The organism is Campylobacter sp. CFSAN093233 (assembly GCF_011068165.1).
Classification (GTDB): Bacteria; Campylobacterota; Campylobacteria; order Campylobacterales; family Campylobacteraceae; genus Campylobacter_D; species Campylobacter_D jejuni.
On the sequence record NZ_JAAMWY010000001.1, the window covers coordinates 57,672 to 253,414 of the forward strand.

A 195,743-nucleotide genomic window follows, 5' to 3' on the forward strand; every position below is an offset into this window, starting at 1 on the left:
TTTAGGGATTTAGAACTCACCGTTGCAGCTTTTATGGAAAGTGTGGCTAAATTTGATATTAAAGCAGGGATTGTTTTGCAAGCTTATATTCCTGATTCTTATAAGTATCTTAAAAAACTTTTTGCTTTTTCAAAAGAGAGGGTTTTAAAAGGTATGAAGCCTATTAAGATCCGTTTTGTTAAGGGTGCTAATATGGAAAGTGAAGAAACCATTGCGTCTCAAAGGGGTTGGGAGCTTCCTACTTTTTACAAAAAAATAGATACTGATAGTAATTATAATAAAATGCTTGATTTTATTCTTGAAGGAGACAATTATAAATACATCAACATAGGAATTGCAAGTCATAATATCTTTGAGATTGCTTATGCTTATACACGCATAAGTGAAGTGGGTGCTTTGGATTCTTTTACTTTTGAAATGCTTGAAGGTATGAGTTTGCAATGTTCTTATGAATTATCTAAAATGCATGATCTAATCCTTTATGCCCCAGTTTGCGATGAAGCACATTTTAACAATGCCATTGCTTATCTTGTAAGACGCCTTGATGAAAATACAAGTGAAGATAATTTTATGCGTTATTTTTTCAATCTTAAAGTAGGAGATAAGAACTGGAATATCCAAAAAGAACTTTTTTTAAAATCTTTAGAAGGCATAAAAACTCTTGATAATACTACACATCGTAAGCAAGATAGAAATAAAGAATCAAATATCATAAGTTCTTATGAAAGTAAAAAATTTAGCAATGAAAGCGATACGGATTTTATTTTAGCACAAAATAGAGCGTGGGCTAAAGAAATTAAAACTAAATATGAAAATTTAAAAGATTATGATGTTTATCCTGTTATAGGCGAACTTGATTTTAAAGCAGAAAATTTAAATGTTTTAGAAGTTAAAGATAAGATCGAAGATAGAGTTATAGGAAAGGCTTATTTAGCAGGAGAAAAAGAAATCAAACAAGCTTTAGAAGTAGCTAAAAATTCCAAATTTACACAAAAAAGTCATGATGAAATTTATCAAATTTTAGCCAAAAGTGCAAAACTGATGAGAGAAAGAAGAGGGGATTTGATAGGTTTGGCAGCTTTAGAAGTGGGCAAAACCTTTTTAGAGATCGATCCTGAAGTAAGCGAGGCTATTGATTTTATAGAGTTTTATCCGCACTCTTTAGAAGAGCTTAAAAAACAAAATCCAAAAGTTACATTCACACCTAAAGGTATAGGGGTTACCATAGCTCCTTGGAATTTTCCTATAGGAATTTCAGTAGGTACTATAGCTGCACCACTAGCCGCAGGTAATGTGGTGATTTACAAACCTTCTTCACTTTCAACTCTAACAGGTTATATGCTTTGTAAGTGTTTTTGGGATTCGGGTATTCCAAAAGATGCTTTGATTTTCTTACCTTCAAAAGGAAGTGATATTTCTAAATATTTACTTATTGATGAAGCGATTAAATTTTCAATTCTTACAGGAGGAGAGGATACTGCTTATGCTATGTTAAAAGCTAATCCAACCTTGCTTTTAAGTGCTGAAACTGGCGGAAAGAATGCGACTATAGTTTCTAAATTTGCTGATCGTGATAGTGCGATTAAAAATATCATTCATTCTGCTTTTAGTAATAGCGGTCAAAAATGTTCAGCTACTTCTTTGCTAGTCTTAGAAGAAGAGGTTTATCATGATGAAGAATTTAAAAAGACTTTAGTGGATGCTGCGAGTTCTATGGCAGTGGGCAATCCTTTTGAATTTAAAAATAAATTAGGTACTTTAGCTGATAAGCCAAGTTCTAAAGTTCAAAAGGCCTTAGATGAATTACAACCTTATGAAGAATGGGCATTAAAACCTAAGTTTTTAGAGGATAATCCTTATTTGATGACTCCAGGCATAAAATATGGCACTAAAAAGGGTGATTTTACTCATATGAATGAACTTTTTGTACCGATTTTAAGTGTGATGAAGGCTAAAGACTTAAAAGAAGCTATTGATATAGTAAATTCCACAGGTTATGGTTTAACTGCAGGTTTTGAAAGCTTAGATGAAAGAGAATGGGAGTATTTTCACACTCACATAGAAGCAGGAAATATTTATATCAATAAACCAACCACAGGGGCTATAGTGCTGCGTCAACCTTTTGGTGGGATTAAAAAATCAGCTATAGGTTTGGGTAGAAAAGTGGGAATTTATAATTATATCACTCAATTTTTAGAGGTTAAGCAAGAAGATTTTGATGATCATTTAATTGAAGATAAATTTTCAAAAAAATTAGCACAAATAGATTTAAAAGAAGCACAAGATTTTATGAACAATTTAATTAAAATGTCTCAATCTTATGCTTATCATTATAAAAACGAGTTTAGTGTTTCAAAAGATTATGTCAATATTCGTGGAGAAGATAATCTTTTTTCTTATACTAAAATAAAGAATATGGTTTTAAGACTTTGTGGAAATGAAAGCTTAAAAGATGTTTTAGGTGTGGTTTTAGGTGCAAATATTGCAAATATTGATCTAAGTATCAGTTATGATGAACAAGATGTTAGTATAATAGAACGAATTGTTCAAAGCATAGGAGCAAAAGTATTGTTTTTAAAAGAAAATAAAGAAAATTTTATCAAGAGTATTAAAGAATATGAAAGAGTGCGTTATTTAGCAAAGCCAGATGTAAATGATGAGATTTATAAAGAGGCTGCAAAGCTTGCTAAAATCATTATAAGAGAAAAGCCATTATTAAATGGTCGTTTTGAACTTTTAAATTATTTTAATGAAAAAGCTTTAAGTATATCTTTTCATCGTTATGGAAATTTAGGCATTAGAGCAATATCTTAATGATCAAGGAGAGATTGATGGAAGTGGTTCAAATTAATACCCCAATAGCAGTGATGTTTGTAGCTTATGCCTTATTAATGCTTTATATAGGTTTTTATTTTTATAAACAAAATAAAAATTCAGAGGATTATTTTCTAGGTGGGCGTACTATGGGGCCTGTGATATCTGCACTTAGCGCAGGGGCTTCTGATATGAGTGGTTGGCTTTTAATGGGTTTACCGGGAGCTTTATATGTAAGTGGTTTTATAGATTCTTATATTGCAATTGGGCTTACTATAGGAGCTAGTTTAAATTGGATTTTTGTGGCAAAAAGACTTAGAATTTATACCAGTGTGATTGCAAATTCTTTGACTATTCCTGATTATTTTGAAACTCGTTTTGATGATGATAAACATATACTGCGCATCGTATGTGCGGTGGTAATTTTGATATTTTTTACCTTTTATGTTTCATCAGGGCTTGTAAGCGGAGCAAAACTTTTTGAAAGTACTTTTGGTATCAGATACGATTATGCTTTAACTACTGGAACGATTATTATTGTTGCTTATACTTTTTTAGGTGGATATAAGGCGGTTTGTTGGACGGATATGATACAAGGGCTTTTAATGATGATGGCTTTAATTATTGTACCTTTGGTTATGCTTTATCATTTAGGTGGCTTTGGTGAAGCGATGAATATAGTAAGAGAAATAAAACCACAAGCTTTATCTATGGGCGAAGGAGTAGGAGTTATAAGTATTATATCTGCACTTGCTTGGGGTTTGGGTTATTTTGGTCAACCACATATTTTAGTGCGTTTTATGTCGATTCGTTCTACTAAAGATATTCCTATGGCCACTTTTATAGGTATTGCTTGGATGGCGGTTTGTCTTTTAAGTGCTTGTATGATAGGTATTTTGGGCATAGCTTATGTGCATAAATTTGAATTAAGTTTGCAAGATCCTGAAAAGATTTTCATCGTGATGTCGCAGCTTTTATTTAATCCTTGGATAGCAGGTATTTTACTCAGTGCTATTTTAGCAGCTATTATGAGTACAGCAAGTTCACAATTGCTGGTTTCAAGTTCTACTATAGCGGAAGATTTTTATAAAAAGATTTTTAGAGAAGATGCGCCAAGTCATGTTGTATTAAATTTAGGTAAATTAGGTGTTTTATTGGTAGCTGTAATAGCGTTTTTGATTTCTACTGATAAAAACTCAAGTGTTTTGAGTATAGTTTCTTATGCATGGGCCGGATTTGGAGCTTCTTTTGGTTCTGTAATGCTTTTTTCTTTATTTTGGAGTAGGATGACAAGAGTAGGAGCAATCTTAGGTATGATAACAGGAGCTGCTACTGTGGTACTTTGGAAGAATTTTGCAAATTCGGGTCTTTATGAAATAGTTCCAGGGTTTTTAGCAGCTTCGGCGGTGATTATTATTGCAAGTTTGTTTACAAATGTAAGATCTGGAACTAAAGCAGCTTATGAAAAGATGTTAAAAGAGCTTTGAGAACAAAAGCCTTTTTTAAGGCTTTTGTATTAAAAATCTTAGCGTGGGTCCACTTTGATCGATTTCAAGCACTTTAAAACCACGGTTTTTTGCATCTTGAGGTATGGAATTGATACTTTGTGGACAATCACAAAGTACTTCTAAAATTTCTCCACTTTTAAGCTTAGGTAAGACATCAAGTGTTGCTATAGCAGGATAAGGGCAAGCTTCACCTTGCAAATTTAAACTATAAGTAATTTTCATTGTTTATCCTTTAAGTTGATTTTTAAAGAAGTGTTTTTTGTAAAATACCACAAAAGCAAACATTAGGATAAATAAAACAAGGTTGATAAAAAATCCATTTAAATTTCCAAATTCAGTTAAAAGATTGATTTTTACACCTTCTTTAAGAGCCTTTGGTAAAAAGTCATAACTTAAGGCTAAAATCATAGTTCCTATTATGTTTGCAATTCCTACTATCATAAAATGACTTTGTCCTTCAAAGGCACGATAAGTCCAACCACACTCACAACCTCCGGCAAAAACTATACCAAAACCAAATAAAAATGCCCCCACAGCTACAGCAGGAGAAAGTTCTATGAGTTTACTAGTATGACCCTGCAAGATAAAAGCAAAAGAGATTAAAGAGGCGATAATCATACCGATTAATGCGCCTTTTATAGCATTATCTCTACCAAATAAAAATAAATCTCTAAAGCAAGAAGTAAAACAAATTTGCCCCCTAGAAATAACAAAACCAAAAACAAAACCAAAAATCAGTGCTAAAGCTAGAAGACTTTGTTTGTTTTGTGTGCTGATATTGCCATTTGTAAAAACAAGATAAAACACCCAAACCAAAAAGGCTATGAAAAGCAATATGCCTAAGTTAAAATATAGTTTTGTACGCAAACTTTGCTTGTTTAGCGGCAAGTTTTCTTTATTTACCCGTTCTAATTTAGCTTTAGATTTAAAAAAGGAAGTGTTGCAAATTTTTACTCCTAGATAAATTCCTAAAACCATAAAAACAGTAAAAAGCCAAGTGTGTAAAGAAAAATAAGGTAAACCTGTAAAAAAATTAGCTAAATTGCATCCAAATGCAAGTCTTGCTCCATATCCTGAAAGAATTCCACCTACTATTGCTTGAAAAATTCTTATATTGCTAGCAGGTAGACGAAATTTGACTTTGTTAGCTAAAAGTGCGGCTACTAAACAACCTATAAACATACCTATGAGCATAATACCATCAGTTCTTGTTAAAGGGGTTCCATTTAAATTTTGCTTTTGGTAATAAGAATATCCATCTAAATTCATACCTAAAAGTTCTAAAAATTCACCACCCCAACGCGTCATTTCTCCAGTAACAGCCCAAACTCCACCAAAAATTCCAAAATACACTGCACTTAAAATTCCAAGTGCAATCATAGAACGGGAATTGTCCCAAAAATTGATTAAATATTTTTGTTTAAAAGAATTCAAAGAAAGATCCTAAAAATGTAATCATCAAAACTTGATGCTAAAAAAGAGTGAGATTATAGCTTAAATTTAATGTGAAGTCAAAAAGAATATTGATAAATTTATTTTGTTTTTCATTAAAAATCGCTATAATTATCACTTTGGAAGATTAGCGTATCTGGTGATCGCCACTGACTTCAAATCAGATGAAAGGATAGTTGACTATTCTTTGGGGAGTTCGATTCTCTCATCTTCTCGCCAATATTAAGTAAAATCAAGGAAATTTTTATGAGCAAAGCAGATATTATTGTCGGCATTCAATGGGGCGATGAAGGAAAAGGCAAGGTAGTTGATAAATTATGTGAAAATTATGATTTTGTTTGCAGAAGTGCAGGTGGACACAATGCAGGACATACGATTTGGGTAAATGGTGTAAGATATGCGCTTCATCTTATGCCAAGTGGAGTTTTGCATCCAAGATGTATTAATATTATCGGAAATGGAGTTGTGGTTTCTCCTGAAGTATTGATCGCTGAAATGGCTCAATTTGAAAATTTAAAAGGTAGATTATATATCAGCGATAGAGCTCATTTAAATTTAAAACATCATTCTTTAATAGACATTGCAAAAGAAAAACTCAAAGGCAAACATGCCATAGGAACAACAGGTAAGGGTATAGGACCTTCTTATGCAGATAAGATTAATCGTACAGGACATAGAGTTGGAGAGCTTTTAGAACCACAAAGACTTTGCGAGGCTTTGATAAAAGATTTTGAAGCTAATAAAACTTTTTTTGAAATGCTTGAAATTGAAATTCCAAGTGCTGAAGAATTGCTTGCTGATTTAAAACGTTTTAATGAAATTTTAACTCCTTATATTACAGATACTACAAGAATGCTTTGGAAGGCTTTAGATGAAGATAAAAGAGTACTTTTAGAAGGAGCTCAGGGCTCTATGCTTGATATTGATCATGGAACTTATCCTTATGTTACAAGCTCAAGTACTATTTCAGCAGGCGCTTTAACAGGACTTGGGTTAAATCCTAAAGAAGCGGGAAATATTATAGGTATTGTAAAAGCTTATACAACGCGTGTGGGAAATGGAGCTTTTCCTACTGAGGATAAGGGTGAAGATGGAGAAAAAATTGCGCAAATTGGAAAAGAAATTGGCGTAAGCACGGGACGTAAAAGACGCTGTGGATGGTTTGATGCAGTTGCTGTAAGATATACAGCAAGACTTAATGGTCTTGATGCTTTATCTTTGATGAAGCTTGATGTTTTAGATGGTTTTGAAAAGATAAAAATTTGTCGTGCTTATGAATATAAGGGCATGGAAATCGACTATATACCAAGCGATTTAGAAAATGTTCAACCTATTTATGAAGAAATGGATGGTTGGGATAAAGTTTTTGGTATAAAAGATTATGATTTATTGCCAGAAAATGCTAAAAAATATATAGCAAGACTTGAAGAGCTTGCAGGGGTTAAGGTAAAGTATATTTCTACTAGCCCTGAAAGAGATGATACTATCATCTTATGAAAAGTAAATATAATTCTGTTGTAAAGGTAAGAAAACAACAACTTGATAAAGCAGAATCAAATCTTAATCAAGCCAAACAAAGACAGCTTGAACATGAAAAAGCTTATGAACTTTCACGCCAAGAGTGTGAAAATTTAGGCGTATTGCCAAAATCAGGATCTATAGCAGAGTTAAGATCGAATTTAAGTATGGCGCAAGTAGGACGCGAGGCTTTGGCAAGAGCTAAGGAGAAAGTAGAACTTTCTAAAAAAGAAATGAATCATTATCAGTTTTTATATCAAAAAGCGCATTTAGATTATGAAAAAATGAAGGCTTTGGAAACTGAAGAAATTAAACAAAAACAAAAAGAATTTGCGAAGACTGAAGAAAAATTTTTAGATGAAATTGCAATCAGTCGTTTTTTCAAAAGGGAAAAAGATGATTAAAAAATTTATATTGTTAGTTTTTATTTCAAGTGTAGTTTTTGGAGCTGAACAAAATTGTGAGCAGTATTTTGAAGCTAGAAAAGCTCAAATTGAATTGCAAACTAGAGAATTTGATGAAGCAAGACAATCTTTAGAGGCTTATAAAGCCTCTTTTGAAGCTTTGCAAAAAGAAAGGCTTGAAAATTTAGAAAAAAAAGAGGCTGAGGTTAATGCAACTTTGGCAAAAATTGAAGAATTAAAGCTTGAAAACGCAAGGCTTGTAGAAGAACAACAAAAGATTTTAAATTCAATCAATGATAAAATTCAAGGTAGGGTTAAAGAAATTTATTCCCAAATGAAAGATGCAGCCATTGCAGATGTTTTAAGTCAAATGGATGCAGAGGATGCAAGCAAAATAATGCTTTCTTTGGAATCGCGTAAAATTTCAGGTGTTTTATCTAAAATGGATCCAAAAAAAGCCAGCGAGCTTACTTTGCTTTTGAAAAATTTAGATAATAATGCTAGTAATTAGGTGATTAAAATAATGAAAATTTTTCATTTTTAACATTCTTTTACCAAAAATAAGCTATTATTTCAAACATTATCAAATAAAAGGTTTTTAAGATGCGTATAAAATTACCACATATTCCTTATATTGCAAATAAAATGATGTTAGATATAGCTAATTCTTCTTTTGTAGGAATTAAAGATCAATTAGAAAAGCTTAAGGTATGTATAATAGAAGTTTTAGAGAAAGATATTCTAAATGAAAGAAAATTAGATGAAAGAGTAAAAGAGCTTTTAGAGCAACAAGAAGATGAAATGGAGCTTATGCAAGTAGATCGTAAAAATATGTTTTGGCTTGTGAAGAAAAAGTTAGCTCCTGAATTTAATGTGATTTTAGATTCTGAAGATAGACATAATCATCTAGCGCATCAAATTTTAGAAGAACTTGTAGAGAATGATTATATTAATTTTATAGTGAGTGAAAATAGAGTTAAAAATTTAATCTTTTCAAGCATAGAGTCTTATCTTAAAATTTATGAAAAACTTGAAGATGAGGTTTATGAGAAAATTAGCAATTATAAAACAAAACCTATTCCAGGTAGCGAAGAGTATGATCTTATCTTTGAAAAACTCTATCAAGAAGAGCTCAGAAAAAAAGGTATGTTTTAATGAAGGCTTATATTTATTTAGAAAATGATATTTTTTTAAGTGCTAAGGCTTTTGGAAAGAGCGGTACTTTTTTTGGAGAGCTTGTATTTAACACTTCTTTAACAGGGTATCAAGAAATTATTTCAGATCCTTCTTATGCAGGGCAATTTATCGTATTTTCCATGCCAGAAATTGGTATAGTGGGAACCAATGAAAATGATAATGAAAGCAAGGAAATTTTTGCAAGTGGTGTTTTAATGCGTGAATTAAGTTCCAGTTTTTCAAATTTTCGCGCTAAAGAAAGTCTGCAAGATTATCTTGAAAAACATGGAAAAATAGGAATTTATGAACTTGATACGAGATATCTAGTAAAAATGATAAGAAATAATGGCAATTTAAGAGCTGTAATTTCAACTGAAATTTCAAATAAAGAAGATTTAAAAATCGCCTTAGAAAAATCAGCAAAAATTGATGAAGTAAATTTTGTAAAAGAAGTTAGCACTAAGAAAAATTATTCTCATAAACAAGGCGTTTGGAATGCTAGTTTTCAAAAATTTAATGATGCTAAAAGAAGTGAGAAAAAAGTTGCTGTTATAGATTATGGTGTTAAAACAAATATCTTAAATGAACTTGTAGAAGTAGGTTTTGAAGTAGAAGTTTATCCATATAATGTTAAAGCAGATGAGTTGATTACTCTGTATAAAAAAGGTGAAATTCAAGGCGTGTTTCTTTCTAATGGTCCAGGTGAGCCAAGGATTTTAAAACAAGAGATTGCAGAGATTAAAAAACTTGCAGAAGCTAAAATTCCTATGCTTGGAATTTGCTTAGGTCACCAGCTTTTAAGTAATGCTTTTGGATATGAAACTTATAAAATGAAATTTGGACAACATGGAGCAAATCATCCTGTGATCAATCTTGATACAAAAATGGTAGAAATTACCGCACAAAATCATAATTATAATGTTCCAGAAGAATTAGCTCAAGTGGCTCATATCACTCATAGAAATTTATTTGGCGATAATGTTGAAGGAGTAAGATATAAAGACTATCCTATTATTTCAGTACAACATCATCCAGAAAGTTCTTCAGGTCCTCATGAAAGTAAGTATATTTTTAAAGAATTTATGAATTTGATGTGAGTATAGATTTTTTAGCTATTATCAGCGTTGCTTTTTTATCTAGTTTTGGACACTGCTATTCTATGTGTGGTGGTTTTAATTTACTTTTTATAAATTTGAATTCAAAAAGCAATAATTTATTTTTATTAACTTGTATTTATAATTTGTTTAGAATTTTTGCTTATATTGTTTTAGGGATAATTTTTGGGACTTTTGGGAATATCTTGGCAATCAATGCTAAGGTTCAAAGTTTGTCATTTTTTATTCTTGGTATATTTATGATGATTTTGGGTTTTGCTCTTATTTTTAGAGGCAATATGTTATCTTTTATTGAAAATAATGTTTTTTTTGATAGTTTTGTAAAGAAAATTATTAAAAAATCTAAAAATTTTAAAGGATTAAAATCAGCCATATTTTTAGGATTTTCAAATGGTTTTGTTCCTTGTGGATTGGTGTATTTTTTTATAGCCAATGCAATGAGTAAGCAAAATATTTTTGAAGGTATGTTGGTAATGATGATTTTTGGAATATCAACTTTACCTGCGATGTTATTTTTTTCTAAAATTTCACAGTTTTTTAGTGATTTTTTGAAAAATTTATTTAATTATTTATCGTATGGCGTTATTGTTTGTTACGGTATAAATCTTGCCTATATAGGTTTTAAGGCTTTTCAATGAAAGATTTTTTTAAAGATCAGTTTTTTAAAGCTCTTGAAAAAAATACAATTTTTTCAAGAGCTGATGTTCAAGGAAATTTAATTTTTGTCAGTGATAAGCTTTGTCAAATAAGTGGATATAGTAAAAAAGAGCTTATAGGAAAAAAACATTCAATATTTAAACATCCAGATGTTGAGGAATGTTATATTGAAGAACTTTTAAAAAAACTTTCATATAAAAAACCTTATCAAGTTATTTTTAAAAATATTGATAAATTAGGCAAAACTTTCTATCTTGAAACTTTATTAATCCCCATATTGGATAAAAATAATGAATTAATAGAAATAGTAGCATTCTCTCATGATGTTAGTAATTCTTTTAAGCTTAATGAAGAGCTTGCTCTAAATCACGCTAAATTAAGAGAATTAAGTATTAATCTTGAAAATACAGTTAAAAATCACCAACAAGAATTTATACAGTTAGGTAAAAAATTTGAGAAAAAAATGCAAATTGCCTTGGAAAAAAATGAAAAAGATATTAAAATAGCATATGAAGAGATTTTGAAATCTTCATTAGAACAAATGATTAGTGATATAGCACATCAATGGAGACAACCGTTAAATGAGCTCGGTATTGCCATGTTTCAAATGAAGCAAAATCTTAAAGATGAAAAAGGATTTGCTGAAATTTACTCACAATCAAAAGATATGATTAAAAATATGTCAGAAACAATTGATGTGTTTAGAACTTTGTTTAACAAAGGAGTAGAGCAGTGTGTATTTATAAAAGAGACTTTAAATAAAGCCTTGGAAATTGCTTTTGAAACTATAGAAAAAAATCATGTAAATATTAATATTGTTTCGAAAAGTGATTATGAAGTTTTGGCATATGAGAATGGTTTAATAAGAGTTTTTCTTAATTTGATTTTAAATTCAATAGAAGCATTTAAAAACAAAAAAAGGAAAATCATAACAATAAATTTTTCAAAATTTGGAAAAAATTATCTGAAAATTACAATAAAAGATAATGCTGGTGGGATTGATAAAGAAAATTTAGATAAAATTTTTCAACCTTATTTTACAACAAAACATCCTAGTCAAGGTATAGGAGTAGGACTTTATATAAGTAGACAAATTATCGAAAGTTTCCAAGGAAAAATAAAAGTTAAAAATGGAAAAGACGGGGCTTGTTTTGAGATATTTTTAAAACTAAAAGAGAGGGTAGAGTAGAAATGTCACAAGAATGTAAAGAATTGATAATATTAGTAGTTGAAGATGAGGTTAAGGCTAGAGAATCAATGATTAATATATTAAGCGAACGCTTTAGTAAAGTAATCGGAGCTCAAAATGGAGATGAGGGGCTTAAAAAATTTAAAAAATTTAAGCCAGATTTAGTTATCACAGATATTGCTATGCCTATTATGGATGGACTGGATATGGCAAGAGAGATTAAAGAAATTTCAGATGATGTCCCAATTGTTGTTCTTAGTGCGTATTCAGAGAAAGAGAGACTTTTGCGTTCTATTGATATTGGTATAGATAAATATTTGATTAAACCTGTTGATATAGAAGAGTTGTTTAAAGTTTTAGATTATCTGATAGGTGAAAAAATTGAAGCAAATATGCTTGTAAAAATTTCTGAAGAATATCAATTTAACAAAACTAAACGAACTTTAATTTACAGTGGTGGAGAAATTGTTTTAACTAAAAAAGAATTGGCTTTTATTTCTTTGCTTTTAAAGCAACCTGGAGCTTTGGTTTTGCATGAAGATATTAAGAAAAATGTTTGGATAGGTGAACATGTGAGCGATACTGCTGTTAGAACTTTTATAAAAAGAGTAAGAGATAAAGTGGGTGAAGATTTTATAAAAAATGTGCCAAGTTTAGGTTATAAGATAAATATCAATAAATAAGACTGATTTAGCCTTAAAATATAAAACATAACAAATGATTAACAAAATTATCATTTTTAAGAAAAAATGTATAATTAATATTCTATAATATTCTCTTGTTATCAAAAATTTTAAGGAGAAAGTCGATGCATCCAGGTAATGTATTAAATTACGACTATACGGTTGCAAGATATTTTATGTTTGCGACCATATTGTTTGGCATTGTTGGTATGGCTATAGGAACTCTTATAGCTTTTCAAATGGCATATCCTAATTTAAATTATTTAGCAGGAGAATATGCCACTTTTTCAAGACTTAGACCACTTCATACTTCAGGTGTGATTTTTGGTTTTATGCTTTCAGGGATTTGGGCAACTTGGTATTATATAGGTCAGCGTGTTCTTAAAGTGAGTATGGCTGAGTCAAGATTTTTAATGGCTGTTGGTAAGCTTCATTTTTGGCTTTATATGCTTACTATGGTTTTAGCTGTTATATCTTTGTTTATGGGTGTGACTACATCTAAAGAATATGCAGAGCTTGAGTGGCCTTTAGATATTCTTGTTGTTCTTGTTTGGGTTTTATGGGGTGTAAGTATTTTTGGACTTATTGGAATTCGCCGTGAAAAAACCCTTTATATTTCTCTATGGTATTATATAGCTACATTTTTAGGTATAGCTATGCTTTATCTTTTTAACAACATGGAAGTACCAACTTATTTTGTTACTGGAATGGGTAAATGGTGGCATAGTGTATCAATGTATGCAGGAACAAATGATGCTTTAGTACAATGGTGGTATGGACATAATGCTGTGGCATTTGTATTTACTGTGGGTATTATTGCTCAAATTTATTACTTCTTGCCAAAAGAAAGTGGTCAGCCGATTTTCTCTTATAAACTCTCTTTATTTGCATTTTGGGGCTTAATGTTTGTTTATCTTTGGGCAGGTGGTCACCATTTGATTTATTCAACTGTACCTGATTGGATGCAAACTATGGGTTCGGTTTTCTCTGTAGTATTGATTTTACCTTCTTGGGGTTCAGCGATTAATATCTTGCTTACTATGAAAGGTGAGTGGAGTCAGCTTCGCGAGAGTCCGTTGATTAAATTTATGATTTTGGCATCAACTTTCTATATGTTCTCAACACTTGAAGGGCCAATTCTTTCAATTAAATCTGTTAATGCTTTAGCACACTTTACAGATTGGATTCCAGGACATGTTCATGATGGAACATTAGGTTGGGTAGGATTTATGACTATGGCTGCGCTTTATCATATGACTCCTAGAGTTTTCAAAAGAGAGCTTTATAGCAAATCTTTAATGGAAGCTCAATTTTGGATCCAAACCACAGGTATAGTTCTTTATTTTGCTTCAATGTGGATTGCGGGTATTACTCAAGGTATGATGTGGAGAGCGACAGATGAGTATGGTAACTTGCTTTATAGCTTTATTGATACTGTGGTGGCTATTGTTCCTTATTATTGGATTAGAGCGATTGGTGGATTGTTGTATCTTATCGGTTTCTTTATGTTTACTTATAATATTTACAAAACAATTGCTTGTGGAAGAGTGCTTGATAAAGAACCAAAAAGCGCTTCGCCTATGGCAGCATAAAAAGGAGAAAATATGTTTAGTTGGTTAGAAAAAAATCCATTCTTTTTTGCTGTAGCTGTTTTTGTAGTGATTGCTTATGCAGGCATAGTTGAAGTTTTACCAAATTTTGCAGAAAATGCAAGACCAATTGAAGGTAAAAAACCTTATACGGTTTTACAACTTGCAGGGCGTGCAGTATATATTAAAGATAGTTGTAATGCTTGTCATTCACAGCTTATTCGTCCATTTAAATCAGAAACAGATCGTTATGGTATGTATTCTGTAAGTGGTGAATTTGCTTATGATAGACCTTTTCTTTGGGGCTCAAAAAGAACAGGACCTGATCTTGCTCGTGTAGGAAATTATAGAACGGCTGATTGGCATGAAAATCATATGTGGGATCCTACTTCTGTTGTTCCAGATTCTATTATGCCTTCATATAAGCATATGTTTAAAAATAATGCAGATATTGAAACTGCTTATGCTGAGGCTTTAACTGTGAAAAAAGTTTTCAATGTTCCTTATGATGCAGAAAATGGAACAAAACTTGGTTCTTGGGAGGATGCACAAGCTGAAGTAAAAGCTGAAGCTCAGGCTATAGTTGATCAAATGAAAAATCAAGAAGTAAAAGATGCTTTTGCTAAAGGTGAAATCAAAGAAATAGTTGCTTTGATCGCTTATTTAAATAGCTTAAAGTAAGATGATGGAACATTTATCAATAGTTTTTGATGTGATTAAAAATTTAATCACATTTGATTTAGCAACAGTTCAAAAACATGAGTGGGAGATTTTCCAAGGTTATGGTTTTTTTGCACTCGTGATGTTTTTGTCAATAGTATTATATGCGTATTTGTATCATTTATATAGAACAGAAAAAAAAGGCGAGAGAAATTATGAAAATTATGCAAACCTTGCCTTAAAAGATGATATTGATGATAGTGTATTAGAAAGTAAAAGGAGTGCTTAATGCAATGGTTAAATTTAGAAGATAATGTTAATCTCTTATCTTTAATTGGAGCTATTCTTATCATTTTAATCACACTAGTTATTGTGGGTAGAATGTTTAAGCAAATGAAAGAAAAGAAAGGCGAGTCAGAGCTTAGTGAACATAGTTGGGATGGAATAGGAGAGTATAAAAATGCTGTTCCTACTGGTTGGGCTGTGGTATTTTTCCTGACTATTGTTTGGGCTATTTGGTATTTTCTATGGGGATATCCTTTAAATTCTTTTTCAAGTATAGGTCAATATAATGAAGAAGTAGCAACTCATAATACAAAATTTGAAGAAAAATTTAAAAATTTATCTCCTGAAGATAAAATAGCAATGGGTCAAAATATCTTTTTAGTTCAGTGTTCGGCTTGTCATGGAATTACAGGAGATGGTATCAATGGTAAAGCTCAAAATTTAAATATTTGGGGTAGTGAAGAAGGTATAATCAATGTAATTAAACATGGTTCAAAAGGTATGAATTTTCCAGGTGGAGAAATGCTTGGTGCTGCTGATTTAGGTGTAGCAGAAGAAGATATCCCTGCTATTGCTGCTTATGTAGCAAAAGATCTTTCAGCTATTAAGAAAACTGCAAATGAAAATTTAGTAGCAAAAGGTAAAGAAGCTTATGCAACTTGTGCAGCATGCCATGGAGAAGATGGAAAAGGTCAAGATGGAATGTTCCCAGATCTTACAAAATACGGTTCTGCAGCTTTTGTAGTAGATGTTTTACATAGTGGTAAGGCTGGTTTTATAGGAACAATGCCGAGTTTTCCAACACTTAATGATATTCAAAAAGAAGCTGTTGGCGAGTATGTAATTTCTCTTTCAAGGGGTGAATGATGGAAAATAATAATAGATGCGTGTTTTCTCTTTCAGGTGTTACAGGTATGTTAATTGCTACGGTTTTGTTGCTTGCTATCTTAGCAGTTTTAACTATTTGGAGTCTTAAAGCTCAGCAAGAAGTGATGCAAAAGCCATATAGTCTTAAAGATGTACAAAGTGTAAAGATGTTTGGTTCAAAAGAACAAGATCATAGAAGTATAAAGGAAGCACAATGAGTAAGGCTTTGGAATATTTAATTGTTATTGGTTTAGTTGTTGCTGCTGCAATCACCGCTTGGTCGGTTTTGACCGTAAATCATCTTCATATAGGATGAAAAAAATATTACAAGATGGCTTTTTTTTAGCTATCTTCTTCTTTGTTTTATTGCCTTCTAGGGTTTTTGCTCTTGATGCTGTACTTTTTAATGAAAATATTTTAAGTCAAAAAGTAAGTAACGAGATTAATCTTATAGGAAAAGAGCTTTACCAAAAAAGTAATATTTTTATCGGCGTTATGGTTGGTGATAAAACTGAAATTGAAACTTTATTAAATAAACAAAAAGAACTTCCTCAATCTTATATATTGCTTCTTTTGTCAAAAAATTCTCACAAAGTTGATATAGTGGGCTCAAAAGGTGCTTTAGCTTTGATTGATAAAGAAGCTGTGCTTAGTCCTTATCCTGGAACAGGATCTATTTTGCCGATATTAGCTACAAATAAAGGTGATATTTATAATGCTGCTATACTTAATGGTTATGCAGATATTGTAGATCGTGTGGCAAAATCCTTGGGATTACAATTAGAACATTCTATAGGTAATGCAAATCGTGATACTATCAATATTTTAAGAATACTTATTTATGGATTTATTTGCTTTGCATTGTTATACTATGCACAAAGAAGAATAAAGAGGAAAAAAAATGTTAGAAACTAAAAAAAGTTTTTGGCCTTATGGTATTTTGCTTTCACTTTTGGCTATAATTATTGCTTGTATTGTAACGATTTTTATAGCAAGTCACCATCCTGTGTATGAGGATGATTTTTATTTTGACTCTTATCAAAATGTTGAAAATAATTACAATCAAATACAAAAACAACAAGTAAATTTTGATAAATTTTTTAAAGTAAATTTTCAAAATGATAAAATCACTTTTATAGGTAAAAGAAAAATTCCTAGTTATGAAGTGGATCAAAATTCCTATGTTGCAAATTTTAAAATTTCTGCATTACAAAATATAAATTCTAATGATTTAAAAGTTCAAGTTCTTCTTACAAGACCATTCACTAAAAATTTTGATCAAAAGTTAGAAGGACAAGTTAAAAATGGAATTTTAAGTATCGCTTTACCTAAATTAGATAAAGGTAGATGGGAGCTTAAGCTAAAGTTTTATGCAAATCAAGAAACAGTGGGTTTTTTTAGCTACGAATTAAATGCTCAATGAAATTAAGAATTTTTAGCTCTTCAAGGCAAATTAGAGAATATTATAATCAAAAAAAACAGCAAAATGCTTTATTAGATAGTGCTATTCATATAGGTGAATTTTTAGATAAAGTTTGTTTGAGCAATTTTCATAAAGCAAGTTCTTATGAAAGTTTGCTTTTAATGCAAGAAGCTTGTCTAAAAAGTAAGGATTTAGAAAAAAAACTAGGAATTTCGGTAGAATTTTTTGCTTTTTTGAAAAATAACGAATATCTTTTTTCTTTTTTTAAAGAACTGAGTTTGGAAAAAAAAAGCATAGAAGATCTTAAAAACAATGATTATTATGCCACCTATAATGAACATTTGGAAATTTTAGATGAGGTATATAAGAATTATCTTGCTTTGCTTGAAAAGAATTCTTTTTATGATGATCTTTCTTTACCTAAAAATTACACTCTTAATAAAGATTTTTTAGATGAGTATGAAGCTATAGTTTATGATTTGCAAGGTTTTTTAAGTAAATTTGAAGAAAATTTATTAAGTGAAATTTCTCAGATTAAAGAAGTGGTTTTAAGTTTTAAAACGAGTAAATTTAATCTTGAATATCTTTTAAAACTTGATTTTTTAAAAATATTTGATTTAAAAATAAACACTCATTATGAAATCAATCTTTCAAAACAAGAGATCTTAAAAGAAGAAATTTTTAAAACAAAAAATTCAAAAATGAAACTCAAATCTTTTGAATTAAGGGCTTTGCAATGTGCTTTTGTTATGGATGAAATTTCACATTTTGTACGCAAAGGTTTAAAGCCTGAAAATATTGCAGTTATAACTCCAGATGAAAGTTTTTGTGAGTTTTTAAGACTTTTTGATAAAGACAATATGCTTAACTTTGCAAGTGGAATTAGTATTAAAGAGAGTTTGTTTTATCAAAAATTTCAAGCACTTTATGAAAGTGCTAGTAGTGCTTCTTTTGTCTATAAAAATCAAGAGGATTATTTTGAAGACACGCAGATGATTTTTGATTATCACAATACGCTTTTACATTCTTTAAAACTTGATTTTATAGAGTTTAAAAAGTATTTTGATGAGAAATGTGATTTTAAATATTTTGAAAAATTACTTGCTTTGTTTTTAGAAAATGAAAAGCAAGAGCTTATTTATTTGATACGAAAAGAACTTTATTTTATTAAAGATTTATTGAAAAATCAGTCTTTAACTCTTAAAGAGTTGATCCATCTTTTTTTCATGCAAATTTCACAACTTTCCCTTAGTGATGTAGGTGGAGGTAAGGTTACGGTAATGGGACTTTTAGAAAGTCGTGGGCTTTGTTTTGATGGAGTGATTTTGGTTGATTTTAATGAAGAATTTATTCCTAAAAGAAGTGTTAATGAGCTTTTTTTAAACAATGAAGTGCGTAAAAAAGCAGGATTGATTAGCTATGATAGAAGAGAAAATTTACAAAGATTTTATTATGAAAGCTTGATGAAGAATGCTTTAGAAGTAAGTATTTGCTTTGTGGAAAATGAAGAAAAAAGCAAATCACGTTTTTTAGATGAACTTGATTTTGACTTTTTTTATGAAACTCATATCCACCAAAAAGCTTATCTTAATGCTTTAAAATTAGACTATGAAGGCATAAAACCTAATCTAACTCCTATAAAAGCTCCTATTTTAAAGCATAATCCTTTCGAGTTTCCGCTTTCTTTTAGTCGTTTTAATTTATTGGAAAATCAAAAAAGAACTTATTATTATCGTTATATTTTAAATTTAGCAGAACCTAGGGTTTTAAGCGAGGAAAGCAAAGCGAAAAATCAAGGAAATTTTATCCATAAAATGCTTGAAATTTATTATAAAAATTATGCAAATAATGATTTTGATATAAAAGTTTTTGCAAATTTATTGGATAAAGAATATCAAAAATACAATATCAGTGAACTTGATCTTGAAGTATTTAAATTAAAATTTATACAATTTGCTAAAAATGAAAAAGAGCATTTTTCAAAAGGCTTTTATGTCGCACATACAGAGCTTGAGTTAAACAATATTTTAAAGCTCGGAACAGATAGTATAAAACTTAAGGGTACTATAGATCGTATCGATAGTTCAAAAGAAGGTAATTTGATTATTGATTATAAAAGTGGAAAAGTGCCAAGTAATTCTTATCAACTTGCTTTTTACCAAGCTTTATATGATGAAAATGCAAGCGTGGGTTTTTATGATTTAAATAGTATGCAAATATTGCATCAAAAAGCCAAAAGTTTAGATGAGCTAAGAGAAAGACTTAAAGATTTAGTTCTTATGAGTAAGGAAGAAATAGAGTTTGAAAATGAACAAGATGAGTATTGTCCTTATAAACTCATTTATAAAAAGGAATTAAAATGAGTCAATTTGAGCCTTTTTTGGCATTAGAAGCGAGTGCAGGAAGCGGAAAAACCTTTGCCTTGAGTGTGCGTTTTGTAGCACTTATTTTAAAAGGAGCTAGGATTAATGAAATTTTAGCTTTAACTTTTACCAAAAAAGCTGCTAATGAAATGCAAAAAAGAATTATTGAGACTTTTTTAAATTTAGAAAAAGAAAATAAAACCAGTGAATGCAATGAACTTTGCAAGCTTTTAGGTAAAGATAAAGAAGAGCTTATTTCTTTAAGAGATGCTAAAAAAGAAGAATTTTTAAGAACAGAGTTAAAAATCAGTACTTTTGATGCTTTTTTCGGAAAAATTTTGCGTGTTTTTGCTTTAAATTTGGGCTTAAGTAGTGATTTTACAATGAGTGAAGAGAGGCTTGATGTAAGAGAGATTTTTTTAAAACTTCTTAAAAAAGATGAATTAAAAGATTTGGCTTATTATATTAATTTAGTTGATGAGAAAGAAAATTTTTTTAACGAGCTTGAAAAATTTTATGAGAATGCTTATTTTCAAAATCGTCCTAAAATTCTAAATCCAACTAAAGCTTATATCAATAAAGCTTATAGTGAGTTAAGAAGTTATTGTTTGGGTCTTACTCATGTAAAAAATTATAAAAATTTGTGTGACAATTTTAAAAGTGAAGTTTTAGATTTATCTGTATTTATGCAATCAAGTTTTATGACAAAATTTGAAAGTACAAAATATTTGCAAGATTTAGAAAGCACTAACTTGCATTTTAGTGCAAAAAGAATGGAGCTTATAAATGCTTTAAATACTTATGCTATAGAGCTTGAAAATTATAAAATTGCTAATTTAATGAATCTTTTAAATCATTATAGTGAAGCTAAAAATATATTTCATAAAGATAAAAATACCTTAAATTTCCAAGATGTGAGTAAAAAAGTTTATGAGCTAATAACTAGTGAATTTAAGGATATGATTTATTTTCGTTTAGATGGTTTTATTTCGCATTTGCTTATTGATGAATTTCAAGATACAAGCGTGATCCAATATCAAATTTTACGCCCTTTGATTACTGAGCTTGTTTCAGGAGAAGGAGTTAAAAAAAATCGCACTTTTTTTTATGTAGGAGATAAAAAACAAAGTATTTATCGCTTTCGTAAAGGAAAAAAAGAATTATTTGATTTGTTAAAACAAGAATTTAGTCAAATTAAAAGTGATAATTTAAATACTAATTATCGTTCTAAAGAGCTTTTGGTTGATTTTGTTAATGAAACTTTTAAAGAAAAAATCAAAGATTATAAAGAACAATTTGCCTTAGAAAGTAAAAAAGGCGGTTTTGTGCGTATTGTGGAGTCTAAGGAACAAAAGGTTAAAAACCAAGCCCAAGAAATTAAGGAAAAGACTTTAGAAACTTTATTTGAGCAAATTAATTTTTTAAGATCTAAAAATATTTCTTATGATGATATTTGTATTTTGTGTTGGAAAAATAGCGATGCGGATATGGTTTTGGATTTTTTAAGAGAGCAAAATATTCCTGCTTTTACTCAAAGTAATGTTTTGCTTGAAAATAAAGCAAGTGTAAGACTTGTTTTAGAATATGCTAAATATTGTATTTTTGGTGATGAGTTTTACTTGGTATTTTTAAAGGAACTTTTAGGTTTTGAGCCGAGAAAAATTACCCTTGATTTTTCAAAAAATGCTATGGAAAATGTACTTTTTTTAATAAAAGAATTAAAACTTGATTTAAATGATATCGCTTTAATACAATTTATCGAATATGCTAAAACTAAGGAGAATTTTTTAAAGCTTTTATTTGAGCCTTGTGCTTTGAAAATAGTAAGCGAACAAAATATGGGAATTAGTATTATGAGTGTGCATAAATCTAAGGGTTTGGAATTTGATCATGTGATTTTACTTGATAGTTTATCTAAAAACAATTCAAACAATGAAGATATCATGCTTGAATATGATATCAATCAAGGTTGGCAACTCCATATTAAAGATAAAATTCGAGAGCTTACTAAAGAGCCTATTTATACTCTTTTTAAAGAAAATATTACAAGAGCAAATTATGAAGATGATATTAATAAACTTTATGTGGCTTTTACAAGAGCTAAGGAAAGTTTGATCATCATAAAAAGAAATGAAGAAAGTGTAAATGGAAATTATCCAAGTTATTTTAAGGGGGGATTTTTAAATATACATTCTCAAGAGAGAGGTTTTTTAGAAAGCAAAGAACAAATTTTAAGCGTTAAAAAAGAAAGCATTCAAACTTTGCAAAAATTTGAAAAAATTACCTTGCAAGAAATTCAAAGCGAAGAAAGGCTTGATAGTAAAGAACTATATTTTGGAAATGCTTTTCACTTTTTTATGCAAAATTTAAAACTTCCTAAGGGTGAAAATTTTCAAATACTTACTCAAAGATGCAAGAGTAAATTTAGACATTTTTTAGATGAGAGTGATTTTGAAAAGCTTTTTAAAAGAATTGAAATTTTACTTAAAAATATTCAATTTCAAAATTTGATTGGTGATGGAAAGCTTTTAAAAGAACAAGCTTTGAGTTTTAATGGAGAAATTAAACAATTAGACTTGCTTGCTTTAAAAGATGAAGAAGCTTTTATAATTGATTATAAAACAGGTCTTGCTATGCAAGATAAACATAAAGAGCAGGTAGGAACTTATAAGATCGCCATTAGTGAAATTTTGCAAAAAGATAAAGTGCGTGCTTTTATAGTTTATTGTTTGGAAAATGAAATTCAAATTTTGGAAATATAAACTTTATTTTTACTTAAATTAAGTAAAAATTAATATTATTTTTTATACAATCACATTTTAAATTTTTGGCAAAGGTAAAAATTATGACAAAGATAACAAAGCCAAACGAAGTAAAACGAGAATGGATTGTTTTAGACGCAGAAGGCAAACGCTTTGGTCGTCTTTTAACTGAAGTAGCAACAATTTTGAGAGGTAAAAACAAGCCTTGCTTTACTCCAAATGTTGATTGTGGTGATTATGTAATTATCATCAATGCTTCAAAAGCTGTATTTACAGGTGCTAATAAAGCAGAAGATAAGCTTTATCATAGACATTCAGGATATTTTGGAAGTGTAAAAAGTGAAAAATTTGGTGATTTACTTGAAAAAAATCCTGCAAAATTGTATAAATTAGCAGTTAGAGGTATGCTTCCTAAAACAAATTTGGGCAGAGCTATGCTTAAAAAATTAAAAATCTATGCGGGTAGTGAGCACCCACACACTGCACAAATTGCTAAAGAAGGAAAATAATCATGGCAACAACATACGCAACAGGTAAGAGAAAAACTGCTATCGCAAAGGTATGGGTAAAACCAGGTAGTGGTAAAATTAGTGTTAATGGTTTTGATTTAAACACTTGGCTTGGTGGACACGAGGCGATTAAGCTTAAAGTGGTTCAACCTTTACTTGTGACTAAACAAGAAACTTCAATGGATATTAAGGCAACTACTTTAGGCGGGGGCTATAGTGCTCAAGCTGAAGCTTTAAGACATGGAATTTCAAGAGCTTTAGCAGCTATGGATGCTGATTTTAGAGCCTTATTAAAACCTAAAGGACTTCTTACTAGAGATAGTAGAACTGTTGAGCGTAAAAAATATGGACGCCGCAAAGCAAGAAGAAGCCCACAATTCTCTAAACGTTAATATTTTTGGTGGGATTTTCCCACCTTTCTACAATTTTTTATAAAACTCATCCTTTTTTCTATCATTTATGTTATAATTGCAAAATTTAAATTTTTATTTTATAACACAATGAAAGGTTTTTTCTATGAAAAAAATATTCTTATGTTTAGGTTTGGCAAGTGTTTTATTTGGTGCTGATAACAATGTAAAATTTGAAATCACTCCAACTTTAAACTATAATTACTTTGAAGGTAATTTAGATATGGATAATCGTTATGCACCAGGGATTAGACTTGGTTATCATTTTGACGATTTTTGGCTTGATCAATTAGAATTTGGGTTAGAGCATTATTCTGATGTTAAATATACAAATACAAATAAAACTACAGATATTACAAGAACTTATTTGAGTGCTATTAAAGGTATTGATGTAGGTGAGAAATTTTATTTCTATGGTTTAGCAGGTGGAGGATATGAGGATTTTTCAAATGCTGCTTATGATAATAAAAGCGGTGGATTTGGACATTATGGCGCGGGTGTAAAATTCCGTCTTAGTGATTCTTTGGCTTTAAGACTTGAAACTAGAGATCAAATTAATTTCAATCATGCAAACCATAATTGGGTTTCAACTTTAGGTATTAGTTTTGGTTTTGGTGGCAAAAAGGAAAAAGCTGTAGAAGAAGTTGCTGATACTCGTGCAACTCCACAAGCAAAATGTCCTGTTGAACCAAGAGAAGGTGCTTTGTTAGATGAAAATGGTTGCGAAAAAACTATTTCTTTGGAAGGTCATTTTGGTTTTGATAAAACTACTATAAATCCAACTTTTCAAGAAAAAATCAAAGAAATTGCAAAAGTTTTAGATGAAAATGAAAGATATGATACTATTCTTGAAGGACATACAGATAATATCGGTTCAAGAGCTTATAATCAAAAGCTTTCTGAAAGACGTGCTAAAAGTGTTGCTAATGAACTTGAAAAATATGGTGTAGAAAAAAGTCGCATCAAAACAGTAGGTTATGGTCAAGATAATCCTCGCTCAAGCAATGACACTAAAGAAGGTAGAGCGGATAATAGAAGAGTGGATGCTAAATTTATTTTAAGATAATGAATAAAACTATTTTATTTGATTTAGATGGCACTTTAATTGATTCTACTGATGCTATTTTAAATTCTTTCCAAGGAGCTTTTAAAGCCCTTGGATTAACTTCTAAAAATAATGAAGAAATCAAAAATCTCATAGGTTATCCTTTAGAGCAAATGTTTAGAATGCTTTATCCAGATAAAGTAAATTTAAGTAAAGAATTTGTATTAGCTTATCGTGAAATTTATGCACAAATTTATTTAGAACAAACCACTCTTTTGCCTAAAGCAAAAGAAGCATTAGAACTTGGAAGCGAAATTGCAGATCTTGGTATAGTTACAACAAAAGGAGGTAAATTTACTCCGATTTTACTTGATTATTTGGGAGTTAAAAAATTCTTTAAAACTTTAATTACTCTTGAAGATGTCACAAATCCAAAGCCAAGTTCCGAACCTATAATTTTAGCCTTAAAAAGACTCAATAAAACTCAAGAAAATGCCTATATGATAGGCGATACAATATTAGATATTCAAGCTGCAATTTCTGCTAATATCACTCCTTTGGCCTTAACTTGTGGCTATGGCAATGAAAATGAATTAAAAGCTCATTCTATAGTATTTTTAAATGCATATGAGGCTGTTAATTATATAGCTAGATTAAACTAATTTCAAGTTTTCGTTAAACGCCTTTTAAGAGAATTTATAGTAAATTGATAGCTAAAAAATTATAAAAATTATCAATATAAAGGAAGGTCTCAATGGGTAAAATTATGAAAACTATGGACGGAAATGAGGCTGCTGCATACGCTGCGTATGCTTTTACTGAAGTTGCTGGAATTTATCCTATTACACCTAGTTCTCCTATGGCTGATTATACCGATATGTGGGCAGCTGCAGGAAAAAAAAATCTTTTTGGAGTTCCTGTAAAAATCGTAGAAATGCAAAGTGAAGCAGGAGCTGCAGGTAGTGTGCATGGATCTTTACAAGCTGGGGCTTTGACTACAACTTATACGGCTTCTCAAGGATTACTCCTTAAAATTCCAAATATGTATAAAATAGCAGGTCAATTACTCCCCTGTGTAATCCATGTAGCAGCGCGTTCTTTGGCTGCTCAAGCTTTGTCTATCTTTGGTGATCATCAAGATATTTATGCAGCAAGACAAATTGGTTTTGCTATGCTTTGTTCGCATTCTGTGCAAGAAACCATGGACTTAGCTGGTGTAGCACATTTAGCTGCAATTAAGGGAAGAGTGCCATTTTTACATTTTTTTGATGGTTTTAGAACAAGCCATGAAATTCAAAAAGTTGAAGTAATGGATTATGCGCATTTTGATAGATTATTAGATAGAGAAGCTTTGCTTGAATTTAGAAATAATGCTTTAAATCCAGAAAATCCAAAAACACGTGGAACAGCACAAAATGATGATATTTATTTTCAAACTAGAGAAGTAAGCAATCGTTTTTACGATGCTTTACCTGATGTTGTTAATGAATATATGCAAGAAATTTCAAAAATTACAGGTAGAGAATACAAACCATTTACTTATTATGGTCACAAAGAGCCAGAGTGTGTGATTGTTGCTATGGGTTCTGTAACTCAAGCACTTGAAGAAGTGGTGGACTATCTTAATGCCAAGGGTGAAAAGGTAGGGATTTTAAAAGTTTATCTTTATCGCCCATTTAGTTTAAAATATTTCTTTGATGTTATGCCAAAATCAGTGAAAAAAATTGCGGTTTTAGATAGAACCAAAGAACCAGGAAGTCTTGGAGAACCACTTTATCTTGATGTAAAATCAGCTTTCTATGGAAGAGAAAATGCTCCTGTTATAGTGGGTGGAAGATACGGACTTTCTTCAAAGGATGTTGATCCTGCTCAAATGATAGCAGTATTTGAAAATCTTAAACTTGATAATCCAAAAGATGGCTTTACTGTAGGTATAATTGATGATGTAACTCATACTTCACTGAGTACTGGAGAGAAAATTTCACTTGGAGATGAAAGTACGATCGAATGTTTATTTTACGGACTTGGTGCTGATGGAACTGTGGGCGCAAATAAAAACTCGATTAAAATCATCGGAGATAAAACGGATTTTTACGCTCAAGCTTATTTTGCTTATGATTCTAAAAAATCAGGGGGTTATACAAGAAGCCATTTAAGATTTTCTAAAAAACCTATCCGTTCAACTTATCTTGTTTCAACTCCGCATTTTATCGCTTGTTCGGTAGCGGCTTATTTGGAAATTTATGATGTTTTAGCAGGAATTCGCAAAGGAGGAACTTTCCTTTTAAATAGTATTTGGAATGCTGAAGAAACCATAAGACAACTTCCAGATGCAGTAAAGAAAACTTTAGCTGAAAAAGAAGTAAATTTTTATATCATCAATGCAACCAAACTAGCTCGTGATATAGGTTTGGGAAATCGTACAAATACCATTATGCAATCAGCCTTTTTCAAACTTGCAAAAATCATTCCTTATGAAGACGCACAAAAATACATGAAAGAGCTTGCGTATAAATCTTATAGTAAAAAAGGCGATGCTATTGTAGAAATGAATTACAAGGCTATTGATGTGGGTGCTGATGGACTTGTAAAAGTTGAAGTGGATCCAAATTGGAAAAATTTAGAGCTTAAAGAAAAAGAACAAACCAATGCCTATAAAGGTACTGAATTTGTTGAAAAAATCGTAAAACCTATGAATGCGGCTAAGGGTGATGATTTACCTGTTTCAGCCTTTTTAGGTTATGAAGATGGAAGTTTTGAACACGGCACAACCGAATACGAAAAACGCGGTGTTGGGGTTATGGTACCAAGATGGATAGAGGCAAATTGTATTCAATGCAATCAATGTGCTTCAGTTTGTCCGCATGCTGTTATCAGGCCATTTTTGATTAATGATGAAGAAATGGCAAATGCACCTCGCGGTGTAAAAGATCATGCTTTAGAAGCTAAAGGAACCAAAGGAGAAAAATTAAGCTTTAAAATTCAAGTTTCTCCACTTGATTGTACAGGCTGTGAGCTTTGTGTTCATGAGTGTCCTACTAAAGAAAAATCTTTGGTTATGGTACCACTTCAAGAAGAGATGGATTTTGGTGAGCAAGAAAATGCGGATTATTTATTTAAAGAAATTACTTATAAAGATGATATTTTAAATAAAGAAACCACAAAAGGAGCGCAATTTGCCCAACCTTTATTTGAATTCCATGGGGCATGTCCTGGATGTGGGGAAACTCCTTATATTACTTTAATTACAAGATTGTTCGGTGAAAGAATGATTGTGGCTAATGCTACAGGTTGTAGTTCTATTTATGGGGGTTCAGCTCCATCAACTCCTTATAGAAAAAGTGTGAAAAATGGACACGGTCCTGCTTGGGGAAATTCACTTTTTGAAGACAATGCTGAGTTTGGTTTGGGTATGAAAATTGCAACTGAAAATACAAGACACCGCATTGAACATATCATGAATGAAAGTATGCAAGAAGTTCCAAATGCTTTATCAGCTCTTTTTAAAGATTGGATTGCAAATAAAGACAATGGTGCTATGTCTGTGGAAATTAAAGATAAAATGATCCCTATTTTAGAGCAAAATAAAAATATTAAAGCCGTACAAGATATATTAGAGCTTAAACAGTATTTAAGTAAAAAATCTCACTGGATTTTTGGTGGTGATGGTTGGGCTTATGATATAGGCTATGGCGGACTTGATCATGTTTTAGCAAGTGGAGAAAATGTAAATATTTTAGTGCTTGATACAGAAGTTTATTCTAATACAGGCGGTCAAAGTTCAAAATCTTCTAGAACAGGAGCTGTAGCACAGTTTGCAGCAGCAGGCAAACCTATACAGAAAAAAGATCTAGGTCAAATTGCTATGACTTATGGTTATATTTTTGTAGCACAAGTAAATTCAACGGCAAATTATACTCATCTTATCAAAGCTATCACTGCAGCTGAGGCCTATGATGGACCATCTTTGGTGATTTGTTATTCTCCTTGTATAGCTCATGGTATTAAAGGTGGGCTGGGTTACTCAGGAGAGCAAGGTGAGCTTGCTACAAAATGTGGTTATTGGCCACTTTATACCTTTGATCCTCGTTTAGAAGAGCAAGGAAAAAATCCTTTAACTCTAACAGGAAAAGAACCTGATTGGGATTTATATGAGCAATTTTTGATGAATGAAGTGCGTTATAATTCACTTAAAAAAGCAAATCCTGAACACGCTGCTGAGCTTTTTGAACGCAATAAAAAAGACGCTCAACGTCGCTATAGACAGCTTAAGCGTATCGCTATGGCTGATTATAGCAATGAGGTCGAAAGCTGATAAAATATATTTTTAGTGCTACATTGTGTTTTAGCACTTTGTTTGCACAAGATAATTTTGAAGAGTATTTTAAACTTATAGATAAAGAAAATCGTATAAATTTTAATACTCTTCAAAACCCATTTGTGAATCCTACTTTTGAAAAATTAAGACATATTAAAATTACTGCAATTATGCTTGATAAAGTAAAAATTTATGATCGATGGTATAAAAAAGGTGATATGATTGATGATGCTATAATATATGAAATAAATACTAAAGAGATTAAATTCCAATATGATAATTTAGAAATTGCAATCCAAATAAATAAAAATGATAAGATTAATATTAATTAACATTCTTTTTTGCCATTATCTTTATGCTTTAGATTGTCAAAAGCGTCTTTTTGATATCAGTATTAATGAAAAATTAAGCATACAAGAAAGTCTTGATGAGCTTGCAAAATATTGTTCTTTTAGTATTATTGTTAAAGATAAAATTGCCAAAGAAAAATTAGAAATATTGCAAAACTCTGTCAATATTCATCAAATGAGTTTAGACGAAATTTTTAATTTTTTTATCAAAGAGCATGATCTTAGCTATGATTTTGATGGTAAAATTTTAAGAATTTCAGGCATTAATACGAAGATTTTTAAGATAAGTTATATCACTTCTATCAGAGAAGGACAAAGCATAACTAAAGCGTCTGTAGACGCTAAACCAAGGCAAAGTGAATATAGCGGTAGTTTTGATGACGCAGAAGACAATATGATTAAAAGTATGGAAAAATTTGATTTTTGGCAAAATATAGAAAAAGAGATTATTGTATTATTAAAAAATTCTCATGAAGATTATGAGGCTAAAATTCCCATTATAAATCCCAATGCAGGTCTTATTATAGTAACTGGAACAAATTCTCAGTTAAAAAGTGTGAAAAATTATTTGCAAAAACTAGAAAATCGTCTTAAAAAACAAGTTATTATCGATGTTAGCATACTTGCTGTGAGTTTAAATGAAAACCATTCTAGTGGGATTAATTGGCAAAATTTTAATATAGGTTTAAATTCGCAAGTAAATAATGAAAATTCTTTTATTCAGTTTCAAAATGGGCAAGGTTTTGTTAAGAATTTGGGTTTAAGGGCGAATTTAAATTTTGATTCTATTATTAACTTTCTTTCTCAAAATGGAAAAACTAGCGTGCTTTCTAATCCAAAGCTTATGGCTTTAAATAACCAACAAGCCATTATTTCTGTAGGTGATACTATAAATTATCAAGTTAAAGAAAGTTCTAAAGGCACTGAAAATGGGACTACTGTTAGTGAAAGTTATAACAATTATTCTATTTTTGTAGGCATTTTACTCAATATCTTGCCTGAAATTTCTGATGATGGAAAAATAATGCTCAGGATTAATCCAAGCTTAAGTGATTTTAAGTATCCAGAAGATAATAAACGACAAAAAGAACCAAGAACTATTGCTCCTGATACCATACAAAAAAAGCTTTCTAGTGTTGTGCAAGTAGAGAATAATCAAACTTTAATTTTAGGTGGATTGATTTCTCACGATAAATCTAATGAGAAAAATTCTATCAATTTTCTATCAAAAATTCCAATCCTAGGTTCTTTGTTTAAAGGAGAAGTTTTAAATTCTAAAGCAACCGAAATTGTTTTTATTATCACTCCAAGTATAGTAGATAGTGTAAATGCTCCAAGTCTTAAAGATCTAGGATTTAAGCATTATGAGTAAAATTATTCCATTTAGAGAAGAAATTTTTCATCAAATCAATCAAATTTTAGAAAGCCAAAAAGCTTTTATTTTTTTATGGGGAAAAAGTGGTAGTGGTAAAAGTGTATTGTTGCAAAGATTGGCAAAAAAATATAATGTTGATTTTATTAATGAAAATTTTAAAGATCAGAGTTTCTTAAAAGAAAAAATTGAGTTTTTGATTTCACAAGGTCAGAGTTTAATCATTCTTGATGAAGTGGGAATGTATGATTATGCAATGCTAGAAAGCATCAGGATTTATAGTGATTCTATAAGTTTTGTTTTAAGTTCTCATAAAAAGTTAAATATACTTAAAAAAGAGCATTTTAAAAGTCGTTTAAGTGCTTGTTTTAAATTGAAAAATATTAGTCTTTTAGAACTTGATGATTATATTAAATTGAAATTCGGAATGAATTTTTCAAATAAATGTCTTAAGTTTTTACAAAAAATTTCTCAAGGAAATTTAAGATATATTGATAAAACTTTAAAAAGTTTTTATGAGATAAATAGTTTTTTTGATAAAAACAAAAGTCAAGAGTATATTTTAAAGCTTAGTGCTTTAGAGAATGGCTTATTAAGGTAAGATATGCAAGAAAGAATTAAAGAGCTTGAGCTTAGGTATAAATACTTTTTACTTAAAAAATATTTAAAATATTTATTATTAATTATTCTAATATCAGTAATAGCATTTTGTTTTTTTGTGCTAATGCAAAAATATAATAAGCAAAAAAATATTTATTTGCAAGCTATTGAACATAAAAAGCATTTGGAGCAAAAGATTCTTCAAGCGCAAATTTTACAAGAAAAAAATAAGATTTCTAGGGAAAAGTTATATAAAGAACTAGAAGAAGTTAAAGCGGTGCAGGAAAATACACATATTAGCAAGATAGAAATTGATTCTAAAATTTTAAATATTTCTGATTTAAAAAAATCTTTTTATCAAAATCCAAGCTATGAAAAGGCATTAAATTTAGCTAAGAAGTATTTTGATATTAAAGCTTATCAAAAGACAATATTTTGGGCTTTAAAAGCCAATGAACTTGACAAGCAAAAACAAGATTCTTGGCTGATTTTTGCTCAGGCTAAAAGAGCTTTAGGCGAAGAAAAAGAAGCTCAAAGTGCTTTAGATGCTTATATAAATTATTATGGTTTAATGGAATTAGATGGAAAGTAGAATGGATAAAATTTTTCAAGCTTATATTGATAATGAAATAAGTCTTGATGAAATTTGCACTAAATTTAATATCACTTCTTGGGATTTTTTTAAAAAATTAGCAAATTTTTGTAATTTGCATTTTGTTGATTTAGATGAAGATAATGATTTTATTTATGAAGGTATACCTTTTTCTTTACTTTTAAAATTTAAATTTCTGCTTATTAAAAACAATGACGGCTTTATGATTATTAGATCCAAACCTTGTTCTTTAGAGCTTTTAGAGCAAGTTAAGACTTTTATGATTTGTGAAAAAATCGACACTGCAATTGCCGATGAGTTAAAGATAGCTAAAATTTTAAATCAAATTCGCATTCAAGAGGAGATTAAAAGATTAAGCATTAAGCTTAGACTTGAATGGCAAGAAAATCACAAAAGAGATGATCAAAGTTGCATCAGTCAAATTTTTGATTTTTTATTACATGAAATTTTATCTTTTCATGCGAGTGATATTCATATAGAAGCAAGGAATGATGATGCTTTGATTAGGTTTAGGGTTGATGGAATTTTGCGTGAATTTGCTATTTTTGAGAAGGATATTTATGAAGCTTTGGTTTTTCATGTCAAATTTTTAGCTTGTTTGAATTTAGCTGAATCAAGAAAAACGCAAGATGGAAGTTTTGAATTAGATTTTGAAAATGAAAGATATGATTTTCGTGTTTCATGTTTGCCTTTGATTTATGGCGAAAGTGTTGTTATAAGAATTTTAAAATATGATAAAGAAATTTTGGATTTGCATAAACTAAATCTTGGAGATAAAAATTTAAAAATTTTAAAAAAGATTTTACATCGTCCCAATGGAATGATTTTATTAACCGGTCCTACAGGTAGTGGTAAAAGCACAACTTTATACGCGTGTTTAAATGAGTTGAAAAGTATTGAAAAAAAGATTATTTCCGCAGAAGATCCTATAGAATATAAAATTCCTTTAGTGCAGCAAATTTTGCTCAATTCAAAAGTTGGAGTCGAGTTTAATAGTGTTTTAAGAGCAATTTTAAGGCAAGATCCTGATATTATCATGATAGGAGAAATTCGCGATGAAGAAAGTTTAGATATTGCACTTAAAGCTTCTTTAACAGGTCATTTGCTTTTAAGCACCTTGCATACTAATGATGCTCTTAGTACCATTGATAGGCTTTTGGATATGCAAGCAAAAAGTTACTTGATAGCATCGGCTTTGAGTCTTGTTATAGCACAGCGTTTGGTTAGAAAACTTTGTCCTTGGTGTAAGCAAAAAAGCAAAAAACATTATATTGAATTTGAAGGTGAATTTTTTGAACCAAAAGGATGTGAGCGTTGTCATCATAGTGGATTTTTTGGCAGAGAATTAATCGCTGAGTGCTTAGAGATCAATGAAGATTTAGCTTGTGCAATTAGGGAAAATCAAGATAAAACGATTTTAATGGAGCTTGCAAAAAAATATGGCTTTCAAACTATGTTTGAACAAGGTTTAAAAAAAGCTAAAGAAGGTCTTACAAGTATAGATGAGCTTTTAAGGGTTGTAAGATGAAATTTTATGAAGTAGAATTTCTTAAAAACAATCAAAATTATACAAAAACTATAAAAGCTGAAAATTTAAATACAGCACAAGCAAAAGCCTTATCAAAGAATTGGAAAATCATTGATATAAAAGAAATTCAAAAATCTAATTTTCAGAGATTAAAGGATGAAAATTTTATACTCTTTTTTAAAGAGCTAGCTTTGTTGTGTGAAGTTGGATTAAGTGTTCAAGAAGCGATTAGAGAATTATATCTTATACACTCTTGCAAGATTATGAAAAAAATATTAGACAATTTAATTTTAGCCCAAAATCTAAATCAAGCTTTTGAAAATGCTAATTTTGGATTAAATCGTGCGGAGTTAGCTTTGATTAAAACGGCTGAAAAGACAGGAAAAATCAGTGAAGTGTTTAGTCAAATTTCTAAACTTCGAGAAAAAAGCTTAGAGAGTCAAAAACAATTAAAAAAGGCTTTTAGATATCCTACTTTGGTTTTTTTAAGTATTATCGGAGCATTTTTGTTTTTAATGCTTTTTGTAGTGCCTAATTTTAAAGATTTATTTGAAAATTTAGGCGCGAGTTTGCCTTTTATCACGCATGTAATGTTAGAAATTTATAATTTTTTAGATGACTATGGAATTTTTTGCATATTTTTGTTTGTTATTTTTATTGTTATGCTTATTTTAGCTTATAAAAATTTTCATTCTTTTGCTTTTTCTTGTGATTTTTTATTTTTAAAAATACCTTTGATTTCTCGTTTGATTATTTATAATCAAAATTATTATTTTTTTATGGTTTTTTCTTTGCTTTTAAAAAATGGAATTTCAATATCTAAAGCTTTTGATTTAGCTATTATAGGGCTTGAAAATAAATTTTTAATTTTTCAGTATAAAAAACTTTTTAGTTTTATAGATTCTGGTCTTGAGTTAAGTCAGGCTTTTAAAAAGATTGATATTTTTGATTCTTTGGTATTTTCTATGCTTAGCGTTGCGATGAAAAGTGGAAGACTTGAAGTGTTAAGTGAAGAAATTGCCAAATATTATCAACAAAAAAGCGAAAATTTGATGGATAGATTTTTGGTTTTTTTAGAGCCTATGATGACTTTATTTGTGGCGCTTTTAGTTTTGTTTTTGGCTTTAGGTATATTTTTACCTATGTGGGAGCTTAGCTCAGGGGTTAATTTTAACTAAAATAATCCCAAGCTACTTTAATGATAGTAGCTCCTACAACGATTAAAAATAAAGTTTTTATAAACTTTCCATTAGTTTTTAACACAAGTTTTGAACCCAAATAAGCTCCTAAAACTTGTCCTACGCCCATAAGCAAGCCTACAGCCCATAAAAGTTCGTATTGCCATAAAAATATAGCAAGAGCAATGATATTACTAGTGAAATTTAAAATTTTAGTATTAATGCTTGCTTTTCTCATATTAAAACCTAGTAGCATCACACAAGCAAAAATCCAAAATGAACCTGTTCCAGGCCCTAAAAATCCATCATAAAATCCTAAAGTTAAGCCACAAATTAAATGAAAAATTTTGATATTTTTTATTTTAGGTTCACTTTCGTGTTTGCCTAAGTTAGGACGTAAGGCTGTATATAAGAAAGTAAGAGTTAAAAAGATTAAGATAATAAGCTTTAATTGCTCATCTTTTACAAAAAGAACGCTATAACTTCCTATAGCTGCTCCTAAGGCTGTAAAAAAAACACCCCAAGCAAGATGAGGTAGAGTGGTGGATTTAAAATAAGTTAAAGTAGCCGTAAAAGAACCAAAGACGCTTTGGAGTTTGTTTGTTGCTAAGGATAAATGCGCAGGAATTCCACAGGCTATGAGTGCTGGTAGAGTAATAAGCCCTCCTCCACCTACAATAGAATCTATAAAACCAGCAAAAAGAGCTACAAAAAAAAGTATGAAATAATAAATTGTATCTAAGTGCTCAAAGCCCATTTTTCACTCCTTAAATTTGTCAATTCCCTTACTTTGCCCTAAACGATAGAGCGCAAAGTCATATTTTATGGGATCATTTGCATCTAATTTTTTTAAATTTTGCGTGAGTTCTAAAACACTTTTATAATCATATATTTTACGCTTTAGAAGTCCTAAAGTCAAGGAAATTTTATGTGTATGTGTATCAAGTGGGATTAAAAGATCTTTGGTGTGAATTTTGGTAAAAAGTCCAAGATCAAGTTCATCTTTTCTAACCATCCATCTTAGATACATATTATAGCGTTTAAGAGGTGAAGTAGGGCTGTTTTGCCAAATTTTTCCAAAGAAAAATTCATACCCATAACTTGAATATGAATTTAAGGTTTTGATTTTTTGTATAAAAGCTAAGATGGCATCTGTGGTATTTTCTCTTTTTTGATAGGCTTGATAAAAAAGTTCGTAGAGTGAAATTTCATTTTTAAGTCTTGAAAGAGTGATAAAAATTTCTTGTATATCTTTCTCATTTTGGAAGCGGTATTTTAAATTTTTAAGTTCTTTTTTTATTTGTTTTTCTTGAAGGTTTAATAAAGAAAAATCAAGTTTTTTTAGAAAATTTACTATATTTTTAGCATTTCCATAGGCAAATAAAGCACAAATTAAGGCAATAAATTCATCATTGTGAATTTTAGCAATTTGCAAAGGATCTGGAGTTTCAAAAAGGGAATGATTGGTATTTTTTTGATTGGCTAAAAAATCGAGCTTAGCTTTAAGATGGATAAAATTTTTCATTTGATATTACTAGAGCTTAAGATTTAAGCCCTAGTAAGGTATCAAGCATTTGATCTACGGTTGAGACGATTTTTGCTGCTGCACCGTAACTTGATTGATATTGTATAAGGGCGGCTAATTCTTCATTTGTATTTACGCCACTTTTAGATTGGTACTCGCTATAAACAGAATTATAAAGAGTTTCATTGCTTGAATTGACGACATTGTTATTTTCACCATCTGAGGCTATTTTACCTGTAAGTTTGCGGTAATATTCTTCCATGGTAAGATTATCGATAGTGCCATCTTCATTATAAAAATTAACTTTTTCATATTGAAGTTGGATGATTTTATTTGCCATGTCATTGCCACTATCAACCCCACTTAAACTTGCTCTTACTGTGCTTGGATCATTTAAGATGGAATCTTTTACTTTCATATTACTTGCATCAGTTCCGCTGAAAAAACCACCTATACTAAACGCACCTGCGAAATTTGTGCCCTTATCTTCAATGGCTACCTTAAAACCTGATTTTGCATTGATTTGAAATAAACCATCTCCAGTTTTTGCATCGTAGCTAAAACTTGCATTGATATGATCATCAACATCATCGTTTGAATTTTTATTGTTATTATCATCTGTATTAGCATTGATTTGACGCATGATATCATTCATGGTTGTATTTACATCTATGGTGATGGTTTTGGTGAGTTTTTTATCGCCTTTATCATCATAAATGACTATATCAAAACTTCCTGGTTGTATGGTTCTGTCGTAATTAACTAAAGGAATATCTCCCTTAAGCCCAGATAGATAATCAGAAGTAACAGAACTTTTCGCAGAACTTGCATAAAGATTGTTAGTTTCATTGATCATGGTCTTAGCAAAAGTATCTAAAGAATCCATATAACCTTGGATAATTCCATCTTCATATTTTCCTTCGCTTTTGCTATAGTTTCTACCGCGTAAGTCAAGTTGAGCACCAAGCTGTCCACCGCTAATTTTTGCAGTAAGATCGCGAACTTTTTCATCAGGAGTTTCATAATAAATGCTATAAGATTTATTTTTATCATCATAATCAAGCTTTAAAGGATGAAAATTTATTCCATCTACTATACTAAAACCTTCTATACTTAGATTGTATTGATGTCCTGGATCAGTGATGGTTGTATCAAGGCGATTGTCTTGATTGATTTCATTTTTGCTTGCAACTGCACTAACTAGCTTTGAAAGAGTAAGCTCAAGTTCATCTCTTCTATCCCTAAGTTCATTTGCGTGTTCTGTTGGTAAGGCTTCTTGTCCATAAATTTGTTTATTTATAGTAGCAATTTCTTCGCCAATTCTATTAATCTCATCAACTGTATTTTTAATATCATCATTTACTTTTTTTTGGATTTTATCCAAGGTTGCAAAAGTGTTATTAACGCTTTCTGTTAAGGTCTGAGAAGCTTTTACAAGGGCTATTTTTGTGGCATTTTCATTAGGGTTAGATGCAAAATCATTCCAAGCTTTGTTATAATTTTCTAAATCTTTCAAAATTCCAGTATTTTGTAAGTCTGGAAAACGCTGAGCGATTTCTTGTAAGGTTGAAGCCATATATTTAGTGTATTCTAGTTGGTTTGATGCACCTTTTAATTTATAGTAAGAATACTCATCATGCAAACGCACTATACTTTCTATAGCAGTTCCTGTGCCTACTTGAACTCCACCTGTGGTAATATACCCATTTGTAGTTTGCACTACTCTTTGGCGTGTATAAAAAGTTGCATTAGCATTTGAGATATTGTTTCCAGTTGTTGCGATTTGAACTTCGCTTGCCTTTAAGCCTGTAACACCTGTGTATAATGTTCCAAAAATACCCATTATAAATCCTTATACATTGATCTTGAAAATTGACTCTGGATTTGTCTTTTTATCTCCATAAGCATTATTTATTCCATCATTGATATCAAACATTTTATTTACTAAGCCATCAAGAAAATCTTTGACAATAAGAACAAATTTAGCATACTCTTTGTTTTTACTATGAAGGTTTTGAAGATTTTTTTTAAGTAGATCTAGTTTTTGTTTATCTTCATCATCTAAGAGTTCACTAAGCCCTTTTGTAGAGCTATTATTTAGCTCAACCAAGGCAACATCAAGTTGTTTTTTAGCTGTAATAAATTCCGCGATAAGTTTGTTTTTTTCTTCTACACTTGGCGTTACACTCTCATGTTTAGCCACTTTGATATTTTCTATATCTTCTTCGGTTAAAGCAATAAGTTTTGCTAAGATAGCATTTACTTCATCAAGTCTTTGTTTAAGCATATTTTCTCCTTTTCTCTCTCAAAAAAAGGAGAATGAAAATTTTTAGATTAAAGAGTCAGCAATCGCAGCAGTCGTAGCTTTTGTATCGATTTTATAAGTACCATTTTTAATCTGCTCTGCGATTTTACTCGCTTTATCATTTTCCGTTTTTTGAGTATCGTTTGTTTTAGTTTCTTTATCTATTCTATTTGTATTTAATGCGGTATTTGCCACATAACTTTGTTGTATAGGATTGATCATTTCTGCCTCCTTGATCTTAGTTATAATCCTCTACAAACCATATCGACCCAAATTTAAAAAACTTAACCCCTTTCTTTTAAAAAATCGTATAATAATTTTGAAAAACCCATACCTCCACTTAAAGCTTTACTCATGGTATCATTATACATGGAAGAGTATATTTCATCGCTGGCATCTTTTCCAAAGAGTGAATTTTGACTTTTTAAAGATACATCTAAAACTTGCTTTAAAAAAAATGCCTCAAAAGCATCCGTTTGTTCTTTTAAGGCTTCATCTTCTTTGCTCTTTGTAACTATATCATTGTCATTTATTTTGATGCTTGATTCTAAACTTCTTGCTTTGGCTGCACGATCAAGTAAAGCGCTATTCATACTATAAGTATTTAAAAAATTATCCACTTTCATTAGATGATCTCCAAATCCGCGTTAATTGCACCTGCGCGCTTTAAATTTTCCATAATAGCGATAATGTCATTTGGGGTTGCTCCAAGTTTGTTAAGCATTCTAGCTATATTTGCAACTGTGCTTTTTGCATTGTTGATTCTTAAGGTATTTGAACTTGGATCTACAAAACCACCATCTTTCATATCGATTTCATTTTGATTAGCTACTGCGTTATTGTTTGGATCTATTTTTATAGTGATATCTTTATGAGTGATTAAAACAGGTTCTACCTCTACATCAACTCCAGCAATCACTGTTCCTGTTCTTTCATCGATGATAACTTTGCTTTGTGGTTTATAAGCTATATCTTGTTCTAAAACTCTTGCCATAAAATCAACATTTGAAAGATCTTCAGGTTTTTTGAGTTTTACTGTGCGAGAGTCGATGGCTTTAGCTACTTCTTCGCCAAAGACAGTATTTAAAACTCTTTCTATATCGTTTGCGGTTTTAAAATCCGCTACTTTTAAACTTAAGGTTAGATCATTGTTTTGGCTAAAATTTTGTGGAATTTCTCTTTCTACATTAGCTCCGCCCATTACAGTTGCAGCAGTTGAGTGAGAACCTGCTCCTCCTGGTCTAGGTGTTAAACCTCCTGTTGAGATAGAGCCTTGTGCTATGGCATAAATTTCACCATCAATCCCACGAAGTGCAGTCAGTAAAAGTGTTCCGCCTTGTAAAGATTTTGCATCACCCATAGATGAAACGGTAATATCAAGTTTATCTCCGCTTTTTGCAAAGGCTGGAAGTTTGGCTGTAACCATAACAGCTGCGGTATTTTTTGATTTGATATCGTTAGGATCTACTTTGATATTCATACCTTGCAAAAGGTTTGAGATGGATTGTAGTGTAAATTTAGAGCTTGTTCCATCGCCGCTTCCATTAAGCCCTACAACAAGTCCATAACCTATAAGTTGGTTATCTCTTACACCTACAGTGTTTGCTACATCCTTGATTTGCACTGCAAAAATGCTTGTCATAAAGAGTAAAAATATCGTTAAAACTCTCATGGATTCTTCCTTTAATCTATTGTTGATGATAGATCAAGCAAGAAGTGTTCCAAGTAAGTTAAGAAGCGTAAAAGCTTAAGCTAGTTGATCCAAATTTCTTTTCTTTGACTTTTTGAAAATTTTGGATTTTTTCGGGAGTTTTTATGGTTGAGTGGTGTTCAAAAATGATTAAATTTAAAGTCTTTAAATCTAAATTTTCTAAAAAATGATAAATTTTTTCATAAATATCGCTAAAACCTTCTCTGGTATCAAAAGGTGGGTCAAGATATAATATGATTTCATTTTTTGAATTTTCTATGAGTTTAGGTAAAATTTCAAAAGTATTTGCATGGATCACTTCTAAATTTGGATCTATATTTTTAGCATTTTCTAAAGCAATTTTATAAGCTTTTGCATCAAGTTCTATAGCATAAGCTTTTAAAGCATGATTACTTAGTGCTTCAGCCGCCATTAAAGCACTTCCTCCAAAGGCTTCAATGAAAATTTTACTTCTTAAATCTTCTCTTATTACATTAAAAACACAACTTTTGACTATGCTTTTAGTACTTCTTGTTGTTGTAAGACTAGGTAAAAGTAGTTTTTTCCCTTTGTATTTACCACTTTCTATATTTGTATAAAGCTTTGTTTCTTTAGTTTTTTTTGTTTTTTCTTTAGGAGGTTTAATTTCTTGTTTTTGAAGAAATTTTTTTCTTTTTTCATTGTGATTAAAAAAGTCTTTAACGCTTATAAATTCATCATTCATCATTAAGTGCTTTTACGAGTTTGTTTTTAAGATCTTTTATGGCAAGATCGATTTTATTTTCATAATCTTTTTTAAATTCCAAAGCAATAGCGTCAATTTTTTCTTCAAGCAGTCTTTTTTGTTCAAGTGCAAGTTGCAAAGCTGCTGCTTTTAAGGCATTATCAAATTCATTTAAAGACTCAAACAAGGCTTCTTTGCTAAATGGTATGCTTAAAAATGGAGAGTTTTTAGAGATGATAAATAAGGGTTTTGCGGTATGAATTTTTTCATCGCTAATGATGAAATCACAATTTTTTTTCATTACCAAATGATCTTTTAAAAAAAGTTCTAAAGTTTTTTCTATGATGAGATCTTTGCATTCTAAAGAGATTTTCATATCAAACTAACCTTTAAAGTGTGATTTTTTAATGATGGAGCTTGTATGCCTTCGATAAGGGCTAAAAACTCAAAACGGCTCAAAATATAAAAGTCTTCAAATTCCCTTCCACTTGTTTGCATAAGTTTTTTAGCACAAGTATCAAAAAGATAAAAATCTTTTTCTTCTTTTACTACCATAAAATCAGCCCCGCTATCATAAGCGTCCAAAACAATATCTGCGGCTATTTTATAGCTTAGCGTAGGATTTAGATTAAGCAAGCTAAAGCCATTATTTTTTATACTGTTTTCATAGGAAATAAATTTAGCCTTAAGTTTCGATTTTAAAGTATCGCAAGCATTAAAACCATAAAAAGCTATATTGAAATCTTTAAAATTATGTTTAATTTCTTTAAGTTCTTTGATCTCATTATCAAAAGCATTGGTTTTAGGTAAATCAAAGTGTAAAATATTTTTATCAAAAAGCCCTAAATTTAAAATTTCATTTTGTAGGTTTTTGATCGTTGTTTCTAAAATTTCATTTTTGCTTTCAAGATGATAAAAAATACCCTTTTCTTTATCTGCTAGAGTTTTTAAAATTTCTATCTTTTTTTCAGGATATTTTTCTATCATTTTTGAAGCCAAATAAAACACTCCATCGCCCATATATTCAGGAAGATAGTCTAAAATTTCACTTGCATAATATAAATAATCATATTTTGCATAAAGTTTTTTATCCTCTTCATCACCAAATTTTTCAAGATATTTGTATTTGTCTAAAAAATCATTTTTATCGATGATAAGATCTTTAATGGCTCTTTTTGTGCTTAAAGGCTCGATACAAAGACTAAAATCAAATTCTTTTGCTATTTTTTCTAAAGGTGTAAAAAGTGGTATGATTTGCTTATTTACAACCATGTAAGTATCTTCATCTTTATCAAAATCAAAATAAATATCATCATCTTGAACTTGCAAAAGCAAATCATAAAAACTTGCAAAATTTTCATAATTATCATAAATATAAGGTTTATAATAAGCCTCATAATCCTTGGTTTTATCAAATCTAAAAATTCTTAATTCTAATTTTTTCATGGTTTTTCCTTAAATATTTCTATATTATATAAAATTTTTCTAAAATTCACTAGAATTTAAAAGGAAATTTTATAAAATCACGCATTATGAACAAAGAAGATTTTATTATCAAAGCTTTTTTAAATGAAAAAAATGGCGATGATGGAGCTGTTATTGATGATTGGTGTTTTAGTAAGGATTTGTTTTTTGAAAATGTGCATTTTAAAAGAGCGTGGCTTAGTTTAGAGCAAATCGCTACAAAAGCAATGCTTGTCAATATCTCAGATGCCATTGTGATGAATGCTGTGCCAAAATACGCACTTTTAGGACTTGCTTTACCAAAAAATTTAAGCGAAAATGAGATCAAAGCCTTACAAAAAGGTTTTTTAAAAACAGCTAGGAAATTTAATATAAAAATCATAGGCGGCGATACTATAAGCAATGATAAAATAGACATTAGTCTTACTATCATTTCAAAGATTAACGATAAAGCCGTTTTTAGAAAAGGTTTAAAAAAAGGACATTTACTTGCTTATACAGGAAAATTAGGGCGAAGTTTAAAAGGGCTTGAAATTTTACAAAATGGGGGCACTTTAAAACCAAACCATGTATTTATAAAGCCAAAATTAAGAGCTAGTTTTTTTTATGAAGTCGCACCTTTAATTTCTTGTGCTATGGATATTTCAGATGGTTTAAGCAAAGATTTATCAAGACTTTTAGCTTTAAATAAATGCGGTATTTCTTGGTTTAAAAAACTTGATGATTATACGCTTTATAGCGGAGAAGAATATGAAATTTTGTTTGCTTTTGATGAAAAAGAACGGCAAAATATAGAAACAATAGCCAAAAAACACGGCGTGAAATTAAATATCTTTGGAAAAGCAGTGAAAGGAAAATATGAATTTAGCGGAAGAGAACACCATTTTTAAGCCTTTGTATAGCTTAAAACATAGTCCTATTAATGCGTATTTTAGTAAAAATAGCGATGATTTTGTAGTGCGCGAAAAGCCTTTGTATGAATTTAGCGGCAAGGGCGAGCATCTTATTTTGCATATCAATAAAAAAGATTTAACCACAAATGAAGCTTTAAAAATTTTAAGTGAAGCAAGCGGGGTTAAAATAAGAGATTTTGGTTATGCAGGGCTTAAAGACAAGCAAGGATCAACCTTTCAATACCTTTCTATGCCTAAAAAATTTGAGAGTTTTTTGTCAAATTTTTCTCATTCTAAACTTAAAATTTTAGAAATTTTTACCCATGAAAACAAGCTAAGAATAGGGCATTTAAAAGGAAATTCTTTTTTCATACGCTTAAAAAAAGTTTTGCCAAGCGATGCTTTAAAGCTAGAACAAGCTTTGATGAATTTGGATAAACAAGGTTTTGCGAATTATTTTGGTTATCAGCGTTTTGGAAAATTTGGGGATAATTATAAAGAAGGGCTTGAAATTTTGCGTGGCAAAAAAATGAAAAATGTAAAAATGAAAGAGTTTTTAATTTCAGCTTTTCAAAGTGAGCTTTTTAATCGCTATTTGAGTAAAAGAGTGGAGTTATCACATTTTGCAAATGATTTTAGCGAAAAAGAATTGATCCAAATTTATAAAATTTCTAAAGAAGAAGCTAAGGAACTTAAAAAACAAGAACAATTTTTTAAGCTTTTAAAAGGTGAGGTTTTAGGGCATTATCCTTTTGGAAAGTGTTTTTTATGCGAGGATTTAAGTGCTGAGCTTGGGCGTTTTAAGGCAAGAGATATAAGCGCCATGGGGCTTTTAATCGGTGCTAAGGCTTATGAAACAGGAGAAGGTTTGGCCTTAAATTTAGAAAATGAAATTTTTAAAGATACTTTGGAGTTTAAGGCTAAAATGCAAGGTTCAAGACGCTTTATGTGGGGATATTTAGAAGAGTTAAAATGGCGTTATGATGAAGAAAAAGCTCATTTTTGTATAGAGTTTTTCTTGCAAAAAGGCTCTTATGCTACTGTGGTTTTAGAAGAAATTTTGCATAAAAATTTGTTTGAGTGAAATAATTATGAGTTAAATTTTTACGTGATTTTTACTTTAGAATTTATTGCAAAAATGATATTTAAATTTTAAATTTAGGTATAGTTATATTAATTTAATTTTAAAACTAGGAGCAAAAATAATGAAAAAGATTTTAACAAGTGCTTTGGCTTTAGGAGCTATGACTTTGATTGTAGATTGTGGCGATGGCGATTTAGTCGAGTTAAAAAACAATGGCAACGATCAAGCTATGTTTGATTTAGGTAATCATAGGTAATCAAGAGATTATGAAAAAATATCCAAATTATAAACTTTATGATTATACTTCAGTCAGAACAATTAGTGATATTAACAATCCAGAAGGCAAAATTAAAGAAATGAAGCGTGATTTAGAAATAGATAAAACTCCATACTCAAACTATGTTTTCTTATTAAATCCAAACGATAAAAAGACTATAAAGTTGTGAGTGTTTATTGCGATAAAGATTTTAAGAAAAGAGTTTATTATTCTGTGAATGATGCTCTTAGGTTTTATGCAAGATAATAAAACAAGCGGGAAAATCCCGCTATCTTTCTAATTTTTTTATACCGACATTTTGCAGAAATTACTTATTTTTAAGCCTGTTACTCCGCTTTTAAGGCAATTAAAACGCCTTCTATCATTTTCTTAATATCCCCATCAAGGATATTATCCACTTGAGAAAAAGCTTCTCCACTGCGATTGTCTTTGACTTGCTGATAAGGGAAAAGCACATAAGATCGGATTTGATGCCCCCAGCCTATCTCGCTTTTTTCTCCAGCATTAGCACTATCTTGTTGTTTCATGAGTTCAAGTTCATAAAGGCGAGATTTTAGCATTTTAAAAGCGGTAGCTTTGTTTTTGTGCTGACTTCTGTCATTTTGGCATTGTACAACTATACCAGTTGGAAAATGTGTGATTCTCACAGCTGATTCTGTTTTATTAACATGTTGTCCGCCTGCACCGCTTGCTCTGTAATAATCTATTCTTATGTCTTTTTCTTCGATTTCAATTTCTATATCATCATCAAGTTCAGGGCTTACCATAACACTTGAAAAGCTTGTATGACGGCGTCCTGCACTATCAAAAGGAGAAGTTCTTACCAAACGATGGATACCATTTTCAGCTTTTAAATAACCATAAGCATTTTCTCCTTTAACTAAAAAGCTCACATCTTTAAGTCCTGCTTCTTCGCCTTCTTGAAAGTCTAAAGTTTCGACTTTAAAACCTTCTCTTTCACAAAATCTTAAATACATTCTATAAAGTATGCTTGCCCAGTCATTACTTTCTGTTCCGCCCGCACCTGGATGAATGGAAACAATGGCATTTTTACCATCATTTTCCCCACTTAAAAGCATGGAAATTTCAAGACTTGTGATGGTATCTTCAAGTTTTGGTGCGTCATTAAATAAAGCTTCAAGCGTTTCTGTATCGTTTTCGCTATTGGCTAGATCGAAAAGTTCGTTTGCGTCATTTAGCGCATTAAAAGCATTTTCATAGTTTTTAAGTAGATTGGTGATTTTGGTTTTTTCTTTTCCTATGATCCCTGCTTGTTTCACATCACTCCAAAAAGAAGGAGAATTTTCAAGCTCTTCGATTTCTTTAAGCCTTGTTTGGATATTTTCAGGCTTGATGATGGAGGCTATGTTGCCGACTTTGTTTTTTAAAGTTTTTAAAAGTTCGCTAAATTCGTAATTATCCATAAAATTTCTTTGCTATAATTATATTTTTAAAGTCAAAAATTATATCAAAAGAAAACTTTAATATAGGAAAAAAATGTCAAAACTTTATCTTATGTCTTTAGGTTGTAATAAAAATTTAGTCGATAGTGAGATCATGCTAGGACGCCTTAGTGCTTATGAGCTTTGCGATGAACCAAGCAAAGCCGATGTTTTGATCGTAAATACCTGTGGTTTTATCGATAGTGCAAAAAAAGAAAGCATTAATGCGATTTTGGATTTGCACGAACAAAGAAAAAAAGATTCTCTTTTAGTGGTTACGGGTTGTTTGATGCAGCGTTACCGCGAAGAACTTATGAAAGAACTTCCTGAGGTTGATCTTTTCACAGGTGTGGGTGATTATGAAAGAATTGATGAAATGATACTTAAAAAAACAAATTTATTTTCCAATTCGACTTATTTGCAGAGTGAAAATTCCAAACGTATTATCACAGGTTCAAATTCCCATGCTTTTATAAAAATCGCCGAAGGTTGTAATCAAAAATGCTCTTTTTGTGCCATCCCAAGTTTTAAAGGCAAGTTAAAATCTCGTGAGATAAGTAGCATTATAGCTGAGCTTAAAGATTTGGTAGCTAGAGGTTATAAGGACTTTTCTTTTATTGCACAAGATACGAGTTCTTATTTGTTTGATAAGGGTGAAAAAGATGGGCTTATACGCTTAATCGATGAGGTGGAAAAAATCAAAGGCATAAGAGCGGCTAGAATTTTATATCTTTATCCTACGAGTGCGAGTGAAGCTTTGATTAAACGCATTATAGCTTCTGAAATTTTTGTAAATTATTTTGATATGCCTTTGCAGCACATAAGTGATAATATGCTTAAAATCATGAAGCGTGGGGCAAATAGCACAAGACTTAAAGAAATGCTAAATTTAATGAAAAGTGCGCCAAATAGCTTTTTACGCACGGGCTTTATCGTAGGGCATCCAGGTGAAAGTGAGGCAGATTTTGAAGAGCTTTGTGAGTTTGTTAAAGACTTTGGTTTTGATAGGGTGAGTGTTTTTGCGTATTCTAAGGAAGAAGATACAACCGCTTTTGATATGGAGCAAGTGCCTTTTAAAGTGATCAATAAAAGGCTTAAAATCATAGAAAAAATTGTTGATGAAGTGATAGAAAAAAGTTTTGAAAAAGAAGTAGGGCAAAAGCGTTTAGTAGTTTGCACAGGAGAAAGTAGCGAGGGAGAGTTTTTCATCGCAGCTAAAGATTTAAGATGGGATAGAGAGATTGATGGGGAAATTCTTATTAATGAAAGCGAATGTGGAAATTTGGAAATGGGGCAAATTTATGAATGTGAAATTTTACAAAACCTTGATAAAAAACTCCTTGCTAAGGCTTTAAGAAAAGTAGATGCAAATTAAAGATGAAATTTTAGCCCTTTTAAAAAGGGGTAAAAATTTACTCGCTTTTTCTTATGGAAGTGATTCTAGTGTGCTTTTTTATCTTTTAATGCAAGAAAAGATCGACTTTGATCTTGTGATGATAAATTACAAAACTAGAAAAAATAGTGATTTAGAAGAGTTAAAAGCCAAAGAACTTGCTTTAAAATTTCATAAAAAAATTTTCATAAAACACGCTCCTAAATTTCAAAGTAACTTTGAAAAAAAAGCCAGAGATTTTCGCTATGATTTTTTTGAAAAAATTTGTCTTGAGCAAGGTTATGACCATCTTATCTTAGCCCATCATTTAAACGATCAATTTGAATGGTTTTTGATGCAACTTTCACGAGGCGCAGGTTTGGCTGAAATTTTAGGTATGCAAGAGTGTGAAAAACGCTCAAATTATACACTTTTACGCCCTTTACTCTTTATAAGTAAAGATGAAATTTCATCTTTTTTAAAAGAAAAAGATATTTTTTATTTCCATGATGAAAGTAATGAAAATGAAAAATATTTTAGAAATTATATAAGAAAAAATTTCTCTAATGCCTTTGTGAGTAAATTTCATCAGGGTTTAAAAAGAAGCTTTTCTTATCTTGGTGAAGATAGGAAAAAACTTTATGATTTTGAAAATATCAAAGAAATTCAAGGACTTCTTATTTGTCCTAAAAATGAAAGTTTGATTGCTAGAGCAGTGAAAATGAAAGGTTTACTTTTAAGCACAGCGCAAAGAAAAGAGTTTTTAAAGGGTGATTGTGTTTTAGGTGGTAAAATAGCACTTGTATATAAAAACGAACAAGCTATTGTTTTTGAATATGAAACTTGTCAAAAATTACCTAAAAATTTTAAAGAAGAGTGTAGAATAGCTAAAATTCCAAGACTTTTAAGAGCTTATTTATATAATCACAAAATCGATATTTCAAGCCTTAGCTTTTAGTTTTAAAATTCTTTGATAGCCTAAATGTGTGAGAAAAATCACAAAAAATACTTGCAAAAAAAGTCCTAAAAGTGGCACTGATGAGAGTAGATAAAAACAAAGAGTGCTAAATTTAAACTCTAAAGGCGAAAAATCAGAATGAAAATTTTTAAAACTTTCTTTGTCTAAAATCGTGCTTGTAACATCAATCATTAAAAGTTTGTGAAAGAGATAATAAAAAGCAAGATAATATACAAAAATATTGATAAAAGGTAAAAATAAAGCCAAGGTGCAAAGCAATAAAATCCCTATAAATTTTATAAATATTTTAAAAATTTCAAAGATAGTTTTTAGGGTTGAAACTTCGTTTGTATTATCATAATGGTAATATTTTTGGTTGATTTCTTTAGCGATAAAAGGAGTAAGAAAAGAAGTGATAAAAAGGGCTAAAAAAACCGAAGCAAAAACAACAATAAAACCTGAAAATAAAAAACTTATGATGGTGATTAAAATTTGTACAAAATGAAGGGCATAAAACCACGCCCAAAACGAATCCTCTCCAACGCTAAATAAAGAATTAAAATAATCAAGCAAGGCCGAAAAGCCAAGTACTCCTAAAAAAAGCATCAGTATAAGGCTAAAAATCAAAGGAATTAAGGCAAATTTTAAAAATTTAAGACTTAAAAAATCTTTGATTGCAAGTTTTAAAATATCCAAATTATGCCTTTTTGTAGCATTCTTCTAGTTTTTTATAAATAGTATCAAAATCAAGCTCTTGTTCTAAAATTTGAGCTAAAACTTCATTGTCTTCTTTGCCATTCCAAGTTTTTTTATAGCTACCATCTTTGTAACCATTGTTTTGTCTAAAAATATTTAAAACATTTTTACCTATGTAGGTCTTATAAAGAATTTCAAGATTTAGCCCACATTTAATAGCTAAAGTAAAATATATTGAAAGTAATTCTTCAAGATTAAATCCAAAACCACTGCATTTATGGATAATAAGCTCTATATCATTTAAAATGCTATAAATATCACCCTCATTAGGGTATTCTTCTTCTTTGCAAAAATCTTGAAACACGCTTACAGCATTAACTTCTGTGGCTATAGCTTTGAAATCTTTATTGTTTTTATCGCGATATTCTTCAAGTAAAAGACTTAAAATAAAATGCCAAATATCGACAATCTCTATACGCACATTTTCCCAATTTGTTGGACTTGAAATATTTTTCCAATGTTTCCATGTAAAAGAGTCTATAAGTTCTGCACATTCCATATAAATACAGCGTCTCCAACTGATCAGTTTTCCTTCTTTGGTGTAGCCATTTTCCCAATTTAAGCCGTTTGTTTCATCGTTGAGTTTTTGTTGGAGTTTGAGCATATTTTCTAAAATTTCGATATTTGTCATTTAAAAACTCCTTGATAATTTTTAATATTATATGATTTAAGCGTAAAGATTTAAACTATCATCTGTCTTATCTTGATTTTCCTTGGCTTTTTCTTGCTGTTTTTCAAGTTGTTTTTTCATTTGTTCTAAAACTTCATCAAGAAGTTTTTTGCTATCTTCAAGCATGGAAGCATTGATATCTTTATCATCTGTTTGATTTTGTTTTAGTAAATCACTGAGTTTATTTGTAAAATTATTCATAATAGCATTTTGATGGTTTTCATCATTTGGTGTTGGTAGAACATTTGCCATTTGCATAGCTGATTCTATAATTTCTTTTGGCTTTAACTCTCCGACTTTAGAATTTGCTAAAAAGTCTTTGATCATAGGTTCAACTTCTTTCATAGCATTTTTAATCTCATCAAGATCATTTTGTGTGAGCTTAGAGCCTTCAAAAGTAAAGCTAAAGCCATACTGATGCTTAAGATTAAGAGTTTTACCTTCTTCATTATTTGCATAACTCACGCTTTGATTGTCATACATAGATAAGGCTAAATGTTTGCCACTTTTTGTTGTATAATCCATCGAAAAACTTTGGTTTTTGCTAGCATCAATTTGCATTTCTTCCCCTTATATTTATAGTTTAAATTAAAAATCGGTTATTTTTAAAAATATTTTAGTATAATTTTTACAATATGGATGAAAGAATTTTAGAATTTATAAAAAATGAGCAGCTTTTATCTTGGGCTATGATTGATGAAAAAGGTGTTTATACAGCTAGTGCTTTTTATGCTTTTGATGAGAAGAATTTAGCTTTTATTATCGCTTCTCATGAAGATACTAAGCATATAAGATTAGCCAGTGAAAATTCAAGTATAGCACTTAATATAGCCAAAGAAAGTAAAATAGCCTTTTTAAAAGGTGTGCAAGCTAAGGCCGAGTTTAAAATGGCAAGCAAGGAGCAAATGAAAATTTATTTTTCTAAATTTCCCTTTGCTAAACTTGATAAAAGTGCAAAAATTTATGCCTTAGAGCTTTTTTGGCTTAAATTTACTAACAATGCTTTAGGACTTAGTAAAAAGCTTGAATTTTGTAAAAAATAAATTTTTATGATTTTGTTTAAAAAAATGAGTTATGATTATGGTTTATGTAAATTGTTAGGTATAGAAAATAAATGTTAAATGTAATTCACGCTTTATTTTTTAGAGAGTTAAAAACTAGATTTGGAAAAAATAGGTATCTTGGATATATATGGGTAGTTGGAGAGCCTATGAGTGTTGTGCTTTTGGTGACTATTATAGGAACTGTTATTAGGGAATATCATCATCAAGTTATGCCTGAAGGAATTTCTATTTTTATGTTTTTGATTTCAGGCGTTATGCCTTTTTTTATGTTTAGAAGTATAGTAACTCAGCTTATGAATGGAATAGGAGCAAATTTATCTTTGTTTGCCTATAAACCTGTAAAACCTATACATGTATTTATTGCTAGAACTTTGCTTGAATTTTGTATTTATTTTGTGATTTTTATCACTGTACTTTTTTTTGCAGGGTGGTTCTTTAGACTCGATGTATTTCCTGTTCATTTACTTGGAGTTTTATTTTGTATTTTTTTACTCATATGCTCAGCTTTTGCTTTAGGGATTTGTTTTGCTATTGTTTGGCACTTTGTAGAACCTTTAAGAACTTTATTAGCTTATTTTAGTATAGTATTTTATTGGAGTTCTGGGATTATATTTCCCACCTGGTTAACTCCTCGTCCTTTACTTGATATATTTTATTACAATCCTTTGCTTCACATAATGGAGCTTTTAAGATTTAATTTTTTTGAAAATTATCCTTTGCAAGATGAATATAGTTATTTTTATGCTATATTTTGGATTTTACTTGTTTTATTTATAGGGCTTTTTATTTACTACTATAATAGACAAGCTCTAACGGCGGCAAAAAAAGAATGATCAAGCTAATTAATCTAACTAAATCTTATCCTTTATTTAGTGGTGGAAGGCATTATGTTTTTAAAAATTTTACTTTTGAATTTCCTGAAAATTGTAGCATAGGTTTAATGGGATATAATGGCGCAGGCAAGTCCACTCTCATGAGACTTTTAAGCGGAGCAGAGCTTCCTGATAGTGGCAAGATAATTACTAATAAAAAATTATCTTGGCCTTTGGGTTTAAATGGAGCTTTTCAAGGTTCTTTAACTGCCAGAGATAATGCTAAATTTGTAGCTAGGGTGTATGGATACAAGGGTAAAGAACTTCAAGAAAAAGTAAAATTTGTGGAAGATTTTGCTGAAATAGGAAAATTTTTTGATGAGCCTATGAAGACTTATTCTTCGGGAATGAGTGCTAGGATAGCTTTTGGACTTAGTATGGCTTTTGATTTTGATTATTATTTGATCGATGAGGCTGGAGCTGTTGGAGATCCTGCTTTTAGGGAAAAAAGCGTGAAATTATATAGAGAAAGATTAAGCAAATCAAAGGTGATTATGGTATCTCATAATGTAGCTGAAATTAAAGAATGGTGTGATAAAATAATTTATATGAAAAATGGACAAATTACGGTTTATGATGATGTAGATGAAGGAATAGCTGTATATCAAGGAAAAGCTTAATGGAAGAAAATAAAACTTTATTAGAAAAAATCAAAGATTTAAGTATATTTGATTCTTTTAAAATTATTTGGTTTATAATGATTTTTGTTGTGATTTATTATACATTGATTGCAGCGCCAAGATATGTAAGCACGATGATTTTAGATGTTAGATCAACAAGTGGAGAAAGTGCTCAAACAAATGGAATTTTGTCTTTGCTTGGTAGTACTTCTACAGCAAGCGAAGATTTAAATTATCTAAAAGGTTATATAGAATCAAGTGATATGTTAAAAATTTTAGATGGGAAAATTAAACTTAAAAGTCTTTATCAAGAACAACATATAGATTTGCCTTTTAAAATTTGGGATTCAAGTTCGATAGAATCTTATCTTAAATATTACCAAGCAAGAGTTAAGGTGCATACGGATGAAACTACTAAGCTTTTGCAGGTAGAAGTAGAAGGTTTTACACCTAAATCAGCTCATTTGATTGCTCAAACTATTATGCAAGAAAGTGAAAAGTTTATCAACGAAATCTCTCATAAAGCAGCTAGAGAACAAATGGCTTTTGCTGAAAATGAAGTACAAAAATACAAAGAACGATATCAAAAAGCACAAAATGATTTGATTGCTTTTCAAAATAAATATGGGGTTTTTGATCCCTTGAAACAAGCTGAAGCTAAAGCAAGTTTGGTTGCGCAAATTGAGACTAATTTAGCTCAAAAAGAAGCTAAACTTTTAACTTTACAAAGCTATATGAATGATGCAGCACCTGAAGTAGTAGCACTTAAAGCAGAAATTGAAGCGATTAAAAAACAGCTTTTAAGGGAAAAATCTAAAATTTCAGCTAACAATTCTTCTCAAAAGCTTAATGATTTGGCTGCTAAATTTCAAGATCTAACTATAGAAGCTACTTTTGCGCAAAAAGCTTATGAAGCAGCTTTAAAAGCTTATGAAAGTGCTAGAATAGAAGCATTAAGAAAAATAAAACAACTTGTCATCATTCAAAGTCCAGATATTCCAGAAAGCGCAAAATATCCTGAAAGAATTTATGATATTTTAACAGCATTTATTGTATTATCTTTGATTTTTGGGATTGTTAAATTTATTAAAATGATAATAGAGGAGCATAAGTATTAAAATGAAAAAAATATTAATTTTACTTTTTAGTTGTATTTTATGTTTTGGAGCTGTGGATGTTTCACAAATCATTTCAGCAGAGGATCAAGGTTCTACTACAACTAGCATAGATCAAAATTTAAGCTCAAATTATGATATAGCAAATAAAGAAAATAATCTTACAAAAATTCATCAAATTTTAGTATTTGGCGCTCATCTTTTTAATGGAAATTTTAAAAATTACAATCAAAGAGTTTATAACCCAGATTATAAGATGGCAGTTGGTGATCAAATCAGTCTTAAAATTTGGGGAGCTGTTGAGTTTTCGCAAGTTTTAGTGGTGGATTCTCAAGGAAATATTTTTATCCCTAAAGTAGGAGCTGTAAATTTACTAGGTGTGAAAAATAGCGCCCTTGTAAGTGTTATAAAAGCACGTGTTAATAAAATCTATAAAAGCAATGTTTTTGTTTATGCAGATATGAATGCTTATCAAAATGTCAGTGTTTTTGTAACAGGAAGCGTTAATGCTCCAGGACTTTATCAAGGACTTAGTTCGGATTCAGTGATCCAGTATCTTGATAAAGCAGGGGGTATAAATTTAGAATATGGAAGTTTTAGAGATATTCAAATTTTGCGTAATAACAGCGTGATAAAAAATATTGATTTATATGATTTTTTACTAAAGGGGCAAATGGATCTTTTTCCTTTTAGAAGTGGAGATGTTATTTTAGTAGGAAATGTTCAAAATTACGCTTTTGTTAACGGTGATGTGCAAAGACCTTTTCGTTTTGAACTTTCAAATGATATTAAAACTTTAGCTGACTTAGCTAGAGTATCAGGTGCTAAACCTATCGTGACTAATGCTATCGTAAAAAGTTATGGTGAAGATCATAAACTTGATGTCAGTGCTTATAATAAAATGCAATTTTCAAAAGTTTTACTTAGAACGGGAGATGAGGTAGAATTTCACCCTGAGTATGTTTCTGAAAATATAACTATAAGTGTAAATGGCGAGCATAATGGTTTAAAAACTTTAGTTGTGGGTAAAGGAACGACTTTAGAAGATATTTCTAAATTAATTAAAGCTAATCCACAATCAAACATGCAAGCTTTACAAGTGTTTAGAAAAAGTGTAGCTAGAACTCAAAAAGAACTTATCAATGCTCAGCTTAAAGAGCTTGAAACTCTAGCTTTAACTAGTGGTTCTGTTACAGCTCAAGGTGCAGCTATAAGAGCTCAACAAGCAAAAACGATTTTAGAATTTATCCAAAGAGCTAAGCAAGTAGAGCCTAAGGGTCAAATTGTCATTGATAATCCAAAGTCTTATAATTCGGTTATTTTAGAAGATGGTGATACTATTAATGTACCAAGTAAGAATAATCTCATCATAGTTCAAGGTGAGGTTTCTTTACCTGGAGCTTTTGTGTATGATAAGGGCAAAGATTTAAGATATTATATCAATCTTGCAGGAGGTTATGGAGAAAGAGCGGATACTTCAAAAGTTTTGGTGATACGAAGCAATGGAAAAGCTGAAAAATATCATAGTGGTATAGATATGAAACCAGGCGATTCTGTGTTAGTATTGCCAAAAGTAGATAGTGAGAATTTGCAAATTTTTTCAATGTTAACTCAAATTCTTTATCAAATTGCTATTGCAACCAATGTTGTGCTTAATCTTTAAGGTTTAAAAATGAATACTCTTGAAATAGCCAAAGAAGTCTTTGAAAAAGAAGCGCAAGCTATTTTGGATTTGGCTAAAAATTTAGATGAAAATTTTAATCAAGCTGTGAATTTGATGCTAAATACCAAAGGGCGTTGCATAGTCAGTGGAATGGGTAAATCGGGTCATATAGGTGCTAAGATAGCAGCTACTTTAGCAAGTACAGGAACGCCAAGCTTTTTCATCCATCCAGGAGAGGCTTTGCATGGAGATCTTGGAATGCTAACTCCTGAAGATGTTTTAATTGCTATTTCAAATTCAGGGGAAACTGAAGAAATTTTAAAAATCATTCCAGCTATAAAAAAGCGTAAAATTCCACTTATAGTAATGTGTGGTAAAAAAAATTCCACCCTTGTAAAGCAAAGCGATATATTTTTAAATATAGCTGTGGAAAAGGAAGCTTGTCCTTTGCAGCTTGCTCCTATGTCTTCGACAACCGCAACTTTGGTTATGGGGGATGCTTTAGCTGCTGCTTTGATGAAGGTAAGAAATTTCAAGCCTGATGATTTTGCCCTTTTTCATCCAGGGGGAAGTTTGGGTCGTAAGCTTTTAACCAAGGTAAAAGATCTTATGGTTTCAAGCAACCTTCCTATAGTTCATCCTGATACCGAATTTAACGATCTTGTTGATGTGATGACTAGTGGAAAACTAGGACTTTGTGTAGTACTTGAAAATGAAAAATTGGTTGGTATTATCACTGATGGGGATTTGCGTCGTGCTTTAAAAGCAAGTGATAAACCAAGATTTGATTTTAAAGCTAAAGAAATCATGAGTACAAATCCTAAAGTAGTTGATGCTGATGCTATGGCAAGTAAAGCAGAAGAAATTATGCTAAAATATAAAATTAAAGAAATTGTTGTATCTAAGGAAAATAAGGTTGTAGGTATTATCCAATTTTATGCTATAGGGGAGATTTAATTTGCATTTTTTATATATTATAATTAGTGAAAAATTAAAAGGAGTTTTTATTTGGTGAAAAAAATTTTAATAGTATTTGGCACAAGACCGGAAGCTATAAAAATGGCTCCGCTAGTTAAAATAATGGAAAATAGAAATGATGTTAATTTTAGAGTTTGTGTAACTGGGCAACATAGACAAATGTTAGATCAAATTCTAAATATTTTTGATATTAAACCCGATTATGATTTAAACATTATGCAAGAAAATCAGGATTTATATGATATTACTTTAAAAATCCTTTGTGGCATGAAAAATGTATTAAATGATTTTAAACCAAATATTGTTTTAGTACATGGTGATACTACAACGGCGAGTGTCACAGCGTTGGCTGCTTTTTATCAAAAAATAAAAATAGCACATGTTGAAGCAGGACTTAGAACTTATAATATTTGTAATCCTTGGCCTGAGGAGGCAAATAGACAGATTATAGGTGTTTTGGCAAATATTCATTTTACCCCAACGGTTAAAAGTGCTGAAAATCTTATAAAAGAAGGAAAAAATAAAGAGGGTATTTTTATTACTGGCAATACAGTTATTGATGCATTGTTTTATATGACGGAAAAAATTAAAAATGATAAAACTTTTAAAATAAAAGTTTTATCTTCTATTGGTAATGAATATAAAATAAATGATAATAAAAAATTTATTTTAGTGACTGGACACCGTAGAGAAAATTTTGGTGAGGGATTTTTGCAAATTTGCGAAGCATTAAAAATAATTGCGATCAATAATCCAGATATCGATATAGTTTATCCTGTTCACTTGAATCCTAATGTGCAAAAACCTGTAAAAATGCTTCTTTTAAATATTTCTAATATTTATTTAATAAATCCTCTTAAATATGAGGAATTTATATATCTTATGTCAAAATCGTATTTTATAATTACCGATTCGGGTGGTATACAGGAAGAAGCTCCTAGTTTAGGAAAGCCCATATTGGTAATGCGTGAAACAACAGAGAGACCAGAAGCCGTAGAAGCTGGAGTGGTAAAATTAGTTGGAGCTTGTAAACAAAATATTATAAGAGAATCACAAAAGTTAATTGATGATCAAGATGAGTATGAAAAAATGAGCAAAGCATATAATCCTTATGGAGATGGTAGGGCTTGTGAGAAAATTATAAATATATTAATAAAGGGGAAAAATAATGAATCAATTTAATAAAGTATGTGTCATTGGACTCGGTTATATAGGTCTTCCTACCGCTGCTATTTTTGCTAGTAGAAAAATTAAGGTTATAGGTGTGGATATAAATCAGAATATAGTAGATATTATAAATAAAGGAAAAATCCATATAGTAGAGCCTGGATTAGATATTTTGGTACATATGGTTGTAAATGATGGTTATCTCAAAGCAACAACATTACCTGAAGAGGCTGATGCTTTTATTATTGCTGTGCCAACTCCTTTTAAAGGAGATAATCACGAGCCAAATTTAGATTATATTGAGATGGCATCTAAAGCAATAGCAAAAGTTTTAAAAAAAGGTAATTTGGTAATCTTGGAATCAACATCTCCAGTTGGAACAACAGAACAAATGGCAAAGTGGCTTGCAGAAGAAAGATCAGATTTGAGTTTTCCTCATCAATGTGGCGAAGTGTCGGATATTAAAATAGCCCATTGTCCAGAGAGGGTTTTACCTGGACAAGTTATAAGAGAGCTTGTAGAAAATGATAGAATAATTGGAGGTATGACTCAAAAATGTGCTGAATATGCAATAAGGCTATATAAAATTTTTGTTCAAGGCGAATGCATTATGACAAATGCTAGAACAGCGGAAATGACTAAACTTACTGAAAATTCATTTAGAGATTTAAATATAGCATTTGCTAATGAATTATCTATTTTATGTGATAAATTAGATATAAATGTATGGGAACTTATAAAACTTGCTAATCGTCATCCTAGAGTTAATATTTTGCAACCGGGTTGTGGAGTCGGAGGACATTGTATAGCAGTGGATCCATGGTTTATTGTATATCAAAATCCAAATGAAGCCAAGATTATTAAAACGGCTAGAGAAGTCAATGACAATAAACCAAATTTCGTTGTGCAAAAAATAAAGAAAAAAATTAAAGATATATTAGGGCCTAAGATCGCTTGTTTAGGATTGGCATTTAAACCAGATATTGATGACTTAAGAGAATCTCCTGCTTTAGATATAGTTATAAAACTTGCAAGTGAAAATGCTAGTCAAATATTGGTTGTTGAGCCAAATATAAAACAACTACCATTAAAATTACAAAATAAAAGAAATATAAAATTAGTTTGTCTAAGTCAAGCACTTGATGAAGCAGATGTTGTTGCAGTACTAGTAAGACATAAAGAATTTATCGAAGTGCAATCCGATAAAGTTGTAAGTTTTTGTTAATAACTAAGGGGATTATGTTATGAATTCTAATGATATTGTTTTATTAAAGTGTGGAGAAGTAAGCTATAAGATCTATCTTCCAAATAGAAATATCGATTATATACAAAAAAAGATTTACAATGAGTTAATTCCTTATGAATATGAAATGCTTCAAGATTTTTTAAAAAAGGCGAAAAAGAATACTATTATAGTTGATATTGGAGCAAATATAGGAAATCATTCTTTATATCTTGCAGCACATGGCTTTGATGTATGTGCTTTTGAGGCTAATCAAACACTTTGTGATATATTTAAAATAAGTATAAAGTTAAATGGATTTAAAAATTTAAAATTATATGAATTTGGATTATCAGACAAAAAAGAAATGGCAGTTTTAGATAATTTAAATCCTGAAAATTTAGGAGGACAATCTTTAAAAATTGAAGATTTTGGTAATATTTTTTTACATCCTCTCGATGATATAAAATTTGAAAAAGATATTTCTATAATAAAAATAGATGTAGAAGGGATGGAAACTAAGGTTTTAAATGGGGCAATAAATACTATAAAAAAATATAGACCATTGTTATATATAGAAGCTATCAACAGTATAGAATTTAAAAGAATTAATGTTATATTAGAAAAGTTAGATTATGTTTATTGGAATACTTTTAATGCTACGCCGACACATTTATACTATCCTAAAGAACGATTAGAATATAAAGATATATTATCCAATGTTTCTTATCACAATGCTTTGGAATCATATAGAATTACTCAATCATTAAATTATAGTAAAAAATTATCTGTTGAAATTTCTAAAATTATCGAAATTACTTCTAAGAATAATATTGAATTATACACTAGAATAAATGATTTAGAAGTGCAAAAAGCTAAATTAAATAAAGAGAAATGTCAATTTGAACAAGATTTGAAGGTTTGCAAAGAGAAGTTAAAACAAAAAGATAGCGAATTGAAAAGAATAGAAAATACTTTATCATATAGAATAGGAAATCGTATAGTCAAATCTAAAAATATTAAAGATATTCTAATCCTTCCATATAATTTATTTAAAGAATATAGGAATTTTAAACTAAGACAGAAAAATAAAAATCTGTTATTTCAAGAAAAAAATAAGTTTAAAAGAAATATAGAGTTTAGAAAAAATCAAATTTTTGAATGTAAAATTGAAAACTTAGATTTATTGAAAATTGCATGTATAATGGATGAATTTACATATGAATCCTTTAAATATGAATGTGATTTATTACAATTAAGTCTAGAAAATTGGAAAAATGAAATTATGCACTTTAAACCCAGTTTACTATTTATAGAGTCAGCGTGGCAAGGAAAGAATTCTTTGTGGAAATTAAAGATTTCAGGATTTTCCATAGAGCTTCAAGAGTTGATTGGATATTGCAAGGAAAATCATATTCCTACTATATTTTGGAACAAAGAAGATCCTGTACATTTTAATACTTTTTTACCAATAGCTTGTTCTGTTGATTTTATTTTTACTACAGATATCGACTGTGTCTCAAAGTATAAATTTTATGCCGGACATGAAGATGTGTATTGTTTACCTTTTGCAGCTCAAACAAAAATGTATAATCCTATAGAAGAATTTGATCGCAAAGATGAATTTAATTTCGCTGGATCATATTATTTGCGATATCCTCAAAGACAATTGGACTTTGACAATCTTATAAATGCGATAAAACCTTATAAAAATATAAGTATTTATGATAGAAATTTTAATAATCCTCATTCTCATTATACTTTTCCTAATTGTTATAAAGATATGATTATAGGAAATTTACCTTTTAATGAGATTGTAAAAGCATATAAGGGTTATAAATTTGGGATAACAATAAATACTGTTAAGCAATCTCAAACAATGTTTGCTAGAAGAGCTTTTGAACTTATAGCATGTAATACATTTGTTGTAAGTAATTTTTCTAGAGCTTTAAGAAATTTTTTCGGAGATTTAGTGATATCATCTGACAATGTAAATGAGTTAAAAGATAAATTAAAGTTAGCATGTGAAGATGAAATGTATTGCAAGAAAATAAAATTAAATGCTTTAAGAAAAGTAATGAAAGAGCATACATATACAGATAGATTAAAATTTATAGCTTCTGTTGTTTATAAAAAACAATTTGAATATAAGTACAAATTTTATTTATTGGTGTATGTAAATTCGCAAGAAGAATATATTAAAGCATTGGATATTTTTAATTTCCAAAAAGAAAACAAAGAAGCTTGTTTGTTGATTTATAGTGATAAAGAATTGGATTTTCAAAATAATGATAAATATATACATATTTCAGAATTAGAAGAATTATATGAATATGTGAAAAATGACAAACAAGCATATTTTGGGATGTTGGATATTAGAGATTTTTATGGTGAAAATTATTTGCTAGATTTGGTTTTAACTTTAAAATACTCTAAATTTAATGCTTTTGGAAAATATAGTTTTTATGAATTTAAAGATAGTGTAATAAGTTTGGAAAATAAAGATTATGAATATAAAAAAGTAGATAAACTTTTTATTACTTCATCTTTTGTAAAAATAGAATTTCTTAGTAAAGATATGTTATCTGATTTTATCAATGGGCAATTTTTATATCAAATCGAAGATATGTTTGCTATTGATTGTTTTAATTATTGTAAAAATGGTTCTATTCTTACGAAAGAACAGCAAGAATATGTATCTAGTATAGATAAAATGTATTCTGGGATAAACATTAAAGAATTAAATATGACATCAAAATTCAAAGGGGTATTGAAAGAGGATTATGAAACTCCTGATTTGATAAAAATGGATGCTAAATTTATATATGAAAATATAGAAAAACCGTTGAGTTCTAAAATTAAATTTGTATTAAATGAAAACAAATTTATGATAGAGTCAAAGCTTTCTAATGAAACGCATAAATATTTTTATTTTAAAAATTCTTTTACAAGAGAAACTTTTAACATGGTAAAAAATTCACAGTTTCTACTTCAAGGTATTTTTTCAAATGAAGATTTTAAAACAGTATTTGAATTTCAAGATGAAAACCAACAAAAAATTTCTCATAATATTAACAAGGCTGGAGATATTCAAACTTTGGCCATACCTAAAGAGTGCAAATTTATCCGTTTTGGTCTACGCATACAGGGCAGCGGCAAATTTCAAATAGATAATTTAATTTTAGATTTTTTAAATCCACAACCTTTTGCACTTATTGCTAAAAGTAAAAAATTGGTCTTAACTAAACAATATCCTTCTTATGATGATTTATATAAATATGGTTTTTTACATTCAAGGATAAAAGCATACAAAGAAAAAGGTATCTTAGTTGATGTATTTAAGCTTAGCAACACGCAAAGATATGAATGCAGAGAATTTGAAGGTATTGATGTGATGACAGCCTCTAATGATGTTTTAGAAGAAACTTTAATAAGTGGACAATATGATCATATATTAGTACATTTTTTAGATAAAAATATGTGGAGTGTCTTAAAGAAATTTATAGATAAAATTAAAATTACAGTTTGGATTCATGGTGCTGAAATTCAAATTTGGCAAAGAAGAGAATTTGAATTTGAAAGATATAGTGAAATTGAGATTCAAAGGCAAAAAAAACTTTCTGATCAGAGAGTAAAATTTTGGACAGAAATTTTTAATGCAAATTATAAAAACATACATTTTGTTTTTGTAAGCGAATATTTTAAAAATGAAAGTTTGGGTGATTTAAAAGTAGCTTTAGAACCTAGTAAGTATACTATTATACATAACCCAATAGATACTTCAATGTTTGACTATTTACCTAAATCTCCTGATGATAGAAAAAAAATTCTTTCTATCCGTCCTTTCACCTCTAGAAAATATGCGAATGATTTAAGCATCAAGGCTATTTTGGAGCTTAGTAAGAGAGAATTTTTTAAAGAATTAGAATTTTTTATAGCCGGTGATGGGGTATTATTTGATGAATTAACTAATAATTTAAAATCTTTTAAAAATATTACTTTGTATAAAGGATTTTTAACCCAAAAAGAAATATCAAATTTACATAAAAAGTATGGTATATTTTTAAATCCTACAAGAATGGATGCTCAAGGTGTCTCTAGAGATGAGGCTATGTCAAGTGGTTTGGTTCCGATCACTAACAACATTGCAGCAATCCCAGAATTTATAGACGGTGAATGTGGAATTTTAGTTGCTCCAGAAAATGCAAAGTTGTTAGCTGATGCAATTGAATTTTTATATAAAAATCCAAATGAATTTATGAAATTATCTATCAATGCTGCAAATAGAGTAAGAAATCAATGTGATAAAAATACGATTATATCTAAAGAATTGGATATAATATTATGAAAAAAATTTGTATTTTTGGATCGTGTGTTAGTAGGGATATAATTGAATATGATATGAAAAATAATTTTGAATTAATCGATTATTATGCTAGAAGTTCATTTGCTTCTTTGGCTTCAAGTGCTATGATAGAGCAGAGTGTTCTTGATAATATACAGTCATCTTTTCAAAAACGCATGGTGTTACGTGATATGGATAAATCTTTTATAAGAAAGTTAAAAAAAATGATTTTGATTGTTTATTGATCGATTTTATTGATGATAGATTTCATTTTTATAAAATATTAAAAAATAGCATAGTTACAGTCTCAAATGAGTATAAAAAAGCAAAAGGAAAGTTATATAGTTCCAATATGATTTATTCTAAGAGTCAAGAGCATATTGATTTGTGGAGGAAAGGTATTGAAAAATATATATGATTTATATATGATTCAAGATAAAATTGTTTTAAATAAGGTATATTGGTCAGATGTTTTTTATAATGGAAATAAATTTTCAATTAGTCAAGAAGAATTGATTAGCAATAATAATTTTTTAAAAGAACGATATGATGATTTTGTTAATTTTTTTCCTAAAATTAAATGTATAGAGTATTTTAAAGATATATTAGTTTTAGATCATAAACATAAATGGGGGGGGGGGACTCCTATGCATTATCATTCAGATACTTATAAATATGCATATATGAAATTATGTAATTTTTTAAATATATAAGGAGATACAATGGTTGGTAAATTAAAAAAATATATTTCTAAAAAAATATTTAAACAGGATTTAATTAGTGTTTTTAAGATAAAAATAAAAGATATTGATTATTTAGAAATAATAAATGATAATATTTATTATTTAAAGTATAATAAATTATTTGTTATATACAATTATCAGCAGATAGATATAAATTTTTTAGAAAATTTTTCAAAAAATTGTGGTAGTAGCGATTTGCATTATATATCAATGTGGAAATTAAATGACAAGTTATTTTGTTCTATTAAAAATAATGCAAATTTTTATGATATTATAAGTGTTTTTGATAATAAAGTTATTTATACATATAACTATCCAATTTTGGAGGAATATATTAAAATAAGTAAAACAAAGAGTTTATTTCTATTTGATACTTATGATAAAAATAAATCAATGGTGTTGTATGTAAAAAACAATAAACCAATGGTAGTTATAGAGGACATAAAAATTTTTTCTATAGCATATTTGAAATCATATGTGTATGCAAATATAAAAGAACATCAAAGTTCCAAAATAAAAATAATATCAAAAATTAACTTTTTTGGTAAAATTAACTTGATTTCTAAGGAGATTGCTACTGGTTTATATTATAAAATAATAGAAAAGAATAAAAAATTACTGTTGTGCCAAGACGGTCCTACTAAAATTTTTGATATAAATAAAAAAGTTGTTTTTGATGATTCCAATGGTGATAATATAGGATCTCAAATTAATTCATATGTAACTATAAATAGTCAATTTGGTAGAAACTACTTAATATTTAGCACTTGGAGAAATACAAAAAACTATCCAAGATCATGTTTATATTTCATTAGAAACGAAACTAAAAGACTTATAAAAAAATATGATAATAAGAAATATTATGATGAATTAAAGTGGAGCGGATACAAAAGCTATAGAACTGGACATATTAGTTGCAATGAGAAAATAATTTTTTGCAATAAGTATGATCACCCTGTAATTATCGAATTTTCAAATTATTTTTATAAAAATTTAATTGATAATATTGTTTCATTTTGTGATGATAAATCATTAATTGTAGATGACAAGGAAGATGTAAATGAAACCAAAAGTAATAATGTTATAAATTATAATAAAGATTTAACACCAATTAGATCAACAAAATATTATATAACAATAGATACGGAGCAACATGTTAAAAATGTACCATTTGCTTTAACGGGTGAAGGCTTGGAAAAAGAATGTGGAATTTATTTAATAATGGATATATTAGAAAAATATAATTTAAAAGGTGTTTTTTTTGTAAATATATATGAACATAGAAATTTTAATGGAATTATTGAAAAAATAGTTAAGGATATAAATGATCGAGGACATGAAGTTGGTTTACATTATCATGCCAATGTATCATCTAAGTGGCAAAAAAATTTTCCAGATTATTCATTAGAAGAGCAGACTGAAATATTAAAATATGGTAGAGATTTTATATTTAATATTATTAAAAAATATCCTGTTTCGTTTAGAGGGGGTGGTTATCAAATTAATATGAATACTTTTAAAGCATTGGAATATAGTGGTTTTAAATATGATTCATCTGCTTTTGTGTCTTATAAACAGGATATGATTTATAAGTCTATTAATAAAGTGGTGCAATATGGTAATATTATCGAATTTCCAGTATCTACAAATTTTTTATTTAATTATCCTATGAAATTGGATTTAAATACTCAAGGAAATGCAAGAGATATGTTAGACATAATGAGTTCACATAGATTCAATGGCCTTGAGAATATAGTGATAATGTTGCATTCTTTTTCTTTTATAAAATGGTATAAAGGAAATGATGATAAGTTAAAATCAAAATTGAAATTTACGGGTAATAGATATGCAATAGGTGTTAATAATAATTTAATTAATGAATTCGAGTTATTTTGTAAAAGTATTTCAGATAATGAAGAGTTTGAAAATGCACTGTTTGAAAATTTAACTTTAGCAGAAATTGAAAGTTCCTTGGCAAATGAAAAAGATTTTGTTCCAAAAGATATCATAAAATATAGTAATGAGAAGAGTACTTGTCCTATATGTGAGAATAATGTCTCTTTTCAAGAATATAGAAATAGAAAAAACGCTATTTGTCCAAAATGTAGATCTTTAGAAAGAATGAGATTTAAATATCTGTATTTAAAAAGATTTTTACATATAAATACTATGAAAAATAAAAATATTTTACACATAGGTCCTGCTATGTGTGTATATAATAAGTTAAGATCGTTAAATCAAATTAACTATATAACTTCTGATCCATTTTCTGATTCTATATATAATTATCCATTGGAAAATATTCCATTTGCAGATGGGTATTTTGATATTATTATATGTGTAGGTATTTTAATTCATGTATTAGATGATGATAAATGTTTAAGAGAGATGCATAGATTATTATCTAAAAATGGAAAATTAATACTTTGGGTTGGAGATTTATATAATGATAAAACTGTTGAAAGGTATAATAGAGCTGATTTTGATAAGATGAAAGCAATAAGTTTTGATTATCCTGATAACTTGTCAGATGGAAAGACAATATTGTTAGATGATGGAAGCATAGGTTATAATCCAAGGTATTCGACTAGAACTTATGGTAAAGATTTTGTAGATAAGTTAAAGAATATGGGTTATGATGCAGACATTATAAAATCTCAAGATATAGCTGGATATAAAAAATATGGATTAAGAGAAGACGATGTTTTAATTATAGGAAGTAGAATATGAGTGAAGATGATTTACAATATTTAATTAAAAATAAAATTTTAAGATTATATGATTATGAAGACATAAATTTTAACATTATAGATTGGACATATAATCCATATGATCATACAGGTTATATTTTTATATTGCATAAGATGGAGTATGTATTAGATTTGGCTTATTTTTTTATTAAAACAAGGGATGAAGGCATAAAAGAAATTATATTTGATATTTTAAATTCTTGGTATTTATCTTGTAATGATAAATTAGACAATCCTTGGATATTTCATGATCATGCTACAGCATTAAGAGCTTTTAATATATCTAAATTTTTAAATATTATGAAAAATTATATAAGTGAAGATCAGTTTTTGCTTTTACAAAAAATTTTAGCAATTGATGTTAATAAACTTTTAATGGATGAGTTTTATTCTAAAAATACAAATCATGGATTAGATCAAAGTTTATCTTTATATAAAGCATCTTTTTTTTTAGAAGTTGATAATATATTGGATATAAGAAATGTTGCAATAGAAAGAATTAACAGTGAGCTCAAATTTGCTTTTTGCGACGATGGTGGTCATAAGGAAAATAGTCCAGCCTATTTATATTATGGCGTTTCTCAAGTTTTAAGAGCTTTAGATATTGGTTATAAATACGAAAAAGAAAATACTAAAATATATTTTCCATTAGATTTGTTGAAAAAATCTTGTTTGGTTTTAGGATATTTTGTTCAATTTAACGAAAAAATGCCTCTTATTGGTGATACTGTTGAATTTAAAATAAATAATTTTTTACTAAATAAAATCTCAATACATAATTGTAAAGAATATAAAAACTATATTTATTTAATAAGTAATGGAAGAGAAGGCTTGAAGCCAGATAAAGATTTTTTATTTTTAAAGAATTCGGGATATGCAATTGTAAAGGATTTTGATAATAAATTAAATTTAGTTTTTAAATGTAAACATATAAGCAATTATCATCGACATGATGATGATTTAAATTTCACTTTATTTTATGATAATGAAGAATGGTTTATTGATGGTGGTTTATATCAATATTCTGAAAAAGATGAATTTAGAAAATATTTGAGATCTCATCTTTCTCATAATTTAACATATCCTAAAAACTTTAAGGCTCATAGGAATTTGCAAAAATCCTTAAAAACACATATAAATAACTTATCTAGTGAAAATATTTATAAATTTGAAGGATATTCTTATATGTTTGATGGTTTTGAAAATTATAGAAGTATAGAATATGATAAAAATAAGTTGATTTTTACTATTATTGATAGATGTAAAATATTAAACAAAAATATAGCGATTGAAAATAATATTACTTATGTAACTAATTTTGTTATTCCAAAAAATAAAGAAATTGTAATCGATAAATTGAATAAATGTGTAAAAATTATTGGAAAAAATAAAATATTGCATTTAATATATCAAGATAATATTGATATACATATGGAAGAAAATTATATATCTAGAAAAATCAATACAAAAGAAAAAGTAAATATTTTAAAATTTATTCATAATGGTATACATTTGGATACTGTTTTTAATTTAGCTTATTCTAATGATTTTGTGAATTATAATTTAGGTTGTTAATCATGTTTATTAATTATAGAAATGAACGAATTGAGTTTAATTTGCCATTTGATTGGGCTAAAAATCCATATAAAATTAGCTCATATCCACATCATTTAATGTCTTTAAGATGGATAAATGAGGAGAATTTTTCCAAAGAGCAAATAAAAATCATTATACTAGATTTTTATGATTTTCATTTTGTTAAAAAGGTACTTCATCCTTATTATGTTAAAATACAAGCTGATCATTGCACATGTATAAGATTATTTAAATTGTATCAAATTAAAGATTTGTTTAAAGATGATGATAAAATTTATAATATTATAAATAATATAATTTTTAGAGATTTAAAATTTCTTCAAAATAAAAAAGTTTATAGAATTGGACATAACCACGGAATAATGGCTGATACTGCATTATTGTTTTTTTATAATAGATGTTATAAAAATAATATATTTTTATTGCCAATATTATATAGGTCTTATATTACTTTTTGTATGATGTGGAATATTTTTGGAGAAACAAAGGAACATTCTATTGGATATCAAGAATTTAATTTAAAACAAACTTTAATATATTTAAAAGAACTAAATACGTTTTTTAATAAAAATAATAATAAATTATACGCTTTATTTGGTTATTTTTTTAACAAAAAACTAATAACATCAAAGCTTTTAAAAGAAACAAGCAGGAAATTTTTAGGATTCATGTTGACCAATAAAAAATTATATTTTCCAATAGGTGATAGCATAAGAGAGCCATCTGTTGAATTTTTATCTAAAATCTTTTTTCCAAATAAAAAAATAATGGATATAAACGAAATTCTCTATCCGTATTCTGTTATGAATGGTAGTTATTCAAGTGAATCTTATTTCATATATAGGAATGATTCTTTTGGAGAATATGTGCACTTTGCATGTACTTGTAATTGGAATTCTGATGCTCATAAACAAAATGATGAATTACATTTTTGTTTGCAATTGGGCGATGATATTATTTTTGATGATTGTGGTTATACAGATTTTTTATCTATAAATCAATATAATGAATTAGCTAGCGAATTTAGTCATTCTAGTATAACTATTAATAATCACAATTATATTCCTAAGAAAAAAACTAATAATAAGTCTAAAATACTTAGTTCAAGGGCAAATTTATTTGGATTTAAAGTGGTAATGCAACATAGCAGAATAAAAAAATGTGATATTTGTAGAATAATTAATTTTAACAGTAAATCATATATTCTCGAAATAAATGACGAAATAGTTGTTGAGAATGATTTAATTGGTGAAATAATTAATTTTAGTTTTGTTTTATCACCTGATATAAATATTTTATATATAGGAGATAAATATATTTTATTGTCTACCAAAAGCAATATAAGATATATATTCCGAGCAAATAGTGCATTTGATATCAAAGTTCATAATAAATATTATGCTAAAGAATATCCAAATTTATCTTTTACAAATATAATTGTCTTCTCTAGTAAAATATCCAATAATAAAAATAGATATTATTTTAAGCTTGAAAAATATATTTATAAGGAGGAAAATATGCGTTATGATAGTTTTATGAAACTAAAACATGTTGTATCTAGCAGTAATATAAAATATTATGTAATAAAACCACATAATGTAGGTTTTACAGATACCTTTTTAAGTGCTTGTGTTGTCTCGTCGTTTTTAGATTCTTTGGGTTTAGTTTTTAAGGGTATTGTTGGAGTAGATAAAATTGATAGAAGCGAATATTATCAAGATTTATATCAAAAGATAAACTTTAAAAATACATATAATGGAAGCTATTATTCTATTGTGGATAATAACTTAGATATTGATAATATTATCAATGAGGTTAAAAATTTAAATAAATCTATTGATACAATACTTTTAGAGTTTAATTATAATCATGTGTTGAGACTGTTTGAATTATTCCCAATTTTTGAAAGGAAATTTTTTTTTAGTAGTTTTTATGGTTATTTTAATAATTTAACAAAAGCTAAAATTACTTATGATAATAAAATTAATATTACAATACATTTTAGATTAGGAGATGAGTATCCATTATTTGTAAACCAAGATACTGTTGTTAATCCTAGTATGCTTTTGCGATCTCGATTTGATTTTGCTTATTATAATATTAAGAACAAAAAAGGCTATAGGGTAATTCAGCAAAGATTTAATGCGCTTGGTGAAATTGAACTTTATATTAAAAAATTAAGACAATTTTACAAAGACAGTGTTAAAATAAATTTTATATCAGATGGAATGGATTTAGGATTTAATATTGTCAATAGAGAAGATATAAGAAATAAGTTAAAGAAATTAGGAATAAAAGTTGATGATGAGTTTTTGCAAAGAAGTACCGAGCAATCCATTTTTAAATTAAATAATTTAAAAAAATATTGTGATGAATTTATAGTTGGAGAGAGTGTTGATAAATTTATACAAACCAAAAATCTTTTATTAAGATCTAATATAATAGTTAGCTCTGCAAGATTATTTTGCTGGGGTGTTTTATCTGCTTTTAAATACGATTTTACGTTTAAACAAGTTTTATTTATGAATAATAGTGGCAGTTATTATGATATTATAGATAATAAAAATGTAAAAATTGAACAATATAAAAATTTTAATTACTGCATAAATAATGTTTTTAAATATATAAATCATTTTTTAAATAAAGATATTATCGATAAAATCGAAAATCATTTTAATGAAAGCGCTAAAATTCGCATTCAAAATCAGCTCTCATATAAACTAGGTCAAGCTATGATAGTTAGCTCTAAATCTATATTAGGCTATATAAGAATGCCTTTTGTGTTATCATATATATATGATAAATACAAACAAGAGCAAAAAATTTATCAAGAAAAAATTAAAAAAGATCCTTCTTTAAAATTACCTTCTTTAGAAAACTATCCTGATTATAAGGAAGCTTTAACATTTAAAAATCATCTTTCTTATAAGCTAGGTCAAGCTCTTATAAAGGCTAATAAAACTTGGTATAAGGGAGGGTATATTAAGATGTTATTTGAAATTCGGGAATTAAAACAGAAAGCAAAAAAAGGGAAATAATGGCAATAGAATTTGATATACAAGAATCAAAAATTTTAAAAGGTGTTTTTATAATAACGCCAAATAGTTTTAAAGATTTAAGAGGGGAAATTTGGTCTGTTTTTTCTAGCAAAGATATAGAAAGTTTATTACCTTCAAATTTAAAATTTGTGCTAGATAAATTTACATTATCTAAGCATAATGTATTAAGAGGTATACATGGGGATCATAAGTCTTGGAAATTAGTAACTTGTGTATATGGTGAAGTGCATCAAGTGGTAGTTGATTGTAGAAAAGACTCTCCTACTTATCTAAAGTGGGAAAGATTTATCATTAATGAAAATAATAGAAAATTGATTTTAATACCACCATATTTTGGAAACGCTCAATATGTTAGTTCAAAAAATGATGCTTTATATTATTATAAATGGGCTTATGAAGGTGAATACGTTGATGCTAAAGATCAGTTCACGTATGCATGGAATGATAGTAGAATTGCTATAGATTGGTCAACAGATACCCCTATATTATCAGATAGAGATATCGATGCAACAATCAATGATCACATAAAAGGCTAAAATTATGAATAAGCAATCTAAAATATATGTTGCAGGTCACACGGGTTTAATAGGATCTACAATTTTAAAAAAATTGCAACAAGATGGTTTTTGTAATATTATTTGCAAAACTCATCAAGAATTAGATTTAATGAATCAAGAGGCCGTAAAATATTTTTTTGAAAAAGAAAAACCTGATTGTGTCTTTTTTTGCGCGGCAAAAGTAGGAGGAATGCTTGCTCAGTTAAATCAACGTGCGGAATTTTTATATAATAATCTTGTTATGCAAAGTAATGTGATTCATTATTCTTACTTAAATGGAGTGAAAAAACTTATATACTTAGGGAGCATTTGTATTTATCCCGAAGAAGTGCAATTACCTATCAAGGAAAGTAGTTTACTTACTGGGAAATTGCAATATAATAATGAGCCATATGCTATTGCTAAAATAGCAGGACTTAAAATGTGTGAATTTTATAGTTTGCAGTACGGTGTGGATTATATTTCAATTATGCCCGTTAGTATTTATGGCTCTAATGATAATTTTGATATACAAACAGCACATGTGCAAGCTGCCATTTTTAGAAAAATTTATTTAGCAAAATTGTTAAATGAATGTAATTATAAAGAATTAATTGATGATTTGGGAGTTAAAACAAAGGAGGAAGCTTTTATGATTTTAAAACAAAATAATATTAATGATAAATCTGTAAAATTATTGGGTACTGGTAATTCACGAAGAGAATTTTTACATTGTGAGGATTTGGCAGAAGCTAGTATTTATATTATGAAAAATATATCTTTTAATGAAGTTGTCGAACGAGAAGGATGGAATCAGGGTAATGCTCATATTAATATTGGAACAGGAGAGGATATATCAATTAAAGAATTGGCTTATATGATTAAAGATATTCTTGAGTATAGAGGAGAAGTGCTTTTTGAAAATAAGATGGAAAATGATGGAACTGCCAGAAAAGTTATAGATACTAATAAAATTAGAGCATTAGGATGGCATTATAAGATAGAATTAAGAGATGGTTTGGTGAGAATGTATCATGACTATAAAAAAGGAGTAAAACAAAATGAAAAAATATACACTAGCTTCATCAACTTGGGATGAAAAAGAATTACAAGCGATACAAGATGTTATTAAAAGCGATATGTTTACTATGGGTAAAAAAGTAGCTGAATTTGAAAAAGATTTTGCTAAATTTACGGGCTCGAAGTATGCGGTTATGACAAGCTCAGGGTCAACTGCAAATTTGATAGCAACAGCAGCCTTGTTTTATACAAAAAATCCTAAATTAAAAAGAGGAGACGAAGTTATAGTTCCTGCGGTATCATGGAGTACTACTTATTATCCACTTTATCAGTATGGCTTGAAATTAAAATTTGTAGATATAGATTTAGAAACACTAAATTACGACTTAGATGCTTTAAGTAGTGCTATTAGCGATAAAACAAAAATGATTATGGTTGTAAATTTATTAGGAAATCCTAATGATTTTGATACGATTAATGATCTTATCAAAGGAAAAGATATTATTTTATTAGAAGATAATTGCGAATCAATGGGGGCAGAGTATAAGGGAAAGCAAACTGGAACTTTTGGTATTATGGGAACTTTTTCAACCTTCTTTTCTCACCATATGGCCACAATGGAAGGTGGTTTTGTTGTCACGGATGATGATGAGCTGTATCATATTTTGCTATGTTTAAGAGCGCATGGTTGGACTAGAAATCTTCCAAAAGAAAATTTAGTAGCCAATAAAAGCGACGATTGGTTTAGTGAGTCATTTCGTTTTGTGTTGCCAGGATATAATGTGCGTCCAGTGGAAATGAGTGGGGCTATTGGTATAGAACAGCTTAAAAAATTACTTATGTTTTTAAAACATCGTAGAGAAAACGCGAAATTATTCTGCGAATACTTTCAAAATCATCCTGAATTTATTATGCAAAAAGAAATTGGAAGTAGCTCATGGTTTGGATTTTCATTGGTAATTAAACCAAATTCTAAATTACAAAGAAAAGATATTATTAAAAAACTAGAAGAAAATGATATAGAATACCGTCCTATAGCTACTGGAGATTTTACGCAAAATGAGGTAATTAAGTATTTTGACTATGAAATTCATCAGGAATTAAAAAATGCAAAATATATTCATGAAAAAGGATTTTTTGTAGGTAATCACCAATTTAGTATTAGTAATCAAATTAATTTATTTAAAAAAGTATTGGATAGTTTATGAAAAAAACAGCACTAATTACAGGATTTACAGGGCAAGTTGGTTCTCAAATGGCAGATTTTTTGCTTGCAAATACGGATTATGAAGTTATAGGAATGATGCGTTGGCAAGAGCCTATGGACAATATCTATCATTTAAGTGATAGGATTAATAAAAAAGATAGAATAAGCATTTTTTATGCAGATTTAAATGATTACTCTAGTCTTCAAAAACTTTTTGAGAGTCAAAGACCTGATGTGATTTTTCACCTAGCAGCTCAGTCTTATCCAAAAACTTCTTTTGATATACCGATTGAAACTTTACAGACTAATATAATAGGTACGGCAAATATCCTAGAAAATATTAGAATTTTAAAGGCGAAAGATGGTTATAACCCTGTAGTGCATGTATGTTCTTCCAGTGAAGTTTATGGTAGAGCAAAGGTAGGTATTAAGTTAAACGAAGATACAACTTTTCACGGTGCAAGTCCTTATAGTATAAGCAAAATCGGCACCGATTATTTAGGAAGATTTTATGGCGAAGCTTATAACATTCGCACTTTTGTTACAAGAATGGGAACACATAGTGGCCCAAGACGTTCTGATGTGTTTTTTGAAAGCACGGTTGCAAAGCAAATTGCTTTGATTGAAACGGGTTATCAAGAGCCTGTTATCAAGGTTGGAAATCTCTCAAGCGTAAGAACCTTTCAAGATGCCAGAGATGCTATAAGGGCTTATTATCTACTTTCATTAGAAAGCCAAAAAGGAAAAGTTCCTTGTGGGGAAGCTTTTAATATAGCAGGAGAAGAGGCTTTTAAACTCCCAGAGGTTATAGAAATTCTTTTATCTTTTTCTACAAGAAAGGATATAAAAATAGAGCAAGATGAAGAAAGATTGCGTCCTATTGATGCGGATTATCAAATGTTTGATAACACAAAAATCAAAAGTTTTATTAACTGGAAGCCAGAAATTGCAGCTAGAAAAATGTTTGAAGATTTGTTAAATCATTGGAGAGATGAGATAAAAAAAGGAAGGATTCCGTTAAATAGATGAAAACCATACGCACACAAACTCCTCTTCGCCTTGGTTTAGCAGGTGGAGGGACTGATATAAATTTATATTGTGATAAATACACAGGTTATGTTTTAAATGCGACTATATCTTTATACATACATTGTACTTTGATCGAAAGAGAAGATGGAAAAATCATTTTTGATTCTCCTGATACAAATTCTTACTCTGAGTACGAAAGTAAAGAATTCTTAGGAAATGATGGAAAATTAGATATTTTTAAAAGTGTTTATAATCGCATTGTAAAAGATTTTACAAAAAAACCTTTAAGTTTTTCTTTGCATACATACTCAGATGTACCAAGTGGTAGTGGTTTGGGCGGAAGCTCAACTTTGGTTGTAGGGGTTATAAAAGCCTTTGCAGAATGGCTTAATCTACCTTTAGGAGAATATGAAATCGCTAAGCTTGCTTATGAGATAGAAAGAGAAGATTTAGGCATAGTAGGTGGAGCACAAGATCAATACGCCGCAACTTTTGGTGGCTTTAATTTTATGGAATTTTATAACAATAAAAGAGTTATTGTTAATCCTTTGCGTATTAAAAACTGGATAGCTAGTGAGCTTGAAGCTAGAATTGTGCTTTATTTTACAAATATCACAAGAGAAGCAAAAGATATAGAAGAGCATAAAAAAGGAAAGCTCGGAGATGAAAAATCTCTTGAAGCTATGCACGCTATAAAACAAGATGCTATAAAGATGAAAGAAGCTTTATTTAAGGCGGATTTTGATACTTTGGCGAAAATTTTAGGCAAGTCTTGGCAGTCAAAAAAAATCATTTCAGAAATCGTTAGCAATGATGAACTTGAAAGAATTTATAAACTAGCTATAGATAATGGAGCTTATAGTGGCAAAACTAGTGGAGCAGGAGCAGGTGGATTTATGTTTTTCTTTGTGGATCCTACAAAAAAATACAACTTAATCAAAGCTTTAAGCAAAGAGCAAGGTTATGTACAAGATTTTTCATTTACAAAAGAGGGGGTTAAATCATGGAGAATTTAAATTCTTATATAAAAGAACATTTTCAAGAATCAATTTTAGTAAAAGAGCAAATTTTAAAAGATGAGAATTTGATAACTCTTATTAAAAATGCTTCATTAGAAATCATAAAAGCTTATAAAAATGGTAACAAAACTTTATTAGCAGGAAACGGTGGTAGTGCAGCAGATGCACAGCATATTGCAGGGGAATTTGTAAGTAGATTTTATTTTGATAGACTAGGGATTGCAAGCATTGCGCTTACTACAGATACAAGTATTTTAACTGCTATTGGCAATGATTATGGTTATGAAAATTTATTTGCTAGACAAGTGCAAGCTCAAGGAGTTAAGGGAGATGTTTTTATAGGAATTTCTACAAGCGGAAATAGTAAAAATATCCTAAAAGCTCTAGAGCTTTGCAAACAAAAAGAAATCATAAGCATAGGCTTAAGCGGAGCTAGTGGTGGGGCTATGAATGAGCTTTGTGATTATTGTATAAAAGTGCCTTCAACTTGCACTCCAAGAATTCAAGAAGCACATATTTTAATAGGGCATATTATTTGTGCTATTGTCGAAGAAGAGCTTTTCGGTAAGGGTTTTTCTTGCAAGCAATAATACTTTGCGGTGGCTTAGGAACAAGACTTAAAAGCGTTATAAAAGATGTTCCAAAACCTATGGCACCGATAAATGATAAGCCTTTTTTAGAATTTATTTTTGAGTATCTTAAAAAGCAAGGTATAAAAGAAGTTATCTTAGCAGTATCATACAAGTATGAGGTGATACAAGAATATTTTAAAGATGAGTTTTTAGGTATAAAAATAAAATACAGTATAGAAAAAGAACCTCTAGGAACAGGCGGAGCCATAAAAGAGGCTTTGAAATTTATAAAAAATGAAGTTTATGTTTTAAATGGCGATACTTTTTTCGACATAGATTTAAGTAAATTAAAGCTAAATGGAAGTAAAATTTGTCTCGCTCTAAAACAAATGAATGATTTTGATAGATATGGCACGGTAAATGTTGATGGGCAAGGTTTTGTTATTTCCTTTGAGGAAAAAATATTTAAAACACAGGGTTTAATTAATGGTGGAATTTATCTTTTAACTAAAGATATTTTTAATGAATTTGATTTAGAGAAAAAATTTTCTTTTGAAGAGTTTTTACAAGAAAATTATAAAAAATTAAAAGCAAGAGCTAAAATTTTTGATGATTATTTTATAGATATCGGAATACCGCAAGATTATATTTTGTTTTGCGATAAACATGAATTTTATAATTTATTTTTTCATGTGTAAAGTGATATTATTTATGTTTTAAGTCATAACATAAGAAATGACTATATCTCCTTTTATACATGGTTTAAATTGTATATAATAAAAGAAAATTTTAATAAATATAGATATGATTTTATAAGATTTGAAATTGAAATTAGGAGAGTAGATTACTGCTTATGTTCATATAGAAACCCCAAAAACAGGCACAACAACTATACAGAAATTTTTGAGTGAAAATAAGGAAAAATTGAAAATTCAAAATATAATTTATGCAAATTCAATAGAATCTCATACTAGACATAATGTTCTTGTTAATTTTTGTTTTGAATTTAAAAATAATTTGAATTGGGAAAATATTAGTTTTGAAACATCGTTCTAGATTAAAATTATTTTATACTTTAAAGGAAGAAATTATTTAAACCAAAAGAGATTTTTTATTTTCTACAGAAGGAATTACATGGCATTTTCATGATATTAAATATATAAAAATTTTAAAGAAATTTTTTAAAGAATTGGGTTTTAATAAAATTATTTTAATTTTATATCTAAGAAATACGAGCGATCTTTTAGTGTCTTTATCTACTCAGTTAATAAAAACGAATTATAATTCTATACCATGCTTTATAAATCCTTGGGAATATGACAGACAATATATTTTTAATAATCAATGGATTTGCCAAAGATATTCTGAAATTTTTGGGAAAGAAAATTTAATAGTAAGACTTTTTGATAAAAATGAATTTTATCAAGGTGATTTACTGAAAGATTTTATACATACTATAGGGTTAAAGTGGGATGGTAGATTTGTTATACCTTCAAAACAAAATGAAAGTTTGGATTTAATAGGTATTGAATTTTGTAAAGCTTTAAATATTAAAAATAATAATTATAATTTCGTGGAATTGTATGATAAATATTTTACTTCTAAATGTTTGTTTCTAAAATTTAAACCTCCTAAAAAAATAATGCAATCTTATCTTGATTATTTTGAAAAATCAAACGAATGGGTAAGAAAAGAATTTTTTCCTTTTAAAGAAAGATTATTCCAAAAGCAGGATTTAAGTAATTATAAAGAAAATTATAAGCTTAAAGAAATGAAGTCAGAGTATTGGGATAAAATAGCTGAATTTATATTAGATGTAGTAAAAACTAAAGATAAAATTATAGAAGGAAAAGACATAATTATACAGTCTAAAATAATGCAATTCAACCAGATTCAAACTAAATTATTTTTTCAAGTTAAATATGGCACTGCTAAATCTAGAATTCAAAATCAATTATCTTATAAACTAGGGCAAACTATGATAGTAAATTCTAAATCTTTCCTAGGTTATTTAATAATGCCTATAGCATTGTTAAGTACGGTAGTATCATACAGACAATATCAGAAAATTTATCAAGAGAAAATAAAAAAAGATTTTTCCCTAAAATTACCTTCTTTGAAACAATATCCTGATTATCAAGAAGCTATTAAGCTTAAAAATCATATTTCTTATAAATTAGGAGAGGCTCTTATAAAAGCTCATAAAAATTGGTATGGTGGGGGGGGGTATATCAAATTTTTATTTGAAATATACAAGTTGAGAAAAAAATAGTATAATTTTATTAAAAAATATTTTGGTGTTATGCGTGAATAATGTATTAAAAATAGCTTTAATAGCAGATGAGTTAACCTATGCTTCTTTAAAAGAAGAAGATGGGGTTGTTTTAAGAAATGTAACCCCAATTAATTATAAAGTGTTGTTTTATTTTTGGAAACCTGACTTTTTGTTTGTTGAATCAGCTTGGCATGGTTGCAAAAATAAATGGAAGTATCAAATTGCCTCATATCCTGATTATCCAAAAAGAAATAATAAAAAACTACAAAAATGCGTAGATTTTGCCAAAACATTAAATATTCCGACGGTATTTTGGAATAAAGAAGATCATGTGCATTTTGATAGATTTATAGAAAGTGCAAAATTATTTGATTTTATTTTTACCGTTGATGAAAACTGTATATCAAAGTATAAGTCTTATGTAGGAGAAAATTCTTTTGTGGGTGTTTTGCCTTTTGCTGTTCAGTCTAAATTTCATAATTTTACTGGATTTAATTTTACTTTAAATAAGGCAAATTTTGTTGGAAGTTATTCAAGACATATACATGAAAAAAGAAGATTTTATCAAGATATGATGTTTAAATTATCTTCTGAAATTAATAATCTTGATGTTTTTGATAGAAATTCAAATAGAAAATCTACTAACTATAGATATCCAATATTTAAAGGTATGCAAATTTATCCTTCAGTAGAGTATAAAAAAACTGCGCAGATATATAAAAAATATTTAATTTCATTAAATGTTAATACTATTGAAAATTCTCCTACTATGTTTTCAAGAAGACTTATAGAGATTATAGCTTGTGGAGGTATAGCTATTACTAATCATACTTCAGCCGTTGAAAAATATTTTAAAGACTATTGTTATTCATTTCAAACAGAAAAAGAATTGCGAAATATGCTGTACAAATTTCAAAAAAATGGTTTAAGTGAAGATGATAAAATCAAATTAAAAAATGGAGCAGAATTTATTGCAAAAAATCATACTTGGAAACAAAGACTCGAGCAAATTGTAGATACTATAGGCATTAAAAAATGTTAAATGGTTATTATTTTTATGTAAATAATTTTATTCAAATATTTTATAAGAAAAAATTTTATGGATGGGGGAGAAAGCGTACCGGTAGATATGCATTTTTATTCCATAAAAAATTCGGTGGTTCTTTGATTTTATTTGAAGATGGATTTATTCGCTCATTAAACCTAGGAGTTGAAAATAGCCCAAGTTTTTCTATAGTTAAAGATGATATAGGCATTTATTATGATGCAACAATGCCTTCAAAGCTTGAAAATCTTTTAAATACTTATGAATTTAAAGATGAAGAAATCAAGCAAGCTAAAAAAGCTATAGAGCTTATCAAAAAATATAAAATTAGCAAGTATAATAACAATCTTGATATCCCAGATGATTATTTTCAAAAAGATGAAAAACGCGTTTTAATCATCACTCAAACGGCCAATGATGCCTCGCTTGAATTTGGGCTTGCTAAAGATTTTAAAACTGTCGATATGATAAAAGATGCCATAAAAGAAAATCCTAAATCTAAAATTTATATAAAAATCCATCCTGATGTTTTAAGTGGTAAAAAACAAAGTGATTTAGATATAAATTCCTTATCTAAAGAATGTATTTTAATCACTGAAAATTTTAATCCCATAGCCTTGCTTGAGTTTTTTGATAAGGTTTATACCAAAACTTCTGGCATGGGTTTTGAAGCTTTGATGCAAGAATGTGAGTGTATTTGTTATGGTATGCCTTTTTATGCAGGTTGGGGTCTAACAAAAGATAAATTAGAGTGTAAAAGAAGGATGCAAAAAAGAAGTTTAGAAGAAGTTTTCTATGCTGCTTATATACTTTATGCTGAGTATTTTAATCCTTATTTAAATCAAAAAAGTAATATTTTTGATACTATTCAAACTTTAGCAAAATATAAAGATATAGAAAAGGCAAATTCTAATAGACTTTTTTTCTTTGGATTTTCAAAATGGAAAAGGAAATTTGTAAAACCTTTTTTTATAGCTAAAAACAATGAAATCATATTTCTAGATTTCTTAGATTGCTTAAAGAATATACAATTAAAAGAAAATGATAAATTTTTTATTTGGGGTAAAAGGATAGATTATAACGCTCTTAAAACTACTCTTATAAAAAAAGCGCAAGATGAGGATTTGCTCCATTTTACTCCCAAAATTTCTTTAGTTGAAGATGGATTTATTCGCTCAATCTCTTTAGGTTCTGATCTTACGCGTCCTTTTTCTTTAATCATTGATGATAAAGGACTTTACATAGATCCAAATAAAGCAAGCAAATTAGAAGAGCTTTTGCAAAATGAAATTTTTGATGAAAATATGCTAAATAGGGCAAAAAATATTATAAAAATCTTACTTGAGAACCGCTTTTCAAAATATAATGGCTTAAAGCATGAAAATTTAAAGATCAATGCCAAAATAGGACAAAAGATTATTTTAATCCCCGCCCAAGTTGAAGATGATGCTTCGATGATTTTAGGGGGTTTTGGTTTATCTACTCTTGATTTGCTTAAGGAGGTGCGTTCTAAAAATCAAGATGCTTATATCATCTTTAAGCCTCATCCTGATGTGTTAAGTGGCAACCGTGTAGGTTTAAAAGATGAAACACTCATCTTGGAATTTTGTGATGAGATTGTAAAAGATTGCAGTATCGATAGTGCTATAAAAATTGCTGATGAAATTCACACTATTACTTCTACAAGTGGTTTTGATGCTCTTTTAAGAGCTAAAAAAGTTTTTACTTATGGTATGCCTTTTTATGCGGGCTGGGGTTTAACAAAAGATAAATATAGATGCGAAAGAAGAACAAGAAAACTAAGCCTAGAAGAGCTTGTAGCAGGTGCTTTGATAGCATATCCAAGATATATAAATCCTAAAACAAAAACTTTATGTGAAATTGAAGTTTGTTTAGATATAATGCTAAATTTACAAAAAGCTTATTTTTCAAAAAAATATATAAAATTGGCAATAGATTTTAAAACTTTTATGCTTAGAAAAATAAGAAGATTTTATGAATTTTTAGCAAAGAAATGAGATTTAGCACTAAAATTAAAAAAGAATTTAGCGGTAAAAATGTTTTACTCTTGCAAGGGCCTGTGGGAAATTTTTTTCATCATCTTGCAATAAAAATGAAAAAAAAACAAACCAAAGTTTTTAAACTCAATTTTAACGGTGGAGATTTTTTTTTCTATCCTAGTGGAACGAGGTGTAAGTGCGATGAAAAAGATCTTGAAAATTTCTATAGAGATTTTTTTCAAAGCAAAAAAATCGATGCTATTTTAATGTATAATGATTGTCGTATTATCCATGCTAAGGCTATTAAAGTGGCTAAAGAATTAGGAATTGAAATATGGATTTTTGAAGAAGGATATTTAAGGCCTTATTGTATTACTTTGGAAAAAGATGGGGTGAATGCAAATTCTTCTTTACCGCGTGATAAAAATTTTTATCTTTCTCAAAATATTTTTACCAAAGAAAGCATAAAAGAAATTCCAGGTGGATTTAAATTTATGGCTTTTGATGCTTTTTTGTATTGGTTGTTTGCTTTTATTTTGGCTCCATTTTTTAACAACAAACTTCATCATCGCACTTTATATCCTTTTGAATTTTTATTTTGGTTTAGATCATTGTATAGAAAGTATCTTTATAAGATTACAGAAAAAAAACTAAATGAAAAGATTTATAATTTAGAAAAAAAGTACTTTTTGGCGATTTTACAAGTTTATAGCGATACGCAAATTAAATATCATTACAAAAAAAGCATAGAGCACTTTATAGAGGAAACCATACTTTCTTTTGCAAACCATGCAAGAGCTAAATCTTATCTAGTTTTTAAACACCATCCCATGGATAGGGGCTATAAGAATTATTCTAAACTCATAAATGATTTAAGTCAAAAATATCATGTAGAAGGAAGGGTTTTATATGTTCATGATACCCACTTGCCAGTTCTTTTAAGAAAGGCTTTGGGTTGTATTACTATAAATTCAACAGTAGGCCTTAGTGCTATTTTAGAAGGCTGTCCGACTAAGGTTTGTGGCAATGCTTTTTATGATTTTGAAGGCTTATCTTATCCAAAAAAACTTCAATTTTTTTGGCGTGAAGCTCATGCTTATAAACCCAATCCTGTTTTGGTATGTAATTTTAAAAAATATCTTTTACAAACTAATCAATTCAACGGCAATTTTTATAAAAATTTCTTTTTAGACAAATAAGACTAAAAAGCTTTGATTAAGAGAGCTTTTAAAGCAAAGTTGTTATAATTAAAAGCAAAAAGAAATTATTGTATGGATAGGGAAGTATTTTATATAGCAGGATATGATCCTAAAAGTTATAGATTTTATTATGATTTATTTAAAAAAAACCTAAAAGATTATTCTCATGTTTTTAATATTAAAGTTGATTTAAGTAAAATTGAAAAAAATGAGCAATTTCCTTTTTTTCAAATTTCTTGCGAAGGAGTACAAACTAAATATCATTTTTTAACATGGAATGATATTGTTAAGAAAAATTGGTCAGAAAATTATAAAGATGCTTTGGCAGATTGTTATAGTTTTTTTAGAATTTATACTATCACAGGGCTTTTTATCAAATTTGGCAAAGAGTCGATTTATCAACTTATCACAGGTTATTATCCTTTTTTTTATGTGTTATTTTCTTTACTATTTTCTTTGGTTTTGGCTTTTGGAAGTTTTGCTTTTTTGCAAAATTATATGCATTTTTCTTTAGCTATTATCATAGGATGTTTTTTAGGATTTTTACTAAATCATTTTTTATTTAAATTAGGTAAGAAATTAGCTGTATTTTGGATAGCAAGAATTTGTGCTTTTTGTGCTACTTGGCAAGATAAAAAAACAGGCACTATGCAAGAAAGAATCAAGCTTTTTGCGAATACCATAGTAGATAAGCTAAAACAAAATGAAAATAAACAAGATTATGAACTTGTTTTAGTAGCACATAGTGTTGGAACTATAGTTTGTATAGAAGTTTTGGAGTGTATTTTAAGACAAAATTTAGATTTATCTTTACTTCGTAAATTAAAAATTCTTACTTTAGGAGAATGCATTCCTTTAGTGAGTTATCAAAAAAAAGCGGATGAATTTAGAAAGAAGCTTGAATTTGTTTCAAGGTTTGATTTAAAATGGTATGATTACACATCGATTATTGATGGAGCATGTTTTCCTCAAGTGGATTTTTTCCGCACGAGTGGTGTAAATGCTAAATTTACACCCCCATTTTTAAGTGCTAAATTTCACACTTTATATGAAAAACATGAGTATAAAAAAATAAAAAGAGATAAAAACAAAGCGCACTTTTTATATCTTTATAGTATTAGTGTTAAAGGTGATTATGATTTTTTTTCTTTCATCATAATGCCTAAATTTTTAGAAGAAAAGGTAAAAATATGAGTGAATGCCCCTTTTTTCCAAAACCTTATAAAAATAAAGCTTCTACGCTTTTAACTTTTTTGTTAAAGCGTAGATCTTGGCTTGACGGGCTTTATGAGCGTAGTTATAAAATGCAAACAGGCTATGTGAAGATGCCAAATTTTGATCTTTATGTCATAAATGACACTAAAGAAGTTAAAAGAATGATGGTTGATGAGGTTAGAGAATTTCCTAAAAGTGCATTTTTACATGAGCTTTTAAGTCCGCTTTTAGGGGAGAGTATTTTTACTACAAATGGTGAAGTTTGGAAAAAACAAAGAGAGCTTTTGCGTCCAAGTTTTGAAATGACTCGTATCAATAAAGTGTTTAATCTTATGAGTGAAGCTGTGGCAGATATGATGGATCGTTTTAGCAAGTATCCAAATCATGCTGTTATCGAAGTAGATGAAGCTATGACTTTTATTACCGCTGATGTGATTTTTCGCACCATTATGTCTTCAAAACTCGATGAGGAAAAAGGTAAAAAAATCTTAAACGCATTTGTGACTTTTCAAGAGCAAAGCGTGCATACAGCCATGCGTCGTATGTTTCGTTTTCCAAAATGGCTTTCTTATGTGTTAGGAGATTGTAAGCGTGCTAAGGCCGGAGATGTGATCAGACAGGTTTTAAGTGATATCATAAAACCAAGATATGATATGGCAGATAATGCAGAATTTGAAGATATTTTAGGATCTTTGCTTTTAGTAGTGGATGCTGATACAAATAAGCGTTTTTCTTTTGAGGAAATTTTAGATCAAGTGGCTATGCTTTTTTTAGCAGGACATGAAACCACAGCAAGTTCTTTGACATGGACGCTTTATTTGCTTAGTCTTTATCCTAAGGAGCAAGAAAAAGCTTACGAGGAGATTACTCAGGTTTTACAGGGTGGAGTCATTGAAATTTCGCATCTAAGACAGTTTAAATACTTAACAAATATTTTTAAAGAATCTTTAAGACTTTATCCTCCTGTTGGGTTTTTTGCAAGAGAGGCAAAAAAAGATACTCAAGTTAGAGATAAGCTTATTAAAAAAGGTTCTGGGGTGGTGATTGCTCCTTGGCTGATACACAGACATGAAGAATTTTGGACAAATCCGCATGGATTTAATCCTTCTCGTTTTGAAGGAGAGTACAAAAAAGATGCTTATTTGCCTTTTGGGGTAGGGGAAAGAATTTGTATAGGACAAGGTTTTGCTATGCAAGAAGCGATTTTGATTTTGGCTAATATTTTAAAAACTTACAAACTAGAACTTGAAGAAGGTTTTGTACCTGATGTAGTAGGGCGTTTAACAGTGCGTTCGGCTAATGGTATGAGGATAAAATTTAGCAAAAGAAAGCTATGAAAAGAGTTAGAACTAAAATTCGCGCCAATTTTCGTCGTCGTGTAAAACGCACTTTAAAAGGAAGCTTAAAAGAAAAATTAGCAGGGACTATTCTGCTTTGTGCAATAGTACCTTTAGCAGTTTTAGGATATCTTTTTATCGTGATTATAGGAATTTTTTTTAATACCGCACGAGCAAGACAGGGTGTTAGAGCCTTAGATCATTTTGTAAATGCAAGCTTGTTTAATGGCTATGCTTGGGAGAGCGTTTCTTCTCATGCGTGGCGTGAAAGAAATCGCAAAAAATGGGCAAGGATTGTTATAAAAATCACAGATTTTTTTCAAAAAGATCATTGTAAAAGAGCAAACAAAAGAGAACAACCTGTGGTGGATTTCATACTTTCAAGAAATTTAGACAAGCAAACTATAGGAAAATAATCAAACTACAGCCACTATGGCTATAGCAAAACCATTATCATGAGAAATACTTAGGGAAGTTTGAGTGATATTAAAATCTTTTGTAATTTTTTGAGAATATTTTAATTTAGGCGCGTTTTTTTCATCTTTTGATATTTCAATATCAAAAAAACTGCATAATTCACAAATTCCAACACCCAAAGCCTTGCTAGCGGCTTCTTTAGCAGCCCAAAGACCTGCTAGAGTTGCTGGATTTTTAATGAGTATTTGTTCTTTTGGGCTTAGAAATTTATCCAAAAAATTTTTGCCATGTCTAGAATGAATTTTTTCTATTCTAGAAATGGCGATGATATCACAGCCTACACGCATTAAGAAACTACAAAATCCGTAAAATAAACATTTTTAATAAAGCCATCGGTTAAAATTTCATTGATTTTTCCAACTAGCTCATCTTTTAAACGTTCTTTGCCTTTTTGTGTACTTACTTCTTCAAAAGTTTTAGCTGTTAATGTACGAATAATAATATCACGAATGACTGGGACTTTTTTATCAAGTTCAGGTTTTAAAAGTTCGCTATTTTGTTCTAGTTCTATAGTGCATTTTACATATCTTGAGCCGCTATCGCTAAGCAAATTTAGGGTAAAAGGATCAAGTGGATACATAGGACCTATATTAGCAAAATCACTACCTCGCTGAGCAGGAGCTGAAACTTTAGGTTTATCGGCTTTTGCCTCTTCTTTTGGAGCTTCTTTGACTTCACTTTCATCACTTGAACTGCTTGAAATAAGCCAAGCAATTACTCCCATAATACTAAGAAGTAAAACAAAAAGTAAAATAACAATAATAATTACAAGTGAACCACCTTTTTTCTTTTTTGTTTCTTCGTTTTCTAATTCTTCATCCATAAATTTTCCTTCATTTAGTGAAATTAATGTAAAATTGTAGCAAAAATTTCTTTTCTATCCAAATTTGCTTTAGAAAAACGATAAATTTAGGTCAAAGAAGAGATGAATTTGAAGGAAAAAATGTTAGATGTGATTTTTAGAGAATATGATATAAGAGGACTTTACGACAAAGAATTGAATGAAAAAAGCGTTAAAGCTATAGGTTTTTGTTTGGGACAAACTATGTTAAATAGGGGTTGTAAAAATGTAAGCGTGGGCTATGATGCAAGATATAGTGCAAATGAACTTTTTAATTATCTAGTGAGTGGACTTAACAAAGCGGGAATAAAAATCTATGATATAGGGCTTGTACCAACTCCATTGGGATATTTTAGTCTTTATGAGGGCTTAAAATTTGATGCAAATGTTATGATAACAGGCTCTCATAACCCAAAAGATTATAATGGTTTTAAAATTACTATTAATAAAGAAAGTTTTTTTGGTGTAGAATTAAAAGAGTTTTCAAAAGAAGTTTATAAGCATTTAGATGATGATATTGAAGAAAATTTAGAAGTAGAAAAATACGATATTTTAAACCTTTATGTGAAATTTATGTGCGAGCAATTTAGCTTTTTAAAGGATTTTAATTATAAATTTGGTGTTGATTGCACAAATGGTGCGGCTGGAGTGGTGATAAAGCCTTTAATCAAGGCTTTAAATTTAAAAGCTCATGTAATGTTTGCAGAGCCCGATGGACAGTTTCCAAACCATGCTCCAGATCCTACAGAAGAAGAAAACTTAAGTGCGATTAGAGAATTTTTAAATCAAAATCAAGATTATTCTTTGGCTTTTGCTTTTGATGGGGATGCTGATAGAATGGTTGCTTTAAGTAAAACTCATGTATTTTGTGGGGATGAGCTTTGTTATTTGTTTGCTAAAGATATCCCTAATCCACGCATTTTAGGTGAGGTAAAATGTTCTAAAAATCTTTTTGATGAAGTGGCTAAATTTGGAACTATTTTTATGGGAAAAACAGGACATTCTAATATCAAAAAAATGATGAAAGAAAAAGATATTGATTTAGCTGCTGAAGTGAGTGGGCATATTTTCTTTAAACATAGATATTTTGGTTATGATGATGGAATTTATGCATTTTTAAGAGCCTTGGAGCTTGTTTATAAAGGTTTTGATCTAGAAAGTATGATTAAAGCTTTACCAAAACTTTATACTACACCTGAAATTAAAATTCCTGTAAATGAAGAAGAAAAATTCAAACTTGTGGAAGAATTTCAAAAAGAGATTGAAAAAGGAGCTTTAAAAGGTGTTAAAAGTCTTTGTGAAATTGATGGAGCTAGGATAGATTTTGGCGATGGATGGGCTTTACTTCGTGCATCTAATACCAGCCCTTATCTTATCACACGCTTTGAGGCAACATCTTTAGAAAGAGCAAAAGAGCTTGAAAGTATGGTATTTACTTTGTTTAATGATATAAAAGCTAGATTTAAGAATTGATGAGATAATATTCCGCGATTTAATTTATTTTAAAAAGGAATTAAAAATGAAAAAAATACTTATTTTACTTACACTATGTGCTTTTGCTTTTGGTGCAAGTGAATGTGATAGAAAAATCGATCGTATCAATAAAGAAATCAGTTTTTCTAAAGCGCATAATGATACAGCTAGAACTTTAAGCTTAGAGCTTGCTTTAAAACAAGTACAAAATGATTGTGCTAAAGATCCTATGTTTTATGATAAAAAGTTAGAAGCTAAAAAACTTAAAGAACAAGAAGTGGAAAAAATCGAAAAAGAACTTGATGCTTTAAAAGAACAAAAAGATTATATGAGTAAGGCTGAGTATAAAGCTAAAAAAGAAGCTTTAAAAGAACAAAAAGAGAAAATCAAAAAAGAAATTAAAGAATATATCGATAATCTCTAAAAATTAAAAAGACTAATAAATTTTAGCCTTTTTAAACCCTACCTTTTTTAAGATTTTCTAATAATTCTTCTATATTATAAATTCCTCTGTGTTCTGGTGTTAAAAGATGGATTAAAATATCACCAAGATCAATCACGCTCCATTCTTCACTACTATCTATGTTTAAAAATTCCTCACCTTTGGCTTTAAGTCGTGTTTTAAGCTCATCGATCAAAGATAGAGCGTGTCTTTCTCCTAAAGTAGCTGCAATAATGACATATTTTACAAAGTATTCTTGCTCGCTCATGTCAATGGTTTTGATATTTTCAGCTTTTTTTTCATCTAAAATTTTAACGATTAAATCTATTCTTTCTTGCATTATTGTCCTTTAATTTTTGAAATTGTATCAATTTTTTTGTAATTTTTCATAATATTTTTTTACTTCATCTTTAATTTCTTCACAAACCTCATTTGTATTTAAAGTGTCGCGTATGAAAGAAGAAGCGATTTTTTTATTGGTTTTTAAATCTTTGAAATTCTTAGGAATTCCTATATCATTGCGATTAGCAATAACAAATTCTACTAAAGAATTGAGTTTTTCAAAATCATGCCAAAGATGAAGTTTTTCTAAATGATCTGCGCCAATTAAAAGATAAAATTTACTAGGATTATAAAGCTTATAAAGATACTTAACACTTTCTATGCTAGGAACAGGGCGTTTTTGCCTGATTTCAAAATCGCAAATTTCAACTTTTGGCAAATGTCCCCAAAGTTTTTTAACCCATAAGAATCTTTGCTTTTCATCAGCACTAAAACTTTGTTTAAAAGGATTGATATAAGTAGGCATAATAATAAGTTTATCAATATCTAATTTTCCCAAAGCCTCTAAAACAACGCTATTATGACCATTATGCGGTGGATCAAAACTGCCACCAAAAAGTGCTATCTTCATTAAAATTTTAACCTTTTTTTTGTAGAATATTAGCATTATATTTTGCAAAAGGAAATTAAATGGCTGTAAAAGTTGCTATAAATGGTTTTGGACGCATAGGCAGATGTGTAGCAAGAATCATCTTAGAAAGAAATGATATTGAGCTTGTGGCGATAAATGATACTACGGATATTGAACTTACAAAATACCTTTTTAAATACGATACAGTACATGGTGAATTTAAAGGCAGTGTTGATAGTGAAGGCGATGATTTAGTGGTAAATGGTAAAAAAATCAAAGTATTTAAAAGTCGCAATGTAAAAGATCTTGACTTTGCAAAACACGGTGTACAAATTGTTTTAGAGTGCACAGGAGCGCATTTAACTATGGCAAAATGTCAAGAATTTATAGATATGGGAGTGCAAAAAGTGATCATGAGTGCTCCTGCAAAAGATGATACTCCTACTTATGTTTTAGGAGTAAATTCAGAACTTTACAAGGGTGAAAGCATTATTTCTAATGCAAGTTGTACAACAAATTGTTTAGGTCCTGTTTGTCGTGTTTTACAAGATAATTTTGGTATCGAAAAAGGACTTATGACAACAATACATGCTTATACAAATGGACAAAGTATTATTGATGCTAAAGCTAAAGATAAACGCCGTTCTCGTGCTGCAGCACAAAATATCATTCCAACTTCTACAGGCGCAGCAAAAGCTATGAAGCTTGTTATGCCTGAGCTTAATGGCAAGCTTCACGGACAAAGTATGCGTGTGCCAGTGATTGATGTATCAAGCGTGGATTTAACCGCACAACTAAGCCGTAAAGTTAGCAAAGATGAAATCAATGAAGCTTTTAGAAAAGCTGCAACTACAAATTTAAAAGGCATTTTAATGGTAGATGATGATGAAAGAGTTTCAAGCGATTTTATCACTTGTTCTTATGGAGCAATTGTGGCAAGTGATTTAACTCAAGTGATTGCGGATGATTTTATCAAGGTGATTGCTTGGTATGATAATGAATGGGGCTATTCAAGTCGTCTGGTAGATATGGCAGTATATATTGCAAATAAGGCTTAATCATGAGTGATATTATTTCTATAAAAGACATTGATTTAGCTAAGAAAAAAGTTTTTATAAGATGTGATTTTAATGTTCCTCAAGATGATTTTTTAAATATCACTGATGATAGACGCATAAGATCAGCTATTCCTACGATAAGATATTGTTTGGATAATGGTTGTAGTGTGATTTTAGCCTCTCATTTAGGGCGTCCAAAAGAAATTAGTTCCAAGTATTCTTTAGAACCTGTTGCTAAGCGTCTTGCTAGACTTTTAGATAAAGAAATTATTATGGCAAAAGATGTTATCGGCGAAGATGCAAAAACTAAAGCTATGAATTTAAAAGCGGGTGAAATTTTACTTCTTGAAAATTTGCGTTTTGAAAAAGGCGAAACTAAAAATGATGAAAATTTAGCCAAAGAACTTGCTTCTATGGTTCAAGTTTATATCAATGATGCTTTTGGAGTATGCCATAGAGCACATTCTAGTGTAGAGGCGATTACTAAATTTTTTGATGAAAAACACAAAGGCGCAGGATTTTTACTCCAAAAAGAAATTGATTTTGCAAGCAATCTTATCAAACATCCAGCACGTCCTTTTGTCGCTGTTGTTGGAGGTTCAAAGGTAAGTGGAAAACTTCAAGCATTGACAAATTTATTACCAAAGGTAGATAAATTAATCATAGGCGGAGGTATGGCATTTACTTTTTTAAAAGCTTTAGGTTATGATATAGGAAATTCACTTTTAGAAGAAGAACTTTTAGAAGAAGCTAATAAAATTCTTACCAAGGGTAAAAATTTAGGAGTGAAAATTTATCTTCCAGTAGACGTTGTAGCCGCTCCTGCGTGCTCACAAGATGCGCCGATGAAATTTGTTCCAGCGCAAGAAATTCCAAATGGTTGGATGGGTTTAGATATAGGACCTGCGAGTGTGAGACTTTTTAAAGAGGTGATTTCTGATGCGCAAACGATTTGGTGGAATGGACCTATGGGTGTTTTTGAAATTGATAAATTTTCAAAAGGTAGCATTAAAATGAGTCATTATATCAGCGAAGGACATGCAACTTCTGTTGTTGGAGGCGGTGATACGGCTGATGTGGTTGCGCGCGCAGGTGATGCAGATGAAATGACTTTTATTTCCACTGGAGGTGGTGCTTCTCTTGAACTTATAGAAGGTAAAGAACTTCCAGGCGTAAAAGCTTTAAGATCTAAGGAAAATGAATGATCTTTGCTGCAAATTTAAAATGCAATCACACAAGAGCAAGTTTTAAAATTTATGCTGAAATTTTAAATAAAACTATGGGAGCAAAATGTGATGATATTATCGTTTTCCCACCTAGTGTAGCATTTTTAGAAAATGAAAATAACTTCATACAAGGAGCGCAAAATTTTTATCCTTGTGTTAATGGTGCTTTTACAGGCGAGCTTGGAAAAGAGCATTTGGACGAATTTGGGATCAAATGTGTTTTAATCGGGCATTCTGAAAGAAGAGCTTTAGGAGATGAAGAATTTATTAAGGCTAAATTTGATTTTGCTAAAGAGCATGGTTATAAAATTGTTTTTTGTATAGGTGAAAATTTAGATACAAAAAATTCAGGCAAGACTTTAGAGTTTTTAAAAAAACAACTTGAAATTATTGATTTAAATTATGAAAAACTCATCATCGCTTATGAGCCTATTTATTCTATAGGAACGGGAGTGAGCGCACAAAGTACAGATATCGCTAAAGTGCTTGAATTTTTAGCGAGTTTAACCAAGGTACCTTTGCTTTATGGTGGAAGTGTGAATGAAAATAATATCAAAGAAATTTTAAGTGTAAATCATTGTGGTGGAGTTTTGATAGGCTCTGCAGCTTTAAAAGTAGAAAATTTTATAAAATTAATCAAAGGATAAAAGATGATTATGAAGGGTAAAAAAGGCCTTATTGTAGGGGTTGCGAATAATAAATCTATCGCTTATGGCATAGCAAAAGCATGTTTTGATCAAGGAGCCGAGCTTGCTTTTACTTTTTTAAATGATGCTTTAAAAAAACGCGTAGAACCTATAGCACAAGAGTTTAATTCTAATTTTGTTTATGAGCTTGATGTAAATAATAACGAGCATTTAGATTCTATCGCTGAAAAAATCAAAAAAGATTTAGGCGAGATTGATTTTGTAGTGCATGCGGTTGCTTTTGCTCCAAAAGAAGCTTTAGAAAATTCTTTTTTAGAAACTTCAAAAGAAGCTTTTGATATAGCTATGCAAACTTCTGTGTATTCTTTACTTTCTTTAACACGTGCGGTTTTACCTATTTTAAAAGATAAGGGTTCGATTTTGACTTTAAGTTATCTTGGTGGGGTTAAATATGTACCTCATTATAATGTTATGGGTGTAGCAAAAGCTGCACTTGAAAGTTCTGTGCGTTATTTAGCAAGAGATTTAGGAGTAAAAGGAATCCGCGTTAATGCTATTTCAGCAGGTCCTATTAAAACTTTAGCAGCAAGTGGAATAGGGGATTTTAGAATGATTTTAAAATACAATGAAATCAATTCTCCTTTAAAACGCAATGTTAGTATAGAAGATGTAGGAAATTCGGCTATGTATTTACTTAGCGATTTGGCAAATGGTGTTACAGGTGAAATACATTATGTTGATGCAGGATATAACATCATGGGTATGGGTGATGTTGAAAAAAATGAAGAAGGGCAAACTGTTCTTTGTTGGGATAATCAAAAAGGATAAAAGATGGCAAAGCTTAGCAATGAAGAATTAAAAAATATACTTGAAGATCGCATTAAAAAACTTGAAAATTCTACTTTAAAAGAGGATAAGGTTATCAATGAAGAAAGTGTAAAAATTCTTGCTAAGCACTTATCTTTAGGTAATGAAATTCCAGTTCTTGCACAAAGATTTTTTCAAATCGCACCTAAAACAAAGTTAGTATGGCTTCATCTTTGTGAATGTACAGGGTGTAGTGAGAGTTTGTTGCGTTCTGAGTTGCCAAGTTTTGATGAGCTTATTTTTGATTTTTTTTCTTTAGAATATCATGAAACTTTAATGGCAGCAAATGGCACTAAGGCTGAAGAGCTTTTAGAACATGTTTTAGAAGAAGATTTTATTTTAGCGGTTGAAGGTGGTGTTGCAGCCATTGATACCTTTTTTCTTACTATAGGAGCGCAAGGAGAGAGTGGCTATGAAATTTTAGACAAACTAGCCGCTAAAGCCAAGGCTATCTTTGCAGTGGGTACTTGTTCAAGTTATGGTGGTATTCAAGCTGCTTATCCAAATCCTAGTAAAACTTGTGGTATTAGCGAAGTTTTAAGTCAGAAAGTAGTAAATATCCCAGGTTGTCCTCCAAGTGATATAAATATCATTGCGACTTTAAGTTTTTTTGCTTTATTTGGAGTTTTGCCTGAACTTGATGAGCAAAATCGTCCTGTGTGGGCTTATGGTAAATGTTTGCATGATATGTGTGAAAGAAAGGCGAAATTTGAAAGTGGGATTTTTGCTGAACATTTTGACGATGAAGCTGCAAAGAATGGAGCTTGTTTATTTAAGATAGGTTGTAAAGGACCTTATACTTACAACAACTGTCCTAAAGTGAAATTTAATGCTAAAACTTCTTGGCCAGTGGCTGCAGGACATGGTTGTATAGCCTGTAGTGAGAAAAATTTTTGGGATGAGTTTGGGAATTATGAAAAACCTATGGCAAATATTTCTTCTTACGCTAAACTTTGCAATGAAGAGTTAAAACAAGAATTTTTTCTAGAAGAGCAAATTAAAATTTTAGAACAAATAGATTTTGAATTTGAAAGCAATATAAAACTTATTTTACAAAATATAGCTAAAAATAAATTAGGTGCTTCGCTTGTAGAAAATTATAAAAAATCCTTTGAGAAAAACTATGCTTTTATAGAACAAAATTTTGATGAAAATCCTATGCCTTCAAAAGATTTTTGGAAATATCTTGAGATGAGTTTTATTTTGGTTAAAGGCGCATTTTTAAAAGATAAGAATGATTTTTTAATTGTGGCAAAAAATTATGCTTTTAAACATGCAAGTCCTTATGATTTTAAGTTAAATATGAATGCTGAAAAACCAAAGCTTGATGTGAGTAAATCTTTTCGTATGACTTTAATCTATCTTTGCGGTGGGCTTGATTTTGAAGGTATTGCTTATAGTATTTTAAAAGCTTTTGAAGATAATATCACTAAAATTTCATCATTAAAAGCAAGTTAATTTAATAAAATTTTAGCAATATGAAGCCCTATAAAAGCTACTATATAAGCACTTGTGCAGGTAAAAAGAAAGAGAAAGAGAGTATATTTTAGCTTTCCACTTTCTTTTGAAAAAACTATAGTTGCTGCAAAGCAGGGATTATAAATCATTACAAATAAAATAAAAGCCACTGCACTTGGTATAGGTATGTTTTTAGCGATAATTCCTTTTAAATCATTATTTGTTTCATCTACATCTTTTCCTAGTGAATAAAGCACGCCCATAGTTGAGATCATCACTTCTTTAGCAGCCAAACCACTGATTAAAGATACGCTTAATTTCCAATCTAACTCAAGGGGTTTAAAAATAGGTTCTATGCCTTTGCCAAATTGTCCTAAATAACTTTGTTCTATAGCTCTTTCTTGAGCATTAAAATCATTTAAATTTTCTTCACTTTTTGGAAAATTACTAGCAAACCATATAAGCAAAGAGGCCAAAAGTATGAAAGTTCCTGCTTTTTTAAGATACATTTTGGCTTTATTATAAACCATAAACCAAATTAAATGCCAATTTGGCATACGATATTTTGGCATTTCCATAACAAAAGGTTCATCAAGTCCACGAAATGCTGTCATTCTTAAAAATTTTGCAGCAAAAAGTCCTAAAATCGCACCTAAAATATAAATTCCAAAAAGATAATTTCCTGCTTTTTCACTTGGAAAAAAAGCACCGATAAAAAGCACATATACAGGAAGTCTTGCCCCGCAACTCATAAAATTGATCACAAAAAGAGTTAAAAGTCTATCTCTTTTGTTCTTAAGAGTGCGTGTAGCCATAAAAGCAGGTACCGAACAACCAAAACCAGTGATTAGCGGAATAAAGCTTTTACCATGCAAACCAAATTTATGTAAAATCCCATCAAGTAAAAAAGCTACTCTTGACATATAGCCTGTGGTTTCTAAAAGAGCTATGCCTAAAAATAAAATCATTATATTAGGCAAAAAAAGTATCACAGCACCAACACCTGCGATAATCCCATCAGCCAAAGCTGAAGCGATAAAGGTATTAGAAATATTGTTTTTAACAAATTCACCTAAGGCATTAAAGCCTGATTCTATATAATCCATAGGAATTTGCCCTAAGCTAAAGGTGAGTTGAAATAAAAGCCACATTAAAAATAAAAATATAGGTAAGCCAAAGAATTTATGGATAAGTAAGGCATCGATTTTTTTGGTTAAATTTCTTTCTTCTTTTTTGTGTGTAATAATTTTTTTTGAAAGTTGATTAATAAAATATAATAAATCTTCTTTTTCTGGACTTTTTTCTGGACTTTTTTCGCAAAGCGGAGTGTAAAATTGGGATCTTGGAATAAATTTACTTTCAAATAAAATAATAATTTTTTGCAGCAAAAGTTCTAAATTTTCTTTTGTTTTTGCTGAAATTTCAACAACTTGACTTTGAAATTCTTGGCTTAAAACAGAAGTGTCAAGCTCTATACCTTCTTTTTTGGCTTCATCGCACATATTTAAAGCTAAAAGCATTTTTTTATTAAGGCTTAAAAGTTCTGCACTAAGGATAAGATTGCGTTCTAAATTGGTGGCATCTAAAACATTAACAATAACATCATAGTCATTTTGATTTAAAAAATGACGTGTGATTTTTTCTTCTTCGCTATATCCATCTAAAGAATAAGTTCCTGGTAAATCAATGACTTCAAATTCATAGTTTTTGTAAAAAGTTTTTGCACTTGCTTTTTCTATAGTAACTCCGCTAAAATTTCCTACTTTCATATTAGCTTTGCAAAGCGCATTAATAAGAAGACTTTTGCCTACATTAGGCTGACCTACAAGGGCTATTTTGATTTTTTTCATATAAGATTCACTTCTATGGTTTTAGCTTCATCAGATCTTAGGATAACACAACTTGTATCAAGTTCTACCATTATGGTGGCATTTTTTAAAGAGGAGTGAATTTTTTTCAAGTTTTTATTTTTAATAAATCCAAAGCTTAAAAGTCTATTTTTGAGTTCTTTGTGAGCGTTTAAATTGACAATAATAGCTTTTTGTCCATCTTTTAACTCGTTTAAAGTCATTGTAATTCCTAAATTAATAATAAATATTATAATAAAAAAGTGTAATGAAATTATCCTTCTTGTAAAAAGAAGGATAAATATTTAAAAAGAAAAGTGGTTTAAATTTTCTAGATTGATGATTTGATCTAGAATTTTGTTAGCTTTAGTATTATCAAGGTAAATTTGTGCATTGGCTAAAAATTTAGCTTTTAATTCTTCAAAACTTAGTGGATTATCAAAATTACCTTTATTGATAAAAACATCTTTTTGGATTATGCGTCCATCTTGCAAACTGGCTTCTAAATGCCCTGGAAAATATTTTGGAAAGCCTTGAGATTTCCTTTTTTTGTAACTGATTTTTTTAGCAAATTCTAGTACTTCTTCACGCTTTAAATTTTCATAAGATTCAAGAGTGATTTTACCATCAAAGAATCCTAGAGCCATTAAAAAAGGCATGGAAAATTTAGCTTCATAAGCACTATTTGGAGTGTATTTTGCTTCCAAAGGATCGCAGATAAAAGAAATAGGAACTTCATCTACAAAGCAATGAATACTTTTAATTTCATCAGCTTTTAAACCATCATTTTTTAAAGCAATAGCACAATCAATAAGCCCATGAGCAAAATGACAACTTGGATAAGGCTTGATTGAAACTTGCATGGTTTGCCAAATTTCACCTAAGGCTTTGCTAAGTTCTGTTTTATCGCATTCTTCTTCTATACCAAAACATTTAAAGATATTATCCCTACCTTCAAAAATACTCAAAGGTCCACTCATATTGTTTTTAGCAAAATGAGCTACCATAATGCCGTTTTTAATAGCATTGGCAATATGTAAAACTTTTGAATTAGATCCATTGGATAAAAACTCATTAACCCTACTTGCAAAACTTCCTGCAAGTCCTAAAGCATTGATGATTTGTTCTTTGTTAAGATCCAGCAAGATTGCACTTGCACTCACGCTTCCAAAAATTCCTGCAATAGCAGTAGTATGAAAACCGCGCTTATGAAAAGTGCCTTTACTTGCAATGCCTACTCTAGCTGCAATTTCCCAGTCTATTATAAAAGCTTTGATGATTTTTTTTGCATCTTTACTAACATGAAATCCATAACTTAAACAAAGTGGAGTTAAAATCGCACTTGCATGCAAAATCGCTTCTGTATGCGTATCGTCAAAATCTAACGCATGAGAAGCAATGCTATCTAGCATGGCTGCGTATATAGGATCTAATTTTTGATCATTTACCCAAATAGGAGTATTTTTTTCTGTGCTTAAATTTTCAAAAGCTTTAAAAGCATTTAAAACACATTCTTCTTTGCTTGCTGCTATAGCTGTTCCAAGGCTATCAAGCATAAGTTCTTTAGCCCTTTGAACAACTGTATTAGGGATATTTTCATATTTAAGATTGAAAATAAAATCCGCTAAAATTTCACTATAGAACATGATTTTTCCTATTTTAAGATAGCGCTATTTTTGATTTTTGCTAAAAATTCATCTACAAGTTTTGGTGCATATCCTACATAGGTTGTTGCATCAAGTAAAGCATCAATTTCTTTTTCTTTCAATACCTTAGATACTCTTTTATCTGCAAGTAAAACTTCTTTAAAAGTTTTTTGTTTTTCTATACCTAGCATAGCATTTTCATAAACAATTTCATGGGCATGTTGTTTTCCATAATGATCGCTTAATGCAAACATAACACGCTCTGCTAAAACAAAACCATTAAGAGTATTTAAATTTTTAAGCATTTTGTCTTTTTTACTTCTAAATCACTAAGAGCGAATTTCATATTTGCTAAAACCACAGAAAGCATTAAAAACATTTCAGGTAAAAGCTTCCATTCCATTTTCCAAACTTGACCATCTCTTTCATGTTCATGTCTTTCAATATCGCTTAAAATGGCTAAATTTGCCTTAAAGGCATTGCTTACTGTAACTGCATTTTCGCTTACTGCAGGATTTCTTTTGTGTGGCATAGTGCTTGATCCTACTTGTCCTTTGCCAAAAGGTTCAGCAACTTCATCAATTTCATTATGTGAAAGGATTAAAATTTCATGAGCGATTTTGTTAAAAGTTGCGTTGATATTGCCTAGTACAAAACCAAGTTCTATAAAGCGATCACGTGCGCTCTGCCAAGAAATATTAGGCACATCAAGTCCTAAATTTTCTAAAGTGAGTTTTTCTACTTCATTGCACTCATCACTTAAACTTGCTTTAGTTCCTACAGCGCCTACTATACTGCCTACATAAAGTCTTTTTTCAAGTTCAAGTATTCTTTCAAAATGACGCTCAAGTTCGCTTAACCAAATAGCCACTTTATGTCCAAAAGTAATAGGCAAAGCCTGAAGTGCTAAAGTTCTTCCCATCATAGCAGTGTTTTTATGGGTTTTAGCTAGTTTCGCTAAGGCTTTTGCGATAGCTTTTAATTCGCTTTTTACAAGAGTCATTGCTTCTTTAAATTGTAAAACCAGTCCTGTATCGATGATATCTTGAGTGGTTACTCCAAAATGTACATATTCGCCTAAATTATTATCGCAAGCTTTTTCTAATCCTCTTACAGTAGGAACTAAAGGGTGTTTGGTCTTTTTAAATTCAGCAAAGATAAAGTCCATATCCATAAATTTATAATGAGCTTTTTTTGCGATCTCATCAGCTGCTTTTTTAGGGATAATTTTAAGTTTTGCTTGTGCTTTTGCTAAAGCTGCTTCAACATCGAGCCATTTTTGTATGCGGTTTTGTTCGCAAAAAATAGCACGCATTTCCTGCGTGCTCCATGAGTCTGCTAGTAATCTATGATCAAATACGCTAATTCCTGTCATCTTATCTCCTTATTTTTTAATACTATCAAAAGCTTGTGTTAAATCAGCAATTAAATCTTTAGTATCTTCAAGACCTATATGAAATCTTACAAATGGTCCTCTTGCACTTAGGTCTGTTGCAGTTCTAGGTGGAGTAGTTACGGTGGCCAAGCTTTCATATCCACCCCAGCTAGCACCAATTGAAAAGTATTCTAGTTTATCTACAAATTTAATAGCATCCTCTTTGTTATAACCTTCTGCAAATTCTATGGTAATCATACCATTTGCACCTTTATGATCACGCATGAAAATTTCATGATTTGAGTGGGATTTGAGTTTTGGATAGAAAATTGTTTTAATTTCTTTTCTACTTTGTAAAAACTCTACAATTTCATCAGCACTTTTTTCATGGGCTTTCATTCTTACATCTAGTGTTCTCATACCACGAAGTACTAAGTAAGCATCATCAGGACTTGTTGTAAAGCCTAAAGCTTCTGGAAGTTTGTCAAAATTTTTCCATTCTTTTTCGTTGATTACTACTATACCCATGGTTACATCAGAGTGTCCGCTAAGATATTTTGTAGCGGCGATAACTGAAATATCCACTCCAAGTTCTAAAGGATTTAGAAAATATCCACTAGAATAAGTATTGTCAATAGCTACAGGGATATTATGCGCATGGGCAATTTTGCAAAGTTTTGGTAAATCTATGATTTCATAAAGTATAGAACCTGGACTTTCACATAGGATAAGCTTGGTATTAGGTTTGATTTTTTTCTTCTACATCACTTGCATCAGCTTTTAAAAAATCAATTTCAATGCCCATTTTTTCTAAAAATAATTCGCAAATCGTTCTTACAGGCCCATAAATTGCATCAGTGATTAAAAAATGTGTATCTTTGCTTGCATAGTTTAAAAGCACCATAGCTAATGCTGCAAGTCCTGTTGGGAAAAGTTGTGCTCTATAACCACCCTCTAGAGTGCAAATAAGTTTTTCAAGTTCAAAATTGGTTGTTGTTCCTCTAGCTCCATAACTTAAAACACGATCTGTTTTTCTTAATCCTCTGTATTTTTGCCAAGTTGCGTGATCTTTAAAAAGTATGGTTGATGCACGCATAAGTGTAGGATTGACTGATCTTACTTCAGCGCCTTGATCGCCTCTGCCACAATGAATAAGTTTAGTTTTTGAGTTCATTTTTTCTCCTTTTTAAAGATAGATATAAGTCATAATAACATTTACAATAGCCGCTACAAGCATAGGAATAGCTGTTCTTTTAACCACGGCAAAAGGACTTACTCTTGCAATAGCTGAGATAGCTAAGATCGCTAGTGCAATAGGACTAACACATCTTCCAAAGCCCGTCATGATTTGAATCGGTGCTATCATAGTGATAGTTTCAACTCCAAAGTGTTTTGCTATATTTGGGATAAGTGGGGCAAAGCTAAAAAATGCCGCATTTCCTGAACCCATTAAGAAAGCACAAACCGCAAGTAAGATTGAAACAGCGATAATAATAGCCAAAACTCCAAATCCTGCATTTTTGCAAAATTCTATTAAAGTATCTACAAAACCTACAGATAAAAGACCACTTGCAAATACTTGACCACAAACGATGAGTGAAACTGTGATAACAAATAAATGTCCCATTCCTTTAAAGAAAATCATCATAGAATTAAGAGTTTCTACTATACTTTTATAGCGTATCATTTCAAAAATAATAGCCACAAAAGTTGAAATCACCATTGCTACTGGAACATTCATTTTAATTGCAGTGCTAGCAGCTGCTTTAACTTCTTCAGCGCTACTTATTCCCATTAAAACCAAGATGCTATCAAGCACGGAACTAAATCCTAGGATTAAAACCAAAGGAATTATAGGTAAAATCGCATAAATTCTAGGAGGCTTTTTAAGTTCTTTTTCTTTACCTTCATTTTCATTTAGTTCTTTTTTCAATTTCTTGCGCATTGAAGACAAAATTATCTTTTTTGTCAAAAAATTTATTGCAAAGATATATTGCAATACTTACAGCTATAATGATAGGCAAGGTTGTAGGGAGTTGATAATGAACAAAATAAATTGCAGGATCAACTTCAGCTTTTTCTGAGGCCATGATCACATTTCCACTTCCAGGTCCATGATCGATATATTGACAAATAGCAATCACACTTAAGGCAGAAAGTTTTGAAACACCAGAGCGTACAAGTATAGGATACATAGTAACCATAAGTAAAAGTGCCAAGCCTGCGTGAGAAGGGATGAAAAGAACTAAAAATTGCACGATAAAATAAGCAACTATGAGTAAAACATAAGGAGATTTTACGGCTTTTAAAGGTTTTTCAAAAACTTTAAAAAGTGCATAAGAAGCCCCTACATGATCCATATAAGCAGAAAAACCTGCTATAGTCATAAGTGTAAGTCCAAGCTCTGCTAATGTACTTGACATGGTTTGATTAAAAACTTGAAAAATATCAAAAAAACCTAGATTTAAAGAATCTTTGGTAACAATGTGTGGAGAAAGTCCAAAAATAGCAGCTAAGGAAAGTAAAAGCAAACCACTTAAAAGCAGTGCCATGTGAGCATTGATTTTTTTATAAAGCATAAAAACAAGTAAAAAAACACTAAATAAAGAAAAAACAATACCTAGCATATTTTATCCTTTTTGAGCGATGATCTCTATCTCTACTTTAGCTTTTTTTGGTAGATCTTTTACTGCAAAAGCACTTCTTGCTGGATAAGGAGCTTTAAAAAATTCAGCATAAATTTCATTAAATGCTACAAAATCATTAATATCAGCTAAAAAGCAAGTGGTTTTAACCACTTTATCATAACTGATACCATTTTCTTCTAAGATAGCACCGATATTTTTCAAAGATTGTTTGGTTTGTTCTTTGATATCATGGCTTTCTATTTCGCCTGAATCAGGGTTGATAGGAAGTTGTCCTGATATAAATAAAAGTCCATTTACTTCTCTGTAAGCTGAGTATGGACCAATGGCCTTTGGATAGTTTGACATGAATTCTCCTTTGTTAAATATAGATTAAGCAGAATGCATTTTATCACTACAATAATAATTTGTCAATAGTTTATTATCATAATAATAAAATTTTATTTTTAAGAAATGTTTTAAAGTATAAAGAGTAGAATTTAATATTATATTAATTTTTTATTGAAGGCAGTTTTATGGATGAGGGACAAAAACAACAATTTATAAAGTTGACATATTTTTTAGGAGAAGTTTTAGGTGAGCAATATGAGATAGTTTTCCATGTAATTACTGAAGATGGGGCCTATATTGCAGCAATTGCTAACAATCACATTAGTGGGAGAAGTTTAGATTCTCCCTTGACTGTTTTTGCAAGTGAGCTTATGCAAAATAAAAAATATTTAGAAAAAGATTTTTTATGTGATTATAAGGCTCTTGTTGGAAAATCAAAATTAATTAGAGGATCTACTTTTTTTATTAAAAATCATGACAAATTAGTAGGTATTTTGTGTATCAATCATGATACTAGCATTATGAGAGATTTAATATGCAAGATGATTGATTTAGAAAAAATTGGAGATATGGGTGATATTTTAGGAAATATTAGTTTTTCTCAAAATGATTCAAGTATAGAAACATTAAGTCACTCGATAGAGGATATTTTAGTTCAAAGCGTAGATTCTAGTTATTTAAATTCTGATTATCAATTAAGTATTACTCAAAAAGAAGAAATTGCTGAAAAGCTATATGAAAAAGGTATTTTTAATATAAAAGGGGCGGTTCCTATCGTAGCAAAATTTTTAAAAATTTCAGAACCTAGTGTCTATAGGTATCTGAAGAAATTTAAAAAATAACTAAAATTTTTTGATAAATTTTAGTATTTTTAGGCTTATTTTCTTTAAAAAATTATTTTTAGATTTTTTGAGTAAAAATTCTGCCACATCTTTGCGTCCAAACATAATAGCAAAAGTATAAGGTGTCATTCCTAAACCATTGTTTTCATCAATATTTGCTCCATATTTAACTAAAAGTTCACACATAGGTAAGTATCCTTTAAAACAAACTCCCGCTAATGGGGTTTGTCCACGATCGTTTTTTTCATCTACTTTTGCACCTTTTTCTAAAAGCATTTTAGCGCTTTCATAAGAATTATTATAAGCTGCAAGCATAAGCAAGCTATCGCCTTTATGAGTTTTTAAATTTACATTTAAACCTGCTTCTATCATGATTTTAAGATTTTCACATTCATTATTTCTTGCAAAATTAAAAGCCATTTTGCAAAGCTCTTCAAATCTTTTTTCTTCTTCTAAACTAAGAGTTGTCATTGTTTTTCCTTAATTATTATAATCTTTAGTTTGCCACCAAAAGTGGCAAGTAAAAATTATTTTTCTAAAGCTTTTTTAATTCCTTTTGCATAATCAGGTGAAATTTTTTCAAAATGTTCTAAAGCTCTAGTGATAATTTTTTCATCAACTCCCTCCATAGAAGCGGCGATATTATGAAAAAGTTGAGTTTTTTGATCATCATTCATAAGATTAAATAAAGCTCTTGGTTGAGTATAAAAGTCATTATCTAGTGGAGCATATCTTTGTGCTACGCCTTCTAAGACTAAATCAGGTTCAAGATAGCTTTTGTCTTCTTTTGGGCTATTATCATAGCTGTTTGGTTCATAATAAGCTGCATCATTTTTATAACTATCAAAATTCATAGCACCAGCGACATTGTAAGTATTCACTTCGCTTTTTGCACGATTTACGGGCAAAAGATGATAATTAGTTCCTATTCTATATCTTTGTGCATCAGGATATGAAAAAATTCTAGCTTGCAACATTTTATCAGGGCTAAAGCCAATTCCAGGAACGATATTGCTTGGACTAAAGGCAGCTTGTTCAACTTCATTAAAATAATTTTGAGGATTTTTGTTTAGAATCATTTCGCCTATATCCATCAAAGGCACAAGACTATGAGGCCAAATTTTTGTTAAATCAAAAGGATTAAATCCAAGTTTTTCTATATCTTTTTCAGCAAGAATTTGAACTTGAACTTTCCATTTTGGAAAATCTTTATTTTCTATAGCATTATAGAGATCTCTTTGATGACTTTCTCTATCTTTTGCTATAAGCTCGGCAGCTTCTTGGTTGGTAAGATTTTTAATCCCTTGTTGGGTTTTAAAATGGAATTTCACCCAAAATCTTTCATTTTTATCATTAATAAAACTATAAGTATGGCTTCCAAATCCATGCATATGACGATAACTTGCAGGAATTCCTCTATCGCTCATAAGAATGGTTACTTGATGTAAACTTTCAGGACATAAACTCCAAAAATCCCAAGCAGCATTATTACTTCTTAGATGAGTTCTTGGATCTCTTTTTTGAGTATGAATGAAATCAGGAAATTTATACGCATCACGGATAAAAAAAGTTGGAGTATTATTTCCTACTAAATCCCAGTTTCCTTCTTTGGTGTAAAATTTAATGGCAAATCCACGTACATCACGCTCAGCATCTGCTGCACCTGCTTCACCTGCAACAGTAGAAAAGCGTAGGAAAAGAGGAGTTATTTCTCCTTTTTGAAATATTTTTGCCTTAGTATAAGCAGATAAATCAGCGGTGATTTTTATTTCTCCATAAGCCCCACTTCCCTTGGCATGAACGGTTCTTTCTGGAATTCTTTCTCTATTTTGATGAGCAAGTTTTTCAAGCAAAAGATAATCTTGCATAAGCAAAGGTCCTTTTGCGCCTGCACTTAATGAATTTTGGTTATCGGCTATAATGTTTCCAAAATCGTTAGTCAATTTTTTCATTGTTTTCTCCTAAAATAATAAATTTTATCAATTAGTAAATTATATCTATTAAAAATTAAAATTAACTGAATAATTGCATTTTATTGATAATAAATTTCAAAATAAATTTAGTTTTTTTATATTATAATAATAATTATCAAAATATATTTTAAAAATCACAAAGGAGAATTTATGTCAGTTTTGGTTATTGGTGCAGATGAAATCACTCCTATTAGAGCTGTTTTACATGATTTAGGTGCTAAAAAAATAGAACACTGGGATGCGCGTAATGAAAATAGAGTTAATCGCAAGCCGATTCCTTGTGATACAGAATGTATAGTAATGTTAACAAGCTTTTTAAATCATAATACTATGAAAAAAATCAAAAATGAAGCTAAAAAGCGTAAAATTCCATTAGTTTGTGCAAAAAGAAGTGTAAGTTGTGTGTATTGTGAATATTGTAAAATTTTTAATCTTAATAAAGAATTTTCTTGCTATAAAGGTTAAAGATGTTATTTGGATTTGATGATAAGCGAGAATTTATACCGCAAATTTATCGCTATTTAAACAATCAAGAGCTTATGTTGACTTTTTTAACTCAATATAATGCGAGCGTTGATAGCGCTCTAAAAATTCCTCTTTCATATGCAAAAAATACCAAGAGTTTAAAAATGATATTTGGAAATTTTTTACATGATATAATGCATGTTTCATTTGGTAAGATTCAAAATATAAATATCAAGCTTAATGCATACGCTTTTTACTTTCAAAAAAGAAAAAGCTTGATTTTTAATACTAAAATATCTAAGAATGTCGATTTTTTAAGACTTTTAAGAATTTATCTTTATGGCATTTGTTTTGATGTGCAAATTTTATTTAGCTCTTATGTTTATGATAAGATTTCTTTTCAAAATAATGAAAAAAATATAGATCAAGATGGTGATCTTATTATAATAGATAAGAAATTTGCAATTTTACCACTTTGCAAAGAGATTAATACATATAATTTAAAAATTGAAAATGAAATTCATGAATTATTGAATTTAATTGTCGGCGGAAAAATAAAATGTAACCATAGAAAAATAAAATGATACTTTTTGGTTGCATTTTATTTTTCTACAAACCTTAAACTTAAAATGTAATTATTGTATTTCTTTTACTTTATTTTTCCAAAAATTAACAAATTTCTCATCGATTTTAGGATTTATTTCAGCTTCTTTTATTAAATCATTTATATAATCAATTCTTTTTTGCTTGGATTTAATGGTTTTTAACTTTTGAGCTTCTTCATAATACTTAATGCATTGATTATCAAAAAGATTTACATCATAATTATCTTCCAAAAGCTGAATTATATCTATAATTAAGCCATAGGCTTTAGGATATCCTTTCTGTATTTTTTGTTCTATTTCTAATGCAAGTTTTCTTCTGCTTTCTGCAATATCTTTATTTTTTGATTTTAAAGCTATATTAACGCTTTCTTCTGCAATTTGAATAAATCTTATTGCTTCTGCATATTCATCTTGATTATTTAAAAGCAAATTGTGCAAAAATTTTCCTTGCTCATTTATAGAAAGTTTTTTATATTGTTCATATAATTCTCGATAGGGTCTTTCTAATCTTTCGATCATTTCTTCTGTAATAATAGCTTTACCATAATGAATTTTTGCTGCTTCTATTAAAGAAATTTCATAATATTTAGATATTACTTCTATCTCTTTTAAATCTTGTTTAGTAAGAACACCATCTGCTATTTTTTTTAATTTCGATTCCGTTTTAAAACCAGAATAAATAAATAAAGCAATTATTATAATTAATATTGCAATAATAAAATATAGCATCATTCATATTTTATAATAGCATTTTCAAAAGTTTTAATTGAAATTGCTTTACAAACAACGCCTATAATTTCAGCACAGCTAATTTGATCTATATTAACAACAATGTCCTTATAAAAAGAATTCATAGAGCTCAATACAATTTCATTTACAAAAGGTTGCTTGAGGAGCTTTTTGCAGTAAATTTCACCATCAAGATTAATAACCACGATATCTCCATTTTTTACAAGCTCGAGTTTATTTTTACTAACATCAACAGCTATAACATCTCCATTATGAATAAAAGGCTCCATACTATCCCCTATAACTTTAATAATATCAAGCCTTGTTAAAGGCGGCAATCCCAATGCCTCGCAAGCAAATTTTTTGCTTATTACTATTTCCGTATATTCCAATTTGCTATTTATTGCACCATATCCAGCAGCGGCAGCAACATCCGTATAGTATCTTAATTGCAAATTGTCATCATTAATTCGCATTTTGCCAAAAAAGATGCTGTCAAGCGATATATTTTGTTCTTTTGATATTTTCAATAATAACTCATAAGGGATGGTATTTCTAGTTCTCCAAGTACTTAATGTATTGGGTTTTATCTCATAAATTCCACAAAATTCCTTGTCGTCGGTAATATTTAAAATAGCATAAACTCTATTCAAAATGTCTGTTGTTTTATACATTATGAACCTTTTTTATTAAAAAATTCACAAAATGCGATAAAATAACTTGACTTAATTCGCATTTTGTCTTATAATTTGAAAAATTATTTACAAATTGTATCTTAAAAAATATCAATTTGAAATAAAAATTACAAATTAAAGGAGATATTTTGTTAAAACAATACTTTGAAGATAACGGTATTAATCTTAAAAAATTTGCCCAAAAACATAATCTTCATTATATGAGCTTATTTCGCGTAGTGAATGGACTTTATTCTGAAAAATATAAAGCAAAAGCTAATACTAAAGCCGTATTTGAAAAACTCTTAGAACTTAAAATTATTGATAAACTTCCTGAGGTTTGTGTGTGATTTATTTCTTAGAAACCAAAGAAGCAGCACAAGCTTTTAGTGTAAGTACAGGAGCTTTGAGGCTTGCAGTAAGTAGAAACTCAAATAAATACGAGTGGCTAAAAGTGGATAATGAAAAAGGCGGCAGGGGTGGTAAAAAACTACTATTTAAAATAAGTAAAGATGGGCTTTTAACTGCCTTTAATAAGCAATTAATCAGTAAAAATACTTTAATTTATGATGAAAAAATGCAAAAAGTTAAATTGAGTGAAATTATTACTACCGATAATTTAAAAACTGCAAATAATAGTTTAAAAACCAGTAATTTAAATTTAACAGAGTCAAAAATGAATGATGATTTGGCTGTTTTAAATTTAAAATTTGAAAATTTAAGCGATGAGATTAAAAACAATGCTAGAGAAAAGCTTAAGGCTTTAAAGCAAGTAGAAAAATATATTGAAGGTGGTTTAAAACAAAAAAGAGCTTTAGAGATATGTGGTATTTCTAAAATAGAAATTTTTAGAATTCGCAAAGCATATAAAGAAAATGGCATTCTAGGTCTTATCGACACTCGCGGACTTCACCGCAAAGATAAAACTAAACTTAGTGCTTGGATGCAAGAATATGCCTTAAGAGAGTATCGCACCTTTGGAGCAGGTGGATTTAATTTCACTGAGCTTTGGTGGCAAATCCATAAAGAAGCAGCCACTAAAGAAAATTATGATTTTATAGGTTTTGATTTAGGAGAGGTAAAACCGCTTTTTAGTGTAAAAACCTTACAAAATTTCATTAAAAACTACTATAAAGATAAACCATTAGAACATTGTATTATCACTCAAGGCTTAGATCGTGCAAAATCTAAGTTTCTCCCTGCACAAGGAAATCAAAGAGAGCTATATGACATGAAAAACATGTGTTGGCAAATCGATAGTTCCCCAGCTGATGTTATAGTAAGAGATAATGAAACCTTAGAGCCTTTCCGCCCTCATATCTTAAGTGTCGTTGATGTCTTTAGCGGTATGGGAGTAGCTACTTTGGTAGGAAAATCAAACTCTTTAAGCCTAACTAGACTTTTATGGAAAGCCATAGATAAGTTTGGTAAGCCTGATATGATTAAAGGGGATAATGGAAAAGATTATCTTTCTAAAGATTTTCAAAGCTTGCTTGATGGGCTTAATATTACCTATGATGCAGCTATTGCTTATGCAGGAGAACAAAAAGCTTTAGTTGAAAGACGCTTTGGGACACTTCAACATGCAGGAATTTCTAAAATGCATGGACATATTGGAAATAGCTTAGCTAAAAGAGAAATGATAGAGCAAAAAACTCCCAAGAAAGAAAGAAAAGCTAAAGATGAATACGGCTTTGCTAAAAAAACTAATCAAAAATTACTTCTTACCTTTAGCGAAGCTTGTGAGTTTTTAGAAGCTGAAGTGATCAAGTGGAACATGAGTAAAGTTCGCCGCAAAAAAGGCGTTAAAACTCCACTTGAGCTTTGGAACTCGTGCGATAGAGCTATTGTAAAAATATCTTATGAAGAATTTTTGTTTAATGCTGGAAATAAAGAACTTAGGGTCGTGGGCAAAAAAGGCATTAACTTTGAAAGTAGAGTTTATAAAAGTGCTTTAATGCCAAGTGTTGGCACAAAAATTAAATGTGTGCAAAATATCGATAATATTAAAGAACTTTTCATTTATGATTTAAGCGGAAACTTTCTTTGTCTAGCTCTTGATGAAAGTATAGCTAAGCTTAGCAAAGAAAGCTATAAAATGCTTAAAAAAGGTTATGAAAGTGAAGTTAAAGCGATTAAAGAAGTGCTTAAAAAAGATGAGATTGCCGCCTTTACTAAACTTAATATTAAACAAGACTTACAAGATTTACAAAGTGCTTTTGAAAACTCACTCGTAGAAGCTAAAGAGGTGCATCAAAAATCCCTTGCAAAAGAAGCCTTAAAAACTCAAAGAGAATTAGAAGAGATTAAAAACAATGCTAATGCGGATGAGCTTATTTTAAATGCTAAAAAAGAAATAAATAACGATGAAAGCGAGTTTGACATGGAAGCTTTTGTCGAAAAGAAATATTTTGCTGGTTAAAAATTGTTTAAAGCTTGATTAATTCAAATTTTAAAGAGTTTTTACTCATAAAAAAACAAAAGGATAAAAAATGCAATTAGTAGAACTTACTAAAAAGTTTTTAAGCACCCAAAACATCTCTCAAAACAATCTCTCCGATCGTTTAGGGATTAATAAAAGCTATATGGTGGGCTATATGAAAGAAGGAAGTAGCTATAAATACGCTTCAAAAGTAGAGCCTTTACTTGAAAAATACATTAAAAGCTTTGTGGAAGAAAAAAGCGTGAAAGAGCTTCAAACACCTTTTATTGCCACTAAAGATGCAAAGGCGATTAATGTAACCATTGAAAGTGCCATGAGCAATCGCGAAATGGGAGTAATCATTGGCGAAGCGGGGACTGGAAAAAGCAGAGCCATTAAAGAATATGCCGCTAAAAATGGAACAAGAGTGGTGCTTTTTGAAGCAACAACTGAGACAAGCAAAAGAATGCTTTTGGTGGGGCTTGAAAATAAACTCAATGTGTGTTTTAAAGGTTCTTTGGATGATAAGATTAGAGGCATTGCTAGCGAGTTAGCAAGAACTTCAAAGGTTTTAATTATAGATGAGAGTGAGCATTTGCCGTTTCGTGCTTTGGAGTGCTTAAGACGCATATATGATTTTTCAAATACTGCTTTAATCTTAGTAGGTACTAGAAAACTTAAAAACAATCTTACAGGCATTGGCAGAAATGATTACAACGAGTACGGACAACTAAGCTCTAGAATTGGTGCAAAATGGGAATTAAAAGGACTTTGCTACCAAAACAAAGAAGGTTTAAAAGATGAAGACTTAAAAACACTTTGTAATCATTTTGATGTGGAGGAGAAAAAGGCTATTGATTTAGTTTTTAACCTCGCTCGTGGCAACTTTAGAAAAAGTGAGAAGCTTTTAAAAAGAGCTTGTGAATTTGCAGATGGAAAAGCGGTTGAGCTTAAACACATAGAAGCTGCCGCATCATTTTTAATGCTGGGCTAAAAATGAGTTTTGAAGAGATAGCTAAAGAACTTAATCTTAGCGTGACACGCGTTCATCAAATCTATACTGAAGCTCTTAGAAAGTTAAAGAGTCCTAAAAATAAAGACAAGTGGATGGCTATCTTTGAAACGATTGACTTAATCAAAAAAGAAAAAGCAAAGAAAGAAAACTTAATACAAGGAGAGAAAAAATGATACCAATGATTAAAGGTGAGAAAGCTGATTATAGTGCTTCGCTTTTTGAGATAAAGGGTGTAAGCATTATTTATAAAGAAAGTGGAGTGTTTGTAGATGTTTTAAAAGGAATTTATCCTGATTATATTGCAAAAAAAATCATTCGTTTTCATTTGGGTAAAAAGCTTAACAAAAGTGCTTAAATTAAAGCACTTTGATTAAGTTTTTTAAAACTTAAATTTATTAGAAAGGATTAACAATGGCATTAGTTTATGTAGCCTCTCCTTATAAAGCTTTAGTAGTAAGAGAAAGTCAAAGAAAAGCACAAGCTATTAGCATAGCTCAGCAAGAATGCTTAAAAATTATGCGTGAATGTGAAGGTTTTGTGCCTGTTTCACCCATACTACAATTTAGTTATTTGGATGAAAACAAACACAGAGACAAAGCTTTACAAATGGGATTAGAGCTTTTAAAAGCAAGTGATTATATTTATATGAGCAATCATAAAGATGCTAAGTATTCTAAGGGAATGCAAGAAGAATTAGCATTAGCTAAAAAGCTTGGCATTAAAGAGCTAGTTTTGGAGTTGCCCTTACAATAAGGGCTTAAGGATAATCAAGAAAAGAACTAAACACGCAGTGCTTTTAAGATATGGCGTAATTCTTTGGGATTATCAAATTAAAAAATATAAATTAAAGGAGATTTAAATGCAAATAAATAGTTTTGAAGATGTTAATTTAGCACTTAAAAAAGTGGCAGAACTTAGTGTAAAAATAGAAAAGATTAATGGAGAAGTAACTTTAGCTTGCAATGAGATTAAAGAAGCTCGTGCAGGAGAGATTAAGGTTTTAAGTGATGAGCTTGGATACATAGAGCAATGTATCACTACTTTTTGTGAAAATAACAAGCATGAATTTGCCGAAAAAAGATCTAAAGAATTTACCTTTGGCAAGATTGGCTATCGCTTAAGTAAAAGTGTATCTTTACCACGTGTGAAAGAAAAACTAGAAAACTTAATCAAAGCCTTTAAAAGTTACAACCTTAATGAATGCATCATTTACAAAGAAGAGCTTAATAAAGATGCCATTGTAGAGCTTGATGATACTACTTTAGTAAAGCTTGGACTTAAAAGAGTTGTAAAGGATAATTTTAGAATAGAGCCAAAGATTGAAAGCTTGGAGATTGAAAAATGAGAGAGCTTTCCTTAGCGGCTTTTAAACTTTTAAATAGTGTTTTTAAAACAAAAACCGCTCATTTTAATGGCTTTTTAGAACTTGATTTTAAAAATAAGCCTAAACTAAAAAAACAAAGCTTTAAAAGAAAAAAGAAAATGGGTGCAAAACAAAAAATTAGGCTTAGAAAGAGAAAAATTTAACAAGTCCGCTAAGGCGGATTTGATTAAGTTTTTAAAACTTAAATAAAACAAAAGGATTAAAAATGTATGTAAACGCAAAGATAGATGTGACTGATTTAGAATATGTTAATCTCTATGAAATCATAGAACTTTTTAATAATTTAGATGATAATGAGCAAGAAGAGTTCTTTAGAAAAACTGGCAGAATCAGTACCAAAAAAAAGAATAAAAGTCTTATTTGAAATGTTAAAAAATATTAAAAATTTTAACATAAAAATGAAATATGTTAAAAAAGCCAAAAAATTTAACAAAGTCCATTGATTTAATGGGCTTGATTAAGTTTTAGCAAGGAAAAAAGATGAATTTGGATTTTTTAAATGAGTTTAAGTTAAAAAATAAAGATTTAAACGAGAAATTAGAGTTTTTAATCCCTGATTTTTTAGTTAAAAAAGCAATAACTATTATTTATGCAAATGGCGGCAGTGGAAAAAGTTATTTAAGTGCCGCCATTTCTAAAACACTTTGCAAAGATGTAAGGGTTAAAAGCATCGTTTATGTTGACATGGATAATCCTTTAAATGTTTTAAATGAAAGAGGTTTTGGTGAACTTATTTTAAATGAAAGCAAATTCACTTATATTCACAGATCAAGCTTAAAAACTTCAGCTTATGGGCTTTTAGAAATGATTGAAGGCAAAGGCGTAGCAGGAAGCTATGAAGGGGTTTTATTTGTACTTGATTCTTTACGCAATTTTGCAGATATTGATAATGATACTAAAATGATGTCTTTAATGTCTTTACTCATGAATTTAAGAGAATGTGGGGCAACCATTATGGCTTTACACCATTCTACAAAAGATGGCAGAGCCTTTAAAGGTTCAAATCATATTAGAAACTCAAGTGATTGCATGTATTTTTTACAAAAAGTGGCTAACTTAGAACAAGGCTTTGAAGTATTGCTTAGTGTGCAAAAAGAAAGAGCAGGAATTAAAGATCAAGCCTTTTTTATCAATACAAAAACTCTAAATATTAAAAACACCGACTTGCAAAACGCTAAAATCAGCGATAAAGAAGAAGCTTTTATAGATAAAGTTTTAAAGCTTTTAAACGAAAAAAGCCTAAGCACAAGTGAGATTTTATCGGCTCTTGATGTCAGTAGGAGTGATAATTTTTCAAGGAATACTTTAGAGAAATTTAAAGGTGTTTTTTGGGAAAGTGAGCTTGGCGGAGAGAATGGTCGCACTTTTGTTTGGAAAAGTTTAAAAGCTGACAATAAAGACAGCAACGACAAAGAATTAAGCTTATTTGGGGATGAGTTATGAAATTTAACCCTCCAAGCAAAGAAGATTTAATTAAAGCCATTGATGAGTTTAATGCTAAAAACTCTTGCTCTATCCCTTATTTTATAGCAGATAGCTTTATAAATTACTATAAGCAAGACGATGGAAGATGGCTCATGGCTAATAAAAAGCCTTTAAAATGCTGGAAAAGAGCACTTAATTCAACTTGGCTTCCAAAGTTAGCAAACAAATACAAAAACAAAGATAAGCAAAAAGCTTTAGCTTCTTGGCTAGAAGAGGAGTTTTAATGGATAATGCAAAAGAGGTGCTAAAAGAGCTTTTTGGTATTAGTGAAGTTCAAGCAGTGGTTATAGAAAAACTTTATTTTAAAGCCAAAACACCAAAAGATATATTAGGCTTTAAAAAATACTATGATTTAACCATGTTAAAAAAGCAATTTGTTGGTACAAGCTATGAAAAACTTTCTCTTGTGTGCGCCTTTGCAGAGCTTGATTTAAACTTAAGGTACAAAAATATAGAGTCTTTTTTAGAATGGCTTTTCATTTCATTTTCAAATCGTTTTATTTTTCAAACAAAAAAAGGAGATTTCTCATATTCTTTTGTACTTAGATATTATGATGGTAACATTGTTTATGATGAGTTAGGAAAGCCTGTTTTAAAGCATGTTGATTGCGGGGATAATCTTTATTTTATTAATGCTAATAAAGAGCTTTGTGATGAGCAAAGAAAACCACTGAATGTAGGAGAGTTTTATAATAAGCTAGTTGAATATATGTTTAAAAACCAAGATAAAATCATTTTTGATAATAAAATTGAAATAAGTCCTGTTATTAAAACTCAAATTCCTAGCCAAACTAAAATAAATAAAGATTACGAGCAAAACTATTTAGAATACAAAAAAAATCAAGATAAGCTTTATAATGCAAATATTGATAAATTCACTTCAAAACTAGAGCAAATTTTAAAGGCTAAAAAATGAATACTCAAAACACTTTAAAAAAGCACTTAATTAAAATCATCCATACTTTAAGAAAAGATGCCAATTTAAGCGATGATGAAAGCTATCGCTGGGTATTAAATGAAAGATATGGCAAAGCTTCAAGTAAAGATTTAAGCATAGAAGAGCTTAGGGACTTTGCTATAACTTTGGGTTATGATGAAAAGTTTTTTAAAAAGCAAAATACTAAAAAAGCAAGGTATTTTAAAAAAGAAAACGCTAAAAGTGGAAGAGCGACAAAAAAGCAACTTAATATGATACAAGCCATTTGGAGTAAAAATGCTAAAAATCCTACTCAGTGGGCTTTAAGAGAGTTTATTAATAATATTATTAAAAAACGACCTTTGCATCTTTGGTATTTAAGCGTTGAAGATGCTAATAAAATCATCTTAGGGCTTAAAAATTTAGAAAACAACAGCACACATTAAGCCAAACGAAGCTAATGTTGTCTCATCAAAACAAAAGGAGATTAAAATGATTTTAGAAATACATTCTTACGATGCAGAGTTTTTTTTAACCTTAGGCATAGAAAAACACTCACAAATTGCCTTTGCCGCAAAAAGAACAAGCCTTGAAATAATGCATAATGGAATCACTCATCAGATTAAAACTGATAAAGATTTTGGGATTTTACTTAATGTGATTTGCGTAATTAGAGAAAGAATTGATGAGAGTTTTGAGGAAGAAGATAAAAGCTTGGTTATTGATATAGATGAAATTGTGGCTAAAGTTTGCAAAGAATTAGAGTAATTCTCTAATTCTTTTTTCTTTCTCATCTATAGGGTATTGTTTATCCCAAGCCTCCATAAGTTTTCTTTCTTGGTCGGATAATCTGATATTATAAGTTTTGCTCATATATAAATAGCTTCTTGCAATCCAGCCTTTAGAATAATTTGCAGGATAAAATCTTTTTGCTTTAAAATCAGTATAAACCTTACAATTTCCATATTGAGTATATTTTAAATTAGTAGGAGCCTCAGCATATCTAAAATTGCTTCTATCCCCATTTATCTCTCCTATGGCTGGAACTAGGTTTTGTTTATCGGCTTCCATTTTTGCAAAAGTTGGATCATTTTTACAAGCTTTTCTGCCACCTTCTTTCCAGCAAGGTAAATGCTTTCCAAAGTTTTGGGCGGGCATAATATGCTCCCATTCTATGCGTTTGATTCTTTGGTTAATTTTTCCTTTTTTGGTGTATTCGTTTCTAGGAGCATATAAATCACTTTTAATCACTTCAAAACTAATATATTTTCCTTTTTTATTAACCTTAAAAGGTGCTTGACAATAAAAATCATACCAGTAAGAGCTCCCTAGATCATTATAAAATTTTACTAATTCTTTTTTGCTTTCTTCAAAACTTTTAGCATTTAATAAGCTTAAAGCAAGTATTAAAACGCTTATTATTTTTTTCATTTATTCTCCTTTTTATTTTTTAAAATTATACCCTACTAAATAAAATTTAGCTTTTTTGCTATAATTTGCAAAAACACTCAAATAGGACTAGCATTGCTTAGCAATAACGAATACTTTGAATATTTTATTGATTTTGTGAAAAATAACGACAAACGAGAAATCTTAAAAGAATTTGGCGGTGCAAATATTTACATACCAAGCTATAAAACCTTACTTAGAGATGAAGAATTAAAACAGGATTTTAAAACACTCATAAAACAGGGAATAAGCACTAAAAATGCAAGTGTGGAATGTGCTAAAAAATACGATTTAAGTTTAAATGCGGTGTATTTAATCACTAAAGAATTGAGAGAAAATTTAGAACCAAGTTTGTTTTAGCTCTCAAACTCCACGCTAATTATATAAGCTTGGTCATTAAAACTATGACTCACGCTTTTAATACTAAATTCATAATGATCCATATTAATATCTTTAATCTTAAGTTTTCCACCTGCTCTTATTTCACGCCCAATAAGCTCACATCTTCCATTTAATCCACCTTTTTGAAGCTCATTGAGTTTTGCTTGTGCTTTTTTAAAAGCTTCATTATCATTTTTTGGTTGTGAGATTTGCATTTTATATATATTCTCCCCACTTCCTACTTTTATGCTTTTTATCTTTGCCTCATTTATATCTTGCCATTCTGCTATTACGGCACTATATTCATTTCTAGCACTTTCTGAAATTTCTAATGAAATACATTCTTTTAAAGCTATTTCAAATAAGGGTAAATTTTCATTCTTGCTTGTGATATTAGCAGCATTATCGCCAATCTTACCATCTTTTGGAGTAATGATTAAAGTATTTTCTTTTACACAGCAAATAAAACCATAATCAAAGCATATACTATATAAGAATTCTAAATTACTTTGATTATTTTGTAAAATACTTACTATATTTTGATCCTCTCCACTTGTTTTGATTTTTAGATTGTTTTCATTTGCGATTTTTCTTGCTATGGTAAAAAGAGTAGTGTTTTCAAAGCTTCTTGTCTTTTTCTCTTTTATATTAACGCTGCCTTTTCCACTAAAATTAATAGCACTTGCTCTAACTTCAGTAGTATTTGAAGTATAGTTTTTACTCACTACATTCACACTAAAGCTTCCACATTTATAAAGCTTTTCAAAGCCAAGCCAAAGCTCTAAACTATCCCCAAAAAGTGGCTTGGAATAAAGCCCAAAAACACTTAAACTTATCTCATCACTTTCAGCTTTTTCTTTATCTTCATAACTAATACTAATAAGATTTTTAGAAAGTTTTTCTGTGATATCCTCACCTTTGGCAATAAGTTTAAACTTAGGTTTTCTTACCATAAAGCCTTTTCCTTGCTTTCTTTGATTTCAATACTAGGTAAAATCACTTTATCCCCTGTTTTTAAAAGAGGCTCTAATCTTGGATTGGCTAATAAAACTTGATTAAAATACAAAAGTGTCCCATAATGCTTATAGACTATACTATCAAGCCTCTCGTTGTTTTTAGCTATGTAAATCTTACTCATCAAAATCCCTTTCTAAATCCATGCTAAAGCTTTGTGCTACAAAGCCACTTCCATCTACAAATGCACTTCTGTTTTCATTTAAGGATAAAATCACAAATTTACCATAATACTTTCCATTAGCTCCTGTTAAGATAAAAGATCTTTGTTCTTTTGCCATATTCTCAAGCTTATCCAAATAAGTATTTCTATCCCCTTTTAAAGGTAAAGTTTTGCCTTGTATTTTAATCTTTTCGCTTTCTTTAGAACTTGCAAATAAAGCATTATGATTATTAAGCCTATTTTGACTTTGTATGTTATATTCTAAGCTTCTTTCTAAATTATCAAAATTTAAAGCTTTAAACTCAAATTCTCCTAAAGCTAAAACCATTTAAACTCCTTTTTAGTTTCATCAAGCTAAAATTATCTTAATTAGATAAGGTTGATACCTAAAATGTAGTAGTAGGATAGTCCAATTAATTGGGGTATGTATTGTGAGTGCAAGTCTCACCGCCTTATCTGATCTTAATATATGTCTTATTATCTTTATTAATCGCTTCTACTTTTCCTAATGTAACTATTGCATTGGTTTTACCAAACTTCTTTAGCTTATAATCAGGGGTAATTACAATTTTATTGATACGACTAGCATCTTTTTTATCTTCAAAGAAATACAATAAAGAATTATTTGCATTATCCCAATAAACTTCTTTTGCTTCATCTAAAACTTTAACAATTTGCTTGATTTCATCCGCGCTTAAAGCCTGATTATAACTTGCCTTTCTTTTAGGGCTTGCGTGTAAAAGATTGTTTTTGCTCAGTGTAAAGTATAAGTCTTCTAAGTCTTTTTTATTTAATTTTTCTAAAAACTCTTTGGTGCTTTTATCCATTTTACCTACTTGTATGAAATTGATAGGATATTTTTGATTATCTTTGATTAATACTTCATCCACCATATCATCTAAGCTTTTTTGCCAAGTGTACAGTTCTTTTTGATGAGTGAAGCTTTTAACTTCTTTTGTTTTTTTAGCCGCTGCACTTAACATATCAAGCTTTATAAAGTTTTGAATGACTTCAGTGTTTTTTTGTTTATAAAGCTCATCTAAAAGCTCTTCATCATTAAAGCCATTAAATTCGCTTTCTTTGGCATTTGATGGTGGTATTTTTAGGCCTTTAACTTCACTTTCACCTACTTCTAAAACATAACACCTACAACCATAATCATGCATAGTTACATGCGGATAATGACTATCCCAAAAAGGATCATCTTTATGTAAAACTATGCCATCAAAGGCTCTGTGTTTGTCCCTAACCAAAGAATCTTTTTGGGTGCAGTATTTAAAATAAGGTTTAGTGCTTTTCATTTGATTTTCATAGATAGCTTTAGCTTTAGCTTTTCTTGAGTTTTCCTCAAAGATTTTTTTTAATCTTGCACTATTAAAATGAGTTTTTTTAACTTCTCCTGTTTTAGGGTTTATGACTTCCTTTGAACCCCACCAACCCTTAGCTTTTAATTTCTCCTCTGCAATCTTACTCCAAGTGCTAAATTTATCCCCATTTTTAATAGCATTTACTAAAGTATCTTGCATATCTTTTAGCAAGCTTTCATCCATAAGCTTAGCAATAGTAAAGACTTTTTTATGGGTTGAATATGAAAGTTCATCATAATCAAAACTAAGCTCTGGCTTTTTATTTTTTAAAAAATCAACAGCTTTAGTAGGTTCTGAAAAAAATCCTATTTTTGCACCCGTCATTTTAATCCTCCAAGTATCCTAAAATACTCGAATTATTTAAAGCTATAAAAAGATGTTTTTCAAACTCGCTTTGCTCTAAACTAGAAAAATTTTCTTTAAGTTTATTGAGTGCCTCGTTAAAATCTTTACAATCTTTTACAATGCTTTCAAATTGCTCTTGAAAAAACTTTGACATGCTCTCATCGACTTTTAAGTATTCTTTTTGTTCTAATCCTTTGTCAATAAAATCTTCTTCAAAGCTCTCTAACTTTACTTTGTTTTCAAAGACTTTTTTATCATTTTCTAAATCTTTAAAGTCTTTTTTTTCTAAAGTCTCTCTTATAAGCTCACCCTCTACATTATAAGTGCTTTTAATGTATTCTTCATCAAAGCAAAAGCCCATGTTAAAAAGTTTTAAATCCCTTTCGCAAAGCTCACTTTTTGGTTCTGCTTCGCTAAAAAACTGCACATAGAGTTCATCTTTAAAATGATTGATTTCTTTGAAAAACTTAATGGCACGATTTAAAATAAAAAGAACTATTTGTCCATCTTGGGCGGCTAAATCTTTTCTTATTTGATTATGTGACTCAGCCGCTGCTAAAGAACCTCCGCTTACTTGAGAACTTAAATTAGCTCCTAAAACCACGCTTCTTATTTGATTATCTAAGTAATCTATTATTTCATTATAATTTGCCTTAGCCTTTGGTTGGATTAAATCAAGTTCTTCTTCCTTATCGATAACCGCACTATCGCCATTTAACATTTGATGAATTTCAGAAGCTAGTGCATCAGGATCGCTATCTGTTTTTGCAACTGCCCAAGGAGAACCAAATCTTTCTAAAAACTCCATCCAAAACTTTAAGCTTGCATTTTTAAGCTTTACTGGAAAATAAAGCTTTGTTAATAAGGCATCGCCATTTTTAAATAAAAAATTAGAGCCAAAAAGTCCATAAATTGCTTTTTTATCTTCCACAATTTCTTCGCAACCATTGCCATTATAAACTAACTCATCATTTTCATTAAAGCCAAAATTTCTAAAATCTCTTTGTTTTAAGATTGGATAGTAAAAACCATCTTTTAACTTGTAATTAACTTCAAATACATTAAGCCCATAAAGATAGGTTTCTAAGATTTGACTTAATAAATCAGGATTGAAAAGATACTCAAAGCTTTCTTTTATTTTTTCGTTTTCACAAACGATTTGAAGCTCTTTTGCTAAAATCACACTCCTTCGTGATTGATGAGCTTGAGTAAAGCTTAGATCTTTAAAAATCATTTTTTGATCGTTCTCGCTGATTTTAAGCACATTTAAATAGCTTGAGTTTATAAGAGTGTTTATAAGACTATTGTTTTTTAATATCACTTCTCTTTTGGATTTGATTTCTTTTTTCATATTTTTCCTTTAAAAACGCCTTATTCTTGAAACAGAGTTAAAATGATGCTTTCTTCTTTTAATGCTACTTTTAGTTCTTGCTAATAAAAATGCTCCTGCTAAGCTATCAGGTGCATCATCATTTTTCCCTTCTGGAAATTCTAAAAGTTGATTTATAAGCATAGTTTGGCTTTTATGTAAAAAAAGCTCTTCATTTTCAAAAGCAAGGCTTAAACTCTCAATGCGTTCAAACTTGCTAACGCTATTGTTTTTGCCACGCAAAGGCAAAAAAACTCCACTTTCTAAGCTTTTTTCTTGTAACCATTTTTTTAAGAAAAATTGACCGCCATTAGTTTCAATTTCAATCAAGCGACATTTATAATTCTTTTGAAGATTAAAAATGGTTTTTATAATGCTTTGTGCTTTTAAGATTTTTACGATGCTTTCTGCTACATAAAAACCCTTTGCACCTTTGCCAATAATGGTAATCGCAGTAAAGTCACTTTTTGCTTTTTCTCCTGCTGGGTCAATATACATATAATACTGATTAATGGGTGGTAAATCATCATAAAAATTAATACCATCAAGACTAAAGATTTGATTTTCACTTCTTGGATTATTGAGTTGCTCTTTATTGAAAGCTTTTAGATTTTCAGCTCTTAACTTCATTAAATCTTCTAAGCTTTTAGCTTCATCCCAAAGAACTTTTGCCCCTTTATCCATTAAAACTTTATTTTTTAAATAAAATTGATGAGCGGTATTAAAATCAGTATTTCTATAAAGCGTGGCGTATTCATCCCATAAATCAAGCCTTTGTGGAAACTCTTCGATGGAACGGAAGACTTTAGGATTCCAAAAACCAAGCTTTAATTTTCTAGATAACACGCTATCATTATGTAAAATGGTTCCAATATAAAGCACATCTAAACTTCCATCCGCACTCCCTAAGTTTAAAACCGCTTCATCCACCCAATCTTCTAATTTATCCCTTTGATCTTTACTTCTGACATTAGTGTCGTTTTCTAAATCATCTAAAATAACTAAATCAGGTCTTTTAACCCCATATCTAACCCCACGAAGTCTTTTTCCACTGCCAAAGGCTTTAATCTTTACGCCATTATTGCTTACAAACTCTCCTACGCGCCAAGTCTTGCCAATTCCTACTACTTCGGGAAAATCAAGCTTTAAATGCGGATTATCTTCAAGCTCTGCTTTAATAGCTTCAAGCATTCCTTCCATAAGTTCGACCGCATCTGAAATCTCTACTATAAAGCTTTTATAATTAAAAACTAAGCACCATAAAGGAAAGAGTTGTGAAGTGTAGGTGGATTTACCATGAGCTCTTGGTGCAGCTATGGCGTGTTTTTCACCTTTGCTTTCTTTTTTAAGTGCGATTTTTGTAAAAACTTCATTTAAGCGCAAATGTAAGCCACATTCTCCTTTAATGGTAAAATAATGCGGAAAATAAGTTCTTGCAAAATAATCAAAATCCACACTCGCTCTTTTAATTCTTTCTTCTTTTAAAGTAGGATCTAAATGGCTTTCATGCAAAAATTGAGTTTTTAATTCATTTTTTAGCTCATCCATCCATTCTAAAAAGTCTTTTCTTTGCATAGCACCTTTTAGTTCATTTGGAGTGTTTTCGTGCTTTTGTTCGTTTGAGATTAAAAACTCATCGAGTTCTTCTTTGGAAAAAAGCATTAAATATCCATTGCTAAAATTTCTTTTTCTATCACTCCACTTTCTAAAAGTGATACAAGTTTTGCTACGCAATCTTTATCATTTTTTAAATGACTTATGATAATTTCAACCACTTTTTTAGCAACATTTAAACGATAGCTGCTTGGATCTTCTAATCTTGCAACCTTTCTCATTTTTGAAAAGCTATCGCCTATCCTTGCAATGGCTTCAGTTTTCTTTTCTGCATTCATTTTTTCATCAGTATTTATATTTTCAATCGCACAAAACATTTGCTCGGTAAAACTTTCATATAATGAGGCACTTTCTTTATCTTTTATTTTTGAAGTTAAAAGATTAGCTTTTTGCTTATCCCAATCGCCATCTTTGGCTTTGTAATTTCTAATCGTTTTTTCATTGCGGTTTAAAATTTTTGCAATTTTAAATATATCAAAACCTGCAATATAAAGTTCTTTTGCTAAATCTTTTAAGTTGTTTTGAGACTTCGCGGATGAAGTAAATTTATCCTTACGAGCAGGAGTTTCACTCTCTGCACCCACCTGAAGGCCACACCCGACCTTTGCCATCTTAGGCTTTGTGGTGGAAGTTAAATTTTTAGCCATTTAATCTCCTTAAATCCATTCTTTTTCTTTTAATTTTAAACGCTCTAACTTTGTTTTGTAGGATAAAGTTATCTTCGTTGATTTCAGTTGGAATTTTTTTATTTGCCATTTTTAAAAGTAAATCATTAGCCCACTCTCTAATCTCTTCTAAGCTTTCTTTTGGAAAATCATTTCGGCGTTTTAATTCCATAATTGTAAGCTTTACACAGATATCTTTTAAAAGAGGAGTTGGGTTTTTAGGTATCTTTATAAAACTTGCAATATAACTTTGTGCATCATTAATAGCATCATCAATCACTTCTTTATCACAAACCCCATCAGCATTTAAATCGCTAAGCTCTGCTATGGCATGAACGCTTAATTCTTTGATTAAATCCTTTTCATCTATCATAAAAAAATGCGTTTTAGTTTCTGTGATAAGCTTTTCTTCTAAAATGTCTTGATAATTCATTTAAAAAAACCTTTTTTAATGTGGTTAAAATATGGTTAAAATCGTTTAAAATCTTTTTCTAATATCTTTTTAGCTTTAAAAGCATTTTTTACCTTTAAAGCTAAAATTGTGCGTTTTACTCTAAAACAAGCTTAATAAGTCCATTTGGTCTGGTGCAAACTGGCATGGCTCTCATTTCGCCTACAATTTCAATTCCAGCCCCACGAGGTAAAATCTCAGGCTTAGAAACAAACATTAAACTTGGTGCTTTTCCTAAAGCATCAGTATGATTTGCTCTTGTATAATAAATGCGATTAGAATTATCCTTTGGCACAACCATACCCTCAGTGCCTTTTAAAAATTCAACGCTTTTTCCATTTGTATTTTTATATTTTGCACTATAACGGCGATATTTGGTGCCATATAAAATTAAGGACTTATCTTTCTCATCCCTACTTGCAAGATGATTTTTATAAAGATCTTCACTTAATGCCAAGTTAGAAATAGCCGCAAAAAGTTCATTTCCACAAAGCACTTCATAATCAGCACTTGTTCCAAATTCATTAATAATTGCTGAATCAATCGCATCACAAACGCTGGCTAAAGTCACACTCCCATCTTTTTTAACACTAATAGCTTTCTTACTTGCACTTCCAAAATCAAAAAGCACATTTCCTTTGCCATCTAAAATCTTGCCAAATAAAGCACCATTTGCCATATATTCAAGCGTAGTGTTAAAGCTTTCTTTCATTTCTTTAACCAAAACCCCAAGAGCTCCACTTAAGCTTTTAGCCTGAGCTTCTTGCAATGCTAAAGACCTTAAAGAATTAATCTCACTCGCACTGATTCTTTTTGCTAATGCAAAGCGTGGTAAAGGTATATTTAAAATATAAGCGTCTTTAGTATTTTCTAAAGAATGTTCCCCATTATCTGAAATGCTATTTAAAACAATTCCAGCACCTTTTATAATTTCAACCCTTACGGTGCTCTCTAAACTTGGGATTTTATCCTTAAAAAAAGTATCACTTACAAAGCGAGGTGAAGCTTTGGTTTGATTAATAACTTCAGTTATTTTTGTACTTGAAAAAAGTTCCAAAAGTTGCTCTAAATCCATTTTTACTCCTTAGTATTAATAATTAAATTTTGCATAAAAGCCTTTTTAACCGCACTTACATGAACGCCTTTTAAATTGATTTCTCCTGCTAATAAAACCCCATAAACTCCAGAACTAAGAGCGTGATCTTTAAGCATTGCTAATTTAACATTTTCTTTTGCACTAATATCTTCATTTGGACATTTTTTAAAGCTTTCTCCAAAATCTTCGCTGATTAAAAGCGTTCCAAGAGCTAAGCTTTCATTAGTTTCAAGATCTATTTTCGCATTAATTGAAAACAAATCTTTATTGATAAAACTTTCAAGGCTTTTTGGCATAGCAATTAAAGGATCATTGCTTAAGCTTTTTGGTGTGACCTTTGATGGCATTTCTTCTCCTTCTTCATTTATAAATTCCTTAGCGGTTTCATTTTCACTCACAGCTTCTTCATTAGCTAGGTTCTCATCTTCTAAAGACAAAGCTTTAGGTAAGTCTCCAGTTTCCAAGTCTTCATTTTCTAGGTTTTGGGTTTCTTTTTTAGCTTTAGCCATTTTTAATCCCCTAACATCATTTTCACAACATCAAACTCATTAGTTTTTGCTGTGTTTTTATTTGCAAAAACATTATTTTTTGGAACTTGCACTTGATCATTCTTGGTATCTAAAAAGCTTTTAAAGCCTTCTAAATCCTTACAAGCATACATTAGCGCCCATTCTTTTTGGGAATTAGCAATTTTTCCGCTATTTAAAGCATTATCAACTAAAGAGCTTGCTAAGTTTTTAACGCTTTCTTCGTTTTGTTTTTTTAAAGCTTCATTTTGTAAAGCGAGTGAGCTATTGTCATTTTTTAAAGCTATAATCTGAGATTCTAGCTCTTTGATTTTTTCATCCATTTTCTCTCCTTTGTTTTGATGAATATTATTTTTGTTAGCAATGAGTTCGCCTAGCTCATCAATAAATGGCGTATTAGTTAGTGCGACTGAGTGAAGCTTAGCTCTTACTAGTTCTCCACTTTTATTGTCTTTTGAATTAAATTCAAACACAGGGGATAAATAGCGGTATTGCTTATTTGCTATATATTTTTTAGCCTCTTCGTTAAACTCAGCCTTAGCCATTAAGGCATCATTTTCCAAATAAAGCTCTTTAATCCAACCTGCAGCAGGTGCTTTTTCATTTTTTAAGCTTTGATGCTCATAGTCAATAACCAAATCAATCTTTTTTTGATTAAAATTATCAATCATTGAGTTTAAATCTTTATCATCAACCTTAAACCTGCCATTATTATGCCCTTTCCACTCACCCTTAATTGCCACTTTTATGGGCTTATCATTGCTAACTTCGACTAAATTTTCTTTATTGATAAAAAGCATTTTAAATCCTTAAAAAATCATCTTTTGGTAAAAAGCTACTTTGCAAAGTTCTTGCATAAATGCTTAAATAGCCATGATCGCTTATTCCTTCGTAAACCTTTTTAAGATCTTTAAGCTCTATTCTAAAACCATTGCTAGGTTCTGCATTTAAAAGCACTTTATCAACAGCTTCTATTGCATCAAATAATTTATGCTTAGCATCAATTCTGTGTTTAGGAGCTTTTGATTTTGTATGGGTTAAAATATAAAGTTTCCAAGTTCCCACTTTATTTTCTAAATCTTTATAACTTTCTCCTTCAAAATCAAGCAAAAGCGAAGCATCTAAATTATTAATACAACTTGCTATGTTTTGGGTGTCTTCAAACTCGCCTAAATACATTCTTACTTTAAAATCTTTTAATAGTTCTAAAAGCTCATTTTCAAAACTTTTAAGCATTTTTCATCCTTTAAAAATTAGCGGCAATTTTAAAATGAGTTCTTTTTTTAATCAAGCAAATTATTTTTTCAAAGAGTTTTAGCACAAAATTTTTCTAGTTTTTGGGTCAGCTTTTTAACTAAACTTACGACATTTTAAAGGAGTGAAAATGAAAAATAACCCTTATTTTAAAGAAAGCGAATTTAAATGTAAATGCGGCAAATGCGAATTGCCTCAAAATGTGCCAAGTGATGAGCTTATAGACATTCTTTGTGAAATCAGAGAACATTACAATGCTCCTATTATTATAAATAGTGGATATCGCTGCAAAGAGCATAATGCAGAGGTTGGTGGAGCCCCTAAAAGCCAACACACTATAGGAAGTGCAGCAGACTTTGTGGTTAAAGGAGTTAAAACAGAAGAAGTTCATCAATATGTTTTAAACACCTATGGCGAAAGGAGCTTGGGAATTGCCATAAAGCATAATTTTAATGATCCTTATGCTGGGTTTGTACATTTAGACACTAGAGGCAAAAAAGCAAGATGGACTTATCCATAAGGAAAAGATTGTGTTTAGTTTTATTTTATCAAGGTTTTTAAGTCCTTCAAAAATAGCTTTTTTTGTTCTAATTGCTCTTTGTGGTTTTTTATATTTAAAAAACAATGCTTTAGCTTTAGAAAATGAAAATCTAAAACTTAAAGCTTTGCATTTTAGCAATGAAATCAATGTTTTTAAAGATAAATTAGCCCAGCAAAATAAAGCTATTGATAAATTAAAACTTGATTTAAAGCCCAAAGAGACTTTAAAAGAAGTTTTAAAAGTGGATAAGGTTTTTATTAAAGATAAAAGCTGCCAGAGTGAACTTAAAGCTTATAAAGAATTATTTAATATTTTAGGAGCAAAAAAGTGAATGATAAAATGAGAATTTTCCTATTAATTATACCTTTTGTTTTTTTAAGCGCTTGTGCTTCTAAAGATATTTTGATTAAAACTGAAATCAAAGAAGTTAAAGTTCCTATTAAATGCCCTTTAAAACTTCCTTTAAAGCCTTTAGACAAAAAAGACTTAGAAAGTGCTAAAGAAATCTCTAAATATTACTTAGAAGTTGAAAATATAGCCAAGCTTTGCACAGGAGAGAAAGATGAAAGAAAATAATAAAATGATAAATCAAAAAAGCATTGCAAAAGATCTTCTTATAGCTCTTTTGTTTTCAACTTTTGCATTAGCTTTATTATATTTATTTGAAATTTTTACAAGGAACTAGCAATGAAATTAGAAGATATATTTGTATATATGGTTTTAATGATAGTAAGCTTTATAGCTGGACTTGTAGGAATTGTAACAAAAAATAAATTAAGCAAAGCTCTTAATTTAAAAGGTAAATTTACACTCTTTTTAAAAGGTATGCTAGGTTCTATGTTTGTAGCATATCTGGTTTTTGAAATTGTAAATTATCTTAATTTTGGCATAAAGCTTAGCGTTGCAGTGGGTGGTTTTGCAGCTTATATGGGGACAGATGCATTGCTTAAAATTGAGCAACTTGTAGAAAAGTTAATTAATAAAAAAATGGAAAAACTATAATGAACGAACTTGGCATCATTTGCGACATTAAAGACAATAAAGCTAAGGTTGCTATTGGAGATATGGTAACGGATTTTTTAAGTGTTTTTCAAAGTCTAGCTAATTCTTATGCAGTGAGCTTTTCTCCTTTAAGAATAGGAGAGCAAGTATTAGTCATACCTGTGCGTGGGGATTTAAATAGTGGAGTTATTTTGCGTGGGCTTTACCAAGAAAAACATAGAGCAAAAAACACAGATGAAAATACTTTTAATATAAATTTTGAAGATGGAACGCATTTAGAATACAACTCCAAGAGTAGCACTTTAAAACTTGATGTGGTTAAAGATATAAATATCACTTGTGTAGATAAAACCACCCATAACCAAAACAACACCTTAAATACTAAAAATCATACTACAAACGCTAATACCATAACGCTTAACGCTCCAAGTATTAATTTAAATGGTAATACTCAAATTGCAGGAGCAATTTCTACAAGTGGCGAAGGTGGGGCAAGTGGTACTTTTAGCATAAAAGGAAATTTAAACTTAATAGGCAATTTACAAGTTAGTGGAAATATAAGCGATAGCAAAGGTGATTTAACAAATCATACCCATTCTTGTACTTGTGGTGCCACAGCTTCGCCAAGATAGGAAAAACTATGAAAGAATTATTTTTGCTTTTATTTTCATTAGTCTTTTTTATGCTCTTTTGCATGGGGGCATTTTATGCTTTTTTAAACCTAAACTTTTTTATCAAAAGCATTTTTATAGGCTTTTTTATAGCTTTTATGTTTTTAGGTTTTTCTCAAATGTTAGAAAACATTTTTGAATTTTACAAAGGTTTAAAATGAATTACATGGTAAGCATCGAAGAAAGTATCAAAGACATTTTAATCACTCCTTTAGGCTCAAGAGTAATGAGACCAGAGTATGGTTCTTTACTTTATACACTCATAGATAGAAAAATCGATGATGATTTTAAGATAAAGCTTACTAGATACACTGCAGAAGCAATTTCAAAGTGGGAAAAAAGAGTAAAGCTAAAAGGTGTGAGACTTAATGAGTGTAAAGACAATAAATTAAGCATTACCTTGCTTTTTGAAAATTATGGGGATTTAACCATGGAGCTAGGCAAATGAGTGAGCTTTTAAGTGCAAATGATAGTTATTTTAAACAAAGCTTTTTAAAGGATATCCCTTATCCACAAATCATAGAAGAGCAAGACTATGAGAAGCTTTTAAAAGCCTATGAAGAACTTTTTAAAAGCTTTTTAAAAGATAATGTAGAGCTTTTAGAATCTGATCCTTTTAAAGCCATTTTAGAAGCTTTAGCTTATAGAGAAATGATAATTAGAGCAAGAATTAATGAGAGTATAAAAGCAACATATCTTCATTATGCAAAGGGAAGTGATTTAGATAATGTAGTAGCTAATGGCTATTTGATTGAAAGATTAAAAGGGGTTAAGCCCACAGCCAAAGTAGAGTTTGAATTAAATACTTTGCTTACTTATGATGTCATTATCCCAAAAGGTGCGATTTTTTCCAATGAAAAAGCAGACCTTGCCACTTTAAAAGAAGAAGTGGTGATTAAAAAAGGGCAAAGTAAAGCACAAGGTATTTTAGAACTTGATGAATTTATTCAAAGCAAAGAAAGTAAAACCGAGTTTTTACAAACCCCACTGCCTTTTGTGGCTAAGATTAAACAACTTGAATATTTTAGTGGTGGAGCCAGTGAGGAAAGCGATGAAGCCTTAAGAGAAAGGGCTGTAATGAGTGTACATCGTTTTTCAACCGCAGGAAGTGAAAAAGGCTATATCTATCACGCTTTAAGCGCAAGTGCAAAAGTAGCTTCCATAAAAGCTTTAAACAATGGAGCAGGAAAAGTAAGAGTTATCATTAAAAGTGAAGATGAATTAAGCGTTGATGTGGTTAAAGAGTATTTAAGTGCGGATGAGCGAAGACCTTTAACTGATGAAGTAAATGTAGAATTGGCTAAAAAAAGAGAGTTTATCGTAGATGCCAAACTTTTACTTTTAGAATTAAGCCGTGCTAATGAAATTAGTGAAAAAATCAATGCCTTACAAAGTGATTTTGATTTAAGCGTGGATTTAGCACTGGGATTTATTTATAAATGCTTACATCAAGATGGGGTTTATAAAAGTGAAATTTTAAGCATTAAAGAAAAAATCATAAATGAAGAAGAGCAAGAATTAAAAGACTTACCTTTAGCAAACATAATAATAGCTGATGATGAGTTTGCAACCCTTAGCTTTTCACTTAGTTATGAAAAGGCGGTGCTATGAATACACTAATACTAAACCACCATCCAAAACAAAGCAAAGCCATTGATTTAAGTGCTAAAACAAGATTTGAAGATTTAAAATTAGCTAGTATCACAAATCTAGCTCTAAATTGCGATGAAAGATTATTGCCAATTTTAGCTAATGCTTATGATGTAAGCATAGATGGTTTAGAAACAAAAGAAGCAAGAAAGCTTATATCTAAAGCCTTACTTTTAGATAGATACAACGGCACAACTTGGGCTATAAAAGAAGCTTTAAGAGCCGTATTTCCTACTGCAGTGGTTAAAGAGTGGTTTAATTATGGTGGAAAGCCTTATTTTTTTAAAGTTAAAGTAAGCACAACTAATGTTAGCTTTGATGAAAGAACGCTTAATACTTTAGAAAGACTAATTTATGATTTTAAAAATGTTAGAAGCGTTTTAGAAGCAATTGAAATAGAGATTGAAAGTAAAAATGATAGTTTTAATGCTAGTGTAGAAATAAGTGGAGAAACTATAGAAATCTTACCTTTTCAAACCACGCAAATTGAAAACAATCAGAAACCAAGTTTAAATGCAATGGGTGTTTTTATGTGTGAAATAACAAGAACTAATATTGATTTTAAAGGAGTGTATTAATGGCAAAAAGTGAATACTATACCATACTAACAAAAATTGGCATTGCTAAATTTATTGCCGCAAGAGCAAGTGGAAATGGTATCAATTTAAAAAGCTTTAAATTAAGTTCAAAAGTTATTTTGCCCAGCGAAGAAATGCAAAGCTTAGAAGAGATTGTTTATGAAGCTAATATTAGTAGCAAAAGCGTGGATGAAAGCAATCCAAACTATGTGAATTTAATGTGTCATGTACCAAGCGATGTGGGCGGGTTTGAAGTTAATGCAGTAGGCATTTATGATGAAGCAGGAGATTTGCTTGCAGTAGGAAATGTCCCACGCACTTATAAACCTATCTTAAAAGAAGGCAGCGCTAAAGAGCTTATGATAAAAATTGTCATGGAGCTTTCTAATGCAGAGGAAGTTATTTTAAAACTAGATCCTAGTGTAATCATGGCAAGTCGTGATTATGTGGATGCTATTAAAGTGGAACTCAATCTTAAAATTGATGCTTTAACGCAAAAATATGATGCAGAGTTTAAAAAAGTATGGGATGAGTTTGCTAAATATCTTTTAGAAAATAAATTTAATACAGAAATTGCCAAATATGTTACTTTAGCTACTAATCAAACCATTACAGGAGCTAAAGACTTTACCAAACTACCTACAAGCTCTATAAAAGCTACAAATGACAATCAATTTGTAAATTTAGCTACCTTAAAAGAACAAGCTCCTAGCTTAATAGGAGGATTGGGAGTAAATCAAGCTTGGCAAAATGTTTCAAGAGCCTTTGATGTAGCTTATACAAATAATACAGGAAAACCCATAGCAGCCAAATTTCAAGTTAATGCTAGTGCAAGTGGGGATGTCAGTTTTTCTTGTAGTGAGCAATTTGCAGTTTCTATGTTTCAAACTTCATTATCCAATGGTGGAGTAAGTCGAACTTATTTTGGTTTTGGAATCATTCCACCAAATGGGCAATACAGATTAAATACACCACAACACAGCGGATGGTATCCAAGTAAAAGCATTGTATCTTTTATGGAGCTTAGATAAGCATCAAGCAAATAAGGAGAAAAAATGAAATATTTTATAGACAAAAACGATAATAATCAAATTTATGCTTATGAGGATGAAGTGAGCGATGAGCAAATTAAAACAGGCTTAACACCTATTAGCGAAGAAGAATTTAACTCTTTAATAAATCCTCCTAAAAGCGAAGAAGAGCTTTTAAACGAGGCAAAAGAGTTAAAAATCAACGAGATTAATGCAAAAAAAGAAAATATTCTAAATGGTGGATTTTCTTTTAAAGGTAAAATCTATCAAAGTTCTAATGAAGATCAGTTAAGAATTAATGGAGCAGTAACCAATGCTCTTGTTAATCCTAATTTAATTCCTTATATTGATTGGATTGCGCTTGATAATTCAACTACAAGATTTAGCGTAGATGAGTTTAAACTCTTTGCAAGTAGCATGGCTTATTTTGTGCAAGAAACTATTTTTAAAGCAAGTGCTTTAAAAGAAAAAGCTAGAAATGCACAAAGCAAAGAAGAACTTGATTTAATTGTTTGGGAGAGTGAAAAATGACTAAAACAGAATTAAAAAGGGTTTGTGTAAAGCCATACGATAAGGACAGGTTTGAAGTGATTAGTGATTATGCTTTTTCTTTGCCAAATTATAAAGGCATTGTACCACAAGGCTTTAAAACTGATGGTGCAAGTATCCCACGCCTTTTTTGGTCTTTGTTTCCACCTTTTAAAAGTGAGTATTTTAGCGCTTGTGTGGTGCATGATTTTTTATGCGAAAAAGCAAATTCAAGAACTGATTATAGGACAGCTGATTTAGCATTAAAAGAAGCTATGACTTTGCTTGGATGTTCAAGACTTAAAATCTTTGTATTTTATCATTCTTGCAATCTTTATCATGCAATAAAATGCTTGATAAAAGGAAAATAAAAAAAGGTGAGCTACCCACGCAGTGGGACGGGGGCTTTAGCAAAAGCGACTTTGGGCGGATTTTATTCGCACAAAGTGAAAGCATAAAAAGGAGTTAAAATGAAAGATTATGGAATTTCTTTTATTCCAGATATTAATCAAGGCTCAAAAGAGCCAAGTGAACCTATAGTTAGTGATAAGCTTAATGCTCAAAAAGTTAATGAGCTTATAGATAAAAAACTAAAACTTTTTAAAGAAGAGCTTGTTAATAAAGAGGAGCTTAAAAGTCTCATTCAAGAGATTTTAAAAGATGAGGGTTTTCAAAATACAAACATAAAAATATCAAAAACTCCACCTAACTACAATACACAAGCTAAAGTAGGAGAAATTTGGGCGGTTGTAGAAAGTAAAAAGCAATTATTTATTTGCACTGCTAATGATAATGATTTTACAAGCTGGGTTGATTTACTAGGAGATGGTAGCAATGATATTATCCCTAAAGAAAAAATCATTATCACATTTGATAACACTACCACAGGTGGACAATATGGGGGTTGTATGAGTGATTTAAGATTTGGTTTTGAAAATGGTTTTGCTACTCCAAATAAAGTTCAAGATGAGTATGAAAACGCAAAATTTACTATGACTAAAGATGGTAATGGTCTTAATAGAAGCGATTTTACTATAGATTCTAATCCTATTGCAGGAGAAAACCAAATTTTAGGAACGATTAAGACAAGTGGTATTTATCAAGAAACCTATCACAAAATCGCCCATGTGTTTAAAAAATATAATGGTGGCGCTGATGAGTGTTGCTTATGGTCTAGTTCAGGAAGTAGAGAGGTAAGCATAGAACTTGAAAATACACCAATGCCTAATAAGCTTTTTGCTAGAGGTAATGGATATTATGGTCAAACAGAAATTACCAATGTAAGAGTAAAAAAATCCATTTTTATAGGTGAGCAAGAAATTCAAAGTGAAGATTTTAATGTTGAAAAGTTAGAAGCTAGTTCTGATACTTATGGAGATTATGCTTTTTTATTTGAAATTTCTAAACAAGATCAAATTGTTATGAAAAAAGAGCTTAATTTAAATCCTAAAAAAACAAAAAATACAAAAAATATAAAGAAATAAGGAGTGAAATAATGGCAGCAAATTATGGAGTTAATTTTAATATCAGTAATGGTGCGGCAAGTCCTATAAAAGTGCAAAGTGATACACCTATTGGTATTGCAGCAGCAATTAAAGGTGCAAGTAAAGAAATGATTTATTCAAAGGCTGGTTATGAAAACGTGGAAGCTATGCCAATCTTTGCCTTTTCTAACATAAGTAAAGCAAAAGAGTTTGTATCTGATTTGATTAAAGATAATTCTTTGCAAGATTTTCGTTTGCTTGACACCCTAGAATGTATCAATCTGCAAAATGTAAGTAATGTAATTATTATTAGTTTTTTTGAAGAAAGCGAGGAAAGTGAAAACACTTTAACCAATATTGTTAATGCCATAGAAGCTTTTAAAAAAGCCAAGCATAAAACAGGTTTTTCTCCTGATATTATCATTGCTCCTTATTACTCACATGAAGCAGGAGTAAAGGCTAAGCTTGAAAGTGTGGCAAGTTCTATGAATATCACAGCTATTGTGGATCTTTACGCTACAAATGTTGGCGAAGCCATTAATACAATGGAGGCTTTTAGCTCTAAAAGATTAATTGCCACTTGGCCTTGGGTACAAATCTTAAATACACAAGGAAAATACGCTTATGTTCCACAAAGCCCATTTATTGCAGGACTTATAGCTCATACTGATGGGGATAAAGAATACGGCTTTAGTGATTCTTATTCTAATCGTGTGATGAATGGAGTTACAGGAGTAGAACATTTTATTGACTTTGTTATGGGTGAGGATTGTGATGCGGATAGATTAAGAAATGCTCATATCTCAACTTGTATTTTAGCTGAAGGTTATAGAACTTGGGGTGGGGAAACAAGTGATGAGGATACCATCTGGCAAGATTTAGCTCGTGTAAGAACTTTTGATCGCATAGCCCTAGCAGGACAAAAAGCAGCTTTCAAGGCTATTGATAAAAAAGCAAGCCAGTTATATTTTATAAAAATCAGTATCGAGGAACTTTTAAGAGATTTAAAAGGAGCTAAGGTTTTAATTGGCTATGAGGTAAGCTGGGATGAAGAAAGAAACACAGATGCCAATGTGAGTGCTGGGAAGTTTTATTTAAATATTAAGATGATGAATAACCCAATTGTAAAACAAATCACTTTAGAGTTTATCTACTCTGATGAGTGGGCGAGTGATTTGATTAAAACTATTAGTGCGGATAGTTAATAAATTTTTAAAAGGAGAAAATAAAAATGAAAAGAATAATTGGCGAAGTTATACAGGAAGGTAATATTTATATAGATGGTCAAGGTTATCTTGGAGTGGTTAGAAATTTAAAATTGCCTGATATAGAACAAGAGATGATTGAAACCAAAGGAGTTTTAGGAGCAAATTATAGTAGCGGGGTTTTAAAGCCTTTAGAAATTAGCTTTAAATTAGCCGTTGTTGATCCAGTGCTTTATGCGGCTTTCTTTCATACTACTTTTAGCGAGATTAAAGCTCCTTTGCTTTTTAGAGAAAGTGTTCACAAAGGTGGAAAAAACTATGGTATTAGTGCTGAGTTTTTAGGAGAGTTTATAAGCATAAGTGAAAGTGATCATGAAAGTGGAAAAGAGGTGGAAGCTGAAATTAAAATGGCAGTTCATTTTTACATGCAACGCCGCAATAACATTCCAATCATTACCTACGATCATAAAAACACTATTTTAATGATAAATGGGGTGGATATGATGAGTGATGTAAGAAGCAATTTAACCCTTTAAACACTGATTAATCGGAGTTTAATTAACAATACTGGGATTTTAGGATTAAAGTTTGGCTTTTTGGGCATTGCGTAGCAATGGGTGGGGAGGCCTTTAGTTGCTTCTCAGGCGGAATTACTTCCGCTATAAAGAAGGATAAAAAGGAAAGAAAAATGAAAGAAAAAATAATCAAACTTGAAAATGGCGAAGAATTAAAAATGAGAGAGCCAAATGTGCGTGTATTAAAAAACGCCACTAATAAAAGTGAAAAAGAAATGGAGCAAACTATTTGTATGATAGCTGCACTTACCAATAAGCAAGAAAGTGAAATTGAAGATTTGAATCTTAAAGATTTTAAAGCTTTACAGGACGCTCTTAAAGATTTTTTGGTAGAAGCAGGAGTTATAGCTTAGAGGCTATAGCTCTTATAAGTCATACTTTGCATTGGGGATTAAATGAAGTTTTAGATTTAAGCTTAGATGAGTTTGAAGAAGCTTTGGAAATTTCAAAAGAATTTTTAAAGGCTAAGAGTTTTTGATTGTTTTATTTTTCAAAAAATAAATTTTTAAAATAGCAAAAAGAATAAAATCTAAACTTATTACAATTAGCCAAGTGGGTAAAATAAGCAATAAAGCAATGGGTGGCATAATCATCACTAAAATAGCAGTTATGATAATGCTTGCAAAATAAGAAAAAATAAAAATAGCCATTATATTAAAAAAACCATCACTTGCACTTTGATAGCTTATGTAAAAAGCAGGTATGAGCGTTGTTAATAATAAGGCAATATGTGAAATTATATCATCGTTAATAAATTTTAAAACTTTCATAGTAAAGATTTTAAAATACAATAGCTTAAAAAGGGTTGAATATGGAAAATGCTGGAAGTATTGGAATTGGTGTTATTTTAGGACTAGCGATTAAAAACGCAAGTGCTGTTGGCAAGGTAGTTAAAGATTTTAGCAATTTAGAAAAAATAGCAGCAAAAACTAAACTCGGCATTAGTGGATTGCAAAAAGAATTAAACACTCTTAAACTCAATGCCAATTTAAGAGCGGAATTAAAAGCTCAAAGAAAAGGTTTGCAAGATGAGCTTTTTTCTCTAGGAAATATAATAAGTGGTGGTATTGTAGGGAAAAGTATAAAAGTTGGTATTGATTTTGAAAGTGCTATGGCTGATGTAAAAAAAGTAACAGATCTTAGTGAAGGTCATACACTAGAAGGCTTAAAACAAGATATTTTAGATTTATCCAAAAAACTTCCTATGACAGCAGAAGAAATTGCAAATATAGTGGCAGAGGGTGGAAAACTTGGTCTTGCCTCTAAAGAAGCTTTGGAGTTTGGTAAAACTGCTACTGCTATGGGTGTTGCTTTTGAAATGAGTGCCAATGAAGCAGGAGAAGCCATAGGTGGTCTTATGGCAAACCTTCAAACCGATGTTAAAGGCATTAAAGATTTAGGTGATAGCATTAACTATTTAGCTGATAAAGGTTCAAGTGATGCCAAAAATATAGTAAATATTGTGAGCAGAATTGGAGGAATGGGAAATCTTATAGGACTTCAAAGAGAAAACATGGCAGCTCTTGCTGCTACGCTTGATGAAGTAAAGATCCCAGCTGAAGTTGCAGGGACTGCTATTTCTAGCATGTTTACTAAACTTTCAACTGCTGATACTTTAGGAGCTAAGGCAGAAGAAGCTTTTTCACAATTAGGTCTTAGCGGGGAGTTTATGAAAAAAGCTTTAAATCGAAATTCGCAAGAAGCAATCAATATTTTACTTTCACGAATAAAAACGCTTGATAAAGAGTCTCAAATAGGTGTTATTACTAATATTTTTGGCAATGATAGTGGCACGATTAGAGCCATGGCAACTTTAGTTAATGGTTATGATCGTTATCAAGAGCTTTTAAAGATGACAAATTCAGAAGAGAAGAAAGGTTCAATGGATAAAGAGCTTATTAATAAGTGTGAGACTACAGCTTCTATATTAAAAATTTTAGGAAATAATATAAGTGCTTTGGCGATTAAATTTTCAGATGCTTTACTCCCTGTAGTTAAATTAGTCGCTTCAGGATTTAGCTTTGTAATTGATATAGTAGATACCTTACTTTCAAAATTTCCAGTGCTTAGTACCATCGTAGCTACAGCTACAACAGTTTTTTTGCTCGCCAAACCTGCAGTCTTAGCTTATGCTATTGCTAAAAACTATCTTAAAGATTGCACCATTTTACTTAAAAGTGCTTTGATTAAAACAAGAATACATCTTTTAGCTTTTCGTAATTCTTGTATATTATCTAATATTACTTTAAAAGCAAAAACCGTCACAACTACTATTTACACAACCTCCCTTAAAGCCTTATCTTTTGTTTTAGGTGGGCTTAATAAAGTTTTTAAAGCCGTAGCTATTGGTATTAGAGTGTTAAGCATGGCTATGATGAGTAATCCCATTGGTCTTATTTTAGGGGGCATTGCAATAGTGGCTGGGCTTATTATTGCAAATTGGGATAAGGTTAAGTCTTGGTTTAAATCTTTTATAGAATGGCTTAAACCTGTTTGGGAGCCTATATACAATGTCATTAAAGCAGTATTTGATAAATGTGCCCTTGTATTTACAAGTTTTAAAGATATTATTATGAGTGTTGCTTCTCCATTAGCTGAGTTTTTAAATTCTATTTGGCAAGGTGTTGGCGATTTCTTTTATAGTATTTTTGGTTCTTTATTTGATTGGTTTGCTTCTAAGCTTTCTTGGGTAGGAGATATGATCTCATCTATAAGTGGCTTTATAAAAGATGCTCTTGATTTTGTAGGGCTTGGAGATGATGAAGAAGTTAAAATAAGCCAAAGTGAACAAAACAAAGAAAAAGTCTTTGCTATAAATACTTATAAAGATGAATTAGCTGAGACAAAAAGTATAAATCATACTCCAAGCTTTAATAATGGTAATATCAATGTAAGTGTTAATGGCACTTTTAACATAGCGACTAAAGATGGCAATTTTAATATGCAAGAATTTGCAAATACTATACAAAAAAGTGTATTTGACGCTTTAAGAAAGCAAGAACAAAACAAAATTAACACTACAATTTATGGATAAAATATGAGTGAATATATAGAAATAAAAGGGCTTGAAAACTTTTTTAAAGCTTGTGATAAATTAATAGATATGGATAAACACGGGCAAAGCATTATGGCGGGTGCTGGAGAGAGTATAAGAAATAGCATTATAGACTCTTTTAAAAACGAACGCAGTATTTTTAATGGAAAATGGCAAAGCTTAAAACCAGCTACCATAAAACAAAAGATAAAAGATGGTAAGAATAAAGGAATTTTAAAAAGAGATGGGGATTTAAGCAATGCTTTAAATTGGCAAAGCGAACCTACCAAAAGCGGAGTAGAAGTCTTTAATAATATACAGACTAAAAATGGCTTTAAATATGGTTATGTTCATCAATGGGGAAACAGAAAAAGAAAAATTCCTCAAAGAGCTTTTTTACCCATAGATAATAACAAAATCTTGCACCCAAGTATAAGAAGTGTGATTTATAAAGATACTAAGGATTTTATTGTAAAAATTGTTAAGAAGTGATGGCAAGGAAGACTAAAGCCTTCCTTTTTCTAAAAACTAGCAAAAGCATTATAGCTTTGTTTTTAAAGCAAAGCTTTTTTAATTTTATTTTGAAAGGAGTTTGTATGAAAAATAATACAGACAAATTTCTAAAAACTAGCACACTTACTAAACCTACAAGAACTACACTAAAAGCTCCATTTGCTTGGGTGGGTGGTAAAAACTATTTAGCTAAAGAAATCATCGCTTTAATGCCTGAGCATAAAAGCTATATTGAAGTCTTTGGTGGAGCTTTAAGTGTTTTTTATCAAAAAAGCGCTTCAAAAATAGAAGTCATTAACGACATTAACGACGAGCTTATTAATTTACATCTTTGTATAAGAAACAAACCCCAAAGCCTAGCAAATGTGCTTAATTCTATGATAATAAGTAGAAAAATCTTTCATATGCTTAAAAATAAAGAAATTAAGCCAAGAAATGACTTAGAAAGGGCTGCTTTTTATTTTTATCTTATCAGTACTTCTTTTGGTTCAAGTATGGGACAATTTGCTATGAGTAAACAAAGAGCACCAAAGAGATTATGTAGGGATTTTAGCTTACATACAAAAAGACTTAAAAATGCCAGTATTGAAAATAAAAGCTTTGAATATATTTTAAAAGAATATGATTACAATGAAGCTTTATTTTATTTAGATCCACCTTATGTAGGAACTGAGAATTATTATAAAAACACAGGAGGTTTTGGGCTAAAAGAACATGAACTTTTATGTAATTTGCTTAAAAATATCAAGGGTAAATTTATGCTTTCTTATAATGATTGTGAGCTTATAAGAGAGCTTTATAAAGATTTTAATATTAAGGAATTAAAAGTAAGGTATTCTTTAAATAATAATGTTTTAAAAAGAAAAGAAAGTAAAGAGCTTTTGATTATGAATTTTTAAAAGCTAAGAGAGTAAAAATACTCTCTTTTATTTTAGTAAAGAGCTTAAAAACTTTAGAGCTTCTTTGCTAAAATCTTTATTGCTTTCTTCTAGATACTCTTTATCTAAAATAGCACCGTATTTTAATAAAAGCAAAATCGCTCCAAAATTATTATGAGTTATTGCATAAAACATAGGTTCTTCGCCCATGCATTCTTTAGTTGCACTCATACCATTTTTAAGATATTCTAAAACAAGTTCATTGTTATGGTTGCAAATTGCGTTTATAAAAGTCTTGCTAAAACCTTTTTTGATATCTACTATTACTTTACTCATCTTATCTCCTTTTGTTTTGATAAGACAAGATTAGCTTCGCTTGGCTGAATGTGTGCTGTTGTTTGACATCTTTTTGAAATCAATTTGTATTAACCCAATCTTGCACCACATTTAATAAATGATTATAATCACTACTCATGGCTTCTTTTTGAAATTTACTTATTTCTTCTTTGCTTACACCTGCTTTTTTTAAAGCCTTGCTTACTCTTGCTAGAATACTAAAAGCATTGCCATCTTCGCCAACTAATTTCACATAAACATTAGGATATTTCATCTTTTCTCCTTAAAATTCACAAAAGGTACTTTTTAATTCGTATCTTTGTTTTTCATCATTATATTTAACTACAAATTTTCTACCTATAATATATCTTTCAAACAAAGGAACTTGTATAAGACTTTTATCTTCATTCATCTCAAATCTTTTAGCGATTGAATAAGAGTTTATGCCCATATTATAAATAGTCATAAGCTCTAATATATTATCCCTAGCAAGATAATCTTTTTCTTTTAAAAGCTTTTTGTACAAAACCCTAAATTCACTCTCTAAATCTTGTATGATTTTTTCTTTTAATTCTTTATCAGTGTAATTTTTGATATCTTTCATGTTTATCTCCTTTTTTGATAGAACAACCTTGTGTTTTACACTCTCTGTGAGATTAGCTTGACTTAGCTTATTGTGTGCTGTTACATCTTAGAAAGTTCTCCAATTACAACGCCAATTAGTAAAAAATCTCCATTTTTATAAAATATATCTTTATATAAAGGATTTAAAGAGTGTAAAATCACTCCATCATCTTGTTTTAAAACTTGTTTTATAAAAAGTCCATCTCTAGTATTAATCACACAAATGCTTTTATTTTTAAAAGCCTTATTTCTATCTATTACACAAATACTTCCATCTTTTATAAATGGCTCCATGCTTTCTCCATAGCAAGTGATAAACTCACACTCTTTACTACCAAAAAAGTTTAATAGTTTTTCATCCACAATAAGCTCAGAGCAATCTATTAAATCATTTATTCCACCTCCGCCTAAACTCGCATTTGTTTTATAAAGCTTTAAAATTTTATATTTATTCTCACATTCTAATTGATCTTTAGGAGAGCTTCCATAGAAAAAATAATTAATGTTTATATTCCTCCCATTTAAAAAGTTTAATATTTGTGGATAGGGAATGGAGTTTCTAAACTTCATTGAGTTAAAAGTATCTGGGTGGATACCTAATTCTTTAGCTATATCTTTTGTTTTTAAATCTCTTTTACCTTCACTAGCAAGTATATCTTTTAACTTTTCAATCACTTCTTGCATTTGCATTTTAAATCCTTTGATTTTAATTTCAAAGAATTTAAACATAAAATTTCAAAAAGCAAGAAAAAGATTTTATTTTGAAAGGTTATGATGTTATTAATTTTAACAAAATACAATCATGATTTTGTTCTTTGATAATTTTAAGAATTTCTTCTTTTTTTATCTTATTTTCTTCTAAATCTAAGAAATCTGAATAAGCTTGAAATAAATTATTTTTAAGATCGTATTTTTCTTGCATTTGAGTATCCATTGCACTAGAGAAAAAGATAAAAAATTCATGATAAAAATCGTTATTTATTTGAAAAGACTTTACTATGCTTTCAATCTCAAAATGATTGTATTGCCAAATATTGTTAGTGCTAAATGTTTGTCTAATTTTATCCGATGAAAGACCATTTAAAAATGAATCAATATTTATATTTTTATGTTTTTTACTTTGTAATTCTTGATAATAATTTTTATACTCTTCATTTTTCTCTATCATGTCTTTTATTTCTTTATAAAAATTTTCATGAAACAGGTCATGCAAAATTGATATATTAAATTCATATTCGACCAATTCTTTAATAAAATTTTTTTCAATATTTTTTTTACAATCTAATTCTTTACTCGTAATTTTTTTATAAAGTTTAAAAAAGCGTTGATAGTAAGTAATAGAATAATAAGCTCCGTTTTCATATATATAATTTTTAAATTTTGGAAACAAATCTTCTATATATTTTGCAAAATCTATATCATTTAAATTGCCATATAAGTATTTCTTATGATAATCTAGAAAGTACATTCTATTATAATTTTTTAAGCTATTTTTAAAATTATTTTTTAAAATACTCAACTTTTCCTGACTTAAAACATAATAATTATTAAAATATTCTTGAAATATTGGAATATTGATATTTTTATCGTGATCATTGATAGGTATGCAATAATGTTGTTTTGTGTATTTTAATAAATCTTGATAATAAATATTTAACACCATATAAAAGAGCTTATCGCTATGATATTGATTGAAACATTCTTCATTAAAATAATTTATATATTCTATAAATTTTAAGAGTAGTCTTAAATTATTACTACAGAATCGTTGATAACATTCAAAAATTATATTTTGTACTTTTTCATCACATTCTATTTTATTAGAAATAATACTATTAGCTACCTTGCTATTATCATTTATGACAAACTCATAATCGATAATTTTTTCTTTGTATGTTTGATACCAGTTTTTACTATTATCTTGTTTAGCTTGTTTTTCTTTATCATTTATAGCTGAATTATTGTCTTGTTCTTCTAATTCACCTTTATGAAAAATCATAACAACATTACATTCTTTTTCTTCTTTAAGTAAATTTACAAGTCCTAAAATTTCTTTCAAAGAAAGATTATCTGATCTTCTTTCTATATTATCGAAACACACAATAATATTATTAAAGTCTTCCTTTTTTAAAAAGGAAAAAATAGCATCAGGGTTAATGTTAATTGTTCCAGCAGATTTTATTTTTGCAATTTTGGTTGTAATTTGTGAAAAAGTATTCATTATTTTATTGTAGTTTCCATGGATTTTAAAAACTATTTCTTCTAATATTTGTTTATAACTTTCTTTGCCAAAAAGATCTATATAAACAACTTTTTTATCTTTATTAACTTTGGAAAGTTTCTTTTCAACTTGTTTCCATAGATGAGTTTTACCTACACCCCAAGGTCCATTTATAGCTAAACATTTTTTAGATTTTTTATTTAAAAAATTTGCAATATTATCAATCTTATTCATTATACACTCCTATAAAATATTTGTGTAATTATATAAAAATATTTAAGTTTTCTATGTAACTATCCTCCAAACCTTAAAGTCATAGATAGTTACATGCTATTTTTGTATAAAAGATGGTTAAACTATGATTATATAGTGTTTTATAAGGATAGTTACATAACCAAGAAAACATAAGAATATTTTAAACAAAAATGTAACTATCCTAGAGAGTAAAAAACACTTTTGGGATATAAAAATTAAAATCAAAGCTCGTATTTATCCGCCTTTTAAACAGTATTTAATTGCTTTTTGGGATAAAAGGGACATTTTGGGATATTTGGGATATTTTACGCTTTAGATCGGGAAAGATAAAAAGTCATTTTTATATGCTTTAAAAGCCTATTATTTGGTATTTTTACTAAAATTATTTAGGGATAGTTACATGTTCTTTTTAAAATACCCCTTACATTAATAAAAGAAAACAATTTTGAAAAATTTTATATTGTTTGTCCGCGTAACAAAAATTTCACACATTTTATTGAAATAAAACATTTTTTGTGTGATTTAAACAAAACTATGTTAAAATTAGTTCCGTATAAAATATCAAATCAAATTATAAGGAGAAAATAATGTCAGTAGCAGTAATCTATGGTAGTGCTATGGGAAATACAGAAGGAGCGGCTAATACAATTGCTTCAAAACTTGGAATTAGCGATGTTTTTAATATCTCAGATATTGATGCGGCTAAAATGAATTCTTACGATAAATTAATTTGTGGAACTTCAACTTGGGGAAGTGGTGATTTACAAGATGATTGGGATGGTTTTGATTTTTCAGGGCTTAGTCTCGGTGGAAAAACCGTAGCTGTATTTGGTATGGGTGATAGTGAAAGTTATTCTGATACTTTTTGTGGTGGCATGGGTAAATTAGCTCAAAATTTAAAAGATGCAGGCGCAAATTTGGTAGGAGAAGTTTCAACTGATGGTTATACATTTGAAGCAAGTGATGCGGTTGTAGATGGTAAATTTGTTGGACTTGCTCTTGACAATGATAATCAAGAAGATCAAACTGAATCAAGAATTGATGCTTGGATAGAACAAATCAAACCTTATTTTGCTTAATAATTCTTAAAATCAAGAGTTTTTATACTCTTGATTGTCTTTTTCTTAAAAATAAAAAAAACTCACTATTTGATTTATAATTTTATTTTTTAAAGATAATTGACAGCGTTCTTTATTTCCAAGATAAGCTGTTCTTGCAAGAAGACTTGTTTTTTGAGAATTGTGATTTTTAGAGTTGATTTGTAAATTAACTTGCATAGTATAGTAGTTTTCTACCATCCATTCTCCATCGCTTTCCAAAGGATCAAAATCATAAAAAAATCTTGCTGAAGTTGTGATTTTTTGAGCATAAGAATGCTTTTTCATATCTACAAGATTGATTAAAATTTCATAATCTGCATTCTCTTTTACTTCTTTTAAGCCTAAATTTTTAAGTTTTAAAGCCAAATCTCTATCTAGAGTAGTTTGAAGTTGACTAGGATTTTGAAAGGAAATTTTAAAACTTTGTTGTTTTTGTGATCTGATAAAAATGCCTTCATTGCTTGTTTGAATAAAGCTTTGTGTGAAAGTTGTATTGGTGCAAGCACTCATAAAGAGTGTTATAAAAAAGCTTAAAATTAAAGTAATTTTAGACATTAGGTTTATTTAATAATAGTTGGAGTAGCGCTAAGACCTAATGAGCGATATTTTTCATATAAGGAAAAAACTTCTTTTAATTCTGCATCGCTTACTTTTGGATAATTTTTGATATTTGCATCATAGTATTTGTTTAAAATTGCGATTTTTTCTTTATCATTTTTTGCTTTTTTTGCTTCTTTGTAGATTAGAGCGGATTTTTCAAAAGCAGATTTTCCATGTACTGGAGTTAAAATATAATTAACTTGATAGTTTTTAAGTTCATTATCAATTTGAGCTAAATGTTCTCTACAATAAGGGCATTCAGGATCTGAAAAAACATAAATTGCGGGTTTATTTTTATCTCCTAAAGCTATTACCATGGTTTCTTTTTGTGCTACAGCTTTAGCATTTTTTGTAAAATTTTCTCTTGCTTCTTGAAATTTTTTCATTTCATATTCTTGAGCATAAGAAATTCCCGTTTTCAAGTCGATAAGATCAGGGGTAATAAGACTATCTTTTGTAAAAAGAATGTTTTCTTGTTTTTGTCCATTTAATTCAACGCTTACAATAACACTTTCAAAACCCGTATTACCAACCTTTTGACGATTTGATACACTAACGGTAGCATTTGGAAATTGTGCTTTAATGCTTTTTGAATAAAAATCACTAATTTCTGAATTACTTGCAGCAAACAAAGATGCTGAACAGGCAAGAATTAAACTTAATTTTTTCATAGTTTATAAATCCTTTAAATAAATTATGTTTAATTCTATAATGATTTTCTAAATGTTTGTTAAAAATCTTTTTTCAGCTTCTTTGCTTACTTGAGGAAATTTGTCTAAGTATTCTAAATAAGCAATAGCATATTTTCTTGAAAGATTGAAATATTCTTTCATACTTTGCACATCAAGACTTTGATTTTTTAATAAATTTAAACATTCTTGCATAAGTTTTTCAAGAGCTTGTTTTTCTATAAAAAGATTGTGTGAAAGTCTTACAACTAAGCCTTTTTGGGTAAGTTTTTTGAGTATATTATCTCCGCTTTTTCTATCAAGTTCTAAAAAATCATAAAGATTATAAGGAGCTTCGGGTTTAATACCTTGTTTTTTTAAAATTTCATATAATTGATTATTATTTTTTTCTTGAAGTTTTTCAAAATCTATGCCTTTTTTAAAATAAATTCCATTTTGAAAATCCAATAAATTTGACATCTCTTTAAGCCCGAGTTCGCAAAAATTTTCACTTGCCCAAGTAATCCTTAAAGCTAAAGAATGTGCTGAAAGCATGGCATAAGGATTTTTTTCAAGTATGAATTTGATGAAATTTTTAATTTCTTCTAGACTTTGTAAATGATATACATTAAGATTTTTTTCATCAACAAATACTTGATTTAATTCTTTTGCTAATTTCAATGCTTTTTGATGAGAAAGTTTAAATCTCTGATAACTTGAAAGCAAGCCAAAGCCGTATTTGTGTGCGTCTTTTAAGAAAGAAAAAGCCGCTTTAAAATCTTTATTTTTCAAAAACATTAAAAATTTATTTTTTTGTTCTTTTTTTAAAGGTTCGCTTAAAGGATTTAAAACCTTACCACCGCCTATAACACGATTGTTTTGTAATAAAATAAAAGCCTCATCAAAACTTAAAAATACATTTTTATCAAAACTAAAATGCACAAAAAATTCATCATTTTCTAGTTTTTTTAATATATTTATTTTACATTCTATTTGTCTTGAACCCACACAAAAAATCATTTTGCTATTTTGTAAATTTTTTGCTTTAACTAAAGCATCGCATTCTTTAAAGGCTTTAAAATAACCTTTTTTACTTAGTAAATAACCTTTTTTCAACTCTTTATAATCACAATTTAAACTTAAAGCCACACGGTTGCAAGCTTTGATTTGCTCTAGATTGGTATCGTGATTTTGTATATTTTTAACAATGAGTTCTTTTTGAGTGTCTAAACAGATGATTTTTTCATTTAAAGTGATACTTCCTTCATTCAAGCTGCCTGTAACGACAGTTCCTATACCTTTTAGAGAAAAAACTCTATCGATATAATAATGAAAAATCAGTTCTTCATAATTTTCTTTGTTTTCTATGGTATAAAGATAATTTTTTAATTCTTCTATGCCTTGATTATTTTTTATACTGGTATGAAATACTTTTAAAATGGGATAATCTAAATTTTTTAACTCTTCTAAAATTTCTACACTTTTTTGCTCTATGTTTTCACAAAGATCGCATTTGCTAAGTACTAAAATGATATTTTTAATATCAAGAATTTTTAAAATTTCTAAATGTTCTAAACTTTGTTCTTTTAAACCCTCGTTAATATCTACGATAAATAAACAAACACTAAAGCCAAAAGCTCCACTTACCATAGTTTTAACCAAATCTTTATGTCCTGGAACATCGATAAAAGAAATGTTTTTATCTTTTAATTTAAGATTTGAAAAACTTAAATTAATGGTGATTTGTCTTTCTTGTTCTTCTTTTAAACTATCGCCTTCAAAACCATTTAAAGCTTTAATGAGTGAAGTTTTTCCATGATCAATATGTCCTGCGGTTCCTATAATAACAGATTTCATAAGTTTTCCATTTGATTAATTGTAAGAATAAGTTTTTGAAGTTCATTTTCTCGTATAGTTCTAAAATCAAGAACAAATTCATCATTTTCAATGCGTCCTATGATATTTTCTTTTCTAAATCGAGTTTGTAGTTTTAAAGCATCTCCTTGAAAAGTTAGTATATAAGTATCTAAACTTTTATCAGGCATAGAACCTCCTCCTACTAAACTTTTGCTTTTTTTGAGTTGGGTTTGAAATTTTAATTCTTTTTGCACTCTTAAAGCTTTTTCTTCTATAAAGGATAAGTCATCATTTAAAAGTTTTAAGGTAATAATTTTTTCATAATCTTTTTGTAAATAAGCTTTTAAGCTTTCATTTAAAAAAGATAGGGTTAATTTATCCACTCTTAGCATTCTTAAAAGTTGATTTTGTTTAAGTTTTTCTATGAGTTCTTTTTTTCCAAGTATAATGCCTGCTTGCACACTACCAAAAAGTTTATCTCCACTAAAACTTAAAATATCACATTCTTGTACGAGTTTTTTGATTTTAGGTTCATTTTTAATCAGCTTTTCATTTAAATTTTCACACCAGCCAGAACCTAGATCATAATAACTCAAAAGCCCTTTTTCTTTTGCTAGTTCATGTAGATCTTTTATATTTGCTTCACTATGAAAACCCATAAGAGCGAAATTAGACTTGTGGGTTTTTAAAATTAGAGCGGTATTTTCACTGATAGCTTGTTCATAGTCTTTTAAGTGTGTTTTGTTGCTAGTTCCAACTTCGCAAAGCTTTACACCTGCAGCTTTTATCACTTCAGGCACACGAAAACTTCCGCCAATTTCTATAAGTTCTCCTCTTGAGCTTATGACTTCCTTATCATAACAAAGAGAATTAAGCACTAAAAAAACTGCCGCAGCGTTGTTATTGACTACTAAAGCATCTTCGCATTCAAAAAGCATTTTAAGTTTTTCCAACACCAAAGCATAGCGAGAGCCTCTTTTTCCATTTTCTAAATCAAACTCTACATTAGAATAATTACAAATGATATCTTTACACGCTTCATAAAGTTCTTCATGGATTACACTTCTGCCAAGGTTTGTGTGTATAACCACTCCACTTGCATTGATCACACTTTGTAAATCTTTGCGGTAAAAAGTTTTGATTTCTTTTTTGATTTCTAAAAGTAGTTTATCTTTAGAAATTTCATCTTGGGAAAAATTTTCTTTTAGTTTTGCGACAACTTTTTTACAAAAAAATGCTTTGATATAAAAAGGATAGGATTTTAAACTCTCATCTTCAATAAGAGTGTTAATCTGTGGAAAAGTTCTAAATTTGTTCATCTTAAGCCTTAAGAAAATATTTGGTTATTTTAACATAGAATTTATAAAATGATGTTTTAAAGAGATTAAGGAAGACAATGCAAGATTTTGTTTATATAAAAAATGATGTTTTAATCCCTTTGCCTGATGCTATTGAAATTTTAGATCAGGCAAATGATAAAGAAGCATTAATTTGCAATGATAAAAATCAAAAAGCACAAATTTATGCCCCAGAGATTAACTTTTATCTTAAAAATTCTCAAGATGAAATTTTAGAGCAAAGTAAAAATGTTTTAACGCTTTATGAAGCAAGGGCTAGCGTTTATGATTTAGGGCTTGATTTAGAACAAAGCAAAGAAGTGCAAAATCGTTTGATTTTGGCAGATAGTGATACTCAAACTGTAGAGTTTTTAAAAGAACATGGATTTAAGGTTATTGCTTTAAGTAGTGCAGAAATTTTAGCTGTTTTTGGAAGTGTGGGGGAGCTTTGTGCTGTGGTTAAAAATCAAGGCGAAGAAGTGGAAATAGATTTTGATTTTTTACTTTTTAAAGCTGAAAATTTAAGCGTTGTGCGTAAAGATTTTACAAGACAAAGTGGATGTTATAATCTTTTAAATTTTGAAAATCTTGAAGCATTGTTAGAGTTTTTGCAAAGCAAAAGTCCAAAATATCCTTATAAAACTTATATTAGCTATAATGCTAGCGTGTGTCAATACCATGAAAGACGCAGTGAGCATTGTGCAAAATGTGCTGAAATTTGTCCTACTGTGGCGATTTTAAAAGATGATGAAAAAAAGCATTTAGAATTTTCTCAAGTGGATTGTTTGGGTTGTGGAGGATGTATTAGTGTGTGTCCTAGCGGATCGCTTGATTATGCTCCTATGCCAAGAGAAAGTTTTTTTACCCTTTGTGAGTTTTATAAAGATAAAAAAATTTTAATCATTCCTAAAAAAATGTCTTTAGAAAATTTAAATCTTGCTTTACCAAAAGATGTTTTACCCTTTATGATAGAGGGTGAAAAATGGCTTTCTTCTATGCATTTTTTAACACTTTTGCAAAATAGTGGTGCAAATTTGGTTTTTTATACGGACTTTGTATCTCGTGGTAGCAATGAAGCCATTATGCTTTTAAATACTTTTTTTGAGAGAAAATTTCAAAAAAAAGCTATTTTTGTTGCTAAAGATGAAAAAGAATTGCAAAATGTTTTAAAAGAGCAAGAATTCATACAAGATTTAAAATATGATTTTCATAATAACACCTTAACTACAAGAGAAAATTTTGCCAAAAGAATGCAAGAAATGATAAAAAATGAAGATTTTGGTAGTATAGAAAGTGGCGAATGGTTGCGTTATGGTAAGGTAGAAATCAATCCTAATACCTGTACGCTTTGTCTTTCTTGTGTGGGTGCCTGTAATGTAGGAGCTTTAATCGCTGATAAACAAGAAAATGCTTTGAAATTCAATGCTTCTCTTTGTACGACTTGTGGGTATTGTGAGTTAAGTTGTGCTGAAAAAGATACTTTAAAATTATTTCGTAGTGGAATGGAGTTTAGAGCTTCTTATTTTGAATATCAAACCATGGCAAAAGATGAGCTTTTTTCCTGTATAGAATGCGGTAAAGAATTTGCGACCAAAAAAGCTGTAGAAAAAATAGCCAATTTAATGAAGCCTAAATTTGGTAATGATGAGGATAAAATCAAAACACTTTATTGCTGTGCAGATTGCAAGGCAAAAGTGATGATAAAAGCAATGATTAATTAAGATCAAGAAGCTTTTTCATCCACAGCATAGCTTTAGATATGACACTTCCATGAGTTTCATTTTTAAAAAGTTTAAAATGAGTTTTACAATTAGTTTCTTTGGATATTTTTTCGCTAAGTTTTTGAGCATTGAGCTTAGCTACACCTTTGATAATACTTGAATTTGTTTCCAATGAACCTAATCCGATGTAAATTTTAGGGCAAGTTTGTAATTTTATGATATTAGGTAAAAACTCACTATTATCCCACCATAAAGAAGGTGAAATAATAAAATAATGACTAAAAATCTTACTATCATAAAGAAGTGTATCAATGGCAAAAAGTCCTCCAAAAGAATGTCCAAAGAGAATTTGATGGCTAAAATCAATAGGATACATTTTGTTGATATAAGGGATGAGTTGGGTTATTAAGAAATTTCTAAATTCTTTACTACCTCCACCTTGTTTATTTAAATTTGTTGTAGGCGTATAATCTTTAGTGCGTTTTTGTGTATCAAAAGCTAAATTATTATCATAACCTATTCCAATAATTAAAAGATTTTCTTTGACAGGAGTGTTGAAAAGATTTAAAAAAAGAGGAAAAAAGGCATTTCCATCGAGTAAATAAATGATTTTATATTTATAATTTGAGTTTTCATTCTTGTTTTTAGCTATAAAAATTTTATATATTGTGCCATTATAATTAAATTTGACATTTTCTAAAATAAAGTTTTGTTTTGCTTGTTTTGAGAGCTTGGGTATCTCTAGACTTGGTTTTGCAAAAGCTAGAAAAAAAGAACAGAATAAAAATAATATTTTTTTCATAATTTGCCTTCTAATTCTTCTTTACTTGTAAGTTTGCTATCAAATTTAACAACAAGATTTTTAGAGTTTTTATAAATATCTACAACCCCTAAATTTTCACCAAAAGTACTGAAATTTAAAGGCGTTTCTAAAGGTAGATAAAGGTTTTTAAAATCAGCTGGATTTTTTAAGAAAAATAATGCCACAAGCCAAATTAGAGCTAAAATTACTAAAATAATAGCTAAAAGATTTAAGGTATCTAGATGTAAAAATATCCCTCCGATAATACCACCTATAAAACTTCCACCATATCCAAAAGCATTAAATAACCCTAATGCTGCACCTTTTTCATGAACTTTACAAAATTTTGATGCACAACTTTGCATAATAGGTTCGTGTAAATTAAAACCTATAAAAAAAATCACAACTGCTATGATAAAAAAATCAATAGAATTACTAAAAGCAAAAAAAAGATAAGAAAGTATGAAAAAAACAATTCCTAAGAGTAAAATTTGTTTAGCTAAACCTCTTTTTTCGCCTAAACTTCCAGCAAAGCCCATAGCGATAAAACCTGCTACCATAGAAGCGCTATAAACAATCCAAAGTTTATCAGAAGCAAAGCCTAAATGTTTTACTAGAATAATAGGAATACTTAAAAATGCTATACTCATAAGCATTTTTTGCATGAAATTAGTAAGATTCATAAGGGCTAAATTTTTTTGTTTAATAAGATGAAAAAAAGGAGTTTTTTCATTTTCATGAGTGATTTTATTTTCTTTAGGTACAACGGTATAAAGTAAAATTATACATAAAAGAGACAAAGCCGCACTAAGATCAAAAAGGCTAGATAAACCCCATTTTGCACTCATTAGAGGAGAAATGACCATAGAGGCTGCAAAACTAAGTCCTATAAAAGAACCCATTACCGCCATGGCTTTACCACGATTTTCTTCTGTGATAAAATCACTTATCATTGCCGTAGCTACTGCTCCAATAGCTCCTGCACCTTGGAGCATTCTCCCTAAAAGCATGGTGTAAATATTTTCCGCAAAAGAGCAGATTAAAGAGCCTATTATAAAAATAATCAGTCCAATGAGCATGGTTTTTTTACGACCAATTTTATCACTTAAAATCCCAAAAGGCATTTGTAAAATCATTTGGGTTAAGGCGTAAACACCAACTAAAAGTCCCACTAAAAATTCATTAGCACCTTCAAGTTTTAAAGCATAAAGACTTAAAACTGGCAAAACTATAAAAAGCCCAAAAAATCTTGTTCCAACTATGAAAGATAAGGGTAAGACATAATTTAGCATTATCAATTTCCTATTAAATTTGAAATTTAAATTAGGATAATTTTACTATGAAATGGATTAAGCATTGATTAACATCGTTTTATCATTTGATATTTAAAAGCTACGCACAAGGATAAATTTTATAAAATCATATTTTTGTTTTTGATATTATTTTGGAGCTTTTGTTATGAAGATTATCCTAGCTACGAGCAATAAACATAAAGTTTTAGAACTTAAAGAAATTTTAAAAGATTTTGAAATTTATGCTTTTGATGAAGTTCTAATGCCTTTTGAGATTGAAGAAAATGGAAAAACTTTTAAAGAAAACGCCTTGATTAAAGCAAGAGCGGTTTTTAATGCTTTGGATGAAAAGCAAAAAAAAGATTTTATCGCTTTAAGTGATGATAGTGGCATTTGTGTAGATGTTTTAGAAGGAAATCCAGGAATTTATTCTGCTCGATTTAGCGGTAAGGGCGATGATAAAAGTAACCGTGATAAACTTGTCAATGAAATGATAAAAAAAGGTTTTAAACAAAGTAAGGCGCATTATGTTGCTGCTATTGCTATGGTAGGTTTGATGGGGGAATTTAGTACGCATGGAACCATGCATGGAAAAGTAATAGATACAGAAAAAGGTGAAAATGGTTTTGGTTATGATAGTCTTTTTATTCCAAAGGGTTTTGATAAAACCTTAGCCCAGCTTAGCGTGGATGAGAAGAATAACATCTCTCATCGTTTTAAAGCCTTAGAGCTTGCAAAAATCATTTTAAAGATTTTAAACAAAGGATAAAAATGAAAAATTTTTTAAAATATATAGCTATTATTGTTTTAATATATGCTCTTTATGTTGGTTTGGAAACTTGGTTTTCTTAGAATAAATAGTGATTAAAAAGCTTGGCAATAAGAACAAACTTCCACTTAAAAGCAAAATCATTACAAAAACGGTTAAAATTCCAAAATAAATTGTTGGAATAAAATTGCTACTCATCATAACACTAAAACCTAAAACTATGCTAATGGTAGTATAATAAAGTGCCGAACCTATACTAAGGTGAGAAATCATAATGGCTTCTTCTAGGCTTTTGTTTTTAATTTCTTCCCTAAAACGATAAATATAATGTATAGCATCATCAACGCCTATACCTATAGCAATAGCAGCTATAGTAATACTCATCATATCCAAAGGAATACCTAAAAGCCCCATAAGAGCAAAAACCACACTTAAAGGAATAACATTTACCAATATAGCCGCAACTGAAAATTTTAAATCTCTAAAAACAATGATAAAAAGTATAAAAATAGCTAAAATTACAAATATAAGAGTATCAAATTGCGATGAAAAAAGACTTTGGAGCATATTGTTATAAAGTACCATTATACCTGTGATTTGAACTTCTACTCCATCATTTTTTACAAGCTCGTTGAGCTGTTTTTTAAGATCTATTAAAAATTCATTACGTCTTAAATTCGGATCAGAATCAACAATACGCATACTAAATCTTAACTCGTTATTCTCTATACTTACAAAAGGTGAAAGCAAGTCTTGTTTAAATTTAGCAGGTAAATTCTCATTTAAAAACGCAAGAGCAAAATCATCTAACTCTTTTCCATCGTTGATATTTTTCCCTAGGGTTAAAAGACTATTAAGACTTAAAATCGAGCCTACAAATTCTTTATTTTCTAAAAATTCATGAACTTTTTTTGCAATGCGTGTTTTTTTAGAGTCAAACCAATAAGTTTCTTGTGTGGCTAAATTTTCAAATTCGCTTTCAAAACTATCAAGAGTATTGCTTGTATTTTGATCGTTTTTATTATTTGGAAAACGAATGATGACTTCTAAAGGCAAGGTTCCACCTAGATTTTTATCAATAACCAAAAGTCCTTTTTTGATTTCACTGCCATCTTTGAAATAATTGACAAAAGAATTTTCAACTCTGAGTTTTGAAATGCCTATTAAAGCTAAGATTATAGCAAGAACTGAAATTCCATAAATCATGCGACGCTTTTTAGGATCAAGAGCGGTTTTAGCACAAAAGGCTAAAAGATTAAATTTAAACTCTTTTTTATGATAGTTTTTTGGTTTTAAAAGAACTAAGATACTTGCTAAAAATAAATAACTAAAGATAAGAGCTAAACCTATACCTATACTCATCATAATACCAAGTTTTATGATAGGTTCGATATTTGAAAGCATTAAAGAAAAAAATCCTATCATCGTTGTAACAATGGCATAAAGGCTAGGATTTGCTTTGGCTAGTAAGGTTTCAAGCACTATGCGCTCAACTGTAGCTTTGGGATGATTTTGGGTATTTTCGATAAAATGCGTGATCAAATGAACAACTACACTTAAGGTGATAATTAAAACCAAAGCAATGTAATTTGATGAAATAACTGTGATTTGAAAATTTAAAAGTGCAAAAACTCCACTAGCTGCACTTAAGCTTATAAAACAAATAAAAAGAGGTAAAAAAACAAAGCGCCATGAACGGAAAAAATAATAAAGTGCAAATCCTAGTAAAAATACAAGAGAAACACCATAGAGTACAAGATCAGATTTTATATAAGTTATCATATCATCAGCGATCATGCTTACGCCACCAAGGTAGAGCGTATCTTTATTTTTTTCATAATTTCGAACTATGCTTTTAATAGTATCTAGACTTTGTTTCGTGATAACTTTTTGCTTGTCTTGATGTTTTTTTATAGCAAGACGAATTTGATCTTTTTCTTTTTCATCGGTAGCAAGATCGCGTTTTTCTACAAGATCATTATAAACTGTATCAGGCTTTAAGTAAATAATAAGCCCTGTTACTTTTCCATCTTTTGAGATGATATTATTTTTATAAAAGGGACTATTTAAAATTTCATTTCGGGCTTTTGTGCGGTTTATATCTTGGCTTTCTATGTTTGGGATATTTTTTAACAGTTCTTTTAAATCCGTATTTTGTGAACTTTGAAGCAAAGGGGCATTGATGATGCTAAAAACGCGCTCTACTAAAGGGGCCTTTTCTAATTCTTCATGAAGTTTTTTTAATTTGGCTAAATTTTCATTTGAAAAAGGTTTTTCATCATAGGGTTTGAAGGCTAAAAGTAAAAAATTATCACTTTTATAATGTTTTGAAATTTCTCTAAAAGTTTTTAAATCTGCATCATCTTCTAAAAGTAAACTTTCAGCACTTGCATCTACGCTAAGCTTAAAAGCAAAAAAGCTTAAAAACAGGCATATAAACAAGGTTCCAAAAAAAGTACTTTTTGGACGAGAAATAAAAAACTTTAAAAGCTTTGCAAACATTATTCTATGACAATACTCTCAAGTTTTTGAAGTAGGGCATCAAAGCCTTGGTTGGCTAAAATATCTCCAAATTGTGATCTATAAGTTTGTACTATACTCACACCTAAAACATCCACATCATAAACAAGCCAGTTGTTATTATCATTGTAAAATTTGAAAATGATATTTTTTTCTTCCCCATCTACTACCATAGAAGTGGTTAAAAAATAGCGTTTTTCATTTTTTAACTCACCATTTTTGACCTTTAAAACCTGATCTTTATAAAGACTGAGTTTATCGGTAAAACTTTTTTTAAGACTTGCTTCAAAGGCTGTGGTAAATTTTTCTTGTTCTTTTGGATTTAATTTAGAATAATTTTTCGAAAGACTGAGTTTTGCCATGAGTTTATAATCTATTATGCTATCAAAAAGTTTAAAAATTCCATCAGCAGCTTGTTTTTTGTCTTCTTTGCTATCTTGTAAAAGTTTTAAGCTTGCATCAATGTTTTTTTGCATAGTACTAGAAATTTCATCTAGCTGTAAGGCAAAAGCATTAAAAAATAAAGCCAAGATTAAAAATATTTTTTTCATTATTTTCCTTTATTTGCTAAGTTCATTGCGTCTTTGCTCGTAAGCATCACGCAAGAATGGATATAAATTAGGCGTGTTGTGATAAATTTCATCAATTTCATCAAGTCTAAAACTAAGTTCATTACCAAATCCATAAGCACTTATAGCTATACTTGCCCAAGTAGGATCAATGTAAGCAGTAAAACTTGCATACCAAGTTGCAGGTAAAGCAAGAGTATCTCTAAGATTACTAGGGCCGAGTATAGGTAAGACAATATGAAAACCGCTTCCTACACCCCAGTGAGCCAAAACGGTTCCTAAGTCTGCGGGATGTTTTTTAAGACCCATTTTTGATGCCATATCCATAAGTCCACCAAAGCCCATAATGGTATTGGTGGTAAATCTTTTAAATTCTTCTCCCGCTTCTTCAAATTTAAACTGCAAAATATTGCCTACAAAACGCAAAGGAACAAGTAAATTATCAAAGAAATTTCTTACCCCTAATCTTATAAATTCAGGAGTGATAGTGTTATAGCCCTTAAGAACGGGACGCAAACCATAATCATACAAAGCCACATTAAAACTTGTCATAGCTTTGTTATATCCTGAAAGTGGATCGTTTACTTGATAGTTTTGGTATTCTTGTTCGAAATCATCTAAATTTTGTTCTTTAGCAAAAGCAAAAATAGCAAAAAAAATTAAAATAAAAGATATAAATTTTATTCTCAAGCAAAAACTCCTAAAAATTTTAAAAGTAAAATTATAGCAAATTTTTAATCAAGATTTATATCCCAGTAAAAATCCACCCATTCAGTAGCTTCTTTTACTTTAAAATCAGGCTCTAAAAGAGCGGTTTTTTTGTAAAAAATGGTTGTAATTTTAAGTTCTATATGAGGAAATTTTTCAAGCAAAACTTTTTTTATTTCTGCTAAACTTTCTCCACTATCTACTATATCATCAATGAGTAGAATTTTTTTGTGCTTGCTTAAATCGGGAATGTTAAAAATTTCAATAGTATCAAGTTTTTTCGTATTATCGTAATGAATTGAGTTTAAAGCAAAAAGTTGACGCGTTTTTAAAGCCACTGCTAAAGAGTGTCCTAAACTCATCCCCCCTCTCGCTATAGCTAAAAGTGCATCAGGGTTAAAATCTTCTTTAATTTCTTTAGCAAGAATTTTTACATCTTCTTTAAATTCTTCATAGGAGTAAAATATCATTATATATCCTTATTTATTGTAGTGCCATAAGTAAAAAATTACCCAAAGATAATAAACTTAAAACTATAATGCCAAGATTGATTTTATCCCATTCGCGTTTAAAAATTCTTACAAGTAAATAAGAAAGAAAACCAAAAGCAAAACCTGTGGTGATGGAGTAAGTAAAAGGCATCATGATGATAGTAAAAAAGCTTGCTGCAGCTATAGCACTATCTTTAAAATCTATATTTTTAACTTCCATAAACATTAAAATTCCAACCATTACAAGTACGGGGTATATTGCGTTTGCAGGAATGGCTTTAAAAAGTGGCAGTAAAAAAAGTGTAAAAGCAAAACAAATAGCTACAACTAAAGCTGTAAGCCCAGTTCTTCCTCCGCTTTCAACCCCTGTAGTGCTTTCAACAAAGGCTGTAACTGTAGAAGTGCCTGTCATAGCTCCTAAGGCTGATCCTGTTGCATCTGCCATTAAGGTTTTGCTTAGTTTTTTTTCTCCATTTTTGGGATCATCAAAAATCTTTCCTCTTTCACCCACACCTGTGATAGTTCCTATGCTATCAAAAAGTTGAGTGATAAAAAAAGTAAGAATTATAGGTATCATAGTAATATTTAAGGCGCTTTTGATATCAAGTTGTAAAAAGATGGCTCCTAAACCATTTTCCATGCTAAAATTTGGCCAAGAAAAGATTTGCACAGGAAAACTTGCATTGTCTAAATGGAAAATCCAAGCAATAATAGAGCTTGCTAATACCCCCAAAATAAAAGCTCCGCGAAGTTTTATAGCCCAAAAAAAGATGATTAAAGCTAGAGTAAAAATTCCAAAAAGCACATGAGGGCTTTTGAAATTTCCTATGCTGACTAAGGTATCTTTATTATGCATTATCACACCCATTTGACTTAAGCCTAAAAATGCAATAAAACAACCTATGCCCGCACAAATTGCAAGGCGTAAATCTTTTGGGATATTGCGGATTACCCAAAGGCGAAAATGCGTAAAAGAAAGTATGAGAAAAATAATACTTGAAATAAAAACAGCTCCTAAGGCACTTTGCCAAGCTATGTTTTGACCTAAACAAACCGCAAAGGTAAAATAAGCATTTAAACCCATTCCTACACTCATAGCTACAGGAGTATTGGCAAAAAAAGCATTAAAAGCACTTGCAACTATTGTAATTAAAGCTGTTGCGGTGATTAAAGCTTCTATAGACATTCCTGTATTTCCTACTATGCTAGAATTTACGGGGATAATGTAAACCATAGCTAAAAAAGTAGTAAGTCCTGCTATAACTTCGGTTTTAAAACTCGTATTGTTTTCTTTGAGTTTAAAAAAGCTCATTTTTTCTCCTTAGTAGGTTTTTAGCTCATTGTATAAACTATCGCGTTCTACAGGAATAAGATTTGAAGTTTTTATCATATCGATAAAAGTTTTTAAACTTGTGCCTTTGGCGGACTTTGCACCACCTGCACTTTGTATACTTTCTTTTTCTATAGTGCCGTCTAAATCATTAGCTCCAAATTCTTGTGCTACCATGGCTAAATTTAAAGTCATTGTTGCCCAGTAAGCTTTGATATTTTTGATATTATCAAGCACTAAACGAGAAATGGCAATGGTTTTTAAAATTTCTTCACTATCCATGATTTTATCAGTTTGTATAAAGCTATTATCCCTTTGCCAAACTAGAGGGATAAAAGCATTGAATCCACCGGTTTGATCTTGAAGATCACGCAGTCTTAACATATGATCGATCCTGTGATGTCTTTCTTCTATATGTCCAAAAAGCATGGTAGCATTACTTTGCTTGCTTTTTTCATGCCAAAGTTTATGAATTTTAAGCCAATTTTCACTGCTAACTTTTCCATGACAAATTTTCTTACGCACTTCTTCATCAAAAATTTCAGCTCCACCGCCTGGCATGGAATCAACGCCGTATTCAAGCATTTTTTCTATCACTTCTTCATAACTCATTTTAAAACGACGATGTAAAAAATCAATTTCAGCAGCAGTCATAGCTTTTACATGAAGATTAGGATATTTTTCTTTTATCATTTTAAAAATTTCTAAATACCATTGCCAAGTTGTATCTTTGTTGTGAGCTGAAACGATATGCACTTCTTTGGTTTCTCGTTTTACAGTTTCATCGACGATTTTCATGATTTCTTCATGAGTCATCAAATAAGGATTAGGATTTTTTCGGTGCGCTGAAAAGGCGCAAAATTTACAGGTGTCTGCACAGATATTAGTTGGGTTGATATGGCGATTGATATTAAAATAGACTTTTTTTCCATGAAGTTTAGTGCGTTTTTTGTGAGCGTATTTGCCTAAGGTAAAAAGATCTAGATCCCAAAGTGCATTGGCTTCTTCTTGGTTTAATCTTTCTTCATTTTCTAGTTTGGTGATTAAATTTTTCATTTTAATTTTACTCTTTTGCTGTTTTTAAATAAAGCATTATAATTTTTGCTTACTGAAAAAGAGTTTATAGAAAAAGCCAAAATAAAAGATATTTTTGTTAAGATTATTATTAAAATATTAAAATTTTAAAGAGAGTAGAAATTTTGTTAAATAAAGAATTAGAAATTTTTAAAAAAAATCTTAGTTCCTATACCCAAAGTTGTAGAAAATTTTTTCTTAAGCAAGGGGCGTTTAGCTTATATCATTCTAAAAATATGGATAATTTCATAAAAAAAGCTTATGATATAGTTCTTAAAGATTATTTTGATGATTTTTCACCTCCAAGTGATAATATCCCTTTTTGTGTTTTAGCAAGCAAAGCATATGCAAATAATAGTCTTTGTTTTAATGAAAGTATTTCTTTGATTTTTGTTTATAAAGATATTAAGGCTTTTCATTTAAAACCTATGATTAAGGCTTTTATCGAAATTTTAAATGATGCGCATTTGCAAATTGATTCGGTTATCTTAGAATTTAATGGACTTTATAATGCTAGCAATGAGCTTAAGACTTCTATAATACAAACTCGTTTCATATGTGGTTCTAGGATTTTATTTAAAGGGATTAAGACAAAATTTGAGAGTATTTTAAAAGAAAATAAAAATGATTTTGCCAAGCTTTTGCTAGAAAATTTTAAAGAATTTGACATTCCATTTATAAAGCAAGAATTTAATATCTTAAAAGATTTTGGCGGATTAAATCATTTAAGATCCTTAGAGAGTTTGCTTGTTCTTTTTAAGACTTCTCCAAAAAATTATGCTTTAAATTTTATAGATGAAAAAAATTTAAGCGAGTTGCGTTTAGCTGGAGATTTTTTACTTTCTTTAAAATCAGCGATGAATTTATTAAGTGCTAAAGATGAGGATGAATTTTTACTTATTAATGTTCATGATTTGAGTGAATTAATGTATAAAAAAGCTAAAAAACATTTTGGAGCAAATGAGTTGTTGGTTCAAAAGGCTTTGCAAAGTATGCATACTATAGGTTTTTATACACACTTTTTAGCAAAGCAAATTCAAGATGGATTAAATCATACTCTTAAACAAGAATATAAATTTAAAACTCTTGTGGAAGTTTTAGAATACTTATTAAAACTTGAAGATAAACATGTTATTTTCGATCTTAACTTGGTTTTTGCCCTAAGAAGATTGAAATACGGTAAAAAAGATATAGAAAAAGCTTTAATACTTTTTGAGAAAATTTTTTATAAAAGGCATAGTTTTTGTGTTTTAAAACTTTTGCTTGATAGTGGAATTTTAAAAGATTTATGTAAGCCTTTTTGGACAGTTCGTTTTTTAAGCGATGAAGAAGGAAATTATAGTTTTGATGAGCAAGTTTTTCTTATGTTAAGTGAATTTGAAAAATACGAAGATGAGCTTGAGATACTCCAAAAACTTAAAACCGATGAAAAAATGATTTTAAAGCTTGTGATACTTTTAAGCGCTATAGAAAGTGAAAATGAAATTTCTTTAGCAGGCATATATAGAGCGTATTGCTCTAAATTTGATTTAAAGAATGAAATTTTAGAATGGGGTCTTAAGATATTTAAAAACAATAATGCCTTAAAAGATCTTGTAGAAAAAGAAGATATATACAATCCTATTGTTGTAAGTAGCTTGGTTTCTAAGCTAGAAAATTTAGAAAATTTAGAGCTTTTATATACTTTAACTTGGCTAAAGGCTAAGGCTTTAAATTATAATGCTTTTTATTTTAGAGTTCTTGATAAACTTTTAGAAAATGCAAAACAAGGTTTTGAAGATGAAAATCTACTTGAAGAAAGCGCAAGAAGAGTAAAAAAAGAATTAACACTTAAAAGAAGTAAGATTTTTTTAGAGCAAGATGAAATTTTGCAAGATAAAATCATGCATATCAAATCAAATCTTTTTATTATAAAAAATACTTTTGAAGATATTGTTATGATTTCTAAATTAGCCAAAGAAAATGATTTTAAATTTTGGTTTAATAATGAAACAAATCTTAGTTTGCAAATTGTTGCACCACTTCATTTTAATATTGCCATTATTTTAAGTTCTTTAACAAATTTAAATCTTATTTTCATGAATTTTTTTGAACTTTTTGATAATAAAATTTATTTAAGATTTGAATATGATAATATTATCAGTGATGAGCAAAAACTAAAACTTTGCGAGCTTTTAAATTCAAATCTTTCTGGTTTTAATTTGAAAAAAATTAAAAAGCCAATCATTAAAAAAGATGAGTTAAAATTAGACTTAAACTATTCTAAAATGTATGCCAAATTAGGTCTTAATACGAAAGATCAGCAGGGTTTAATGGCGTATTTGATGAATGTTTTTAATGAACTTGAACTTGTTTTATGTGCAGCAAAAATTCAAACCATAAGACAAAGGACGCGTAATATTTTTATTTTTCAAAAGAATGAAAAATTAGAACATAGCGAGCAAAAGTTAGTTAATTTATTAATAAGTGAGTAAAAAAATGTGTGGAATCGTAGGTTATATAGGAAATAATGAAAAAAAACAAATTATACTAAATGGACTTAAAGAATTGGAATATCGTGGCTATGATAGTGCGGGTATGGCAGTGATGCAAGAAGGAGAGCTCAGTTTTTTTAAAGCTGTAGGAAAGCTTGAAAATTTGGCGAATAAATGCACGGATTTTGAAAGTCAAGGTTATGGTTTTGCTATAGGTCATACAAGATGGGCAACTCATGGTAAGCCTACTGAAATCAACGCACATCCTCATTTAGGACAGTATTCTTGTGTGATTCACAATGGTATTATAGAAAATTATAAAGAAATCAAAGATAAACTTGAAAAAGAAGGCGTGAGTTTTTTAAGTCAAACCGATACAGAAGTTATTGTCCAGCTTTTTGAATTATATGCAAGAAATTTGGGAGTTTTTGAAGCTTGGCAAAAAACCATCAAAGAACTTCGCGGTGCTTTTGCTACTTTGTTAGTAACAAAAAAAGATCCCAATCATGTGTATTTTGCAAAAAATGCTGCTCCTTTGATTATCGGTAAAAATGCAAATAAAGAATGGTATTTTTCTTCAGGTGATGCGCCTTTGATAGGAAGTTGTGATGAGGTAATGTATCTTGAAGATTTAAGCTTGGGATACGCGAGTAAAGATGAGCTTGTCGTTTATGAAAATGATATTTTAAAATCACTTTGTTTTTCTAAGCTTTCAGGCGATAAGGCTTATGCAAAAAAAGACGGCTTTCGTTTTTTTATGGAAAAAGAAATTTATGAACAAAGTCGCGTGATGAGTGAAGTTTTAATGGGGCGTATTCAAGGCAATGAAGTCGTTTTTGATGAGCTAAACAATGAAGATTTAAGTCAAGTAGATGAAATCACGCTTTGTGCTTGTGGAACAAGCTATCATGCTGCAATGGCAAGTGCTTATTTGTTTGAAAGAATTGCTAAAGTTAAAGCTAAAGTAGAAATTGCAAGTGAATTTCGATACCGTGAAGCAATTATAAAAAAAGATTCTTTATTTATCGTTATTTCTCAAAGTGGAGAAACAGCAGACACTTTAGAGGCTTTAAAGATTGCAAAAGAGCAGGGTGCTAAGACTTTTGCAATTTGCAATGTGGATAATTCTAATATAGTGCGTTTAGCACATCTAAGTCTTTTAACTCGTGCGGGCATAGAAAAAGGAGTTGCTTCAACTAAAGCTTTTGCTACTCAGGTTTTAACACTTTGGATGCTTGCTATTTTTATGGCACAAAAAAGAAATTTAAATGTTTCTGCTGAAATTAAAGCACTTTTGCATACTCCAAATTGCGTGAGTGTAAAACAGGCTTTACATGAAAAAATTCATCGTTTATCCAAGCGTTATTTAGATGGACATGGCTTTTTCTTTATAGGCAGAGATGTGTTTTATCCTTTGGCTTTAGAAGGAGCTTTGAAACTTAAAGAATTATCTTATCTTCACGCTGAGGGTTATCCTGCAGGAGAGATGAAACATGGCCCTATTGCTTTGGCTGATTCTAAGCTTTATACTATAGCTTTAATGCCAAAGCACATGCTTTATGAAAAAACAAAATCAAATGTTGAAGAGCTTATTGCTAGGGATTCTACAGTGCTTAGCATTTCACCTTTAGAATTTGATTTAAGTGATGATTTTATAAAAACCAATGAGCAAGATCATTATATGTGTGAATTTTTTGAAATGATGGTCATTACTCAACTTTTGGCGATGGAAATTTCCATAAGACTTGGCAATGATGTGGATATGCCAAGAAATTTGGCTAAAAGCGTAACGGTAGAATAGAAATGAAAAAATTTTTTTGTTTAACTTTAGTTTGTAAACTTTTTGCTTTAAGCGAATTTGAACTTCATCATATTGATAAAGTACATAAGCTAGGGTATAGTGGAGATACTATTATAATAGGTGTAGCCGATGATGCTTTTAATCAAGATCATATTAGTTTAAAGGATAAGATTTTAAAGTCTACTTATCCTACTGATACAGCTGGGAAACAGCTTATACCTGATTTGAAAAAATCAACACACGGAAGTCATGTAGCAGGTATAGCTGTTGGAGCAAAGATAGGCGATAGCAAACCTTATGGAGTGGCTTATGGGGCAAAATTTTATGGAGCTGGGGTGTTTCCAAATGGCTCTTACACTCAAATTCCTGATATTTATAATTTTTTCAAAGATGTGAGTATTATTAATAATAGCTGGGGTATTAATTTTTATCCTTATTTTAATCTTAAGGCTTCAAATTCTGGATTAGTAGATTGTACTCAAACTAATCAAGGGACAAGCTATAATATCTGTAATACTCCTTTGGAATATGTTATGAAAGCAGATAAGGTTGCTAATGATATGATGAGGCTTAGCAAGGACAAGGGAGTATTAAATGTATTTGCTGCTGGTAATGAAGGAATTCTTAGCCCTGCTTTGCATGCGATTTTACCAAGTTATGATGAATCTTTAAGAGCTTGGTTGGCTGTTGGAGCTTTGGATGCAAATGAGATTACTTTAGAATCAGATGGGACTTTAATAATTAAAAGTCAAGGTTTGGCTGATTTTAGTAATGGTTTTAAGGGGGCTACGAATTTTTCTTTAGTTGCTGCTGGAGTAAATATTAATAATGTTGATTCAAGCACTAATGATAAGTTTACAAAAAAAAGTGGAACTTCTATGGCAGCACCTATGGTAAGTGGAACAGCGGCACTGGTCAAGCAAAATTTCCCCTTTTTGGATGGTAAGCAAATTGCTGATATACTGTTAAGTACAGCAAATAAAAATTATAAGGCTCCAAAATTTACTGTTAAACAAGTAACCGATGGAACAAATCAACCTAAATTTCTTATTGTGTATATTTCGCAAGATCCACCTAGGATAGAAGATGAAATAAAACGGGATTTAAAACAGCTTTACAATGGAATACAAGTTCAAGTTAATGGACAATGGATTGATTATAGTGATTATATTTGGGATAATAGAGATAGTGCGCAGTCACAAAAACTTAATACTTCTACTATTAGTTCTATTAATGGAGTAGTTAGAGTTGAGAAAGAAGAATTATTTGGACAAGGAATTTTAGATGCACAAAAGGCGTTAAAAGGACTGAGTATTTTAGATGCAAACAGACTCAGTGATCAGGATGTATTAAAATATGAGCAAGAACCTAATACAGCTTATTATACTATAAACACTGCAGGTTATGATGCTGAATTTTCTAATGATATTAGTCAAAGAAAATGGGATGAAAGTACTCATTTATCAAGTGCTATTAATAAACCTACACATTTAGCTAATCTTAACATAGGGTTATCTAAAGAAGGTGAAGGTATTTTGATTATCAGTGGTCAAAATACTTATGAGGGTGCAACTTTAATCAAACAAGGAGAATTAAAGCTTAAAGGAAAAGTTAAAAATAATGCTTATGTAGAACAAAAAGCAATATTAAGCGGTAATGGTATTGTAGGGCAAAATTTAAACAATAAAGGCATAGTTAGACCTGGAAATGAAGATTTGAATGATTTAACCGTGCAAGGAACTTATACTCAAGAAGGAGTTGATTCTAAATTGCAACTTGATTTTGGTAATTATAAAAATTCTAAACTGATTGCAAAAACTTATGATATTAAGAGCGGGAATTTAGAATATATTCCTTTACCTAAATACTATATCTTAAATAAGCCAGTGAAAATTAATTTAGGAGATTTGGAAAAAAGTTTATCATCTTTTAATCATGTTTTGATACAAAATACCTATGCTTTAAATTTTGATTTTGTTTTAAGTGATGATTTAGTGAGTATTAATAAAACCTTAATAAAACCTAATTTAAAGCCAAATGCTTACGAAATTCCTAATACAAGCTTGGGAAATGCTTTAAGACAATTGCGATCTAGGGCAGACTTGAGTCAGACTTATCAGGAATTTTTTGCTTCTTTAGATAATGGAATAGATGTAAAGACTAAATTAAATAGAATAGAAGGTTCAGGGTATTTAAGCACTTTTAGTAATCATAATCAATCTAATTTAATGCAAAATAATATGTTATTTACCCTTCATCCTCTTAATATTAATAATTTTGCACAAAACAATAATATCTTACTTGCTAGTACTTATTTACCTAGAATTTTTAGCAATGAAGAATATTTTTGGCATCTTACTCCAAGTTATAAATACTATAAAGATAAAGATTTTTCAGGTCAAAAAACAGGTGCTAATATCTCTTTAGGAGAAAATTTCTCATCAGGCTTTTTAGCTTATGCTTTATCTCTTTCTAGCGCTAAATTTAATTTTAATAATGGTAGTGATTTGAAGAGTTATAACATGGATTTATTGCTTAATTATAACCATGATTTAGATTTTATAAAAATATTAAGTGGATTAGGTATAGGTGTAGGATTTAATACTCTTAATCGTTTTGTAGTAGAGCAGCCAATTGAAGGCAAATATAAAACATTGCAAACTTCAGCCCAGCTTGGTGTAACTAAAGATATTATTTTAGGTCAAGATTTTATTTTTAATCCTTTAATGTATTTTACACATAGTTTTTTTTATCAAGAAGATTTTAAAGAAAATAAAAGTCCTTTTGCTAAAAATTATGAAAGTTTAAAACATCATAGCATAAATGCAAATTTAGGTTTTAATCTTGCTAAAAATATAGAGCAAGATGATTATCAAGCTTCTTTTTCTACTTTTGTAATTTTTGAAAAAAGAATTTATGGAAGAACTTTAGAAAATAAGGCTAGTTTTGTTGATTTTCCTATTGCTTTTATTCAAAAATATAAATTAAAAGATAATATTTTAAGTCAAGGTTTTAATTCAGAATTTTTATATAAAAACAATGTATTTTGGCAGTTTATGTTAATGAATAGATTTTCTCATAATGCCTATGAATTGCATTTAATGAGTTCAGTGGGAAAACGTTTTTGAAAGTATTTATTTTTTTAGCTTATAATAAATAAAATTTTAATCAAAGGAAAAAATTATGGAATACAGAGTTGAACATGATACCATGGGTGAAGTTAAGGTTCCAAATGACAAATATTGGGGAGCTCAAACTGAAAGAAGTTTTGAAAATTTCAAAATCGGTTGTGAGAAAATGCCAAAGGTTTTAATCTATGCTTTTGCAAATCTTAAAAAATCTTTAGCTTTGGTCAATAACAAACTTGGCAAACTTGATGATGCTAAGAAAAATGCTATAGTTCAAGCTTGCGATGAGATTATCGCAGGTAAATTTGATGATAATTTTCCACTTGCGATTTGGCAAACAGGTTCAGGCACACAAAGCAATATGAATATGAATGAAGTTATTGCAAATCGTGCCACTGAAATCATGGGCGGGGATTTTCGCAAAGAAAAGCTTGTACATCCAAATGATCATGTTAATATGAGTCAAAGTTCAAATGATACTTTTCCAACAGCTATGAGTATCGTTGCGGTTGAGCAAGTAGAGAAAAAGCTTATCCCTGCGCTTGATGAGCTTATTGCAACTTTTGAAAAAAAAGTAAAAGAATTTGATGGTATTATCAAGATAGGACGCACGCATTTACAAGATGCTACTCCACTTACTCTAGCGCAAGAATTTAGTGGATATCTTTCTATGCTTTTACATTCAAAAGAGCAAATCATCGCTTCTTTACCAACTTTAAGAGAACTTGCCATAGGAGGAACCGCAGTGGGAACAGGGCTTAATGCACATCCAGAATTAAGCCAAAAAGTAAGCGAAGAGCTAACTCAACTTATAGGTACAAAATTTATTTCAAGTCCAAATAAATTTCATGCTTTAACAAGTCATGATGCGATTAATTTTACTCATGGAGCTATGAAAGGTTTGGCTGCAAATTTAATGAAAATTGCAAATGATATAAGATGGTTAGCTTCGGGTCCAAGATGTGGTCTTGGTGAGCTTATCATTCCTGAAAATGAGCCAGGAAGTTCGATTATGCCAGGTAAGGTAAATCCTACCCAGTGTGAAGCTGTTACTATGGTTGCTGTACAAGTGATGGGAAATGATGCAGCTATCGGATTTGCAGCAAGTCAAGGAAATTTTGAACTTAATGTGTTTAAGCCTGTGATTATTTATAATTTCTTGCAAAGTCTTGATTTGTTGGCTGATTCTATGCATTCATTCAATATCCATTGTGCTGTAGGCATAGAACCAAATCGTGTAAAAATCGATCATAATCTTCATAATTCTTTAATGCTAGTTACCGCTCTAAATCCACACATAGGTTATGAAAACGCTGCTAAAGTGGCCAAAAATGCTCATAAAAAAGGTATTTCTTTAAAAGAAAGCGCAATGGAGCTTGGTTTGGTTAGTGAAGAAGATTTCAATAAATTTGTTGATCCTACTAAAATGATAGGCTCAAAAGCCTAGAACATAAAACTTGCCTTTTTTAAGGCAAGTTAAATTAAATTCTTATCTTTTAAAATCACATACATTCTTAAAGTTGATACAAAAAAAGTTAAAATCGCAGGACCTAGTATAATACCCCAAAAACCAAAGGTTGAAATTCCTGCTATCATGGCCAAGAAAATTAAAAGTTCGTTGATTTTAGTGGGAGTTTTTACAAGTTTTTTGTTGATCCATTTGATGATTAAAGGTTTGATTAAAGTATCTGCTATAAAAGAAATTACAATTACAGAATAAATAAAAATAACAAGAGCTGAGTTAAGATTGTTTGAGGCAAATTCATAAAGACTTACAGGCACATAAATTAAAGCTCCTCCTATAGCAGGTATGAGAGAACTTACAGCAAAAATTACTCCCATTAAAATTCCATCATAACCATAAAATATTGTGATTAAACCAAAAAGTGCACCTTGAAATATTGCTACAATTACCATAGAGTAAAGCACAACAGCCATAACATTACCCACTTCGCTTAAAACATCATCGAGTTCTTTTTTATCAATAGGAATGATGGATTTAAGATAGATAACAAGTTCTGTTCCATATAGATTTGCAAAGAAATAAAACACACAAATTAAAACCATATCTATAAGAAATTTAGCTCCTGATTTTGTAAAACTTGAAGCATAACTTAGAATTTGTTTAGAAATACTATTTAAATCTATAGAAGCTAAAAATTCTTTAATTTTAGGTTCTAAAAAATTAAAGCTTTCAGGCAAGGTGAATTGATAGTTTTTGACATAATCAAGTGTTTGTGTAACTAAATTAATATCAAAATTCTTTAAAGCTTTGGCAAGTTCTATCATAGCATAAACAAAAGGTGCAAAGAAAAGCAAAACCATACAAGCTGTTGTAAGAATGGAAGCTAAAAATTTATGTCCTTTAGTAAGATTTAAAAATTTTGCATTGATGTTTGAGGTAGCTACCGCCATTAAACTAGCTATGATAATTACAAGTAAAAAACCTTTAAAAAGGTAAAGTAAAAGAAATAAAATAACTAAAATAAAGCTTATAAGAAAGAATTTTCCATTTTGCAAAATTTACTCCTCAAATAAAGTTTTTTCATAGTTTAGTTTTAAAGCACTATAACTTTTTGCACTTGCTATACGCCCTTTTGCAGTGCGTTCTATATAGCCATTAGCTAGTAAATAAGGCTCGATTACATCTTCTATGGTATTTTCATCTTCACTTAAAGCCGCAGCAATACTTGCAAGTCCGATAGGTTTTTGTTTGGCAGCGGTTAAAAGTTCAAGATATCTTAAATCCATCGCATCAAAACCAAGCTCATTAACTCCTAAAGAATTTAAGGCCTCATTAGCTCTTTTTTCTGTGATAATCTCTTCATCATTAACATCGGCAAAATCTCTAACTCTTTTTAAAAGCCTTAGAGCTATTCTAGGAGTTGAACGACTTCTTTTAGCGATCTCAAGTGCGGCTTTTTCTTCGCAAGTTTTATTAAGTTTTAAAGCTGCTTTTTGCAAGATTAGGGCAAGTTCGCTATCTTTGTAAAATTCTAATCTAAATTGCATACCAAAACGATCACGTAAAGGATTGCTAAGCATACCTGCACGCGTTGTAGCCCCTATAAGAGTAAATTTTGGTAAATCGATTTTTATGGTTTGAGCAGCTGGACCACTACCTATGATAATATCAAGGCGGTAATCCTCCATTGCAGGGTAAAGCACTTCTTCGATAGCAGGACTTAAGCGATGAATTTCATCGATAAAAAGTATATCTCCTTCGCTAAGATTGGTTAAAATAGCGGCTAAATCTCCGCTTTTTTCTATCATAGGAGCGGCGGTTGTTTTGATATTTGCACCCATTTCATAGGAGATGATATTAGCTAGTGTTGTTTTTCCAAGTCCTGCAGGACCACTAAAAAGTATATGATCTAAACATTCATTGCGTTTTTTGGCTGCAGCTATAAAGATATTTAAATTTTTTTTAATGCTTTCTTGACCTATATAACCATCAAAATTTGAAGGACGCAACGAAGTTTCGTAAGTTTCATCAAAGGAGTATTTTTCTATTTCTACTATTCTATCCATATCTTTGCTTATATTTTGGAAAAATTAAAATAAGATTTTAGCTAAAATTTGCTAGAATTTACATTAAACTTTAATGATTATGGTTTAAAAATGGGAATTTTAACAAAATTAGAATTAGATTATGAAATTGACGATATAGAAAAATTTTTACAATTTTTTAGAACCATGTGCGATAGGTTTGAACCTTTAATCATCAAGCTTGGAAGCGATAGCGTGCGTTATAAAGAAGCCATAAAAGAGCTTGAAACTTTAGCACACAATACCGCTTGGGCAGCAAGACGCTTAAATCTTGAAGAAGTGACTGATTTTTGTGTATTTTGTGAAGAGATGATGGCGCAAGCAAATCGCTTTAATGGGCCTGCTAGTGATGAATTTACGGATTGGATGCTTTTGATGAGTGATCAGTTTGAAAAATATTGTCGTTCATATGAAAATGATGATTCTGTTTTAGCGGTTTTTAATCCTTTAATTGTTAATGTTCCAAATATTATTTCTAAATAAGGGAGCGACTTGGCTTCGACAGGAGTAAGTCTGCTTAGATGGCATGTCGCTTTGGGCAAAGCGTAAAAAGCCCAAATAAAATTAAACGCAAACAACGTTAAATTCGCTCCTGCTTACGCTAAAGCTGCGTAAGTTCAGTTGAGCCTGAAATTTAAGTCATACTATCTAGCTTAATTTTCGGTCATCTTTGATAGTGTAGCCTTGCGTTTGACAAGCGTTGAGGTGAAATAAAGTCTTAGCCTTGCTTTTGAGTTTTGGAAGATGAGCGAAGTAGGGTGAAGTAGTCATCTTTGCTAAGCATGTAGAGGTCTTTGTGGGATTATTTTTGGACAGGGGTTCGATTCCCCTCGCTTCCACCATCACGCTAATTTTAAGTAAATCATAAGTTTATTTCAAATTTTTAGAATTTTTTATATGAAGTTAAGATCGATTTATTACCCTTAAAACTTTGATATATTAAGTTTTATAATTTTTCATTAAAAATTTATAGTTTTATTTTTAAGCTTATTTTTAGGGGGTATAATTTTCCTTCAGTTTAAATTTATTGAAGGAGAAACTTATGAAGAAAAATGCTTCGAGCAAGATATTGCTAAGCTTAGGTGTAGCAACTTTGCTTTATTCAGGTGCTTTTGCGCAAGAAATCAATCTTACAGAGTCTTCAGATATAGGAAATTATTTTGAAGAAAATGGTAAGGATATCAATCTCAAAAATCCTGATAATTACAAAGGGCAAGATTTAAGTATCAAAATGAGTGTTTGGGATTTACCAAACGATGATTATGATAGCGCTGATTATCGATTTAACATTGGTATCGGCAAAAACAATACTTTAAGCTTTAAACACAATAATAGCGAACATCCTGCTTATGTAACAAATCTAAACGCTACTGCTAAAGAGGTTAAAACAACAGATATAGTTTTACAAGCTTTTGCACCTTCGGTGATTAATGGAGATTTAACTATGACTAGTTCATTAGATGAAGCCATTACCGAGGATGAAAAAAGGCTCGGGTATAATTCTTTATAATGGAACAGTTGAAGGAAAAAGTGCTAATGGTAGTTTAACTATAAATGGAAATTTTACTGCCGATAAAACTCTTTTTGCTACTTATGGAAATTTTGTTAAGGTAAATGGAGCTGCAAATCTTACAAATTCAAATTTTGGACTTATGAAACGCTCTTATACAGACTTAGAAGCAAATAATGTAGTAATAGTTCAAGCTAAAGATTTTAACAAAGATATCTTAGAAGAAAAATCAAATAATAACGCGGGTGCATTACTTTTAAAATTCGCAAGTGATTATATCTCAACCGATGTTCAAGGCAAAGATCCTTTGGAAGCAGGAACTATAATAGATATTAGCGATGAAGATAAATACGGCGATGGAGAAAAAGGCTTAGTAGATTATAAACTTAGCGTTCAAAACTGCGGTGGCAATAAATGCTTAGTGATCAATGGAGGTGCTACTGCAGCGGCTAAAGATAAGCTAGTTCAACTTCAAGTAGATATAGATACTATCGATAAATTGCTTGAAAATGAATTTGATTCCGATCAAGATGAAGAATGGGCAAAAGCCAAAGAAGCTCTTGAAAAACAAAAAACTGAACTTCAAACAATGTTAGAAGAAGCTGAGAAAAACGGCGGTAAAATCGATGATGAAAAATACATTGATTTAGTAAATAAAAATTCAAATTGAAATCTTAACTCTAATGATAAAGCTTCTATCCTAGCACTTCGTTCTATCACAGAACAATTAGGAAGTATAGGAGCAGATTTAGCAAGTAGAGAAGGTGTAAAACTAGCTTTAGATATCAAAAAAGATACAGACAATACAGGTAAATCTGTATCTAATCTAAATTCAGCTTCTAGTGCAGTAAATACCACTATGAATATTTCTAATGATGTTTCTATAGGTTCTCGTGTAGCAATGTTAAACAATCCTTTTGGAACTTATGCTTCTAAAATGAATGGCCTTAAATTTGCTGCTTTAGATAGCGATATGAGACCAAGCTATGTAAATGAATATACCAATAGTGTTTGGGCTAATGCTTTTGGTGGTGCTAACATTATCGATGGAGATAGTGGTGCAATGTATGGTGCTACTATAGGTGTAGATAAACAAGCTAATGATGATGTTTTATGGGGTGTTTATTTTACTTATGCAAATGCTAAAATCAAAGACAATAATCTAGAACAAAAAAGTGATAACTTCCAATTAGGTATGTATTCTACTATCAATATAGCTCCACAATGGGAACTTAATCTTAAAGCTTATGCTCAAGTTTCTCCAACTAAACAAGACAATGTTCAAATAGATGGTGCATATAACTCAGATTATACAAGTAAATTCTTAGGACTTAGTGCTAATGCAGGTCGTGTGTTTGACTTTAGTGATAATACTTTATTTATTAAACCTTTTGCGGGAGTAAATTATTATTTTAGTTATACTCCATCTCATACAGAAAATGGTGCTATTGCTAAAGATATTGATTCTATGAAAAACAATTCTGTAAGTATTGAAGTGGGTGCTGAATTTAGAAAATATATGAATGAAAACTCTTATATTTTTGTAACTCCAAAAATAGAACAATTTGTTATCAATAGTGGTGATGATTACACAGCTAACCTAGCTGTAAATAATGCTTTCTTTACTAGTGTAGAAGCTAACAACAAGAAAAAAACATACGGACAAATTATCGTAGGGGGTAATGTAGATTTTACAAATCAACTCAGTATGAATCTTGGCTTTGGTGCTAAACAAATACTAGCAGGTAAAGTAGATAATAAAAATGAAACTTACTTAAGTGGTCAAGTAGGACTTAAGTATAAATTTTAATCTTAAAAATCATTTCTAAATCTTTTTATAGTTTAGAAATAATTGTTTATTTCTATGGGAAATCTCCTAGGGCTTTATCTTAAAGCCCTTTTTTATAACAAACAAGTAAATAAGTCTTTAGAGTAAAAAACCCTAAAAACTTTTAGTTTTCTTTGAAAAGTTTGGAAGCTAAGTGCGTTGCACGACTTTGATCTGTATCTTTTTTAAGTGTTTTATAAATTTTACTTACATATTCTTCTAAGGTTTGTTGAGAATCTATGATTTTTTCAGAAGAAGGAATTTTTTCATATTCTCCATTATTTTTAAGCTTATAAGCTAAAACATTATCACTAAGTTGCAAGCGTAAAAATTGAGCTAATTTAGCTTTGCTTCTTTCATCATATATAGGAGTCATAAGTTCTAAACGGCGTTCTAAATTTCTTGGCATCCAATCTGCACTCGATATAAAATAATTTGGCTCACTATGTTTAAAATAAAATACTCTAGCATGTTCTAAGTATTTTCCTATGATGCTTCTAACGCGTATGTTTTTGCTGTATTCTTCATCAGGTTTTAAGCAACAAATTCCGCGTATGATAAGATCGATTTGCACTCCTTCCATACTTGCTTCATAAAGCGCTTGTATGATATCACTATCCACAAGAGAATTCATTTTAGCTACAATCACACCTTCATTTTTCTTGCTTGTTTCAATGCGTATCATTTCTAAAACTTTTTCTTTGATTTGATTTGGGCTCATTGAAAGAGTTTGAAGGCGACGATTTTTACTAAAGCCCGATAAGATGTGGAAAAAGCTTGTCGTATCTCTTGCAAATTCTGCTTTGCTTGTAAAATAACTCACATCAGTATAGATTTTAGCACTGCTTGCATTATAATTTCCTGTGCTTAAATGCATATAAAATTTAAGTTTATCTCCTTGTTTGCGTATGACTTGAGAAACCTTAGCGTGGACTTTAAAACCTGTAATGCCATAAATAACATGAGCTCCGGCATTTTCTAAAGCTTTCGCCCAATGAAGATTATTTTCTTCATCAAAGCGTGCTTTTAATTCTACCATCACAGTTACTTGTTTTCCATCACTTGCAGCATCAATTAAAGCTTGAACTATATTGGAATTTTTTTCAACTCTATAAAGTGTCATTCTTATGGAAATTACTTCAGGATCTTTGCTTGCTTCTTTGATAAATTTATAAACTGGATCAAAACTTTCAAAAGGTTGTATGATGAGTATATCTTCTTTTTCTACAGCGTCAAAAATAGATAAATTTTCATCAAAAGGTGGTAAAGTTTTAGGCGTGTAAAGTGGGCTTAAAAGATGCGTAAAGGTTTTATTTCCTGCGATTTGCCAAAGGCTAGGGAGATTGAGTAAAATAGAATATTCATAAACATCTTTATGAAAAATTTTCATGTGAGTATTAAGAAATTCTACGATTTGCTCATCTGCATCTTTTTGAATTTGCAATCTTACAAAAGCTCCTTTTCTGCGAAGTTTTAAGCCTTGTTCTAAAATCATCATAAAATCATCAGCTTCTTCCTCTTCTATTACCATATCTGCATTTCTAGTCACTCTAAATGCTGCTGAAGCTAAGAGTTTATAGCCTGGAAAAATTTCTTCTGCGTGTTGATGGACTATACTTTCTATAGGAACATAAATATTTGCACTTACTTCATAAAAACGAGGTAAAACTCTTGGAATTCTAATCATTCCAAATTTTACAAGTTCAGGATGCGCTTTATCGCAAATTTTAACCGCTAGTGAAAAAGATAAGTTGTTTAAATGCGGAAAAGGGTGAGTAGCATCAACAGCTATTGGAACAATAACAGGAAAAATATTGGAGAAAAAATACTCATCACATTTTTGTTTTAAATTTTCATCTAAATTCTCATAATGTTTTATGAAAAGATTTTCTTTTTCTAATTCACTTGTGATTTCATTAAAATAACGCTCCAAAAGCTCTTTTTCTTGGTGTAAGTATTTGCGTATGGCTTTTAATTGTTGCAACGGTGTCATTTCATCGCTACTGCTTGCATTAACTCCAGCTGAAAAAAGTTGTTTTAAGCCTGCGACGCGTATCATATAAAATTCATCTAAATTAGTGCAATATATAGCTATAAATTTTAATTTTTCTAACAAGGGTAAATTTTTAGAACATTGGTCTAAAACACGAGAATTAAAGCGAAGCCAAGAAAGTTCGCGATTGATAAACATATCAGGACTTGTTTGCATTAATTTTTCCTTTTTTAGTTGTATTTTATCATTTATTTTGAAATTATTGAATAAAAGTTTTAAATTTTTTAGGTTAATTAAGAGTAAATATATCTTTAAAATTATATTAAATTCATCTATGTTAAAATTAAAAAATTTATTTCTGGGAAATTCTGTGACATTGTTGTTTCATTGAAGATTTTAAGAAATGATAATTTTAAGGAGGAAAATTTTGAAGAAAACTTCGAATCTTTTTACTATTTTTCTTGTTTTGCTTTTTGTTTTCTTTGCGGTTGGGTTTTATACTTTTTATAACGCTAAGGGCACATCTTATTTAAGCAATGCAAGTGAATCTTGTAATAACTGCCATATTATGAATGAAGTTTATAACGAATACATGGCAGGACCACACTCTCAAAAAGTCAAAGGTGAACCAAGAGCAACTTGTGTGGATTGTCATTTGCCACATAATTTTGTAGCTAAGTGGATAGCTAAAGCGCAAAGTGGTTTAGGACATGCTTATGCTTTTACTTTTAAACTTGATAAGTTGCCTACAAATTTGAGTGCGACTGAAAAAAGCAGAAAAATGGTGCAAGAAAACTGCATACGCTGTCATGCAGATTTTGCTCAAACAGCTATCAATGCTACAACAAATCCACATGCAGACAAGTCATTAAATTGTGCTTCTTGTCATAAAGATGTTGGACATAAACACGGAATTTAATAAGGAGAAGATGAATGAAAAAAAATATTTTACGCTTGGGTATTGTTGTTTTGGTTTTACTTATAGTGGGAGTTTTATGGCTAAATAATGATATCAATCAAAAAAAAGAAGATGAAGCAAATAAAAATGCCATTGCAGCAAATGCTGATTTTTCTTTGCTTAGTGATGATGATCCAAATTTTGAAAAATGGGGTAAGGTTTTTCCAGAGCAGCTAAAAATGTATTTAACAGTTGAAAAAGAAGAGCCTAAAGCTACTGAATTTGGTGGTAATTTAGCTTATTCAAAATTAATTCGCTTTCCTCAATTAACCATACTTTGGGCAGGATATCCTTTTAGTCTTGATTTCAATGAAGAAAGAGGGCATTTTTGGGTTCAAGTAGATCAAATGAAAACAGCAAGAAACAACAAAGATTTTCTTAATGCTCACGGCCTTGCTGCTTTTAAAGGCCAGCCCGCAGCTTGTATGAATTGTCATAGTGGATGGACTCCATGGCTTATAAAAAATGTTGCTAAAGGAGATTTTACTGCTTTTAACTCTACAAATTATTGGACTATGATTAAAAATATCCCAGCCGTTGATGGTATAGTGGAAAATTCACCTGAACATGCAGGTCCACATGGTGGTAAAAGAATGGGTGTAACTTGTGCAGATTGTCACAATCCAAATGATATGAGTTTAAGACTTACTCGTCCAGCAGCTATTAATGCTTTAGTTTCTAGAGGATATGAAAAAGATCCAGTGCAAGGCGTAAAAGCTACAAGAGAAGAAATGAGAACTTTAGTTTGCTCTCAATGCCATGTTGAATACTATTTTAAACCAACAGGGGAAAAAGTAAAAGTAATGGGTGAAACTATTGTAGATGATAGTTCTAAAAAATGGTGGAATGGAACTCAGAAAAATTATGATGAGTATGAATTTTGGAGAGATGGTAATAAAGCTAAAGAGATTGAAACCGATGGTATAGTTTTAACTTTTCCTTGGAGTGAGTGGAAAAAAGGGCAACCATTTAGAATTGAAATGTTAGATGATTATTATGATAAAGTTCGTGGAGTATTTGGAGCTGATTTTATTCATAAATTAACAGGGGCACAAATTATTAAAATTCAACACCCAGAAAGTGAACTTTATAGTGGCGGTGTGCATGCTGTAAATGGAGTAAGTTGCGTGGATTGTCATATGCCTTATGTTAGAGAAGGGGCTAAAAAGGTTACTCAACACAATATCACCTCTCCTTTAAGAGATATTAACTCTGCTTGCAAGTCTTGTCATAAACAAAGCGAAGATTATTTAAAAGCTCAAGTGCTTGACATACAAAATAGCGTTGCGCATGATCAAAGAACGGCAGAGTATGCAATTGTTAGTTTGATTATGGATACTAAAAAACTACGTGATGAACTAGGCAATATGGAAAAATTCCAAAGCGATGGAAAAGCTGATGCGAAAAAAATTAGCGAAGAGCTAAAAGAAGTTTTAGAACTTCATCGTAAAGCTCAAATGAGAGCAGATTTTGTTAATGCTGAAAACTCAACTGGTTTTCATAATCCTCGCGAAGCTTCAAGAATGTTATTGCAAGCTGTTGATATGGCAAGAATGGGACAAACTAAACTTGTAGAAATTGCAGCGGCAAATGGAATTAAAGATTTTAAAACTTCAAATTTAGGTTTTGAAGATATTCAAAAATTTAATCCAGGAGAGCTTTATTATAAAGTAGATGTTAATAATCATAAAGCTGGAGAGCGTTACTATGCAGATGAAAAAGATGTTAATGGCAATCCTCCAAAAGAACTTTTAGAGCATGATAAAGAGCTTGCTCCTTATAATTATCAAGTGATTGATAAAAAATAATTCTTAAGCCCTATAATCATAGGGCTTTTTCTTTTCTTTGTTTTAAAAAATATAAACTTTTTATTTAAAATTCACTTTTGCTTCACTTTGTTTTGTCAAAATATCACAAATTTTGATAATCAAAAAGGAGTTAAAATGATCAATAAAAATAAATTGTTTAGACAGGTTCATATCTATCTTAGTTTGTTCTTTTTGCCTTGTGCTTTGCTTTTTGCTTTAACGGGTATAGCGTATATTTTTGGTATTAATCAAGATGTGGGCTTAAAAGTTGAGCAGTATCAATTGTCAAAAGTTATAGAAAGTGGTAAAGAAAGAGAAGCTTTAATAGAGTTTTTAAAAACAAATGGTTTAAAAGTACCATCTAATACAGATATCATTAAAAGTAAAGATAAAGGTATAACAATAGGTGGAACTCATTATAGTGCTAATATAACTCAAAAATCTACTAATGAATACAATATTACCTTAAAAACAAGATCTTTACTTGGCGATATGATTATGCTTCATAAAGATAAGGGTGCTTGGTATTTTTCTGTGCTTAGTGTAGGCTTTGGTATTACTTTATTTATGCTTTATATTTCAGGGCTTATGATTACTTTGTTTGCAAATAAAAAAGATAGAAGTAAGCAATTTGCAGTTCTTGGAGTAGGGGTTGTTGTAACTTTGCTTTTGGCTTATCTTAGCCTTTGATTTTTCCTAGCTTTTTAAGCTAGGTATTATTTATTTTTTTGTATAATTACACTTTACTTTATTGGACAGATGGGTGAGCGGCTGAAACCACACCCCTGCTAAGGGTGCAGATCTTAACGGGTCTCGAGGGTTCAAATCCCTCTCTGTCCGCCACTAAAACTTTCTTGAAAATCCCAAGTATTTTATTAAGTATCGAAGCAAGAGACTAGCCCTTGCGAAGTTATATTATTTTACAGCGTTTTTGATTTCTAAAATCATAGTTTTTAAAGACTCTAGTCCATTTCCACTTGCTAAATACCAGTATTCTGGATCAAGATAGATGATTTTTTTGTTTTGTGCTGCTTTGGTTTTAGCGACAAGCACATTATCGAGTATGCCTTGAGCGCGTTCTTTGTTGCCTACGATGACATTTCTATCAACAACAAAAATATAATCAGGATTTTTTTCTAATATAAATTCAGAGTTGATACTTTTTCCGTGTGTGCCTACTTTTATATTCTCATCTACTGCATTAATCCCTAAAACATCGTGAATAATCCCAAAGCGAGATTGAGGACCAAAGGCTGAAATTTTGTTAGAATTTGTAAGAATGATAAGAGCTTTTTTATCTTCATCAACTATACTTTTGGCTTTTTCAATTTCATTTTTAATATCTGAAATTTTTTCTAAAGCTTCTTTTTCTAAACCATAAAGTTTTGCAACGCTTAAGACATTGTTTTCAAAAGAGCTTAAAAAATTTGCATTATCAAGACCTACAAATAAAGTTGGAGCTATTTCTTTTAACTTATCATAAAATTTACTTTGGCGTCCAGAAATGATGATAAGATCAGGTTTTAAAGCATCAATGGCTTCAAAATCAACTTGTTGTACTCCACCTACACTAGGTTTGTTTTTAAATTGTTGTAGGTATTTTGGTAAATTTTTAGCAGGAACGCCAACGACTTTATCATTTAATTTTAAAGCATCAAAAGTATCTAAAATTCCAAGATCTAAGATCACTACCTTAGAAGGATTTTTAGGGATTTTATTTTCTCCTAGACTATCCTTCACTAAAAAACTATCACCCTCATCGCTCATACTAATAGGCAAAACTTTCACCGTAGCAGTGTTGGTTTTTGTTGTAGAACTTGCGTTGTTTTCATTTGAGTTTGAATTACAAGCTGTTAAGATTAGACTTAAAAAAAATGCAAAAAATGCAAAAACTAAAGATTTTTTCATATTTTCTCCTTTTTAAAAATAAATACAAATTTTCTTACCATTAATTTGACTTACGGGTATATCCATATCATAAATTTGTTTTAAATTTTCTTGATTGATGATTTCATCTTTTGAGCCTTGTTTTAAAAGCTTCCCATCTTTTAAGGCTATGATTTCATCAGAATAAATCGAAGCAAAATTAATATCATGTAATACAACAGCTATACTTTTGTTAAAGTCTTTGACTAAATTTTTCATTAGTTGCATGATTTGTACGCTATGCTTCATATCAAGATTGTTCAAAGGTTCATCAAACATTATAAATTCAGTATCCTGAGCGATGATCATGGCTATAAAAACTCTTTGCTTTTGTCCCCCGCTTAATGTATCTAAAAATTCATTTCTTAAGTTGCTAAGTTCCATGTATTCTAAAGCTTCATTGATTTTGATTTTATCGTTTGTATTAAGTCTTCCTTGAGAATGCGGAAAACGCCCAAAAGCGACTAATTCTTCAACTTTTAATCTTAAATTGATATTGTTTTGTTGTTTGAGAATGGAAATTTTTTGTGCTAAGATTTGCTCTTTATAATTTTTTAAATTCATTCCATCGATATAAATTTCTCCACTACTAGGTTTTATCAAACGACTTGCTAGAGCTAAAAGAGTGGATTTTCCAGCGCCATTGGCTCCTATTATAGAAGTGATTTTGCCTTTATGAAAATCAAGGCTAAGATCTGAAATAATGACTTTATTATCATAAAATTTGGTGATATTTTTTAGTTTAATCATAATTTATTACCCTTTAATACAAGATAGATAAAATATATCCCACCTAAGAAATTAATAACCACGCTTATAGTGGCATTATAATCAAAAACTCTAGAGACAAAAAACACCCCTCCAAGTAAAGCCAAAATACTAATAAGTATACAAGCGCTTAGCAAAATACTATGCTTTGCAGTTTTAAATAGTTCATAAGTGATATTTACCACCAAAAGCCCTAAAAAGGTTATAGGACCTACAAGTGCGGTGCTAATAGAAGTTAAAATAGCTATGATAATCATTAATTGTTTTGAAATTTTTTGATAATTTATCCCTAAATTTATCGCTAAATCTTTGCCTAAATTTAAAGGATCTAAAAATTTCATATAGCGAAAAATCCATATAAAACTTAAAAAGCTAATAATATAAGCAAGAATTAAAACATCAAAAGCAATATTATCAAAACTAGCAAACATTCTTCCTTGTATTACCATGAATTCATCAGGGTCGATTAGCACTTCAAAAAAAGAGCTTAAAGTGCTAAAAAGTGTTCCAAAAACTAAACCTAAAAGCATGATAAGATAAATACTTCTATCGCTACTAAATAAAATTTTATAAAGTCCTAGTGAAAAAACCACCATACAAACTAGAGTGATTAAAAAATTGATATCGTTTTTATAAACACTTAAATTAGCCGCACCAAAAGAAAAGATAAGAGCACTTTGAAGCAACATATATAAAGAATCTAATCCTATGATAGCAGGGGTTAGAATTTTGTTATTGCATAAAGTTTGAAAAATCACTGTTGAAACAGCGATACAAATAGCTACTATGATAATAGCTGCAATTTGTAAAAAACGACTTTTTAAAGCATACTCATCAAAGCCATTTAAACCCACAAGTATAAAAATCCCTATCATACCAAGTGTTAAAAAGCTTAAAATTAGCATTTTTTTACGCATAAACTTTCCTTTTTAGCAAAAGAAAGATAAAGATTAAAGATCCTAAAACACCTGTAGTGATGCTTAAAGGCATTTCAAAAGGAAAGATGACAAGTCTTGAAATGATATCGCAAACAAGTAAAAACAAAGCTCCACAAAGTGCTATATAGATAAGATTTTTTCTAAGATTATCACCTAGATAAAGAGCTACTAAATTTGGGATAATTAGCCCTAAAAAAGGGATAATCCCAACGCTTACAATCACTAAGCTAGTGATAATGCTTACAATCATTAAGCCTAAAAATAATATACCATTATAAGAAATTCCAAGATTTAAAGCTATATCTTCACCCATGCCAACTATGGTGATTTTATGAGCTAAAAAATAAGCAAGTATAAAAAGTGGTAGAGAAATGTAGAGCAATTCATAATTTCCCTGCATAACATTTGCCATACTGCCTTGTAGCCAACCTTGGATATTTTGTATATAATTTAAAGCATAGGCAAAAAAAGTGGTTATAGCACTAATAATACCTCCAAACATCAAGCCTATCAAAGGTACAAAAATCACATCTTTGAGTTTGATTTTTCTTAAAATTTGGATAAATATAAAAGAACCCAAAAGTGCAAATATAGAAGCAATGATAGCTTGAGTGAAAAAAGACGCTCCAGTAAAAAATATTAAAGAAATAAGTATGCCAAATTTAGCACAATCCATAGTCCCTGCTGTAGTTGGAGAAACGAATTTATTTTGCGTGAGTTGTTGCATGATAAGCCCACATATACTAAGACTCATTCCTGTAAGTAAAATCGCTATAAGTCTAGGAATTCTTGTGAGGGTTATGATTTCTAGTTGAGTGGAGTTAAGATTAAGAATATCTTTTACATTGATACTGATAACTCCTATAAATAAACTTATCATTCCAAAGAATAAAAGTAAAGCTATAAGCACTTTTAAACTCAATATATGCTTAAAAAACAAATCTTTCCTTATAGTAATAATAATTATCAAAAATGAAATTGTAATGAAATTTGTTTTAAGAAATGATAAAACTACAAAGGATATTTTAGTAAGAAATCAAAAATCCAGTGGAAAGTCTTTGCAAGTGTTTGTTATAGTCTATAAGGCTTTCTCCATAGCCATTAAAGTATTGTAAATACCAATAAATTCCGTTATTAAAAATATCATATCCTAGATCAACTTGTATAGCACCTTTGTTATTGTGGAATTTAAGATTGTTTCTTAGCATAAGATTGATAAAATAATCATCGCCCAAATACGCTAAATTCACATCAAAATTTCCCATATAATGCAAGATAGCAGGATTATCATCATCTTTTTTGTTTTCAGGAATTCTATACCAAAGGCGTGGAACAAATAAAAATTTATTATATAAAATAGCAGTAGATACATAAATTCTATTCCATGAGCGAGATTGTAAATTCTCATCTCCCTTGCCATTGCTTTCATGCAATATACCTACGCGTAGATTGTTAAAAAATTCATAATCTTTAAGATACAAAGGAAAATCTATAAAAAATTCTGGTTGATAGTTGGTTTCTCTAAAAGGAGAAGAATGCTCATAAATTTGCCACCAAGAAGTTTGAGTATAGGCTATATAATATTTTTCATCTAGTCCTAGTAAATTTTCAAAAAGTCTTTTTTTAACACTAAGTTGGAATTTCGCCTCACTCTTATTATTATTTACTCCTAAAGAATTAAAACTATAAGCAAAAGGTAAAAAATAATTCATCTTATAAGAGCTAATGCCAAGGGGATTAAAGCTTTCATTTTCACCAAGATAATTAGCCAAAGCTAAGCGAGAAAAGTCTTGTTTTTCTTCTTTTTTTATAGTGATAGAATTTTGCATTTGTGTTGCTTCGCTTGAGTTATTTTGTTCTCGAGAAATCAAAACAGATGAATTTTTTAAAGCGAGTTTTTTGTAAATTTCCATAGCTTTTTTATAATCGCCTTGTTTTTCATACTTTAAAGCTTGTTGTAAATCACTAGCCCATATAAAAACGCATAAGCTTAAAAATAAAGCAATTTTTCTCATCTTAACTCGCTTTTAAATTTTTCATATTCTTCATAAAAATTAAGATTTAAAAAAGCATCTTCATCTTCAAATTCTACAAATTTGGTTTTAATCTCAGAAAATAAAAGTCCTATTTTTTGTTCATTTTTTTCTAAGAAATTTTTACAAGTTTGAGCTAAAGAGCTGTGATAAAAGCCACATAAGGGATGTTTATGTAAAGGGGTTTTGGCTATGATTATTTTATAGTTTTGCTCTAAAAAAGGAAGCATTTTTAAAAGCTCATTTTTACCTACTTTAGGACTATCTACACTTAAAACAAAAACAAATTCATTTTTAAAATTTGAAAGTATAGAGTAAAGCGCAAGCATAGGAGAGTAAACTTCAAATTCTAAAGAATCTTTTATCAAGCTAAAATGGTTTTCAAATTTGTCTTCTTTCGCACTCACATAGACATTTTTAAAAATTTTAGAAAATTTATTTACTTGAAATTGAGTTAAATTTTGATTTTTAAGAATCAATTTGCTTTTATCTTGTCCCATACGACTAGATTTACCACCACATAAAATCACGCAATTTAGCTCATTAAGCTGCACAAATTTCCTTTTTTAATGTAATTCTACCACAAAATTCGCCAAAATATTTTATAATTTCTTTTATGAAATACACAGAACTTTTACAATTACAAACTTTTTTTTCTCAGTTTAAAAAAATCGATTTTATCAAGCGTATCAATGACAATATTTTGGAATTAAGCTTTGATAGAGAAAGATTTATTTTTGATCTTACTCGTGCAATGAGTGCGATTTATACAGCTAAATTTAATGCAAAAAATTATAATGCACCTTTTGATTTTATGCTTAAAAAGTATTTTAGCAATGCTTTTATAAAGGAAGTTAAAGTCCTTGAAGGCAATCGTATTTTATGTTTTAGTGTAAAAGCTAATAAGGCTTATAAAAGCTATGAGAGCAAAATTTATTTTGAATTTACGGGTAAAAATACCAATGTTATTCTTACAGATGAAAAAGATTTGATCATAGAGGCTTTAAGGCACATTGATAAAAGTTATCGTGTTGTAAAACCTAATGTGATTTTAGAGTCTTTAAAGCCTTATAAAATGGATGAAAATTTTGAGGAAATTAAAGACTTTGCAGATTATTTTTCTCGCAAATTTACAAGCATTTATGAGAGTAAAATCAAACAAATAAAAAATTTAAAACTTGCACAAGTGGATAAAAAAATACAAAATTTACAAGAACTTTTTTCTAGTTTAGATGAAGAAAATTCTTTACTCTTAAAAGCTTTAGAATACAGAAAAAGGGCTGATGTATTGTTTGCAAATTTGAGTGTTTTAAAAGATTATGAAAGGGAATTTAAGCTTGATGATTTTGAAGGCAAAGAGCTTGAATTTAAGCTTGAATTTAATCCTAAGCAAAGCGCTAATTTATATTATAAAAATGCTAAAAAATTAGAACAAAAAGCTAAAAATTTAAACATACAAAGACAAAATTTAAAAGAAAAGTTAGATTTTACCTTGAGTTTGAAAGAATTATTGCTTCAAGCTAAGAGTGAGATAGAGCTTGAAATTTTACTACCTAAAAAAAATAGCAAAAAAAATCAAGATCATAAACAAGAAGATCTTGTGGCAAATTTTTATTTTAACGAGTTTAAAATTTGCGTGGGTAAAAATGAAAAAGGCAATGAATTTTTACTTAAAAATGCTAAAAAAGATGATTTGTGGCTTCATGTAAGGGATATTCCTAGCGCACATACTTTGATTGTATCAAACAAGCAAAAAATCAGCCTCGATGTGATAGAATTTGCTGCAAGGCTTTGTGTAAGCTTTTCTAAGTTAAAGAAAGGTTCGTATTGGGTCGATTATACCTTAAAAAATTTTGTTAAGGTTCAGCAAAAGGCGTTTGTAAATTATACAAATTTTAAAAGTATTAATATCACAAAGGATTAAAATGCCAGTTAGCCCTTTAGGAAATATCAATTATATAAATCAGAATATGGCTTATCCAGCTACACAAGCAAGCAATGAGCTTGCAAAAGAAGGTTTTGCAGCTACGCTAAATATGGCTGAATTTAATGAAAAAGAAAAAACTTTAAACAAGCTTGAGAAAGTCAATGAGACTCATGAAATCAAAGAAGAGATCAAAGAAAAAGCCGAACAAGAAGAAAAAAAGAAAAAACACAATCAAGAAGCTAAAACCAGCGATGATGAGAAAAATGAAGAAGATGAGTCTAAAGATCCAAATTTTAAAGACGCACAAAGCATTCATCGCTTAGATATTAGTATATAAGGAAAAATATGTTTAATACAACTAGAATTATTTCAGCTCTTGTGATGATAGGGGCTATTATTATTATCGCGTTGATTGATCAATTTTTTATCAATTTTATCGTTTTTGCGGTTTTATTGTATTTATCTTTTAGTGAAGCAAAAAAACTTTTTGCTTTAGAAAATATTTCTATTATCCCTTTGGCTATAGCTTTTATTTTGGGAAGTTTATCGCATAAAGCTTTGCTTTTTGGGATTTTAGCTTTGTTATTAGTCGTTGGATATTTGGTTTATAAAAAGGCTTCCTTAAAACCAGCTCTTATTTATATTTATCCTAGTTTGCCTATTTTAGCACTTTGGCAAGTGTATTTAGATCAGGGTATGTTTGCGCTTTTTTGGCTTATCATTATCGTTGCAGCTTGCGATAGTGGGGCGTATTTTATCGGAAAACTTATGGGTAAAACTCCTTTTTCTCCAACAAGTCCAAATAAAACCTTAGAAGGTGTTATAGGTGGTTTGATTTGTGCGAGTGTTATTGGAACTATTTTGGGAGTTTTTGTTTATAGTTTTTGGCTTTCTTTACTTTGTTCGTTTTTTGTAGCGATTTTTGCAGTGATTGGAGATTTGCTTGAGAGTTATTTTAAAAGAGAAGCAGGTGTAAAAGATAGTGGAGATCTTATCCCTGGTCATGGAGGTGTGCTTGATAGGATCGATGCAGTGATCATTGCTGCTTTTGTGATGGTTGCTTTTTTATGATACTTTTTGGAAGCACGGGCAGCATAGGAGTAAACGCTCTTAAACTTGCTGCTTTAAAAAACATTCGTATTTCTGCTTTAGCTTGCGGGGATAACATCGCTCTTTTAAATGAACAAATCGCAAGGTTTAAACCCAAATTTGTTGCCATAAAAGATTCAAAAAATAAGCATTTAGTTAAACACGATAGAGTTTTTATAGGGCAAGAAGGTTTAGAGCAAATTTTAACAGAATGTCAAGATAAGCTTTTACTCAATGCCATTGTAGGTTTTGCAGGACTTAAAAGCACTTTAAAGGCTAAAGAGCTTGGCAAAAACATAGCTTTAGCTAACAAAGAAAGTCTTGTAGTAGCTGGGAGTTTTTTGAAAGGGGCTAAATTTTTACCCGTTGATAGTGAGCATGCAGCTTTAAAATTTTTACTCGAAGGTAAAAAAAATATAGCAAAACTTTATATCACAGCAAGCGGCGGAGCTTTTTATAAGTATAAAATCAAAGATTTAAATCAAGTCAGTGTCAAAGATGCTTTAAAACATCCTAATTGGAACATGGGAGCAAAGATCACTATAGATAGTGCGACTATGGCAAATAAGCTTTTTGAGATTATAGAGGCTTATCATTTATATGATTTTAAAGAAATTGATGCTTTAATAGAACCAAGATCTTTAGTGCATGCAATGTGTGAATTTAAAAATGGAGCTAGCACGGCGTATTTTTCAAAAGCAGATATGAAACTAGCTATTTCAGATGCTATATTTGAAAAACAAGATACGCCTATTTTAGAGGCTATTGATTTTAGTAAAATACCTGCTTTAAAATTTCATCCAATCAGCACAAAAAAATACCCTATTTTTAAGCTTAAAAATACATTTTTAAAAGAGCCAAATTTAGGTGTTATCATCAATGCTGCTAATGAAGTTGGTGTTTATAATTTTTTAGAAAATAAAAGTGGATTTTTAGACATTGCTAAATGCATTTTTAAAGCCCTTGATCATTTTGGAGTACCTAAAATTTCAAGCATAGAAGAAGTTTTTGAGTATGATTTTAAAACAAGAGAGTATTTAAGGAGTTAAAATGAAATTTTTTTTAACAATTTTATTTTTTATAACAAGCATTTTTGCTTTAGAGCTAGACTTTAGCGTAGGAGAAAATGGAAAAAGTCTAGATGATAATAATACAGTTTTAATTTTTGGTGGAATTCAAGGCGATGAGCCTGGTGGATTTCATGCGGCAAGTTTGCTTTTGAGTGATTATAATATCACTAAGGGTAAGATTATAGTGGCTCCAAATTTAGCTTTTGATAGCATTATCAAGCGTTCTCGTGGGAATAATGGGGATTTAAACCGTAAATTTGCAAGCATTAGCCCAAAAGATCCTGATTATAAAACCGTTCAACGCATTAAAGAGCTTATTTTACTTCCTGAAGTTAGTATGGTGATCAATCTTCACGATGGTTGGGGTTTTTATAAACCTACTTATATCGATGCGATGCAAAATCCTAAGCGTTGGGGAAATTCAAGTGTGATTGATACAAGCGAAATCAATGCAAGCAAATACCCTGATCTTGAAAATATCGCCACTCAAACCGTAAATAGTGTCAATTCTTCACTTGCTGATCCAAAGCATGCTTATCATCTTAAAAACACCAAAACCCAAGAGCTTGGCGATACGGAAATGCTTAAAGCTTTAACTTATTTTGTGATTTCAAATCACAAAGCCGCTTTTGCAAATGAAGCAAGTAAAAATCTGCCTGTAAATTTAAGAGCTTATTATCATCTTTTGGCAATTGAAAATTATTTAAAAACTGCAGGAATTGAATTTAGCAGAGATTTCGAACTCACTCCACAAGGGGTTGATAAAGCCATAAACCGAGAGCTTGAAGTGAAGCTTTTTAATGATAGAATTTTACTTTCTTTAAAAAATCCAAGAAAGGTTATCAACTATGTGCCTTTTCCGGTAAATAAAGAGTTAAATTATAACACAAGTAATGAACTTACTGCTGTTATCGCAGAAGGAAATTCTTTTTATATCCAGTATGGCAATCGTTTTCAAACAAGATTATATCCTGAGTATTTAGAATTTAGCGATGCTTTTAATGAGGTAACTTTTCAAGTTGATGGCAATGAAACCACCGTTCCTTTTGGAACCAAGGTGAAAGTAAAAGAGAATTTTCTTATTCCAAAGATAGCTAATGTGCGCGTAAATATCATAGGCTTTGATCACTCAAAAGATGAAAGTGGTATTTTAGTTCATAAAAAAAATATGCAAACACAATATTCTTTAGACATGGCAGGTAAAATTTATAGAGTGGAATTTTATGAGTTAAGAGGTGCAAATTTGCAACAACTTTTAGAGGCAAATATCAATAGCAAGTTGATCAAAAACGCTAAAAATTTGGATTTAAATACTCTTAAAATGGCAAGATCAAAAGATAAATTCTTAGGTTCTATTTTAGTGGAATTTGAATGAAAAATCTTATCCTAGCTATAGAAAGTTCTTGTGATGATAGTTCTATAGCTATCATTGATAAAAATACCTTAGAATGTAAATTTCATAAAAAAATTTCCCAAGAATTAGATCATAGTATCTATGGGGGAGTGGTACCTGAACTTGCTGCAAGACTTCATAGCGAGGCTTTGCCAAAGATACTTAAGCAATGCAAAGAGCATTTTAAAAATCTTTGTGCCATAGCTGTGACAAATGAACCCGGGCTTAGCGTTTCTTTGCTCAGTGGAATTTCTATGGCAAAAACCTTAGCAAGTGCTCTAAATTTACCCTTAATCCCTATAAATCATCTTAAAGGTCATATTTATAGTCTTTTTTTAGAAGAAAAAATTTCTTTAGATATGGGAATTTTACTTGTTAGTGGTGGGCACACTATGGTGCTTTATCTTAAAGATGATGCAAGCTTAGAGCTTTTAGCAAGTACAAATGATGATAGCTTTGGAGAAAGTTTTGATAAAGTGGCTAAAATGATGAATTTAGGTTATCCTGGTGGGGTCATCATAGAAAATTTAGCAAAAAACGCCAAACTTAAAAATATCTCTTTTAATATACCTTTAAAGCATTCTAAAGAACTCGCTTATAGTTTTTCAGGGCTTAAAAATGCAGTGCGTTTGGAAATTTTAAAGCATGAAAATTTAAGCGATGATATAAAAGCAGAAATAGCTTATGCCTTTGAAAATACAGCTTGTGATCATATCATGGATAAATTAGAAAAAATTTTTAATCTTTATAAATTTAAAAATTTTGGCGTTGTAGGTGGAGCTAGTGCAAATCTTAACTTGCGTTCGCGTTTGCAAAATTTATGTCAAAAATATAATACAAATTTAAAACTAGCTCCTTTAAAATTCTGCTCTGATAATGCTTTGATGATAGCAAGAGCTGCGGTTGATGCTTATAAAAAAAAGGAATTTGTAAGCATAGAAGAAGATATTTTAAGCCCTAAAAATAAAAATTTTTCAAGGATATAAATGAAAAAAGCTTTTACCATATTAGAACTTGTTTTTGTGATTGTTATTTTAGGAATTTTAGCCGCTATTGCTTTACCAAAAATGAGTTCAAGTAAGGATGAAGCTGAAGTTAGTAAGTCTTTAAATAACCTTAAAACTTTGATCAACGATATAAGCATTTATACTTTAAAAAAGGATCATTTAAGCTCTATAAAAACGATGAGTAATGTAAGTGGGGTTGAAAATGTCGATCTTGGCAATTTTAATGGCACAAAAGAAGTAAATTTTCGCGTAGGCGATGATAAAGAATGCTTAAAACTTCTTTTTATAAATAAAGCTGATTTTATACTCATGGGAATTTCAAGCAATGAAGCAAGTAAAAATGCTATCATTAACGCAGCCAATCAAAGCCATGAAGATTTAGAAAATATAGACTTTACAAGCTCTTCTAGTAATAAAGCTTGTGTGATCTTAAGTAAGAATGAAAATTTTAAAAACCTAGCGAGTAAAACTTATCTTTTAATAGGGGGAATGTAATGATAGTGAGTAAAACTTATGAGATTGACTCTTGTGATGATGTAGAACTTGATATAAAAAGAGAATCAAAGCTTGAATTTAAGCTTTGTTTTGATGATGAAAAAGAAATAAAAGCTTTAGTGTTTATCATCCCTGGGCTTGGTGGAGATGTGGATGAAAATTACCGTGAACACTTAGCTGAATTTGTAGCAGGCGAATTTAATGTGGCTGTAGCAAGTGTGAATTATCATTGTATAGGTAATCGTCCTCAAACTGGATCAACTTTTTATTTAGATGACATAGACAAGCTTATTTTAAAAGTAAGTTGTGAAGCTGCGGATATCAAGCTTCCTTATGATGTTGATAAAATTCAAGATTATAAACAAATGAGTGAAATTTTTCATTTTGTAAATAATCAAATAGTTGAAGGTAAGCAAAAAGGTAATTTTACACCAAATTATTTTCTAAATTTACATGTGAGTTTGCAACCTGCAAAAAACGAATATCAAAATTTTGGAATCATGCAAGCTCAAGATCTTTTAAATGTTGCACTTTATCTTAAAAAACATGCTCCTTTTGATACTATGGGGGGGGGTATACCAGTTATCATGATAGGTAGTTCTCACGGGGGATATTTAGCGCATTTGGCGGCTAAGATTGCACCTTGGCTAATAGATGGAGTTATAGATAACTCAAGTTATGCTAAATTTCTTTGGCGTCTTATAGGTTTTGGAAAGGAAATGGATTTTGTGCAATATAGCGAATTTTCTACTTTTGATTTTTTTCATCATATTAAAACACATTGCTCGACAAAAACTTTTTGGACAAGTAATTCAAGTTCAAATAATTTTTTTTCAATACCAAGGAGAATGATAAGATATATCTTAGAACCAAAGCATCTTGAAATTCAAACAAATTATCCAAAACCATGCTATACAAGTTATCATTCTTTTTATGATAAAGAAATAGCTCCACCTGATGAAAAATTAGAACTTTACAAATATTTAGAACAATTTGGGTTTGATGCAGAGCTTTATATGATAAAAAATCCAGATCAAGTTGATGGTAGATTTATCAAAAGTTTAGAACATGGCATGGGAATGTCTATAAAAACTTTAATTTCCAAAGAACTTCCTTTAATGCTAGAAAAAATAAAACAAAATCCAAAAAAAGATTGTAAAGAAAAATACATCTCTTATCCTTGTGAGGATTTGTTGTATAAATTTAGCGAAAAAGATGACAAAATATCACTAAAAATAGATAAAATTTAAGGAAATCTAATGACCATACTAGAAAAAAACATACAAGCTTTATTAAGTGGGGTAAATGAACCCTTAGGAAATAAACTTTTAAAATTCATACAAAATAAAACTTGTTTTCGTTTTAGTATAGATGAAAATTTGAATATCTATGATAAAACTCATAATGTTTTCATGTATGAAAACTTAGAAGAAGAATTAAATTTTTTCTATCAAGGTATTTTAGAAAAAACTCCTAGATATCCTTTTATATGTATTTATGGTATAGGCAATGCTTTACTGATTAAAAATTTAGCTAAACACTATAAACATCTTTTTGTATTTGAAAGTGAAATAGAACTTTTTATCCTAGCTTTAAGCACGATAGATTTGAGTGAAGAGCTTTGTAGTGGAAAAATTTATCTTGTGGATGTTTGTGAGCCAAAAATGGAGCTTCAGCTTAGTATATTATTTGATCAAAAAGATATGTTCGAATGGTTAAATCTTTATGAAATGTTTATAAGTTGTAATTTTTATAAAATGTATTATCAAGATGTTATATTGAAAACTGATCAAACATGTATGGATAATATTTTTGTGGTTATTAGAAATTTTGATCCCAATGATCAATTAACAACTATTTGCTATAAGCAGTTTTTGCAAAATATACCCCATTTATTACAAAATATACCTTTTCAAAGACTTTTAAGCGAGCGTAAGGCCAAATTTGATACAGCCGTTGTAGTTTCAGCTGGTCCTAGTCTTCATAAACAACTTGCTTTGTTAAGACAATATCAAGAAAATGTAGTTATTTTTTGTGCAGATGGTGCTTTAAATATGCTTGAAAATGAGGGTATTGTTGCAGACTATGTATTGAATTTGGATATAGAAGATTTGGCAGTGAAATTTTTTAATTGTTCAAAATCCTTAGATTATTCTAAAACCATAGCGGTTTTAGCGGTCAATACGCACCCTAATGTGATAGATTGTTTAATAAATAAATTTCTTTATTGTATCGCGCTAAGAGATGAGTATTTATATAAGCAGTTTCATTTGGATGATTTTGGTTATATAGATACAGGTACCCATGTAAGCCATTTTTCTTATACTTTAGCTTTGGCTTTAGGATTTAAAAATATCATTATGATAGGACAAGATTTAGCTTTTGATAAAGATGGAAATTCTCACTCTAAAGGTTTTGCATTTGGTGAAAATTCAAATGCTGAAAAAAATTTTCAACTTCTTCAAGTCCCATCTTATTATAAGGATGGTAATAAAGTTACCACTCATGTTAGCTGGAATGATTATCGCATAAAGCTGGAATATCTTATTGCAAGAAATAGCGAGATAAATTTTTACAATGCTACAGAGGGGGGTGCTTATATTAATTTTGCAAAGAATACAAGTTTCAAGGAATGTTGTGAAAAATTTTTTACTCAGAAAAAACCTTGCTTTGATATTCCAAAAACTTTTACTTATAATCGTTCACTTAAATTTTTATCTAAAGTTTTTTTGCATTTAAAAAATGACCTTCAAAACGCTCAAGATATTTTGCGAGATGCTCATTTGCTAAATAATGTCTTAATTGGCGTAGTAAATATAAAAAATCCTCTGCCTTTAGATTTTTTGCAAAATATTTACAAAAGTATCGGTGATTTTAATTCTGTTTTAGATGATGATAAGTTTATACAGGATGGTATTTTAAAAGGGGTATTGTATTATCGTGGGAGTTTTTTATCTGAAGCTATAAAAAAAGATTTGAAAGATGAGGCGTATTATCTTTTAAATTTTATTAGCGCTTATCAAAAATGGCTTGAAAAGTTTATTGAGAGGCTAGAAATAAAAAATGCCATCATAAAAGATACAGTGTTAAAATATGGAAATTTGATATAAAATTTTATAAAAACTCTAAACTATTTTTCCTTTTAAACGATATAGTTTATAACAAGTTCATGGATGGACTTGAATTTATTTAAAAGGATTTAAAATGGGATTTCGTATTAACACAAATGTTGCAGCATTAAATGCTAAAGCAAATTCGGATCTAAACAGCAGAGCATTAGATCAATCACTTTCAAGACTCAGTTCAGGTCTTAGAATCAACTCCGCAGCAGATGATGCTTCAGGGATGGCGATAGCAGATAGTTTAAGATCTCAGGCAAATACTTTGGGTCAGGCTATATCTAATGGTAATGATGCTTTAGGTATCTTGCAAACTGCA

General features: G+C 29.9%; 199 protein-coding genes, 2 tRNA genes, 1 other RNA gene and 7 pseudogenes (1 of these 209 only partly in view). 137 read left to right on the forward strand and 72 right to left on the reverse strand.

Annotated features, from left to right (window positions below):
• Both FBF15_RS00290 and putP read left to right on the forward strand, forming a co-directional pair.
• Window positions 1-2,814, forward strand: the 3' portion of a protein-coding gene (locus tag FBF15_RS00290; RefSeq protein WP_070299452.1) for a proline dehydrogenase family protein. It extends 675 nt beyond the left edge of the window; 2,814 of the gene's 3,489 nt are visible here — the last part of the coding sequence; its start codon lies beyond the left edge, outside the window; the stop codon is at window positions 2,812-2,814.
• 17 nt (window positions 2,815-2,831) lie between these two features.
• Window positions 2,832-4,301 (forward strand): sodium/proline symporter PutP, encoded by a 1,470-nt coding sequence (gene putP, locus FBF15_RS00295; protein WP_002872334.1) that lies wholly within the window; start codon window positions 2,832-2,834, stop codon window positions 4,299-4,301.
• 15 nt (window positions 4,302-4,316) lie between these two features.
• On the opposite strand, the gene yedF is transcribed toward putP, so the two are convergent.
• Both yedF and yedE read right to left on the reverse strand, forming a co-directional pair.
• Complete coding sequence (gene yedF, locus FBF15_RS00300) at window positions 4,317-4,544, reverse strand: sulfurtransferase-like selenium metabolism protein YedF (protein WP_002855447.1); 228 nt, start codon at window positions 4,542-4,544, stop codon at window positions 4,317-4,319.
• 3 nt (window positions 4,545-4,547) lie between these two features.
• On the reverse strand, window positions 4,548-5,756 hold the full coding sequence (yedE, locus tag FBF15_RS00305; protein ID WP_165434516.1) for a selenium metabolism membrane protein YedE/FdhT: 1,209 nt from the start codon (window positions 5,754-5,756) through the stop codon (window positions 4,548-4,550).
• 139 nt (window positions 5,757-5,895) lie between these two features.
• Between yedE and FBF15_RS00310 the strand changes: the two genes are divergently transcribed.
• The 30 genes from FBF15_RS00310 to FBF15_RS00455 all read left to right on the forward strand — a co-directional run bounded on the left by FBF15_RS00310 (window position 5,896) and on the right by FBF15_RS00455 (window position 34,388).
• Window positions 5,896-5,993 (forward strand) — tRNA-Sec (locus tag FBF15_RS00310).
• Window positions 5,994-6,020: 27 nt separating this feature from the next.
• Window positions 6,021-7,271 (forward strand): adenylosuccinate synthase, encoded by a 1,251-nt coding sequence (locus tag FBF15_RS00315; RefSeq protein ID WP_038816608.1) that lies wholly within the window; start codon window positions 6,021-6,023, stop codon window positions 7,269-7,271.
• The gene (locus tag FBF15_RS00320) at window positions 7,268-7,696 is read left to right on the forward strand and encodes a flagellar export protein FliJ (protein WP_165434517.1); all 429 of its coding nucleotides are present in this window, start codon (window positions 7,268-7,270) and stop codon (window positions 7,694-7,696) included. The genes FBF15_RS00315 and FBF15_RS00320 overlap by 4 nt, the downstream gene beginning before the upstream one ends.
• Window positions 7,689-8,207 (forward strand): MotE family protein, encoded by a 519-nt coding sequence (locus tag FBF15_RS00325; RefSeq protein ID WP_165434518.1) that lies wholly within the window; start codon window positions 7,689-7,691, stop codon window positions 8,205-8,207. The genes FBF15_RS00320 and FBF15_RS00325 overlap by 8 nt, the downstream gene beginning before the upstream one ends.
• Before the next feature lie 92 nt (window positions 8,208-8,299).
• Entirely contained in the window at window positions 8,300-8,851 is a 552-nt protein-coding gene (locus FBF15_RS00330) for a DUF507 family protein (RefSeq protein WP_165434519.1), read from the forward strand.
• Entirely contained in the window at window positions 8,851-9,969 is a 1,119-nt protein-coding gene (gene carA, locus FBF15_RS00335; RefSeq protein WP_165434520.1) for a glutamine-hydrolyzing carbamoyl-phosphate synthase small subunit, read from the forward strand. The genes FBF15_RS00330 and carA overlap by 1 nt, the downstream gene beginning before the upstream one ends.
• Window positions 9,966-10,625: a sulfite exporter TauE/SafE family protein gene (locus FBF15_RS00340; protein ID WP_165434521.1), complete on the forward strand. Its 660-nt coding sequence runs from the start codon at window positions 9,966-9,968 to the stop codon at window positions 10,623-10,625. Before carA ends, FBF15_RS00340 begins: the two co-directional genes overlap by 4 nt.
• Complete coding sequence (gene bumS / locus FBF15_RS00345) at window positions 10,622-11,833, forward strand: butyrate sensor histidiine kinase-like phosphatase BumS (RefSeq protein WP_002851243.1); 1,212 nt, start codon at window positions 10,622-10,624, stop codon at window positions 11,831-11,833. The genes FBF15_RS00340 and bumS overlap by 4 nt, the downstream gene beginning before the upstream one ends.
• A gap of 2 nt (window positions 11,834-11,835) precedes the next feature.
• Window positions 11,836-12,516 carry a butyrate response regulator transcription factor BumR gene (gene bumR, locus FBF15_RS00350; protein ID WP_002864474.1) on the forward strand — a complete coding sequence of 227 codons (681 nt, stop codon included), beginning with the start codon at window positions 11,836-11,838 and terminating at the stop codon, window positions 12,514-12,516.
• A 125-nt stretch (window positions 12,517-12,641) separates the two neighbouring features.
• Window positions 12,642-14,108 (forward strand): cytochrome-c oxidase, cbb3-type subunit I, encoded by a 1,467-nt coding sequence (gene ccoN, locus FBF15_RS00355; protein WP_002851405.1) that lies wholly within the window; start codon window positions 12,642-12,644, stop codon window positions 14,106-14,108.
• Window positions 14,109-14,120: 12 nt separating this feature from the next.
• The gene (gene ccoO / locus FBF15_RS00360; RefSeq protein WP_002851187.1) at window positions 14,121-14,786 is read left to right on the forward strand and encodes a cytochrome-c oxidase, cbb3-type subunit II; all 666 of its coding nucleotides are present in this window, start codon (window positions 14,121-14,123) and stop codon (window positions 14,784-14,786) included.
• 4 nt (window positions 14,787-14,790) lie between these two features.
• The gene (locus FBF15_RS00365) at window positions 14,791-15,054 is read left to right on the forward strand and encodes a cytochrome c oxidase, cbb3-type, CcoQ subunit (protein WP_002804842.1); all 264 of its coding nucleotides are present in this window, start codon (window positions 14,791-14,793) and stop codon (window positions 15,052-15,054) included.
• A complete protein-coding gene (locus FBF15_RS00370) occupies window positions 15,054-15,917 on the forward strand; it encodes a cbb3-type cytochrome c oxidase N-terminal domain-containing protein (protein WP_002851306.1) in 864 nt (287 codons plus the stop codon). Before FBF15_RS00365 ends, FBF15_RS00370 begins: the two co-directional genes overlap by 1 nt.
• Complete coding sequence (locus FBF15_RS00375; protein WP_072233211.1) at window positions 15,914-16,135, forward strand: DUF4006 family protein; 222 nt, start codon at window positions 15,914-15,916, stop codon at window positions 16,133-16,135. Before FBF15_RS00370 ends, FBF15_RS00375 begins: the two co-directional genes overlap by 4 nt.
• Window positions 16,132-16,233, forward strand: a complete 102-nt coding sequence (locus FBF15_RS00380) for a hypothetical protein (RefSeq protein WP_002858872.1) — start codon at window positions 16,132-16,134, stop codon at window positions 16,231-16,233. Before FBF15_RS00375 ends, FBF15_RS00380 begins: the two co-directional genes overlap by 4 nt.
• Window positions 16,230-16,832 (forward strand): hypothetical protein, encoded by a 603-nt coding sequence (locus FBF15_RS00385; protein WP_002851454.1) that lies wholly within the window; start codon window positions 16,230-16,232, stop codon window positions 16,830-16,832. Before FBF15_RS00380 ends, FBF15_RS00385 begins: the two co-directional genes overlap by 4 nt.
• Window positions 16,819-17,340, forward strand: coding sequence for a FixH family protein (locus tag FBF15_RS00390; RefSeq protein ID WP_002851150.1), 522 nt, complete (start codon window positions 16,819-16,821; stop codon window positions 17,338-17,340). The genes FBF15_RS00385 and FBF15_RS00390 overlap by 14 nt, the downstream gene beginning before the upstream one ends.
• Window positions 17,337-19,703, forward strand: a complete 2,367-nt coding sequence (locus FBF15_RS00395; protein WP_165434522.1) for a PD-(D/E)XK nuclease family protein — start codon at window positions 17,337-17,339, stop codon at window positions 19,701-19,703. The genes FBF15_RS00390 and FBF15_RS00395 overlap by 4 nt, the downstream gene beginning before the upstream one ends.
• Complete coding sequence (locus FBF15_RS00400) at window positions 19,700-22,465, forward strand: RecB-like helicase (RefSeq protein ID WP_165434523.1); 2,766 nt, start codon at window positions 19,700-19,702, stop codon at window positions 22,463-22,465. The genes FBF15_RS00395 and FBF15_RS00400 overlap by 4 nt, the downstream gene beginning before the upstream one ends.
• 83 nt (window positions 22,466-22,548) lie before the next feature.
• On the forward strand, window positions 22,549-22,974 hold the full coding sequence (rplM, locus tag FBF15_RS00405; protein WP_002779321.1) for a 50S ribosomal protein L13: 426 nt from the start codon (window positions 22,549-22,551) through the stop codon (window positions 22,972-22,974).
• Between the two features lie 2 nt (window positions 22,975-22,976).
• The gene (gene rpsI, locus FBF15_RS00410; RefSeq protein WP_038816852.1) at window positions 22,977-23,366 is read left to right on the forward strand and encodes a 30S ribosomal protein S9; all 390 of its coding nucleotides are present in this window, start codon (window positions 22,977-22,979) and stop codon (window positions 23,364-23,366) included.
• Between the two features lie 124 nt (window positions 23,367-23,490).
• The gene (gene cadF, locus FBF15_RS00415) at window positions 23,491-24,450 is read left to right on the forward strand and encodes a fibronectin-binding outer membrane protein CadF (RefSeq protein ID WP_002851185.1); all 960 of its coding nucleotides are present in this window, start codon (window positions 23,491-23,493) and stop codon (window positions 24,448-24,450) included.
• Window positions 24,450-25,091 carry an HAD family hydrolase gene (locus FBF15_RS00420; RefSeq protein ID WP_002921286.1) on the forward strand — a complete coding sequence of 214 codons (642 nt, stop codon included), beginning with the start codon at window positions 24,450-24,452 and terminating at the stop codon, window positions 25,089-25,091. Before cadF ends, FBF15_RS00420 begins: the two co-directional genes overlap by 1 nt.
• A 92-nt stretch (window positions 25,092-25,183) precedes the next feature.
• Window positions 25,184-28,744 (forward strand): pyruvate:ferredoxin (flavodoxin) oxidoreductase, encoded by a 3,561-nt coding sequence (gene nifJ / locus FBF15_RS00425; protein WP_002851382.1) that lies wholly within the window; start codon window positions 25,184-25,186, stop codon window positions 28,742-28,744.
• Between the two features lie 23 nt (window positions 28,745-28,767).
• Complete coding sequence (locus FBF15_RS00430; protein WP_002855438.1) at window positions 28,768-29,079, forward strand: hypothetical protein; 312 nt, start codon at window positions 28,768-28,770, stop codon at window positions 29,077-29,079.
• Window positions 29,057-30,469 (forward strand): pilus (MSHA type) biogenesis protein MshL, encoded by a 1,413-nt coding sequence (gene mshL / locus FBF15_RS00435; RefSeq protein WP_002855316.1) that lies wholly within the window; start codon window positions 29,057-29,059, stop codon window positions 30,467-30,469. The genes FBF15_RS00430 and mshL overlap by 23 nt, the downstream gene beginning before the upstream one ends.
• A complete protein-coding gene (locus FBF15_RS00440) occupies window positions 30,462-31,070 on the forward strand; it encodes an ATP-binding protein (protein WP_002851464.1) in 609 nt (202 codons plus the stop codon). The genes mshL and FBF15_RS00440 overlap by 8 nt, the downstream gene beginning before the upstream one ends.
• 3 nt (window positions 31,071-31,073) lie before the next feature.
• On the forward strand, window positions 31,074-31,661 hold the full coding sequence (locus tag FBF15_RS00445) for a membrane protein (protein WP_002851370.1): 588 nt from the start codon (window positions 31,074-31,076) through the stop codon (window positions 31,659-31,661).
• Window positions 31,651-33,210, forward strand: a complete 1,560-nt coding sequence (locus FBF15_RS00450) for a GspE/PulE family protein (protein WP_070299446.1) — start codon at window positions 31,651-31,653, stop codon at window positions 33,208-33,210. Before FBF15_RS00445 ends, FBF15_RS00450 begins: the two co-directional genes overlap by 11 nt.
• A complete protein-coding gene (locus FBF15_RS00455) occupies window positions 33,207-34,388 on the forward strand; it encodes a type II secretion system F family protein (RefSeq protein ID WP_165434524.1) in 1,182 nt (393 codons plus the stop codon). Before FBF15_RS00450 ends, FBF15_RS00455 begins: the two co-directional genes overlap by 4 nt.
• Here the strand turns inward: FBF15_RS00455 and FBF15_RS00460 are convergent.
• The 10 genes from FBF15_RS00460 to FBF15_RS00505 form a co-directional block, all read right to left on the reverse strand.
• Entirely contained in the window at window positions 34,381-35,145 is a 765-nt protein-coding gene (locus FBF15_RS00460) for a TSUP family transporter (RefSeq protein WP_002855301.1), read from the reverse strand. The genes FBF15_RS00455 and FBF15_RS00460 overlap by 8 nt on opposite strands.
• Before the next feature lie 3 nt (window positions 35,146-35,148).
• Window positions 35,149-35,913: a TIGR02757 family protein gene (locus FBF15_RS00465; RefSeq protein WP_002899077.1), complete on the reverse strand. Its 765-nt coding sequence runs from the start codon at window positions 35,911-35,913 to the stop codon at window positions 35,149-35,151.
• 16 nt (window positions 35,914-35,929) lie between these two features.
• Window positions 35,930-37,756: a flagellar hook-associated protein FlgK gene (gene flgK / locus FBF15_RS00470; RefSeq protein WP_002858862.1), complete on the reverse strand. Its 1,827-nt coding sequence runs from the start codon at window positions 37,754-37,756 to the stop codon at window positions 35,930-35,932.
• A 9-nt stretch (window positions 37,757-37,765) separates the two neighbouring features.
• Window positions 37,766-38,200 (reverse strand): flagellar protein FlgN, encoded by a 435-nt coding sequence (locus FBF15_RS00475; protein WP_074485810.1) that lies wholly within the window; start codon window positions 38,198-38,200, stop codon window positions 37,766-37,768.
• A gap of 42 nt (window positions 38,201-38,242) precedes the next feature.
• The gene (flgM, locus tag FBF15_RS00480) at window positions 38,243-38,440 is read right to left on the reverse strand and encodes a flagellar biosynthesis anti-sigma factor FlgM (RefSeq protein ID WP_002872343.1); all 198 of its coding nucleotides are present in this window, start codon (window positions 38,438-38,440) and stop codon (window positions 38,243-38,245) included.
• Between the two features lie 62 nt (window positions 38,441-38,502).
• Window positions 38,503-38,844: a hypothetical protein gene (locus tag FBF15_RS00485; RefSeq protein ID WP_002784057.1), complete on the reverse strand. Its 342-nt coding sequence runs from the start codon at window positions 38,842-38,844 to the stop codon at window positions 38,503-38,505.
• Window positions 38,844-39,890 carry a flagellar basal body P-ring protein FlgI gene (locus tag FBF15_RS00490; RefSeq protein ID WP_002826014.1) on the reverse strand — a complete coding sequence of 349 codons (1,047 nt, stop codon included), beginning with the start codon at window positions 39,888-39,890 and terminating at the stop codon, window positions 38,844-38,846. The genes FBF15_RS00485 and FBF15_RS00490 overlap by 1 nt, the downstream gene beginning before the upstream one ends.
• Window positions 39,891-39,948: 58 nt before the next feature.
• On the reverse strand, window positions 39,949-40,632 hold the full coding sequence (rsmD, locus tag FBF15_RS00495) for a 16S rRNA (guanine(966)-N(2))-methyltransferase RsmD (protein WP_002869781.1): 684 nt from the start codon (window positions 40,630-40,632) through the stop codon (window positions 39,949-39,951).
• Window positions 40,625-41,008 carry a hypothetical protein gene (locus FBF15_RS00500; protein ID WP_002826012.1) on the reverse strand — a complete coding sequence of 128 codons (384 nt, stop codon included), beginning with the start codon at window positions 41,006-41,008 and terminating at the stop codon, window positions 40,625-40,627. The genes rsmD and FBF15_RS00500 overlap by 8 nt, the downstream gene beginning before the upstream one ends.
• Entirely contained in the window at window positions 41,005-42,078 is a 1,074-nt protein-coding gene (locus tag FBF15_RS00505) for a DUF5644 domain-containing protein (protein WP_002855347.1), read from the reverse strand. Before FBF15_RS00505 ends, FBF15_RS00500 begins: the two co-directional genes overlap by 4 nt.
• A gap of 86 nt (window positions 42,079-42,164) precedes the next feature.
• On the opposite strand from FBF15_RS00505, the gene FBF15_RS00510 reads away from it, so the two are divergent.
• The 3 genes and pseudogenes from FBF15_RS00510 to FBF15_RS09565 all read left to right on the forward strand — a co-directional run bounded on the left by FBF15_RS00510 (window position 42,165) and on the right by FBF15_RS09565 (window position 44,519).
• On the forward strand, window positions 42,165-42,986 hold the full coding sequence (locus FBF15_RS00510) for a thiamine-phosphate kinase (protein ID WP_002860348.1): 822 nt from the start codon (window positions 42,165-42,167) through the stop codon (window positions 42,984-42,986).
• Window positions 42,955-44,073 carry a tRNA pseudouridine(13) synthase TruD gene (truD, locus tag FBF15_RS00515; RefSeq protein WP_002869777.1) on the forward strand — a complete coding sequence of 373 codons (1,119 nt, stop codon included), beginning with the start codon at window positions 42,955-42,957 and terminating at the stop codon, window positions 44,071-44,073. The genes FBF15_RS00510 and truD overlap by 32 nt, the downstream gene beginning before the upstream one ends.
• 121 nt (window positions 44,074-44,194) lie before the next feature.
• Window positions 44,195-44,519 (forward strand): annotated as a pseudogene (locus FBF15_RS09565) (hypothetical protein).
• Between the two features lie 157 nt (window positions 44,520-44,676).
• On the opposite strand, the gene prfB reads toward FBF15_RS09565, so the two are convergent.
• Window positions 44,677-45,774 (reverse strand): peptide chain release factor 2, encoded by a 1,098-nt coding sequence (prfB, locus tag FBF15_RS00525; protein WP_002883032.1) that lies wholly within the window; start codon window positions 45,772-45,774, stop codon window positions 44,677-44,679.
• Window positions 45,775-45,847: 73 nt separating this feature from the next.
• Here prfB and rimO point away from each other — a divergent pair, with 73 nt between their 5' ends.
• Window positions 45,848-47,167, forward strand: a complete 1,320-nt coding sequence (gene rimO / locus FBF15_RS00530) for a 30S ribosomal protein S12 methylthiotransferase RimO (RefSeq protein ID WP_052775282.1) — start codon at window positions 45,848-45,850, stop codon at window positions 47,165-47,167.
• Window positions 47,157-48,122: a tRNA lysidine(34) synthetase TilS gene (tilS, locus tag FBF15_RS00535; protein WP_165434525.1), complete on the forward strand. Its 966-nt coding sequence runs from the start codon at window positions 47,157-47,159 to the stop codon at window positions 48,120-48,122. Before rimO ends, tilS begins: the two co-directional genes overlap by 11 nt.
• Here tilS and FBF15_RS00540 read toward each other — a convergent pair.
• From FBF15_RS00540 to ciaI, 3 genes are read right to left on the reverse strand one after another with little or no spacing between them, the layout of a single operon-like run.
• Window positions 48,105-48,818, reverse strand: coding sequence for an EI24 domain-containing protein (locus tag FBF15_RS00540; protein WP_014517120.1), 714 nt, complete (start codon window positions 48,816-48,818; stop codon window positions 48,105-48,107). The genes tilS and FBF15_RS00540 overlap by 18 nt on opposite strands.
• A gap of 1 nt (window position 48,819) precedes the next feature.
• Window positions 48,820-49,509 carry a dUTPase gene (dut, locus tag FBF15_RS00545; RefSeq protein WP_038816664.1) on the reverse strand — a complete coding sequence of 230 codons (690 nt, stop codon included), beginning with the start codon at window positions 49,507-49,509 and terminating at the stop codon, window positions 48,820-48,822.
• A gap of 36 nt (window positions 49,510-49,545) precedes the next feature.
• Complete coding sequence (gene ciaI / locus FBF15_RS00550) at window positions 49,546-50,109, reverse strand: intracellular survival protein CiaI (RefSeq protein WP_002856198.1); 564 nt, start codon at window positions 50,107-50,109, stop codon at window positions 49,546-49,548.
• Between the two features lie 74 nt (window positions 50,110-50,183).
• On the opposite strand from ciaI, the gene FBF15_RS00555 reads away from it, so the two are divergent.
• The 28 genes from FBF15_RS00555 to FBF15_RS00690 all read left to right on the forward strand — a co-directional run bounded on the left by FBF15_RS00555 (window position 50,184) and on the right by FBF15_RS00690 (window position 85,612).
• Window positions 50,184-50,591 carry a hypothetical protein gene (locus tag FBF15_RS00555; protein ID WP_002781130.1) on the forward strand — a complete coding sequence of 136 codons (408 nt, stop codon included), beginning with the start codon at window positions 50,184-50,186 and terminating at the stop codon, window positions 50,589-50,591.
• A gap of 71 nt (window positions 50,592-50,662) precedes the next feature.
• Window positions 50,663-51,445 carry a capsule polysaccharide transporter KpsM gene (gene kpsM, locus FBF15_RS00560; RefSeq protein ID WP_038816665.1) on the forward strand — a complete coding sequence of 261 codons (783 nt, stop codon included), beginning with the start codon at window positions 50,663-50,665 and terminating at the stop codon, window positions 51,443-51,445.
• Window positions 51,442-52,104: an ABC transporter ATP-binding protein gene (locus tag FBF15_RS00565; RefSeq protein WP_002781126.1), complete on the forward strand. Its 663-nt coding sequence runs from the start codon at window positions 51,442-51,444 to the stop codon at window positions 52,102-52,104. The genes kpsM and FBF15_RS00565 overlap by 4 nt, the downstream gene beginning before the upstream one ends.
• Window positions 52,104-53,222, forward strand: a complete 1,119-nt coding sequence (locus tag FBF15_RS00570) for a capsule biosynthesis protein (protein WP_038816666.1) — start codon at window positions 52,104-52,106, stop codon at window positions 53,220-53,222. The genes FBF15_RS00565 and FBF15_RS00570 overlap by 1 nt, the downstream gene beginning before the upstream one ends.
• A 1-nt stretch (window position 53,223) precedes the next feature.
• A complete protein-coding gene (locus FBF15_RS00575; protein ID WP_038816667.1) occupies window positions 53,224-54,882 on the forward strand; it encodes a polysaccharide biosynthesis/export family protein in 1,659 nt (552 codons plus the stop codon).
• A 9-nt stretch (window positions 54,883-54,891) separates the two neighbouring features.
• Complete coding sequence (locus FBF15_RS00580; protein WP_052803970.1) at window positions 54,892-55,839, forward strand: KpsF/GutQ family sugar-phosphate isomerase; 948 nt, start codon at window positions 54,892-54,894, stop codon at window positions 55,837-55,839.
• Between the two features lie 54 nt (window positions 55,840-55,893).
• Window positions 55,894-57,042 (forward strand): UDP-N-acetylglucosamine 2-epimerase (non-hydrolyzing), encoded by a 1,149-nt coding sequence (wecB, locus tag FBF15_RS00585; RefSeq protein WP_032702487.1) that lies wholly within the window; start codon window positions 55,894-55,896, stop codon window positions 57,040-57,042.
• Window positions 57,029-58,252 (forward strand): UDP-N-acetyl-D-mannosamine dehydrogenase, encoded by a 1,224-nt coding sequence (wecC, locus tag FBF15_RS00590; RefSeq protein WP_002781110.1) that lies wholly within the window; start codon window positions 57,029-57,031, stop codon window positions 58,250-58,252. Before wecB ends, wecC begins: the two co-directional genes overlap by 14 nt.
• Window positions 58,253-58,271: 19 nt before the next feature.
• Window positions 58,272-62,597 (forward strand): FkbM family methyltransferase, encoded by a 4,326-nt coding sequence (locus FBF15_RS00595; RefSeq protein WP_002781108.1) that lies wholly within the window; start codon window positions 58,272-58,274, stop codon window positions 62,595-62,597.
• Window positions 62,598-62,650: 53 nt separating this feature from the next.
• Window positions 62,651-62,839, forward strand: coding sequence for a DUF6270 domain-containing protein (locus FBF15_RS00600; RefSeq protein WP_139889600.1), 189 nt, complete (start codon window positions 62,651-62,653; stop codon window positions 62,837-62,839).
• Between the two features lie 156 nt (window positions 62,840-62,995).
• Complete coding sequence (locus FBF15_RS00605) at window positions 62,996-63,307, forward strand: DUF6270 domain-containing protein (protein ID WP_052774650.1); 312 nt, start codon at window positions 62,996-62,998, stop codon at window positions 63,305-63,307.
• A 9-nt stretch (window positions 63,308-63,316) separates the two neighbouring features.
• Entirely contained in the window at window positions 63,317-66,067 is a 2,751-nt protein-coding gene (locus FBF15_RS00610) for a methyltransferase domain-containing protein (protein ID WP_002781103.1), read from the forward strand.
• Window positions 66,064-67,662 (forward strand): heparinase II/III family protein, encoded by a 1,599-nt coding sequence (locus tag FBF15_RS00615; protein WP_002781102.1) that lies wholly within the window; start codon window positions 66,064-66,066, stop codon window positions 67,660-67,662. Before FBF15_RS00610 ends, FBF15_RS00615 begins: the two co-directional genes overlap by 4 nt.
• Before the next feature lie 2 nt (window positions 67,663-67,664).
• Window positions 67,665-70,721, forward strand: a complete 3,057-nt coding sequence (locus tag FBF15_RS00620; protein ID WP_002781101.1) for a heparinase II/III family protein — start codon at window positions 67,665-67,667, stop codon at window positions 70,719-70,721.
• Window positions 70,721-71,278, forward strand: coding sequence for a dTDP-4-dehydrorhamnose 3,5-epimerase family protein (locus FBF15_RS00625; RefSeq protein ID WP_002781100.1), 558 nt, complete (start codon window positions 70,721-70,723; stop codon window positions 71,276-71,278). The genes FBF15_RS00620 and FBF15_RS00625 overlap by 1 nt, the downstream gene beginning before the upstream one ends.
• Window positions 71,279-71,282: 4 nt before the next feature.
• On the forward strand, window positions 71,283-72,377 hold the full coding sequence (locus tag FBF15_RS00630) for a GDP-L-fucose synthase (RefSeq protein ID WP_002781092.1): 1,095 nt from the start codon (window positions 71,283-71,285) through the stop codon (window positions 72,375-72,377).
• Window positions 72,340-73,506 (forward strand): DegT/DnrJ/EryC1/StrS family aminotransferase, encoded by a 1,167-nt coding sequence (locus FBF15_RS00635; protein WP_002781090.1) that lies wholly within the window; start codon window positions 72,340-72,342, stop codon window positions 73,504-73,506. The genes FBF15_RS00630 and FBF15_RS00635 overlap by 38 nt, the downstream gene beginning before the upstream one ends.
• On the forward strand, window positions 73,503-74,534 hold the full coding sequence (locus FBF15_RS00640; protein ID WP_002781088.1) for a GDP-mannose 4,6-dehydratase: 1,032 nt from the start codon (window positions 73,503-73,505) through the stop codon (window positions 74,532-74,534). Before FBF15_RS00635 ends, FBF15_RS00640 begins: the two co-directional genes overlap by 4 nt.
• Entirely contained in the window at window positions 74,531-75,550 is a 1,020-nt protein-coding gene (gene hddA / locus FBF15_RS00645; protein ID WP_165434526.1) for a D-glycero-D-manno-heptose 7-phosphate kinase, read from the forward strand. The genes FBF15_RS00640 and hddA overlap by 4 nt, the downstream gene beginning before the upstream one ends.
• Window positions 75,538-76,143 carry a D-sedoheptulose 7-phosphate isomerase gene (gene gmhA2, locus FBF15_RS00650; RefSeq protein WP_165434527.1) on the forward strand — a complete coding sequence of 202 codons (606 nt, stop codon included), beginning with the start codon at window positions 75,538-75,540 and terminating at the stop codon, window positions 76,141-76,143. The genes hddA and gmhA2 overlap by 13 nt, the downstream gene beginning before the upstream one ends.
• Entirely contained in the window at window positions 76,131-76,823 is a 693-nt protein-coding gene (locus FBF15_RS00655) for a nucleotidyltransferase family protein (RefSeq protein WP_165434528.1), read from the forward strand. The genes gmhA2 and FBF15_RS00655 overlap by 13 nt, the downstream gene beginning before the upstream one ends.
• 491 nt (window positions 76,824-77,314) lie before the next feature.
• Window positions 77,315-78,397, forward strand: a complete 1,083-nt coding sequence (locus tag FBF15_RS09380) for a hypothetical protein (RefSeq protein ID WP_052773656.1) — start codon at window positions 77,315-77,317, stop codon at window positions 78,395-78,397.
• Window positions 78,398-78,431: 34 nt separating this feature from the next.
• Entirely contained in the window at window positions 78,432-79,442 is a 1,011-nt protein-coding gene (locus tag FBF15_RS00665; RefSeq protein ID WP_002780431.1) for a glycosyltransferase, read from the forward strand.
• Window positions 79,436-81,463 carry a capsular polysaccharide biosynthesis protein gene (locus FBF15_RS00670; protein WP_002780433.1) on the forward strand — a complete coding sequence of 676 codons (2,028 nt, stop codon included), beginning with the start codon at window positions 79,436-79,438 and terminating at the stop codon, window positions 81,461-81,463. Before FBF15_RS00665 ends, FBF15_RS00670 begins: the two co-directional genes overlap by 7 nt.
• Window positions 81,460-82,644, forward strand: coding sequence for a capsule polysaccharide modification protein KpsS (kpsS, locus tag FBF15_RS00675; protein ID WP_002780434.1), 1,185 nt, complete (start codon window positions 81,460-81,462; stop codon window positions 82,642-82,644). The genes FBF15_RS00670 and kpsS overlap by 4 nt, the downstream gene beginning before the upstream one ends.
• A gap of 72 nt (window positions 82,645-82,716) precedes the next feature.
• Complete coding sequence (locus FBF15_RS00680) at window positions 82,717-83,838, forward strand: hypothetical protein (protein ID WP_002780436.1); 1,122 nt, start codon at window positions 82,717-82,719, stop codon at window positions 83,836-83,838.
• The gene (locus FBF15_RS00685; protein ID WP_002780438.1) at window positions 83,835-85,196 is read left to right on the forward strand and encodes a cytochrome P450; all 1,362 of its coding nucleotides are present in this window, start codon (window positions 83,835-83,837) and stop codon (window positions 85,194-85,196) included. The genes FBF15_RS00680 and FBF15_RS00685 overlap by 4 nt, the downstream gene beginning before the upstream one ends.
• On the forward strand, window positions 85,193-85,612 hold the full coding sequence (locus tag FBF15_RS00690) for a hypothetical protein (RefSeq protein ID WP_002780440.1): 420 nt from the start codon (window positions 85,193-85,195) through the stop codon (window positions 85,610-85,612). Before FBF15_RS00685 ends, FBF15_RS00690 begins: the two co-directional genes overlap by 4 nt.
• Here FBF15_RS00690 and acpS read toward each other — a convergent pair whose 3' ends face one another.
• Window positions 85,613-85,960, reverse strand: a complete 348-nt coding sequence (acpS, locus tag FBF15_RS00695; RefSeq protein ID WP_002780441.1) for a holo-ACP synthase — start codon at window positions 85,958-85,960, stop codon at window positions 85,613-85,615.
• Window positions 85,960-86,496, reverse strand: coding sequence for a flagellar basal body-associated protein FliL (gene fliL / locus FBF15_RS00700; protein ID WP_002780442.1), 537 nt, complete (start codon window positions 86,494-86,496; stop codon window positions 85,960-85,962). The genes acpS and fliL overlap by 1 nt, the downstream gene beginning before the upstream one ends.
• A 102-nt stretch (window positions 86,497-86,598) precedes the next feature.
• Between fliL and pgmL the strand changes: the two genes are divergently transcribed.
• Together pgmL and FBF15_RS00710 are read left to right on the forward strand one after the other, a co-directional pair.
• A complete protein-coding gene (gene pgmL / locus FBF15_RS00705; RefSeq protein ID WP_010891933.1) occupies window positions 86,599-87,987 on the forward strand; it encodes a phosphoglucosamine mutase PgmL in 1,389 nt (462 codons plus the stop codon).
• Between the two features lie 46 nt (window positions 87,988-88,033).
• Window positions 88,034-88,411 carry a DUF1090 family protein gene (locus FBF15_RS00710; protein ID WP_002860386.1) on the forward strand — a complete coding sequence of 126 codons (378 nt, stop codon included), beginning with the start codon at window positions 88,034-88,036 and terminating at the stop codon, window positions 88,409-88,411.
• A gap of 31 nt (window positions 88,412-88,442) precedes the next feature.
• On the opposite strand, the gene rsfS is transcribed toward FBF15_RS00710, so the two are convergent.
• Window positions 88,443-88,769: a ribosome silencing factor gene (rsfS, locus tag FBF15_RS09385; protein ID WP_002858238.1), complete on the reverse strand. Its 327-nt coding sequence runs from the start codon at window positions 88,767-88,769 to the stop codon at window positions 88,443-88,445.
• A 27-nt stretch (window positions 88,770-88,796) separates the two neighbouring features.
• Window positions 88,797-89,342: a nicotinate (nicotinamide) nucleotide adenylyltransferase gene (gene nadD / locus FBF15_RS09390; protein WP_032586852.1), complete on the reverse strand. Its 546-nt coding sequence runs from the start codon at window positions 89,340-89,342 to the stop codon at window positions 88,797-88,799.
• Between the two features lie 59 nt (window positions 89,343-89,401).
• Here nadD and gap point away from each other — a divergent pair, with 59 nt between their 5' ends.
• Genes gap through FBF15_RS00740 form a run of 5 tightly spaced genes read left to right on the forward strand, consistent with a single transcriptional unit; the run spans window position 89,402 to window position 94,598 of the window.
• A complete protein-coding gene (gene gap / locus FBF15_RS00720; protein WP_038817135.1) occupies window positions 89,402-90,400 on the forward strand; it encodes a type I glyceraldehyde-3-phosphate dehydrogenase in 999 nt (332 codons plus the stop codon).
• Between the two features lie 2 nt (window positions 90,401-90,402).
• Window positions 90,403-91,605, forward strand: coding sequence for a phosphoglycerate kinase (locus tag FBF15_RS00725; protein WP_002783833.1), 1,203 nt, complete (start codon window positions 90,403-90,405; stop codon window positions 91,603-91,605).
• Window positions 91,602-92,273, forward strand: coding sequence for a triose-phosphate isomerase (locus tag FBF15_RS00730; protein ID WP_002859678.1), 672 nt, complete (start codon window positions 91,602-91,604; stop codon window positions 92,271-92,273). The genes FBF15_RS00725 and FBF15_RS00730 overlap by 4 nt, the downstream gene beginning before the upstream one ends.
• A 3-nt stretch (window positions 92,274-92,276) precedes the next feature.
• Window positions 92,277-93,101 (forward strand): enoyl-ACP reductase FabI, encoded by an 825-nt coding sequence (fabI, locus tag FBF15_RS00735; protein WP_002780456.1) that lies wholly within the window; start codon window positions 92,277-92,279, stop codon window positions 93,099-93,101.
• Between the two features lie 3 nt (window positions 93,102-93,104).
• On the forward strand, window positions 93,105-94,598 hold the full coding sequence (locus FBF15_RS00740) for a hydrogenase small subunit (RefSeq protein WP_165434529.1): 1,494 nt from the start codon (window positions 93,105-93,107) through the stop codon (window positions 94,596-94,598).
• Between the two features lie 161 nt (window positions 94,599-94,759).
• Here the strand turns inward: FBF15_RS00740 and feoB are convergent.
• From feoB to FBF15_RS00775, 8 genes and pseudogenes are all read right to left on the reverse strand, one after another.
• A pseudogene (gene feoB / locus FBF15_RS00745) lies at window positions 94,760-96,448 on the reverse strand (ferrous iron transport protein B); the annotation flags it as partial.
• The gene (locus FBF15_RS00750; protein ID WP_002779147.1) at window positions 96,445-96,669 is read right to left on the reverse strand and encodes a ferrous iron transport protein A; all 225 of its coding nucleotides are present in this window, start codon (window positions 96,667-96,669) and stop codon (window positions 96,445-96,447) included. The gene FBF15_RS00750 and the pseudogene feoB, both read right to left, overlap by 4 nt.
• Window positions 96,670-96,750: 81 nt before the next feature.
• Window positions 96,751-98,091 carry an MmgE/PrpD family protein gene (locus FBF15_RS00755; protein WP_165434530.1) on the reverse strand — a complete coding sequence of 447 codons (1,341 nt, stop codon included), beginning with the start codon at window positions 98,089-98,091 and terminating at the stop codon, window positions 96,751-96,753.
• Window positions 98,092-98,099: 8 nt separating this feature from the next.
• A pseudogene (gene purB / locus FBF15_RS00760) lies at window positions 98,100-99,466 on the reverse strand (adenylosuccinate lyase).
• Window positions 99,467-99,475: 9 nt separating this feature from the next.
• Window positions 99,476-100,640 (reverse strand): annotated as a pseudogene (locus tag FBF15_RS00765) (PLP-dependent aspartate aminotransferase family protein).
• A 12-nt stretch (window positions 100,641-100,652) separates the two neighbouring features.
• Window positions 100,653-101,399: a C4-dicarboxylate transporter DcuC gene (gene dcuC, locus FBF15_RS09570; protein WP_230100272.1), complete on the reverse strand. Its 747-nt coding sequence runs from the start codon at window positions 101,397-101,399 to the stop codon at window positions 100,653-100,655.
• Entirely contained in the window at window positions 101,380-102,093 is a 714-nt protein-coding gene (dcuC, locus tag FBF15_RS09575; RefSeq protein ID WP_230100273.1) for a C4-dicarboxylate transporter DcuC, read from the reverse strand. The genes dcuC (FBF15_RS09570) and dcuC (FBF15_RS09575) overlap by 20 nt, the downstream gene beginning before the upstream one ends.
• Before the next feature lie 3 nt (window positions 102,094-102,096).
• Window positions 102,097-102,459 (reverse strand): RidA family protein, encoded by a 363-nt coding sequence (locus tag FBF15_RS00775; RefSeq protein WP_002860397.1) that lies wholly within the window; start codon window positions 102,457-102,459, stop codon window positions 102,097-102,099.
• 167 nt (window positions 102,460-102,626) lie between these two features.
• Here FBF15_RS00775 and FBF15_RS00780 point away from each other — a divergent pair, with 167 nt between their 5' ends.
• Window positions 102,627-103,283 carry a transcriptional regulator gene (locus FBF15_RS00780; RefSeq protein ID WP_002860398.1) on the forward strand — a complete coding sequence of 219 codons (657 nt, stop codon included), beginning with the start codon at window positions 102,627-102,629 and terminating at the stop codon, window positions 103,281-103,283.
• Here FBF15_RS00780 and FBF15_RS00785 read toward each other — a convergent pair whose 3' ends face one another.
• Both FBF15_RS00785 and FBF15_RS00790 read right to left on the reverse strand, forming a co-directional pair.
• A complete protein-coding gene (locus FBF15_RS00785) occupies window positions 103,284-103,754 on the reverse strand; it encodes a Cj1386 family hemin-binding protein (RefSeq protein WP_002858381.1) in 471 nt (156 codons plus the stop codon).
• A gap of 56 nt (window positions 103,755-103,810) precedes the next feature.
• Window positions 103,811-105,235, reverse strand: a complete 1,425-nt coding sequence (locus FBF15_RS00790) for a catalase (protein ID WP_002869571.1) — start codon at window positions 105,233-105,235, stop codon at window positions 103,811-103,813.
• A 171-nt stretch (window positions 105,236-105,406) separates the two neighbouring features.
• On the opposite strand from FBF15_RS00790, the gene FBF15_RS00795 reads away from it, so the two are divergent.
• Together FBF15_RS00795 and FBF15_RS00800 are read left to right on the forward strand one after the other, a co-directional pair.
• Entirely contained in the window at window positions 105,407-105,721 is a 315-nt protein-coding gene (locus tag FBF15_RS00795) for a DUF2325 domain-containing protein (protein ID WP_002855637.1), read from the forward strand.
• Between the two features lie 2 nt (window positions 105,722-105,723).
• A pseudogene (locus FBF15_RS00800) lies at window positions 105,724-106,263 on the forward strand (hypothetical protein); the annotation flags it as partial.
• Window positions 106,264-106,356: 93 nt separating this feature from the next.
• Here FBF15_RS00800 and FBF15_RS00805 read toward each other — a convergent pair.
• Both FBF15_RS00805 and FBF15_RS00810 read right to left on the reverse strand, forming a co-directional pair.
• Window positions 106,357-107,055 carry a hypothetical protein gene (locus FBF15_RS00805; protein ID WP_145599582.1) on the reverse strand — a complete coding sequence of 233 codons (699 nt, stop codon included), beginning with the start codon at window positions 107,053-107,055 and terminating at the stop codon, window positions 106,357-106,359.
• Window positions 107,055-107,729, reverse strand: coding sequence for a LexA family transcriptional regulator (locus FBF15_RS00810; RefSeq protein WP_002804144.1), 675 nt, complete (start codon window positions 107,727-107,729; stop codon window positions 107,055-107,057). Before FBF15_RS00810 ends, FBF15_RS00805 begins: the two co-directional genes overlap by 1 nt.
• Before the next feature lie 149 nt (window positions 107,730-107,878).
• On the opposite strand from FBF15_RS00810, the gene FBF15_RS00815 reads away from it, so the two are divergent.
• The 14 genes from FBF15_RS00815 to FBF15_RS00880 all read left to right on the forward strand — a co-directional run bounded on the left by FBF15_RS00815 (window position 107,879) and on the right by FBF15_RS00880 (window position 115,719).
• Window positions 107,879-108,079, forward strand: a complete 201-nt coding sequence (locus FBF15_RS00815; RefSeq protein ID WP_002804142.1) for a hypothetical protein — start codon at window positions 107,879-107,881, stop codon at window positions 108,077-108,079.
• A complete protein-coding gene (locus tag FBF15_RS00820) occupies window positions 108,076-110,151 on the forward strand; it encodes a DDE-type integrase/transposase/recombinase (protein ID WP_145599581.1) in 2,076 nt (691 codons plus the stop codon). The genes FBF15_RS00815 and FBF15_RS00820 overlap by 4 nt, the downstream gene beginning before the upstream one ends.
• Before the next feature lie 70 nt (window positions 110,152-110,221).
• Window positions 110,222-111,145: an AAA family ATPase gene (locus FBF15_RS00825; protein ID WP_002806833.1), complete on the forward strand. Its 924-nt coding sequence runs from the start codon at window positions 110,222-110,224 to the stop codon at window positions 111,143-111,145.
• A gap of 2 nt (window positions 111,146-111,147) precedes the next feature.
• On the forward strand, window positions 111,148-111,339 hold the full coding sequence (locus FBF15_RS00830) for a sigma factor-like helix-turn-helix DNA-binding protein (RefSeq protein ID WP_002795448.1): 192 nt from the start codon (window positions 111,148-111,150) through the stop codon (window positions 111,337-111,339).
• Window positions 111,336-111,521, forward strand: coding sequence for a hypothetical protein (locus FBF15_RS00835; RefSeq protein WP_002824157.1), 186 nt, complete (start codon window positions 111,336-111,338; stop codon window positions 111,519-111,521). Before FBF15_RS00830 ends, FBF15_RS00835 begins: the two co-directional genes overlap by 4 nt.
• 56 nt (window positions 111,522-111,577) lie before the next feature.
• Window positions 111,578-111,919 (forward strand): DUF4406 domain-containing protein, encoded by a 342-nt coding sequence (locus tag FBF15_RS00840; RefSeq protein ID WP_052788892.1) that lies wholly within the window; start codon window positions 111,578-111,580, stop codon window positions 111,917-111,919.
• Window positions 111,920-112,025: 106 nt separating this feature from the next.
• Window positions 112,026-112,511: a host-nuclease inhibitor Gam family protein gene (locus tag FBF15_RS00845; protein WP_032593270.1), complete on the forward strand. Its 486-nt coding sequence runs from the start codon at window positions 112,026-112,028 to the stop codon at window positions 112,509-112,511.
• Window positions 112,508-112,693 (forward strand): hypothetical protein, encoded by a 186-nt coding sequence (locus FBF15_RS00850; RefSeq protein WP_002824160.1) that lies wholly within the window; start codon window positions 112,508-112,510, stop codon window positions 112,691-112,693. The genes FBF15_RS00845 and FBF15_RS00850 overlap by 4 nt, the downstream gene beginning before the upstream one ends.
• 62 nt (window positions 112,694-112,755) lie before the next feature.
• Window positions 112,756-112,914: a hypothetical protein gene (locus FBF15_RS00855; RefSeq protein ID WP_153564690.1), complete on the forward strand. Its 159-nt coding sequence runs from the start codon at window positions 112,756-112,758 to the stop codon at window positions 112,912-112,914.
• A 116-nt stretch (window positions 112,915-113,030) separates the two neighbouring features.
• Window positions 113,031-113,993: a hypothetical protein gene (locus tag FBF15_RS00860; RefSeq protein ID WP_145599580.1), complete on the forward strand. Its 963-nt coding sequence runs from the start codon at window positions 113,031-113,033 to the stop codon at window positions 113,991-113,993.
• A complete protein-coding gene (locus tag FBF15_RS00865) occupies window positions 113,990-114,259 on the forward strand; it encodes a hypothetical protein (protein ID WP_002784531.1) in 270 nt (89 codons plus the stop codon). The genes FBF15_RS00860 and FBF15_RS00865 overlap by 4 nt, the downstream gene beginning before the upstream one ends.
• Entirely contained in the window at window positions 114,259-114,951 is a 693-nt protein-coding gene (locus FBF15_RS00870) for a hypothetical protein (protein ID WP_041016319.1), read from the forward strand. The genes FBF15_RS00865 and FBF15_RS00870 overlap by 1 nt, the downstream gene beginning before the upstream one ends.
• The gene (locus tag FBF15_RS00875) at window positions 114,948-115,397 is read left to right on the forward strand and encodes a phage protein GemA/Gp16 family protein (protein ID WP_041016318.1); all 450 of its coding nucleotides are present in this window, start codon (window positions 114,948-114,950) and stop codon (window positions 115,395-115,397) included. The genes FBF15_RS00870 and FBF15_RS00875 overlap by 4 nt, the downstream gene beginning before the upstream one ends.
• 46 nt (window positions 115,398-115,443) lie before the next feature.
• The gene (locus FBF15_RS00880; RefSeq protein WP_002795452.1) at window positions 115,444-115,719 is read left to right on the forward strand and encodes a hypothetical protein; all 276 of its coding nucleotides are present in this window, start codon (window positions 115,444-115,446) and stop codon (window positions 115,717-115,719) included.
• On the opposite strand, the gene FBF15_RS00885 is transcribed toward FBF15_RS00880, so the two are convergent.
• Window positions 115,711-116,382 carry an endonuclease gene (locus FBF15_RS00885; protein WP_041016317.1) on the reverse strand — a complete coding sequence of 224 codons (672 nt, stop codon included), beginning with the start codon at window positions 116,380-116,382 and terminating at the stop codon, window positions 115,711-115,713. The two genes, FBF15_RS00880 and FBF15_RS00885, sit on opposite strands and share 9 nt — an antisense overlap.
• Window positions 116,383-116,475: 93 nt before the next feature.
• On the opposite strand from FBF15_RS00885, the gene FBF15_RS00890 reads away from it, so the two are divergent.
• Window positions 116,476-116,760 carry a Mor transcription activator family protein gene (locus tag FBF15_RS00890; RefSeq protein ID WP_002784523.1) on the forward strand — a complete coding sequence of 95 codons (285 nt, stop codon included), beginning with the start codon at window positions 116,476-116,478 and terminating at the stop codon, window positions 116,758-116,760.
• On the opposite strand, the gene FBF15_RS00895 is transcribed toward FBF15_RS00890, so the two are convergent.
• The 12 genes from FBF15_RS00895 to FBF15_RS00950 form a co-directional block, all read right to left on the reverse strand.
• Complete coding sequence (locus FBF15_RS00895; protein ID WP_002852060.1) at window positions 116,757-117,734, reverse strand: tail protein; 978 nt, start codon at window positions 117,732-117,734, stop codon at window positions 116,757-116,759. The two genes, FBF15_RS00890 and FBF15_RS00895, sit on opposite strands and share 4 nt — an antisense overlap.
• Window positions 117,728-117,919 (reverse strand): tail protein X, encoded by a 192-nt coding sequence (locus tag FBF15_RS00900; protein WP_002791401.1) that lies wholly within the window; start codon window positions 117,917-117,919, stop codon window positions 117,728-117,730. The genes FBF15_RS00895 and FBF15_RS00900 overlap by 7 nt, the downstream gene beginning before the upstream one ends.
• Window positions 117,912-118,286, reverse strand: coding sequence for a phage tail protein (locus tag FBF15_RS00905; RefSeq protein ID WP_002784519.1), 375 nt, complete (start codon window positions 118,284-118,286; stop codon window positions 117,912-117,914). The genes FBF15_RS00900 and FBF15_RS00905 overlap by 8 nt, the downstream gene beginning before the upstream one ends.
• Before the next feature lie 124 nt (window positions 118,287-118,410).
• Window positions 118,411-119,649: a phage minor head protein gene (locus FBF15_RS00910; protein WP_032589439.1), complete on the reverse strand. Its 1,239-nt coding sequence runs from the start codon at window positions 119,647-119,649 to the stop codon at window positions 118,411-118,413.
• A gap of 1 nt (window position 119,650) precedes the next feature.
• Entirely contained in the window at window positions 119,651-121,021 is a 1,371-nt protein-coding gene (locus tag FBF15_RS00915; protein ID WP_002872709.1) for a DUF935 family protein, read from the reverse strand.
• 9 nt (window positions 121,022-121,030) lie between these two features.
• Complete coding sequence (terL, locus tag FBF15_RS00920; protein WP_165434531.1) at window positions 121,031-122,701, reverse strand: phage terminase large subunit; 1,671 nt, start codon at window positions 122,699-122,701, stop codon at window positions 121,031-121,033.
• Entirely contained in the window at window positions 122,701-123,300 is a 600-nt protein-coding gene (locus FBF15_RS00925; protein ID WP_002803360.1) for a DUF1804 family protein, read from the reverse strand. Before FBF15_RS00925 ends, terL begins: the two co-directional genes overlap by 1 nt.
• Window positions 123,293-123,751 (reverse strand): phage protein Gp36 family protein, encoded by a 459-nt coding sequence (locus FBF15_RS00930; protein WP_041016313.1) that lies wholly within the window; start codon window positions 123,749-123,751, stop codon window positions 123,293-123,295. The genes FBF15_RS00925 and FBF15_RS00930 overlap by 8 nt, the downstream gene beginning before the upstream one ends.
• Window positions 123,752-123,866: 115 nt before the next feature.
• Entirely contained in the window at window positions 123,867-124,844 is a 978-nt protein-coding gene (locus FBF15_RS00935; protein ID WP_052788896.1) for a major capsid protein, read from the reverse strand.
• Between the two features lie 2 nt (window positions 124,845-124,846).
• Entirely contained in the window at window positions 124,847-125,374 is a 528-nt protein-coding gene (locus tag FBF15_RS00940; protein ID WP_002784505.1) for a hypothetical protein, read from the reverse strand.
• A 2-nt stretch (window positions 125,375-125,376) separates the two neighbouring features.
• A complete protein-coding gene (locus tag FBF15_RS00945; protein ID WP_002876306.1) occupies window positions 125,377-126,192 on the reverse strand; it encodes a phage protease in 816 nt (271 codons plus the stop codon).
• 1 nt (window position 126,193) lies between these two features.
• The gene (locus tag FBF15_RS00950) at window positions 126,194-126,628 is read right to left on the reverse strand and encodes a hypothetical protein (RefSeq protein WP_002784501.1); all 435 of its coding nucleotides are present in this window, start codon (window positions 126,626-126,628) and stop codon (window positions 126,194-126,196) included.
• A gap of 148 nt (window positions 126,629-126,776) precedes the next feature.
• Between FBF15_RS00950 and FBF15_RS00955 the strand changes: the two genes are divergently transcribed.
• From FBF15_RS00955 to FBF15_RS01030, 17 genes are all read left to right on the forward strand, one after another.
• Window positions 126,777-127,166 (forward strand): D-Ala-D-Ala carboxypeptidase family metallohydrolase, encoded by a 390-nt coding sequence (locus FBF15_RS00955; RefSeq protein ID WP_002878913.1) that lies wholly within the window; start codon window positions 126,777-126,779, stop codon window positions 127,164-127,166.
• A 10-nt stretch (window positions 127,167-127,176) separates the two neighbouring features.
• Window positions 127,177-127,518 carry a hypothetical protein gene (locus tag FBF15_RS00960; protein ID WP_002854893.1) on the forward strand — a complete coding sequence of 114 codons (342 nt, stop codon included), beginning with the start codon at window positions 127,177-127,179 and terminating at the stop codon, window positions 127,516-127,518.
• Entirely contained in the window at window positions 127,515-127,763 is a 249-nt protein-coding gene (locus tag FBF15_RS00965) for a hypothetical protein (RefSeq protein WP_002784496.1), read from the forward strand. The genes FBF15_RS00960 and FBF15_RS00965 overlap by 4 nt, the downstream gene beginning before the upstream one ends.
• Complete coding sequence (locus FBF15_RS09840) at window positions 127,750-127,872, forward strand: hypothetical protein (protein ID WP_002790262.1); 123 nt, start codon at window positions 127,750-127,752, stop codon at window positions 127,870-127,872. The genes FBF15_RS00965 and FBF15_RS09840 overlap by 14 nt, the downstream gene beginning before the upstream one ends.
• Window positions 127,873-127,874: 2 nt before the next feature.
• Entirely contained in the window at window positions 127,875-128,189 is a 315-nt protein-coding gene (locus tag FBF15_RS00970; RefSeq protein ID WP_002784492.1) for a phage holin family protein, read from the forward strand.
• Window positions 128,189-128,821, forward strand: coding sequence for a phage baseplate assembly protein V (locus tag FBF15_RS00975; RefSeq protein ID WP_041160235.1), 633 nt, complete (start codon window positions 128,189-128,191; stop codon window positions 128,819-128,821). The genes FBF15_RS00970 and FBF15_RS00975 overlap by 1 nt, the downstream gene beginning before the upstream one ends.
• 8 nt (window positions 128,822-128,829) lie before the next feature.
• On the forward strand, window positions 128,830-129,021 hold the full coding sequence (locus tag FBF15_RS00980) for a hypothetical protein (RefSeq protein WP_002795238.1): 192 nt from the start codon (window positions 128,830-128,832) through the stop codon (window positions 129,019-129,021).
• The gene (locus FBF15_RS00985; RefSeq protein ID WP_002795239.1) at window positions 129,018-129,308 is read left to right on the forward strand and encodes a GPW/gp25 family protein; all 291 of its coding nucleotides are present in this window, start codon (window positions 129,018-129,020) and stop codon (window positions 129,306-129,308) included. Before FBF15_RS00980 ends, FBF15_RS00985 begins: the two co-directional genes overlap by 4 nt.
• Window positions 129,305-130,471, forward strand: coding sequence for a baseplate J/gp47 family protein (locus FBF15_RS00990; protein ID WP_021358098.1), 1,167 nt, complete (start codon window positions 129,305-129,307; stop codon window positions 130,469-130,471). The genes FBF15_RS00985 and FBF15_RS00990 overlap by 4 nt, the downstream gene beginning before the upstream one ends.
• Window positions 130,468-131,088, forward strand: coding sequence for a phage tail protein I (locus FBF15_RS00995; protein ID WP_002909489.1), 621 nt, complete (start codon window positions 130,468-130,470; stop codon window positions 131,086-131,088). The genes FBF15_RS00990 and FBF15_RS00995 overlap by 4 nt, the downstream gene beginning before the upstream one ends.
• Window positions 131,088-132,119 (forward strand): phage tail protein, encoded by a 1,032-nt coding sequence (locus FBF15_RS01000; protein WP_032593245.1) that lies wholly within the window; start codon window positions 131,088-131,090, stop codon window positions 132,117-132,119. The genes FBF15_RS00995 and FBF15_RS01000 overlap by 1 nt, the downstream gene beginning before the upstream one ends.
• Window positions 132,120-132,143: 24 nt before the next feature.
• On the forward strand, window positions 132,144-132,650 hold the full coding sequence (locus tag FBF15_RS01005; protein ID WP_002855083.1) for a DUF4376 domain-containing protein: 507 nt from the start codon (window positions 132,144-132,146) through the stop codon (window positions 132,648-132,650).
• On the forward strand, window positions 132,647-133,018 hold the full coding sequence (locus tag FBF15_RS01010; RefSeq protein ID WP_002938257.1) for a DUF1353 domain-containing protein: 372 nt from the start codon (window positions 132,647-132,649) through the stop codon (window positions 133,016-133,018). Before FBF15_RS01005 ends, FBF15_RS01010 begins: the two co-directional genes overlap by 4 nt.
• 99 nt (window positions 133,019-133,117) lie before the next feature.
• On the forward strand, window positions 133,118-134,131 hold the full coding sequence (locus FBF15_RS01015) for a hypothetical protein (protein ID WP_052788897.1): 1,014 nt from the start codon (window positions 133,118-133,120) through the stop codon (window positions 134,129-134,131).
• Window positions 134,132-134,142: 11 nt separating this feature from the next.
• Window positions 134,143-135,336, forward strand: coding sequence for a phage tail sheath family protein (locus tag FBF15_RS01020; RefSeq protein WP_052788898.1), 1,194 nt, complete (start codon window positions 134,143-134,145; stop codon window positions 135,334-135,336).
• A 26-nt stretch (window positions 135,337-135,362) separates the two neighbouring features.
• A complete protein-coding gene (locus FBF15_RS01025; RefSeq protein WP_002865376.1) occupies window positions 135,363-135,872 on the forward strand; it encodes a phage major tail tube protein in 510 nt (169 codons plus the stop codon).
• Between the two features lie 152 nt (window positions 135,873-136,024).
• On the forward strand, window positions 136,025-136,264 hold the full coding sequence (locus FBF15_RS01030) for a phage tail assembly protein (RefSeq protein ID WP_002843342.1): 240 nt from the start codon (window positions 136,025-136,027) through the stop codon (window positions 136,262-136,264).
• Between the two features lie 111 nt (window positions 136,265-136,375).
• Here FBF15_RS01030 and FBF15_RS01035 read toward each other — a convergent pair whose 3' ends face one another.
• Window positions 136,376-136,681, reverse strand: a complete 306-nt coding sequence (locus tag FBF15_RS01035) for a hypothetical protein (protein ID WP_002784655.1) — start codon at window positions 136,679-136,681, stop codon at window positions 136,376-136,378.
• Window positions 136,682-136,722: 41 nt separating this feature from the next.
• Here FBF15_RS01035 and FBF15_RS01040 point away from each other — a divergent pair, with 41 nt between their 5' ends.
• From FBF15_RS01040 to FBF15_RS01050, 3 genes are all read left to right on the forward strand, one after another.
• Window positions 136,723-138,945 (forward strand): phage tail tape measure protein, encoded by a 2,223-nt coding sequence (locus FBF15_RS01040; protein ID WP_052799370.1) that lies wholly within the window; start codon window positions 136,723-136,725, stop codon window positions 138,943-138,945.
• A gap of 3 nt (window positions 138,946-138,948) precedes the next feature.
• Window positions 138,949-139,437, forward strand: coding sequence for a phage virion morphogenesis protein (locus FBF15_RS01045; RefSeq protein WP_052778459.1), 489 nt, complete (start codon window positions 138,949-138,951; stop codon window positions 139,435-139,437).
• Window positions 139,438-139,541: 104 nt separating this feature from the next.
• The gene (locus tag FBF15_RS01050; protein ID WP_002870153.1) at window positions 139,542-140,357 is read left to right on the forward strand and encodes a DNA adenine methylase; all 816 of its coding nucleotides are present in this window, start codon (window positions 139,542-139,544) and stop codon (window positions 140,355-140,357) included.
• Window positions 140,358-140,384: 27 nt separating this feature from the next.
• Here FBF15_RS01050 and FBF15_RS01055 read toward each other — a convergent pair whose 3' ends face one another.
• From FBF15_RS01055 to FBF15_RS01075, 5 genes are all read right to left on the reverse strand, one after another.
• Window positions 140,385-140,672, reverse strand: a complete 288-nt coding sequence (locus FBF15_RS01055; RefSeq protein ID WP_002865289.1) for a hypothetical protein — start codon at window positions 140,670-140,672, stop codon at window positions 140,385-140,387.
• Between the two features lie 79 nt (window positions 140,673-140,751).
• Window positions 140,752-140,946: a hypothetical protein gene (locus FBF15_RS01060; RefSeq protein WP_002843339.1), complete on the reverse strand. Its 195-nt coding sequence runs from the start codon at window positions 140,944-140,946 to the stop codon at window positions 140,752-140,754.
• A 9-nt stretch (window positions 140,947-140,955) separates the two neighbouring features.
• Window positions 140,956-141,276, reverse strand: a complete 321-nt coding sequence (locus FBF15_RS01065) for a hypothetical protein (RefSeq protein WP_038400980.1) — start codon at window positions 141,274-141,276, stop codon at window positions 140,956-140,958.
• A gap of 80 nt (window positions 141,277-141,356) precedes the next feature.
• Window positions 141,357-141,986, reverse strand: a complete 630-nt coding sequence (locus tag FBF15_RS01070) for a S24 family peptidase (protein WP_041160230.1) — start codon at window positions 141,984-141,986, stop codon at window positions 141,357-141,359.
• 79 nt (window positions 141,987-142,065) lie between these two features.
• Window positions 142,066-143,751 carry a P-loop NTPase fold protein gene (locus FBF15_RS01075; RefSeq protein WP_041160229.1) on the reverse strand — a complete coding sequence of 562 codons (1,686 nt, stop codon included), beginning with the start codon at window positions 143,749-143,751 and terminating at the stop codon, window positions 142,066-142,068.
• Window positions 143,752-144,198: 447 nt separating this feature from the next.
• On the opposite strand from FBF15_RS01075, the pseudogene FBF15_RS09580 reads away from it, so the two are divergent.
• Together FBF15_RS09580 and fldA are read left to right on the forward strand one after the other, a co-directional pair.
• A pseudogene (locus FBF15_RS09580) lies at window positions 144,199-144,360 on the forward strand (hypothetical protein); the annotation flags it as partial.
• Window positions 144,360-144,851 carry a flavodoxin FldA gene (fldA, locus tag FBF15_RS01080; protein ID WP_002859666.1) on the forward strand — a complete coding sequence of 164 codons (492 nt, stop codon included), beginning with the start codon at window positions 144,360-144,362 and terminating at the stop codon, window positions 144,849-144,851. The pseudogene FBF15_RS09580 and the gene fldA, both read left to right, overlap by 1 nt.
• Window positions 144,852-144,896: 45 nt before the next feature.
• Here the strand turns inward: fldA and FBF15_RS01085 are convergent, their stop codons facing one another.
• Genes FBF15_RS01085 through selA form a run of 4 tightly spaced genes read right to left on the reverse strand, consistent with a single transcriptional unit; the run spans window position 144,897 to window position 149,316 of the window.
• Complete coding sequence (locus FBF15_RS01085; protein WP_032590565.1) at window positions 144,897-145,427, reverse strand: hypothetical protein; 531 nt, start codon at window positions 145,425-145,427, stop codon at window positions 144,897-144,899.
• A gap of 5 nt (window positions 145,428-145,432) precedes the next feature.
• Window positions 145,433-146,143, reverse strand: coding sequence for a DsbA family protein (locus tag FBF15_RS01090; protein ID WP_002867291.1), 711 nt, complete (start codon window positions 146,141-146,143; stop codon window positions 145,433-145,435).
• A 48-nt stretch (window positions 146,144-146,191) separates the two neighbouring features.
• A complete protein-coding gene (selB, locus tag FBF15_RS01095) occupies window positions 146,192-147,997 on the reverse strand; it encodes a selenocysteine-specific translation elongation factor (protein ID WP_002856638.1) in 1,806 nt (601 codons plus the stop codon).
• On the reverse strand, window positions 147,994-149,316 hold the full coding sequence (gene selA / locus FBF15_RS01100; RefSeq protein WP_002856163.1) for an L-seryl-tRNA(Sec) selenium transferase: 1,323 nt from the start codon (window positions 149,314-149,316) through the stop codon (window positions 147,994-147,996). Before selA ends, selB begins: the two co-directional genes overlap by 4 nt.
• Window positions 149,317-149,393: 77 nt before the next feature.
• On the opposite strand from selA, the gene FBF15_RS01105 reads away from it, so the two are divergent.
• A complete protein-coding gene (locus tag FBF15_RS01105; protein ID WP_032590557.1) occupies window positions 149,394-151,055 on the forward strand; it encodes a 4Fe-4S dicluster domain-containing protein in 1,662 nt (553 codons plus the stop codon).
• Here the strand turns inward: FBF15_RS01105 and FBF15_RS01110 are convergent.
• Window positions 151,048-151,857 carry an alpha/beta hydrolase gene (locus FBF15_RS01110; RefSeq protein WP_002855690.1) on the reverse strand — a complete coding sequence of 270 codons (810 nt, stop codon included), beginning with the start codon at window positions 151,855-151,857 and terminating at the stop codon, window positions 151,048-151,050. The two genes, FBF15_RS01105 and FBF15_RS01110, sit on opposite strands and share 8 nt — an antisense overlap.
• A complete protein-coding gene (locus FBF15_RS01115; protein WP_032590555.1) occupies window positions 151,854-153,149 on the reverse strand; it encodes an MFS transporter in 1,296 nt (431 codons plus the stop codon). Before FBF15_RS01115 ends, FBF15_RS01110 begins: the two co-directional genes overlap by 4 nt.
• 166 nt (window positions 153,150-153,315) lie before the next feature.
• Here FBF15_RS01115 and rdgB point away from each other — a divergent pair, with 166 nt between their 5' ends.
• On the forward strand, window positions 153,316-153,918 hold the full coding sequence (gene rdgB / locus FBF15_RS01120; protein ID WP_002855675.1) for an RdgB/HAM1 family non-canonical purine NTP pyrophosphatase: 603 nt from the start codon (window positions 153,316-153,318) through the stop codon (window positions 153,916-153,918).
• Window positions 153,919-153,948: 30 nt separating this feature from the next.
• On the opposite strand, the gene FBF15_RS01125 is transcribed toward rdgB, so the two are convergent.
• Genes FBF15_RS01125 through mqnE form a run of 6 tightly spaced genes read right to left on the reverse strand, consistent with a single transcriptional unit; the run spans window position 153,949 to window position 160,592 of the window.
• Window positions 153,949-156,420 (reverse strand): RND family transporter, encoded by a 2,472-nt coding sequence (locus tag FBF15_RS01125; RefSeq protein WP_032590553.1) that lies wholly within the window; start codon window positions 156,418-156,420, stop codon window positions 153,949-153,951.
• Window positions 156,420-156,989 (reverse strand): phospholipid-binding protein MlaC, encoded by a 570-nt coding sequence (locus FBF15_RS01130; protein WP_002856450.1) that lies wholly within the window; start codon window positions 156,987-156,989, stop codon window positions 156,420-156,422. The genes FBF15_RS01125 and FBF15_RS01130 overlap by 1 nt, the downstream gene beginning before the upstream one ends.
• A 9-nt stretch (window positions 156,990-156,998) precedes the next feature.
• Window positions 156,999-157,697 (reverse strand): VacJ family lipoprotein, encoded by a 699-nt coding sequence (locus FBF15_RS01135; protein ID WP_032590550.1) that lies wholly within the window; start codon window positions 157,695-157,697, stop codon window positions 156,999-157,001.
• Between the two features lie 44 nt (window positions 157,698-157,741).
• Window positions 157,742-158,185, reverse strand: a complete 444-nt coding sequence (locus tag FBF15_RS01140; protein ID WP_002852389.1) for a phosphoribosyltransferase family protein — start codon at window positions 158,183-158,185, stop codon at window positions 157,742-157,744.
• A 13-nt stretch (window positions 158,186-158,198) separates the two neighbouring features.
• A complete protein-coding gene (locus FBF15_RS01145; RefSeq protein ID WP_032590548.1) occupies window positions 158,199-159,518 on the reverse strand; it encodes an NCS2 family permease in 1,320 nt (439 codons plus the stop codon).
• A gap of 9 nt (window positions 159,519-159,527) precedes the next feature.
• On the reverse strand, window positions 159,528-160,592 hold the full coding sequence (mqnE, locus tag FBF15_RS01150; protein WP_002856525.1) for an aminofutalosine synthase MqnE: 1,065 nt from the start codon (window positions 160,590-160,592) through the stop codon (window positions 159,528-159,530).
• Window positions 160,593-160,735: 143 nt separating this feature from the next.
• Here mqnE and FBF15_RS01155 point away from each other — a divergent pair, with 143 nt between their 5' ends.
• The 4 genes from FBF15_RS01155 to fumC are packed head-to-tail and all read left to right on the forward strand — an operon-like array spanning window position 160,736 to window position 169,460.
• On the forward strand, window positions 160,736-163,084 hold the full coding sequence (locus tag FBF15_RS01155) for a nucleotidyltransferase (protein WP_165434532.1): 2,349 nt from the start codon (window positions 160,736-160,738) through the stop codon (window positions 163,082-163,084).
• 4 nt (window positions 163,085-163,088) lie between these two features.
• Window positions 163,089-164,885, forward strand: a complete 1,797-nt coding sequence (glmS, locus tag FBF15_RS01160) for a glutamine--fructose-6-phosphate transaminase (isomerizing) (protein WP_032590545.1) — start codon at window positions 163,089-163,091, stop codon at window positions 164,883-164,885.
• A gap of 2 nt (window positions 164,886-164,887) precedes the next feature.
• On the forward strand, window positions 164,888-168,013 hold the full coding sequence (locus FBF15_RS01165) for a S8 family serine peptidase (protein WP_002855745.1): 3,126 nt from the start codon (window positions 164,888-164,890) through the stop codon (window positions 168,011-168,013).
• A gap of 55 nt (window positions 168,014-168,068) precedes the next feature.
• Window positions 168,069-169,460 carry a class II fumarate hydratase gene (gene fumC / locus FBF15_RS01170; RefSeq protein WP_038816950.1) on the forward strand — a complete coding sequence of 464 codons (1,392 nt, stop codon included), beginning with the start codon at window positions 168,069-168,071 and terminating at the stop codon, window positions 169,458-169,460.
• Between the two features lie 29 nt (window positions 169,461-169,489).
• Here fumC and FBF15_RS01175 read toward each other — a convergent pair whose 3' ends face one another.
• Window positions 169,490-170,533, reverse strand: coding sequence for an AI-2E family transporter (locus tag FBF15_RS01175; RefSeq protein ID WP_002859651.1), 1,044 nt, complete (start codon window positions 170,531-170,533; stop codon window positions 169,490-169,492).
• A 3-nt stretch (window positions 170,534-170,536) separates the two neighbouring features.
• Window positions 170,537-171,544 carry a Holliday junction branch migration DNA helicase RuvB gene (gene ruvB, locus FBF15_RS01180; protein ID WP_002859650.1) on the reverse strand — a complete coding sequence of 336 codons (1,008 nt, stop codon included), beginning with the start codon at window positions 171,542-171,544 and terminating at the stop codon, window positions 170,537-170,539.
• 90 nt (window positions 171,545-171,634) lie between these two features.
• Here ruvB and FBF15_RS01185 point away from each other — a divergent pair, with 90 nt between their 5' ends.
• The 5 genes from FBF15_RS01185 (at window position 171,635) to FBF15_RS09855 (ending at window position 174,882) form a co-directional block, all read left to right on the forward strand.
• Complete coding sequence (locus FBF15_RS01185; RefSeq protein ID WP_002783915.1) at window positions 171,635-172,045, forward strand: hypothetical protein; 411 nt, start codon at window positions 171,635-171,637, stop codon at window positions 172,043-172,045.
• Window positions 172,046-172,404, forward strand: a transfer-messenger RNA (tmRNA) gene (ssrA, locus tag FBF15_RS01190).
• A 200-nt stretch (window positions 172,405-172,604) separates the two neighbouring features.
• Window positions 172,605-173,072 (forward strand): hypothetical protein, encoded by a 468-nt coding sequence (locus FBF15_RS09845; RefSeq protein ID WP_002860417.1) that lies wholly within the window; start codon window positions 172,605-172,607, stop codon window positions 173,070-173,072.
• Window positions 173,041-173,742 (forward strand): hypothetical protein, encoded by a 702-nt coding sequence (locus tag FBF15_RS09850; RefSeq protein WP_002902430.1) that lies wholly within the window; start codon window positions 173,041-173,043, stop codon window positions 173,740-173,742. The genes FBF15_RS09845 and FBF15_RS09850 overlap by 32 nt, the downstream gene beginning before the upstream one ends.
• Window positions 173,743-173,931: 189 nt before the next feature.
• On the forward strand, window positions 173,932-174,882 hold the full coding sequence (locus FBF15_RS09855) for an autotransporter outer membrane beta-barrel domain-containing protein (protein ID WP_002934884.1): 951 nt from the start codon (window positions 173,932-173,934) through the stop codon (window positions 174,880-174,882).
• Between the two features lie 142 nt (window positions 174,883-175,024).
• Here FBF15_RS09855 and FBF15_RS01200 read toward each other — a convergent pair whose 3' ends face one another.
• Window positions 175,025-177,133, reverse strand: coding sequence for an RNA degradosome polyphosphate kinase (locus FBF15_RS01200; RefSeq protein ID WP_223209795.1), 2,109 nt, complete (start codon window positions 177,131-177,133; stop codon window positions 175,025-175,027).
• Window positions 177,134-177,296: 163 nt separating this feature from the next.
• Between FBF15_RS01200 and nrfH the strand changes: the two genes are divergently transcribed.
• The 4 genes from nrfH to FBF15_RS01220 all read left to right on the forward strand — a co-directional run bounded on the left by nrfH (window position 177,297) and on the right by FBF15_RS01220 (window position 180,502).
• Complete coding sequence (gene nrfH, locus FBF15_RS01205) at window positions 177,297-177,812, forward strand: cytochrome c nitrite reductase small subunit (RefSeq protein WP_050552387.1); 516 nt, start codon at window positions 177,297-177,299, stop codon at window positions 177,810-177,812.
• Between the two features lie 14 nt (window positions 177,813-177,826).
• Window positions 177,827-179,659 (forward strand): ammonia-forming cytochrome c nitrite reductase subunit c552, encoded by a 1,833-nt coding sequence (locus tag FBF15_RS01210; protein WP_002884168.1) that lies wholly within the window; start codon window positions 177,827-177,829, stop codon window positions 179,657-179,659.
• 135 nt (window positions 179,660-179,794) lie between these two features.
• Window positions 179,795-180,349 carry a membrane protein gene (locus FBF15_RS01215; protein WP_002884169.1) on the forward strand — a complete coding sequence of 185 codons (555 nt, stop codon included), beginning with the start codon at window positions 179,795-179,797 and terminating at the stop codon, window positions 180,347-180,349.
• 63 nt (window positions 180,350-180,412) lie between these two features.
• A tRNA-Ser gene (locus tag FBF15_RS01220) sits at window positions 180,413-180,502 on the forward strand.
• A gap of 72 nt (window positions 180,503-180,574) precedes the next feature.
• On the opposite strand, the gene ceuB is transcribed toward FBF15_RS01220, so the two are convergent.
• The 6 genes from ceuB to FBF15_RS01250 all read right to left on the reverse strand — a co-directional run bounded on the left by ceuB (window position 180,575) and on the right by FBF15_RS01250 (window position 185,878).
• Entirely contained in the window at window positions 180,575-181,567 is a 993-nt protein-coding gene (gene ceuB / locus FBF15_RS01225) for an enterochelin ABC transporter substrate-binding protein CeuB (RefSeq protein WP_002867307.1), read from the reverse strand.
• 12 nt (window positions 181,568-181,579) lie between these two features.
• Window positions 181,580-182,335, reverse strand: a complete 756-nt coding sequence (locus tag FBF15_RS01230; protein WP_002896069.1) for an ABC transporter ATP-binding protein — start codon at window positions 182,333-182,335, stop codon at window positions 181,580-181,582.
• Window positions 182,332-183,270: an iron chelate uptake ABC transporter family permease subunit gene (locus FBF15_RS01235; RefSeq protein WP_002867309.1), complete on the reverse strand. Its 939-nt coding sequence runs from the start codon at window positions 183,268-183,270 to the stop codon at window positions 182,332-182,334. The genes FBF15_RS01230 and FBF15_RS01235 overlap by 4 nt, the downstream gene beginning before the upstream one ends.
• Complete coding sequence (locus FBF15_RS01240; protein WP_002872671.1) at window positions 183,263-184,231, reverse strand: ABC transporter permease; 969 nt, start codon at window positions 184,229-184,231, stop codon at window positions 183,263-183,265. The genes FBF15_RS01235 and FBF15_RS01240 overlap by 8 nt, the downstream gene beginning before the upstream one ends.
• An 85-nt stretch (window positions 184,232-184,316) precedes the next feature.
• Window positions 184,317-185,306, reverse strand: a complete 990-nt coding sequence (locus tag FBF15_RS01245; RefSeq protein ID WP_038816947.1) for a phospholipase A — start codon at window positions 185,304-185,306, stop codon at window positions 184,317-184,319.
• Window positions 185,303-185,878: a molybdenum cofactor guanylyltransferase gene (locus FBF15_RS01250; RefSeq protein WP_002853737.1), complete on the reverse strand. Its 576-nt coding sequence runs from the start codon at window positions 185,876-185,878 to the stop codon at window positions 185,303-185,305. Before FBF15_RS01250 ends, FBF15_RS01245 begins: the two co-directional genes overlap by 4 nt.
• Window positions 185,879-185,940: 62 nt before the next feature.
• On the opposite strand from FBF15_RS01250, the gene FBF15_RS01255 reads away from it, so the two are divergent.
• The 10 genes and pseudogenes from FBF15_RS01255 to FBF15_RS01300 all read left to right on the forward strand — a co-directional run.
• On the forward strand, window positions 185,941-187,248 hold the full coding sequence (locus FBF15_RS01255) for an NFACT family protein (RefSeq protein ID WP_038816946.1): 1,308 nt from the start codon (window positions 185,941-185,943) through the stop codon (window positions 187,246-187,248).
• Window position 187,249: 1 nt separating this feature from the next.
• A complete protein-coding gene (locus tag FBF15_RS01260; RefSeq protein ID WP_002852397.1) occupies window positions 187,250-187,588 on the forward strand; it encodes a hypothetical protein in 339 nt (112 codons plus the stop codon).
• 8 nt (window positions 187,589-187,596) lie between these two features.
• The gene (locus tag FBF15_RS01265) at window positions 187,597-188,322 is read left to right on the forward strand and encodes a phosphatidate cytidylyltransferase (RefSeq protein WP_002856027.1); all 726 of its coding nucleotides are present in this window, start codon (window positions 187,597-187,599) and stop codon (window positions 188,320-188,322) included.
• Window positions 188,319-189,389 (forward strand): 1-deoxy-D-xylulose-5-phosphate reductoisomerase, encoded by a 1,071-nt coding sequence (gene dxr, locus FBF15_RS01270; RefSeq protein WP_002902410.1) that lies wholly within the window; start codon window positions 188,319-188,321, stop codon window positions 189,387-189,389. The genes FBF15_RS01265 and dxr overlap by 4 nt, the downstream gene beginning before the upstream one ends.
• 1 nt (window position 189,390) lies before the next feature.
• On the forward strand, window positions 189,391-190,785 hold the full coding sequence (locus FBF15_RS01275) for a M99 family carboxypeptidase catalytic domain-containing protein (RefSeq protein ID WP_038816945.1): 1,395 nt from the start codon (window positions 189,391-189,393) through the stop codon (window positions 190,783-190,785).
• On the forward strand, window positions 190,782-191,789 hold the full coding sequence (tsaD, locus tag FBF15_RS01280) for a tRNA (adenosine(37)-N6)-threonylcarbamoyltransferase complex transferase subunit TsaD (RefSeq protein ID WP_165434533.1): 1,008 nt from the start codon (window positions 190,782-190,784) through the stop codon (window positions 191,787-191,789). The genes FBF15_RS01275 and tsaD overlap by 4 nt, the downstream gene beginning before the upstream one ends.
• Window positions 191,790-192,305: a prepilin-type N-terminal cleavage/methylation domain-containing protein gene (locus FBF15_RS01285; RefSeq protein WP_038816943.1), complete on the forward strand. Its 516-nt coding sequence runs from the start codon at window positions 191,790-191,792 to the stop codon at window positions 192,303-192,305.
• Window positions 192,305-193,555, forward strand: coding sequence for a DUF2920 family protein (locus FBF15_RS01290; RefSeq protein WP_002903861.1), 1,251 nt, complete (start codon window positions 192,305-192,307; stop codon window positions 193,553-193,555). The genes FBF15_RS01285 and FBF15_RS01290 overlap by 1 nt, the downstream gene beginning before the upstream one ends.
• 9 nt (window positions 193,556-193,564) lie before the next feature.
• The gene (locus FBF15_RS01295) at window positions 193,565-195,415 is read left to right on the forward strand and encodes a motility associated factor glycosyltransferase family protein (RefSeq protein ID WP_052773650.1); all 1,851 of its coding nucleotides are present in this window, start codon (window positions 193,565-193,567) and stop codon (window positions 195,413-195,415) included.
• A gap of 94 nt (window positions 195,416-195,509) precedes the next feature.
• Window positions 195,510-195,743, forward strand: a pseudogene (locus FBF15_RS01300) (flagellin); the annotation flags it as partial.

What these genes read in the sequence shown, in the direction of transcription:
- FBF15_RS01230 (WP_002896069.1), bottom strand. Translation starts at nt 182,335, where the DNA reads ATGATTAAACTAAAAAATATCACCAAATTTTATGATAATAAAGTCATT.
- rsmD (WP_002869781.1), bottom strand. Translation starts at nt 40,632, where the DNA reads ATGAATGATGAATTTATAAGCGTTAAAGACTTTTTTAATCACAATGAA.
- FBF15_RS09855 (WP_002934884.1), top strand. Translation starts at nt 173,932, where the DNA reads ATGAATATTTCTAATGATGTTTCTATAGGTTCTCGTGTAGCAATGTTA.
- wecC (WP_002781110.1), top strand. Translation starts at nt 57,029, where the DNA reads ATGAATCAATTTAATAAAGTATGTGTCATTGGACTCGGTTATATAGGT.
- FBF15_RS01000 (WP_032593245.1), top strand. Translation starts at nt 131,088, where the DNA reads ATGGCAAAAAGTGAATACTATACCATACTAACAAAAATTGGCATTGCT.
- ceuB (WP_002867307.1), bottom strand. Translation starts at nt 181,567, where the DNA reads ATGAAAAAATCTTTAGTTTTTGCATTTTTTGCATTTTTTTTAAGTCTA.
- FBF15_RS01245 (WP_038816947.1), bottom strand. Translation starts at nt 185,306, where the DNA reads ATGAGAAAAATTGCTTTATTTTTAAGCTTATGCGTTTTTATATGGGCT.
- fldA (WP_002859666.1), top strand. Translation starts at nt 144,360, where the DNA reads ATGTCAGTAGCAGTAATCTATGGTAGTGCTATGGGAAATACAGAAGGA.
- FBF15_RS01285 (WP_038816943.1), top strand. Translation starts at nt 191,790, where the DNA reads ATGAAAAAAGCTTTTACCATATTAGAACTTGTTTTTGTGATTGTTATT.
- FBF15_RS01290 (WP_002903861.1), top strand. Translation starts at nt 192,305, where the DNA reads ATGATAGTGAGTAAAACTTATGAGATTGACTCTTGTGATGATGTAGAA.
- hddA (WP_165434526.1), top strand. Translation starts at nt 74,531, where the DNA reads ATGAAAACCATACGCACACAAACTCCTCTTCGCCTTGGTTTAGCAGGT.
- FBF15_RS01110 (WP_002855690.1), bottom strand. Translation starts at nt 151,857, where the DNA reads ATGAAAAAAATATTATTTTTATTCTGTTCTTTTTTTCTAGCTTTTGCA.
- bumS (WP_002851243.1), top strand. Translation starts at nt 10,622, where the DNA reads ATGAAAGATTTTTTTAAAGATCAGTTTTTTAAAGCTCTTGAAAAAAAT.
- FBF15_RS00670 (WP_002780433.1), top strand. Translation starts at nt 79,436, where the DNA reads ATGTTAAATGGTTATTATTTTTATGTAAATAATTTTATTCAAATATTT.
- dxr (WP_002902410.1), top strand. Translation starts at nt 188,319, where the DNA reads ATGATACTTTTTGGAAGCACGGGCAGCATAGGAGTAAACGCTCTTAAA.
- FBF15_RS01075 (WP_041160229.1), bottom strand. Translation starts at nt 143,751, where the DNA reads ATGAATAAGATTGATAATATTGCAAATTTTTTAAATAAAAAATCTAAA.
- FBF15_RS01295 (WP_052773650.1), top strand. Translation starts at nt 193,565, where the DNA reads ATGACCATACTAGAAAAAAACATACAAGCTTTATTAAGTGGGGTAAAT.
- ciaI (WP_002856198.1), bottom strand. Translation starts at nt 50,109, where the DNA reads ATGCAAATTGATGCTAGCAAAAACCAAAGTTTTTCGATGGATTATACA.
- FBF15_RS00755 (WP_165434530.1), bottom strand. Translation starts at nt 98,091, where the DNA reads ATGTTCTATAGTGAAATTTTAGCGGATTTTATTTTCAATCTTAAATAT.
- FBF15_RS00390 (WP_002851150.1), top strand. Translation starts at nt 16,819, where the DNA reads ATGTTAGAAACTAAAAAAAGTTTTTGGCCTTATGGTATTTTGCTTTCA.
- FBF15_RS00490 (WP_002826014.1), bottom strand. Translation starts at nt 39,890, where the DNA reads ATGAGAGTTTTAACGATATTTTTACTCTTTATGACAAGCATTTTTGCA.
- tsaD (WP_165434533.1), top strand. Translation starts at nt 190,782, where the DNA reads ATGAAAAATCTTATCCTAGCTATAGAAAGTTCTTGTGATGATAGTTCT.
- FBF15_RS00580 (WP_052803970.1), top strand. Translation starts at nt 54,892, where the DNA reads ATGAATACTCTTGAAATAGCCAAAGAAGTCTTTGAAAAAGAAGCGCAA.
- prfB (WP_002883032.1), bottom strand. Translation starts at nt 45,774, where the DNA reads ATGGATAATTACGAATTTAGCGAACTTTTAAAAACTTTAAAAAACAAA.
- FBF15_RS00725 (WP_002783833.1), top strand. Translation starts at nt 90,403, where the DNA reads ATGAGTGATATTATTTCTATAAAAGACATTGATTTAGCTAAGAAAAAA.
- FBF15_RS00775 (WP_002860397.1), bottom strand. Translation starts at nt 102,459, where the DNA reads ATGTCAAACTATCCAAAGGCCATTGGTCCATACTCAGCTTACAGAGAA.
- FBF15_RS00395 (WP_165434522.1), top strand. Translation starts at nt 17,337, where the DNA reads ATGAAATTAAGAATTTTTAGCTCTTCAAGGCAAATTAGAGAATATTAT.
- FBF15_RS01050 (WP_002870153.1), top strand. Translation starts at nt 139,542, where the DNA reads ATGAAAAATAATACAGACAAATTTCTAAAAACTAGCACACTTACTAAA.
- FBF15_RS00500 (WP_002826012.1), bottom strand. Translation starts at nt 41,008, where the DNA reads ATGAAAATCTCTTTAGAATGCAAAGATCTCATCATAGAAAAAACTTTA.
- FBF15_RS00840 (WP_052788892.1), top strand. Translation starts at nt 111,578, where the DNA reads ATGGCATTAGTTTATGTAGCCTCTCCTTATAAAGCTTTAGTAGTAAGA.
- FBF15_RS00910 (WP_032589439.1), bottom strand. Translation starts at nt 119,649, where the DNA reads ATGACGGGTGCAAAAATAGGATTTTTTTCAGAACCTACTAAAGCTGTT.
- dcuC (WP_230100273.1), bottom strand. Translation starts at nt 102,093, where the DNA reads ATGCTAGGTATTGTTTTTTCTTTATTTAGTGTTTTTTTACTTGTTTTT.
- flgM (WP_002872343.1), bottom strand. Translation starts at nt 38,440, where the DNA reads ATGATCAATCCTATACAACAAAGTTATGTGGCAAATACCGCATTAAAT.
- FBF15_RS01145 (WP_032590548.1), bottom strand. Translation starts at nt 159,518, where the DNA reads ATGAGCTTTTTTAAACTCAAAGAAAACAATACGAGTTTTAAAACCGAA.
- FBF15_RS00370 (WP_002851306.1), top strand. Translation starts at nt 15,054, where the DNA reads ATGCAATGGTTAAATTTAGAAGATAATGTTAATCTCTTATCTTTAATT.
- FBF15_RS00780 (WP_002860398.1), top strand. Translation starts at nt 102,627, where the DNA reads ATGGATGAGGGACAAAAACAACAATTTATAAAGTTGACATATTTTTTA.
- FBF15_RS00630 (WP_002781092.1), top strand. Translation starts at nt 71,283, where the DNA reads ATGAATAAGCAATCTAAAATATATGTTGCAGGTCACACGGGTTTAATA.
- FBF15_RS00455 (WP_165434524.1), top strand. Translation starts at nt 33,207, where the DNA reads ATGAAATTTTATGAAGTAGAATTTCTTAAAAACAATCAAAATTATACA.
- FBF15_RS00825 (WP_002806833.1), top strand. Translation starts at nt 110,222, where the DNA reads ATGCAATTAGTAGAACTTACTAAAAAGTTTTTAAGCACCCAAAACATC.
- ruvB (WP_002859650.1), bottom strand. Translation starts at nt 171,544, where the DNA reads ATGGATAGAATAGTAGAAATAGAAAAATACTCCTTTGATGAAACTTAC.
- FBF15_RS01140 (WP_002852389.1), bottom strand. Translation starts at nt 158,185, where the DNA reads ATGATATTTTACTCCTATGAAGAATTTAAAGAAGATGTAAAAATTCTT.
- FBF15_RS00375 (WP_072233211.1), top strand. Translation starts at nt 15,914, where the DNA reads ATGATGGAAAATAATAATAGATGCGTGTTTTCTCTTTCAGGTGTTACA.
- selA (WP_002856163.1), bottom strand. Translation starts at nt 149,316, where the DNA reads ATGAACAAATTTAGAACTTTTCCACAGATTAACACTCTTATTGAAGAT.
- FBF15_RS01025 (WP_002865376.1), top strand. Translation starts at nt 135,363, where the DNA reads ATGAAAAGAATAATTGGCGAAGTTATACAGGAAGGTAATATTTATATA.
- gmhA2 (WP_165434527.1), top strand. Translation starts at nt 75,538, where the DNA reads ATGGAGAATTTAAATTCTTATATAAAAGAACATTTTCAAGAATCAATT.
- FBF15_RS00680 (WP_002780436.1), top strand. Translation starts at nt 82,717, where the DNA reads ATGGATAGGGAAGTATTTTATATAGCAGGATATGATCCTAAAAGTTAT.
- FBF15_RS01005 (WP_002855083.1), top strand. Translation starts at nt 132,144, where the DNA reads ATGAAATATTTTATAGACAAAAACGATAATAATCAAATTTATGCTTAT.
- rdgB (WP_002855675.1), top strand. Translation starts at nt 153,316, where the DNA reads ATGAAGATTATCCTAGCTACGAGCAATAAACATAAAGTTTTAGAACTT.
- FBF15_RS00865 (WP_002784531.1), top strand. Translation starts at nt 113,990, where the DNA reads ATGAAATTTAACCCTCCAAGCAAAGAAGATTTAATTAAAGCCATTGAT.
- FBF15_RS01185 (WP_002783915.1), top strand. Translation starts at nt 171,635, where the DNA reads ATGGGAATTTTAACAAAATTAGAATTAGATTATGAAATTGACGATATA.
- FBF15_RS00385 (WP_002851454.1), top strand. Translation starts at nt 16,230, where the DNA reads ATGAAAAAAATATTACAAGATGGCTTTTTTTTAGCTATCTTCTTCTTT.
- gap (WP_038817135.1), top strand. Translation starts at nt 89,402, where the DNA reads ATGGCTGTAAAAGTTGCTATAAATGGTTTTGGACGCATAGGCAGATGT.
- FBF15_RS01235 (WP_002867309.1), bottom strand. Translation starts at nt 183,270, where the DNA reads ATGCGTAAAAAAATGCTAATTTTAAGCTTTTTAACACTTGGTATGATA.
- FBF15_RS00795 (WP_002855637.1), top strand. Translation starts at nt 105,407, where the DNA reads ATGTCAGTTTTGGTTATTGGTGCAGATGAAATCACTCCTATTAGAGCT.
- FBF15_RS00915 (WP_002872709.1), bottom strand. Translation starts at nt 121,021, where the DNA reads ATGAAAAAAGAAATCAAATCCAAAAGAGAAGTGATATTAAAAAACAAT.
- FBF15_RS00870 (WP_041016319.1), top strand. Translation starts at nt 114,259, where the DNA reads ATGGATAATGCAAAAGAGGTGCTAAAAGAGCTTTTTGGTATTAGTGAA.
- FBF15_RS00925 (WP_002803360.1), bottom strand. Translation starts at nt 123,300, where the DNA reads ATGGCTAAAAATTTAACTTCCACCACAAAGCCTAAGATGGCAAAGGTC.
- FBF15_RS00885 (WP_041016317.1), bottom strand. Translation starts at nt 116,382, where the DNA reads ATGAAAAAAATAATAAGCGTTTTAATACTTGCTTTAAGCTTATTAAAT.
- rplM (WP_002779321.1), top strand. Translation starts at nt 22,549, where the DNA reads ATGACAAAGATAACAAAGCCAAACGAAGTAAAACGAGAATGGATTGTT.
- truD (WP_002869777.1), top strand. Translation starts at nt 42,955, where the DNA reads ATGAATTTAGCGGAAGAGAACACCATTTTTAAGCCTTTGTATAGCTTA.
- FBF15_RS01070 (WP_041160230.1), bottom strand. Translation starts at nt 141,986, where the DNA reads ATGCAAATGCAAGAAGTGATTGAAAAGTTAAAAGATATACTTGCTAGT.
- FBF15_RS00465 (WP_002899077.1), bottom strand. Translation starts at nt 35,913, where the DNA reads ATGAAAAATTTTATCCATCTTAAAGCTAAGCTCGATTTTTTAGCCAAT.
- FBF15_RS01045 (WP_052778459.1), top strand. Translation starts at nt 138,949, where the DNA reads ATGAGTGAATATATAGAAATAAAAGGGCTTGAAAACTTTTTTAAAGCT.
- FBF15_RS00790 (WP_002869571.1), bottom strand. Translation starts at nt 105,235, where the DNA reads ATGAAAAAATTGACTAACGATTTTGGAAACATTATAGCCGATAACCAA.
- FBF15_RS00460 (WP_002855301.1), bottom strand. Translation starts at nt 35,145, where the DNA reads ATGGGCTTTGAGCACTTAGATACAATTTATTATTTCATACTTTTTTTT.
- FBF15_RS01035 (WP_002784655.1), bottom strand. Translation starts at nt 136,681, where the DNA reads ATGAAAGTTTTAAAATTTATTAACGATGATATAATTTCACATATTGCC.
- FBF15_RS00860 (WP_145599580.1), top strand. Translation starts at nt 113,031, where the DNA reads ATGAATTTGGATTTTTTAAATGAGTTTAAGTTAAAAAATAAAGATTTA.
- FBF15_RS00940 (WP_002784505.1), bottom strand. Translation starts at nt 125,374, where the DNA reads ATGGCTAAAGCTAAAAAAGAAACCCAAAACCTAGAAAATGAAGACTTG.
- cadF (WP_002851185.1), top strand. Translation starts at nt 23,491, where the DNA reads ATGAAAAAAATATTCTTATGTTTAGGTTTGGCAAGTGTTTTATTTGGT.
- FBF15_RS01130 (WP_002856450.1), bottom strand. Translation starts at nt 156,989, where the DNA reads ATGAAAAAAATATTTTTAATCTTGGCTTTATTTTTTAATGCTTTTGCC.
- FBF15_RS01105 (WP_032590557.1), top strand. Translation starts at nt 149,394, where the DNA reads ATGCAAGATTTTGTTTATATAAAAAATGATGTTTTAATCCCTTTGCCT.
- FBF15_RS00805 (WP_145599582.1), bottom strand. Translation starts at nt 107,055, where the DNA reads ATGCTATATTTTATTATTGCAATATTAATTATAATAATTGCTTTATTT.
- FBF15_RS01115 (WP_032590555.1), bottom strand. Translation starts at nt 153,149, where the DNA reads ATGCTAAATTATGTCTTACCCTTATCTTTCATAGTTGGAACAAGATTT.
- FBF15_RS00600 (WP_139889600.1), top strand. Translation starts at nt 62,651, where the DNA reads ATGAAAAATAATTTTGAATTAATCGATTATTATGCTAGAAGTTCATTT.
- FBF15_RS01040 (WP_052799370.1), top strand. Translation starts at nt 136,723, where the DNA reads ATGGAAAATGCTGGAAGTATTGGAATTGGTGTTATTTTAGGACTAGCG.
- rpsI (WP_038816852.1), top strand. Translation starts at nt 22,977, where the DNA reads ATGGCAACAACATACGCAACAGGTAAGAGAAAAACTGCTATCGCAAAG.
- nifJ (WP_002851382.1), top strand. Translation starts at nt 25,184, where the DNA reads ATGGGTAAAATTATGAAAACTATGGACGGAAATGAGGCTGCTGCATAC.
- FBF15_RS00625 (WP_002781100.1), top strand. Translation starts at nt 70,721, where the DNA reads ATGGCAATAGAATTTGATATACAAGAATCAAAAATTTTAAAAGGTGTT.
- FBF15_RS00635 (WP_002781090.1), top strand. Translation starts at nt 72,340, where the DNA reads ATGAAAAAATATACACTAGCTTCATCAACTTGGGATGAAAAAGAATTA.
- FBF15_RS00905 (WP_002784519.1), bottom strand. Translation starts at nt 118,286, where the DNA reads ATGGTTTTAGCTTTAGGAGAATTTGAGTTTAAAGCTTTAAATTTTGAT.
- FBF15_RS01275 (WP_038816945.1), top strand. Translation starts at nt 189,391, where the DNA reads ATGAAATTTTTTTTAACAATTTTATTTTTTATAACAAGCATTTTTGCT.
- FBF15_RS00565 (WP_002781126.1), top strand. Translation starts at nt 51,442, where the DNA reads ATGATCAAGCTAATTAATCTAACTAAATCTTATCCTTTATTTAGTGGT.
- FBF15_RS00595 (WP_002781108.1), top strand. Translation starts at nt 58,272, where the DNA reads ATGAATTCTAATGATATTGTTTTATTAAAGTGTGGAGAAGTAAGCTAT.
- acpS (WP_002780441.1), bottom strand. Translation starts at nt 85,960, where the DNA reads ATGCGTGTAGGCTGTGATATCATCGCCATTTCTAGAATAGAAAAAATT.
- FBF15_RS00620 (WP_002781101.1), top strand. Translation starts at nt 67,665, where the DNA reads ATGTTTATTAATTATAGAAATGAACGAATTGAGTTTAATTTGCCATTT.
- nrfH (WP_050552387.1), top strand. Translation starts at nt 177,297, where the DNA reads ATGATAATTTTAAGGAGGAAAATTTTGAAGAAAACTTCGAATCTTTTT.
- kpsS (WP_002780434.1), top strand. Translation starts at nt 81,460, where the DNA reads ATGAGATTTAGCACTAAAATTAAAAAAGAATTTAGCGGTAAAAATGTT.
- FBF15_RS00740 (WP_165434529.1), top strand. Translation starts at nt 93,105, where the DNA reads ATGGCAAAGCTTAGCAATGAAGAATTAAAAAATATACTTGAAGATCGC.
- FBF15_RS00935 (WP_052788896.1), bottom strand. Translation starts at nt 124,844, where the DNA reads ATGGATTTAGAGCAACTTTTGGAACTTTTTTCAAGTACAAAAATAACT.
- tilS (WP_165434525.1), top strand. Translation starts at nt 47,157, where the DNA reads ATGCAAATTAAAGATGAAATTTTAGCCCTTTTAAAAAGGGGTAAAAAT.
- FBF15_RS00880 (WP_002795452.1), top strand. Translation starts at nt 115,444, where the DNA reads ATGATTTTAGAAATACATTCTTACGATGCAGAGTTTTTTTTAACCTTA.
- FBF15_RS09850 (WP_002902430.1), top strand. Translation starts at nt 173,041, where the DNA reads ATGAAAAAAGGCTCGGGTATAATTCTTTATAATGGAACAGTTGAAGGA.
- FBF15_RS00685 (WP_002780438.1), top strand. Translation starts at nt 83,835, where the DNA reads ATGAGTGAATGCCCCTTTTTTCCAAAACCTTATAAAAATAAAGCTTCT.
- FBF15_RS00555 (WP_002781130.1), top strand. Translation starts at nt 50,184, where the DNA reads ATGGATGAAAGAATTTTAGAATTTATAAAAAATGAGCAGCTTTTATCT.
- FBF15_RS00380 (WP_002858872.1), top strand. Translation starts at nt 16,132, where the DNA reads ATGAGTAAGGCTTTGGAATATTTAATTGTTATTGGTTTAGTTGTTGCT.
- kpsM (WP_038816665.1), top strand. Translation starts at nt 50,663, where the DNA reads ATGTTAAATGTAATTCACGCTTTATTTTTTAGAGAGTTAAAAACTAGA.
- FBF15_RS01125 (WP_032590553.1), bottom strand. Translation starts at nt 156,420, where the DNA reads ATGTTTGCAAAGCTTTTAAAGTTTTTTATTTCTCGTCCAAAAAGTACT.
- carA (WP_165434520.1), top strand. Translation starts at nt 8,851, where the DNA reads ATGAAGGCTTATATTTATTTAGAAAATGATATTTTTTTAAGTGCTAAG.
- FBF15_RS00830 (WP_002795448.1), top strand. Translation starts at nt 111,148, where the DNA reads ATGAGTTTTGAAGAGATAGCTAAAGAACTTAATCTTAGCGTGACACGC.
- FBF15_RS00320 (WP_165434517.1), top strand. Translation starts at nt 7,268, where the DNA reads ATGAAAAGTAAATATAATTCTGTTGTAAAGGTAAGAAAACAACAACTT.
- FBF15_RS00445 (WP_002851370.1), top strand. Translation starts at nt 31,074, where the DNA reads ATGCAAGAAAGAATTAAAGAGCTTGAGCTTAGGTATAAATACTTTTTA.
- FBF15_RS09845 (WP_002860417.1), top strand. Translation starts at nt 172,605, where the DNA reads ATGAAGAAAAATGCTTCGAGCAAGATATTGCTAAGCTTAGGTGTAGCA.
- FBF15_RS01265 (WP_002856027.1), top strand. Translation starts at nt 187,597, where the DNA reads ATGTTTAATACAACTAGAATTATTTCAGCTCTTGTGATGATAGGGGCT.
- FBF15_RS00955 (WP_002878913.1), top strand. Translation starts at nt 126,777, where the DNA reads ATGAAAAATAACCCTTATTTTAAAGAAAGCGAATTTAAATGTAAATGC.
- FBF15_RS00985 (WP_002795239.1), top strand. Translation starts at nt 129,018, where the DNA reads ATGAATTACATGGTAAGCATCGAAGAAAGTATCAAAGACATTTTAATC.
- FBF15_RS09840 (WP_002790262.1), top strand. Translation starts at nt 127,750, where the DNA reads ATGAAAGAAAATAATAAAATGATAAATCAAAAAAGCATTGCAAAAGAT.
- FBF15_RS00315 (WP_038816608.1), top strand. Translation starts at nt 6,021, where the DNA reads ATGAGCAAAGCAGATATTATTGTCGGCATTCAATGGGGCGATGAAGGA.
- nadD (WP_032586852.1), bottom strand. Translation starts at nt 89,342, where the DNA reads ATGAAGATAGCACTTTTTGGTGGCAGTTTTGATCCACCGCATAATGGT.
- FBF15_RS00420 (WP_002921286.1), top strand. Translation starts at nt 24,450, where the DNA reads ATGAATAAAACTATTTTATTTGATTTAGATGGCACTTTAATTGATTCT.
- FBF15_RS00325 (WP_165434518.1), top strand. Translation starts at nt 7,689, where the DNA reads ATGATTAAAAAATTTATATTGTTAGTTTTTATTTCAAGTGTAGTTTTT.
- FBF15_RS00575 (WP_038816667.1), top strand. Translation starts at nt 53,224, where the DNA reads ATGAAAAAAATATTAATTTTACTTTTTAGTTGTATTTTATGTTTTGGA.
- FBF15_RS01055 (WP_002865289.1), bottom strand. Translation starts at nt 140,672, where the DNA reads ATGAGTAAAGTAATAGTAGATATCAAAAAAGGTTTTAGCAAGACTTTT.
- selB (WP_002856638.1), bottom strand. Translation starts at nt 147,997, where the DNA reads ATGAAATCTGTTATTATAGGAACCGCAGGACATATTGATCATGGAAAA.
- FBF15_RS00570 (WP_038816666.1), top strand. Translation starts at nt 52,104, where the DNA reads ATGGAAGAAAATAAAACTTTATTAGAAAAAATCAAAGATTTAAGTATA.
- FBF15_RS00510 (WP_002860348.1), top strand. Translation starts at nt 42,165, where the DNA reads ATGAACAAAGAAGATTTTATTATCAAAGCTTTTTTAAATGAAAAAAAT.
- FBF15_RS01065 (WP_038400980.1), bottom strand. Translation starts at nt 141,276, where the DNA reads ATGAAAGATATCAAAAATTACACTGATAAAGAATTAAAAGAAAAAATC.
- FBF15_RS00690 (WP_002780440.1), top strand. Translation starts at nt 85,193, where the DNA reads ATGAAAAGAGTTAGAACTAAAATTCGCGCCAATTTTCGTCGTCGTGTA.
- FBF15_RS00400 (WP_165434523.1), top strand. Translation starts at nt 19,700, where the DNA reads ATGAGTCAATTTGAGCCTTTTTTGGCATTAGAAGCGAGTGCAGGAAGC.
- fabI (WP_002780456.1), top strand. Translation starts at nt 92,277, where the DNA reads ATGATTATGAAGGGTAAAAAAGGCCTTATTGTAGGGGTTGCGAATAAT.
- FBF15_RS00615 (WP_002781102.1), top strand. Translation starts at nt 66,064, where the DNA reads ATGAGTGAAGATGATTTACAATATTTAATTAAAAATAAAATTTTAAGA.
- FBF15_RS00980 (WP_002795238.1), top strand. Translation starts at nt 128,830, where the DNA reads ATGAAAGAATTATTTTTGCTTTTATTTTCATTAGTCTTTTTTATGCTC.
- FBF15_RS00970 (WP_002784492.1), top strand. Translation starts at nt 127,875, where the DNA reads ATGAAATTAGAAGATATATTTGTATATATGGTTTTAATGATAGTAAGC.
- FBF15_RS00975 (WP_041160235.1), top strand. Translation starts at nt 128,189, where the DNA reads ATGAACGAACTTGGCATCATTTGCGACATTAAAGACAATAAAGCTAAG.
- FBF15_RS00950 (WP_002784501.1), bottom strand. Translation starts at nt 126,628, where the DNA reads ATGCTTAAAAGTTTTGAAAATGAGCTTTTAGAACTATTAAAAGATTTT.
- FBF15_RS00835 (WP_002824157.1), top strand. Translation starts at nt 111,336, where the DNA reads ATGATACCAATGATTAAAGGTGAGAAAGCTGATTATAGTGCTTCGCTT.
- putP (WP_002872334.1), top strand. Translation starts at nt 2,832, where the DNA reads ATGGAAGTGGTTCAAATTAATACCCCAATAGCAGTGATGTTTGTAGCT.
- FBF15_RS00710 (WP_002860386.1), top strand. Translation starts at nt 88,034, where the DNA reads ATGAAAAAAATACTTATTTTACTTACACTATGTGCTTTTGCTTTTGGT.
- FBF15_RS00995 (WP_002909489.1), top strand. Translation starts at nt 130,468, where the DNA reads ATGAATACACTAATACTAAACCACCATCCAAAACAAAGCAAAGCCATT.
- FBF15_RS01215 (WP_002884169.1), top strand. Translation starts at nt 179,795, where the DNA reads ATGATCAATAAAAATAAATTGTTTAGACAGGTTCATATCTATCTTAGT.
- FBF15_RS01020 (WP_052788898.1), top strand. Translation starts at nt 134,143, where the DNA reads ATGGCAGCAAATTATGGAGTTAATTTTAATATCAGTAATGGTGCGGCA.
- FBF15_RS00875 (WP_041016318.1), top strand. Translation starts at nt 114,948, where the DNA reads ATGAATACTCAAAACACTTTAAAAAAGCACTTAATTAAAATCATCCAT.
- rimO (WP_052775282.1), top strand. Translation starts at nt 45,848, where the DNA reads ATGTCAAAACTTTATCTTATGTCTTTAGGTTGTAATAAAAATTTAGTC.
- FBF15_RS00845 (WP_032593270.1), top strand. Translation starts at nt 112,026, where the DNA reads ATGCAAATAAATAGTTTTGAAGATGTTAATTTAGCACTTAAAAAAGTG.
- FBF15_RS00900 (WP_002791401.1), bottom strand. Translation starts at nt 117,919, where the DNA reads ATGAGTAAGATTTACATAGCTAAAAACAACGAGAGGCTTGATAGTATA.
- FBF15_RS00485 (WP_002784057.1), bottom strand. Translation starts at nt 38,844, where the DNA reads ATGAAAGTGGATAATTTTTTAAATACTTATAGTATGAATAGCGCTTTA.
- FBF15_RS00855 (WP_153564690.1), top strand. Translation starts at nt 112,756, where the DNA reads ATGTATGTAAACGCAAAGATAGATGTGACTGATTTAGAATATGTTAAT.
- FBF15_RS01255 (WP_038816946.1), top strand. Translation starts at nt 185,941, where the DNA reads ATGAAATACACAGAACTTTTACAATTACAAACTTTTTTTTCTCAGTTT.
- FBF15_RS01010 (WP_002938257.1), top strand. Translation starts at nt 132,647, where the DNA reads ATGACTAAAACAGAATTAAAAAGGGTTTGTGTAAAGCCATACGATAAG.
- glmS (WP_032590545.1), top strand. Translation starts at nt 163,089, where the DNA reads ATGTGTGGAATCGTAGGTTATATAGGAAATAATGAAAAAAAACAAATT.
- FBF15_RS00785 (WP_002858381.1), bottom strand. Translation starts at nt 103,754, where the DNA reads ATGACAACTCTTAGTTTAGAAGAAGAAAAAAGATTTGAAGAGCTTTGC.
- ccoO (WP_002851187.1), top strand. Translation starts at nt 14,121, where the DNA reads ATGTTTAGTTGGTTAGAAAAAAATCCATTCTTTTTTGCTGTAGCTGTT.
- FBF15_RS01090 (WP_002867291.1), bottom strand. Translation starts at nt 146,143, where the DNA reads ATGAAAAAATTAAGTTTAATTCTTGCCTGTTCAGCATCTTTGTTTGCT.
- FBF15_RS00365 (WP_002804842.1), top strand. Translation starts at nt 14,791, where the DNA reads ATGGAACATTTATCAATAGTTTTTGATGTGATTAAAAATTTAATCACA.
- FBF15_RS00850 (WP_002824160.1), top strand. Translation starts at nt 112,508, where the DNA reads ATGAGAGAGCTTTCCTTAGCGGCTTTTAAACTTTTAAATAGTGTTTTT.
- FBF15_RS01260 (WP_002852397.1), top strand. Translation starts at nt 187,250, where the DNA reads ATGCCAGTTAGCCCTTTAGGAAATATCAATTATATAAATCAGAATATG.
- FBF15_RS00945 (WP_002876306.1), bottom strand. Translation starts at nt 126,192, where the DNA reads ATGCTTTTTATCAATAAAGAAAATTTAGTCGAAGTTAGCAATGATAAG.
- FBF15_RS01165 (WP_002855745.1), top strand. Translation starts at nt 164,888, where the DNA reads ATGAAAAAATTTTTTTGTTTAACTTTAGTTTGTAAACTTTTTGCTTTA.
- fumC (WP_038816950.1), top strand. Translation starts at nt 168,069, where the DNA reads ATGGAATACAGAGTTGAACATGATACCATGGGTGAAGTTAAGGTTCCA.
- mqnE (WP_002856525.1), bottom strand. Translation starts at nt 160,592, where the DNA reads ATGAAAAATTTAATCACCAAACTAGAAAATGAAGAAAGATTAAACCAA.
- FBF15_RS01060 (WP_002843339.1), bottom strand. Translation starts at nt 140,946, where the DNA reads ATGAAATATCCTAATGTTTATGTGAAATTAGTTGGCGAAGATGGCAAT.
- FBF15_RS00810 (WP_002804144.1), bottom strand. Translation starts at nt 107,729, where the DNA reads ATGTATAAAACAACAGACATTTTGAATAGAGTTTATGCTATTTTAAAT.
- FBF15_RS00475 (WP_074485810.1), bottom strand. Translation starts at nt 38,200, where the DNA reads ATGCTTAAACAAAGACTTGATGAAGTAAATGCTATCTTAGCAAAACTT.
- FBF15_RS00330 (WP_165434519.1), top strand. Translation starts at nt 8,300, where the DNA reads ATGCGTATAAAATTACCACATATTCCTTATATTGCAAATAAAATGATG.
- FBF15_RS00640 (WP_002781088.1), top strand. Translation starts at nt 73,503, where the DNA reads ATGAAAAAAACAGCACTAATTACAGGATTTACAGGGCAAGTTGGTTCT.
- FBF15_RS01030 (WP_002843342.1), top strand. Translation starts at nt 136,025, where the DNA reads ATGAAAGAAAAAATAATCAAACTTGAAAATGGCGAAGAATTAAAAATG.
- yedF (WP_002855447.1), bottom strand. Translation starts at nt 4,544, where the DNA reads ATGAAAATTACTTATAGTTTAAATTTGCAAGGTGAAGCTTGCCCTTAT.
- FBF15_RS00750 (WP_002779147.1), bottom strand. Translation starts at nt 96,669, where the DNA reads ATGACTTTAAACGAGTTAAAAGATGGACAAAAAGCTATTATTGTCAAT.
- FBF15_RS01085 (WP_032590565.1), bottom strand. Translation starts at nt 145,427, where the DNA reads ATGTCTAAAATTACTTTAATTTTAAGCTTTTTTATAACACTCTTTATG.
- FBF15_RS00730 (WP_002859678.1), top strand. Translation starts at nt 91,602, where the DNA reads ATGATCTTTGCTGCAAATTTAAAATGCAATCACACAAGAGCAAGTTTT.
- FBF15_RS00895 (WP_002852060.1), bottom strand. Translation starts at nt 117,734, where the DNA reads ATGGTAAGAAAACCTAAGTTTAAACTTATTGCCAAAGGTGAGGATATC.
- terL (WP_165434531.1), bottom strand. Translation starts at nt 122,701, where the DNA reads ATGCTTTTTTCCAAAGAAGAACTCGATGAGTTTTTAATCTCAAACGAA.
- fliL (WP_002780442.1), bottom strand. Translation starts at nt 86,496, where the DNA reads ATGGATGAAGAATTAGAAAACGAAGAAACAAAAAAGAAAAAAGGTGGT.
- pgmL (WP_010891933.1), top strand. Translation starts at nt 86,599, where the DNA reads ATGAATTTGAAGGAAAAAATGTTAGATGTGATTTTTAGAGAATATGAT.
- FBF15_RS01210 (WP_002884168.1), top strand. Translation starts at nt 177,827, where the DNA reads ATGAAAAAAAATATTTTACGCTTGGGTATTGTTGTTTTGGTTTTACTT.
- dut (WP_038816664.1), bottom strand. Translation starts at nt 49,509, where the DNA reads ATGACAAATATCGAAATTTTAGAAAATATGCTCAAACTCCAACAAAAA.
- FBF15_RS00990 (WP_021358098.1), top strand. Translation starts at nt 129,305, where the DNA reads ATGAGTGAGCTTTTAAGTGCAAATGATAGTTATTTTAAACAAAGCTTT.
- ccoN (WP_002851405.1), top strand. Translation starts at nt 12,642, where the DNA reads ATGCATCCAGGTAATGTATTAAATTACGACTATACGGTTGCAAGATAT.
- bumR (WP_002864474.1), top strand. Translation starts at nt 11,836, where the DNA reads ATGTCACAAGAATGTAAAGAATTGATAATATTAGTAGTTGAAGATGAG.
- FBF15_RS00610 (WP_002781103.1), top strand. Translation starts at nt 63,317, where the DNA reads ATGGTTGGTAAATTAAAAAAATATATTTCTAAAAAAATATTTAAACAG.
- rsfS (WP_002858238.1), bottom strand. Translation starts at nt 88,769, where the DNA reads ATGCAAGAAAGAATAGATTTAATCGTTAAAATTTTAGATGAAAAAAAA.
- FBF15_RS00505 (WP_002855347.1), bottom strand. Translation starts at nt 42,078, where the DNA reads ATGAAAAAATTAGAATTAAGAATTTTTAGATTTGATAAAACCAAGGAT.
- FBF15_RS00930 (WP_041016313.1), bottom strand. Translation starts at nt 123,751, where the DNA reads ATGAATTATCAAGACATTTTAGAAGAAAAGCTTATCACAGAAACTAAA.
- FBF15_RS00440 (WP_002851464.1), top strand. Translation starts at nt 30,462, where the DNA reads ATGAGTAAAATTATTCCATTTAGAGAAGAAATTTTTCATCAAATCAAT.
- mshL (WP_002855316.1), top strand. Translation starts at nt 29,057, where the DNA reads ATGATAAGATTAATATTAATTAACATTCTTTTTTGCCATTATCTTTAT.
- FBF15_RS00450 (WP_070299446.1), top strand. Translation starts at nt 31,651, where the DNA reads ATGGAAAGTAGAATGGATAAAATTTTTCAAGCTTATATTGATAATGAA.
- flgK (WP_002858862.1), bottom strand. Translation starts at nt 37,756, where the DNA reads ATGGGTATTTTTGGAACATTATACACAGGTGTTACAGGCTTAAAGGCA.
- FBF15_RS01015 (WP_052788897.1), top strand. Translation starts at nt 133,118, where the DNA reads ATGAAAGATTATGGAATTTCTTTTATTCCAGATATTAATCAAGGCTCA.